The sequence below is a fragment of the Microbacterium sp. ZXT2-5 genome (assembly GCF_055329545.1).
This window is the reverse complement of record NZ_JBUZWD010000001.1, coordinates 1783388-2010223: the sequence shown is the minus strand read 5'-3', so window position 1 is coordinate 2010223 and position 226836 is coordinate 1783388. Positions and strand designations below refer to the sequence as shown.

Sequence of the window (226836 nt, the reverse complement as noted above, 5' to 3'; positions counted from 1 at the left end):
CCTTCCGGGAGCGCCACGCGGGTGAGCCCGCCCGGCAGCACCCACACGTCCTCGCCGTCGTTGACCGCGAACGGCCGGAGGTCCGCGTGGCGCGGGCGCATGCCGTCCTCGACGAGCGTCGGGATGGTGGAGAGCATGACGACGGGCTGCGCGATCCAGCCTCGGGGGTCGGCGAGCAGGCGCTGCCGGAGCCGCTCGAGCTCTGCCGGCGAGGCATCCGGCCCCACCACCAGGCCCTTGCCGCCCGAGCCGTCCACGGGCTTCACCACGAGCTCGTCGAGCCGGTCGAGCACCTCCTCGAGCGCGTTCGGGTCTTCCAGGCGCCACGTGTCGACGTTCTTGAGGATGGGCTCCTCGGCGAGGTAGTAGCGGATGAGGTCGGGCACGTACGTGTACAGCAGCTTGTCGTCGGCGACGCCGTTGCCGACGGCGTTGGCGATGGTGACGTTCCCCAGGCGCGCGGCGAGCATGAGGCCCGGCGCGCCCAGCATCGAGTCGGCGCGGAACTGCAGCGGATCGAGGAAGTCGTCGTCGACGCGGCGGTAGATGACGTCCACGCGCTTGGGTCCGCGCGTGGTGCGCATGAACACCTTGCCGCCGATGCACAGCAGGTCGCGCCCCTCGACGAGCTCGACGCCCATCAGACGCGCGAGCAGCGTGTGCTCGAAGTACGCGGAGTTGTAGACCCCGGGGGTCAGCACCACGACGTTCGGGTCCTCGATGCCCGCCGGCGCCGAGGCGCGCAGTGCGGCGAGCAGCTTGTTGGGGTAGTCGCCGACCGGACGCACCCGCATCGAGACGAAGAGCTCCGGCAGCGTCTGGGCCATGACGCGGCGGTTGGAGATGACGTAGCTCACGCCCGACGGCACGCGCACGTTGTCTTCGAGCACGCGCATCTCGCCGTGCTCGTCGCGGATGAGGTCGATGCCCGACACCTGGATGCGCACGCCGTTGGCGGAGTGGATGCCGGCCGCCTGGCGGTAGAAGTACTGCGACGACGCGATGAGACCGGCCGGCAGCACCTCGTCGCGCACGCAGTGCTGGTGCCCGTAGGCGTCGTCGAGGAACGCCTCCAGGGCGCGCACGCGCTGTTTGACGCCGGCCTCGATGCGCGACCACTCGTCGTACGTGATGACCCGCGGGACGGCGTCCAGCGGGAACGGCCGCTCCTCCCCCGCGAAGTCGAACGTCACACCCTGCGCGAGATACGAGCTCGCCAGCGAATCGGTGCGGCCGCGCAGCTCCTCCTGCGTCATCTGCGCGAGCGCCTGGTACAGCTCCCGGTAGGCCTCGCGCGACTCGGCCGGCGCGCCGGGGTGGGCCGGGCTCCCGAACATCTCGTCGAACGCGGGGACCCCCGAGGGCGTCTTGCGCGGCGCCAGCGTGGAGCCGTAGCCGTCGAACAGATCACCCATGCTGACGAGCCTAATGCGGCGTTCGTTGCGCTCGTGTTTCCGCCCCGTCCGCCCGGCGTCCCCCGCGCGGACGTACCCTTGCTGCATGGCGGGACGCGCCCGGGACGGCGGCATCCCCGCCCCCCTCGCATGGGTGGCGGGCGTGGCCGCCGTCGCGCTCGGCGCGGGCCTCGGCGAACTCGCCGCCGGCGTGGTGGCCCCGGCCTCCAGCCCGGTCGCCGCCGTCGGCTCGGCCCTCATCGACGTCGCGCCGCCGTGGGCCAAGGACACCGCCATCGCCTGGTTCGGCACCGCCGACAAGATCGCGCTCGTGGGCGGCATCGCCCTGGTCATGCTCGTCGTGGCCGCCCTCGCCGGATGGCTGCAGGCCAGGCGCCCGCCGTGGGGCGTCGTGCTGATCGCCGTGTTCGGCGTCGCCGGCGCCGTCGTCGCGGCCACGCGTCCGGGCGCCGGGCCACTGGCCTGGCTCCCCTCGGTCGTCGCGGGCGCCTCGGGCGCGGTCGCGCTGTGGCTCCTGCTCCGGCTGCTCCGACCCGCCGCCGCGGCATCCGCCGATCCATCTACTGCCCGTTCGCCGCAGCTGGGCGCCGATCCACCCGATCCGCGTGCATCCGACGCAGGTGAGCCGGGCGCGGGTGCCACCGCCGAGGGCACCCAGCCACCCAGCCGCCGCGCCTTCTTCGCGTGGGCGGGCGCCGCGGCGGGAGCGGGCGTTCTCGCGGTGGTCGTCGGCAGCCTGCGGAGCACAGCGGCGGCCGGCGTGGCCGCGGCGCGGACGGCGCTGCGGCTTCCGACGCCGGCGGTGGCGGCATCCGCCGTCCCGCAGGGCGCCGAGCTCGACCTCCCCGGGCTCGCGAGCGTCGTCACCCCGAACGACCGGTTCTACCGCATCGACACCGCGCTCGTCGTGCCCGAGGTGAACCCGGCCGACTGGCGGCTGCGCGTGCACGGCATGGTCGCCGAGGAGCTGGAGCTCACGTGGGACGAGCTTCTCGCCCTGCCGCTCGAGGAGTCGTGGACGACCCTCACGTGCGTGTCGAACGAGGTGGGAGGGACGCTCATCGGCAACGCCCGCTGGCTCGGCCATCCGATCCGGGAGCTGCTGGCGCGGGCGCGCCCCGCCGCGGACGCCGACATGGTGCTGTCACGGTCGATCGACGGCTTCACGGCGTCCACGCCGCTGGAGGCGCTCACCGACGACCGCAACGCGATCCTCGCCGTCGGCATGAACGGCGAGCCGCTCCCCCTCGAGCACGGCTTCCCGGTGCGCATGGTCGTGCCGGGCCTGTACGGCTACGTGTCGGCGACGAAGTGGGTGACCGACCTCGAGGTGACGCGGTTCGACCGCGCCCGCGCGTACTGGACGGACCGAGGCTGGTCCGAGCGCGGGCCGATCAAGCTGCAGTCGCGCATCGACGTGCCGCGCAAGGCGCAGGGGCTGAAGGCCGGCGACGTCGTCATCGCCGGTGTGGCGTGGCACCAGGGCGTAGGCGTCGCGGGAGTCGAGGTGCAGATCGACGACGGCCCGTGGCAGGAGGCGACCCTCGCGACAGCGATCTCGGACGACACCTGGGTGCAATGGAGCCTGCCCTGGACCGCGACCGCCGGCGACCACCTGCTGCGGTGCCGTGCCACCGGCAGGGACGGGCAGCAGCAGACGCCCGACCGCGCACCGCCCGCGCCGGACGGCGCGACGGGGTGGCACGAGCGGTTCGTCGAGGTGTTCTGAGCGCTGCCCGCGCGACGGGGTCGCGGGTCAGCCGGCGAGGACCACGCGCAGCTGCTCGATCGCCCAGTCGAGCTCGGTCGCGCGCACGACCAGCGGCGGCGCGACGCGGATGGTCTGCCCGTGGGTGTCCTTGACCAGCACGCCGCGCGCGATCAGCTTCTCGGCGATCTCGCGTCCGGTGCCGACCTCGGGGTCGATGTCGACCCCCGCCCAGAGGCCCACCACCCGCACACCCGTGACGCCGTGGCCGATGAGCTCGCGGAGCTTCACGTCGAGGTGCTCGCCGAGGAGCTTCGCCCGCCGCTGGAACTCGCCGGTCTGGAGCATCTCGACCACGCGCAGGCCGACGGCGGCGGCGAGCGGATTGCCGCCGAACGTCGAGCCGTGCTCGCCCGGACGGATGACCCCGAGCACGTCACGGTCCGCCACGACCGCCGACAGCGGAAGGATGCCGCCGCCCAGCGCCTTGCCGAGCAGGTAGACGTCGGGCACCACACCCTCGCGGTCGCACGCGAACGTCTCGCCCACACGCGCGAGGCCGGACTGGATCTCGTCGGCGATGAACAGCACGCCGTGCTCCGTGCACAGCTCGCGGACCGCCCGCAGATACCCCTCGGGCGGAAGCACCACACCCGCCTCGCCCTGGATCGGCTCGATGAGCACGGCGGCGGTCTCGGGGGTGATGGCGGCCTCGATCGCCGCGGCATCGCCGTAGGGCACCGGCACGAATCCCGGCGCGAACGGCCCGAAGTCGCCGCGTGCGCCGGGGTCGTCGCTGAAGCCGACGATCGTGGTGGTGCGGCCGTGGAAGTTGCCGTGCGCGACGACGATCTGCGCCCTGTCGGCCGTGATGCCCTTGACCCGGTATCCCCACGCGCGTGCGACTTTGATGCCGGTCTCGACGGCCTCCGCGCCGGTGTTCATGGGAAGCACGAGGTCCTTGCCGCACAGCTCGGCCAGCGCGGTCGCGAACGGTCCGAGCCGGTCGTTGTGGTAGGCGCGGCTGGTCAGCGTCAGCCGGTTCAGCTGCTCCTGCGCGGCGGCGACGATCGCGGGATGCCCGTGACCGAAGTTCAGGGCGGAGTAGGCCGAGAGCAGGTCGAGGTAGCGCTTGCCCTCGACGTCGGTGACCCAAGCGCCCTCGCCGCGCGCGATGACGACGGGGAGCGGGTTGTAGTTGTGGGCGAGGTGGTCCTGTTCACCGGCGATGATCTTGATCGTGGCGGTGTCGACCGAGGGCGAGGTGGCGGTCATGGGTGTGTCCTCTTCTCGGACCGTCAGCGCCGAAGCTCGAGCGTGCAGCACTTGATGCCGCCACCGCCGAGCAGGAGCTCCGACAGGTCGACGAGCACCGGGTTGTAGCCGCGCTCGCGCAACTGGACCTCGAAGCCCTTCGCACGCGGCGAGATGATGACGTTGCGGCCGTCACTGGCCGAGTTGAGTCCGAAGACCGCGCCGTCGGCGTCGGCCACGCGGATGGCGTCGGGGTAGCGCTCGGCGAGGATCGCCTGGCTGCGCTCGTCGAAGGCGCCCGGCAGGTAGGCGATGTTGGCGCGGTCGACGCCGCCCGGCCCCTCGACGGGGTCGAGCACCGAGATGGCGGTGTCGAGGTGGTAGAACCGCGGGTCGACGAGATTGAGGCTCACGACCTCCTTGCCGAACACGTCTTCGAGCTCGCGGTGGCTGTCGCCGGTGGAGCGGAAGCCGGTGCCGGCGAGGATGGTCTGGCCGACGAGCAGGAAGTCGCCTTCGCCCTCGTTGACCTGCACCGGCTCGACGACCTCGAACCCGTTCGCGCGGAACCAGTCCATGAAGGCCGGGCCCTCGGGCACGCGCTCCTGGAAACGGAACTTCGCGCCGTAGGCGACGCCGTCGATGACGAAGCCGCCGTTGGCCGTGTAGACCATGTCGGGCAGGCCGTCGATCGGGTCGATGAGGTGCACCTCGTGGCCGAGCTCGAGATACGTGTCGTAGAGCGCCTGCCACTGGCGCACCGCCAGCTCTGTGTCGGTGGGGTTGGCCGGCTCCATCCAGGGGTTGATCCGGTAGCTCACCGTGAAGTGCTCGGGGCGGCACATCAGGTAGCGGCGGTGCTGCTGGACGCGGCCTCCGGTGGCGGAGGACCCGGTCGTCGGGGCGGTGGCTGCGGGCGCGGTGTTCTGCGTGGACATCATGCTCCTGTACGAGGGGCGGCGGACGCTGTCCAGAGGCCCGGCGGCCCTTCGACCGGCTGCGCTCGCTCAGGAACCGCAGCCGTGAAGGGGAAAGCAACCGGGCACGCCGCGTCCATTGTCTCACGGACGCCGGGTGCCGCCTGGGAATGCGCACGCGCAGCGTCGCCCTGCACCCCGTCACTCCGCGAGCACGACGACCTTGCCCACCGCGTGGCCGGCAGCCACGTGCGCGAGCGCCTCGCGCGCCTGGGCGAAGGCGAACCTCCGCTCGATGCGCGGACGCAGCCGGCCGGCGGTCGTGAGCGCGACGAGCTCCGCGAGGACGTCGGGCTTGGCGACGGCGGCGAGCGGACGCAGCGGACGCTTCGAACCGATCGAGAGGACGGATGCTGCGGCGATACGCCCGATCGGACCCATCACCCGCCCGCCCTCGCCCGAGACCAGGACGACCGCGCCGCCGTCGCGCAGGAGCCCCTGCAGCGACCGCAGCGGCGCGGTGCCGGCGATGTCGATCACGACGTCGAACGGCTCCGCAGCGAGCTCGAGGGCACCGGGCTGCACGGCGCGGTAGTCGAACGTGCGTGCCGCCCCCAGCTCCTCGACCAGCGCCCGGCTCCGCTCGCCGCACAGCGCCCACACCTGCGCGCCGCGCGCGACGGCGAGCTGTACCGCGAACGTGCCGACGCCGCCGGAGGCGCCGATCACGAGCACGCGGTGGCCGGATGCCACGCCCCCGCGTTCCAGCGCCTGCCAGGCGGTGCCGCCCGCGACCGGGAGGGCTGCGGCGTCGACCGCGTCCAGAGCGGCGGGCCGCGGGACGAGGCGGGACACCGGGCACACCGCGTACCGCGCGAGGCCTCCCCCGGCCGGAAGCTCCCCGATCACCTCGTCGCCGACGGCGAGACCGGAGACACCCTCGCCCAGCGCGACGACGGTGGCGGCGGCATCCATCCCGCGAACCGCCTGCCGCGGCCGCCGCATCCCGAACGCGAGGCGCAGGAGTCGGGGCTCGCCGCGCATGACGCGGATGTCGCCGTTGTTGAGGCCGGTCGCGCGCAGACGCAGCAGCACCTCGCCGCGACCGGGCGCGGGGACATCCGTCGTTTCGAGCACGACGTCGTCGGGCTCTCCGTAGCGGTGCTGCCGCCACGCGGGCATCGAATCGGTGCGCAGCGCCTGCGGCGAGGGGAGCGTCTGGTCGGACATGTCATGCCTCCGGATAGTCGAAGAGGTCGTCCAGCCCGACGCCGAATGCGCGGGCCAGCTGGAAGGCGAGTTCGAGCGTCGGCGAGTACCGCCCCTGCTCGATCGCGATGAGGGTCTGCCGCGTCACGCCCACTCGGCGGGCGAGGTCGGCCTGCGTCATGCCGGCCGCCTCGCGCACCGCGCGGATCGAGTTGGTGACCTTGGTGGGCTTGACCATCAGACGAGCCCCCGCCGGTACGCGACGACGCTGGCCACACCGCCGAAGATCGACGACAGCGCGAAGCCGAAGAACATCGCATTGGCGATCCAGAACCAGTCGGCCTCGAACGCGCACAGCACGATGACGCCCAGCCCGGCGATGACGAGGAATGCCTGGCCGACCCGCGTCGACATGTGCGCGATGTCGCGGTCGCGCTGGTCGCTCTTGCCGACGCCGTCGGGATCGCGCATGCCGGCGAGAATGCCCCACACGATGCTCACCAGGATCGCGACGGCGATGCTGCCGCCGATCGTCCACAGCATGAGCGGCACCCAGTCCACCTCGGCGACGGACCCGCCTGCCGCCTGCTGCAGCACCAGCACGACGTAGACGCCGACTCCGACGATGCTGACGATCAGGCTCACCCAGATGTTGCGCTCTTCGTACACCATGACGGCGCTCCCTGCATGTAAAGATTTCTTGACACTGCGAAGCTACGCCCGCGATGCCGGCGTGTCAATAATTTTTTACATGCATCGAGACCCCGCCGACGGCGGCAGACCCTGCGGGCGATATCGACCGCGGGCACCTCCTGACGCACAGCGATTTACAACGTCGTAGAAAAGTTCTTTACAACGTAGTAAACCGTCGCTAGCCTGACCGTGTCGGAGCCGCCTCCGGTCGCTCGGCAGCTATTCAAGGAGGAACAGTGATGAGCGTTTTCACCCGGCGCGACCGCGCCGTCGAAGGTTCGCAGGGCGGTGGGGGTCGCGGCCGGAATGCCCGGCTCGTCCGTCCGTTCGCGGCCCTGGGCCTTACTGCAGCCCTGGTCCTGAGCACCGTGCCGATGGCGGCGCAGGCCGCGGACGGGGAGCTGACGCCCGGGCCCACCGTGTACGCGGATCCGGAGTCGCCGACCGGGTACACCGGGCGCTTCGTGTACTACGACCCCGATGCGACCAGCGTGCGCTTCGTCGCCGACATCCTGCTGCGCAACTGGGCCGACCGGACCGACATCACGGTCTACCAGCCGCACCAGTACGAGCCCGGTCTCATGCGGGGCGGCGGTGGCTACGACGTCGAGATGACCGATGCGGGCGACGGCTACTGGGTCACCGAGGTGCCGCTCGCGGCCGGCGCGAACCAGTACTGGTTCTACGTGGACGGCAACACGAGCGCCTGGCTCGCCGACCCGGCGAACTCGCCCATCTTCGCGCCGGATGGGATTTCGTTCCCGCAGCGGCGCGCCTTCAACAAGGTCTTCGTGCCCTACGACGAAGCGAAGCAGGACTTCGCTCCGCTCGCAGCCCGGCAGATCGAACTCCCGCGCGAGGACTCGGCCAAGGGCACGTGGAGCTACGTCCCGATCGACATCCCCAACCAGACCGGCCGCACGCTGGGCGTGTACCTCCCGCCGGACTACGACCCGAACCGTGCAGAGCCGTACAAGACGATCTACATGCAGCACGGCGGCGGTCAGGACCAGTCGGACTGGATGAACATGGGCGACGTCCCGGTGATCATGGACAACCTGATCCAGGACGGCACCACCGAGCCGGCCGTCGTCATCACGACGAACACGAACTATCTCGGACCCGTCGGAAACCAGGCCGTTCAGGGCGACGCGTATCCCAACCTGCGCAATGTCGTGATCCCCTTCGTCGAGGCGAACTACAACGTCTCGACCGAGCCGATCGACCGGGCGTTCGCGGGTCTGTCCGCCGGCAGCTTCGTCACGCAGAACCTGATCAGAGACGACGCCGACCAGTTCGGGTACTACGGCCCGTGGAGCGGCGGCGTGAGCGTCCCCGCGTCGACGCCGAACCTCGCAGCTCCGTACATCCACTATGGCGGTGGCGCGTGGGACTTCGGTCTTCCCAACGCGAACACGGTCGCGGCCCTCGACGACGTCGGGTTCATCGAGAACACGGTGGTCGCCGGGGCGCACGACTTCAACGCGTGGAACCAGCTGTTCACGATCTTCGCGCGGGACTACGTGTGGCACCCGGAGGCGTTCCTCCAGGACGAGGTCGACACCCTGAAGGCGGACGTGGCGGATGCGGGCCTGAACAAGGGCAACACGAACGCACTCACGGTGAAGCTCGACCAGGCGCTGAAGCTCGTCACCGCGGGCGACTCGGTCGGGGCCCTCGAGGTCCTGAACGGTTTCCTCGCCCAGGTCGCCGAGTTCCAGACCGCGGGCAAGCTGACCGCCGAGCAGGCCAGTGCCCTGACAACCCTCGCCGAGAAGGTCACGTTCAACCTGGGGTACTGGGTGCAGTGAGCCACTGCTGACAAGACCAGGGCTGCCGGCGGACTCGCGCTTCCCGCCGGCAGCCCTCTCACGTGCACGGCGCGCCTGGCGGGCACGGCATCGGGCGAGGACGGGCGTGCCCCGCTTCAGGCTGAGGCCGCCGCCGGGGCCGCCGTCGAGTCCCGCACGACCAGTGAGGTCGCCAGCTCGATCCGCGTGACCTCCGGACGGGGGCCGTCCAGCAGCTGCAGCAGGAGCCGGGTGGCCTGCTCCGCCATCTCGCGAAGGGGCTGATGGACGGTGGTGAGCCGCGGGTGGGCGAGCTCCGCGATCGCGAGGTCGTCGTAGCCCACGACGGACAGGTCGCGCGGCACCGAGAGTCCGAGAGCCGAGGCGGCGTGCAGCACTCCCAGCGCCTGCGCGTCGTTGCCGGCGAAGATCGCCGTCGGCCGATCCGGCAGCCGCAGCAGCTCGGCCGCGTGATCCTCGCCCCCCTGACGCCGGAAGTCGCCGAAGCGGATCCATTCCGGCGGGATCGTCACCCCCGCGGACGCCATCGCGGCGCGGTAGCCGTCCAGCCTTGCCAGCGCGCACATCACCGACTCCGGCCCGGTGATCGCCGCGATCCGCCGGTGCCCGAGCTCCAGCAGGTGCCGTGTGGCCGCCAGCCCGCCCGACCAGTTCGCCGACCCGACCGACGGGAGGTCCGCATCGGGATCGCCGGCCGGATCGATGACGACGAACGGGATGCCGCGCGCCGAGAGCCGCTCCCGCCCGTCGGCCGGTATGCCGGCGAAGAGGAGGATGATGCCGCTCGGCGCGCGGCGCACGACCGAGTCCAGCCACTCCGGTCCCGGGGCACGACGATCCCCGCTCACGGAGAGCGAGACCGCCATGCCGGCGGCCGCGGCGCTCTCGCGCACCCCCTCGAGGATGCCGAGCGCCCACTCGCCCTCGAGCTCGTGGAGCACGACCTCGATGTAGTCCCGTCGCTGCCTGCTCTTGCGGCGCCGGTAGCCGCTCGCGTGCAGCTGCTCCTCGACGAGCGCCCGTGTCGTCGACGAGACGTCCGAGCCGCCGTTGAGCACCTTGGAGATGGTCGTCAGCGACACCCCCGTCTGAGCGGCGATCTCCTTCAGCGTCACTCTCTGGGGTCGTGCCATCTCGCCACCCGGCCGGCTCGTCGCGGCGCCCGCGTCAGTCTAGCGTGAGCGCCGTCCACGACACGGGCGGCAGCGTGACGGTCACCCTGCCCTCCCCGACGTCGACGGACGAGTTGGTCCTGGGCGTGACGCGCTCCGGATCCTGGAGGGTGTTGGCCGCGTGGATGTCGTCATCGAACAGTGAGATCGCGGAGGCGCCGGCGACCTCGCCGAGGGCGCGCACATCGATCTCTACGGAGACCTTCTCGTCGAGGCTGCGGTTCACGAGGAACACCGTCGTGCCTCCCCCGCTCGCATCGCGTGTGGCCACCGCGTCCACGACCGACACGTCGCCGTACTCCGCCGTGGCGTAGGTGGGGCTGTCGAGCTTCAGCTCGAGGGCGACACCGCGGGCGAGGCGCGAGGTGAGCGAGAACGGATAGAAGGTGGTCTGCCGCCACGCCGGCCCACCGGGCTCGGTCATGATCGGCGCGATGACGTTGACCAGCTGCGCGAGGCTCGCGGCCGTCACCCGGTCGGCGTGGCGAAGCAGCGAGATGAGGAGGCTGCCGAAGACCACGGCATCCAGGACGGAGTACGAGTCCTCGAGCAGGCGGGGTGCCACCGGCCAGTCCTCCGCATCGGTGATCTTGTCGACCTCGTTGAAGCGCGACTGGTACCAGACGTTCCATTCGTCGAAGGAGATGTCGATCGTCTTGTCGCTGTGCCTGATCGCCTTCACGTGGTCGGCGGTGGCTACGACGGCCTCGATGAAGCGGTCCATGTTCACGCCGGAGGCGAGGAAGCTGCCGTAGTCGTCGCCCTTCGGCTCGTAATACGCGTGGCACGAGATGTAATCCACGTCGTCGTACGTCTTGCTGAGCACGACGCGCTCCCAGTCGCCGAAGGTGGGCATCTGGGCGCTCGAACTGCCGCAGACGACCAGCTCGAGATCCGGATCGATCTGTCTCATCGCGCTCGCGGTCTTCGATGCGATCTGCGCGTACTCCTCGGCCGTCGAGTGCCCGAGCTGCCATGGCCCGTCCATCTCGTTGCCCAGGCACCACATGCGGATGCCGTGGGGTTCGGGGTGGCCGTTCGCGACGCGCCTGTCCGACCAGTGGGTGCCCGATCGCAGATTGGCGTATTCGAGCACATCCAGCGCCTCCAGGACTCCGCGCGTGCCGAGGTTGACGGCGTACATCAGCTCGCTGTCGACCTTCTTGAGCCACCCCGCGAACTCGTCGAGGCCGATCTCGTTGGTCTCGGTCGAGTGCCACGCCAGGTCGAGCCGGCGGGGCCGGGCGTCGCGGGGCCCGACGCCGTCCTCCCAGCGATACCCCGAGACGAAGTTTCCGCCCGGGTAGCGGATCGTGGAGACGCCGAGCTCCCGGACCAGTTCGACGACGTCGCGGCGGAAACCGTCCTCGTCGGCGGTGTCGTGTCCCGGCTCGTAGATGCCGTCGTAGACGCATCGCCCCAGGTGCTCGACGAACGAGCCGAAGAGCCGGCGGTTGACGGGTCCGACGGTGAAGTGCGGGTCGACGGTGAGATGTGCGCGGATCATTCTTCTCTTTCAGGGACAGGGGGAACCGAGGCGAGGCGGCGTGATCGTCGGATCACTTGAGGCTTCCGATGGCCAATCCGCCGCGCCAGTACTTCTGCAATCCGAGGAAGGCGATGATCAGGGGGATCACCGAGACGAGCGAGCCGAGGATGATGATGCTCCAGAGGGTCTGCCCGCCCGCCGCGCCGTACGTCGACGCAGTGGACTGCCACAGTCCGATTCCGACGGTCACCGGGAAGAGGCGGTTGTCGGAGAGCATGACGAGGGGCAGGAAGTAGTTGTTCCACGACGCCACGACCGACAGCAGCAGGACGGTGACGATGGCGGGACGCAGCAGCGGCAGCGCCACGGTGAGGAACGACCGGAACTCGCCCGCGCCGTCGACGCGCGCCGCGTCGAGCAGCTCGTCGGGCACGGCATCCCGCGCATACACGTTCATGAGATAGACGCCGAACGGGTTCAGCAGCGTCGGGAAGATGACCGCCCAGATGGTGTTCGTCCAGCCGACCTGCGCGAACAGCACGAAGGTCGGGATGACGAGCGCCGTCGTGGGAACCATGACCGCGCCGAGGAGGATCGCGAACGAGAGCCGGCGACCGGCGAACTGGTACTTCGCGAAGCCGTAGCCGGCGAGCACGGCGAGCACCGTCGCGCCGATGCCCCCCGCGATCGCGTAGAGCGCGGAGTTGGCCAGCCAGCGCGCGTAGATGCCGCCGCTGTACGTGAACAGGTCGACCAGGTTGCCCAGATAGTTGATGTCGTCGGCGAACCAGAGCGAGCTGTCGCCGCCGAAGAGCCCGGCCGCGGTCTTGGAGCTGTTGACGATCAGCCACCAGAACGGGACCAGGAAGTAGACCATCAGCGCACCGAGGACGATGTTGAGCGGGATGCGGCCCCGCTCGCGCGGACCGCGACGGCGCTCGATGGTGTTCCGGCGGGGCGTGCGGGTGCCGGTGACCTCGACAGGCGTGACGCTCATGAGAAGAAGCTCCCTCGCTTGCGGGTGGCGAACAGGAAGATGTAGACGCAGAGGAACACGACCGCCCCGAGCGCGAACGAGATGGCCGCTCCGTAGTTGTAGTTCGCGAGCGAGAACGCCTGCTGGTAGGCGTACATGTTCGGTGTGAAGTCATTCGGGATCGCACCCGCCGCGAGATCCTGGAGGATCTTCGGCTCGTTGAAGAACTGCAGCGTTCCGATCAGTGCGAACACCAGGATCAGCAGCAGAGCCGGCGCGACGAGGGGGACCTTGATCCGCCAGACGATCTGCCACTGCGACGCCCCGTCGATGCGGGCAGCTTCGTACAGGGTCGGGTCGATGCCCTGAAGCGCCGCGTACAGGATGATCATGTAGTAGCCCGCCCATTGCCACGTCACGATGTTGAGCAACCCGTAGAAGATCAGGCTCCGGCTCAGGAAGTCCGGGGCCTCAGCGCCGAAAATTCCGAAAAGCTCCGCAAGAGGGCCGAAGTTGTCGCTGTAGAGGAAGCCCCACATCAGCGCGCCGATCACGGTCGGAATCGCGTACGGCATGAAGATCATGAGCCGGGAGAACCGGGCGAATCGGGTGACGATGATGTCGAGGATCAGGGCGATGGCGAGGGAGACGGCCATCTGCAGCGGGATGAGCACGATCGAGAAGCGGATCACGAACCACACGCCGTCGAGGAACGACGGGTCGCTGAACGCCTTGGCGTAGTTCCCGAAGAGGACGAAGCGCGTCCCTCCGATGAGCGACTTCTGGAAAAGGCTGAGGTAGAGGGCGTACCCGATCGGGAGCACGAGCAGCGCGAGGAAGATGATCGCGAACGGGCTGACGAACAGCCAGCCGACCAGGTTCTGCCTCGCGGCGGTCGACTTGCGGCGCTTCGATGAGAGAGGCGCTCGGGTCGAGACAGGAGCTTCGGTTGAGGCGGTCATGATGTCTCCGGGTCTGTGAGGGATGCCCGAGGGTCGGTCCGCGCGGACGCGGACCGACCCTCGGCCCAGGTCACTGCGTGACGGTGAACCCCTGCTCCTCGGCGTAGGCGACGACGGACTCCTGGAGCGCGTCGGCGGCCTCGGAGCCGGTGGCCGCGCCGTCATGGATGGCGGCGATCTGCTTGGTCAGCTCGGAGTAGTAGTACTGGCCCAGCGGGGTGTACGTCATGCCCTCGTACGCGTTGGCCGCGGGCACGTACACCTCCTTGTTCGCCTGCTGGCCGCTGAAGAACGGCACCTCGTAGTCCTGGAACTCGGGCGAGTCGAGGACACTGACGTTCAGCGGGAAGATGATCTGGTCCTGCCAGCCCTCATCGAGCGAGGCCTGGTCGGCGTAGACGCCGAAGGCGACCTTCGCGGCGAGCTCATGGTCGTCGGCCTGGCTCGAGACCGAGAACGCGGAGCCGCCCCAGTTGATCGCGATCGGGTTGCTCGCGTCCCACTGCGGCATCGGCGCGACGGACCACACCCCTTCGTCGGCCCCCTCGCCGACGCCCGCGCCCTGAAGGTAGCCGGGCGCCCACGCGGCCGAGAGGTAGGTGGCGTAGTCGCCGCCGATCACGCCTGCGATGTACTCGGGGGTGAACTGGTCCTCCGTGCCGACGAGGTCCTTCTCGACCAGGCCGGCCCAGTAGTCCAGGACCTCCTTGATCTCGTCGCTGTTGAGGTTGATTCCGATCTCGCCCTCGTTGGCGGGGTCGTACTCGAACGGCTGCGCGCCGTTCTGGTACATCAGCGCCGTGACCGCGGCGGGCTGGTTCGCGGCGAAGCTCGCCATGTACGGGCCGCCGGCGTCCTTGACGGCCTGCGCGGTCGCCTCGAACTCCTCCCACGTGGTGGGGGGCGTGATGCCGAACTGCTCGAAGATGTCGTTGCGGTAGATCATGCCCATCGGGCCGCCGTCGATCGGTGCGCCGTAGACGCCGTCACCGACGGAGACGTCCTTCCAGGCGCCCTCGCTGAAGTTGTCCTTGACGTCCTCGTAGCCGAGATCGGAGAGGTCCACCAGGGCGTCCTGCGCCTGGAAGACCGCGATGCGGTCGGCCTCGACCATCATGACGTCGGGGGCGCCGCTTCCCGCCGAGATGGCGGTCTGGAACTTGTCGTACGCGTCGCCGCCGGCGCCGGCGTTCGTCCAGCACACCTGGACGTCGTCGTTCGCCTCGTTGAAGTTGTCGACGACGGTCTCGGAGTTGGGGTACCAGGCCCACAGCGTGACGATGGGGGCGTCGGGGTTCTTGATCTCGTTGGTGCAGCTGGCGTCGCTGTTGCCGCCGCCATCGGCGTCGCCGCCTCCGGCGGTGCATGCGGCCAGGGCGCCGACCAGGGCGAACGCTGTGACCGCAGCAAGGACAGGCTTCGTCTTCACTGGACTTTCCTTTCGGTGTGCTGACTTCTTCGTCGGTGCATGACCGCCTGGAGCACGAGGGTGCAGGATCGCGGTGCTCTCGGGTCTACAACGTTGTAGAGCAACGTTGCAGACACTTTCCCACCGGCCGCGAGGGGTGTCAAGGGTGCACCGCAAATTCCTGCGCACGCATCGAAAGTTCTGTGACGTACGACCGCGGGACGGCGGGGCGGTACGGTGATCCACAACGTTGCACGGAGACGTCGAAGAGGCGGGGCCCGATCCGCACACGACGGGCATCGCATCTGCGTCACACTAGAGTGCAGATCGAACGGAAGGCGGGCGCCCATGGGACCGACGATGCACGACGTCGCCCGGGTGGCGGGAGTCTCGATCAAGACGGTCTCGAACGTCATCAACGACTATCCGCACGTGCGCCCCGGCACCCGCGATCGTGTGAACGAAGCGATCGAGCAGCTCGACTACCGGCCCAACCTCTCGGCACGCGGCCTGCGCTCCGGCCGGACGGGCGTCATCGGGCTGGCGGTCCCGTCGCTGCGCGAGAACTACTTCGCAGAACTCGCCGACGAGGTCATCAGAGCAGCTGAGAAGCACGGCCTGGGCGTCATGGTGGAGCAGACGAGCGGGGATCGGGATGCCGAGCTGCGCGCCGTCTCGCGCAGCCGGCCGCGGTTCCTGGACGGGCTGCTCTTCAGCCCGGTCAGGCTGGGCCAGGAGGATGCCGACGCCTTGAACGTCGAGGGCCCGCTCGTGCTCCTCGGCGAGCGGATCTTCGGCGGCCCGACCGATCACGTCACGATGCACAACACCTCGTCCGCGCAGGCCGCCGTCGAGCACCTCCTCTCGATCGGCCGCCGGCGGATCGCGCTGATCGGCGCCGACCACGAGGACGTCGACGAGGCGAGCTCGGCGAGCCTGCGCCTGAAGGGTTACCGGCGCGCCCTCGAGCAGGCCGGCATCGATCAGGATCCGGCCCTCATCCGGCATACCTCGATGCATCAATGGAACCGGGCGGGCGGCGCGGCCGCGACGCACCTACTGGTGCAGGAGGGCGTGGAATTCGATGCCGTCTTCGCGCTCAACGACACGCTGGGACTCGGTGTCCTGCGCGCTCTGCGCGAAGAGGGGCTCCGCGTGCCCGACGACGTCGCCGTGATCGGGTTCGACAACATCGACGAGAGCAAGTACTCGGTCCCGTCGATGTCGACCGTCGACACCGGCCGGGCGCAGATCGCGGCCATCGCCGTCGACCGACTCCTCGAGCGCATCAACGAGAAGGGCGAACGGCGCAGTCCCGAGACCTTCAAGCCGCCGTTCCGCATCGTGGCGCGGGAGTCCACGGGCTTCCCCGACGCCGGAGCCGACGAGAAGCCCTGACGAGAGCCGACCGCACGCGCCGGACGCGGACCGCGCCGCGGCGACGGCGCTAGATGACAGCCTCCGACCACGCGTCCGGATTCCCGAAACGGTGGGCCGTGATCGTCACCGACTGCTCGTGGAGGAACGGGAGAAGCTCGAGCCTGCCCGCGGTCGTCACGTCGTTGTCGTAGACGGCGAGGTCCGGGTCTCCGTCGACCGCCTCGGCGAGCCTTCGGTGAAGCGCGGCGACCGACTCGGCCCCGCCGACCAGGCGCACGCGCGATGGACGGGGCGCCGGATCGGCGTCGGCCGCGGCGGCGACGATGTCCTCGTCCCGGATGAGCCGCTGGAGCCACTCCTCCTCGGTCTCCACGAACACTCCCACGCCCTCGTCCGCCAGCACGCGACGCACCGTCTGCGGCAGGCCCACGGGCGCGCTGAGGGTCATCGCCGACCCCGCCCGCAGCCCCGCGACGGCGACGCGGAGCACGGCCTGCCACGAGGCATCCGCCGTCGCCCTCACCGCGACCGAGTCGACCGGCCGGTAGCGGAAGAGGTTACGCTCGACGCCGATACCCGACACGTCTCTCACCTGGCCGAACTCGCGGTCCCAGGCGATGGCGTCCGACAGCGCGGCGCGGCGGAGCCACTCGAACGCCTCGTAGCCCAGCGACGGCTGCGCCGCCTCGATGAGCGACACGATGCGGGTGTCCAGCCCTCGCAGGTGGAGCGTCGCCGACGCCGGCGATCCCGAAGTCGGCCGCCAGCGGCCCAGACCCATGAGGTAGTTCGGGCCGCCCGCCTTCGCCCCCGCGCCCACCGACGAGCGCTTCCACCCGCCGAAAGGCTGGCGCTGGACGATGGCGCCCGTGATGCCCCGGTTGACGTACAGGTTGCCGGCCTGCACCCGGTCGAGCCACATCGCCAGGTCGTCGGGGTTCTGCGTGTACAGGCCTGCGGTGAGACCGTAGTCGACGGCGTTCTGGAGCTCGATCGCGTGCGACAGCGACGTCGCGTGCATGATGCCCAGCACGGGTCCGAAGAACTCCTCGCGGTGGAACCGCGATCCTGGCTGCACGCCGGTGCGGATGCCGGGCGTCCAGAGCCGGCCCGCATACTCCGGTCCGGCGTCCAGCTCTCGAGGCTCGACGAGCCACTGCTCGCCCTCCTCGAGGGTGGTGAGGGCCCACTCCAGCTTGCCGCGAGGCGCCTCGACCACGGGGCCGACCTCGCTGAGCGGGTCGGACGGCGGGCCGACGCGGAGCGAGGTCGCGGCGTCCACCAGCTGGCGCGCGAATCGCCGCGAGTGGCCCACGGGCCCCACCAGGATGGCCAGCGACGCGGCCGAGCACTTCTGTCCGGCGTGGCCGAACGCGCTCTTGACGAGGTCGGATGCCGCGAGGTCGAGGTCCGCCGTCGGCATCACGATCATCGCGTTCTTGCCGCTCGTCTCGGCGAGGAGCGGCAGGTCCGGGCGCCACGAGCGGAACAGTGCGGCGGTCTCCCACGAGCCGGTGAGGATCACGCGGTCCACGTCCGGATGCGACACCAGCGCGCGGCCCAGTCCGCCCTCGTCGATGTCGACGAGGGCGAGGACGTCGCGCGGCACCCCGGCCTCCCACAGCGCCTCCGCCACGACCGCGGCGCAGCGCCGCGCCTGCGGCGCCGGCTTGAACACGACACCCGATCCGGCGGCGAGGGCGGCCAGGACGCCGCCCGCGGGGATGGCGATCGGGAAGTTCCACGGCGGGGTGACGAGCGTCAGTCGCGCCGGCTCGAACACCGCCCCGCTCACGCGATCGAGTTCTCGTGCGGTCGCGGCGTAGTAGTCGGCGAAGTCGACCGCCTCGCTCACCTCGACGTCCGCCTCGGCGAACACCTTGCCCGTCTCCGACGCGGCCACCTCGATGAGCTCCCCGCGGCGGGCCTCCAGCGCACGCGCCGCCGCCGCGAGCACGGCCCCGCGCTCGGCCGCCGGGGTCGCGCCCCACGCGGCGGCCGCGTGGCGGACGCGGGCGACGATCTCGTGCAGCGACTGCTCGTCCGTCACCGCGGCGGCGGCGATCGTGGCGTCGCCGGCGTGCGACGACTCGATCCGGGAGATCACATCCCGCGCCCACGCGCGGTTCCCGGGCAGCGCGGGGTCACTGTCGGACGCGTTGCGGAAGCCGGGCGCGCCCGCTGCCCGGGCCCCCGACTCGCGGGGCGCGAACACGGCGGTCTCGACGAACGCGTCGGCGCCGAACACCTGCTCCGGCACGATGCGCTCCATCGGCGCGGTGTCACCGGGCGCGCCGGCTGCGCCGGCCGAGCGCGCGATGCCGATCACCGCCTGCGTGAGCCCGGCGTCCTCCCCCGGCGACGCCGTGCGGCGCAGCGGCGCCTCAGCGCGCAGAGCCGCGACGGACGCGGCGTCGAGGACTGCCGCCTCGGCGGCCCGGTCCTGGGTGCGGCGGGGGCCGGTCGGCAGCGCCGGATCGTCCGCACGCGCGAGCGAGGCCAGGAAGCGGTCGCGCTCGCGTGCGAACAGCGCCGGATCGTCGGCGAGCTCGAACGCGGCGGAGAGGAAGTTCTCGCTGGACGCGTTCTCTTCGAGCCGCCGGACGAGATAGCTGATGGCCACGTCGAATTCGTCGGGACGCACGACCGGCACGTACAGGAGCACGTGGCCGACCTCGCGCGCGACCGCCGCGACCTGGCCCTGGGCCATGCCCAGGAGCATCTCGAACTCGACGGCGTCGCGCACGCCCGTCGCACCCGCGAGCAGCCATGCGTAGGCGATGTCGAAGAGGTTGTGGCCGGCGACCCCGATCCGCAGGGCGGCGGTGCGCTCGGGCTGCAGCGCGTACCGCAGGCACCGGATGTAGTTCGCGTCCGAGTCGAGCTTCGTGTCGTAGGTGGCGAGCGGCCAGCCGTGCAGCACCGCGTCCACGCGCTCCATCGCGAGGTTGGCGCCCTTGACGAGGCGGATCTTGATCGGGGCGCCGCCGGCCGCGACGCGCTCCCGGGCCCAGTCCGTCAGCCGCTCCAGCGTGGGCAGCGCGTCGGGAAGGTACGCCTGCAGCACGATGCCGGCTTCCAGGCCGCGCAGTCGCGGGTCCTCGAGCAGCCGGGTGAACACGGCGACGGTCAGGTCGAGGTCGCGGTACTCCTCCATGTCGAGGTTGATGAAGGTGGCCTCCCGCGCCCGACCGTCCGGGTCGGTCGGCGCGTCGGCCGCGTCCGCCCGCGCCGCCGAGAGGTACAGCGGCAGGAGCCGGTCGACCACCGTGTCGACGATCTCGTCGAACGCCCACATCGAGATGTGGCTCGCGATCGCCGAGACCTTCACCGAGACGTAGTCCACGTCGGGGCGGCGGATGAGCTCGTGGATCCCCTCGAGTCGCCGCAGGGCCTCCTGCTCGCCGAGCACCGCCTCGCCGAGCAGGTTGAGATTCAGCCGCGCTCCCGTCTCGCGCAGACGCTCGATGGCCGGGCCGAGCTTCTCCGGTCGCGCGTCGACCACGAGGTGCCCGACCATCTCGCGCAGCACCCGGCGCGCGATCGGCACGACCGGCGCCGGCAGCACGGGGGCGACGGCGCCGCCGACCCGCACGGCGGAGCGGAGGTACCAGGGGAGGAACCCGGGAACGAGGGGCGCGACGCGGTGCAGATGGGATGCCGCCGCCGACAGGCTCTCCGGTCGCATGACACCGTCGACGAAGCCGATCGTGAACGGCAGGCCGCTGGGGTCCTTCAGGACTCCGGCGAGGCGCTCCGCCGCCGGGTCGACGTGGGCCTCCGCGCTCTCGGCGATCCACCGCCGAGCCAGCGTGACGGCTTCGTCTGCGAGATGCCGTTCGGCAGCGTCTTCCATTCGCACTCCAGATGTCGATTCGACGGGGCCCGTGCTTCCAGACTGCACCTCGATGTGCTGCATGGCGTCCAGCCTGAGGCATCCGTCCGTTCGTGAAAAGCGATCGTCTACGATCAGTATCGTTCAGGATCTTCGATGGGATGCTCATGTTCGAGCTGCGACGCCTGCGCCTGCTGCATGAGCTGGCACTGCGGGGCACGCTGGCCGCCGTGGCGGAGGCGCTGTCGTACAGCCCGTCGACGATCTCGCAGCAGCTCGCGCAGCTCGAGAAGGAGGCGGGCGTGCCGCTTCTCGCCCCGGAGGGACGCCGCGTGCGCCTCACCGAGCACGGACAGATCCTCGCCGCCCACGCCGCGCGCGCCCTCGACCAGGACGAGCGGGCTCGCGGCGAGCTCGAGTCCCTGCACCCGGGCCTCGCCCCCGTCCGCGTCGCCGTCATGCAGACGGCGGCGCTGGCCGTCGCGCCCGTCGCCCTCGCCCTCCTCGCCGAACGCGCCCCGTACCTTCGCGTCGAGCTCGTCGAGCTGCCTCCCGAGCGGGGGCTCTTCGAACTCGCCGCGCGCAGCGTCGACCTCGTGATCGCCGAGCAGTACCCGGGTCACACGCGTCCGCACACGGCGGGCATCGAGCGCGAGATCCTGGGCATCGATCCCATCCGCGTGGCCGTTCCCGCGGGGGATGCCGCGCGGTCGCTCCACGATCTGCGCGCTCGGGCGTGGGTGATGGAGCCGGCGGGCACCGCCGCCCGGCTCTGGGCCGTCCAGCAGTGCCGCGCATCCGGCTTCGAACCCGACGTCCGCTTCGAGCTGGCCGACCTGTCGGCCCATGCCCGGCTCATCGCCGCCGGCCAGGCGGTCGGGGTGCTCCCGGATCTGCTGTGGGGCGGCGACCCGACGCCCGTCGCCGTGCTCGACCTCCCCGGGCGTCCGGCGCGCGAGATCTTCCTCGCGCAGCGCACCTCGTCCCAGGGCAGGGCGGGCATCGCCGAAGTCCGCAGCGCGCTGCGGGACGCGTTCCCGACGACCAGGCGGGATGCCGCGGGCTGACGCTTCGGGCGCTCCGGGCATGACGGGCGCCCGGGCCCGCGGACCCGGGTGCCTGTCAGGTGAGTGCCGTCACGTGCCGTCCGGACGCCGCGTCCGAGGCTCGTCCGCCGGCGGTGCGGTGTCGCCCACGGCGGCCGCCGCGTCGACCCCGTCGTCGCGGTGCACGCGACGCACTCCGTCGTCCGACGCGCCGACCGGCGCGTCCGAGCGATCGCTCGTGCGGGAGTCGGCGGTGCGCTCGTCGGTGCGGACGTCGCCGGCTGCCGCCGACGCGTTCCGGGCACCGGCGTCCGTCGCCGTGGCGCTGCGACCGTCGTCGCCGACATACGGGTCGACGTCGTCCGCCTTGCGCAGCCGCTCGGCCTGCTCGGCACGGAGCTTCGCGGCGTCCGACTCGTGCTCGTCGATCGTGCTCTGCCGCTTCTCGGCGTCGATCGACGCCTGCGCGGCGCGGGCGCGCGCCTGCTCGGCGGCCGCCGTGGCCGATGCCGCGTCCGCGCGGGCCTGGGCTACCTCCGCCTCGTGCTCCCGCGCCTTCAACTCGGACTCGCGCGCCTCGGCGCGCAGCTTCTCGGCCTTCTCGTGCTGCGCCTGCTCCCGCCGGTTGCGGCGGCCGCGCGCCGACAGCAGCAGCGCAACGAGGACGATCGCGACGACGACCACGACGCCGACGATGATCCAGATGAGGGTGGTCGTATCCACGGCCCCTCCTTCTCCCTCCGGCGCCGGCGGGGGTGCCGACGCCACCACTGTCAGCGAACCGCCCCGCCGCGGCCGCGCACAAACCCATTGCGCCCTTGCGCCGCCTGCGGTATCAGGCGCGGCGGCATCCTTTGGCATGGTCGGGACCTCCGTTTAGGATGTAGGGACCCGCTAACGCAGTGCCCCTTGTCCGCCCCCACATCAAGACTGAAGGGCCTGCGTGACCGACGTACCAGCTCTCACCTTCGACGGAGACCTTCCCGGCGACGACGCCGAGATGCTCCGCCTCCGCGAATGCTCGACCGAGCCCATCCGCACGATCGGCGCGATCCAGTCGCACGGCAGGCTGTTCGCAATCGATGAGGTCACAGGCGTCGTCGTCGCGGCGAGCGCCAACGCCGAGCACTGGCTCGGGCGCGACCTGCGCGAGGCCGGCAGCGACATGGTGTCGTGGTCGATCACCCACGGCGTCGCCGTCGACCCCGTGCGCGCCGAGTTCGAGGGCGTCGTCTACGACGTGATCGCCCACCGCGGCACGTCGCCGCTGGTCCTCGAGTTCGAGCCGGTGGTCCCCGGGCTCGACTACGTGCGCACCGGGGTCGTCGGCGCCATCCAGCGACTGGCGGCGATCACCGATCCCGATGAGCTGCGCCAGCAGGCGGCGCGTGAGATCAAGGCGATCACGGGCTACGACCGGGTGATGTGCTACCACTTCCACGACGACGCGCACGGGCAGGTCGTCGCCGACGAGCGCGAGCCCGACATGGAGCCCTACTTCGGCCTCCACTTCCCGGCATCCGACATCCCGGTCCAGGCGCGCACGCTCTACATCGAGAAGCGCTCCCGCGTGATCGCCGACACCGCAGACCCGGGGACGCCGATCCACACGCTCCTCCCGGAGGACAGCCCGCTGGACCTCGGCCCCACCGAGCTCCGCGCCGTCTCCCCTCACCACCTGCAGTTCATGCGGAACATGGGCCAGGCCTCCACGGTGTCGTTCGGGATCGTCCTGGACGACCAGCTGGTCGGCATGTTCACCTGCGCCCACCGGACGCCCCGCCGCATCCCGGTGCTGCTGCGCCGCGCGATCGAGGTGCTGGCCTCGCAGGTCGCCTCGCAGCTCGCCTCCGCGGAGCAGATCCGCAGGCTCCGCCGTCAGCTCGAGGCGAGGGAGCGGAGGATCGCCCTGATCGCCCCACTGTTCGGCCGCGCCGACGCGGGCTCCGTGCTCATGCGCGGAGAGCGCACGGTGCTCGACGTCGTTCCCGCCGACGGCGCGGTGCTGCGCCTCGGTGACGCGATCGACACCGTCGGCGTGGTCCCCGCGCCCGAGCGCCTGTTCGCCGTCGTGGACGAGCTGGGACCCGGGAGATTCCTCTGGGAGGCGCTGCCGATCGAGCGCCCCGAGCTCGCCGTCGAGATCCCGGGTGTCACCGGTCTGCTGGTCGTCCCGCTCGGCAGCGACGGCGACCGCCTGGTGTTCGTGCGCAGCGAGGTCGCCCGCACGGTGGAGTGGCTCGGCGATCAGCGACCCGAGAATCGTGAGCATCCCCTCTCCCCGCGACGGTCGTTCTCGGCCTGGCAGGAGAGCGTGACCGGCCGGAGCCTTCCGTGGGGCGAGCACGCCCAGGACGCGTACGACCTCGGCGAGGACATCCGCGCCGCGCTGGTGGCGCGGACGCAGGCCGAGCTCGCGGAGCTGGCGGTGCGCGACGCGCTCACCGGGCTCCACAACCGCCGGTACCTCGACGAGCGTCTCAACGATCTGCTCGGCGCCTCCGAGAGGTCTGTCGCGGTGGTCTTCCTCGACCTCGACGACTTCAAGCTGGTCAACGACACCCACGGCCACGAGATGGGGGACGCCGTCCTCGCGGCCATCGGCCGGCGGCTGAGCGGGGTCGCCCGCACGACCGACGTCGTCGTGCGGCTGGGCGGGGACGAGTTCGTGATCGTGTGCGTCGACGCGAGTCCGGCCGAGGCGGCGGCTGTCGCCGGCCGCGCGCTCGCGGCGATCACCGAGCCGATCGTCGTGCGCGACATCGAGATGCGCGTGCACGCGTCGGCCGGCGTCGTCGCCGCCCAGCGCGGTACCGGCGCGAGCGAACTGCTCGATGCCGCCGACGCCGCCATGTACCGCGCGAAGCGCGGGGGCGGTGGACGCGTCTCAGCGTGAGGCGGGGAGCTCCGGCTCGGGCACGATGCGCAGGCCGCCCGACGAGTTCGCGGTGTCGACGAGCTCCTGAAGCCACAGCCGGTTGATCTCGGGCATGGGTGCCTCGTACTCGAAGCGCAGCATGGTGACCGGCGAGATCCACATCGCCTGACGCACCGACGTCTCTTCGTCGACGATGGCGAAGGAGAGGTTCTCTCGGCGTCGCAGCTTGGCCATGATGACCAGTTCGACATGCGCCAGCGCCCGGTCGTCGATCTTGAAGGACGCCGGCGGGGAGCCGTAGTGAAGTGTGCCCACGCCTCGATCCTACGCGGCACGCCACCGGGTACGCTGGGGCCATGGCGATCGTGAACCGGCTGACTGTCGATGGACGCGACTACTTCCTCCCCGACCCCGTCACCGAGCTCAAGAACAGCATCCTCGAGGCGATCAAGGCGGGCGGCGGCTATGTCAACGTCCCACCCCTGCGCGGCGGACCCGGGGTCGACATCCTCTTCTCGCCGGGCATGCCGGTGACCTGGTCCCAGTTCGAGGTCGGCGACACCGTCCCGAGCGCCGGCGCCCCGGTGGACGAGATCTCCGACGACGTCGCGGACTACGGCCTCTGAGGGTCGCGGGCGACGGCTCCTGAGCCGAGTCCCGCGATGATCCCCCGAGTCCGACGCCCGAGGCTCACGCGTGCGGGCTCAGGCTTCTCCTGCCAGCACGACGTCCATCTGCTCGACGGGCAGCGGCAGACCCCACAGGTAGCCCTGGCCACGGTGGCAGCCGCGGCTGCGTGAGCGCTCGAAGTCGTCGAGGGTCTCGATCCCTTCGGCGACGACACGCCACCCGTGGTTCGCACTGCTGTCCACCACGGCGGAGATCGCGTCCTCTGCCGCGGCATCGACGCGCTGGGTGAGCGATCGATCGATCTTCACCTCGTCGATCGGCAGGGTCTCGAGCATTGCGACGTCGCCGCCGGCGTCGAAGTCGTCGACCGAGATGGCGACGCCCTCCGCCCGCAGCGCCTCGATGGCCGAGAGCATGCCGGGGCGCAGCTGGGGCAGGGGCGCCTCGGTGATCTCGACGGTCACGCCGGCGGGATCGAGTCCGAGCTCGTCCAGCCTGGTCAGCACCGTGCCCGCATAGCGGGTGGAGAAGTGAGCGGGAGACGCGTTCACCGCCAGCCCGACGGTGTGACCGGACTTCCGCCACCGCGCGACGTGCTCGGTCGCGAGAGCGAATACGCGCGTGTCGATCTCTTCGAGGAACTCGCCGCGCTCGGCCAGCGCGATGAACCGGTCGGGTGGCACTGCTCCCAGCGTCACATGATTCCAGCGACAGAGCGCTTCGACTGCATCCGGCGGCGACGTCTCAGACGGCGCGGCCGCGCCCGTCTGAAGATCGAATTGGCCCTGGAAGGCGAGTGTCAAGGCACCGGAGGACAGAGCCGTTCGCAGATCCCGAGTGAGCTGAGGCGTGCTGACCATCTCACAAGATTCGGTGATCTGCGCCTTCGGGCGCAACACCAGACACGGATCGTCAAAACCGCTATAATCCACGCTCACACCCCATCGGGCTCCACGACACGCCCGCAAAGCCGCTCGGAAGGCTACTGTAGATCCGATGGGCACGCTCACCTATGACACCAGGGTCACCGCTTCCTTCGACGACCGCGTCCTGGCCCACCTGCAGACCGTGATCTGGGCCAAGCTCCGTCGCGGGGAGTCCTTTCCTTTCACGTGGACGGACCCCATGCGCAGCGGCCTGGGGCGCACCTCGGTGTGGCTGAGCCCGCATGTGTCGCTCGCGTTCGAGTACTTCGGCGGACGCCAGCCCCGCCTCAACCCCGCCTGGATCGACGCACTCACCAAGGCCGCGAACTCTCCCGGCGGCCTGACCCTCGTCCCCGAGCCCGAGGCGCCGACAGGCGCTCCATAGTCGACCGCTCCCGATCCGTCAAGGGCACCCACCTGATTCACGGCGTGTCTAGCGTTCTACGCATGACACAGCACGCTGACGACATCGACACGCGCTGGGCGATCCACTGGTCGAGCCCGGAGCGCGGCGCATGGGCCGCAGACCGCTTCGGCCGCACCGTGGGCGAGGTGAAGCGGGACGATCGCGGCTACGTCGCGACCCGCGGCCGCCGCACGATCGGCCGATTCCGGTCCCTCGATGCGGCACTGGACGCCGTCGACCGGCGGCCGCTGACGACCGCCGACCCGAGCAGCAGGCTCTGGACGATGCTGCTCGCGACCGTCAACGTCGGAATCCTCGCGGCCATCTCGCTCGTCACGGCAGTCATCCTCCGCTGATCGCCGGCCGAACGCCGTCGCTCAGCGCCAGACGCTGGGCGCCTCCGCACGAGTAGGCGGAAGAGCGGATGCCGCGGCCCACTCGTGCACCCAGGCATCCACCTCGGGGATGCCCTCGGGCCGGCCGACCGCCGCGAAGAGCTCTTCGTGCGAGAGGGTGCCGCCGGCGCGCTTCATCATCCGTGCTCGGATGATCGCACGGGCGTACACCTCGCCGTCGACGACCGCTCGATGCTCGAGGTAGACGGCCTTGTCGTCGTGCCCGATCATGCGGGACTCGATGTCGAACCGCTGCCACAGGTTGAGCGACTTGCGGAACGTCACCGTCTCGCTGGACACCACGGCGTACCACCCGTAGCGCTTCATGACGTCCCACAGGCCGGTCCGCACGAGCAGATCCCAGCGGCCGAGGTCGAACAGCGACAGGTAGCGCCCGTTGTTCATGTGGCGCAGCAGATCGATGTCGGTCGGCAACGTGGTGACCCGCACCCGCCCGATCTCGGTCGGCCCGATCCGTCCCGAGCGGCGCAGGCGCCGGCGCGCGGTCAGCATCACGATCAGGGTCCGCCACAACACGTTCACGACGAGCGATGGTAGCGATCCGGAACCGATCCGCCGATTCGGTTGTCGGAATCCGCAGTCGCCCGGACGCCGGCGGGCCGAAGCGGTACGTCGCGTGCGCGCGCGATCCGGCGGATTTCAGGTCTCGCCCGGGGCCGCGTAGAGTCTGGCCCATGGAAGCCGAAACCCAGACCGACATCGTCGTCCGTCCGGTGCGCGACGTCGACGCGGAGGCCCTCGGCCGCGTCCACGCGACGTGCTGGCACGAGACGTACGACCACCTGATCAGCAAGGCCGCCCTCGAGGCGGTCTCCCCCAAGCGCCTCGCCGAGCTCTGGACCCACTGGGCCGTCCAGGGCCCGGAGTTCAAGATGTTCGCCGCGCTCGTCAACGGCGAGATCGTCGGATTCGCGGGGTCCGGCCCCGCCCGCGACAAGGACGCCCCGCGCTTCCGCGAGCTCTACTTCATCTACCTGCTCGACGCATACCACGGCACCGGCATCGGCCAGCGGCTCTTCGACTCGGTCGTCGAGCCCGCCGAGGGCCTGTACCTGTGGGTCGCCGACGACAACCCCCGCGCGCACCGGTTCTACACGCGCAACGGCTTCACGCTCGACGGTGCGACGCACACCGAGCCCTTCCTCGGCGAGACGCTGACCGAGGTGCGCTTCGTGCGCTGATCCCGCGCGGCCCGCGCTCGGCGGAGGGCGTGTCCGGTCCGCCGGGCACGCCCTCTGTCGTTCGCGGAACGTGCGTGACGTCGTCGTGACGCGGCGCGGCACCACGAGCCCGGAGCCGGCGCGGGCGATGACCCGCCGGCGATCGGGAAGACTGGACCCATGGCCTCCGCTCGCACCCGCCTCACCGTCTGGCCGTTGGACGGCATCCCCGAGATCACCGCAGGGACCGACCTCGTCGACGTCATCGCGACAGCGGCGACGGGCGACCTCGCCGACGGCGACATCCTCGTGGTGACCTCGAAGATCGTGTCGAAGGCCGAGGGGCGCTTCGTCGTCGCCGACGACCGCGAAGACGCCATCACCGCCGAGACGGTGCGGGTCGTGGCATCCCGCACCTCCCCGACCGGCGCCACCACCCGCATCGTCGAGAACCGCCTGGGCATGGTGTCGGCCGCAGCCGGCGTCGACGCGTCGAACACTCCCGAGGGCACCGTCCTGCTGCTGCCCGTCGACCCCGACGCGTCGGCACGCGCCATCGCCGGCGGTCTGCGGGAGCGGCTGGGCGTCGAGGTGGGCGTCATCGTCTCCGACACGCTCGGCCGCGCCTGGCGCGAGGGCCAGACCGATCACGCGATCGGCGCCGGCGGCGTGCTGGTCTTCGAGGACCTGCGCGGAGGGACGGATGCCGAGGGCCGGCCGCTCGTCGTCACCATGCCGTGCGTCGGCGACGAGCTGGCCGCCGCCGCCGATCTCGTCAAGGGCAAGGCCGCACGCCTGCCCGTCGCCGTGGTGCGCGGTCGCGGCGACCTCGTCGGGCCGCTGGACCTTCCCGGCGCCCGTTCCATCGTGCGCCCGCTCGAGCGCGACATGTTCCGCCTCGGCGCCGACGAGGCCTATGCGGAGGGCTTCGCCGCCGGCGCGGCATCCGTCGCCCGTCACCCCGCGTAGCCCGCGGCGCAGGCGTCCGCGGACGCGCCCGACCCGCCGCCGCCCGAAGGCGGCGGCGGGTCGGGCGGTCGGGGCTCAGCCCTCGGACCGGAGCACGACCTCGCCCGCCGAGACCTGGACGGTGATCGTGCTGGCGGCACCCGGCGTCGAGCCGAGGTCGTTGTCGAACCCGCCGGCGGACACGTCGGAGGTCACGTCGTAGTCGCCTTCGGGGACGGTGAGCCGCAGCGATCCGGCGCTCACGTCCATGTCGATCGAGTCGGGGCGGCTGCCGGTCAGCCGGGCCTCCATGGAGCCGGCGCTCACCGTCAGCACGGCCGTGCCGACGTCCTCGAGCTCGAGGTTGCCCCGGCCGGCACTCATGTCCGCCGTGAGCGTCTCGGCCGAGCCCGTCACGTCGAACGATCCGGCTGCCAGTGAGATGTCCAGCGCACCGAACTCGCCGTCGGTGACGAACTCACCGGCCGACAGCGAGACGTCGGCGTCGAGGCCCTCGAGTGCGACAGGCAGGCGCAGCACGGCATCCGTCCGCTGGTCGCCGAACCACCCGCCCCAGCCGAACCAGCCGAACCGGTCGGGGGACGCGACCTCGAGGGTGTCGCCCTGACGCTCGAACCGCCACACGTCGGCGCCCCACGAGCTCGTGACCTCGAGCTCGGCCTCGGCGACGTCGGTGAACTCCACCTGGAGCGTGCCGGCGGCGGCGTCCACGTCGAGCTGGTCGATATCCGCGACGTCGACCGTGCGGGTCGAGGTGGACACGGACGCCGAGGCGATCGTGCCCACGGCCGCCGAGATCATCGCGCCGAGGAGCACCAGTCCCCCGAACACGATCAGCACGATCGCGACGACGCGCGACCCGCTGGAGGGCGGCGGCGCATCGGCGGGCCGATCCGGGACGGCGGAGGAGGGCGGAGGAGGCGGGGTCATGGTGGTGCTCATCGGTTCGTTCCTGTCTGCGGCGCGCGGCCGCCTGGTGTGATGCCGGGCGGCGTGGTGCCGCCGTGCTCGAGGTGGGCGAGCGCCGCGAGGACGCGGCGGTTGCCCGATTCGTCGGGTTCGAGGTCCAGCTTCTGGAAGACCGCGGTGATGTGCTTCTCGACGCTGCCCTCGCTGACGTGGAGTGTCTTGGCGATGGCCTGGTTGGAGCGGCCCTCCGCGATCAGGGCGAGCACGGAGGACTCGCGCTCGGTGAGCCGCAGCATCCGCTCATCCCGCTTCCTGCGGCTGAGCAGCTGCGCGACGACCTCGGGGTCCAGCACGGTGGCCCCGGACCCGATGCGGTCGATCGCCTCGAGGAACTCGGTCACGTCGGCGACGCGGTCCTTGAGGAGGTAGCCGAGCGCGCCGCCGCTGGACGAGATGAGGTCTGCGGCGTAGCGCTCCTCCACGTACTGCGACAGCACGAGGACCGCCAGCTCGGGAAGCCGCGCACGCAGCGACAGCGCGGCGCGGATGCCTTCGTCGGTCCAGGTCGGCGGAAGCCGCACGTCGAGGATGCACAGCTCGGGGGCGGTCCGGTCCACCGTCTCGTCGAGGTGCGAGGCGTCGGGGAGCGCGGCGGCCACCTCGTGCCCGGCGTCCTCGAGCACGCGCACGAGGCCGGCGCGCAGCAGCGCGGAGTCTTCGACGATCAGGATGCGCACGGGATGCTCACCTCCACGCTGGTGGGGCCGCCGGCGGGGCTGTCGATGCGGGCTTCGCCGCCCGCGGCGAGGACGCGGTTGACGATGCCGTCCAGACCGCCGCCGGGGACGACGCGCGCGCCGCCGACGCCGTTGTCCTCGACGCGCGCCCACAGGACCCCCGGCTCGCGCAGCCGCACCACGACACGGACTTCGGTGGCCCGGGAGTGCTTGGCGGCGTTCGTCAGCGCCTCGGCGATCACGAAGTACGCCGCCGCCTCGGTGTCGCGACTGCAGCGGCCGTCGAGCCGCACGTCGGTGTGCACCGGGACCACCGACCGGGCGACCAGCGCCGACAGTGCGGCGTCGAGGCCCCGATCGTCGAGGACGGAGGTGTGGATGCCGCGGGCGAGCTGCCGCAGCTCGGTGATGGCGGCCTTCGTCGAGGTGTGGGCCTCGCTGATCAGCGCCTTCGCGGCCTCGGGGTCGGCGTCGATCTTCTGCTGCGCCAGTCCGAGCGTCATGCCGACGGACACCAGCCGAGGCTGCACCCCGTCGTGAAGGTCGCGTTCGATGCGCGTGCGCTCCACGTCGGCGGCGCGCACGGCACCGGCGTGCTGCAGGCTCGAGGCGCGCGCGGCGGCCGCGAGCTGGGCCTCGCGCGAGGGCACCATGACGGCGCGCGAGATGACGCCGTGGAGGACGCCCAGCCCGACGAGGCCGGCGGCGGAGACGAGCACCGCGAGGATGCCGACCGGCAGCGCCCACGAGAGCGGCACGTCGATGCCGGTGCGTGCGAGGCGCACGGCACTGGCATCCGCGAAGAGCGGCGCGAAGGCCAGCACGACGCCCGACACGAGCAGCCCCGCGAGGGCGACCACGACCCAGCCGAGGATCGTCGCGATCGCGAGGTTCGCGATCGCGCGCCACGTGGAGAGGTCGATCGCCTGCAGCCACACCGTGCGGAGGAAGCCGCCGAAGCCGGGCCGGCCGCTCGACCGGGGCCGGGGTGCCGCGAGCCCGAACCGGTAGAGCCCGTCGACGCGCTGCGTCTCGAGCCAGCCGACGGCGTACAGCACGTAGACGAGCGCGAAGAGCACCAGCAGGCCGACGCCGAGGACGAACAGCAGCCCGATGCCGAGGCCGAGCATCGAGAAGAGGAGCGAGAACACCGCGGCGCCGATGACGCCGAGTGCGGCGAGCTGCGCGATCGCGCCCGCCACCTGGGCCGGCCGCGTCACCGGGCGGGAGTGGGAAGTGTCCGAGGAGGTCATGCCCCTTACGGTAGGCGCGCGGGGCGCGCGGCGCGCCAGAGGAAGCCGGAGACCTCGGTTCGGGTTATCCCCCAGGCCGGGCCGCCCTCGGGCGGGCTGGTGACCCAGGATGGGAACGGCCCCCGCCATCGGGACGTGGCGTGTCGGGATCGCGGGCTAGGGACGTCGATCTGCGAGGAGCCGACCTCGGCCAGGTCATCGGCATGGCGGGACTGCGCGGTGCCACGATCTCGCCCGAGCAGCTGCAGCTCATGGCGCCCGCACTGGCCGATCTCGCCGGCCTCGTCGTCGAGCCCTGACCAGGCTACGACCGGCGCACGGTCCTGGGCCGCTGCGGGCGCGCGAGCGCCCGACCGTCAGCCGTGCGTCAGCGGCCGCTCACCTTGCCGAAGAGGCGGGCGATGGGTGCGAGCACGAGCGGGCGGGCGGCGATCCACGCGGCGGCGATGACGACGAGCGAGGCGGTGAAGAACCAGAACCCGGTCCAGTTGTCGGCGTACGCGTTCGGGTCGGTCGAGCCCTGCGCGGCGTACATGTGGTTCAGGTTGCGCAGCGCCCCGGTCGCGAACACCAGGAACACGTGCACCGCGATGAACGCCACGAAGTACAGCATCACCGGGAAGTGCACCGCGCGGGCCCACTCCACCGGGTACGCCTTGTTGAGCCCCGTCGCGTTCTTCGGCCACACCCCCGACATCCGCACCCCGGTGATCGCGGCCAGCGGCGCGGCCAGGAACACCGTGACGAAGTACGCCAGCTGCTGCAGCGCGTTGTAGTTCACCCAGCCGTTCTCGGTGGGCCAGTCCAGCGACACGTACTGCAGGCCCGCCGAGACCGCGTTGGGGAACACCTCCCACGACGTCGGCACGATCCGCATCCACTGCCCGGTGAGGAACAGCAGCACCACGAAGATCACGCCGTTGACCAGCCACAGGATGTCCAGTGACTGGTGGAACCACAGGTTCAGGCTGATCTTGCGGCGGTTGTTGCTGCGCGGCGACCAGAACACGCTCGGCCGCTTCTCGGTGCGCACCTGCAGGCCGGTGCGGATGATCAGCACCATCAGGAACACGTTGAAGAAGTGCTGCCACCCCAGCCACGCCGGGAACCCGACCGGCGCGCCCTCGGGCAGGTGGTACTCGCCGGGGTACGCCGCGAGGAAGTCCATCCCCCACGGCGTCGACAGCAGGAACCGCACCAGCGCGACCGCCAGCGCCGCCGCGAACAGCAGCCCGGCACCGCCGACGACCACCGCCCCCGCCCACTGCAGTTTCGTGAAGGGGCCGATCCGCTGCGGCTCGACCCGGGGCGCCGGGCGGGTGCGCGCGGCCGCGCCCTCCCACACCGTCCTCGTGAACGGCAGCGGCTGCGACAGCGGAACCCTGCTGGGCGTCACCGCCGCGGCGGGGACAGCCGGGACGACGGATGCCGCCACCGGGGTCTCGGGCAGCGCCGGCGTCGCGACGGGCGTCGGGGTGTCGACGGATGCCTCGACCGGCGCCGCCACCGCGTCCTCGGCGTCAGCTGCTCCGGCGGTGGCGGCCCGGGCGGCGGGCGCGAGACCTGCCGGCGGCCACGGCTCGCCGCCGGCCACACGCGGCAGTCCGCGACGCAGCGGCTTCGCCCCGTCGGCGGCCACCGCCGGTGGCTGCGCCACCGCCGCAGCGGAGGCGGCGAGGTCGCGCGCTTCGGGTGCTTCGTCGGCGGGGGTCGCGGCCTCCGGGGCGGCCGCGGGAGCGGCGGCGACGGGAGCGGCCGCGGGAGCGGCGGCGACGGGAGCGGCGGGAGCCGCCGCGGCGGGAGCGACGGGAGCCGCCGCAGCGGCGGCGACGGATGCCGGCGGCCAGGGCTCGCCGCCCGGGACGCGCGGCAGACCGCGGCGGATCGCGCGTTCCCCGCCACCGACCAGGGAGCTCGCCGCACCGGCCACGGAGCTCGTCCCACCGGTCTCCGCCCCGGCCGAGGGGCTCGCGGCAGGCTCGGCGGCCGGGGCGGGAGCGGACTGGGTCACGGCCGCCGACGATGCCGCGGCGACCGAACCAGTCTGGACGCTGAGCGACGGGACGACCTCTCCCCCGCCGTCCCCGTTGGGGACCGGAGCGTCGCCGGCGGGCGGCCACGGCTCGCCGCCGGGCACCCTGGGCAGCCCGCGCCGCACCGCAGAACCGTACGTGGCCATCCCGGGTTACGCCTTCTTCGCCTCGAGCGCGGAGATCAGCTGCGGCACGACCTGGAACACGTCGCCGACCACCCCGAAATCGGCGATCTCGAAGATCGGGGCATCCGCGTCCTTGTTGATCGCGACGATCGTCTTCGCCGTCTGCATCCCCGCCTTGTGCTGGATCGCGCCGGAGATCCCGAGCGCGACATACAGCTGCGGCGACACCGACACCCCGGTCTGCCCGACCTGATACGTCTGCGGCACATACCCGGCGTCCACCGCGGCGCGCGACGCGCCCACCGCCGCGCCCAGCGTGTCGGCGAGCTGCTCGACCAGGGCGAACTTCTCCCCCGATCCGAGACCGCGCCCGCCGGAGACGACCTTCACCGCGCCGCGCAGCTCCGGACGCGACGACGACACCACCGCCTGATCGACCGACGTGACCGTCGCCGCCTTCCGTCCGGAGGCACGCACCTCGAGCGGCTCCGCCTCGACACCGTCGACCGCATCGGCGCGGGCATCCACCGATCCCTGCCGGATCGTGATCACCGGCGCACCCCACGTCACCGCGGATTCCACGTTGTACGCACCGCCGTACACGGAGTGGTGCGCGACCACGCCCTCCGCATCCCGCGAGACACCGACCGCGTCCACCGCGATGCCCGACCGGGTGCGGGCCGCGTAACGACCCGCGACATCGCGGCCCTCGATCGAGTGCGACACCAGGACCGCGTCCGGGCGGACCAGATCCGCCGCCGCCGTCAATGCGTCCACGACCGGAACCGTCAGCCCCTCACCGGGAGGGGCGACCAGCACCTGCGCCGCACCCAGCGCCGCGGCATCCGCCGCCAGCGCCGCATCGCCCACCACCACCGCGACCGGCGTGCCCACCGAGGCGGCAGCCCCCAGCACCTCCGCGGCGGACTTGGCCAGCCCGCCCGACGGGGTGGTGTCCAGGAGGACCACGATGGAGTCATCTGCAAACGTCATCACACGCACCTCACGCCAGCCGGTTCTGGATGAGGAACTCCGCGAGCTTCTCGCCCGCGTCGCCCTCGTCGACGATCTTCACGCCCGCCTCGCGCGGCGGCTTCTCGCTCAGCGCGATCACGATCGAGCGAGACGCGTCGGGGTCGTGCGCGTCGATCTCCAGCTCGGCCAGCGACAGCGTCTCGAACGGCTTCTTCTTGGCCGCCATGATGCCCTTGAAGTTCGGGAACCGCGCGTCCGGAAGCGCCTCGGTGATCGAGATCACCGCCGGGAGCGGTGCCACCACCTGCTTCGTCGCACCGTCGGAGGCCCGCGTGCCCGACACCGCGTCCGCACCGATCTCCACCGAGTTCAGGTACGTGGCGCTGGGAACGTCGAGGATCTCCGCGATCATCGACGGCACCACCCCGCCCGAGCCGTCCGTGGACTGGTTGCCCGCGATCACCAGGTCGAACCCGGTGCGCTGCAGCACCGCCGCCAGCACCTCCGCCGTGAGCCCCATGTCGGCACCGAGCAGTGCGTCGTCGATCACCTGCACCGCCGACGCCGCCCCCATCGCCAAACCCTTGCGCACCGTCGCCGACGCCGCCTGCGACGCCATCGACACCACCACGACCTCGGTCCCGGGCGTCTTGTCGGCGTACGACAGCGCCACCTCGAGTGCCCGCTCGCCGATCTCGTCCAGCACCCGATCGGATGCCTCCCGATCAGCCAGCCCCGTCTCCAGCGACAGCTTCCGATCCCCGTACGTATCCGGGACTTCCTTGACCAGGACGACGATCTTCATGACGATCTCCTCACGCTGGGCACGAGTCTATGGCGCGGCCTGGAATGTACCCAATCCAGGGACGGGCGCCCGGTCGGACCGGGCGGACGACCGCTGTGTGTATACATAGACGCCGTCGCCCGGCCGGCGCGCACGCCCGTCCGGACGCCGCCCGGTACGGTGGATCCAGGAGGTCGTCATGGCAGCACCCAAGCGCCTTCCGGTCGATCCGATCGCCGAGGCCAAGCGTCAGTGGATCGCCCACGGCTGGGAGCCGGCGGCCGCGGGCATGACCGCCGTCACGTCGATCATCCGGGCTCAGCAGCTGCTGTTCGCGCGCATCGACGCCACGCTGAAGCCGTTCGGCCTGTCGTTCGCACGGTACGAGATGCTGCGACTGCTCGGCTTCACGCGGGAGGGACGGATGCCGATGGCCAGCGCGATCGCGCGCCTGCAGGTGCACCCGACGAGCGTGACGAACACGGTCGACCGGCTCGCACGCGACGGCCTGGTGTCGCGCGAGCCGCATCCCGACGACGGCAGGGCGGCGATGCTGGTGCTCACGGACTCCGGGCGCGAGCTCGTCGAGCGCGCGACCACGGCCCTGAACACCGAGGTGTTCGAGAGCCCGGGCCTCTCCGACGACGACACGACCGAGCTGGTGCGCATCATCGCGCGCTTCCGCAAGGACGCCGGCGACTTCACCGACCCGCGCCCGCAGCCGGAGCCCCTCTAGCCGCCCGCGAGCGCCCGCCGCGCCGCAGCTCGGCTCAGCGGCCGTGGAAGTCGGGGGCACGCTTCTCGCGGAAGGCGGCCATGCCCTCCTTCTGGTCGGCGGTGTCGAAGAGGCCGGCGAACACGTGGCGCTCGAGGCGCAGGCCCTCGGCGAGGGACGACTCCAGCGCGGCGTCGAGCACGGCTTTCGCGGCGTACAGCGACGGCAGGCTCTTCGCGGCGATCGACTCCGCGGTCTTCTGCGCCTCGTCCCGCAGTTCGGCCGCCGGGACGACGCGTGAGACGAGTCCCGAGCGCTCGGCCTCGGCGGCATCCATCATCCGGCCCGTGAGGATGAGCTCGGCGGCCTTGTAGTACCCGACCGCCCGCACGAGCCGCTGCGAGCCGCCCATGCCGGGGATCACGCCGAGGTTGATCTCGGGCTGGCCGAACTTCGCCGTGTCGGCGGCGAGGATGATGTCGCACATCATGGCCAGCTCGCACCCGCCGCCGAGCGCGTAGCCCGAGACGGCGGCGATCACCGGGGTGCGCACCTTCGCGAAGTCGGCCCATCCGCCGAAGTGGTCGGTCATGACCATCTCCAGCCCGGACTTCGACTCCATCTCCTTGATGTCCGCCCCCGCCGCGAAGGCGCGCTCCGAGCCCGTGACGACGATCGCCCCGATGTGCTCGTCGGCGTCGAAGGCGGCTGCCGCGGCGACGACGTCGCGGCAGACCTGCGTGTTGAGCGCGTTGAGCGCGTCCGGCCTGTTGAGGGTGATCCAACCGACGCGTCCGCGCGTCTCGACCAGGATCGTCTCGTATTCGGTCATCGCTCCGCTTTCGTCGAGGGTCGTGAACATTCCACCAGAGTCCGGCGCGTGGCGATCGGGGCGGAGGCGGCCCGGTCGTCAGGCGGACTCGGCGCGGATGGTGTTGATGATGCCGGAGAAGTCCTGCCCTGCGCCGTCGCCGGCGGCGAAGGCCTGGTAGATCTCGCGGGCGAGCATGCCCATGCGCGCGTCCACGCGGGTGGCGGCGATGGCATGCTCGGCGAGGCCGAGGTCCTTGTTCATCAGCGCCCCGGCGAACCCCGGCTGGTAGTCGCGGTTGGCAGGGCTCGTGGGCACAGGGCCGGGCACCGGGCAGTTCGTGGTCAGCGCCCAGCACTGCCCCGACGCGTTGGACGCGACGTCGAACAGCGCCTGGTGCGAGAGCCCAAGCCGCTCCCCCAGCACGAACGCCTCGGCGACCGCGATCTGCGACACCGCGAGGATCATGTTGTTGCACACCTTGGCCGCCTGCCCGAGGCCCGCGCCGCCGCAGTGCACGACCCGCCGCCCCATCGCCTCCAGCAGCGGCCGCGCGGCCTCGAAGTCCTCATCGGTGCCGCCCACCATGAAGGCGAGTGTGGCGTTCTCGGCGCCCACGACGCCGCCCGACACCGGCGCGTCCAGCGACCGGCGCCCGGCCTCCTCGGCGAGCGTGTGCGCGGCGCGGGCCTCGTCGACGGCGATCGTCGAGCAGTCGATGAAGAGCGCGCCGGATGCCGCGACCTCCAGCAGTCCCGGCCCGCCGCCCGCGCCCCGGTAGGCGTCGAGCACCTGCGCGCCGGTCTGGAACATCGTGATGACGACGTCGGCGCCGGTGGCGGCATCCGTCCCCGAATCGGCCGTGGCGAGTCCGGCCTCACCCGCCGCGGCGACCGCGGCAGGGGCGACGTCGAAGCCGACCACCTCGTGACCGGTCGCGGCGAGGTTCTTCGCCATGGGCAGGCCCATGTGGCCGAGCCCCAGGAATGCGATCTTCATGTCGGACCTCTTCGTCGGTGCGTGGGATCGAGGGGGCGTCAGTGCGCGAGCAGCTGGCGGCCGATGATCACGCGCATGATCTCGTTCGTGCCCTCGAGGATCTGGTGCACGCGCAGGTCGCGCACCACCTTCTCGATGCCGTAGTCGTGAAGGTATCCGTACCCGCCGTGCAGCTGCAGGGCCTGGTTCGCGACGGTGAAGCCGGCGTCGGTGGCGAATCGCTTGGCCATCGCGCACTGCATCGACGCGTCGGGTGCCTTCGCGTCCAGCGCCGCCGCCGCGTCGCGCACGAGGGCCCGTGCGGCACGGAGCTCGGTGGCCATGTCGGCGAGCGCGAAGACCAGGGCCTGCTTCTCGGCCAGCGGCTCGCCGAACGTGAACCGCTCCTGCACGTAGGCGACGGCGCGGTCGAGGGCCCACTGCGCGCCGCCGAGCGAGCACGCCGCGATGTTGATGCGGCCGCCGTCCAGGGCCGACATCGCGATCTTGAACCCCTGACCCTCGCCGCCGAGGACATTCGCCGCGGGCACGCGCACCTCGTCGAGGATCACCTGCCGCGTGGGCTGCGCGTTCCACCCCATCTTGTGCTCGATCGCGCCGAACGACAGGCCGGCGGTGCCGGCGGGCACGAGGAACGCCGTGATCCCGCGGGCACCCGGCTCGCCGGTGCGTGCCATGACGATGTAGACGGATGCCTCGCCCCCGCCCGAGATGAACTGCTTGACGCCGGTCAGCACGAACTCGTCGCCGTCGCGGATCGCGCTCGTCGTGATGGCCGCGGCATCCGATCCCGCACCCGGCTCGGTGAGGCAGTAGCTGCCGAAGCCCGACATGGACGTGAGGAGCGGCAGCCACTCGGTGCGCTGCGCCTCGGTGCCGTAGGTGTCGATCATCCACGCCACCATGTTGTGGATGGAGATGTACGCGGCGATCGCGGTGTCGCCCTGGGCGAGCTCCTCGAAGATGGCCGCGGCGTCCGAGCGCGACAGGCCCGAGCCGCCGACGTCCTCGCGGACGTAAATGCCGCCGAGTCCGAGCTCGCCGCCCCGGCCCAGCGTCTCGCGGGGGAAGTGCGACTGCGCGTCCCACTCCAGGGCGTGCGGCGCGAGCTGCGTCTCGGCGAATTCGCGGACGGCCTCGAGGATCGCTTCGCGCTCCTCGGTCGTGAGGGCGGGCGTGAGAGGGGTGATCGTGGACACCATTGCTCCTTCAGTGATGCAGCGACGCCCTCGTGAGGCATCCTGATCAGCGCGATCGTGCCGACATCAGCACTGTGCTGATTTTACATGGACGTCCTTGTATCTGCTAGGTGGACCAGCGACTGGATGGGCGGTCGCCTGTTCGCCGGCCGTTCACCGCACCGAAACCGTGCCGGGATAGTCACGTGGTGCACCGTGTGCGTGCTCCCGATCCCCCTGCCGACAAGGAACCCGATGCCTTCCTCTGCTCCCCGCCGTGTCGCCGCGCTCGCCGCGACCACCGTCGCCGCGTGCGCCGTCGCGCTGACGCCGCTCACCGCCACGGCCGCCGTCGTCCCCGACCCGATCGTCCTCTCGGCGCAGGACGCCGCGATCGCGCTGGCTCCGGTCGGCACCTTCGAGACCGGCGTGTTCGACGAGGGGGCGGCCGAGATCGTCGCCGCGCACGGCGACCGCCTGTTCGTGGTCAACGCGCTCGCCGGATCGGTGAGCGTGCTGGACTACTCCGACCCGTCCGCGATGACGGAGGAGTTCGCGCTGGGCTCCGACGGCGTCGCGAACTCGGTCGCCGTCCGCGCCGACGGCCTGGGCGTGGTCGCCATCGAGGCGCCGACCAAGACCGACCCCGGTCACCTGCTCTTCTTCGACGCACGGGCGACGGATGCCGCCTCCGCCGTCCTCGGCACCGTCCAGGTCGGAGCGCTCCCCGACATGGTCGCGATCGCGCCGGACGGAAAGTACGCCCTCGTCGCCAACGAGGGCGAGCCGGCCGACGACTTCTCCGTCGACCCCGAGGGATCGGTGAGCGTCGTCAAGCTCCCGAACCGGGTCGCCGCACCCGCGCAGAAGGACGTCAAGACCGCCGACTTCCACGCGTATGAGGCCGACGGCACGGCGACGCTCCCCGAGGGCGTGCGCGTCTTCGGCCCGCAGCCGCACGGCGACGACCACCCGGTCAGCCGCAACCTCGAGCCCGAGTACATCGCCGTCGAGGGCAACACCGCGTACGTCGCGCTGCAGGAGGCTAACGCGATCGCGGTCGTGCAGATCCCGAGCGCGCGGGTGACCGACATCCTGCCGCTGGGCGCGAAGGACCTGGGCCTCGGCGCGAACGCGCTCGACCCCAGCGACCGCGACGACGCGTTCGCGCTGCGCGCCTATCCCGGCCTGAAGAGCCTCTCCATGCCCGACGGGCTGCAGTCCTACACCGCCGACGGTCGGACGTACCTCGTCACGGCGAACGAGGGCGACGCGCGCGAGTGGGGCGAGTACAGCGAGGTCTCGCGCGTGAAGAACCTCGCGGAGGACGGCTCCGGCCCGGTCTGCAGCACCGGCCCGCTCGCCGGCGCGCTCGGCGACGCCGACCTCGGCCGCCTCAACGTCACGATCGAGGACGGGTTCGACGCAGACGCCGGCTGCTACCAGGAGCTCTACGCCTTCGGCGGCCGGTCGTTCTCGATCTGGAGCGACGCCGGCGACCTGGTCTTCGACTCCGGCTCGGCCTTCGAGGAGCTCACCGCAGCCGCCGTTCCCGGCTTCGTGAACTCCAATCACTCCGAGTCGAACTTCGAGGGCCGCAGCGACGACAAGGGTCCGGAGCCGGAGGGGGTCGCGCTCGGTGAGGTCGACGGTCGCACGTACGCGTTCATCGGCTTCGAGCGGATCGGCGGCATCGCGGTGTTCGATGTGACCGAGCCCGCGGCATCCCACTTCGTCACCTATGTCAACAACCGCGACTTCTCGGTGTCGGTCGAGGACGGCGGCGACCTCGCCGCCGCCGGCGACCTCGGTCCCGAGGGCATCGCGTTCATCCCGGCTGCCGCGTCGGCGACCGGGACGCCGCTCATCGCCGTCGGCAATGAGGTGTCGGGCACGACGACGCTGTTCGAGATCGCGTCGCTGCGCGGCTGACGCGCCGAGCGGCCGGAAGGGTGGGCCCCCGTCCCGCGGGGCCCACCCTTCCTTGCTCTCGGATGCCGGGTGTCAGTCGCCCGCAGCGGCGCTGTCCCCGTCGGGCCACTGCATGAACGGGCGCAGCTCGATCTGGCCGTTGCGGGCCATCGGGTGCTTCGACGCGATCTCGATCGCCTCGTCGAGGTCGTCGACCTCGAGGATGTCGAAGCCGAGGATCACCTCGGTCGTCTCGGCGAAGGGCCCGCGCGCGGTGAGCACCTTGCCGCCGCGCACCTTGACCACGGTGGAGTCGGACACCGGGGCCAGCACCTCGCCGATGATCCGCTTGCCGCTGGCGTCGAGCGGGTCGACCCACAGGTCCACGTCGGACTGGTCGGGCTCGGTGTCGGGCTCGAGCGAGGAGACGACGAACATCATGTACTTCATGGTGTGATCCTTCCGTTGCGGGCGGGCCGATGCCAACCTCACTCCGGGCGTCGTCCGGGATCGGCCGAGGTCGACACTTCGTCGCAGAGCCTTCTTCCGTTGCGCCGCGCTGGCCGCAGAGCGCGAGGCATCCGGGATCATCCCTCCGGCGGAGGACGATGCGACCGTGGGTGGACGCGCCGGCGTGTGCACGTCCGTAGCGTCGGATCATGGCCTTCACCACCTCGTCGATCCCGGTTCCCCGTCGCCGTGAGCTCTCGCGCGGCGCGGCCCTGCTCCTCACGATCGGCGGGAACATCCTGGTCTTCGCCATCGCCGCGCTGGGCGTCGCCGGTGTGGCGCTCGCGGCCGTGGCGGTGTTCGGCGGAGCCGTCGTGGACGCGCTCTGACAGCGAGCGGCCGGGGCAGGCGCGACGGCGGTCAGGTGCGGCGCTTGGACTCGCGGAAGCGTGACGGCGACCGCGGCCGACCTCTAGGCTCGCGGCTATGACCGCCGTGGCAGCTGCACATCATCTCCAGCGCCGGCGAGACGCTGCTGGTGCGGCTGAGCCTGTGACGCGGCCGGGTCGGCGGGCCGCCGCGCCACCGATCGCGGCCGTCGTGCTCGCACTGCTCGCGCTGACCGGGTGCTCCGGCTCGGGCGCCGACCAGACGATTCGTGGGATCCCCGACGACTGGGAGGGCCCGATGCCCGACCCCCTCAGCGGCGAGCCCTCCGCAGGCTGGATCGACGACGACGAGTTCGCGATCATCACGATGGGCAGCGGCAGCTGTCCGCCGGTCCCGTCGGCACCGCAGGTGCGGGGCAGCGGCGAGGTGGAGGTCGAGTTCGGGCCGTCGCCGAACAACCCCTGCACCGCGGACATGGGACCGACGACGCACGTGTTCAGGCTGCCGCCCGCGGTGATCGACCGGCCCGTCACGGTCACGGTGACGTACCAGGACTACGACGAGGTGTACGAGCTCGAACTGCCCGGCTCGTAACGGTCCGGACCCCCTCATGCCCGTCGGACATCACGCACCGGCCCCGACATCGCGGCACGCACCGGCCCCCGACATCGCGGCACTCACGGCGTTCGCGGTGTTCGCGGTGTTCGCGCCGATCGCGCCGATCGCGCCGATCGCGCCGATCGCGCCGGTCGCGCCGGTCGCGCCGATCGCGCCGATCGCGCCGCGTTTGGCCGCATCCGATCACTGCCGACAGCGACGTGGTCAGATGCGCAGCGCGATCTGATCTCGCTGTCTGGTCGGGGACTTCGTGGCCGGCCGCCACTTCACCTCGGCATCCCACCAGTACGGGCCCTTCACGTACGGCACCCCCTCGACCATCGCCACCTGCCACCCGCCGGAGTCGATGGTGCGATGGTGGAACCAGCACAGCAGGACCCCGTTGTCGGTGTGCGTCGACCCACCCCGCGAATGCTCCTCGACGTGATGCACTTCGCACCACTGCGGCGGCACCTGACACCCGGGGATGAGGCATCCGCCGTCACGCAGGGTGATGGCCCGGCGCTGGTGATGGTTGAACACGCGGTCGAGCGTCCGCATCGACACGATCCGACCGGCCGCGCCGAGCACGACCCGCTGCACCGCACCCGCGCAGGCGATGTGCCGGGCCGCCGCGATCGAGACCGGCTCGTCGCCGCCGGGGAGGTGCGCGTACCCGCGCCCCGACGCGAGGTCTTGTTCGCGCACGGCCACGACCAGTGTCGGTGCGGCGCCACCGAGCATGGGCAGTTCACCGGATGCCACCGCTGCCGCCAGCAGCACGGCCAGCGCATCGTGCTGCTTCTGCTTGCGGGTGCGCGAATCGGCGGCATCCTCGGACGGCGCGCCGCAGTCGTGGTCACTGTCGGCGTCGGCGTCAGTGAAGCACGGGCCGCCCATCGCGGGCGCGGCGTCCACACGAGGGTTCAGCACGCTGTCGAACCCGAGTCGCAGCTGCGCGGCGACTTCGGGCAGGAGATTGCCGCGCACCGGGACCAGCCCGTCACCGTCGCGTCGCCCCACCGTGAGTCCCCGCTTGCGCAGCGCCCTCGCCTCGACGGGCTCAGCGCCATCGGGATCGAGGTAGGCCGCCCACACCTGTGCGAGCGCGCGCAGCTCGTCGGCCGAGGCCGGGCCTGCGGCATCCGGCCCCGCACCGGCTGCCGCGGCCGCGAGCTCTTCGTCGGCGGCGAGCATCTCGACCCGACCCACGCCGACGCGACGGAATGCCGAGGCCACCGCGACGACCGCATCGACGCCCACCTGCCCCGCCGCGAGCGCGTCGCGCATGCACGGGAACGTCGCAGGCAGCAGCTCTCCCGTCGACGGCGCGGTGCTGCGCTGCACCACGCCGGCCGCGGCGGCGAGATCGGCCGCGCTGCGCCCCGACAGGCGCGTGGCCCGCTGTACGAGCTCGCTGAGGTTGCGGCACCCGTACCGCGTCGTCGCCCGGTCGGGGTGGGGCCGAAGGTCGTCGCGCGCCTGCAGCTGCGCCACGGCCTCGACCATGACGGCCTCGACGCCGCGGTGCACCCGAGCCGCGCCCGCGAGCGCCGACAGCACCTCGCCGTCGTCACAGGCACGCAACCCGTCATCGGCGAACGCCGCGGCGACCACGCCGGCGAGCGCGTCGGCGAGGTCGGCGAGGGCTGCGGCGAACTGCGTCATACCCCCATTGTGGCCAGGGGTTCCGACATCGAAACGCCCAGATCAAAAGCTTTTTCGAACCAGTGGATAACCCGTCTGGAGCACGCGATCCGGCGCCCTGTGGAGGAGGCGCTGCCCCCCCCCCCCCCCCCCAGCGGACGAGCTCCCGGCGCTCGCCCGCCACGTGACGGGCGAGCGCCGGTGAGTCAGCGCCGCTGGGTCTCGACGAGCACCACCGCCGTGCGGGCCGGGACGGTGACCGTGCCGCTGGCGGCGTCCCACGTGGTCGTCTTCACGACGGGGTCGGCACCCTGGGCGAGCGCCGGCGCCAGCGAGAACGGCCGACCCTCGAGCTCCGAGATGGTCTGCGTCGTGGTCTCGGTGCCCGCGTTGAACACCACGAGCGCACCCTTCAGCGCGGGATCGACGTCGGCGCCCACCAGATCGTCGATGAGCATGACGATGACGCCGGGAGCGGCATCCGTCCCGCTGTTCGGGAACGAGACCTTCTGCTCGATCAGGCCGGCGGACCCGAGACGCAGCAGACCCACCTGCTCGCGCACGCGGAGCAGATCGAGGGCGGATGCCTCGGCCGCGGCGATGTCGGACGCACCCGGCTTGTTCGCGGGGTCTGCCAGGAGCGGCGCGAGGTCGTCCCAGTGGCTCCCGTTGTCGCCCTCGCGGGGCAGGCCCGAGCCGAACGTGGACTCCTGGCCGGTCCAGTCGATGCGATTGAACCAGTCGCCCGAGTTGTAGCTGTTGCGGTCGAGCGACTTCGAGCGGAGGAGCTCCGTGCCGGCGTGCCAGAACGACGGGGTCTGGGAGTAGGCGGTGGTCGCGAGCGACAGGGTGTTCATGCGCACGCGGTCCGCCATCGGGGTGTCGGCCGGCAGCTTCAGCACGCCGAGGTCGTACAGCGTCTCGTTGTCGTGCGCGTCGACGTAGGTGATGACCTCGTCGGGCTGGTCGGCGTACCCGGCGGGCGAGCCGTTGTAGTCCAGCTCGTCTCCGGCCTTCACGGTGCCGTCGGAGGCGGTGAACGAGAAGTCGCGCAGGTTGCCCGCGAGTCCCAGCTTCACCAGGTCGGTCTTGTGCGCGAGGTCGGCGAAGGGGTCGCCCGGCGCCGACCGGTCGCTGCCGTTCGGGTCGGTGGCCAGACCCGTGCCGAAGCCCTGGTAGAACTTCGAGCCGCCGTCGACCGGGCTGCCGCCGTGGACGGCGTCGCGCAGCCGGTCGGAGAACGTGCCGATGCCGGTGCCGCCGAGCTGACCCTGGGTGGCCTGCTCGAACAGGGCGTTGTTCGCGACCTCGCCGAAGTTCCAGCCCTCGCCGTACAGGTAGATCGCCTCGCCGTCGACGCCGTCATGCTCGAGCGTCAGCTCGTCGAGCGCATCGCGGATGGCGAGCATGTTCGCCTTCGAGTGGTGGCCCATGAGGTCGAAGCGGAAGCCGTCGACCTTGTAGTCACGCGCCCACGTCACGACCGAGTCGACCATGAGCTTCTGCGCGACCTCGTGCTCGGTCGCCACGTTCTGGCAGCACGTCGAGGTCTCGACGCCGCCGGCCGGGTTGAGACGGTGGTAGTAGCCGGGCACGACCTGGTCGAGGACGGACTTGGCCTCCTGGCCCGACTGCGCGGTGTGGTTGAAGACCTGGTCGAGCACGACCTGCAGACCCATCCCGTGGAGGGCGCCGACCATCGAACGGAACTCGGCGACGCGCGCACCGCCCTCTGGATCGGTGGCGTAGGAGCCCTCGGGCACCGTGTAGTGGTACGGGTCGTAGCCCCAGTTGAAGCCGTCGGCGTCGACGACCGCCTCGATGCACGCCTGCTGCTCCGTGCCGTCCGGCGCGAACGAGGCCAGGTCGCAGGCGGGCACCGCCTGCTTCGACCGGTCCTCCTCGATGGTCGCGATGTCGAACGTGGGCAGCAGGTGCACGGTGTTGATGCCGGCGTCCGCGAGCTCGCGCAGCTGCGCGGTCCCCGCGCTGTCGCGCGTGAACGCCGTGTACGTCCCGCGCTCGGCCTCGGGCACCGACTCATCGGTGATCGAGAAGTCGCGCACGTGCAGCTCGTAGATCGCGCGGTCGACGGGGCGATCCACGACGGGAGCCTCGGTCTTCTCCCACGCCTTGGGCCGCCACGACTTGTCATCGAGGTCGACGGCGACGGAGCGCTCGGAGTTCAGGGTGAGCGCGAGGGAGTACGGGTCGGTGACCTGGTTGGTCTCGATCGCCCCGGTGGTCGGCGCGTAGACGACGACCTCCCACAGGTACTCGTCGCCCTTGAGCTTCTTCCCGCCCTCGACGGTCCAGATTCCGGATGCCTCGTCCCACGTCGCCTCGTGACGTGCGGCGTCGCCGTCGGCGCCGGCGTCCCGCGTCAGCAGCGTCGCGGCCTGCGCGGTCGGCGCCCACAGGCGGAACGTCGGCTTCTTGCCGTCGAACGACACACCGAGCTCCACGTCGGCGACGACGTCCGCGTAGAGGTCGTCGAGGACGCCGGGGATCTGCACGCCGGTGAAGGCGCGGATCGCGCCGTCGGCGTCGCGCTGCGACACCATCAGCTGCCCGCGGAGCAGGGCTGCGGCATCCGTCCCGTCGGCCACCTCCAGCGCAATGAAGCCCACCAGCGCCGGGAACCGCTCCTCCTGCTCGTCGGTGAGGCCGCCGTCGATGCGGGTCAGGTCGATCGCGGCGCCCCCGACCACCGCGCCCTCCTCCAGCGCGAGAGTCGCGTCCAGGGATGCGTGCAGCTGCCAGGTCGCCGCGACGTCGGCCCCGAGGTCGGCCGGCCAGGCGATGGTGCGCTCGTCGATCCAGTGCGCGCGCTCCTCACCGAGGCCCGCGATGCCCTCGCCGCCGATGTCGAGCACGTGCGTCGCGAGGGTGTACCGGAAGACGACGGGTGATCCCTCCTCGGCGGTGAACGAGTAGTTCGACCCGCCGGGCGCCCCGCCCACGCCGTAGTTCTCGCTCCAGCTCATGCCGTGGGCGACCTTCGCCTCGTAGGCGCCCGCCGGAAGCGTGACCGAGAGCTCGTAGACGCCGTCCTTGTCGCCGTCGGCCATGAGGCTCGCGAGGCAGTCGGGCGCCCAGTCACCGGCGCACCCCGCTTCGCTCTGGTACGAGCCGGGCACCGTCACGATCGGACCCTCCGCCGTCGACTGGACGACGTTCGACCGCGGGTCGAAGTAGAACGTGATCTCACCGCCGGGGTGGTCGATGGCGATGTTCGAGCCGTCGCGCACGCCGTTCGCGCCGTAGTTGATCGCCCACGAGCCGTCGATGGCGACCTTGTACTCGTATTCGCCGGCGGGAAGGTCGAACGTGCCCGCCCAGATGCCGTCGGCGCGCAGCGTCAGCTTCGCGGCCTCGCAGGCGGGCGCCCAGTCACCGGCGCACCCCATCTCGTCATTGAGGCTGCCCGGGACGGTCACCATCGAGATCGGCGACTCCGGCTCCTCGGAGACCTCCAGCGTCACCGGGTCGCCCACGGAGGCGTAGGTGGACGCGGCGGCGTGGCCGCCCGCGGCATCCGTCGTCACGGCGCGGTACTCGACGAGCGTGCCGTCCGCGAGCCCCTCCACCGTGTGGAAGACGCGCGGGTCGGAATCCTCTGCGGTGCCGAGCGCGTGCCATTCGGCGGAGCCGACCACGCGCCAGGCGAAGCTCGTCTCGGTCCAGGTCGCGTCGTCCACGTCGGCGGAGATCGGCGTGGAGCCGCTGACGCCCGCACCGGGGGCCGGTGCCGAGACCGCGACCGCGAGCGGCGCCTCGGGGGCCGTGACGGGCGCGTCGGCGCGATATACCACGGCCGAGAGCGCCGGGACGGTGACGGATGCCGCGGCCGAGGCATCCGTCGTGATCCCGGTCGTCGTGCCGTAGACCGGCGCGAAGGCCGTGCTCCGGGTGAGCGTGGTCAGCGCGACCGTCTTCTCGGCCGTCGTGTTGTTGAGCGCGACCAGGTATTCGACCTTCTCGTCGCGGTCGACGCGCGAGAAGGCGTAGACGCCCGCGCCGCTGTCGGCGTGGCGCTCGATCTGCGCGCCGGTGACGAGCGCAGGGTGGGCCGCGCGCAGTGCGGCGAGCTCGGCCACGTGCGCGTAGACCGGCGCATCGGTGGCGTAGCGGTCGACCGCTCCGGCGATCTCGCCCGTGATCAGGTTCTGGTCCTGGTACTCGGTGACCTGCGAGGCGAACAGCGACTGCCGCGCGCTCTTGTCGTTGCCGGGCTCCGCGCCGACGAAGCCCTGCTCGTCGCCGTAGTAGACGACGGGCTGGCCGCGGCCGAGGAACATCAGGTCGTGCGCCAGCAGGTCGCGTTCGAGCGCGTTGTCGCTGTTGCGCAGCATGAAGCCGACGCGGCCCATGTCGTGGTTGCCGAGGAAGGTCGGCAGGGCCGTCGCCGACGAGTCGGGGGTGGTGTACCAGTCGTCACCGGCGTAGAGGCTCTGCAGGCCCTTGGCGCTGTTGCCGGCGGCGAAGCTCACAGCGGAGGACTGGAAGGTGAAGTCGAGCACGCTCGACATGTCGGTCTCGCGGACGTACGGCGCGAGCTTCACCGGGTCGGCGTCGTACACCTCGCCGAACATGAAGAAGTCCTTCTTGCCCTTGACGTCGCGGGCGTAGTCGAGCACCTCGGCGGTCCACTGCTCCCAGAACTCGAAGTTCACGTGCTTGGCGGTGTCGATGCGGAAGCCGTCGATGCCGAGGTCGATCCAGTCCTGGTACACCTCGACGAACCCGCTCACGACGGTCGGATGCTCGGTCATGAGGTCGTCGAGGCCGTCGAAGTCGCCGTAGGTGACGGACTCGCCCGACCAGGTCGAATTGCCGCGGTTGTGGTACAGCGTCGGGTCGTTGAGCCACGCCGGCGTCTTCGCGGACTCGTCGCCGGCAGCGATCACCGGCGTGTACGGGAACGACGTCTCGGCGTCGAGGTCGGGGAATGACCCGGTGCCGGCGTAGGTCGCAGGGTCGAAGGCGGCGTCGCTCGCGTCGCGGTACGGGCTGGTGGCCTGGTCGACGTACGAGTACTGGCCTTCGGCGTACGAGATGACGTCGGCGGTGTGGTTCGTGATGATGTCGAAGTAGACCTTGATGCCCTTGGCATGGGCTTCGGCGATGAGCGCCTCGAGCTCGGCGTTGGTGCCGAGGTGCGGATCGATCTGCGTGAAGTCGGTGATCCAGTAGCCGTGGTAGCCCGCGCTGGCGTTCGCGCCCTCACCCTGCACCGGACGGTTCTTGAAGCTGGGGGTCAGCCAGATCGCCGTCGTGCCGAGGCCGTCGATGTAGTCCAGGTTCTCGCGCAGCCCCGCGATGTCGCCGCCGTGGAAGAAGCCCTTGTCGGCCGGGTCGAAGCCCGTCGCGAGGCGGTCGCCCTCGAGCCCGCCCTGGTCGTTCGACGCGTCGCCGTTGGCGAAGCGGTCCGTCATGACGAAGTAGAACTGCTCCTGGCTGCCCGGCTGCCGCACCGGAGCGGCGACCAGCGCGTCGTCGTCGGCGGTGTAGCCGGCGCGGAGGGTCACCGCCTCGAGGCCGACGCGGTGGGTGGTGTCGTCGAAGAGGAAGCGGAGCGTCGCCGGGCCGGCGATCGTCAGCGGGATGTTCTCGCCGTCGCGGCCGTACGCCTCGTCCCACGTGTCGTTCACGGCGACCTTGTACTCGTACGAGCCGGCGGGCACCTCGAACTCCGCCGCGTACACGCCGGCGTCCGCGGTCGCGACGAGTTCGGTCGCGGCACAGTCGGGCTGCCAGTCCCCGCTGCAGCCGATCTCGGACTGCAGGCTGCCGACGAGGGCGAACGTGCGGTCGGCGGCGGCGGCGGGCGCTGCGGCGACCACTCCCCCGGTGACGATCAAGGCGGCGGCGGCAAGAGTCGCGGCAGCGCGGCGGACACGGGTGGAGGTCGTCTTCGACACGGAGGCTCCAGGTGGGGCGATGGCACGGCGACGTGCCGGATGGGGAGTGTGTGCGGCCGACGCTAGCAGCGGATTCACCGATGTTGCAAGCGCTTACAGCATGAGAAGCCTTTCATCTGGCGCTAGCCGCGCTCCCCGGCATCCGTCCCCGCGCGCATCGCGCAACCGCTTGCAGCGCCCCCGCCCGGCGCGCTTCCGTCCCGCGGTCGGCAAGGCAGCGGGCAAACACCACGTCCGCGACGAGACACCACGGTGCGTTGCGGTGTCTCGTCCGAATCGTGGTGTTTCGCCTGGGACGTCGGGGCGGCTCGACCCGCCGGCGTCAGAGCCGCTCGATGACGGTGGCGTTGGCCATGCCGCCGCCCTCGCACATCGTCTGCAGGCCGTAGCGGCCGCCGGTCGCCTCGAGGTACGAGACCAGCGTGCCGAGCAGTCGCGTGCCCGACGCGCCGACGGCGTGGCCGAGCGCGATGGCCCCGCCCCACGGGTTGAGGCGGGCAGGGTCCGCGCCGAGCTCCCGCTGCCACGCGAGCGGCACCGAGGCGAAGGCCTCGTTGACCTCGTAGGCGTCGAGGTCGTCGATCGACAGTCCGGTGCGGTCGAGGATGCGGCGGGTCGCCGGGATCGGGCCCGTGAGCATGAGCATCGGGTCGTCCCCGACGACGGCGAACGCGTGGAAGCGCGCGCGGGGCGTCAGGCCGAGTGCGACCGCCCTCTCCTCGCTCATGATGAGGACGGCGGATGCCGCGTCCGTGAGGGGCGACGACGTGCCCGCCGTGATCCGCCAGTCGAGGTCGGGGAAGCGCTCGGCGAGCGCGTCGGTGCGGAAGGCGGGGCCCAGCCCGGCCAGCCCCTCCGCCGTCGTCCCCGGGCGCACCGTCTCGTCGAACGCCACCGCGTCCGCGCCGCCGGCGAGCACGGGCAGCACCTGGGAATCGAAGGCGCCGCGGGACCAGGCATCCGCCGCCCGTCGATGCGACTCGGCGGCGTAGGCGTCCAGCTGCCCGCGGTCGAGATCCCACTTCTGCGCGATCAGCTCGGCCGAGACGCCCTGGTTCACCAGTCCCTCGGGATAGCGGTGGGCGAGGCCCTCGGCGATGCTCCCGCCGGCGCGCGACGACCCGAGCGGCACGCGGCTCATGGACTCGACGCCGGCGGCGATCACGATGTCGTAGGCGCCGGCGATCACGCCCTGCGCGGCGAAGTGCGCGGCCTGCTGACTCGATCCGCACTGGCGGTCGATCGTGGCGGCCGGGACCGTCTCGTCGAAGCCCGCGGCGAGGACCGCCTGCCGCGCGATGTTCATCGACTGGTCGCCGATCTGGCTCACGCAGCCCATGAGCACGTCGTCGACCTGACGCGACTGGAGCCCGTTGCGCTCGAGCAGCGACCGCAGCACGCCCGCCGCGAGGTCGACCGGATGCACCGCGCTGAGCGCTCCCCCGGGCTTGCCGCGCCCCGAGGGGGTGCGGACGACGTCGACGATGACGGCTTCGGGCATGGGAGTCCTCCTGAGAACGAGCCTAAGTCGGCGACGGATGCCGCGCACCGGCGGCCGCTCCGCCCTGCGGCAGACGGGTCAGGCCCTGGCGTCGGGGGTCGCGTAGGTCGAACGCTGCTCGATCACCGCGAGCGTGCACCGCGAGATGCACACGAGCTTGCCGGCGTCGTCCACGATCCGGATCTCCCAGACGTGCGCACGGCGGCCGACGTTGATCGGCGTCACCGTCGCCGTCACCGAACCGCCTGAGACCGGCCGCAGGTGGTTGGCGTTGATCTCCATCCCCACCACGTGGAACCGCTCGCGGTCCACCGCGAGGTGGCCGGCCCACGACGCGAGCGTCTCGGCGAGCGCGACCGAGGCGCCGCCGTGGAGCACGCCCGCCGGCTGCACGGTGCGGTGGTCCACCGGCATCCGTCCCACCAGCGCGTCGTCGCGGATCTCGACGATCTCGATCCCGAGGTGCTCGATCAGCGTCCCCGGCGCCATCGCCACGAGGTCGACGCCCTCGAGGTCGTGCCACAGGCTCATGGGGTCATCCCGCCGGCTCCTCCGCGCGCTTCGCGGCTTCGAGGGTCGCGGCATCCGGAACGTACCCCTCGATGTGGCGCTCGTCGGGACCGTTGTACTCCGACAGCGGGCGGATGAGCGCGTTCGACGCCAGCTGCTCCGTGATGTGCGCGGTCCAGCCGGTGACGCGCGCGGCGACGAACAGCGGCGTGAAGCTGAGCGTGTCGAAGCCCATCAGGTTGTACGCCGGACCCGACGGGTAGTCGAGGTTGGGGTAGATGCCCTTGCGCTCGACGAACTGGGATTCGAGCGCGTCGTACAGGGCGGCCACGTCGGGCCGGTCGTAGTGCTCGACGAGCGTGTCGAGGGCGGCCTTCATCGTGGGCACGCGCGAGTCGCCGCGCTTGTACACGCGGTGGCCGAAGCCCATGATCTTGCGCTTCTCGGCGAGCGCCTGGTCGAGCCACGGCCCGACGTTCGAGGCGTCGCCGATCTCGTCGAAGATGTGGAGCACGGCCTCGTTGGCGCCGCCGTGCAGCGGCCCCTTGAGCGCGCCGATGGCGCCCACGACCGCGGAGTACAGGTCGCTGAGCGTCGAGGTGATGACGCGCGCCGTGAACGTCGAGGCGTTGAAGGAGTGCTCGGCGTAGAGGATCATCGAGCGGTTGAACGCGTCGACGACGACCTCGTCGGCCTCCTCGCCGAAGGTCATCCAGAGGAAGTTCGCGGCGTAGTCCAGGTCGTCCCGCGGCGCGATCGGCTGCTGGCCCCGGCGGCGGCGCTGGCCATAGGCGACGATCGCGGGAAGCACGGCGAACAGGCGGATGCTGCGCGCCAGGTTCTCCTCGGCGCTGCCGCTCACCTCGAGCACCGAGCCGGTGCCGGCGAGGTCGCGCGCGCCGATGAGGCTGACCGCGGTGCGCACCTCGTCCATAGGGTGCGCGTCGATCGGCACGAGGTCGATCGCCGCGCGCACGTCGGCGGGCAGGTGCCGGTAGGCCCGTTCGGTCGCGCGCAGCTGCGCGAGCTGCACGTCGGTGGGCAGCTCACCGTGCCACAGCAGGTAGGCGACGGCTTCGAACGGCTGGGTGGCCGCCAGCTCCTGCACGGGGTACCCCCGGTACAGCAGCGAGTTCGTCTCGGGGTTCACCTTCGAGACCGCCGTGTAGTCGACGACGACGCCGGCGAGGCCCTTCTTGATGTCGGGTTCGGTCATGGCTGGTGCTCTCCTCAGCGGGCGATCTGGAAGTTGAAGACGCTGGTGTCGAACTGGTTGTACTGCTCGTAGTCGATGAGGTCGTAGAGGTCGGCGCGGTGCTGCATCTCGTCGAGCCTGGACGTGAGGTGCCCTTCGTCTGAGAGCGTATCGAGGGCGCGGGATGCCGCGCCCATGGCGATCCGCAGCAGCGAGACGGGCCAGATCACGATGTTGACCCCGACGTCGCGGAGCTGATCCACCGAGAACAGCTCGGACTTCCCGAACTCGGTCATGTTCGCCAGGATCGGCACGTCCACCGCCGCGCGGATCGCGGCGAACTCGTCGAGGGTGCGCATGGCCTCGGGGAAGATCGCGTCGGCCCCGGCGTCGACGAGGGCCTTCGCACGCCGGGTCGCGGCATCCAGCCCCTCCACCGCACGGATGTCGGTGCGCGCCATGATGAGGAAGTCCGGATCGCGGCGCGCGTCGGCGGCGGCGCGGATGCGCTTGATCGCAGTGTCCTCGTCGACGACGGCCTTGCCGTCGAGGTGGCCGCAGCGCTTCGGATTGATCTGGTCCTCGATGTGGGTGCCGGCCAGGCCCGCATCCTCGAGCGTCTGGATCGTGCGGGCGACGTTCATCGGCTCGCCGAACCCGGTGTCCGCGTCGATGATCGCGGGCAGGTCGGTCATGCGGGCGATCTGCTGCCCACGGCCGGCGACCTCCGTGAGCGTCGTCAGGCCGATGTCGGGCAGCCCGAGGTCGGCGCTGAGGACGGCACCCGAGATGTAGACGCCCTCGAAGCCCTTGCGCTCGATGAGCCGGGCGCTGAGCGGATTGAAGGCGCCGGGGAACCGCAGCAGCTCCCCGCTCGCCAGCCGCTCCCGGAACCGCCGCCGCTTCTCGTGCGCCGGCACGGTGGAGTACAGCATCAGAACAGCCCCTTCGGCGCCGGGGCGGCGGCGAGCACCCCGAAGTCGGCGACGATCGTGAGCTGCTGCACCTCTTCGGGGGTGAGCTCGGGCAGGCGCTGCGCCAGGTCGAGGAATCGCTCGATCTCATCCGCGGCGAGCACGCCCTCGGCGAGGGTGCGGAACTTGCGCACGTAGTCCTCGCGCGCGAACGGCCGCGCGCCGAGCGGGTGGGCGTCGGCCACGGCGATCTCGTCGACGACGGTCTCGCCGCTGGTGAGACGGATCTCGACGCGGCCGCCGAAGGCCTTCTCGTTCGGGTCGTCGGAGTGGTAGCGGCGCGTCCACTCCGCGTCTTCGGCCGTCGTGATCTTCTGCCACAGCTCGACGGTGTCGGCGCGGCCCGCGCGCCCGGGAGTGTACGAGTCCACGTGGTGCCAGCCGCCGTCCTGCAGTGCGACCGCGAAGATGTACGGGATCGAGTGGTCCAGCGTCTCGCGCGACGCGGTCGGGTCGTACTTCTGCGGGTCGTTCGCCCCGGAGCCGATGACGTAGTGGGTGTGGTGCGAGGTGTGCAGCACGATCGACTCGACGTTCGCCGGGTCGGCGAGGTCGGGGCGCTCGCCGTGCAGCTTGCGCGCGAGATCGATCCAGGCCTGCGCCTGGTACTCGGCCGAGTGCTCCTTCGTGTACGAGTCGAGGATGCCGCGCTTGGGCTCGCCCGCGCCCGGCAGCGGCACCTCGTACGTGGCATCCGGCCCGTCCAGGAGCCACGCGATCACGCCGTCCTCGCCCTCGTAGATCGGGCTCGGGGAGGTCTCGCCCCGCATCGCCCGGTCGACGGCCTCGACCGCCATCTTGCCGGCGAAGGCCGGGGCGTGCGCCTTCCAGGTGGAGATCTCGCCCTTGCGCGACTGGCGCGTCGCGGTCGTGGTGTGCAGGGCCTGACCGACGGCCTGGTAGATCGTCTCGACCGGGAGGCCGAGGAGCGTGCCGATGCCGGCAGCGGCCGACGGGCCGAGGTGGGCGACGTGATCGATCTTGTGCTTGTGGAGGCAGATCGCACGGACGAGGTCGATCTGGATCTCGTAGCCGGTCGCGAGCCCGCGCACCAGCGCCCCGCCGTCGGCGCCCACGTGCTGGGCGACGGCGACGATCGGCGGGATGTTGTCGCCGGGGTGCGAGTAGTCGGCCGCGAGGAACGTGTCGTGGTAGTCCAGCTCGCGCACCGCGACCCCGTTGGCCCACGCCGCCCACTCCGGGCTCGTCTTGCGGTCCAGGGCGCAGCCGAACACCGTCGCCCCCGAGCCGCCGACCGACACGGCGTGGTCGAGCGCCTGCTGGCGGGCAGCGCTCACCGGGGCGCGGGTGAGGGATGCCGCAGCCACCGCCGCGTTGTCGATCACGCGGTTGATGATCATGTCGACGACGTCGGCGTCGACCTCGACAGGGTCGGCCGCGACCTCGGCGATATGCCAGGCCAGCTGCCCTTCCCGCACGAGGTGCTCGTCGCTGCGGTGGACGCGGAGGTGGTGGATCACGGTCATGGCCGGCCTTTCGGTGTCACTGCCCTTCGCCGGGCCCGGCGGCCGAGGCGGTCGCGGGGACCGGTTCGGCCGCGGAGCCCGTCGAGGCGTCGAGGGAATCGAGGATGTTGGTGAGCGCGTTGTGCAGGTGCACGTGGGTGGCGTGCGCGGCGAGGTCGGCGTCGCGCGCCGCGATCGCCGAGGCGATGAGCCGGTGCTCCGAGACGGATGCCGCGAGCCGGCCGGGATTGTCGCGCGCCAGCCGCCGCACCCGCACCAGGTGGGTGCGCACGGTGCGCAGCGCCGCGGTGAGGTAGTCGTTGGCGACGGCGGTGTCCAGGGCGAGGTCGAAGCGCGCGATCAGCGCGTAGTAGGCGTCGCGCACGTCGGCGCCGCCGGACCGGCCGCCGTCGCCGGGAAGGTCGACGCGGGCGAAGTCGCGGGCGAGGTCGGCGAAGGCCGCGGCGTCGCCGCGCTCGGCGGCGAGGCGGGCCGCCGACTCCTCGAGGGCGCGGCGCACCTCGAAGATCTCGCGGATGTCTTCGGCGTCGATCGCGGTGACCACGGTGACCCGCGGAGACTGCTGGGCGACGAGGCCGTCCGCCGCGAGGCGGCCGAGCGCTTCGCGCAGCGGGGTGCGGCTCACGCCGAGCCGCGCGGCCTGCTCGACCTCTCCGAGGACGGCGCCCGGACGCAGCATGCCCGACTGGATCTCGTCGAGGAGGGTCGCATAGGCGCGGTCGCTCGCGCGCATTCGCACCACCTCCTCGTCCTGCATCTCAGCCAGTGTATACATTCGGCGTCGTCAGTGCGAGTGGAGCGGGTCCCTGCGCGGCGTAGGTATACATTTTCCCGACGCTCGACGCTGCGGGGCCATCGCCGCAGCCCCCGGGCTTCGCGCCGACCGTGAGGAAAGCGTGAGGAGTCTTCAGGAATTTGTGAAATCGGCGTACCTTCAGCGCCATGACCACTGTCATCAACACGCGCGACCTCACCAAGCACTACGGCCGCGTCCACGCTCTCGACGGCTTGGACCTCACCGTCGACGAAGGTCAGGTCCACGGCTTCCTCGGCCCGAACGGTGCCGGCAAGTCGACCACGATCCGCGTGCTGCTCGGGCTCGCGCGCAAGACGTCGGGCGAGGCATCCGTCTTCGGCCAGGAGCCGTGGCGGGACGCCGTCGCGCTGCACCGCCGGATCGCGTACGTGCCCGGCGACGTGAGCGTGTGGCCCAATCTGTCCGGCGGCGAGGCGATCGACCTGATGTCGCGGCTGCGCGGCGCGTCACGAAACGACGCCGCCTACCGCACCGAGAAGGAGCGCCTGATCGAGGCGTTCCAGTTCGATCCGCGCAAGAAGGGCCGGGCGTACTCCAAGGGCAACCGGCAGAAGGTGGCGCTCATCGCCGCCTTCGCGGTGCCCGCCGACCTCTACATCCTCGACGAGCCCACGAGCGGCCTCGACCCGCTGATGGACGTCATGTTCCGCCGGGAGATCGCCCGCGTGCGGGCCGGCGGCGCGACGGTGCTGCTGTCGAGCCACATCCTCTCGGAGGTCGAGCAGCTGTGCGACCGGGTCTCGATCATCCGCGCCGGCCGGGTCGTGGAGTCCGGCACGCTTGCAGACCTGCGGCACCTGACGCGCACCGAGATCTCGTTCGAGGGGACGGATGCCGCGAGCGCGGCCGGCATCGCCACCGCCCATGACGTCGTGGCCGACGACGGGCGGGTGCGCTTCACCGTCGACAGCGACTCCGTCGCGGGCACGCTGCCCGAGCTCGCCGCCCGGGGCGTCGCGGGCCTTCGCATCGCCCCGCCGTCGCTGGAGGAGCTGTTCCTGCGGCACTACGGCGACGACCTGGCGGCACTCACTCCCGAGCGCACCGGCGAACCGGAGCTGCGATGAACCGCCTGCTCGCGCTGCTCGGCCAGCGCGCGCGGCGCGACTGGCTGCAGGTGCTGCTGTGGGGCGTCGGCACGGCGCTCCTCGCCTACGCGTCGTTCATCGGGGTGCGAGACGCGTACGGCACCGCTCAGGACCGCACCTCCCTCCTGGCGGCGGCGCTGGCGAACCCCGTGATCCTGATGTTCCGCGGGCTGCCGTCGGGCGCCGACGAGGGCGCCTTCATGATCTTCCTCATCTTCCCGTGGCTGGCGATCCTCGCCGCATTCATGAGCACGTTCCTCGCCGTGCGGCACACCCGCGGCGACGAGGAGACCGGGCGGGCCGAGCTCGTCGCCGCGACGCCGGCGGCACGGACGATGCCGTTCGCGGCCACCGCCCTTCACGGTCTGCTCGCGAACGCGCTGCTGGCGGCGCTGGTGGCGAGTGCGTTCCTCGCGGTCGGGGCCGAGGCCGAAGGCGCGCTGCTGGCCGGGACCGCGACGGGCGCGGTCGGCGTGACATTCCTCGGCGTCGGGCTCCTCGCCGCCCAGCTCATGCGCACCTCCCGCGGAGCGAACTCGCTCGCGGTCTGGACGCTCATTGCGACCTTCGTGATCGCGGGCTTCGGCAACGCGATCGGCACGCCGAGCGACGACCTCACGCGCATGGAGAGCTCGTGGCTCACGTGGCTCTCCCCCTTCGGGTGGGGCGAGAACACGCGGGCGTTCGATGAGAACCTGTGGTGGCCGGCGCTGCTCTCCCTCGGCGTGGGTGCGGTACTGGCCGCCGTGTCGGCCGTCCTCGTCGCGGCGCGCGACCTCGGCGGCAGCTTCATCGCCGAACGGCTGGGCCGTGCGGATGCCTCACCGGCCCTGTCGGGACCGATGGCACTGGTGTGGCGGCTCACCCGCGGCGCCGTGCTCGGCTGGGCCGTCGGAGGCTTCCTGATCGGCGTCCTGTCGACCTCGCTCGCCTCCCTGGTCGAGGAGATCGGCGCATCCAACCCCGCCGTCGAGCAGATCCTCCGCCAGATCTCCGGAGCGGGCAGCGTCCAGCAGGGCACCATCACGACGTTCTTCACCATGCTGGGGGTCCTCGCCGCCTGCTGCGCGGTGCAGGTCGTCTGCCGCGCACGGCAGGAGGAGGCGCACGGCACCGCCGAGCCGCTGCTGGCAGCACCCGTCGGACGCGTGCGGTGGCTCGCCGACTACCTCGTCGTCGCGCTCATCGGCGTGGTTCTGGTGATCGCCGCGGCGATCGCCGGGGCGGCGCTCGGCATCGCGGGGCAGGACGGCGACACGGACCTCATGCGCACGGTGCTGGTGACCGGCGCGGGGCAGGTGGCGGCGGCATCCGTCTTCCTCGTCGTGACGGCTCTCGCCTTCGTGCTGGTGCCGCGCGCGACGATCCCCCTCGGGTGGTCGCTGGTGCTCCTCGGCATGGCGCTGGGACTGTTCGGCCCGCTCTTCGGCTTCCCGGAGTGGCTCGTGCAGGCCTCGCCGATCGCGGTCACGCCCTTCGTCGACGGCGATGCGGTCGACCTGCGGGGGCTGTGGTGGCTGGTGCTCGCCACGGGCGCCGGGGCCGTGGCCTCCCTGTCGCTGATGCGCCGTCGCGAGCTGGCGTCGGCAGGATAGGACCCATGCCGACAGATCACCCGGGGACCGAACCGGCCGAGCAGGCCGCGGCGATGCTGAACGCGGTGGGGATGCCGCGCATGCCCGCGCGGGTCATGATGGCGCTCGCCGGCTCGCCCGACGACGGCTACACCGCTGCGGAGCTCGCCGAGCGACTCGGCGTCTCGCCGGCAGCGGTGTCGGGGGCGGTGCGCTACCTGGTGTCGATGCGGCTCATCCACCGGCTGTCGCGACCGGGCGACCGCCGCGATCGCTACGACCTCGCGGACGACTCCTGGTCGGGCATGATCGCGGCGAACGCGCCGCTGTACGGCAGCCTCGCGGCCTACCTCGACCGCATCGCCGAGGACAACGCGGACGCACCCCTGTCCGCCGCCCGCGCGCACGAGATCGCCGACTTCCTGCGATACCTGTCGGAGCGGATGCCGCAGCTCGCGGCCGAGTGGCGGGCCGAGCGCGACGGCGGCGAAGGCGGCACCCGGGCCGGGCTCCGCGCGGACGGGGGCGGGTCCGGGGCCGGGTAGCCTTGCCCGAGTGACCGACGCGCCCCGCTACATCGTTGCCACCGACGGAGCCTGCAAGGGCAACCCCGGACCGACGGGGTGGGCGTGGGTCGGTGAGGACGGCCACTGGGCCGCCGGGTCGATCCCGGTCGGGACCAACAACGTCGGCGAGCTCACCGGACTGCTGAAAGCCATCGAGGACCACGCCGACGTTCCGAACCTCGTCGTGCAGGCCGACTCGAAGTACGCCATCGACACATACACGAAGTGGATGGACGGCCACCGCCGCCGCGGCTGGAAGACCTCGACCGGCGCACCGACGAAGAACGTCGACATCCTCGAGCAGCTCATCGTCGCCCGCGACGCCCGGCGAGCCGCCGGGCTTCCCGACGTCGTGCTCGAGCACGTGCGCGGCCACTCCGGCCACGTGCTCAACGCGTGGGCCGACGAGCGGGCGGTGCGCGCGTCCGAGCACGCCGCGAAGGGCGTCGCGAGCGCGTGGTCGTCACTCGGCGCCCAGGACCGGATCGACGTCTCGACGCGTCCGAAGAACGGCCGCTGAACCTCAGAGCTGCGCCCGGAGGGCTCAGGCGTCGGTCGTGCCCTCGTAGAGGCCGATCGCGTTCCCGTCGGGGTCGGCGATCACGGCCCACCAGCTCGTGGGAGAGATCTGGTCCTTCTCCATCAGCACCGTGGCGCCGGCATCCTTCGCCGCCGCGACCGTCTCGTCGATGGAATCGACCTCGACGTACGAGCGGGGCTGCGTGAAGCCCTCCCCGCGCGGAGCGAGGCCGCCCCCCGAGATCTTGTTCGGCGCCTGCCACATGGGGTAGCCCTCGAAGCCGGGCACCTCGGCGATCTGCCAGCCGAACAGGCCGGAGTAGAACTGGGCCGCCTTGCCGAGGTCGGTGACGGGAATGTCGATGTGCGTGATGTCGCCGTGGGCCATGGTGTTCCTCTCGTGCGGATCCGACCCGGACAGTCTCCGCCGCCCTCACGGCCCCCGCAAGGCCCCGGACGGGCTCAGGGACCGGAGGAGAAGGCCTCCGCGAGATGCTGCTCCAGCGCATCGATCGCCGGACGCTGACCCTTCACGAGGCGCTCGCGTGCGGCATCCGTCGCGGTCCATTCGACACGGTCGACCTCGGGGAACGACGCCGTCCGCCCCGAGCGCGGCGGCCATTCCAGCTCGAACTCGCCGAACTCGAGGCCGTCCAGCGAGAATCCGCTGCCGTCGGCGACGAACACCGTGACGCGCTTGCCCGACGAGTAGGCGAACGTGCCGAGCTCGGCGTAGGGCGGCTCGGGCGGGTCGATGCCGAGCTCCTCGCGGAACTCGCGGCGCGCGGCATCCAGCGCGCCTTCGCCTTCGGTGAACTCCCCCTTGGGGATGGACCACGCGCCGGCATCCTTGCCCGCCCAGAACGGCCCGCCCATGTGCGCGATGAGCACCTGGGGCTCGGGCTGGATCCGGTACAGCAGGATGCCGGCACTGGTGACCATGTCAGACCACGCGGGTCTTGGGCGAGACCGTGTAGGTGTCCTCCGGGTCGTCGTAGACCACGCCGGAGAGCGCGGCGTCGATCGCGGACATCGTGTCGGCGTCGAGCACGACGCCCGAGGCCTTGACGGTGTCGGCGAGCTGCTCTGGACGGGATGCCCCGACGAGCGCCGACGCGACGTTCTTGTTCTGCAGCACCCACGCGATCGCCAGCTGCGGCAGGCTCAGCCCCGCCTGCTCGGCGACGGGCTTCAGGCGCTGCACGGCCTCGAGCACCTCGTCGCGCATGAAGCGCTGGATGAACTGCGCGCCGCTCTTCTCGTCGGTCGCGCGCGACCCCTCGGGGAGCGGCTGGCCGGGAAGGTACTTGCCCGACAGGACGCCCTGCGCCATCGGCGACCACACGATCTGGGAGATGCCGAGCTCCTCGGACGCCGGAACGACCTTGCCCTCGATGACGCGCCACAGCGCCGAGTACTGCGGCTGGTTGGAGATGAGCTGGATGCCGTAGCTCTTGGCCAGGGCGTGGCCCTCGCGAAGCTGCTCCGCCGTCCACTCCGATACGCCGATGTAGAGCGCCTTGCCCTGGCGCACGATGTCGGCGAACGCCTGGAACGTCTCTTCGATCGGGGTCTCGTAGTCGTAGCGGTGCGCCTGGTAGAGGTCGACGTAGTCGGTGCCGAGGCGCTTGAGCGAACCGTTGATCGACTCGAGGATGTGCTTGCGGCTGAGCCCGGTGTCGTTCGGGCCCTTGGGACCCGTCGGCCAGTACACCTTCGTGAAGATCTCGAGGGACTCGCGCCGCTGGCCGGTCAGCGCCTTGCCGAGCACCTCCTCGGCGAGCGTGTTGGCGTACGTGTCCGCCGTGTCGAACGTCGAGATGCCGGCGTCGAGCGCCGCGTGGACGGTGTCGATGGCGGCGGAGTCGTCGACCTGCGAGCCGTGGGTGACCCAGTTGCCGTAGGTGATCTCGCTGACCTTGAGACCGCTGTTTCCGAGGTACCGGTAATTGACCATGAGAAAACGCTACCCGCCCGCGCCATGGGGTCGGCGCGCGCGCGTCCATTTGCGAACGGATGCCGAGGGCTCGACTGCTGTCGAGCCCGCGGTCTCAGCTCACCGAGGCCGTCTCCCCTTCGGTCGCGTCGTCCGGCACGACGCGCGCCGTATCGGGCTGCCCGGCGTCGGCGAGGGCGGGCGCCTCGTCGTCGACGTCGGTCGCGGCCTGCTGGAACTGCGAGTTGTACAGCCGGAAGTACGCGCCCTTGACGGCGATGAGCTCGTCGTGCGTGCCCTGCTCGACGATCCCGCCGTTCTCCATCACGAGGATGAGGTCGGCGTCGCGGATGGTCGACAGGCGGTGTGCGATCACGAACGACGTGCGGCCCTCTCGCAGCGCCGCCATCGCGTGCTGCAGCAGCAGCTCGGTGCGGGTGTCGACCGAGCTCGTCGCCTCGTCGAGGATCAGCACGGACGGCTGCGCCACGAACGCGCGCGCGATCGTGATCAGCTGCTTCTCGCCCGCCGAGATGTTGGACGCCTCCTCGTCGAGGAGCGTGTCGTAGCCGTCGGGCAGCGAGTGCACGAACCGCTCGACGTACGTCGCGCGGGCGGCGGCGAGGATCTCGTCGTCGGTGGCGTCGGCACGGCCATAGCGGATGTTCTCGCGGATCGTCCCGGCGAACAGCCACGGATCCTGGAGCACCATGCCCGTCTTCGCCCGCATGTCGCGCCGGGTGAGCAGCGAGATGTCCTGCCCGTTGAGCAGGATGCGCCCGCTGTCCAGCTCGTAGAACCGCATGAGCAGGTTGACCAGCGTCGTCTTGCCGGCACCCGTGGGGCCGACGATCGCCACCGTCTGCCCGGGCTCGACGCGGAACGACAGGTCGTGGATGAGCGGGTGGTCGGCCGAGTAGGAGAACGCCACGTCCTGGAACTCGATCGTCCCGTCGCCGTCGACCGGCGCCGGCGCGTCGGAGGCATCCGGCTCCTGCTCGGGCTCGTCGAGGATCTGGAAGACCCGCTCCGCGGATGCGGTGCCGGATTGCACCACGGCAGCCATGCCGCCGAGCTGCGACAGCGGCTGGGTGAACTGCTGCGAGTACTGGATGAACGCCTGCACGTCGCCCAGCCGGAGCTGGCCGCCGGCGACCATGAGCGCTCCGAAGACCGCGATGCCCACGTAGGTGAGGTTCCCGATGAACATCATGGCGGGCATCATCGTGTTCGAGAGGAACTGCGCCATGAACGACGCCTGGTACAGCTCTTCGTTCTCGGCCCGGAACGCCTCGCGCGAGCTCTGCTCGCGGCCGTACACCTTGACCAGCGCGTGCCCCGAGAACGACTCCTCCACGCGCGCGTTGAGGCGCCCGACCTTGCGCCACTGCGTGCCGAACGCCTTCTGCGAGCGCGGCCCGATGACGCCGAACAGCACGCCCATGAGCGGGAAGCTCACCAGCACCACGAGCGTCAGCTGCCACGAGATCGACAGCATCATGATGAGCACGCCGACGACAGTCAGCACCGCGGTGAGCGCCTGCGACAGCGACTGCTGCATCATCTGGGTGATGTTGTCGATGTCGTTGGTGACCCGGGAGATGAGCTCGCCGCGCTGCACCCGGTCGAAGTACCGCAGCGGAAGGCGGTTGACCTTCGCCTCGACGTCTTCGCGGAGGCGCCAGATGAGGCGCACCATGATGACGTTCATGACGTAGCCCTGCAGCCACATCAGCAGCGCCGACGCGAAGTAGAGTGCGAGCACGATCAGCAGCACGCGGCTCAGCGCCAGGAAGTCGACGCCGGCGCCCGGCACGAAGTGCTGCATCGCCTGGACGATGTTCGCGAGATCCTGCTGTCCCTGCGCCTCGAGGCCGGCGACCACCTGCTCCTTCGTGGTGCCCGCCGGTGCCATCGACGACACGACGCCCTCGAAGAGGATGTTCGTCGCCTCGCCGAGCACCTTCGGCGACAGCACGGCGAGCACGACGCCCGCCGCGCCGAGGACCGTCGCCAGCGTGAACGCGACCGCGTGCGGCTTGAGCAGCCCGAGCAGGCGACGGAACGACGGACCGAAGTGAGCGGCCTTGCCGGGGGCGACCGCGCCGCTCCAGTCGTCCGCGGCGATGCGCGCCTGCTCGCCGAGCTCGATCTCGGCCTTCTCCTCGGCGCTGAGCTCCGCGACGGCGTCCTGAACGCGGCGGCGAGACCTGGGCTGCTGCTCACTCATCGGGCGACCTCCGCTCCGAGCTGGGATTCGACGATCTCGCGGTACGTCTGGCTGCTCTCGAGCAGCTCCTCGTGCGTGCCGAGCCCGACCACGCCGCCGTCGTCGAGCACGACGATGCGGTCGGCGTCGATGATCGTCGAGACGCGCTGCGCGACGACGATCTTCGTGACGTGCGGCAGCTCCCGCCACAGTGCCTGCCTCAGCCTCGCGTCCGTCGTGAGGTCGAGCGCCGAGAACGAGTCGTCGAACACGAGCACGCGCGGGTCGTGGACGATCGCCCGCGCGATCGCGAGGCGCTGGCGCTGGCCGCCCGACACGTTCGTGCCGCCCTGCGCGATGCGCGCGTCGAGCCCGCCGTCCATCTGGCTGACGAAGTCGCTGGCCTGGGCGATCTCGAGCGCCCGCCAGAGCTCGGCGTCGGTGGCATCCTCCCGCCCGAACCGCAGGTTGGAGCCGACGGTGCCGGTGAACAGGAACGGGCGCTGCGGCACGAGGCCGATCGTCCGCCACAGGGCGTCGAGGTCTGCCCGCCGGACGTCGACGCCGCCCACGAGCACCGCGCCGTCGGTGACGTCGAACAGCCGCGGGATGAGCGAGACCAGGGTCGTCTTGCCCGCACCCGTCGAGCCGACGACGGCGACCGTCTCACCCGGATCCGCTCGGAACGTGACGTCCGCGAGGATGGGGTGCTCGGCGCCGGGATAGGTGAAGGTGACGCCGCGGAACTCGACCGCCCCCGGCTCGGGGAACGCGGCGACGGCGTCCGCCGGGCGCACCAGCGTGGAGCGCGTGTCGAGGACTTCGCCGATGCGCTCGGCCGAGACGGCCGCGCGCGGGATCATCAGCGTCATGAAGCTCGCCATGAGGACGCCCGAGAGGATGATCATGGCGTACTGCATGAAGGCGAAGAGCGTGCCGATCTGGATCTCGCCGCTGTCGACCTGCATGCCGCCGAACCAGATCACGCCGATGACCGTGACGTTGAGGATGAGCATCACGGCCGGGAACAGCAGCACGAACAGCGAGCCCACCTTGCGGCCGACCACCATGATGTCGGTGTTCGCGACGCGAAAGCGCTCCTCTTCGATGGGCTCTCGCACGAACGCCCGGATGACGCGGATGCCGGTCAGCTGCTCGCGCATGATGCGGTTGACGCCGTCGAGCTTGCCCTGGAAGCTGCGGAACAGCGGCACCATGCGGGCGATCACGACGCCGGCGACCAGCAGCAGCACGGGGACCGCGATGGCGAGGATCCAGGCGAGGCTCGCCGCCTGGTCGATCGCCAGGATGATCCCGCCGACGGCGAGGAGCGGCGCGGAGACGAGGAAGGTCGCGCCCATCATCGTGAGCATCTGCACCTGCTGCACGTCGTTGGTGTTGCGGGTGATGAGGGAGCCCGCGCCGAAGCCGGTGACCTCGCGCTCGGAGAAGGCCGACACGCGCTCGAAGATGTCGTCGCGCATGTCGCGGCCGAGCTTCATCGCCGCCCGGGCCGCGAAGTACGTCGCGATGATGGCGGCGACGATCTGGCCGAGCGAGATCGTCAGCATGACCACGCCGGTGCGCCAGATGTAGTCGGTGTCGCCCCGGGAGACGCCGTTGTCGATGATGTCGGCGTTGAGGCTCGGCAGGTAGAGCGATGCCAGAGCGGAGGCGAACTGGAACACCAGCACGCCCAGCAGCAGCCACCCGGATGACTTCAGGTAGCGGACGAGGAGCTTGGCCAGCACGGAGGTCTCCCGGATGCGGCGGCACGGCAGGGCATGGCGAAGCCCGGCTCATGCGATGGATGGATGCGGCTCCCACCCTGGCACGGGCCGCCGACATCGCGCATTCGCGTTCACCGAGAGCGGAACGGGCCCGCCGGATCGCGCGCGGCGGCGCTCAGGCCTCCGCGCCCTGCGCGATGCCGGCTCGCTCGCGCCAGCTGCGCGCCGTGACCCGGTCGAGGGCCACCTGCCGGCGCAGCGCGTCGGCCTTCTCGTACAGCGACGGGTCGCCGTAGCTCGTGAGCACCTTCACGATCACGGGCAGCAGCTCGATCATGAAGAACAGCACGGCGATGAGCAGGTGCGCCCACTTCAGCGTCGGCTCGCGCTCCCCCAGCCGCTCCAGGGCGCCGATCTGGCTCAGCAGGCCGACCGCGCCGGCGTTGCCGCTCGCGATCTCCGCCGCCCGGGCGTCGTACGCGGCGAGCGCCGCCTGGTACTGCTCGCGGGCAGCCGGCAGCTCGTCACGCGCCTGCTGCTTGTTCTGCTCCTCCGACGCGCTCGCGGCGGCCGTGCCCGACGCCTGGGCGTCGGCGAGGTCGGCCTGGGCCGACCGCAGCTTCGCGGCGAGGTCGTCGTAGGAGGCCTGCGCGGCGGCCAGCTGCGCCTCGGCGGCCTCGGAGCTCGCCCCCTCGCCGGCGACGCCGCTGCAGCCCTCGACCTCGCCGGCGCCCTGGCCGTTGATCTCGCACTGGTAGATCGCCCGCGCCTGGTCGATCACCTGCTGCTGCTCGGCGAGCTTGGCGGTGAGGTCGTCGACGGACGCCTGCGCCGCCGCGGCGGACGCGGTCGTCGTCTCGGCGCCGTCGACGACGCCGGTCGCCGCCTGGCTCTCCAACGCGGCGACCCGCTCGCTCGCGGCGTCGAGCGCCTGCCTCTCCGGGCCCGAGGTGACGGCATCCTGATCCGACTGCGCCTGCGTGATGTTGGTCGCGTTCACCTCGCGTGCGATGTCGTTCTGGAAGATCTGCAGCACGAGGGGCTCGGCCACGACGATGCCGATCACCGCCGCCATGATCACACGAGGGATCGCGAGCCCGATCAGCCGCCACACGTTGTGCGTCGAGCGCATCGTCGAGGTGAGGAAGCGGTCGAGGTTGAAGATGATGAGCGCCCACACCAGTGCGAGCGGCACGGCGACGAAGGCGGCGATCCGCACCCCGGTCACGAGCGCGAAGTACATCGAGATGGCCGAGACCAGCGCCGTCCCGGCGAGCACGAAGAACATCTGCACGAAGCGGGGCGTCTCGGTGGGCACCTCGTCGAGCACCGAGCCCTCCGCGCCGCCGAGCACGGCGAGGCGTCGCGCGGCGGAGGTCCGCTCGCGGCGGCGCTGCGCACGCGGGGAGCGGGTGACGGGGACGGATGCCTCCGCCGCCGGTTCGGCTCCTTCGGCCGCCGCCGGCTCCGGCGCCTCAGGCTCCGGCGGTGCGGGCGTCCCCTCGGGCGCAGGCTCGTCCACGGCGCCCCACTCGCCGACGGCCGGCTGACGCTCCGGCGTGGTCCGCGGGGCCTCGACCGCGACGGGCTCGGTCGGGCTCATCGCGAAGGAGTCCTCGAGCAGGCGCGTCTCGGGGAACGGGTCGTCCGGGCCTCCGCCGTCCTCGCGCCCGCCGTCCTCACGCGCGCCGGCGGCGTGCGCGGCGCGGACGTCGTCGAGGTACAGCTCCTCGGCCTGATCGGCCGGCGCGTCGAACTCGATGCGGCCGTCGGAGCCGAATCGGCCCGGCCGGTGAGCGGAGAAAGACATCCGGACACCCTAGACAACGCAACCTGGACGCCAGGTGGAAGACCCTCGTCGTCGAGCGGATGCCGCGGCCCGCGGCATCCGGAATCCGTCACACCTCGAGCGGGGTAACCGCGGCGACCGCGGCGTCCTCCTCGGTGGCGACCAGCTGGCCGCAGGCGCCGTCGATCTCCTTGCCGCGGGTGTCGCGGAGAGTGGTCGGGATGCCCGCGTCGTTGAGCCGCCGCACGAACTCGTTCTGCACCGGCACCTCGGACGCCGTCCAGATGGAGCCGGGGGTCGGGTTGAGCGGGATCGGGTTCACGTGCACCCAGCCGCGCCCGCGGGCGTTGAGCTTCTCGGCCAGGAGGTCGGCGCGCCACGCGTGGTCGTTCATGTCCTTGATGAGCGCGTACTCGATCGAGACGCGTCGTCCGGTCTTGTCGAAGTACGCACGGGCGGCGTCGAGGGCCTCGTCGACCTTCCAGCGGGAGTTGACGGGGATCAGCTCGTCGCGGAGCTTGTCGTCGGGCGCGTGCAGCGAGAGCGCGAAGGTCACCGGGATGTCCTCGTTCGCGAGCTTCGTGATCGCGGGCACGAGTCCGACCGTCGACACGGTGATGCCGCGAGCGCTCATGCCGAGGCCGTGCTGCTTGTCGGTCATGACACGCACCGCCTGCATCACCCGCGCGTAGTTCGCCAGCGGCTCGCCCATGCCCATGAACACGATGTTCGACACTCGTTCGGCGGAGTGATCGGTCTTCTTCTTGCCGCCGAGTCCACCCTCGGCGATGAGGCGGTTGGCGCGCACGATCTGCTCGACGATCTCGGCCGCCGACATGTTGCGGGTGAGGCCCGCCTGCCCGGTCGCGCAGAACGGACAGTTCATGCCGCACCCGGCCTGGCTCGAGACGCACAGCGTGATGCGGCCCGGGTAGCGCATGAGCACCGACTCGACGAGCGCGCCGTCGTGCAGCTTCCACAGGAACTTGATCGTGTCGCCGCGATCGGTCTCGAGGCGCCGCACCTCGGTGAGGAGGGAGGGCACCATGCCGTGCACGAATTCGTCGCGGCCCTCGGCCGGCAGGTCGGTCATGTCGGCCGGGTCGTGGGTCCAGTGCTGGAAGTAGTGCTTCTCGAGCTGCTTCGCGCGGAAGCCCGGCATCCCGAGCTCCTTCACCTTGGCGACCCGCTCCTCGGGAGTGAGATCGGCCATGTGCACCGGGGGCTTGCCGCGCTTGGGACTGGCGAACTGCAGGAGCGGCCGCCCCTCGGCATCCTTCTTCTGGGTCCACCCCTCGGTCGCCGGGCGCACCTGCTTCGGCTTCGTGGCGCGGACGGGGGAGGGCTCGGTCATGGGTTCCAGGGTAGGCGACGACGCCTGGACGGATGCCGATGCCCGATGCCCGATGCCCGATGACGCCGTCAATCCCCCGCACGCCGGCGCAGCGCCTGGCTAGCGTGGCCGCATGGACGATCTGACCGTGCGCCCCATCCGCCCCGACGACGCCGGCGAGGTGATGACGCTCCAGCGCGCCGCGTTCGTGCAGGAGGCGCTGATCTACGGGACGCCCGAGATGCCGCCGCTGACGCAGACCCTCGAGGAGGTCGAGTCCGAGCTGCACGAGAACATCGGGTGCGTCGCGCTGGACGGGCCCCGCATGGTGGGCGCCGTGCGGGCACGCCTGGACGGGTCACTGCTGCTCGTCGGGCGCATCGCGATCGCGCCGGACCGGGCCGGCGAAGGCATCGGCACGACGCTGCTGGCCGCCGTCGAGCGTCGCGGGGCGGAAGCGGGCGCGACCGAGGCCGAGCTGTTCACCGGGTCGCTCAGCGAGGCGAACCTGCGCCTGTACGAGCGCGAGGGCTACGTCGAGACCGAGCGCGTCCAGGGCGACGACGGCACCGAGCAGGTGTTCCTGCGCAAGCGGCTCTGAACCGCCCGGCGGAGAAGGCTAGGGTGTGCACCGTGGTCCCCCTCGAGAACCTGCTCGCCTTCACGCTCGCCGCGCTGGTGCTGATCGTGATTCCGGGCCCGAGCGTGCTCTTCACGATCGGGCGCGCACTCGCGCTCGGGCGCGTGGGCGGCCTGCTGAGCGTGCTCGGCAACGCCCTCGGGCTGCTGCCGGTCATCGCACTCGTCGCGCTGGGCGTGGGCGGCATCGTGGCGCAGTCGGTCGTGCTGTTCACGATCCTCAAGATCGCCGGCGCGCTGTACCTGGTGTACCTCGGCATCCAGGCGATCCGGCACCGCGACCGGGCGGCGGCGGAGGCCGACGGCGGCGTCCTGCCCCGCTCGGCGTGGCGTCAGCTGGGCGAGGGCTTCGTGGTGGGCGTGACGAACCCCAAGACCATCGCGTTCTTCGTCGCGGTGCTCCCCCAGTTCGTCGACCTCTCGACGGGCTCCGTGCCGCTGCAGATGATCGTGCTCGGCCTGGTGTTCTTCGCGATCGCGCTCGTCTCCGACGCGATCTGGGCGCTGATCGCCGCGGGCGCCCGCGGCTGGTTCGGGCGATCGCCGAAGCGGATCGCGCGGCTGTCCGCGACCGGCGGCGGCCTCATGATCGGCCTCGGCGGCATCCTCCTCCTCACCGGGAACGAGCACTGATGACCACTCCGACAGGCTCAACGGCCGCCGACGCGACGCGTCCCCACCGGCGGCGGATCATCTTCCTCGATGTCGACGGCACGATCCTCGAGCACGGATCGTATGTCGCCCCCTCGACCGGCGACGCCGTGCGCGCCGCCCGCGCGGCCGGGCACCTCGTCTACCTCAGCACCGGGCGCTCCGCCGCCGACATCCACCCGAATGTCGCCGAGATCGGCTTCGACGGCGCGGTGACGAACTCCGGCGCCCTGGTCGTCTCCGGCGACGAGGTCGTCATCGACCGCCCGCTCCCGCGCCAGGCGACGGAGCGCCTGCTGGCGGCGATGCGCAGCCGCGGCATCCGCTTCTTCCTCCAGACCCGCGACGGCGTCTACGCCAGCGATGACATGGCCGAGCTCATGCGCGACTATGCCGCGGCACTGGAGGCCCGCGAGGCCGCGGGCGGCGAGGTGCGCCCGGAGGACTCGCTGGTGGGGCTGGCCCAGCGCACCTTCCCGCCGATCGAGGAGGCCGACCTCGGCCGCATCGACAAGGCGGTGTTCGTCAGCGACCACGAGGACGGCCTCGAGCAGCTGCGCGCCGACCTCGGGGACCGGTTCCTCGTGGTGCCGGGCAGCATGCCGCTGCCGGGCGGCTCGAACGGCGAGATCAACGAGCGCGACACGACCAAGGGCTCCGCGATCGAGCTGCTGCTGGACCGCCTCGGCATCGACGCCGCCGACGCCGTCGCCGTCGGCGACAGCTGGAACGACGTCGAGATGTTCCAGGTGTGCGGCGTCGCGGTCGCGATGGGCAACGCCCACCCCGAGCTCAAGGCCCTCGCCGACTTCGTCACCACCGACGTGCTCGACGACGGGATCGCCAACGCCTTCCGGCGCCTGGGTCTCATCTGACCGATCGCGTCACGCCGGCGGCGCTGCGGGCGGCTCGGGCGGCGCCTCGGGCGGCTCGGCGCCGAGGTTGACGAGGTTGCCGGCGGGGTCCCGCACCTGCGCGACGCGCTCGCCCCACGCCATGTCGGCGGGCGGCTGCTCCGCACGACCGCCGGCCGCGAGCCAGGCCGCATAGGTCGCATCGACGTCGTCCACGTAGAACCACAGCGCGACCCGGTCGCCGACCGAGGGCGGCAGCGCGTCGAGGTCGCGGCCGATGCCCAGCGACACCTCGCCGATCTGGAGCGAGACGTAGTCGTCCTCGTCCCCGCCGGCGAAGCGGTAGGGCACCGAGGCGCCGAGCGCGGTCTCGTAGAACCTCACGAGGCCCGGAAGGTCTCGCGCGAGCAGGATCGGGAACAGGCTCCGTACCGCCATGGAGCCACCCTACGTCGGCCCGGTCGGCCCGGAAAGGCGGTGCGGGCCGACCCGGGGTCAATCCAGGAAGATGTCGGGGAAGAGCTCCGAGTCGGGGGTTCCCGGGACGGCGGCGTAGCCGGAGAAGTCGGTCACGCCGGCCGCCTCGAGCACGTCCTCGACGATGAGCGTCTGGCCGGTGAACGACCGCGACGGCTTGGTGAAGATCTCGTACGCGGCGTCGGCGTAGATCTCGGGGGTCCGGCTCACCTTCATCATGCGGTCGCCGCCCAGGGCGAACTTGACGGCGGCCGTGGCGATCGTGGTGCGCGGCCACAGCGTGTTCGCGGCGATGCCCGCGTCGGCGAACTCGGCCGCGAGCCCCAGCGTCGCCATGGTCATCCCGTACTTCGCCAGCGTGTAGCCGGTGTGCCCGCCCAGCCACTTCGGCGACAGGTTGAGGGGCGGCGAGAGCGACAGGATGTGCGGGTTGGCGGCATCCTTCAGGATCGGCACCGCGGCCCTCGACAGCATGAAGGTGCCGCGGACGTTCACGTCCTGCATGAGGTCGTACTTCTTCGCGTCGAGATCGAGCGAGCGGGACAGGTCGATGACCGAGGCGTTGTTCACGACGATGTCGATGCCGCCGAACTCCCCCTGTGTCTTGAGCACCGCCTCGGTGACGTCGTCGTCGTTGCGGACGTCGCCGACGATCGGCAGCGCCTGACCGCCCGCCTCACGGATCTGCTCCGCGGCCGAGTGCACGGTGCCCTCCAGCTTGGGGTGCGGGGTGTCGGTCTTGGCCAGGAGTGCCACGTTCGCGCCGTCGCGGGCGGCGCGCAGGGCGATGGCGAGCCCGATGCCGCGGCTGCCGCCGGACATCAGGATGGTCTTGCCGGCGAGGGGCTTGTCGCTCATCTCGGGGTCCTTTCGGGTCGCACTTCCGTCGAGATCGTGTGTTCTCGGCGAGCTACCACGTTGTCGGCGTCGATGACGTGGTCGTTCGGCGAGGTCGCGGTATCTCGACGGTGTTTGGGCGGGGGCGAGTCGGGGGCGGGTGGGGTCTGGGGCGGGGTGGGGTCAGGGGCGGGATTTGGCGGATGCCGCGGCGAAGGCGGCGACGCGGGCCTTCGACTCGTCGGTGTCGAAGCGGGCGCCGATCGCGGCCGCCTCGTCGTCCAGGTTGTCGGCGAAGGATCGTCCGGCTCCGGTGCGCACGAGACGCTTGGCCTGCCCGAACGCACCGGTCGCGCCGTCGAGCCAGAACCGGGCGACCGCCTCGGCCCGCGCCGCGACCTCGCCTGCGGGCACGACCTCGGTGACCAGGCCCCAGTCCAGCGCGGTGGCCGCGTCGATCGTGAGGTCCTGCAGCAGCAGCTGCAGGGCACGACGCTGGCCGACGGCGGCCGGCAGCAGCGTCGAGACCCCCAGGTCGGGCGTCAGGCCGATGTTGGCGTACTTGCTGACGAACTTCGCCTGGTCGGACGCGACGATGTAGTCCGCCGTCAGCATGAGCCCGAGGCCCCCGCCGGCGACCGCGCCCTGCACGGCGGCGACGATCGGCGTGGAGGATTCGGCGAAGGTGCGGATGCCGTCGTGGATCGTGTGCGCGGCTGCCGTGACGTCGGCACCGGAGGCCCCCGACGTCGCCATCTCGAGCACGTCGCCGCCGGCGCAGAAGGCCGGGCCGGCGGCATCCAGGATGATGGCTCCGACCGAGTCGTCGGACGTGAGCTCGTGCGCCACGTCGCGCCAGCGGCCGCCCATCTCGAAGCCCATGGCGTTGAGGAATGCGGGCCTGTTGAACGTCACGCGCGCCAGGGCGCCGTCGCGGGTGACGAGGATCGAGTCGCTCATGCGGTCTCCTTACTTCGGCGCCATGCGGATGGCGCCGTCGAGGCGGATGGTCTCGCCGTTGAGGTAGCCGTTGTCGACGATCGACATCACCAGACGCGCGTACTCGTCCGGCCTGCCGAGGCGGTTCGGATACGGCACCTGCTCGCCGAGGGAGTCCTGCGCGGCCTGGGGCAGCGAGGCGAGCATGGGGGTCTCCATGATGCCGGGGGCGATCGTGACGACGCGGATGCCGTACCGCGCGAGCTCGCGCGCGATCGGCAGGGTCATCGCGTGCACGCCGCCCTTCGACGCCGAGTACGCGGGCTGACCGATCTGTCCGTCGAACGCCGCGACGCTCGCCGTGCTGACGATGACGCCGCGATCGCCGTCCGCGGTGGGATCGGTCCTGGCCATGACGGCGGATGCCTGGGCGATGACGTTGTAGGTGCCGACGAGGTTGACGCGCACGATCCGCTCGAACGCGTCCAGCGGCGTCGGGCGGCCCTCGCGGTCGAGCACCTTTGCCGGCGGCGCGATGCCGGCGCAGTTGACCACCACCCGCAGCGGAGCGGATGCCGCCGCCGTCGTCACCGCGGCCGCGACCTGCTCCGGGTCGGTGACATCGGCGGGGGCGAACGACCCGCCGAGCTCGGCGGCGACGCCGGCCCCGGCGGAGGTGGGGAGGTCCACGATCGTGACGAGGGCGCCCGCCGCGGCGAGGCGCCGTGCGGTGGCGAGGCCCAGCCCGCTCGCGCCGCCGGTGACGAGGGCCGAGGCATCCGTCAGATCCATGGATTCTCCTTCGAAGTCTGGAATGTCGCGAAACCGCGTACCAGCATACGCGGGACTGAGTATCAGCCGCGACGCTGGGAGGCCGCCGCCCCCAGGCTAGTCGTGCGACCGCCGATCGGTCACGCCGCGCGGTGGCGCGGCCGCGGCGGGCGGGGTTGACTGGACGGGTGGAGATCCGGCTCAAGCGCGTGTACGAGGACCCCGACCCGGACGACGGGTTCCGCGTGCTGGTGGACAGGCTCTGGCCGCGCGGGCTGACGAAGGAGCGCGCCGCCCTCGACCTGTGGGCGAAGGAGGTGGCGCCCTCGACGGACCTGCGCGGGGAGTTCCACCACGGCGACCTGTCGTGGGCGGACTTCGAGACCGCCTACCGCGCCGAGCTCGACGGCCCCACGCGCACGGCCGTCGCGTCGCTGCGCGCGGAGCTGGCCGCCCACCCGGTCGTGACGCTGCTGCACGCCGTCGCCGACGAGTCCCACAACCACGCGCTCATCCTGCGGGAGGTCCTCGGGGCCTGACCAGGGAGGTCCTCGAGGCCTGACCCGGCAGGATGGGAGGGTGTCGATCCCGGGCGAAGACGTCGTCGTGCCGCCGCGCGTGCGCCTGCTCGCGGGCGGGACCCGCATCGTGCCGGTGTGGCGCAACGACTACGGCGGGGTGACCTTCCGCACCGACGACGGCCGGTACATCAAACACGGCCCGCGCAACGCCGAATCGTCCTTCGCCGGCGAGGCCGAGCGGCTCGACTGGGCCGTCGCCCGCATCGCCGTGCCGCGCGTGCTCGAGGTCGGCGGCGACGACACGCACGAGTGGTTGGTGACGACCGCACTCCCCGGTCTCTCAGCCGTCGACCCTCGCTGGGTCGCTGATCCCGCGACCGCCGTCCGGGCGGTCGGCGAGGGCCTCCGGGCCCTGCACGACGCGCTGCCGGTCGCGGACTGTCCGTTCGACTGGGGTGTCGCCGGGCGCATCGCGAATGCGGCGGGGCGCGGCATCCGCGTGCCCGATGCGCTGCGCGAGCCGCCGCCGGTCGACCGTCTCGTCGTGTGCCACGGCGACGCGTGCTGCCCCAACACGCTCATCGGCGACGACGGCCGGTGGGTCGCCCACGTCGACCTGGGGACGCTGGGGGTCGCCGACCGCTGGGCGGACATCGCCGTGGCGTCGATGTCGACGGCGTGGAACTATGGCGAGGGATGGGAAGACGCCCTCATCGAGGCGTACGGGGTCGCCCCCGACCGCGAGCGCCTGTCGTACTACCGAGACCTCTGGAACGCGACATGACCGAAATCACCGGCACCGTCTGCAAGATCGACGGACACCCGAACCTCGTCATCCTTCGGCGGTTCCGGGCGACCGCCGACGCGGTGTGGCGGGAGCTGACCGAGTCCGAGCGCCTCGAGCGCTGGATCGGGCGCTGGGAGGGCGATCCGGCGTCCGGCCGCGTGACCTTCTACATGACCGCGGAGGGACAGGAGCCGGAGCCGGAGGAGTACACGATCCTCGAGTGCGATCGCCCGCGGCGGTTCTCCGGCGACACGTCGCAGGGCAGCGGCTCGTGGCACCTGTGGTTCGAGCTCGCGGAGGACGTGCCAGGAGACACCGTGCTCACCTTCGGGCAGCGCCTGAATCCCAGTGAGGACGTGGGGTCGATCGGCCCGGGCTGGGAGTACTACCTGGACCGGCTGGTGGCGGCGCAGGCGGGCCTGGATCCCGACGAGGTCAGGTGGGACGACTACTTCCCGGCGCTGCAGCCGGCGTACGAGAGGCTCGTCGCCGCGGACTGACGCGGCGGGCCGCCCGGTCGGATGCTCGCCGCCGACCGGGTGTCAGGACCACACGAAGCGGAAGGTGCCGACGGCCACCGCGGCGCCGATCGCCGCGGCCATGATCGCCACACCGCCCGCCAGCGCCACGGCGTCCCGTGCGTGCAGGCGCGACGGGCGCGACCACGTGCGCGGGATGCCGGACCCGAAACCGCGTGCCTCCATCGCCATCGCGAGCTTCGTGCCGCGGCGGACGGCGAACACCAGCAGCACGAACGCCATGGAGAGGAAGCGGCGGACGGCACCGGTGTCGCCGACTCCGCGCGCGCGGCGCGCCAGCTGCATGCTGCGCCAGTCGTCGAGGAAGAGCCCCAGCGTGCGGGTGCCGGCCAGCACGCCGAGCACGAACCGGCTCGGCAGCTTCGCCACCTGGGCGAGCGCGTCGGCGAGCTCGGTGGGGTCGGTGCGCCCGAAGAGGAGGATGGTGGGCAGCGCCAGCGCGAGCACCCGCAGGCACACCGCGACGGCGAGGGCGATCGAGTCGTCGCTGATCGTCGCGTACCAGAACGACCAGTGGACGGTCCCCCCGGGCTCGGCGTACAGCAGCATGCTCACCCCCGCGACCGGCGCGAAGACCAGGACCGGCAGCATCCGCATCAGCACGGTCACGACGGCGAGGCCGGTGAGCGGGATGCAGACGAGCTGCAGCGCGATCGCGACGAGCGAGCTGGTGACGTCGATCGAGGCGAGGAGCGGCACCGACAGCAGCAGCGCGAGCACGATCCGGGTGACCGGGTTGACGCCGTCCAGCCACGCGCGCGCCTCGGCGGTCGCCTCCGGGACGCCCTCGCGCGCCTCGACCACGGTCACGGCCGAGCCCCTGCCGGGACGGGGGCGCCGAGCTCGATGCGATGGCCGCCGAGGTGGCGCAGCACGTCCTCGTCATGGGTGACGGCGACGACCGTCGTGCCGGCGGCGATCTCGGACTGCAGCAGCTGCACGAGCTCGATCCAGCCGCGGCGGTCCTGCCCGAAGGTGGGCTCGTCGAGCACGATGACCGGCGGCGCGTCGGCGAGCACGGTGGCGACCGACAGCCGGCGCTTCTGCCCGCCCGACAGCGTGAACGGGTTCGCCGCGGCGAGCGGGGCGAGGTGCAGCCGCTCGAGCAGCTCGTCGACGATCACGGCGACGGCCGCCGCGTCGACGCCGCGCGAGCGCGGGCCGATGGCGAGCTCGTCGCGCACCGACGAGGCGAGGAACTGGTGCTCGGGCTCCTGGAACACCGTGCCGATGCGGGTGAGCAGCTCTCGCGACGTCCAGCGCGACGGGCGGCGCCCCGACCGCCCCGCCAGCTCGGGGGCCGCGACGACCTCCCCCGCCGCCTCGGGCAGCAGCCCTGCGAGGGTGAGGGCGAGCGTGGACTTGCCGGCCCCGTTGGGCCCGGTGATGGCGGTCGCCGCGCCACGGGGCACGGTCAGGTCGAGCCCGGCGCGCACGATCGACCGCCCGTCCCGCGAGAGGGAGAGAGCGGATGCCGCCAGCGCCGCCGCCGCGTCGGGCTGAGCGGCGGGCAGCACGGGCAGGTCGACGGGCATCCCCGGCACCCAGACCCCCGCGGCCGCGAGGTCCGCGCCGTGACGGGCGAACACGTCGGCCGGGGTGCCGTCGGCGAGGAGTCCGCCGTCCGCGCCGACCACGATGACGCGGTCCATGAGATCGGCCCACACCGCGGTGCGGTGCTCGATCACCACGAGCGTGGCGCCCGTCTCGGCCAGCACCCGCTCGACGCTGGCGCGCACCTCGCGCACCCCGTCGGGGTCGAGGTTCGCCGTCGGCTCGTCCAGCAGGAGCACGCCCGGGCGCATCGCGAGCACCCCGGCCAGCGCGAGGCGCTGCTTCTGACCGCCGGAGAGCGCCTTGGTGGGCCGGTCGTGCGGGACGCGCAGGCCCACCGCGTCGAGCGCCTCGGTCACGCGCGCCGGGATCTCGGCCGCCGGCACCCCGAGGTTCTCGGGCCCGAACGCCACATCGTCGCCCACCTTGGCCAGCACGACACCGGAGTCGGGGTCCTGGAGCACCAGGCCGACCCGCCCGCGGTGCGCTTCGGCACGCTCGCCGTCGATGAGCAGCGAGCCGGTCTCGTCGCCCTCGTCGGCGCCCCCGAGGAGTCCCGCCATTCCGGCCAGCAGCGTCGACTTGCCCGCACCCGAGGCGCCGAGCAGCAGCACGCGCTCACCCGGCTCGATCGCGAAAGCGACGTCGCGCACCGCCGGCGCGCGCCGCCCGGCGTAGCGCCACCCCCAGCCCGCCGCGGTGATGCGGCCGGGACGGGTGCCCGGCATCGTCAGACCTCGCGGCGCGCTTCGCGTCCGGCGGCGAAGCGGCTGAGCGCGCCGGTCGCGGCGAGCGCCCGCACCGCGAGCCAGCCGACGAGCCCGGCCAGCAGCGCGCCCGAGACGATGAGCGAGATCAGGTAGATCGTGTTGAACTCGAGCGTCTTGAGGATGTTCGGCGAGCTGCCGTAGAACAGCTCGAACACCCACGCCCCGACCGCGGCGCCGACACCGGCCAGCATCGCGACCGGCAGCGTGAAGCGCCGGTAGAGGAAGAGTGCGAAGACGAGCTCCGCCCCGAGTCCCTGGACGAGCCCCGACAGGAGCGTGGAGACCCCCCACACGTTGCCGATGAGCATCGAGACGATCGCCGCGATCACTTCGACGAGCAGCGCCGCACCTGGCTTGCGGATGACGAGGCCGCCGATGACACCGCCGATCAGCCAGATGCCGACCGCCAGGCCGCCGAGGCCGGGTGTGAGCCCGTCCATCGCGGTGAACCAGGCGTAGCCGACGGTGTTCCAGGCCCAGAAGACGAGGCCGATGGCGACGCCGAGGACCGCGGCGACGACGATGTCGACGACGCGCCACCGCAGACTGCGGGTGGTCGCCGAGGTGGCCGCAACGGGGGTGGATGCGGACGTGGATGCGTGCATGTGAACTCCTCCCTGCGCCGGCATGATCCGGATCAGGTTCGACGGTCGAAGCGTGGTTCGCTTCCTCTCAGCCCGGCTCACCGGACTCCCGTGGTCGTATGGCGAGTATACCGCCGCCATGACGGGTATTTTGGGGTGCGTGACCCCCGATGACGTTCCCGCACCGACGCGCCGTGCGCATCGGACGCGGTCGAGGGCCGTGCCGGGCGGGTCCCCCGAGGATCCGGCCGACAGCGGGACGCTGACCATGCCCACCGGCGGCGCGGCCGATTCGTCGCACCCCGGAACTCACACGGCGCCCGACGAGGTCCCGCTCGTGCCCGCGACGATCGCGACCGTGCCCCTCGGCGGCGCCACGGCCGTCGCGGCGCCGACGGTGCCCGTCTTCGAGCCGCCCGGGACCACGCTGACCCCTCCCCTCGGGGGCGCCGTCGCCGCTGTCGAGTCGAGCGAAGCCGCCGCGGCCGCTCAGCCGAGCGGACCCGCCGCGGCCGCTCAGCCGAGCGAACCCCCCGCGGCCACCGAGCCGGGCCCGCCGACGGGCGACCCGGTCTCCGCCGAGGCCGCGACCGCGACCGCGACGGGAGGGCGGACCGCGCTTGCGTGGGTCGATGACACGACGCTCGCCGCGGGCTCGACCCCGGGCGACCTCGTGGCCGCGTCGACGCCGTACGTCGCCGTCGAGCCGAGCCTGCTCGCCGACCCGCCGCGCCAGTCGCCGCTGCGTCCCGGGGTGCTGGTGCCGACGCTGGTGATCGCCGGCCTGGTCGGCGCGTACTCCGCGACGACGCTGCTGTGGCCCCTGCACGCGGTCGCGCCGACGGTCACCGCGATCGAGGTGCAGCCTGAGGCGGCACCCGCGGCGGTGCCGGTCTGGCCCGCCCAGGGCAGCGCGGCGGCCGCGGTCGGCGGCATCCCGGGTCTGCTCACGTCGTCGCCCGACCCGTCCGCCATCGCGAGCATCACGAAGGTCGTGACCGCCCTGGTCGTCCTCGACGAGATGCCGCTCGCGCTCGGCGAGACCGGCCCCGAGTTCCGCTTCAGCGCCTCCGACAACTACCGGTACTGGCAGTACCGCGCCCGCGGCGAGTCGGCGCTCGACGTGCCCGTGGGCGGCAGCCTCACCGAGTACCAGATGCTCGAGGGCATGCTCATCGGCTCGGCGAACAACTACGCCGATCGCCTGGCGCAGAACCTGTGGCCGTCCGACGCCGTCTACGCGGCGGCGGCGACCGAGTGGCTGGCCGCGCACGGCGTGACGGGCGTCCAGGTCGTCGAGCCCACCGGGATGGATCCGCGCAACAGCGCCTCACCCGAGGCTCTCATCACCCTCGCGCAGAAGGCCCTCGCCCACCCGGTCATCGCGGAGATCGTCGCCAAGCAGTCGACCGAGCTGCCGGGCGCGGGCCTCGTCGAGAACACCAACGAGCTGCTGGCGGACCCGGGGGTCGTGGGGATCAAGACCGGCACGCTCGACGAGTGGAACCTGCTGTCGGCCAAGGACGTCGCGATCGGCGACACGACGGTGCGCCTGTACGCCTCGGTGCTGGGCCAGCCGGACGACGAGTCCCGGCTCGCCGCCTCGCGTGCGATCTACTCCCAGCTCGAGCAGGAGCTGCAGCTGAAGCCCTCGGTGACGGCGGGGACCGTCGCCGGCATCGTCGAGACGCGCTGGGGCGACGACGTCGACGTCCTCACGGCCGGCGACGCGTCGGTGGTGCTGTGGAACGGCGGCACGGGCGCGGTCGCGACCACCTACGACCTCGGCGACGCCCGCGACGAGGGTGACGTGGTGGGCTCGCTCACCGTGACCGGCCCGCTCGACGACGCGACGGTGGATCTGCGCCTGGCGGAGGAAGTGCCAGACCCGTCGCCGTGGTGGCGCCTCACTCACCCGCTGGATCTGTTCGGGCTGAACGACTGACGACAGCGCCGAGCCGCCGGCTGGCATCGGCCGGGTGCCGCCGCTCAGGCGGAGAGATGTCCCACGACACCCTTGCGCAGCAGGGCGTTGCCGTACTTGCGCGTCTCACCCGTGCGCACGACGACGTAGGCCTTCTTCGCCAGCTCGTAGTAGTCGAACCGGTCGACGTAGCGCGGGGCGTCGGTGCCGGCGGCCGCGGCGAGCTCGCGCTGCACGTCGAGCACCTCGCCGTCGGCCGACGCCATGAGGTCGAGCGCCGGCGCGTCGTCGAGCGGGAGCACCGTGCGCACCGCCGCGACGACCTGCGGCGTCGTCGTGCCGGGGAGGTCGACGACGCGGGTGCCCACCGCCCACGCCGGGAAGTGCGCGTCGGCGACCACGATCGCATCGGAGTGACCCATGCGGTCCAGGTGCAGCAGAAGCTCGCCGGTGAGCAGGGGGTCGATGCCCTCGAGCATGAGGGGTCCTTTCGTCAGCGGATGAGTCCTTCGGCGGCCAGATCCTCCCACAGGCCCGCGGGTATGCCGACCTCCATCAGCTCGGCGTTGCGCCGCAGCTGCTCCGGGCGGCTCCCGCCGACGACGACCGAGCGCACCGCCGGGTCGCGGAGCGGGAACTGCACCGCCGCGGCGGGGAGGGCGACGCCGTGCGCCCGGCACACGGCGAGGAGGCGCTGGAGCCGGTCCCACAGCGCGTCCGGCATCCGTCCGTACTCGTACCGGTCGTCCCGGCTCGGCTCTTCCTTCGCGAGCAGGCCGGAGTTGAAGACGGATGCCGCCACCACGCCGGTCCCGCGGTCGTGACAGGCCGGCAGCACCGCGTCGGCCGCGGGCTGCTCCAGCAGCGTGTACCTGCCGGCGATCATGATGACGTCGAGATCGGCCTGCTCGACCGCAGCCGCCAGCGCGTCGGCGACCATCGAGCCGATGCCGATCGCGGCGACGGCGCCGTCGCCGCGCAGCTGCTCGAGGGCGGGGAACCCCTCGCGCAGCGCCAGCTGGAGGTCATGCCGCTCGGGATCGTGCAGGTAGAGGATGTCGACGCGGTCCAGTCCGAGCCGCTCGAGCGACTCGTCGAGGCTCGCGCGGATGCCGTCCGCTGAGAAGTCCCACTCGCGGCGGACGGTTGTCGGCACGTGGAAGTCGTTGGCGAGGTCGAGCCCGCCGTCGTCGTCCGGGTTGGGACGCAGCAGCCGTCCCGCCTTGGTCGAGAGGACGAACTCGTCCCGGGGCTTCGTCCGCAGGAACGCGCCGAGGCGGCGCTCCGAGAGCCCCAGGCCGTAGTGGGGCGCGGTGTCGTAGTAGCGGATGCCGCTCTCCCACGCCGCGTCGAGGATCGCCCACGCCTGATCGTCGGTGACCTCGCGGAACAGGTTGCCGATGTTCGCCGCACCGTAGCCGAGGCGGGGCAGCGCCGGCACCCGGGACTCAGACGGCCGCACGGGCGACCTCCCACTCGTAGGCCGCGCGGCTCTCGGCCTTCATCTCCATGCCGGCGCCGGGTGCGAGCGGGGCCATGTACGCGCCCCCGCGGATGTCGGTCGGCACGACGAAGTGCTCGTGCAGGTGGTCGACGTACTCGATCATGCGGCCGTCGCGGGTGCCGCTGACGGCGACGAAGTCGAACATCGACAGGTGCTGCACCGCCTCGCACAGTCCCACGCCGCCGGCGTGCGGGCACACCGGCACACCGAACTTCGCCGCCAGCAGCAGGTTGGCGATGTTCTCGTTGACACCTGCCACGCGGACGGCGTCGATCTGCATGACCGACAGCGCCTCGGCCTGCAGCAGCTGCTTGAAGATGACCCGGTTCTGGGCGTGCTCGCCGGTGGCGACGCGGATCGGGGCGACGCCGCGGGCGATCTCCGCGTGGCCGATCACGTCGTCGGGGCTCGTGGGCTCCTCGATCCAGGCCGGCCGGAACTCGGCGAGCGCGTTCACCCACGCGATGGCCTCGGACACCTCCCACCGCTGGTTGGCGTCGATGGCGATCGGGAAGTCCGGCCCGCAGACCTCGCGGGCGACCCGGAAGCGGCGGATGTCGTCCTGCAGGTCCGCGCCCACCTTGAGCTTGATCTGCCCGAAGCCGTCCGCGATCGCCTCGCGGCACAGCCGGGCCAGCTTCTCGTCGGAGTAGCCGAGCCAGCCGGGGCTCGTCGTGTAGGCCGGGTAGCCGGTCGCCAGGAGCTCCTGCTCGCGCTGCGCCCGGCCGGGCTCGGCGGCACGGAGGATGGCGAGCGCGTCCTCGGGCGTGAGGGCGTTGGTGAGGTAGCGGAAGTCGACCAGTCCGACGATCTCCTCCGGCGACATCCTCGACAGCAGCTGCCACAGCGGCAGCCCCGCGCGCTTGGCCTTGATGTCCCACAGCGCGTTGACCACCGCGCCGATCGCCATGTGCATGACGCCCTTCTCCGGGCCGAGCCAGCGCAGCTGCGAGTCGCCGATGAGCTCGCGGTTCGTCGCGCCCATGTCGTCGAGGAGAGGCTCCAGCTCGCGTCCGACCAGATGCGCGGCGAGCGCGTCGAGCGCCGCGACCTGCACGTCGTTGCCCCGGCCGATCGTGAAGACGAAGGCGTGACCGGAGACGTCGTCGGCGGCATCCGTCACCACCCGCAGGTAGGCGGCGGAGTAGTCGGGGTCGGGGTTCATGGCGTCGGAGCCGTCGAGGCTCAGCGACGTCGGGAAGCGGATATCGGTCGTCTCGAAGGCGACGATGCGGCTCACGGGGCGGCTCCTGAATGTCTGGATCCGCTGTTACGGACCGCTCGCAGTGTAAACATCGGATGTCTATACTGTCAATCACGCCCCGCGGACCACGACGGCACGGACGCCGCCCCGCACGAGAGTTCAGGAGAGCAATGAAGTTCGCGCGCCTCGGCGAGCCTGGAAGCGAGATCCCCGTCGTCCTCGACGGCGACCGTCACCTCGATCTGCGCCCGCTCACATCCGATGTCGACGGCCGATTCCTCGCCGACGACCCCGTCGGCCGCACGTCCGCGGCGATCGCCGAGGGGCGGCTCCCGGTGCTGGCGGGCGCAGACGCCCTGCGTGTCGGCGCCCCGATCGCCCGGCCGAGCGCCGTCGTGTGCATCGGCATGAACTACGCCGCGCACGCAGCCGAGTCCGGCTCCGCCCCGCCGAGCATGCCGGTGATGTTCCTCAAGACCCCCAACACGGTGGTCGGCCCGTACGACCCCGTCACGATCCCGCGCGGCAGCGAGAAGACCGACTGGGAGGTCGAGCTCGGCATCGTGATCGGGCGCCGCGCCGCCTACCTCGACTCGGCCGCCGACGCCGCGGCGCACATCGCCGGCTTCGTCGCCGCGAACGACGTGTCGGAGCGGACCTTCCAGCTCGAGGTGTCGGGCGGGCAGTGGTCCAAGGGCAAGTGCGCGCCCGGCTTCAACCCGACCGGGCCGTGGCTGGTCACCCCCGACGAGGTCGACCCGCAGGCGCTCCGCCTGCGCAGCCGCGTCAACGGCGAGCCGCGCCAGGACTCGTCGACCGCCGACATGATCTTCCCCGTCGACCACATCGTGTGGCACCTGTCGCAGTTCCTGACCCTCGAGCCCGGCGACCTGGTCCTCACCGGCACGCCCGAGGGCGTCGCACTGTCGGGGCGCTTCCCCTACCTCGCCCCGGGCGACGTCGTCGACATCGAGATCGAGGGCCTCGGCGCGCAGCGCCAGGAGTTCACAGCGTGGGAGGCGGCCCGATGAGCGCCTCGCAGCTGGACGGCCTGGTCGCCGTCGTGACCGGCGGCGCGTCGGGCATCGGCGCCGCCATCGCCGCGACGCTCGCCGATCAGGGTGCCGAGGTCGCGATCCTCGACCGCGACACCTCGGGCGCCGACCCCCGATTCGCCGCCTTCGCCGCCGATGTGTCCGACCGCGCCGCGGTCGACCGCGCGGTCGCCGAGGTGGGCGAGCGGTTCGGCCGCATCGACATCCTCGTCAACAACGCCGGCATCGGCGCGCAGGGCGACATCGCCGCCAACGACGACGAGGAGTGGGCGCGCGTCCTGTCGATCAACGTCACCGGCATCGCGCGCGTCACCGCCGCCGCCCTGCCGTGGCTGCGCCGGTCCCCCGCGGCCGCGATCTGCAACACCTCGTCCATCGCCGCGACGGCGGGCCTGCCGCAGCGCGCACTGTACAGCGCCTCGAAGGGCGCCGTGCTGTCGCTGACGCGCGCCATGGCCGCGGACCACGTGCGCGAAGGCATCCGCGTCAACGCCGTGAACCCCGGCACGGCCGACACGCCGTGGGTGGCCAGGCTGCTCGACAGCGCGCCCGACCCGGCCGCCGAGCGCGCCGCCCTCGAGGCGCGTCAGCCGCACGGCCGCCTCGTCTCGGCGGGCGAGGTCGCCGGAGCGGTGCTGTACCTGGTGAGCCCCCTGTCCGGCTCCACCACCGGCACCTTCATCGAGGTGGACGGCGGCATGTCGGGACTCCGGCTGCGCCCCGCGCAGTCCTGAAGCGTTCCCGACAGGTCAACCGGGCCTCCACAGGAGGGAACCCAGGCGAAACGTCCTGCAGAACCCCGGTTGACCTGTCGGAGAGGTGCGAAAGGCGGGCGATGACGCCCGGGCGCACGGCACGCGCGGGGCGGTCACGCCAGACGGTAGACGCGTTCGGCGTTGCCGGCGAGCACGGAGTGACGGCCGTGCTCGCCGACACGCTCGTCGAGCCACGTCGTGACCGTCTCGGCCCAGCGCCCGTACGGGCCCGAGACCGGCCAGTCGCTTCCGAACAGCAGGCGGCCGGGCCCGAAGGCGTCCAGCGCCACGTCGAGGAACGGCGTCAGCTGGGCGGCCGCCCACGCGCCCTGCGCCTCGGCCGGGAGCCCCGAGAGCTTGCACACGACGTTGGGACGGCGGGCGAGGTCGCGCAGCGATTCCGCCCACGGTGTCCCGTCGGCGGGGTCCGGCGCCTCGGCGGACCCCACTTCGGGCTTGCCGAGGTGGTCGAGCACGATCGTCAGCTCGGGCACCGCGTCGGCCAGCTCCACCATGTCGGGCAGCTGCGTCCATCGCACGCACGCGTCGAAGACGAGACCGCCGGATGCCACGGCCCGCGCCGATTCGCGGAACCCCGGCGTCGCCGAGAACCCCGCCGGCTCGGACTGCAGCAGTCGCCGAACGCCGACGACGAGAGGTCGATCGGCATAGGCGGCGAGGTGCTCGCGCGTCGCCTCCGGGTCCTCGAGCGGGGCGCGGGCGACGATGCCGCGGACCCCGACGCGGCCGGCCAGCGCCGCGACCCAGTCCACTTCGGCGAGCGACTGCTCCGGCGCGCACTCCGCCTGGACGAACACGAAGCCGTAGGCCGCATCCGGCGCCTCGGCGATCGCCGTGTCGAGCTCGGCGGGCCCGAATGATCGGAGGAGCGGCCCCTCCAGCCAGTCATACGACAGGACCGCGGGGTCCCACAGATGGAGGTGTGCGTCCACGACTCGCATGTGCCCCATTCTGCCGTGCACGGGCACGGGGTGCGGCATCCGCCCGCGATGACATCCGATGTCTATGATGAACGCGTGGCCGTCACCGACGAAGCGATCGAGAAGATCAAGGACATGATCGTCCGCGGCGAGCTCTCGCCGGGATCGCGACTGCCTCCCGAGAAGGACCTCGCCGAACGGCTCGGCCTGTCGCGAAGCTCCATGCGCGAGGCCGTGAAGGCGCTCGAGGTGATCCGCGTCCTGGACGTGCGCCGCGGCGACGGCACGTATGTCACGAGCCTCGAGCCGAAGCTCCTCCTCGAGGCCATCTCGTTCGTGGTCGACCTGCACGACGACGACTCGCTGCTGGAGATCTTCGCCGTGCGGCGCCTGCTCGAGTCGCACGCGACCGGGCTCGCGGCCCAGCGGGCCGACGACGACGACATCGCGGCCCTCGACGCGGAGATCGGCGCGATGGCGCCCGACACCGACATCGAGTCGCTCGTCGAGCACGACATGCGATTCCACAGCGAGATCGCGCGGCTCGCGGGCAACACCTACCTCGAGAGCCTCCTCGAGAGCCTCACGAGCCAGACGGTGCGCGCCCGCGTGTGGCGCGGCCTCACCCAGGCCGGCGCGGTCGAGCGCACCCTCGCCGAGCACCGCGCGATCCTCGACGCGATCGCCGACCACGACATGGAGCTCGCCGTCTCGACCGCGCAGGTGCACATCGCGGGCATCGAGCGCTGGCTGCGGCAGGCGCGCGACGCCTGAGCCGCCGCCTACGCGAAGCGCACCGTCTGCTGCAGGCGGGTGCGGTAGTCGAACACCTCGTTGCCGCCGATGTCGCGGGCGCCCGTGATCCCGCGGCGGAGCACGGTGCTGAGCGCACTGCGCGAGGTCACCGCCACGCGCACGCCGCGCACCTTGCCGATCTCGACGATGGGATCGAGCACGTCCTCGTCGGGCAGCACGACGATCGCGCCGCTGAAGCGCACGCCGGCCGCACGCGAGACCACCCGCATGCGGCCGAGCAGCTCGGCGATCGGGGCGCCGGGGACGCCGTCGCCCACGAACTCGCCGCGCCGGATCGACACCGGCCCCCCGAAGTCCTCCGAGAGCACGCCGTACAGCCCGCTCGGCCCGAGCACGATGTGGTCGATCTTCGCGTCGGGGTCGGCGTCCCGTCCGGCGGCGGCGACGTCGTGCCAGACGGTGTAGCCCATGCCCAGGTCCGCCACGATGCGCGCGGTCGCCTCCTCGGCGAGCGCGTCGGCGAGGAGGCGGCGGAGGCCGACCGGCGCCGAGCGCACGAGCGCAGGGTCGTACGGATCCTCGACGGTCACGCCGCGACCGGCCCACTCGCGGATGAGCGTGAGGTACCGCTCGCGCCGCCAACCGCCGGGGTGCCCGTAGGAGCGGGCGCGAGGCCGGGTGTCGGTGCGCGCCGCGGGCGGACGCCACCCCGACCATTCCGGCGCCGCGGCCTCGCCGAAGCCGTGGCCGCGGTCGTACGCCGCGCGCGCCTCGGGCGTGCCGACGAGCTCCCACGCGCGCTGCACCTGGATGAACACGGCCGCGTCGCCGCCGGTGTCGGGATGCGTCTGGCGCAGCCGCAGGCGGTACGCCCGGCGCAGGGTCTCCTCGTCGACACCGGGGTCGACCGCGAGCACCTCGTACGCCGACGCCGAGAGCGGACTGTCGAACACGCATCCTCCCCGCAGGTTCCGCCGCGCCCCGCGGCGGGACTCAGGTTACGACACGCCTGCCTGGACGGGCTCCCAGCGATGCTCGTTGCGTCGCGCGTAGGCGGCGGCGCTGCGGCTGGACAGCGCGAGGAGGACGAGGATGTCCAGGCTCAGCGACACGAAGGTGCTGTCCAGCGTGATCTCCTGCCCCTGCACCCACCACGCGAAGAAGGATGTGCTGATCGAGCCCACGGCGATGACCATGACGACGACCCGCGCCCAGTTGTGCCCGCGGTACACCAGGATCGCCAGCAGCAGGTCCAAGAGCAGCACGGTGCCGCCGGCGGCGAGCAGGAACCACAGCGCCGCGTGCGTGCCCTCCGGGGACGGGTCGAAGCCGTCGAGGACGATGTCGGGATCGGCGATGATGCCCTCCCAGCCGATCGCGAGGCTGGCGAGGACCACGACTCCTGCGACCACGCGCAGCAGCACGAGCGCCGTGCCGGCGATGATCGTCGCAGGGCGGGGCATGTCGGGGTCGTAGCCCGTGGGCTTGAGCAGCCGCCCCGGCGGCTCGAAGGCGGGGCGCTTGTTCGGCGCCGGCGGGTGCTCCGGCGGCGGTGTCGGCGCGCTCACGAAGTCACCTCCTGGATCGCCCGGACGTCCACGATCGGCAGGTCGCCGTCGGTGCGGATGCTGTCGCCGCCGCCGTTGCGCGCGTGATAGCCCGTGGCGAAGTCGGCGATGACGTCCACCGCCACGCGGGGGTCGGCATCCGTCACCGTCCGGACGATGTGATCGCGCTCGACATCGGTGTCGGCGTCGATGCGGTGGGTGACCTGGAGGGTGAACAGCGACAGCCCGACGCTCGTGTCGAAGGTGCCCGCCGCCAGCCAGTCGACACGACGTCCGCCCGGCAGCAGCCAGCCGTCGGGGCAGCGCCAGAACCGCACGTGGTGACGCTGGGAGGGATTGCCGTCGACCTCCTGCTGGTAGGCGAAGTCCTGCTGGCGCCCGAACAGGAACAGCGGGCTCACCGGAGCCTCGTCGTAGCTGCGCCGGGCGAGCGTCGACGTGATGATCCGCCACGACGACTGCAGGGTCACGGGCTCGGCGGGCGTCCAGCCCGCCACCCGCATCGCCGCCTCGATCTGCTCGCCGGTGCCGAGGAACGCCAGGTTCACGGGGTCGCCGAGCAGGCCGTCGCTGGTGCGCGTCCGACCGATGAAGTAGTCGGGCACGTAGATGGTGGTGAGGATGCGGTGCAGCCGCGGAAGCACGAGATACGCCAGCAGCACCCAGAACGCGATGAAGAACGGGATGCCCCACCATCCGACCTGGAAGGTCTCGGTGAAGCTGAGGTAGGCCAGCCACAGCGCCGCCATCCCCGCGAAGACGAAGAAGAACCAGTCGATCGCGACCCCCAGGGAGTAGGCGCGTCGCCGGCTGCTCATGATCCCCCCGACGGCCCTTCAGCCCCAGAGCGGCACGTCGGGACGGTGGGCGAGAGCGGATGCCGCGAGATCCGGCGGCAGGTCGGCCACGGTCGCCGGCTGCCAGCGCGGCGAGCGGTCCTTGTCGATGACCTGCGCCCGGATGCCCTCGGGCAGGTCGGGCTGCGTCGTGGCGAACCACATGACCAGCCCGTACTCCTGCTCCAGAGCCTCTCGGAGGCCGGGCAGCTTCCGGGCGGCGCGGATGGCGGCCAGGGTGACGGCGAGCCCGGTCGGCGACAGCTCGCCGAGGAGGTCGGCGGTGGCGGATGCCTCGGGCTCGGGCCGGGCCCGCAGCCGCTCGATGATCCCGGCGACGGTGTCGGCGGCGAACGCGTCGTCGATCCAGGCGCGCGCGTCCTGAAGCCCGGACGGGGCCGGCGTCTCGTCGAAGAGGAGCACCAGTTCGGTCGGCGTCGACGGATCGGCCCGCGTCTGGAGCGCGTCTCGCAGCGCGTGGAGGTGCTCGTGGGGAACGAGATGGTCGGCGAAGCCGGCGTAGATCGCGTCCGAGGCGTCCATCACGGCGCCGGTGAGCCCGAGGTACTCCCCCACGCGGCCCGGGGCGTGCGCGAGCAGCCAGGTGCCGCCGACGTCCGGTGTGAAGCCGATGCGGGTCTCGGGCATCGCGAGCTTCGAGCGCTCGGTGACGATGCGGATGCCCGCGTGCCCGGCGACGCCGATGCCGCCGCCCATCGTGATCCCGTCGGCGACCGCGACGAACGGCTTCGGGTACTCGGCGATGCGGGCGTTGAGCGCGTACTCCTCGCGGAAGAACAGCGCCGCATCCTCGACGCGCCCTCCGGTCACCTGCTCGGCCAGCCCACGCACGTCGCCGCCCGCGCAGAGCCCGCGCTCTCCTGCGCCGTCCAGGAGCACGGCATCCACCTGGCTGCTATGCTCCCAGGCGTCGAGGGTCGCGTGCAGGCGGCGGACCATGTCGAGGTTCAGGGCGTTGATCGCCCGCGGGCGATTCAGAGTGAGGCGACCGAGACCGCCGCTCGCCCTCACCAGGACGGGCGGCTCGGGTGCGGCGTCGACGGGGTCGGTCACGGTCGCAACGTTACCGGGCGGGCGAACTCGTTCAACGCCGGAACCGGATTTCCGCCAGGATGGGACGCAGTTCTGCTTTGAGTCCGCAAGGGAGCGGCCCGTCCCAGCCCCAACGGGGTGTTCGCTCACGACCACGAGAGGGTGAGGCATGCCCGATGGCCAGTTGCTGGAGTTCTCCGATGTCACCAAGCGCTTCGGCGCGGTCACGGCGGTGTCCGGCCTCACCGCCCAGGTCGAACCGGGGAGGGTGACGGGCTTCCTCGGACCGAACGGGGCCGGCAAGACCACGACGCTGCGCATCCTCCTCGGCCTCGTCCGCGCGACCGGCGGGCGCGCGACCATCGGGGGCAGGCGCTACGCCGACCTCGATCGGCCGCTGCACGCGGTCGGCGCGGTGCTCGAGGCCTCCAGCTTCCACCCCGGCCGCACGGCCGCCGCCCACCTGACGATCTACGCGCAGGCCGCGGGGGTCGCCAGGGGCCGCGTCGACGAGGTGCTCGGCCTGGTCGGATTGTCGGATGCCGCGGGCCGCAAGGTCGGCGGCTACTCGCTGGGCATGCGCCAGCGCCTCGGGCTGGCCTATGCCCTGCTCGGCGACCCCGGCGTGCTCGTGCTCGACGAGCCGGCCAACGGCCTCGATCCCGAGGGCATCCGCTGGATGCGCGGCTTCCTCCGGCAGCTCGCCGCCGAGGGGCGCACCGTGCTGGTCTCCTCCCATCTCCTGGCCGAGGTGCAGCAGACGGTCGACGCGCTGCTCATCATCGCGCGCGGCCGGCTGGTGTTCCAGGGCTCCGTCGACGAGCTCGCCGACACGGCCGAGCACGCGACCGTCGTCGACGCCCCCGATCGGGAGGCGCTCACCGCGGCCCTTCGCTCCGCCGGCGTGCCCTTCGAAGTGCTGCGGTCGGGCCTCACGGTGCGCGGACAGGACACCGTCGCGATCGGCGCCATCGCCGCGGCGTCCGGCATCGCGCTGTCGACGCTGCACCGCCGCGGTCCGGCGCTCGAGGAGGTGTTCCTGGATCTCGTGAACGGCGCGCGCGTGCACACCGGCGCGTCGGTCGCAGCGGTCGCGGCGGTCGCGGCGGTCGCCGCTGCGCAGCCGGAGGCTGCGGAGCCCGAACCCGGACGTCCGGAGGCTGCGGAACCCGAGGCCGACCAGCCCGAGGCAACGGAACCCGAGGCCGACCAGCCCGAGGCAACGGAACCCGAGGCCGAACAGCCTGAGGCGGCGGAACCCGTGTCGGGGCAGCTGGAGGCGGAGCAGCCCGAGGCCGACCAGCCCGAGGCGGAGCAGCCCGAGGCGCAGCAGCCCGACGCGGAGCAGCCCGACGCGGAGCAGCCCGAGGCGGAGCAGCCCGAGACGCCGCGGCCGGACGCGAGCACGGCGGCGTACGCGGTCGCCGGCACGGGCGTGATCGACATCGTGCCCGCCACCGGGGCCGACGCGTCCGAAGACGACCCGTGGGCGCCTGTGGACGCCGACCCGGACGTCGAGGCCATCGCCGCCGTGGACGACGAGCTGACCGCACCCGAGCCCCCGGATGCCGACGACCGCCCATGGGAGCGCTTCGTCAAGACCGAGTCCGACCTGGAGGCGGACGCGTTCTTCGCGGCCTTCGACGACAGCGACGGCACCGCCGAGCCGGCCCCGGCTGGCGAGGGCGGTCCCGAACCCCTCCCCGACGACACGGCCGGACCGGGCGACGACGGCGAGGACGCGGCATCCGTCACCTCCCCCGATGCTGCCGACGACGACGGATCCCGCCACGACGAAGGGGACGAGCGATGAGCCTCACCGCCGCGACGCGCGCGGAGACCACGAAGCTGTTCTCGACGAGCATCTGGTGGATCCTCGCGCTGGTGCTGTTCGCGTACATCGCCGTGACCGCCGCCGCCCTCGGCTTCATCTACGCCGCGGCGGCGACCGGATCGCTTCCCGGGAACGCCCCGCCCCTGCCCGAGGAAGGGCTCGCAGCGACGCTGTACAGCACAGCGACCGCGGTCGGATACGTCTTCCCGCTGCTGGTCGGGACGCTCATGGTGACCGCGGAGTTCCGCCACAAGACGCTCACACCGACCTTTCTCGCGACGCCCCGGCGCGGGCGCGTGCTCGCCGCGAAGCTCGCCGTGGCCGCCCTGATCGGCCTGCTCCTCGGTGTCATCGGGGTGATCGCGTCTGTCGGCACGTCGGCGGGCTTCCTCGCGGGGTTCGGCATCGACACCATGCTGGGCGAATCCGACACCTGGGCGATGATGGGGCGGATGCTGCTGGCGTTCGTGCTGTGGACGCTCATCGGCGTCGGCGTCGGAGCCCTCGTGCGCAACCAGGTCGGGGCGATCGTGGGCGTGCTCGTCTTCACGCAGTTCATCGAGCCGATCGGGCGCGCCGCGGCCGCGTTCGTGGAGGGCCTGTCCGACGTGACGCGGTTCCTCCCGGGTGCGGCGAGCGACGCGCTGGTGGGCGCGAGCGTGTACAACGCCGGCATGCCGCAGGCCGATGGGGCCTCCGAGCTCGAGTGGTGGGTCGGCGGGCTCGTGCTCCTCGGCTACGCCGTCGTGTTCGTCGTGCTCGGGCACCTGGTGAGCTGGCGCCGCGACGTCAGCTGACGCGCCGGCTCCGGGCGGTGGCCTCGGCGGCGCTCGTCAGACCGCCGGCGCTGTGGCCGGGGTCTTGCGGCTGCGCGGCTTCTTCTCGGGGATGACGGGCGTGGTGCCGGTCTCGGCCGCGATCTCGGCGACGTCAGCGGGTTCCTCGTCGAGGTCGACCCGCAGCGCCTGCACGAGGGCGAGACCGTGCCGGGTGGTGAGGATGATGCGCTGGAACTCGGGGTGGCCCTCGAGATCGATCACGACGCTCGGGCGCCGGCGGCGGATCAGCGCGAAGTCGTCGCCGCCCGCCGAGCGCCAGGTTCCCATCGCGATGACGCCGCGCACGTACGAGCCCGGGCTCGGGTAGCCGCGAAGCCACGTCCACGCGTCGTCCGTCAGCTGCACACGGGTGATCGCGGAGCGCTCGATCACGACATTCCCCTTGCGGAATGACAGCGCGCGCTCGGAGAGCGACAGCACCACCTCGAGCTGCGTCGAGTCGAGCAGCAGCGTCACCATGGCACTAGTCTGCCAGCGGCTCCGGTGAGAACCCGGCTCATTTGCTTACGGGAGGGCAACGATCCGCGGCCCTCGCGGTGCACGCACGGTGCGAGACTGGGTCGGTGACCGTCGTGTCCCCCTCCGTCACCGTCCCGGCCGCCGCAGCCCCCTCCGCCGCCGTCGACACCGCGCTCGCGCGCGCGGCCGCGGGAGACCGGCTGGACGTCGGCGACGCCGAGGCGCTGCTGGGGGCGGCGGGCGACCGCTTCGAGCGGCTGCTCGCACTGGCCGGGAGCGTGCGCGACGCCGGGCTCGCAGCATCCGGCCGACCCGGCGTCATCACCTACTCGCGCAAGGTGTTCGTCCCGCTGACGACGCTGTGCCGCGACCGGTGCCACTACTGCGTGTTCGTCGACACGCCGGGTCAGCTGCTGAAGAAGCACAAGCCCGCCTTCATGTCACCCGAGCAGGTGCTCGCCGTCGTGCGGCAGGGACAGGCGATGGGGTGCAAGGAGGTGCTGCTGACGCTCGGCGATCGTCCGGAGGACCGCTGGCCCGAGGCTCGGGCGTGGCTCGACGAGCACGGGTTCGGCTCGACGATCGAGTACGTCGCCCACATCGCCCGCCTCGTCACCGCCGAGACCGGACTGCTCGCGCACGCCAACCCGGGCGTGATGAGCGAGGACGAGCTGCGGATGCTGCGGCCGGCCGCTCCGTCGATGGGCATGATGCTCGAGACGACGTCGCGCCGGCTCTTCGAGGAGCCCGGGCAGGTGCACTTCGGCTCGCCCGACAAGGACCCCGCCGTGCGACTCGAGGTGATCGACGCGGCCGGCCGCGAGCGGGTGCCGTTCACGACGGGCATCCTCGTCGGCATCGGCGAGACGGAGCACGACCGCGCGGCATCGCTCGTCGCCATCCGCGACGCCCACGAGCGGCATCAGGTGGCCGGGCAGGGCCACGTGCAGGAGGTGATCGTGCAGAACTTCCGCGCGAAGCCCCGCACCGCGATGCAGGGGGCGCCCGACGCCGACCTGCTCGAGTACGTCGCCGCGGTGGCCGTGGCGCGGCTCGTGATGGGCCCGCGCATGCGCATCCAGGTGCCGCCGAATCTGTCGGACGCCGGCGAGTTCGGCCTGCTCGTGCGCGCCGGTGCCGACGACTGGGGCGGCGTCTCGCCGCTCACCGCCGACCACGTGAACCCGGAGCGGCCGTGGCCGCACCTCGACGACCTCGCGCGCATGACGGCGGAGCTCGGCTTCGCCCTGCGCGAGCGCCTGACGGCCCAGCCCGAGTTCGTGCTCGAAGCCGAGACATGGATCGACCCCGCCCTGCGCCCCGCCGTGGCGGCCCTCGCGGACGCCGGGACCGGCCTGGCCGCCGCACCTGCCGTCGCGCCCGTCCGGCCCTCCCGCCTCCCTGTCCAGGAGGCGGAGGAGCGTCGCGCCTCGACAGCTCCCGGACCGGGCGTCCGGCGGCTCGCCGAGGCGGCGGCCGCCGACCCGCTCACCCTCGACGACGCCGAGTGGGTGCGGCTGCTGGGGGCGACCGGCGACGACCTCGACGTGCTCGCCGCGACCGCCGACGACGTGCGGCGCTACACCGTGGGCGAGGCCGTCACGCTCGTCGTGAACCGCAACCTCACCTCGACGGGGCTCCGCGCCGCGCCGACGGGCGAGCCTGCCGCCTTCACCCTCGACGACGTCGGCGCCATCGCGGCCGACGCGTGGGACCTGGGCGCCACCGAGCTCTGCGTGCAGGGCCGCCTCGACGCCGACGCCGAGCCGACCGGCTACCTCGACATCGCCCGTGCCGCGAGGGCGGCGGCACCCGGTCTCCACCTCCACGCCTACCGCCCCCAGGACGTCTGGGACCTCGCCGACCGCACCGGTCTCGGCCTCGACGGCTCCCTCTCGGCGATGCGCGAGGCGGGCGTCGACACCGTCCCGGGTACAGGGGTCAAGGTGCTGAGCGAGCGTGTCCGCGGGCTCGTCGCGCCGACGGACCTCGAGATCGACCGCTGGGTCGAGGGCATCACCACCGCGCACCGCGCGGGCTTCCGCTCGACGAGCGTGATCTTCTACGGGCACGTGGAGACGGCCGCCGAGCGCATCGCCCACCTGCGGCGGCTCCGCGCGATCCAGGATGAGACCGGCGGCTTCTCGGAGTTCGTGCCGATCCCGCTGCCGGGCCCGGCCGGGGGCGTCCCGCTCGTGCCGGGCCGCGCCGCGCTCGACGAGCACCGTGCGATGGTGGCGGTGGCGCGCCTGCTGCTGTCGGGCAGCATCCCGCACGTCCAGATCCCGTGGACGCGCGTCGGGCGCGCGGCATCCGCCGTCCTCCTGCAGTCCGGCGGCGACGACCTCGGCGGCGCCCTGCTCGACGGGCGCGTCAAGCCCGAGGCGGGGATCGAGCACGGTCTCGAGCTGCCGGTGACGGATGCCGCCGCCCTGGTCGCGCGACTGTTCCGGCCGTTCCGCCTGCGCACGACCACCTACGGTCAGGTCGCCCGATGACCCGCGTCGAGGTCGCGATCGTCGGTGCCGGGTTCGCGGGCATCGGCGTGGCGTCGGCGCTGCGTCGCGCGGGCCGCGAGGACGTCGTGGTGCTCGAGCGCGCGGCATCCGTCGGCGGCACGTGGCGCGACAACACGTACCCCGGCATCGCGTGCGACGTGCCCTCGCACCTCTACGGCTTCGCGGCGCACCCCAACCCGTCCTGGTCGGGCACCTACGCGAAGGGCGACGAGATCCGGGCGTATCTCGAGCATGTCGTCGACGCGGAAGGGCTGCGCGACCGCCTGCGGCTCCGCACCGCGATGCGGGGGGCGCAGTGGGATGCCGCGCTCGGCCTCTGGCGGATCAGCACCGGCTCGTCCGGGACGTGGCCCGGCACGCCAGATCACGGCGACGCGCCCGACGGGGACCGCGGGGACGAGGTCATCGTCGCCGACGTGCTCGTGCTCGCGTGCGGGCGGCTCACCGAGCCCTCGATCCCCCGGATCGCCGGACTCGAGACCTTCCCGGGCCCGCTGTTCCACTCGGCGCGGTGGGACCATTCCGCCGAGCTGGCCGGCGCCCGCGTGGCGATCGCCGGCACCGGGGCGAGCGCGATCCAGATCGTTCCCGAGCTCGCCCGCACAGCGGCGCACGTCACCCTCTTCCAGCGCACCCCCGCCTGGATCGTGCCGCGCGGCGGCGATTCGTACTCCGACGCCGACCGCGCCCGGTTCGCCGCGACTCCGCAGGCGCTCGAGGCGCTGCGTGCCGACCTGTACGCCGAGGGCGAGGCGCGCTTCGCCTCGCGATCGGGCGACTCCGACGCCGCGGCCGAGGCCGAGGCCGTCGCGCGCGCGCACCTCGAGCGACAGGTCCCCGACGCGGCGCTGCGCGCCGCGCTCACGCCGGACTACGCGTTCGGCTGCAAGCGCGTGCTGCTGTCGGACGACTTCTACCCCGCCGTCGCCTCCGGGGCGGTCTCGCTCGTCCGCGGCGCGCTTTCGTCCGTCGAGGGCTCGACGCTCGTCGGCTCCGACGGTTCGCGGCACGAGGCCGACGCCCTCGTCCTCGCGACGGGTTTCGCCTCGACCCGCCAGCCCTACGCCGAGCTCGTCGCCGGCGAGGACGGCACGACGCTCGCCGCGCACTGGTCGGGCGGCATGACGGCGTTCGCCTCGACCGTCGTCGCGGGGTTCCCGAATCTCTTCGTGCTCAACGGCCCGAACGCGTCGCTCGGCCACTCCTCCTCCGTGCTCATGATCGAGGAGCAGGCGGCGTACGTCGCGCGCGTGCTGGACGACCGCGGCGGACGCGTGCTGCGCGTCGACCCCGAGGCCGAGCGCGCGTACACCGCCGAGATCGCGCGGGCCGCGGCATCCACTCGCTGGATGACCGGCGGATGCCGCAACTGGTACGTCGACGAGCGCTCGGGGCGGCTCACGCTGCTGTGGCCGGGCACCGTCGACGCCTTCCGCGCGCGCATCGCCCGAGCCGACGGCTCGGAGTTCCTGCCCGAACCCGCCCCCGTTCCCCGCTGAGAGGACACTCATGCCCGTTCCCCTGCGCTTCGGCTACAAGGCCTCCGCCGAGCAGTTCGGCCCGGCCGAGCTGCTGGACTACGCCATTCAGGCGGAGGAGGCCGGGTTCGACTCAGTCTTCATCTCGGACCACCTGCAGCCGTGGCTGCACGAGGGCGGCCACGCTCCGGCATCCGTCCCCTGGCTCGGGGCGCTCGGCGCGAAGACGTCGCGCGTGCTGATCGGCACGTCGGTGCTCACGCCGACGTTCCGCTACAACCCGACGGTCGTCGCCCAGGACTTCGCGACGCTCGGCGTCATGTACCCGGGACGCGTGATCCTCGGGGTCGGCACCGGCGAGGCGCTCAACGAGGCGAACCTCGGCATCACCTGGCCCGAGCCGCCGGAGCGCTTCCAGCGGCTCAAGGAGGCGATCGGCCTCATCCGCCGGCTGTGGTCGGAGGACCGCGTCACCTTCGACGGCACCTACTACCACGCCCGGAACATCACCATCTACGACAAGCTCCCCGAGCCGGTGCCGATCTACATCGGGGCCGCAGGCCCGGCCGCCACCCGCCTCGCCGGCCGGATCGCCGACGGGTTCATCACGACGAGCGGCAAGAAGCGGGAGCTGTACACCGACACGCTGCTGCCGGCGCTCCACGAGGGGCTCGAGAAGGCCGGACGCGCACCCGACGCCATCGACACGCTCATCGAGGTGAAGGTCTCGCTCGACGAGAGCCTCGAGGCCGCGCAGGAGAAGACGCGGTTCTGGGCGCCGCTCGCGCTGACCCCCGAGGAGAAGATGGGCGTGGACGACCCCATCGAGATGCAGCGGCTCGGCGAGGCCCTGCCGATCGAGCGCGCCGCATCACGGTTCATCGTGTCGGACGACCCCGACGAGCACGTCGAACGCATCTCGTGGTACGTCGAGCTCGGCTTCCGCCACCTGGTGTTCCACGACCCGGGGCACGACCAGGGCTCGTTCCTGCGGATGTACGGCGAGGAGATCCTGCCGCGCCTCCGTGCCAAGTTCGGCGCGTGACGCCCTGGTTCACGCGGCGGTCGCGGGCTGAGCCCGTTGGGGCGCCGGCCCCTGCGCTGCGCTGGGTCGTCGTCGTCCCGGTGAAGAGGTCGGCGCAGGGCAAGTCGCGGCTCGAGGTTGCGGGCGTGGACCGCGCGGAGCTCGCGCGGGCGATCGCCCTCGACACGATCGAGGCCGCAGCGCGCTGCGAGAGCGTGCTGCAGGTCGTCGTCGTCTCGGACGACCCGGTGCTCGCACGCGAGTCGGCGACGATCCCCGCGCTGCGGACCGTCTCCGAGGGTGATCCGCGCGGACTCGACGCCGCGGTCGCGACCGGTATCGAGGCGATCGACCCGAGTGGACGGATGCCGCGCGCGGCGCTCCTCGGCGACCTCCCCTCGCTCCGCCCCGCCGACCTCCACGAGGCGCTGCGGGCTGCGGCATCCGTCGACCGTGCTGTCGTCGCCGACGCCGAGGGAACCGGCTCGACCCTGGTGACGGCCCGGCCCGGGGTGCCCTGGTCGTCGTCCTTCGGCGACGGCTCCTTCGCGCGGCACACGGCCGCGGGGTGCACGCCGTTGGAGATTCCGGATGCCTCGACCCTCCGTCGTGACGTCGACACCGCAGATCAGCTCGAGGCTGCGGTGCGGCTGGTGGTGGGCTGGAGGACGGCTGCGGTGCTCGGAGCCTCCCCTGCGCATTGAGCAAGGGTGGACTCGCCACTCTGGATGTCCATTCCGTGAGCCTGACGCCATCGCTCGAGTGCCGCAAGTGACGAGTGCGTTCTCCCACGACTCCTCCCGCACCGGGGGGTTGGCCCGCTCTCAGGAGGGCGCGGGTTTCGCGGGGCAGCACTCACTCCCGGGCGACGAACCGCAGACCCGGCGGCGGGCGATCGATGTAGCGTCGGCCCAGTGGACTCGTCCACGCGAGCACGCCGCCGGAGTGCTGCTCGACCTGCCACAAAGTGTGATGCTTCAGCGTGTGATGTCGGCGGCACAGGTGGGCGAGATTCGTGTGTTCGGTCGGACCGCCGTGCTGGTGATCGATGGTGTGGTCGATGTCGGAGCGCCACACGGGCATGCGGCAGCCGGGGAACCGACAGTGCTCGTCGCGTGCCCGGAGGTGACGCCGCTGGGCCTCGGTCGGAAACCTGCGATCGACCGCAAGGACATCGCCCGAGACCGGATCGGTGAGCACGCGATCCCAGAGGGTCGCCGCACCCAGCAGCCGCCGCGCGGACTCGGGGTCGATCGGCGCGCGCCCGGTGAGCACGGGCGCGGGGCCGTCATCGCCGACGAGCGTCTGGAAGGGCACCGTGAGCTGCACGATCGCCTGCAGTGCATCGATGCCTTCACCCCCGGACCGGTCGACCCCCGCGATCGTCGGATGACCTGTGAGCACGAGGTCGCACATCGCGTCGGCCCGCAGCTGATCCATCGTTCGGTCGTCGGGGTCGGGAGCATCGAGACCGATCGTGCCGGCGTGGCGATCAGGCGCGTCCTCGCCCTCGCCGAACGCGCCGACCGCGCCGACCGCGCCGCCCGCGCCGACCGCGGCATCTTTCACCGATCGCGCGATTCGCGTCAGGCGATCGTGGATGCCGTGCGCCAGCACCGACGGGAGCAGCGCCCACAACTCGGTCATCCCGTCGTCCACGTCGTGAAGCGTCACTCTCCGCCCGACACGGGCCTCGGCGTGGCGCTAGGCGATCGTCGACGGCGCGTAGTCTTCGGCGATCGACGTCGCGACCACGCGCAGGCGGCCGGTCGTGAGCCCGGCGGCGCGGTCGAGCACGGCGGCCTCGTAGGACGCTCGGCCCTCAGGTGACGCGACCCGCACGCCCGCGTCGACCACGACCCGGGCGTGCGGCAGCGAGAGTCGCCCGGCTTCGAGCGCCGACATGGTCTGCGGGAAGCGGTCGCGCATCACAAGCGCGTCGTCCATGCGCTGCTCGATCGTGCGGTCGGCCATGCCGACGGCGCACGCGAGCTCGGCGGCGACGTTGCGCACCGACAACGGGGCGTCGTCGCGCATCGTGCCGTCTTCGAGGGCGAGGTCCATGGCCTCGGCCAGCAGCCGCACCTGCGCACCCTGCCACCGCGCGATCTGCTCGGTGGCCCTCTCCCACTTGTAGAGCAGCTCCTCGCGGCGCATCGCCACGACGTCCCACTCGTGCCTCGACTCGCTGCGCGGCCCGGTCTCCAGGGGCCCGTCGTACGGCTCGTCCCACCCCTCGGCGGCCAACTCACGCTCGCGCCAGAGCATCGCTTCGACCTCTTCGTCGAGAATCGGCGGCGGTGCGTTCATGCGTCTATTGTCGCGCCGGCCTCCGACATCATCTTCGAGTCCACAGGATCATCCACATGTGGATGATCGAAGATCGGAACGACCAGGAACGCCCCCATCCCAGTCCGAACCGCGCCCGAGAACCTACGACACGAGCAGGTACGTCGCCCCCACGATCGTGAACGCGATCACCAGTCGCTCGAACACCGTCTGATCGAGCCGATCCGCGATCCAGCGGCCGGCCAGGGCCGCGACGATCACGAACGGCACGAGCACCAGGTCGATGAGCAGCCCCGGGACCGTGATGATGCCGATGCCGATCGAGAACGGCACCTTGAAGAGGTTCACGATCGCGAAGAACCAGGCGGCGGTGCCGAGGAAGGCCTTCACCTCGAACCGGGCGGCGAGGAAGTACATCGACATCACCGGACCGGCGGCATTGGCCACCATCGTGGTGAACCCGCCGAGCGAGCCGTAGGTCGCGGCTGCGACGCGGTGCGGCCCGTCCGTGTCGACCTGCGAGACGAACCGCCGGCGCAGCAGCGTGATCACGATGACGGTGAGGAGGATCACGCCGATCGTCCGCTTGACCCACAGGTCGTCGGCGAACCACAGGAAGACGACGCCGGCCAGCACGCCGACCACCACGGCCGGCGCGAGCCGCAGCAGGGTGCGCCAGTCGGCGTGGCGCCGGTACATCGTCACCGCGAAGATGTCGGCGACGATCAGCAGCAGGAGCAGCACGCCGGTCGACTGCCGCGCCGGCAGGACGGCGGCGAAGATGGCGACCGCGATGGTCCCCGCTCCCGGCACGGCGGTCTTCGAGAGCCCGACGATCACCGCCGCGACGCCGAGGAGCACCCACGCCGACCAGGCGAGTTCCGGCACGTCAGACCCCGGCCGCCGCGAGGGCGGCCTCGGCGAGCGCGGCGCGGCGCGCGGCATCCGTCATCCACAGCGGACGGACGAGGGATCGGATGCCGTGCCCTGTCACCTCGTCGGACGCGGACGCGTCCTCCTCGGCGATCAGCCAAGCGTCGAGGATCCCGCCGGTGCCGCGGGCACCGTAGAGGGAGGCGACGGCGGCCGCCGAGGTGTCGACGCCGATCGCGGTGAGGCACACGTCGGCCATGCCGCGCACGACCTTCCCGCCGATGATCGGCGAGACGCCGACCACCTGGGCGGGCGCAGCGCGCAGCGCGTCGCGGACGCCGGGCACGGCGAGGATGGGGCCGATCGACACGACCGGGTTCGAGGGCGCGACGAGCACGGCATCGGCGGCCGCGATGGCGGCGGTCACGCCGGGCGCGGCTGCTGCGGCCTCGATGCCCGGATTCTCGAACCGGGCGGGAGCGAGGGTGGCGCGGTGGCGCGTCCACCACTCCTGGAAGTGCAGGCGCGTGCCGTCGCTCAGCACGACGACGGTGTCCACCTCGTCGTCGGTCATCGGCAGCAGTCGTGCTCCGAGGTCCCACCGCCGCGACATGCGCTCGAGCACGCCCGTGGGCGTCGCGCCCTCCCGCAGCCACCCGGTGCGTGCGAGATGGGTGCCGAGATCGAGGTCGCCGAGGGTGAACCACGGCCATCCGGCTCCCCACTCCTGGAGCTCGTGGTTGACGCGCTCGCTGTCGCCCTGGCGGCCCCACCCCCGCTCGGCGTCGTTCACCCCCGCCAGGGCGTAGGTGATCGAGTCGACGTCGGGCTGGAGCCGCACACCCGAGAGCCACAGATCGTCGCCCGTGTTGACCACGACGGTCAGCGCCGAGGCGGTGTCGTCGACCCCCCGCTCGCGCAGCGCGTCGCGCACGCCGAGCACGAACGTGGAGCCGCCGACGCCGCCCGCGAGCACGACGACGCGCGGTGAGTCCGTCACCGGGCTCAGCTCCGGTCGGCGCGCAGCTGCGGCAGCACACCCGTCTTCGGGGCGAACTCGTCGGCGGCGTGGGGCAGGTCGAACTTGCCGACCGCGTCGATGAGGGCGTCGACCGTCTGCGCGTCGGCGACGACGTCGACGTCGAGCCCGGCGCGGCGGGCGTCGCGGGCGGTGCGCGGGCCGATCGCGGCTATCAGGGTCGTGCGCGGGATCACGGGGAACTGGTCGTGCACCTGCTCGGCGACCGAGCCGCTGGTGACGAGGATGGCGTTGATGCGACCGGAGCGGACGTCCTCGGCGATGCGCTCGGTGACGGGGACCCCGACCGTGCGGTACGCCACGACGCTGCGGACGCGGTGGCCGGCCTCGGTGAGCATGCGCGTGAGCACGGGCTTGGCGATCTCGCTGCGGAGGGTGAGGATGTCGCGGGCCTGCGGCTCGAGCGCGATGAGCTGCTCGGCCATGCCGGCGGCGGAGTTGTCGCGCTCGGGGACGAGGTCGACGCGATACCCGACGGCGAGCAGCGCCGCCGCGGTCGTCTCGCCGACCGCCGCGACCTTGGTCGTCGGCGGCACGACGGCACGGTAGGCGTACAGCACGTCGACGGTCGTGGCACTGGTCACGGTGAGCCAGTCGAAGGCGCCGGCGGCGAGGTCGGCGATCGCCTGCTCGAGGGTGGCCTGGTCGTTGGTCGGGGCGAAGTTGATCAGCGGCGCGATGACCGGGGTCGCGCCCTGACGTCGCAGGGTGGCCGCGACGCCGTCGCCCCAGGGGCCACCACGGGGCACGAGGACGCGCCAGCCGGTGAGCGGCTTGGCGGACTGGTGCTGTGCTGCGGCGGTGTTCATAAGGGGGTCGACTCTCGATGGTGCTCAGTCGGCCGCCCACGACGTTCGAGCAGCCGATTGCGCGATTGGAATCGGGTTCGCGCGATCGGCAGCATACGCACCATTGCACTGCCTTGCCTCACGAGCATACCCCTCCTTGCGGGAGGCGGGGACCGCCGTCGGGGGACGGTGGCGGCGAGGGCGGCGGGCGGAGCGGTCCGGGTCAGCGGGTGTAGAGGCGGACGAAACCCCACACCGCGGCGCCGACTGCGGCGGCGGTCACGATCACCGCGACGGCGGCCAGCGCGGGATTGCGGCGCTGGAAGGTGCGGGCCCGGTCGATCCCGACATCGAGCGCGCGCCCGGCGCGCCGGGGCAGGTTCGCCTTCTCCTCGATGGCGGCGAGGGCGGCCTTCAGCTCGGTGCGCGCCTGCACCACGGGGTCGGCGATGCCGAGGGGGACGGCGGTGCGCGGGACCGGCACGACGGCGTCAGAGCTCATCGCGGACCTCCTTGACGTCGAGGGCGATCGATTCCACCGGGTTCTGGCGTTCGCCGATCTTGCGGAAGCGCAGGATGCCCAGCAGCGCCAGCACCGCGGTGAAGATCAGCATGCCGAAGAAGACGACGAGCGCCGAGAGCCACACCGGCCACCAGGACGACAGCCCGGCGATCACGAAGGTGCCGAGCACGGGGACGGACCAGAACAGCACGAACAGCGCCGCGAACACCCACAGGGCGCCCCAGCCCCCGTCCTTCGCCGTCCGGGCGAGCCAGACCTTGGCGGCGTCGATCTCGGCGATGACGAGGTTGCGGACCAGCTCCGGGATCTCCCCGACGAGGGTGAGCAGGCTGTCGTCCGCGCGGTCGCGGAAGCCACGCGGTGTGGTCATCACGTCAGGCCCCGCCGCGTCCGTTCTCGGAGGGGTCCCCGACCGCGTCGTCCACGGCGTCCTTCACGGCCTCCGCGGAGGTCTGCGCCGCCCGGCCGACGTCGTCGGAGGAGTCCTTCCCGACCTTGATCGCGGCGTCCAGGCGCTCGCCGGGAGTGCCCTTCGAACCGGCAGCCTTGGTGACCTTGACGGCCGAGTCCCAGATGGTCGAGGGCAGCGCCATCGTCTGGGACTTCGCGAAGTCCTTGACCTTGACGACCTGCTCCTGCACCTGGTCCATGTTCCAGACCTTGAGCCACTGCTCCTTGATCTGCTCGTAGCGCTCGCGACCGGCCCTGCTCCCGAGCACGTACCCGATGGCGATCCCGACGACGAGTCCTGCTTTGCCCTTCATGAGGTCTCCTCACGCTCGGTGTGACCTGACGATGCTCCCAGGGTAGCCCTGTATGCCGATCAGGGCATCCACCCTTGACACCGCTCGCCGCGCGGTGTTCACTTCTTCGGCCCGGCTCCCCACAGCACGCGACGACGGAGCTCGTCGGCCTGGTTCTGCGCGTCGGCGACGACCCGCGCAAGCCCGCTCCCGGCGAGCCATGCGCCCACCACCGCCAGATCCGGAACCCTCCCGGCGTCGGCGCGGACGCCGGCGGCGCGCTCGCGCTGCCCCATCGCCGAGGCGGGCGGCGCCAGCCGGTACACCCCCCGGTGGAAGCCCGCGACGCGGTCGGCGTCGAGCGGGACGCCGAGCAGGGCGGACGCCTCGCCCGCAGCGAGCGCGGCGGCGTCGGCATCCGTCATCCCGGCCGTCGCCGGTGCGGCACCGGGCCCGCCGAACGCCACGCGCACGACGTGCCGGCCCGGGCCCGCCGCGCGGGCCAGCCACTCCCACCGCGCGGTCTCGTGCACGAGACCGCTGGCCCGGCCGGTGCCGGGGACGGCGTGGACGTGCGCGCCGCGCGGCGCCGCGTCGAGCTCGGGCGCGTCGAGCACGAGCGTCACGACCTCGCGGACGATGCCGGCGGGCGGTGTCTGCGCGAAGGCGGCGTCGCCGAGCACCGGCCCGAGGAGTGCGCGCGCGGCCGCCTCATCGGCGGCGACGACGACCGCGTCGGCGGTGAGCTCGGCAGGCCGGACGGGCTCGCCCTCCGGCGCCGCGGTGTCACCCTCCGGCGCCGCGGGCTCCTCGAGCGTGACGCTCCATACGCCGTCGTGCCGCGCCAGCCCGGTCGCACGGGCTCCGGTGTGCACCACGGCGCCGCGCTCGGCCAGGCGCGCGGCGAGCGCGGCGACGAGCTGAGGCATCCCGCCGTCCAGTCCTTCGATCGAGCCACCCCGGGACGCGTCGATGCGGAGCTCGGCGACCGCGCCGCTCAGCGACCCCGTGCGGGTGAGCGCCGAGCCGAGCCCGGGCGCGGCGACCACGACGTCGACGTCGTCGGGCGCGACGCCGAAACGGTCGAGGGTGAGAGGCGCGACGAGGCGGTCGCGCACCTTCTCGCCCATGCGTCCGCCGACGAGCCGGCCGAGGCTGCGCTGCTTCCCGATGGTCAGCGGCGGCCGCAGGCGGTCCAGGTACGCGCGCCAGGTGCCGCTCCAGCCGATGATGCGGCGCACGCTCTCGTCCCACGGGTTGGCGGGGATGCCGAGCACCTGCTCGGCCGGAAGCGGTGCGGCCGCACCCTTGGGCAGTCCCGCGATCCACTCGCTGTCATCGCGCGGCCGTACGATCGCCGCGTCAGGCAGCACCTCGTCGATCAGGGCGCGCACCGCGCCGCCCCGGGTGGACCAGCACGTGACGCCCGTGTCGAGGTCGAGTCCGGCGATGCGCGTCGCCCCGATCGTGCCGCCGAGTCGATCGGATGCCTCGACCACCGTCACATCCATGCCGACCTTCGCGCACTCCCACGCGGCGACGAGTCCGGCGATGCCGCCGCCGACCACGACGACGCGCGTGTCGCGGGCGTGGGCGACGAGGTCCGGGAGCGGCTCGGCGGCCGGGCCCACGCGCCCGGAGGCTCCGGGCGACGCAGCGGCGGCGTCTGGAGTGGGCGTGGGGTCGGTCACGGCATCCATCCTCCCATCCGGGTGGTCCTCCCCTCCGGCACTGTGCCGCCGCGGCGGGGCTGGTGGGAGACTGGGGCCATGACGCTCCACATCACGGGCGACGACGCCGCCGACCGCCTGCTGACCGACGACCCGCTCGCGCTCCTCATCGGCATGCTGCTGGACCAGCAGGTCGCGATGGAGACCGCGTTCGCCGGCCCGCTGAAGATCTCCGAACGCGCGGGCACGCTCGATGCCTCGGCACTCGCGAGCTTCGACCCCCAGGCGTTCGCCGAGCTGTTCGCGGCGACGCCCGCGGTGCACCGCTTCCCCGGGTCCATGGCCGCGCGCGTGCAGGCGCTGTGCGCCGCGGTGGAGCAGGAGTGGGACGGCGACGCCTCTGCGATCTGGCGACAGGGCGAGCCGGACGGCGCCACCGTCCTGAAGCGCCTCAAGAAGCTGCCGGGCTTCGGGGAGCAGAAGGCCAAGATCTTCCTCGCGCTGCTCGGCAAGCAGTACGGGTACACCGGCGACGGCTGGCGCGAGGCATCCGCCCCCTACGGCGAGGAGGGGTCCTACCGCAGCGTCGCCGACATCGTCTCGCCGGAATCGCTGACCAAGGTGCGCGAGCACAAGCGCGCGATGAAGTCCGCGGCGAAGAGCGGCGGCGGAGGGGTCTGATGAAGAAGACCGGAGGGGACGTCGACGAGTTCATCGCCGCCGTCACGCCCGCCAAGCGGCAGCGGGACGCGGCGGCCATGGTGCAGCTGATGCGCGACGTCACGGGCCGCGAGCCCGAGCTGTGGGGCACGATCATCGGCTTCGGCTCGTGCCACTACCGGTACCCGACCGGCACGGAGGGCGACGCACCGATCGCCGGGTTCGCGCCGCGCAGGCAGGCGACGACCGTCTATCTGCTCCGCACTGACGCGCACGCGGAGCGCCTCGCGCAGCTCGGGCCGCACGACACCGGCGTCGGCTGCCTGTACATCAAGGATCTGGACACCGTAGACACCGCGGTCCTGCGCGACATCGTGGCGGAGGACTACCGCAGGGTGATGGAGGGCGACACCGGACCGGCGACGCTCACCGTCACGGACTGAGGGGGCCGGGCACCCGGTTCTCCCCAGGCGGGCGGTTCCCGCCAGCGGTGAGACACCCAGTCCCACTAGGGTGGGGGGACCTCGCCCCTGGCCCTTCGTGGAGATCCCGTGCTGCCGTTCCTGATCGTCGGAGGCGTCGGCCTCGCCGTCCTGCTGATCTCGCTCATCGTCGGCGACATCTTCGACCACTTCGACATCGGCGACGGCGCCATCTCGGGCACCGCCCTCGGCATCGCCGCGGTCGTGTTCGGGGCGTCCGGCGCATTGACCTACACCAGCGGCCTCGACACCGTGTGGGCGTACGTGCTCGCGGCGGTGCTCGCCGTGCTGGCCTACCTCATCGCGGTGCTCTTCGTGAAGCGGCTGACGCAGAGCTCCGACGGGGCACCCGCCTCCGCGGTCGGGCTGTCGGGCGTGACCCGCTCCACGGTGTCGCCCGCCGGCGGCGAGGTGAGCCTCGACGGTCCGCAGGAGGTCGAGCGCCGGCTCGCGTACGCCGACGAGACCATCGTCGAGGGCGTGCGGATCCGCGTCGTCGAGCACTCCGGCACCCGCGTCAAGGTCGTCGCGGAGTAACCCTCGTCCCGGCCGCGTGCGGGTGGGGGACCCGGCGCGGCACCCACACAGGAAAGGTCGTCCATGACCAACGAACTCATCCAGGTCATCGCGGTCGTCGCCCTCATCGTGGCGGTGCTCGGTCTGATCACCTTCATCGCGCGCCGCATCCGGCGCGTCCCGCCCAACGAGGCGCTCGTGATCGTCGGCCGCGGTGCGGGCAAGCCCGACCCCAGCGAGATCGGCAGCGGCCAGCGCGTCGTGATCGGCGGCCGCACCTTCGTCTGGCCGATCCTCCAGCAGGGCTTCTCGATCTCGCTCGAGCAGCGCCAGATCGGCATCACGGTCGAGGGCGTCGACAAGAACCGCATCAAGATCGCCATCAAGGCCTCGATCAACTTCAAGGTGTCGGGCACCGAAGAGGGCGTGCGCCGGGCGGCGCAGCGCTTCCTCTCGCAGCAGGACCTGCTCACCGAGATCATCAAGGAATCGCTCGAGGGATCGCTCCGCTCCATCGTGGGCGACATGACGATCGAGCAGATCATCTCCGACCGCAAGAGCCTGTCCGACCGCGTCGTCGCCGAGACCAAGGCCGACCTCGTCGAGCAGGGGCTCCAGGTGGACCTCCTCAACATCAGCGACATCTCGACGCCGGGCAGCGACTACCTCGCGAACCTCGGTCGCGCCGAGGCGGCCCGCGCACGCCAGGTCGCCGAGATCAGCGAGGCCGAGGCGTCCCGCGCCAGCGAGTTCGCGCGCATCGAGGCGGCGGAGCAGATCGCCGAGCGCCAGAAGGCGCTCGCCCTCAAGCAGGCGACGATCAAGGCCGAGACCGACCGCGCCAACGCCGAGGCGCAGGCGGCCGGTCAGCTGGCGACCGCCGAGCAGGACAAGCTCGTCGCCGTGCAGGAGCGAGAGGCGCTGACCGAGCAGGCGCTGGTGACGCAGGAGCGCCTCGACATCGAGATCCGCAAGCCCGCCGAGGCGCAGGCGTACGCCGAGGTGCAGCGCGCGACCGCGCAGCGCGATGCGGCGAACGCCGCGACCGAGGCCGACGCGTACAAGCGCACGAAGATCGCCGAGGCCAACAAGGTCGCCGCCGTGCAGGACGCCGAGGCCGCCGCCACCGCGGTCCGCGTGTCGGGCGAGGCCGAGCGCGACAAGCAGGTCGCCCTCGCGGCCGGCATCAAGGCCGAGGGTGACGCGCGGGCGTCCGCGATCCAGGCCGAGGGTCCGCCGAGGCCGCCTCGACCGACGCGAAGGCCCTCGCCCTGCAGAAGTACGGCGAGGCAGCGCTCGCGCAGGAGATCATCTCGCGCCTGCCCGAGATCGTGCGCGCCGCCGCCGAGCCCATCGCCTCGATCGACAAGCTCACGGTGGTCTCGACCGACGGCGCCTCCGAGATGACCAAGACGGTGGGCAAGGTGCTCGGCGAGGGCACCGAGGTCGTCAAGGGCCTCACCGGCCTCGACCTCCACGCGCTCCTGCAGGGCTACGCGCTGAAGGCCGCCGGCGCCGACGGCCTCGCCGTGTCGGGCGCGGCCATGGCGGCGTCGGACGGCGCGAAGAGCGCGGCGAACGGCTAGATCCCTGGAACGGCGGATGCCTCGACCCGGCCGGGTCGAGGCATCCGATCTCGCGTGAGAGCGAGGGGTCAGGCGCCCTTGAGACGCTCCGCGAGGTAGGCGTGCAGACCCTCGAGCGGGACGCGCTCCTGCCCCATCGTGTCGCGGTCGCGGACCGTGACGGCGCGGTCGTCGAGCGAGTCGAAGTCGACGGTCACGCAGAACGGGGTGCCGATCTCGTCCTGACGGCGGTAGCGGCGGCCGATGGCGCCGGCGTCGTCGAAGTCGATGTTCCACTGGCCGCGCAGGGTCTCGGCGACCTCGCGCGCGATGGGCGAGAGCTGCTCGTTGCGCGACAGCGGCAGCACCGCGGCCTTCACCGGCGCCAGGCGCGGGTCCAGCTTGAGGACGGTGCGGGTGTCGGTGCCGCCCTTCGCGTTCGGCGCCTCCTCCTCGTGGTACGCGTCGACGAGGAACGCCATCATGCTGCGGGTGAGGCCGAACGAGGGCTCGATGACGTAGGGGATGTACTTCTCGCCCGACGCCTGGTCGAAGTAGGTCAGGCTCTGACCCGAGGCCTCGGTGTGGCTGCCGAGGTCGTAGTCGGTGCGGTTGGCGATGCCCATGAGCTCGCCCCACTCCTTGCCCGGGAACCCGAATCGGTACTCGACGTCGATCGTCCCGTCGGAGTAGTGCGCGCGCTCCTCCTCGGGCACGTCGAACCGGCGCATGTTGGCCGGGTCGATCCCGAGGTCGACGAACCAGTCCCAGCACTCGTCGACCCAGTGGTCGAACCACTCCTGCGCCTCCGCCGGCGGCACGAAGTACTCGATCTCCATCTGCTCGAACTCGCGGGTGCGGAAGATGAAGTTGCCGGGGGTGATCTCGTTGCGGAACGCCTTGCCCACCTGGCCGATGCCGAACGGCGGCTTCTTGCGGCTGGCGGTGAGCACGTTCGAGAAGTTCACGAAGATGCCCTGCGCGGTCTCGGGGCGGAGGAAGTGCAGCCCCGACTCATCGTCGACGACGCCGAGATAGGTCTTCACCAGGCCCGAGAACGCCTTCGGCTCGGTGTACTGCCCCTTCGTGCCGCAATTCGGGCACGGCACGTCGGCGAGGCCGTTCTCGGCCTTGCGACCCTTACGCGCCTCGAAGTCCTCGACGAGGTTGTCGGCGCGGAAGCGCTTGTGGCACTGCAGACACTCCACCAGCGGGTCGGTGAAGGTGGCGACGTGACCGGATGCCTCCCACACGCGCTTGGGCAGGATGATCGACGAGTCCAGGCCCACCATGTCGCCGCGGCCGCGGACGAACGTCTGCCACCACTGGCGGCGGATGTTCTCCTTCAGCTCGGTGCCGAGGGGGCCGTAGTCCCATGCCGACCGGGATCCGCCGTAGATCTCACCTGCCTGGAACACGAACCCGCGATGACGGGCGAGGCTGATGACTTTGTCGAGGCGAGACTGCTCGGCCACGGTGGCTCCAATGGTCGGGAGAGGGGATGCACGAGGGTGCTGATGATCTCGATACGCTCGCAGAGCGAGCACTCGATCCGGCGGCCGCGTGAAACGGCCATCCGTCGATTCTAGTGATCGAGCAGCCGGTCCAGGTTCACGGCCGCGTTGATGAGCGACAGGTGGCTGAACGCCTGCGGGAAGTTGCCCAGCTGCTCGCCGGTCAGCCCGATCTCCTCGGCGTAGAGCCCCAGGTGGTTGGCGTACGTGAGCATCTTCTCGAAGGTGAGGCGGGCCTCCTCGGTGCGTCCGGTGCGCGCGAGCGCGTCGACGTACCAGAACGAGCAGAGCGTGAAGGTGCCCTCCGAGCCGCGCAGCCCGTCGGGCGACGCGGCCGGGTTGTAGCGGTAGACGAGGCTGTCCGACACGAGTTCCGTCTCCATGGCCGCGAGCGTCGAGAGCCACCTCGGGTCGCGCGGCGATATGACACCCATGACCGGCATGATGAGATTCGCGGAATCCAGCACATCGCTGCCCTCGGCCTGCACGAAAGCGCCGCGATCGGCGTCCCACGACGTGGCCATGAGCGCCCGGTAGATCTCATCCCGCCCGCCGCGCCATCGCACGATGTCGGCGGGCCGGCCGCCGGATTCGGCGAGACGGATGCCGCGGTCCAGCGCCACCCAGCACATGAAGCGGCCGAACGTGAACTTCTTGCGTCCGCCGCGGGTCTCCCAGACCCCCTCCTCGGGCCTGTCCCAGTTGTCGCACACCCAGTCGAGCATGCGGCTCACCTCGGACCATTCCCCGTCACTGAGCTGGAAGCCGTGCTCGGCGGCGAGCCGGATCGAGTCCATCGCCTCGCCGTAGATGTCCAGCTGCAGCTGATCGGCGGCGCCGTTGCCGATGCGCACCGGTGACGAGTCGCGGTAGCCGCGCCACCCGGGCAGCGTCGTCTCGGCCAGATCGGACGATCCGTCGACGCGATACATGATCTTGAGCGGGCCGGACTCGTCGCCCGCGCTCTCCTGCACCCGGTCGGTGAGCCACTGCACGAAGGCCTCCGCCTCGTCGCGGTAGCCGAGCCCCAGCAGGGCCTGCACCGAGAAGGACGCGTCGCGGATCCAGGTGTATCGGTAGTCCCAGTTGCGCTCGCCGCCGACCTGCTCGGGCAGTCCCGCCGTCGGCGCGGCGACCAGGGCGCCGCTAGGCGCGTAGGTGAGGAGCTTCAGCGTGATGGCCGATCGGTGGACCGTCTCGCGCCAGCGTCCGCGATACGTCGAGCGCCCCACCCAGTCGCGCCAGAAGCGCTGCGTCTCGGTGTACATCCGCTCGAGCTCGTCGATCGAGACGCGACGGGGCGCCGCCCCGCCCGTCTCGAGGAGCACGCCCGTGCGATCGCCGGCGTGGAGCGTCCCGTGGACGCGCAGCCCGCCGTCGATCAGCTCGATCGTGCCGGCCTGCTGATCGCCGCGGCGGATGATCTCGCCGACGCGGTGCACGGTGAGCGCCTGATCGCCGCCGCGGAACAGCACCCCGTCGCCGACCGCCGGCTCGACGCCGGTGTGGGCGACGGTCCCGTACGCGAACGCGGGCCGGATCTCGCCGACGAACGTCATCGACCCCCGGACGACGCGGATGAGGCGGGCGATGCGGTGCCGGTCGGTCGGCTCGTCGCCCGCGATGGGCATGAAGTCCAGGACCTCGCCGACGCCCTCCTCGGTCATGAACCGCGTGAGCAGGATGGCCGTGTCGGGCAGGTACAGCTGCCGCGTCACGTAGTCGTCGGTCTCGGGGCGCACGCGGCAGAAGCCGCCTCGCTGCGCGTCCAGGAGCGACCCGAACACGCTCGGCGAGTCGAACCGCGGCGCGCAGAACCAGTCGATCGACCCCTCGGTGTCGACGAGCGCGGCGGTCTGCAGGTCGCCGATCAGCCCATGGTCCGAGATGTCGGGATACTCGCTCATCGGTCCGCTCCCCTGCTCGTCCCCGCCGTCCGCCGTCGCCACGGCAGACCGCGCCGTCTCAGCTGATGAAGGAGATGGTCACCGGGTACTTGTACCAGTCGCCGCGGTTGGCCTTCACCGCGGCGACGATGCACAGCACGATGTTGAGCACGTACGCGGCGATGAGGATGAAGATGCCGATGATCACGACGCTCAGCACCGCGCCCACGATGTAGGCGATCAGCAGGGTGAGCTGGAAGTTGAGCGCGGTGGCGGTGTGGGCGCGGACGAACGGGCCCCGGTCCTTGAGCACGAGGAAGCCGATGAGCGGCGCCAGGAATCCGAAGAACAGGCCGCCGAGGTGCACGAGGGTCGCCCAGAGCTTCTCGTCGGCGGGCGACATCGGCTGCGGCGGAGGGGCGGCGCCGTACGCGGAGGGAGGTGGAGGGGTCGTCATGGCGTCAGCCTACTGGCGCGCACAGGACCGGCAGGAGGGGGATGCCCCCCGACTTCACGGCGGGGCGGCCCTCCCACCGCGCGCGGCGCCCGGACGCCGCGTTGGCGCGGGCCCGCCGCCGGGGTGGTCCGTAAGCACCCCGGCGGCGGGGGTTTGGGAAAGCGTTCGCCCGAGAACCTAGGCCACAGGTCGCCGGTGGCGCAAGCCTCGGCGGCGACATCGCAAAAACGTTTCAGAAATGTCTTGCCCCTCCGCCCGGCCGCATGTCAGACTGCCAGCGGCTTCCATCGGAATACGCTTTCCGTCGGAGCCGACAACAAATCGGACCGGAGTATCCCCACCCCGGCCCGACCGGACAGGGCTCGAGTCCGTACGCGCCCGGTTCACGTCGACGGCTGTCGCGATGTCGCGTCCGCCGCCGTCATCCTTTGCCGATGCTGACAACAGGAGGAACCGTGCCCCACGTGTCCGCACGCGCCGACGGCGCGCAGCGACCCGCTGACCACGCCCCCATGCCCCGGGCTCCCCGCCACGGGCTCCGCCTCGCCGCGATCGCCGGCGCCACCGCCGTCGTCGCGGCCCTGCTCACCGCGACCCCGGCCGCCGCGTCCCTCGCCCCCGCCGAGGACGGAGCGTGGCGCTTCGACTTCGGCACCGCGTCGAGCCCCGTGGCGGACGGCTGGCAGCAGGTGCTCACCACGTCGCTCCACACGGCGGAAGCGGGGTGGGGCATCACTGTGCCCGACGGCGCCACGCTCTTCGACCGCGACCGCACGGGCAATCGCACGCCGGCCGATCCCGTCGCCGAGGACTTCGTCGCCGGGACGAACTGGGGATTCCTCCTCGACGGCGTGCCGGTCGGCGAGTACGACGTGACCCTCACGATCGGCGACGCCCTGACGGGGACCTCGGGCACCAACGCGACGATGTCGCTCGAGGGGATCGCCCAGACCCGTCTGATCACCGGCGGCGCGGCGACCACGACGGAGACGTTCCGCACCACGGTCGAAGACGGCCAGCTCACCGTGGGCTTCACCGGCAGCGGGCTCGGCGCGTACGTCAACGGCCTCGTCGTCGCGCCGGTCGTGCCCGACGCCCCCGCGGACCTCGCCACAACGCGGGTCGCCTGGAACGGCGTCGACCTCGCGTGGTCGCCCGCGGACGGCGCCGCGACCTATCAGGTGCTCCGTGCCGACGTCGTCGGCGACACCACCGGCGAGTTCTCCCAGATCGCCGAGACCACGGAGCCCTCGTACTCCGACACCTCTGTCGTCGAGGGCGACTCGTACGCGTATGCGGTGGTCGCCGTGAGCGCGTACGACCGCACCTCGGAGCGGACCGCCGAGGTGCGCAGCGGCGTGATCCCCGCGCTCGTCGCGCCCGAGGCCCCGAGCGACCTCGCGGTCTCGCAGGTGACGCGGGAAGCCGTCGTCCTGACCTGGTCGGCGGTGGCCAACGGCGACGAGTACGTCGTCGAGCGCGCCGGCGCCGACGGCGTCTTCGCCGAGATCGCCACGCTGACGACACCCGGGCACACCGACACCGTCGACACCTCGGCGGAATGGTCCTACCGCGTGACGGCCCGCAATCTGGCTGGGGCCTCCCCCGCGTCGGCGGTCGTCATCGCGCCCGCCTACGTCGCGCCCGCCCCGCTCCCCGAGAGCGACGTCGTCACCTTCGACTTCGGCCCCGGCGCGGTGGCCGAGGGAGCGCTCGGCGTCACCTCGTCGACCGCGTTCAGCGACGAGTGGGGCTACGGCTTCTCGACGGCCCCCGCCGCCGAGACGCCCGACGTCGACCGCGGCACCGACGACGCCCTGCGCAGCGACTTCGTCGCCGTCGCGGGGGCGACCTTCGAGGTGGATCTCGGCGCCGGCGACTACTCCGTGCAGCTGGTGGCGGGCGACGAGGAGAGCCCGACGACCACCACGATGACGGCGGAGTCGATCGCGAAGGTGCAGTCCAACCCGCAGGGCGCGGGCTCGTACCTGCAGATGGCGTTCCCGATCGCCCTGGTCGACGGCCGCCTCACCCTGCAGTTCGGCGGGGACGCGGCATCCGTCAACGCCCTCACCATCACGCGACTGCCCGGGCGCGTCGCGGGCGCCATCACGACGGCGTACCTCACGGGCGACTCGACCGTGCAGACCTACGACCCGATCGCCTACGCGCCGCAGGCGGGGTGGGGGCAGATGCTCGACCGGTTCCTCGCCGACGACATCGCCGTCGCCAACCACGCGATCGGCGGCCGCTCGTCGAAGAACTTCCTCACGCAGGGCCGCCTCGACGAGGTGCTGCGCAGCATCCGTCCCGGCGACTACCTGTTCGTGCAGTTCGGGCACAACGACGCCACCCAGGGCGTCGACGACCGCTACGCGAGCCCCGAGGACTACAAGGAGTATCTGCGCGTCTACGTGGAGGGCGCACGGCAGCGCGGTGCCACCCCGATCCTCGTCACGCCGGTGTCGCGGCGCAGCTTCGACCCCGCGACCGGCCTCTTCAACGTCAGCTTCCCGGAGTACGTGGCGAAGATGACCGAGCTCGCGGTCGAGGAGGACGTGCTGCTGGTCGACCTGTCGGCCTCCAGCCGGGCCTACCTCGACGAGATCGGCCCGGAGGCGGCCAAGGCGGTCTTCCTCCACGTCGACCCCGGCGTGTTCCCCAACCGTCCCGCTGGGACCGTCGACGACACGCACTTCCAGGAGTACGGCGCCATCCAGATGGCCCGCCTGGTCGCGCAGGACGTCGCCGGCCTCGACACCCCGCTCGCGGCCAAGGTCTCCGACATCGAGCCGCCCGCCGAGGTGCCGCCGGCGCCGCAGAATCTCGTCGCGGGTGCGATCAGCAACGGCGGGGCGACGCTGCAGTGGGATGCCTCGCCGACGGCGGACATCTACAAGATCCACCGTCAGGCCGTCGCCGACCCCGATCCGGAGTGGGCCCTCGTCGGCATGGTGACCCAGACGAGCTCGATCGTGCAGGGTCTCGCGGAGGGCACCGCCTACCGGTACCGCGTCGTCGCGGTCAACGGCCGGGGCGACTCCGAGCCGAGCGCCGTGGTGACCTTCACCACGAAGCAGGCGCTGTACAAGTACGACTTCCAGCTCGCGGGCAACCCGCTCATGGCCGGCTACACCGAGGTCACTCCCGACCTCACGTACACGACCGAGCGCGGCTACGGCTTCCTCGGCGTCCTGCCGGCGAACGCCGGGCGCGATCGCGGCGCGGCCGAGGGCTCGAACGACCTCGTGCGCGACTTCGTGCTCCCCGGCGACAGCTCGACCTTCGCGCTGGACGTGCCCAACGGCACGTACTCGATGAAGACGTACTCGGGCGACTGGATCGGCTCGAGCCGGACGAGCTTCCGCATCGAAGGCAGGGACGCAGGTTCGGGCAACGCCGGCCGCGCCTCGGTCAACGCCACGCTGCGCGGACCGTTCCTCGTCACCGACGGTCAGCTGAACGTCGAGGCCTACGGCGCAGCGTCGGGCACACGTCTCAACGGCCTGGAGATCACGCCGATCCTGCTGGGTCCGGTGGGGCTCGAGGTCACCGACGTCGACGCCGACCCGGCCGCGCCCAGCGTCTCGCTGGCGTGGGATGCCGAGCCGGACCTCACCTGGAACGTCTACCGTCAGTCCCCGTTCGACGCGAAGCCGGTGCGGATCGCCGCGGTCGACGAGCCCGCGTACGTCGACACGACAGCCCGCGTGGGTCTGGACTACGAGTACCACGTGACCGCGATCGACCAGACGAAGCTCGAGTCGGTGCCGTCGGCGACCGCCGAGGTGTCCTTCGTCGACCCGGAGGTGACGCCGCCGGCCGCACCGGACGGGCTGACCGTCGAGGCCATCGAGAAGAACTCGGTGGAGCTCTCGTGGGCGCAGCCGCTGGGCGCGCTGTACTACCTGGTGTTCCGCTCCGAAGTGGAGGGCGAGCGCGGCGAACTGATCGGCGTGGCCGACACCAGCCGGTTCACCGACGGCGAGGTGCTCACCACGATCCCGTACTTCTACACGGTGGTCCCGGTGAACGCGGGCGGCGCCGGTGCGGCGTCGGCACAGCTGAAGACGGAGGCCGTGACGGTGCTGCAGCGGCAGGCGGAGTACCTCGATCGCGCTCCCGCGGCGGTGGCGACGGATGCCGGCAACCTGGTCTCGTGGCGCATGCTCGGCACCGACCCCGACAGCGTGGCGTTCCACGTCTACCGTGACGGCGCGCGCGTCACCACGACGCCGATCACCGACTCGACCAACTTCCTGGACGAGGCCGGGGACGAGGCATCCGTCTACTTCGTCACGAAGGTGCTGGACGGCGTGGAGGTCACCGACACCGACGAGTTCACGGTGCAGACCGGTGCGTACCGCTCGGTGCCGCTGGACAAGCCGGCGGACGCCTACTCCAAGGACGGCCAGCCGTACGGCTACCGCGCGAACGACGTCAGCGTCGGCGATGTCGACGGCGACGGTCAGTACGAGCTGTTCGTGAAGTGGGATCCCACGAACTCGAAGGACAACTCGTCCGGCGGGTACACCGGGAACGTCTACCTCGACGCCTACCGCCTCGACGGCACGCGGCTGTGGCGGATCGACCTCGGCGTGAACATCCGGGCAGGCGCCCACTACACGCAGTTCCAGGTGTACGACTACGACGGCAACGGCCGCGCCGAGGTCATCATGAAGACCGCCGACGGCACGATCGACGGCACCGGTCAGCCGATCGGCAACGCCGGCGCCGACCACCGCAACAGCTCGGGCTACGTGCTGACCGGACCGGAGTACCTCACGGTCTTCGACGGCGCCACCGGTGCCGCCATCGACACGGTGGACTACGTGCCGGCCCGAGGCGACGTCGGGGCGTGGGGCGACACGTACGGCAACCGGGTCGACCGGTTCCTGGCGGGCACCGCCTACCTCGACGGCGAGCGCCCGAGTGCGGTGTTCAGTCGCGGGTACTACACGCGCGCCGTCGTCGCCGCCTACGACTTCGACGGCGAGCAGCTCACCGAGCGGTGGGTGCTCGACTCGAACGACGAGGGCAACGAGGGCCTGTACGGCGAGGGCAACCACAACCTGTCGGTGGCCGATGTCGACGGCGACGCCAAGGACGAGATCGTCTTCGGCTCGGCGACGATCGACGACGACGGCGAGGTGCTGTACGCGACGGGGCTCGGCCACGGCGACGCGCTGCACGTGTCGGACCTCGTCCCGTCCCGCCCGGGCCTGGAGGTCTTCGCGGCGCACGAGGACATGAGCTCGTCGCAGAACCGCGGCGCGACCATGCGCGACGCGCGCACCGGCGAGATCCTCTGGGACATCCCGGCGGACCGCGACACCGGCCGTGCCGCCTCCGGCGACATCGACCCCCGCTACGAGGGTGCCGAGGGCTGGGCGGTCGGCGGCGACGCCGCGTGGAACTCGCGCGAGGGGTACCTCATGTCGGCGGACGGCGAGCGCATCGGCAGTGCGATCCCGGCGGCGAACTTCCTCGCCTGGTTCGACGGCGACCCGCTGCGCGAGATCGTCGACCACGAGTTCGACGACGGGCCGCGCACCGGCGTGCCGACCGTGTCGAAGTGGGACGCGGAGTCGCAGTCGTCGGAGGTGATCCTGCGCGCCGAGGGCGCCCTGTCGAACAACGACACCAAGGGCACGCCCAACGTGCAGGCCGACCTCTTCGGCGACTGGCGCGAGGAGATCGCGTGGCGGTCGACCGATTCGACCGAGCTGCGCATCTACTCCACGACGGACGAGACCGACCTGCGCATCCGCACGCTGATGCACGACCCGGTCTACCGCCTGTCGGTGGCGTGGCAGAACACCGGCTACAACCAGCCGCCGCAGACGAGCTTCTTCCTCGGCGACGGCATGGAGCAGCCGCCGGCACCGCGCATCGCGGTGACGGGCGACCCCTCGGGGGCGACCGACACCACCGCCCCGGTGGTGAGCGGGCTGCCCGCCGACGGCACGCTGCTGGCGAGCACGGCGGTCCTCACGGTGGAGGTGACCGCGGACGACCCGGAGTCGGGCGTGCGCAACCTCGACATCGCGTTCGACGGCGAGCCGGTGGCCCCTGGCCAGGTCATTGAGCTCGACGGGCTGGTGGGAACCCACACGCTCACGGTCAACGCGGTGAACCACGACGGCCTGGTCACCCAGGCGTCGGCGCAGCTGCTCGTGTTCGACGACGAAGGTCCGACCGCGGCGCCGGGCCGCGGCATCCTGTCGACGAACTCCGGCTGGGACGACGGTCTCCACGACGGAACCTTCACGGTGTCGATGAATCTGTGGCACGGGGTGAACGGCGCGGTGTACAGGCTGTACGAGAACGGCGCGCTGATCTCGACGAAGCTGCTGGACGCCGACTCGCCGAACGCGCAGGTGTCGACCGTCGACGTGAGCGGCAAGCCCAACGGCACGTACGTGTACACGGGTGAGCTGATCAACGCCGCAGGCGCCACGGCGACGTCGTCGGTCACCGTGAAGGTGGCGGATGCCGCTCCCGCGGTGCCCGTCCTCTCGCACGACAACCGCGACAAGGACGGGAACTACACCGTCACCGCGAACCTGTGGTGGGGCACCAACGGCACGAGCTACCGGCTGTACGAGAACGGCGTGCTGATCGACGAGCAGGCGCTCGAGGCGGCATCCCCGAACGCGCAGCAGGCCCGGACCGCGATCGCGGGACGCGCGCCCGGCACGTACACCTACGTGGCGGAGTTCGCCAACGCCGCCGGAGCCACCAGCTCCAAGGCGATCACGGTGACGGTGCGGTAGCCCGACCAGCGCCGGACGCGGCCGGTCGCCCTCGGGCGGCCGGCCGCTCGCCGTTCGTGGCGCTGACTTCGGGTCGCTCGGCGCGGGGCGCGCGGCGATGGTCAGCCGGCGAAGCCGCACCAGGAGGCGACCCACGACAGGATCCTGCCCCGCATGTCCTCGCCGACGAAGAGCTCGACCTCGCCCGCCTCGCCGTCGACGGCGACGCGGACGCCGAAGATCGTCCCGCGCTTGTCCTCCTGCACGGCGTGCGGGTCGCAGCGGGTCGGTGTCAGCGGAAGGGAGACGACCGAGGGCTCCGCCTCCGCCGCGGCGATCTCGCGCTGCAGCGGGTACAGGTCCGCCTCGGGCGGGAGTCCCGCGAAGCCGAGCAGGTTCGTCCGCTCGATGCCGACGAGGGTCGCCGCGGCATCCCCGGTGGGCGCGACGGTCAGCTCCAGGGCGGCCGGCTCGCCGGGGGGCGACGGCGTGAACCCGGTGAAGGCGAGGGAGGCGGCATCCGTCACCCGCTCGAGCAGGCACTCGCGCGCGTGCAGCGCCGCGACGAACCCGAGCGGATCGGGAGCGGACGCCGTCATCTCGACGCTGCCGTCGTCGCCGACGATCTCGAGCACGGCCTCGGCCTCGGCGTCGTCGGGCACGGAGCACTCGACGGGAGGCAGCTGGACGCGGATGTCGGCCGCGCCGCCCGCGGGGATCGTGCTGACGCGACCCTCGATCACGCGGGTGACCGGGCCCTCGAACCGCGGGTCTTCGACGCGCACGGCACCGACGGTGACCGCGGCATCGGACGCGTTCGCCACCCGCACCTGGGCCTGTCGCGGTCCGACGTCGGAGCGCAGCTGGTGCAGCTCGACGGTCACCCCGGCGGGCAGGCTCGGCGTGGCCGACGGCGCCGGTGTCGGCGTGCAGCCGGCGAGCAGCAGAATCCCCGCGACAACCGCGCCGATCCGCCCGCGTCGGCCTGGCCTCTCGACCGCCGGCCGTACCGTTCGCAGGACCGATCCCGGCCCTCGCCCCGGTGCGGCGGCGTGTCGGGGCCTCCGTCGCCCTTCCGTCGTGCGAACGGTACGCCGCTGCGCGCGCATGGCCGGATCTGCGCCCGGCTACCGGGTCAGCGTCTCGCGCGCGACGGTGAAGTCGTCGAGGGCGACCGGGTCGATCTCGACGCCGAGCCCGTGGCCGGTGGGCACCCGCACGTGCCCGTCCTCCAGGACGGCCGGCTCGGTGACGATGTCGCGGCGGTAGAAGCGGTCCGACGCCGAGACGTCGCCGGGCAGCGTGAACCCGGGGAGGGCGGCGAGCGCGGCGTTGGCCGCGCGGCCGATGCCCGTCTCGAGCATGCCCCCGCACCACACCGGGACGCCGGCGGCGAGGCAGCGGTCGTGGATGCGCACCGCCTCGAGATATCCACCGACGCGGCCCGCCTTGATGTTGACGACGGATGCCGAGCCCAGCGCCAGCGCGTCGGCTGCGGCCTTGTCCGACACGATCGACTCGTCCAGGCACACCGGCGTGCGCAGGCGCCGCGCGAGCGTGGCGTGGTCGACGAGGTCGTCCTCCTGCAGCGGCTGCTCGATGAGGAGCAGGTCGAAGCGGTCCAGCTCCGCCAGGGTGTCGGCATCCGCCATCGTGTAGGCGGAGTTCGCGTCGACCTGCAGCGGGATGCCGCCGAACGCGTCGCGCACGGCCGCCGTGTCGGCCACGTCGCGGCCGGGCTTGATCTTGATCTTTATGCGCACGTACCCCTCGTCGAGGTAGCCGCGCACGGTGTCGACGAGCGCGGCCGGGTCGCGCTGGATGCCGACGGACACCCCGCTCGGCACGCGGTCGTGCACGGCGCCGACGTATGCGCCGAAGCTGCGCCCCTCGGCGCGCAGGGCCGCGTCGAGCACGGCGAGTTCGAGGCCCGCCTTCGCCATGCGGTGCCCCTTGAACGGCTCGAGCGCGCCCGCGATCTCGTGCGGGGCGATGAGGTGGCGGTCCAGCAGAGCCGGCACGAGGAAGCGCAGCGAGACGTCCCACGCGCCCTGCGTGTACTCGCTCGAGTAGAGCGGGTCGGACTGCGTCACGATCTCACCCCAGCCCTCGCCGTCAGAGGTCAGCGCGCGGACGACGATGACCTCGCGCACCGTCTCGGTGCCGAACGACGTCGTGAACGGGGCGACCAGCGGCACGTGCAGCACGCGCAGCTCGAAGCCTTGCAGGGCGACGGATGCCGCCGGGGTGGCGATGGGCATGCGCTCAGCGTACGCCCGGGCCCGAGCGGTGCCTCGGCCTGGAGACCGGGCGTCGCGGGTCAGTGGGCGAAGCGCTGCGGCACGACGTCGCGGCGCACCGGCACGTACGTCGAGCGGGCGATGCGCGGCCGGCGCCGGCGGGGCTCGCGGGGGGCGGTGTGCTGCGCCTGGCCGCGCATGGTGTCGGTCAGGGCGACGATCAGGGTCTCGATGTGCTCGCGCATGGCTTCTCCTCGTTCGCCTGAGAAGAGCGGCGGAGCCTCGCGCTGATACGTCCCTCTTACGGCGCCCAGGGACGCCCGTCAGGCAGGGAGGTGCGTCAGGCGGGGACCTCGGCGAAGGCCCGCACCGGGAACGTGCCGAAGCCCGCGACGGCAGGCGGGGCGGCGGTGAAGCGCGCACCCCGCGCGGGCAGGGATCCGAGGTTGGTGAGGTGCTCGACGACGTGCACCCCCGCACCGAGGAGCAGCGAGTGGGCGGGGCGCTCGCCTCCTCCCGCACCCGTCGAAGGGTCGGCGTCGTCGATGTTGACCGAGTCGATGCCGACCAGCACGGCCCCGGCGTCGATCAGCCACTGCGCGGCCTCGCCGGTGAGGAACGGCGCGCCGGCGCCGTACTCCGGCAGCCCGAACCAGCGGTCCCAGCCGGTGTGCAGGAGCACGGCGGCTCCGCGCACGTCGCGATCGGCGAGGGTGGTGGAGCGGATGCCTCGGCGCGCGGCATCCCACGCGTCCTCGAGGTGGAACACCTCGGCGCGCAGCCCCACCAGTGTCGAGAGGTCGAGCCCGGCGAGGTCGCTGCCCTCGGCGTAGCGGTGGTACGGCGAGTCGAGGTAGGTGCCGGTGTTGCCGATCATCGTGATGACGTCCATCGCGAACTCGGTGCCGGGCGCGTAGCGGGCGCGGGAGTCCTCGCGGGTGAGATGCGGCGTGATGGTCGGCGCCGGCAGCCCGGGGTACGTGACGAGCCCGGCGCGGATCGGGTGGCTGAGGTCCACGACGCGGGTCGCGCCCTGCGTCGCAGCCGCTCCGGCGTCGACGCCGCGGCTGCCGCGGTGCGGCTCCTCGACCACCCGCAGGGCCCGCAGCTCGACCTCGTCGACGAGGGCGAGGCCGAGGTGGATGACGAGGAGGCGCGCCACCTCGTCGTCGGCGACGTCGGCCGACGGCAGATCCAGCCGGAATCCCGTGCCGGACAGCGCACCGCCGTTGGCGAAGCGGATATCGAAGTCGAAGTGCGCGCGATACTGCGCAGGCGAGGTCGGCATGCCGGTCAGCCTAGACAGGATCACCCGCGGTCGACCGGAGGAAAAACGCGAAGCAGCGGACGATTCCCGCCGATCTCTCCTCCTTCCTCCGGTCGTCCTCGACGGAGCCGCCGGCGGCGTCGCGTAGCCCCGGGGCGCCGCGAGCGCAACCCCGTGCCACCGCTGAGAGCGCGCTCGTAGCCTCGAGCCCATGCAGACCTTCGACTTCTCCCCGCGCCGCGCGATCGTGACCGCCTCGGACTCGGGCATCGGGCAGGCGACGGCCATCGCCCTCGCCGAGGCCGGCCTCGATGTCGGCATCACCTGGCACAGCGACGAGGAGGGCGCGCAGCGCACCGCCGACGCCGTCCGCGAGCGGGGCCGCACCGCGGAGGTGGCGCAGTTCGACGCCACCGACCTCGACGGCGTCGCGCCGGCGATCGACGGGCTCGTCGAGCGGCTCGGCGGGCTGGACGTCTTCGTGAACAACGCCGGCGGCGGCTCCGGCGGCCCGTTCCTCGAGGTGTCGGTCGAGGACTGGCGGCAGGTCGTCGCACTGAACCTCGACGGCGCCTTCGCCGCGCTCCAGGCGGCGGCGCGGCACATGGTGCGTGCCGGGCAGGGCGGGCGCCTCATCGCCATCACGAGCGTGCACGAGACGCAGCCCCGGGTGGGCTCGGCCGCCTACGTCGCCGCCAAGCACGGCCTCGGCGGCCTCATCGAGACGATGGCGCAGGAGCTCGGCGAGCACGCCATCACCGCGAATGCCGTCGCACCGGGCGAGATCGCGACGCCGCTGACCGACCAGGACCCGGAGGACGCCGAGCGCACGCACCGCCCGGGCATACCGCTCGGGCGGCCCGGCAAGCCGCAGGAGATCGCGGCGGTCGTCGCGTTCCTGGCGTCGCCCGCGGCGAGCTACGTGACGGGCGCGAGCTGGACGGTCGACGGCGGGATGCTGCAGATGGGGCCCCAGGCGGGCTCGCACCTGAAGAGCGACGAGTGGCGGAAGGGATGAGCATGGCGCAGGACAGCGGCCGGGCGACGGACGGCACCGGCATGACGGATGAGGAGAAGCGCCGCGATCAGCTGACGTCGGCGCCGAACGCGGTGGAGTCCGACGCCGATCCGCGGATCGACGTGACGCACCGCGACGGCGTCACCCGCATCGACATCCGCGACGACGCCGACGTGCGGCCGGGCGACCCGACGAAGGACCCGGGCGAGTAGCACCTGGTGCGCCACGCGTCAGCGGCGCACCAGCAGGTAGCCGCGCGCGTCGTCGAAGCCGCCGATCACGAGACCCTCGGCCAGGTGCCGGGTGAGCTGCTCGCGCACGCGCAGACGCCAGGCCGCGGCATCCGCCGGCGCGTTCCGCCGCATCGTCTCGATGTCGCGCGGGATCTCGACGGACGCGACCACGCGGTCGTCGCCGGGCGTCGGCACCGGCGGCGCGGCGAGCGCCCACGACACCATGATTCGGTCGGTCTGGTCGCCCCGATTGACCCCGTCGTCCATCGCGCCGTAGTGGTTCACGAGGTACTCGGTCGCGCGCGTGCCGAGCACGCGCAGGTTGAAGTGCGCGTTGCGGGCGACGAGCGGGTCGAACGTCCAGGTGATGTGGCCGACGCCGCGGGCGAGCGCCCACTCCCGCTGGTGCTGCTTGATCACACGGCCGACGCCACGCGCCTGGCGACCGGGGAGCACCCCGGTGATGTGGCTGTGCATCGAGCGCGACGCTGGGTCGCCGAAGAATGCGACGGATGCCCCCACCATCTGCTCCCCGTCGTAGACGCCGACCGCGTAGTTGCCGGAGTGGGCGAGGGCGCGCAGCAGATTCGGCGGCATGCCGCCCGGGTCGCCGCCCCACACCTCGGCCAGCACCCGCGCGGCGAGGTGGACCTGCTCGACGGTGTCGAGGGGGATGATGTCGATGCCCGGCGGCGGCACGGTGGGGGCCATGCCCTCAGTCTGCACCCGCGGAGCCCGCCCGCCCGAGCGCCGATAGCCTGAACTGATGCACACGGGTGATGAGGACGCGAGAAGCCGACTCACCCGGATGCCTCGCCAGGGCGCGATCGTGGCGGTCCTGGCGATCGCCGGCCTGGCCTCGTCGTTCATGTTCACGCTGGTCGTGCCGATCCAGTCCAAGCTGCCCGAGCTGCTCGACGCCAGCCGCGAGGACACCGCGTGGGTCGTGACCTCGACGCTGCTGGCGGCCGCGGTGATGACCCCGATCGCGGGGCGCCTGGGCGACATGTACGGCAAGCGCCGCATCGTGCTCGTGCTCCTGGCGCTGCTGGTGGTCGGCTCGGTCATCGCCGCGGCATCCACCGGCATCATCGGCGTGATCATCGGGCGCACGCTCCAGGGGGCGGTCACCGGCGTCGTCCCGCTCGGCATCTCGATCCTGCGCGACGTGCTGCACGAGGACCGGGTGGACTCGGCCATCGCGCTCATCAGCGCGACGCTCGGCGTCGGCGGCGCGCTCGGCCTCCCGATCAGCGCGCTCATCACCGAGCGCAGCGACTGGCACGTGCTGTTCTGGGTCTCGGCCGGGCTCGGCGCGGTCGTGTTCGCGCTCGTGCTGTGGATCGTGCCCGTCAGCGCGCTGCGCACGGGTGGGCGGTTCGACTACGTGGGCACCGCCGGGCTCGCGGTGGGCCTGCTGGGCGTGCTGCTCGCGATCTCGCGCGGCAACGAGTGGGGCTGGACGTCGCCCGCCACGCTGGTCAGCGGTCTCGGCGGCCTCCTGGTGCTGCTGGTGTGGGGCTGGTACGAGCTGCGCATCGCCGAGCCGCTCCTGGATCTGCGCGTGGCCGCGCGTCGGCCGGTGCTGCTGACGAACATCACGTCCATCGCCTTCGGCTTCTCGCTGTTCGCGTCGAACGTCGTCTATCCGCAGATGCTCGAGCTGCCCGCCACGGTGGGCGGCTTCGGCCTGTCGCTGGTCGCCGCGAGCCTCGTGGTCATGCCGGCGGGCCTGGTGATGATGGTGCTCTCGCCGTTCTCGGGGCGCCTTGCGCGCACCATGGGGCCGAAGCTCCTCCTCGTGCTCGGCGCCATCGCCCTCGTGCTGACCTACGGGTTCACGCTCCTGTTCGCGAGCGAGGTGTGGCAGATCCTCGTCGCGAACATCGGCATCGGATTCGGGATCGGCTTCGGCTATGCCGCGATGCCGATGCTCATCATGCGCTCCGTGCCGCAGTCCGAGACGGGCGCGTCGAACGGCCTCAACGCGCTGTTCCGCTCGCTGGGCACGAGCACGGCCGCGGCCGTCGTCGGCGCGGTGCTGGCCACCTACGTGGTCGACCTCGACGGCGCGGCGGTCCCCGGCCCCGCCGCTTTCCAGGTCTCCTTCCTGCTCGGCGGCGCGGCCGCGGTGGTCGCCCTCCTCGTGGCGCTGTTCATCCCGCGTCATCACTCGCCGCAGGAGCGGCATCCGTCCCTCCCGGAGTGAGCAGCACCCCTCCCGCGCGCGGGCGGTGCCCGCTACCCTGACGGGGAAACCGGGGGGCGACGGGAGCGAGGCGAGCTCATGGACGAGCGCGATCAGGGGTTCGACGACGGCGAGGGCGCACGGCTCGGGGACGGCGCACGGGATGCCGAGAGCCGACGCGAGCAGGTCCCGGTCGGCCCGCCCGACGGCGCCACCGCGGCCGCCGGCGACACGGGCGCGGCGTCGGGCGACACCGGCGCGGCGTCGGGCGATACGGGCGCGGCGTCGCGGACGGCAGCGGCCCGCAGCGGAACGGACGCGGCGGCGACGACCGCCGACGACGGCGCCGACCACGACTCCCGGTTCTTCGGGCAGCCGTGGGCGCTCGCGCACATCTTCGGCGTGGAGATGTGGGAGCGGTTCAGCTTCTACGGCATGCAGGGCATCCTGCTCATCTACATGTACTACTCCGTGTCCGAGGGCGGGCTCGGCATTCCCGAGGCGACGGCGACGGGCATCGTCGGCGCGTACGGCGGCACGGTGTACCTGTCGACGATCCTCGGAGCGTGGGTCGCGGACCGCCTGCTCGGCTCGGAGCGCGTGCTCTTCTTCAGCGCCTGGGTCATCATGGCCGGCCACATCGCGCTGGCGCTGCTGCCGAGCGTGTGGGGGCTCGGCGTCGGCCTCATCCTGGTCGCCGTCGGCTCCGGCGGGCTGAAGGCGAACGCGACGGCCGTCGTCGGCACGCTCTACTCGGCGAAGGACCCGCGCCGGGATGCCGGCTTCTCGCTGTTCTACCTCGGCATCAACCTCGGTGCGTTCCTCGGGCCCATCGTGACCGGATTCCTGCAGAGCAGCGTCGGCTTCCACTGGGGCTTCGGCGCCGCGGCGGTCGGCATGGCGATCGGGCTGACGCAGTACTCGTTCGGGCGGAAGCAGCTCCCCGCGTCCTCGCGCGTCGTCGCCAACCCGCTGCCGGCGAACCGTCGCGGGCTCATGATCGGCGTCGCGGTCGCCGGCATCCTGGTTCTCGTCATTCTCGTGCTCACCGGGGTGATCCGCGCCGACAACCTGGCGGGCATCGTGATCCTCGTCACCCTCGTGGCGGCGATCGCCTACTTCTCGGTCATCATCACCTCGCGTGCGATCGGCGCGGACGACCGGTCGCGCGTGATCGGGTTCATCCCGCTCTTCGTCGTGAACGTCGGGTTCTGGTCGCTGTACCAGCAGCAGTTCACGGTGCTGACCATCTACTCCGACAAGCAGCTGGACCGCACGATCCTCGGGTGGGAGATGCCGGTGTCGTGGGTCAATTCGATCAACCCGGTGTTCGTGATCATCCTCTCCGGCGTGTTCGCCGCGATCTGGACGAGGCTCGGCGATCGCGCGCCGTCGGCGCCGATGAAGTTCTCGCTCGGCGCGATGATCATGGGCGTTGCGTTCCTGCTGTTCCTGCCCTGGGCGAACGGCGCGCCGAACTCGACGCCGCTGCTGGCGATCGTGCTGATCCTGTTCGTGTTCACCATCGCCGAGCTGTTCATCTCGCCGCCCGGGCTCTCGGTCACGACGAAGCTCGCACCCGAGCGGTTCCACACCCAGATGGTCGCGCTGTACTTCCTGTCCATCGCCCTGGGCACCGCGATCGCCGGCTGGCTCGCCCAGTTCTACAACCCCGAGGACGAGGTGCCCTACTTCACGATCCTCGGCGGCATCGCCATCGTGCTGGGCCTCGCACTGCTGGCCGCAGTGAAGCCCGTGCTTCGGCTCATGCGGGGCGTGCGCTGAGGCGGGCGTGCGCTGAGGCGTTTGGCGCGGGCGCTGAGGTGTTGGGTGCAGGACCGCCCTGTGGAGGAGGCGCGGCACCTACGGGGCGACATCCGCCGGCTGTGTCACCGTCCCCCGAGCTCGATCACGTGGGTGCTGCGCCCCGGCGTGAGCGCGACGTCGACCCCACCCGCGACGAGGTGCGCCGTGACGCCGAACGGCACGTCGACGGTGACGGTGCCCACGACCCCTCCGCGTGTCGTCCCCGCGCCCGCCGCGCGGGTCCACTCGACCGCGAGCCGCCCGAACGGCGTGCCGACGTGCGCGCGCACCCACTCGACCCCGGCATCGAAGCCGGGCCCGATCACCGCGGTACGGAAGCCGGGCGAGGTGGGGCGGATGCCGGCGACCCGGCGGTACAGCCAGTCGTCGACGCTGCCCGGCGCAGAGTGATTGAACGACATGGGCCGGATGGCGCCGTCCGGCGAGATCGCATCCCACGTCTCCCAGACCGTCGTCGCGCCGCGGTCGACCTCGTAGAGCCACGACGGCGCATCGGACTGCCACAGCAGCGTGCGCGCGACGTCGGCGTAGCCGTGGTCGCACAGCACGTCGAGCAGGTACGGCGTGGAGAGGAACCCGGTGTCGAGCCGGTTCCCCCGCTCCCGGATGAGCTCCACGAGCCGCGCCGCCGTGCGTGCACGCAGCTCGGGCGGGACCATGTCGAAGGCGAGCGCGACGACGTAGACGCCCTGCAGCCGCACGGGGAGGTCGCCGTCGGCGCCGATGTACTCGGAGGCGAAGGCGGCGCGCACCTCGGCCGCCCGTGCGGCGAAGGCCGCGGCATCCGCCGGTCGTCCGAGAGCCGCCGCCGCCTGTCCGGCGATCGTCAGCGTCTGCGCCTGGAACATCGGCGCGAGGTACTCGCTCGTGAGTGCCGGGGCGACGCCGATCGCCTCGTGCGTCGGGCGGCCCTCCATCGTGCTCGGGGTCAGCCAGTCGCCGAAGTGCAGGCCGGTGTTGTAGAGCAGCGCCTGCGCACGCCGGCGCTCATCCGACAGCCCGGCGCCGGCGAGCGCCTCGGGCAACTGCGCCGCGGCGGTCGCGCGCTGGTACTCGACCCACCGCAGCATCGCGTCGTAGTTCTCGTCGAGCACGCGGCGATCGCCGGTGCGTTGGTAGAGGGTCCACGGCACGATCGCGACGGCGTCGCTCCAGCCGGCCGCCGCGACGATCGAGCCGATGCCCTGCGCTGCGTCCGCTGCCTCGGCGTCGAACGGCGAGCGCGGCGAGAAGATCGGGATCCGCCCGTCGGGCAGCTGGTCGGCACGCAGATTGTCGAGCCATCGCTCGAGGAAGGGCAGCACCAGGGCGTTGTTCGTCGCGGCGCCGACGAACGCCTGGATGTCGCCGGTCCACCCGGCGCGCTCCCGCTGCGGGCAGTCCGTGGGCACCGACAGGAAATTGCCGCGCTGACTCCACACCACGTTCTCGTGCAGGCGGTTCAGACGGGGATCGGAAGACACGAACGAGCCCGTCTGCTCCAGATCGCTGGCGAGCACCACAGCCACCACGTCTTCGGGCTCGAGCGGCGCGGTCAGCCCGCTGATCCTCGCGAACCGGAAGCCGTGGAAAGTGAACGCGGGTTCCCACTCGTCGGGTCCCCCGGCGGCGACGAAGACGTCCGTCTGCTCCTTGTTGATGCCGACGATGTTCGCGAACCACGAGCCGTCGGCGGCGAGCGTCTCGGTGTGCTCGAGCTCGATCCGCTGTCCGTTCGTCGACTCCCGCAGGCTCAGCCGCACGCGGCCGACGAGCACCTGCCCGAAGTCGACGACGGTGCCCTGATCGGTGTCGACGAGCGAGACCGCCGGCATCTCGCGCACGCGGCGGATCGGTTCGCCGCGGAACGGCACGAGCACGTGGTGGTCGGCGCCGACCTCTGCCACCGGCATCCATTCGCCGTCGTCGAAACCGGGACGATCCCACCCGACAGGCTCGGCACGCCGGTCGAACCGCTCGCCCACGAACAGGTCGGCGTACGCCCAAGGCCCTGTCGCGCTGCGCACGTCGGAGCCGGATGCCACGACCTGCGTCGCGCCGTCGGAATAGTCGATGTGCAGCTGCCAGATCGCCGAGGTGCGGGCGCCGTACTGCGCACTCGAGCCGGTGAGACCTATTCGGCCGGCCCACCAGCCGTCGGCCAGCGCGACGCCGAGGACGTTCTCGCCCTCGGTGAGCGCGGCGGTGACGTCGTAGGCCTGGAACGAGATGCGGTGCTCGTAGCTGTCGTATCCCGGGGCGAGCACCTGGTCGTCCGCGCGGACGCCGTTGACGAAGGGCGAGTAGACCCCGCGCGCGGCGGCGAACAGTCGCGCCCTGGCCACGCCGGGGCGGACGTCGAAGCGCTGGCGGAGCAGCTGCGGCGGTCGCAGCCGTTCTTCGGGCGATGTGTGGGGGCCGAGCCCGCGCACCCAGTCCACGATGCTCCACCGTTCGACGACGGCCTCCTGCTGCGCGGGTTCGACCCATGCCGCCGACCAGTCCGCGGGGTCCAGGAGCGACGTCTCGAACGTCGACGCCGCCCACTCCGACCAACCGCCTTCGGGCGACCGGCTGCGCACGCGCCACCGGTAGGCGCCGTTCGCGGCGAGCGGCTCCCCCGCGTAGGCGACGAGTCCCCCGTTCGGGCCGTCCACCGGGCCGCTCGCCCAGACGACCCGGCCACCGGTCGACACCTCCAGCTCGAAGGCGTCCTGGACGTGGTCGGCGAGCCACGAGAAGCGGGGCTCGCGGGCGCCGACGCCGATCGGCTCGTGCAGGTAGTCGACGCGCAGGTCGTACGGGGTCATGGGTCCAGGGGTCGGTCGCCGGCGGTGAAGCGCGTGGTGAGCGTGCCGATGCCCTCGATCTCGCTCACGAGCACGTCGTCCGGGCCGATGAAGCGCGGCGGCGTGCGGCGGTTGCCGATGCCCGCCGGCGTGCCCGAGAAGATGATGTCGCCGGGCAGCAGCCGGCACACCGCCGAGAGCCGCACGAGCAGCTCGGGCACGTCGTAGAGCATCATCGACGTCCGCGAGGACTGCATGCTCTCACCCGAGAGGCGGCACGAGATCGCGAGGTCGTCGCGGTCGGCGAACTCGTCCGGTGTGACGAGCCATGGGCCCGTCGGACCGAAACCGGGGAACGACTTGCCCAGGCTGAACTGCGGCGCCGTGCCCTGCAGCTGCGTGATGCGCTCCGACAGGTCCTGCCCGATCGTCAGGCCGGCGACATGATCCCAGGCCTGCTCGCGCTCGAGCCGGTGCGCCTCGCGCCCGATCACCACGACGAGCTCGACCTCCCAGTCGACGTGGCCCTCGGGCAGCTCGACCACGGCATCCTGCCCCACGATCGACGACGGGAACTTCGTGAACGTCACCGGCATCGAATCCGGCGGGTATCCCGCCTCCGCCGCGTGCTCGGCATAGTTCAGGCCGATCGCGAACACCTGCCGCGGGCAAGGCACCGGGGCGCCGAGGGCCGCGACGTCGAGCGTGACGGATGCCTCGGCCGTGGCATCCGTCGCCGTCGAGGCCCACTGCGCGAACGACGCCCAGTCGTCGAACAGCGACTGCGGGTCGGGACCGAACCGGCCCGCCGAAGCCCGGTGCACGTCGACCGCGCGGTCCTCTGTCACGACGACGGCGCGCCCGCCGAGATTGGCCAGCTTCACCAGTCGACCCGCTGCGGAGCGGGCTCGCCGTAGCGGTCCTCCCACGAGATGACCCGGTTGCGAAGCGTCCCGATGCCGGTGATCTCGGCTTCGATCTGGTCGCCCGGCTTGAGGTAGAAGTCGAACGGGTCGTCCTGGATCGCCGCGACGCCTGAGATGGTGCCGGTCGTGATGATGTCGCCCGCGCTGTAGATCTGCGGCGAGTGGTACGCCACGAGGTGCGGGAATCTGATGCGGGTCTGGTTGGTGTTGCCCTGCTGGCGCACCTCGCCGTTGACGCGCAGCTGCATGGGCAGCTCGTGCATGTCGGGCACCTCGTCGCGCGTGACGATCCACGGGCCGATCGGGCAGAACGTGTCGATCGCCTTCGAGAACGAGAAGACGCCCGACTCCATCTCCTTGCGCTGTATGTCGCGCGCCGAGATGTCGTTGAACACGGTGAAGCCGGCGATGTAGTCGTCGGCCTCGTCGGGGCCGAAGAACTTGCCCGACTTGCCGATGACGATCGCGAGCTCGAGCTCGTAGTCCATCTCCTTCGTGAGGTGATCGGGGTAGACGATGTCGTCGTCCGGACCGATGATCGCGTCCACGTTCTGGAAGAAGACGATGCCCTTGTGCACGGGGTGCGACCAGTTGACGGCTTCGAGCTCGTTGTGATGGTCGGCGAAGTTGCCCGCGGTGTGGAAGAACTTCTTGGGGCGGATGGGCGCCTCGAGCGTCACGTCGGCGTAGGCGAGGCGCTCGCCGGTCTCGGTGACCTGGCCGCCGCGCTCGAAGTACTCGCGGGTGGAGGGCACGTCGAGCTCGATGACGACGCCTTCCTCGAGTTCCAGACGGCCGACCCGGCCGCCGTCGAAGGTGATGAGCTTCATCGTTCGTTCTCTCCTTGATGTCGTCCGGCGGCGCTCAGGCGCCGACCATGTTGAAGCCGCCGTCGGCGAGCAGGTAGCCGCCGGTGAGGTGTGCGGACTCATCCGTCGCCAGCCACAGGCAGGTGCCGGCGACGAACTCCGGCGGCGGGATGACGCCCATCGGCGTCTGCGAGATCAGCACCTCGCGCCGGCCGCTCTTCCAGTCCTCGCGCTGGAGCAGACGCTCGGTCTCCATGAAGCCCGGAGCGAAGGTGTTGACCCGCACCGCGGGCGCCAGCACCTTTGCGTAGGACTTCGTGATGCCGAGGATCGCGTACTTCGCCGCCGCGTACTGCGGCGCGCGAGGCGACCCGCGCACGATGACGGTCGAGCCGACGTTGATGATGTTGCCGTGGCCCTGCTCGAGCATCCGCTCGCCGAACTCGTGCGTCATGAGGAGCGTGCCCTTCACGTCGACGTCGACGACCGCGTCGAGGGCCTCCTGCGTGAGGTCGCGCCATGACATCTGCTCGCTCGAGACGTCGCCGACGTTGTTGACGAGCACGTCGAGCACCCCGGAGGCCTCGAACACCTCGTCGGCCATGCGCTTGATCTGGTCCCACGAGCCGATGTCGGCCTGCACCAGGATGCCGTCGCTGCCCGCCTCGCGGATGCGCTCGAGCGTCGCCTCGGCGCCCGCCCTCGACGAGCGGTAGTGCACGGCGACCTTGGCGCCCTCCTGCGCGGCGCGCACGGCGATCTCGGCGCCGAAGCCGGTGCCGGCTCCTGTGACGAGCACGGTCTTGCCGGCGAAGCGGGGGTAGATCTGGGACGTGGGGTCGGTCATGGGTTCTCCAATCGTCGAGCGCGCTCAGACGAGCGTGCGACCGCCGTCGATGTACATGACATGGCCGGTGACGAATCCGGCATGACGTGAGGACAGGAAGAGCGCGGGACCGGTGAGCTCGTCCGGGGTGCCCAGCCGGCCCGCCGGCACGAGGCTCTCGAGCTCTTCGCGCTTGCCCGGCTTGGACAGGTGGCCGGCGGTCAGGGGCGTCTCGATGTAGCCGGGAGCCAGCGCGTTGACGGTGACGCCCGCCGAGGCCCACTCGCGTGCCATGACGCGCAGCAGCTGGTTGATGCCGCCCTTCGAGGCCGCATACGGGCCGTGCGAGTGGTGCGCCAGCAGCCCCGACACGCTCGACAGCGCCAGGACGCGCCCATGCCCCTGCGCGACCATGTGCCGACCCGCGGCCTGCGCGAGCCCGAACAGCGACGAGAGGTTGACGCGCAGGATGCGGTCCCACTCGTCCTCGGTGAAATCGAGGATCGGGCGCCGGTCGTTGATGCCGACGGCGTGCAGCAGCACGTCCAGGCCGCCGAGCCGCTCGACGACGTCCGCGACGACCCGCTCCCCCGCCCCGTGCTCGGTGAGGTCCGCCTGGATCAGCTCGTGGCGGGCACTCATCTCCGACAGGTGCGTGCCGAGCGCATCGAGGGCACGCTGATCGCGGTCGACGACGGCGACGGATGCCCCGACCCCGGCGTACGCCAGAGCGCACGCGCCGCCGATGCCGCCGGCTCCGGCGACGAGGACGCGCGAGCCTCTCAGGCCCAGCCAGTCGGGGTCGACGCCCCGCTGGGGAATGGTGTCCGCCATGACACTTCTCTCGCTCAGTTCACTAAATGAAAGCTGGTTTCGTTGAATGAACGTATACTGATCGCCATGATCCGTCAAACGGACGAGCCGATGACCGAGCGCGTGCCCCCGTTCCCCCCGGAGGCGCTGACCGGCGCGCAGCGGGAGCTCTACGACGCCATCGCGAGCGGACCGCGTGCGCAGGGACCCCAGCACTTCGCGCTCACGCGCGCCGACGGCTCGCTGCGCGGGCCGTTCAACGCCTTCCTGCTCGCCCCCGAGCTGGGCGCCGCCCTGCAGAGCGTGGGAGCCGCCCTCCGCTACCGCGGCACCCTGACAGGCCGTGCCCGCGAGATCGCCATCCTCCTGGTGGCCGCCCGGTGGGACAGCGAGTTCGAGCGGGAGGCGCACGAAGCCGTGGGATCGGCGGCGGGCCTCACCCCGCCCGAGCTCAGCGCGCTGCGCGACGGCGACATCACGTCGTTCACGGGTGTCGACGCGGTCGTCGCGGTCGCCACCATGCGGCTGCTCGACGGCGATCTCAGCGACGAGGCCTGGGACGAGGCATCCGCGGCTCTCGGCGCCGAAGGCGTGTTCGAGCTCACCGTGCTCGTGGGCTATTACGCCACGCTCGCCCTGCAGCTGCGCGTCTTCCGCGTGCGGCCCTGACATTGCCGGCATCCAGACCAGCAGATACGGTTTCACACGATGAAAACTCCGGATGAGTCGCCCGCCCGAGACGACGCCGACTCCGCGGCCGACACACCCGGGAAGACCGCCAGCCGCTACCGCATCGAGGCGCTCGCGAAAGGCCTCGACGTCCTTCGGCTCTTCGACGAGTCCGTGACGTCGCTGAAGCTGCGCGAGGTCTCCGACCGCACCGGGATCCCGATGCCGACGGCGTTCCGCGTCGTCGCGACGCTCGAGGAGGGCGGCTATCTCGAGCGGCTGCCCGACGGCAGCATCCGGCCGGGAGTGGCGGTGCTCCTCCTCGGGTCGGCGGCGCTGCGCGGGTCGAGCCTCGTCCAGCTCAGCGAGCAACCCCTCCGCCACCTCGCCGAGGAGACCGGCGAGACCGTGAACCTCGGCGTGCTGGTCGGTGACCAGGTGCTCTACCTCGCGCGCCTGCGCAACTCCGACCTCGTCACCGCGAACATCCAGGTGGGCTCGACGCTGCCCGCGGCGTACACCTCCATGGGCAAGCTCCTGCTCGCCTATCTCAGCGACGCCGAGCTGGCCGCCGCGCTTTCGGACCACGATTTCGGGGCGGATGCCGGCCCCAACGCCGCCCGGTCGCTCGACGAGCTGCGCGCGCGACTCACCGAGATCCGCAAGCAGGGCTACTCGCTGCAGGATCAGGAGGTCGCCGCCGGCCTGCGCTCGGTCTCGGTGCCGGTCTTCGGCCGGGATGCCTCCAGGCCCGCCGCGGCGATCAACATCGCGGTCGCGTCGTCGCGTCATGACGTCGCCGCGCTGCGCGGCCCGCTGCTCACACGCCTGCAGGCGACCGCCGACGACATCTCGCGCCTGCTGCGCTCGACCTGAGTCCGGCGCCCCAGGCTTCGTCGAGTAACCCCGATCTCGTCGAGAGACCACGTCCTCGGCGCCGATACCGTGGTCATTCGGCGAGGACGCGGTCACTCGGCGGAGAAAGGGTCTCGGCGAGCAGAGCGAGAGTGTGCTCCGCGGCGGGATGCCCGATCTCGTTGAGGTAGCCGTGCATCGCGCCGCGCTCGCGCACGACGCGGACGTCGACGCTCGCTGCGGCCAGCTCGGCCGCGAAGGCCTCGCCCGACGGCCGCAGGCTGTCGAGCTCCGCGTTGACGATCAGCACCTCGGGGAGGCCCGCCAGGTCGTGGCCGCCCGCGAACGCGTAGCCGTCGGGGTCGTGGCCGTCGGGCAGATAGTTGCGGTTGATCGCGTCCCGGCTCTCGGGCGTGAACAGATGCGCCGCAGGGACGTCCTTCAACAGCTCGGCGGTCTCGTCGTTCGGCTCGAGGATGCCGTCGTGCAGCGACGGGTAGACGAGGGCGAGCACGCGTGGCGCCGTCGTGCCGCGGTCGCGCAGCCGCATCGCGGCGCCGGCGGACAGGTTCGCGCCGGCGCTCGCGCCGCCGAGCGACACCCGCTCGGGGTCCGCGCCGTACGTGCGGGCGTTCGCGACGGCCCAGTCGAAGGCGGCGACGATCTGCAGGCCGGCGACGGGGAATCGCGCCCGGGGACCGGCGGCCTCCATCTCGGCGCGGATCTGCTCGGGAGACGGGATGTCGGCGTCGGGGTCGGGCGGACCGAGCACCTCGAGGGCGTCCAGCGGCGCCAGCGTGTAGTCGACCGACACCACCGTGACACCGTCCGCGCTGAGGCGCCGGCCGACCTGGTCCGCTTCGGGCATCTCGAGCGTGCCGAACATGAATGCGCCGCCGTGCAGCCACACCAGCAGTGCGCCGTTCGGCTCGCGGGCTGGGTAGACCCGCACCCGGAAGTCGTAGCCGCCACCTTCCAGTGCGACGTCATGCGTTCGGGTCATCGGTGATCCTCTCGGTTGTGCCCGGTGACGCGGGCGACGAAGTCGATGGCCCGATCGAACACCACGTCGGTGTCGCCGAGCCCCTCCCAGAAGTGTCTGCCGCCGGGAACGGGGCGGAGCTCGACGCCGACGCCGACCGCACGCAGGGCCGCGGCCAGCGCCTCGCTCTGCGCGAAGGGGACGTGCTCGTCGGCCGTGCCGTGCGCGATGTGGAACGGGGGCGCCCCGGCGCGCACCTGCAGTGCCGGCGAAGCCAGACGTGCGACCTCCGGGCGATCTGCTGCAGGGCCACCCAGCCACTGCGCCTCCCGGGTGTCCTCGGGCGCTTCGCCGGTGTCGTGTTCGGCCATCGCGAACAGGTCGGCCGGTCCGAACCAATCCACGACGCCGCGGATGTCGTCTCGGCGGAGTCCCGCCAGGGCGGCGAGCGTCGCACCGGCCGAGACCCCCCACAGCACGATGCGCGAGGCATCCACTCCGTGTTCGGCGCCGTGGGCCTGCAGCCAGGCGAGCGCGGCGTCCACGTCGTCCAGCTGCGCCGGAAAGCGCGCCTCGGCGCTCAGTCGGTATTCGCACGAGGCGACCGCGAACCCTGCGGCGACGACGCGGTCGAACGACCGGGCGTCGCCGATGCCGGGCGTGAACACCTTGCGGCTGCCGCGTCGCCACCCCCCGCCGTGCAGGAACACGACGAGGGGCGCGCCGGCGGCGCCGGGTGTGCGCAGATCGAGCGAGAGCGGGCGGAATCCCTCCGGCTGGGCGACGTCGACCTCGAGGATCGAGGGCATCGGAGTCAGTCGCGGAACCGGAACTCGGGCATGAACTGCGTCCAGTACTTCTCGCCCGCAGCACGCATGGTCGGGTAGTCGGGCACGTAGACGCCCTGGGGCTCGGTGAGATCGGTCTTCTGGCCCATCGCGTGGAAGAACCGCTCGAAGCCGGCCGTGCCCACACCGAACACCTTGGTCGTGTTGTGGATCTGGAACGCGTGCACGATGTTCGCGGGGATGTATGCGAAGTCACCCGTCGTCAGCGTGGTCTTGGAGTGGTAGTCGGCCTCGTCGTCCATCCAGATGCTGATCTCGCCGTCCACGACATAGAAGATCTCGTGCGTCTTGAAGTGCTTGTGGGCCGGGATGCGGTCGCCCTTCGGGCCGACCATGGTGAAGGCTCCGTACTGGTCGTCGGTCTCGTCGGCCGACAGCAGGATCGAGAAGAGCTGGTCGAAGACGAGCGACTTCTCCCCCTGCCCTTCGCCGAGAACGAACGGCCTGGGCGACGCCGGTAGGACGCCTGCGAAGGGGACCTTGTCGGGGTCGTCAGCGGGGAAAGTGGTCATGCTTACCTCCTTGTAAGAACGCGGTGCCGTTAGGCAGACGGAGCATCGGGTCGTTCCGAACAACTGCTCCGGGTGCCTCAAGTCTCGCCAGGGCGCGCGGCAGGCGGAAGTTCGAGCTCCCTACCCGGCGTTAGCCGGAAGCTAAGATTCGGAGCATGGATGTGCCTATCCACGTGATCCGCTATTTCTGTGTGCTCGCCGAGGAGCTGCACTTCGGACGGGCTGCGGAACGCCTCAGCATCACGCCTCCGTCGCTGAGTCAGCAGATCAGCCGCCTCGAGCAGCAGCTCGACGTCAAGCTGTTCGATCGCAGCCCCCGCAAGGTGGAGCTGACCGCCTACGGGCGCGAGCTGCTGCCCCTCGCCCGTCGGGTGCAGGACGACCACGACCAGCTGCTCAGCTGGGGCCGCTCGATCCGACGCGATCGCAACGCTCCGATGCTGCGGGTCGGAGTCGTGGCCGCCGGGGCGGGCAGCCTGACGACCGCGGCGATCGCGGCGACGATGCAGGCGATCCCACAGGCGCGCATCGAGATGCGCCGGCTGGGCTTCTTCGACGTCGCCGAGGAGCTCGAGGGCGGGCGCGTCGACGTCGTCTTCGCACCGTGGCCCATGCTGCTGCCGCCGCGCGTCCGCGCCGAACCGCTCTGGCGGGAGGCGCGCGTGCTCGTCGTGCGGGCCGATCATCCGTTCGCCGGACGCGAGTCGATCTCGATCCTCGAGACCGGCGACGAGATGTTCGTCTCGGTGGCGAACGGTCCGGCCGAGGTCGTGAACTGGTGGCTCGTCGACCCCCGCCCCGACGGCACGCGACCCCAGCGCGGACCCACCGCCGACAGCGTCGAGGGGCTGCTCGAGCTGGTCGCCGCCGGCGCGGGCGTGAACATCGCCGGGCAGTCGGCCAGTCAGCACTATCGCCGCGACGAACTGGCGTTCATCCCGATCTCCGACATCGAACCGGCGACCATCGTGCTGTGCAGCCTGAGCGACAGCCCGAACCCCATGGTCACGTCGTTCCGCGAGACCGCCCAGGCCCTGTCTCCGATCGTCGACGCGACGTTCCACTGACCCCGCTCAGGCGGCGGGGACGGATGCCGCCGCCCTGAGCGCCTGCCATGCTTCGCGTCTGCGGGCCTGCTCGTCGGGATCGGGCACGGGCGACGCCGCCATGAGGATGCGGGTGTAGTGGGCCTGCGGGTTGCGCATCACCTCGGCGGTCTCGCCCTGCTCGACGATCCGGCCGCGGTTCAGCACGACCACCCGCTGGGCGAGGAACTCGACGACGGCCATGTCGTGCGCGATGAACAGGTAGCCGAGATCGGCGCCGGCGCGCAGGTCCGAGAGCAGGTTCAGCACCTGGGCCTGCGTCGACAGGTCGAGCGCGCTGACCGCCTCGTCGCAGACGACGAGGCGCGGGTCGGTGACGAGCGCGCGCGCGATCGCGATGCGCTGGCGCTGACCGCCCGAGAACTGGCGCGGATAGCGATCCTCCGAGCCGGGCGCGAGGCCCACGGATTCGAGCGCCGCCTGCACCCTCCACGTGCGCTCCGCGCGCGGCACGCCCGCGACGCGCAGTGGTTCGCCGAGCGCGTCCCCGATGGGCCTGCGGGGGTTGAGAGACGAGAACGGGTCCTGGAAGACGGCGCGCAGGTCGCCCTGCAGGGTGCGGCGATCCGCGGCGCTGAGCCGGGTGATGTCGCGTCCCTCGAAGATGATCTGCCCGCTCGTGACCGGCACAAGCCCGAGGATGGCGCGCCCGATCGTGGTCTTGCCCGAACCCGACTCGCCGATCAGGCCCAGGGTCTCGCCGCGGCCGATCGTGAACGACACGTCCTCGACGGCGAGCGGCCCCTTCCGCCCGTAGCGGATCGAGAGGTTGCGCACCTCCAGCAGCGGGGCGTCCGGCGAGATCACGACAGGCTGTAGCGCGCTCATAGCTCTCCTCCGACGGCGACCGGACGGCGCCACTCCTCTTGTCTGCCCTCGACCTCGTCGCGGCGGATGCAGCGCACGCCGCCCTCGCCCTCCGCGCGCGGCAGGAACGGGATCGCTGTCTTGCACTCGGCCCGGGCGAACCGGCACCTCGCGGCGAAGCGGCATCCGCTCGTCCACGATCCCGGCAGGGGCACCTGACCGGGGATGGACGCGAGGCGGGTCGTCCCCTCGAAGTCGATGATCGCGTGCGGGTCGGCGGCCAGCAGCGCCATCGTGTACGGGTGCTCGGGGCGCACGAGCACATCGCGCACGGTCCCGGACTCGACGATCTGCCCGGCGTACATCACCGACACGTCGTCGCACAGGTCGGCGACGACGCCGAGGTCGTGCGTCACGAGGATGATCGACATGTCGCGCTCGGCGATCAGCCCGCGCAGCAGTGCGAGGATCTCCGCCTGCACGGTGACGTCGAGCGCGGTGGTCGGCTCGTCGGCGATCAGCAGCTTCGGCGTGCCCGACAGCGCCAGGGCGGTCGCGACGCGCTGGGCCATGCCGCCCGAGATCTGGTGCGGGTAGCTCTTGAGCACGCGGGGCGGGTCGACGATCCCCACGTCGGTCAGCAGCTGCAGCGCGATGCGCTTCGCCTCGCGGCCGCCCACTCCGCGGAGCCGCTTGACGGATGCCGCGAGCTGCCAGCCGACCGTGAACATCGGGTCGAGCGCACGGGTCGGCTCCTGCGAGATGAACGCGATCTCGTGCCCGCGGGTGCGCTGCAGCGTCTTCTCGTCGGCACGGGCCAGGTCGACGCCGTTCCACCGGATGCTGCCGGACCGCACCGACAGCCCCGGAGCGAGCAGCCCGAGCATCGCGTACGACGTGACGCTCTTGCCGCAGCCCGATTCGCCCACGAGGCCCAGCACCCGGCCGGCCCCGACGCGGAGGGAGACACCGGAGACGAGCTCGGGCCCGTCGTCGACGCCGATGACCAGGTTCTGGACGAGCAGCGCGCCGTCCGCATCCGCGGGAACGAGGGAGTCGGATGCCGCGACCGGCGCCGGCGCCGCGGCGGGCGTTCCCCCCGCAGCGGCCGGGGCATCCGTCGGCGCCTTCCTGCGCTTCAGTGAGACGAGGGAGGGCGGCATCGCGGAGCCGCCGGCGAGCACATCGGCCAGCGAGTTCGCGGCGATGATCGTGAGCGCGAGCACGCCGCCTGTCGGGATCATCATCCAGGGCTGCTGGAAGATGTACTGCGACGCGGTCTGCACCATGCCGCCCCACGTGGGCTCGGGCGGCTGGGGGCCGAGGCCGATGAAGGCCAGTCCGGCCTGCAGCCCGATCGCCGCGCCGAACAGCAGCACGAACTGGACGATGACCGTGGTCGACATGTTCGGAAGCACGTGGCGCAGGCTCGCCGTCATCGGCCTCACGCCGTCGACGGCGGCAGCCTCGACGTACAGCTGCTGGTGCAGCGACTTCGCCTGACCGAAGAAGACGCGGTAGAGCGCGCCGAACAGCAGCAGCCCGAAGGCGACCATGACCAGCGGCATGTTGGTGCCGACCGCGGCGATGAACGCCAGGATGATCACGGTGCCGGGAAGGGAGAGCACGATCTCGCTGACCCGGTTGACCACGCCCTCGGCGCGCGCGTAGCGCGCCGCCCACAGCGTGATCGGGACGGTGACCAGCACGGCGACGATCGGGGTGATGACCGCGATCAGCAGCGTCGGGGCGGCCGCGGTGACGATGCGGGAGAGCAGGTCCCGGCCGAGTTCGTCCGTGCCGAGGAGGTGCGCCCACGAGGGTCCCTGGAGCACGGCCGAGAGGTCCTGCTCGAGCGGACCGTAGCGCAGCCACAGCGGCGACGTGAGCGAGGCGAGCACGAGTCCCACCAGCCAGATGATCGACAGCACGGCCGCCGGCGAGCGCAGGACGCGACCGCCGAACCGCCGCTGCGGCTTGCGGATGCGCAGGATCGAGGTGGTGTCGATGGTCATGATGCACGCAGCTTCGGGTCGAGGACGCGGTTGAGGAGTTCGAGGCCGAGGTTCACGACCACGACGACGAGCGTCGCGACCAGCACCAGCGCCTGGACGAAGGGCAGGTCGGCCGAGCCGACCGCTGCCTGCATGGCCTGCCCGATGCCGGGGAGCGCGAAGAGCACCTCGATGATGACCGAGCCGCCGAACAGGATGATGAACTGGATCGCGACGCTCGCCAGGATCGGCAGGCTCGCGCTGCGCAGCGCATGGACGTAGACGATGCGCCACGTGGGCGTGCCGACGGCGCGCAGGGTGCGCATGTGCTCCTGGGTGAGCGCCTCTCCCATGGAGGCCCGGGTCTGCCGCGCGAGGCCGGCCGCGGAGGTGATCGCGATCGTCAGCACCGGCAGCACCAGCGACCGCGCCCACGCCTCGGGGTTCACGGCGAACGGCACGAATCCCGTCGCGGGAAGCAGCCGCATCTGAACGGCGAAGACGTATACGAGCAGGACGCCCACCCAGAACGCGGGAAGGGAGAGCAGGATGCCGGAGAGCGCGGTGATTCCGCGGTCCACCGCTCCTCCGCGCACGGCGGCCACGACGCCTATCGTGATCCCGAAGAGGGCGCTGACGAGCGTGCCGAGCACGGCGAGGGCGGCGGTGACCGGCAGGCGCTTGGCGATGTCGGGGCCGATCGGGCGCCCGTCGATGAGCGAGACGCCGAGGTCTCCCTGCAGGACCTGTCCCCACCAGCTGAGGTACTGCACGATCCACGGGTCGTACCAGCCGACCTCGATGTTGTAGGCCTCGACCTGCTCCGGGGTGCCCGCCATGCCGAGCGCCACCCCGCCGGGCGTGGACCCGGACAGGTGGACGAGCACGAAGGCGAGCATCGTGGCCACGACGAGGGTGAGGATCGCGAACGCGATCCGCTTGAGCACGAAGGTGAGCATCATCACTCCCTGGTGTGTCCGGTGCGGCGGCGGCGAGGGCCGCCGCCGCACCGGAGCCTGTCAGGACGCCGGCTGGAGCGCCGAGAGGATCGGGAACGAGTCCGTCCCGGGGAAGGTCGGCTCCTCGAGGACCGCCTCGTTGTAGGCCCAGGGAGACAGCTGCTCGAAGAGCGGGAGCAGCCAGCCGGACTCGACGATCGCCGCGTTGAGGTCGGTCAGGGCGGCCGCCTGAGCGTCTTCATCACCGGAGCCCGCCGCCGCGCCGTACGCGCCGGCCGCCGCCTGGATCTCGGCGTTCTCGGCGCCGTGGAAGTTCGCGAAGCCGAACAGCACCCCGAACACGTTGCCGGGAGGGTTCGTCCACGTCAGCGCGATCGGGCCGCCCAGGGGCTGCGTCTGCACGGCGGCGAAGATCTCCTCCGTCGACGAGGCGTTCTTCAGCGAGACGTCCACGCCGATCTCGGCCCAGTACGGCTGCAGCGCCTCGAGGTCGCGCTGGCTCTGCTGGCTGATCGTGAAGTCGAACGCGAAGCCGTCGGGGTAGCCCGCCTCCGCCAGGAGCTCCTTGGCCCCCTCGGGGTCGTACGCGTAGTCGTCCTCGAGCTCGGGGATGTAGCCGGGGCTCTCGGCGGGAAGCGCGTTCGCGGTCGGGATGTCACCCGGGTGCACCGCGGCGACGTAGGCCTCGCGGTCGATCGCGATCGACAGGGCCTTCCACACGCGCGGGTCGCCGAACTGCGGCGCGAGGCTGCCGTTCTTGTCGAAGGGCAGCAGGTTCTGCACGACGCCGCCGTTGGCGACGAGTCCGACCCCGGCGGCCTCGACCTGGTCCTGCGTGGCGCTGGTGATAAAGGCCAGGTCGACCTCGCCCGAGATGGCGGCGTTCACGCGCGCCTGCGGGTCGAGGATCGGGCGGAACTCGTACGAGTCGTAGGGGTACGCGTCGACGTCGGGGTGGTCCTCCTTCTTGACCAGCAGGTACGAGTTGCCCTTGATCGTGGCATCGGTGTCGACCTCGAGCGGTCCCGAGCCGTCGGCCGTGGCATCGAGGGTGCTGCGGTCGGCGACGCCGGCGGCGCCCACGATCGCGCCGGCGGGAAGCACGAGGTTGGCCTCGAACCCGGGTTGCGGAGCCGCGAAGGTCAGCGTGACGGTGTCGTCGTCCACGACGGTGACCTCCGAGATCTCCTGCTCGCCGCCCTCCGCGAATCCGCTGTACGCCGACAGGTCGGGGTCACCGCGGAAGTCGAGGTTCTGCTTCACGAGATCGGCCGTCACGGTGGAGCCGTCGGCGAACGCCGCGCTCGTGTCGAGGTCGAGCGTGAGCTGCGTCTGGTCCTCGTTGTACTCGAAGTTCGTCACGAGGTCGGGGACGACCTGCCCTTCTTCGTCGAGGAGGAAGAGGGAGTCGTAGATCCCCTCGAAGAACATGCGCTGGCCACTGCCGTAGCGCAGCGGGTCGTAGCCGAGCGCGGCCTGGTCGGAGTCGAGGCCGATGACGAGGACCGACGTGTCGGCGGGCTCGCCGCTGGTGCCCCCCGAGCCGCCGGGCGCCGTGCAGGCGCTGAGTGCCAGAGCTGAGGCGGCGACGGCCGCAAGGACGGCGGCGCCGCGCGCTGTGGTGATTCGAGACATCCTGATCTCCTGTGATCGTGGTGTGCTGGTGCGGACTTCAGTGGTCGCGGATCGCTGATCGGGAGTCGATCCTTCGGTACAGGTTGACCCGGTGCGGCCGGTTTGGCCATTCGGATCCGGGCTGGGCTGCGTTAGCGAACGCCTAACGCTGCCCCTCTCGAGCGTTGCTTACAGTGAAACAGGTTTTCATACACTGAACGAATGTGCGAGGATGGACGAGAGTCAGAGAGGACCACTCATGCCCGCAGCATCCTTCCCCGCCGACTTCCTCTGGGGAGTCGCCACCGCCGGCCACCAGAACGAAGGCGACAACGTCCACAGCGACACGTGGTTCCTCGAGAACGTCACGCCATCGGTGTTCCAGGACCGGTCGGGCAAGGCGGCGAACGGCTGGGAGCTGTGGGAGTCCGACCTGGACCTCGTCGCCGGGATGAACCTCAACGCCTACCGCTTCTCGGTCGAGTGGGCCCGCGTCGAGCCCACCGAGGGCGAGTTCTCCGAAGAGGCGCTGGCGCACTACGAGGCGGTCGTCGACGGATGCCACGCCCGCGGGCTCGCCCCGATCGTCACCTTCAACCACTTCACGTCGCCGCACTGGTTCGCGGCGCGCGGAGCGTGGCTGGACCCCGAGGCGCCCGAGCTGTTCGCCCGCTACTGCGGCGCGGTGATGGATCGCTTCGGCGACCGAATCCGCCTCGCCGTCACCTTCAACGAGCCCGACCTGCCCGAGATGCTCACGTGGGCGGATCTGCCGTCGTTCGTCGCCGACCTCGAGCGCGCCACGCTGACGGCCGCCTCGGCGGCGGCGGGCGTCGAGCGGTACCGCGCCGGCAACGTCATGCTGCCCGAGGACTTCGCCGCGATGCGGGCGGGGATGACTGCCGGCCATCAGGCGGCGAAGGCCGCGATCAAGGCGCGCCGGCCGGAGCTGCCGGTGGGCCTGTCACTCGCGGTCGTCGACGATGTCGCCGCCCCCGGCGGCGAGGAGCTGCGCGACCGCAAGCGCGCCGAGGTCTACGAGCACTGGCTCGCACTCGCCCGGGAGGACGACTTCATCGGAGTGCAGAACTACGAGCGCATCATCTACGGCCCGGATGGTCAGGTGCGTCCGTCAGACGGCGTCGCCGTGAACGGGATGGGGACGGCCGTCGAGCCGGACTCGCTGCGCGGCGCCGTCGAGTACGTGCACTCGGTCGCCCAGGTGCCGGTGCTCGTGAGCGAGCACGGGATCGGGACCGAGGATGACAGCATCCGCGCCGCCTTCATCGCGCCCTCCCTGGATGGCCTCGCGCAGGCGATCGCCGACGGGGTGCCCGTGATCGGCTACTGCCACTGGACGCTGATGGACAACTTCGAGTGGATCTTCGGATACGGCCCGAAGCTCGGGCTGCACTCCGTCGACCGCGAGACCTTCGAGCGGACCGCCAAGCCGAGCGCTGGCGTCTACGCCGAGCTCGTGCGGGCGGCGCGCGGGCTCTGATCCTCGGCCCGACACGACGGGTGACCGCGCCGGGCCGCCTTCACCAACGCGCCGCACGGTGGATTCGCGGATTCCGATGCGGGCCATCAGCGGATGCGGGTTCCCGCGCGCCCGGGGCACGGGCTACGGTCGCCCCATGACCAGCTATCCGGGGCTCGAGGGACGCGCGGTCGTCGTGACGGGTGCGGGCGGCGGGCAGGGGGCTGCCGAGGCTCGCCTGCTCGCGGCCGCGGGTGCGCGCGTGATCGCGACGGACGTGACGGATGCCACCGCCGAGGCGCCGGGAATCGAGCACCGTCGGCTCGACGTCACGGACGAAGCCGGCTGGGCGGGCCTCGCCGCCGAGCTCGCTGAGAGCCTCCGCGGCGAGCCGCTGCGCGGTCTGGTGAACAACGCCGGCATCACGCATCGCGCCCGGCTGGGCGCTGTCGCGCGCGCCGACTGGGACCGCGTGCTCGCGGTCAACCTGACGGGGCCGATGCTCGGCATCCAGGCCCTCGCACCCCTGATGGGCAGCGGGTCGTCGATCGTCAACATCGGATCGTCGGCGGCGCTCAACGCGCACTACCCCGTCGCCTACACGACGTCGAAGTGGGGCCTGCGCGGACTCACCCACGTGGCTGCCACCGAGCTCGGCCCACGGGGCATCCGGGTCAACGTCGTGCACCCCGGCTTCATCGAGACGCCCATGACGGCGAGCGCCCCCGAGGTCATGCGCGACGCGCAGCTCGCGCTGACGCCGCTCGAGCGGCTGGGCGACGCCGACGAGGTCGCCGAGCTCGTCGCGTTCCTGCTCTCGGACGCCTCGTCGTACCTCACCGGCGCCGAGATCCCGGTCGACGGCGGCGCCACCTCGTCGGCCGGCGCCAAGTTCATGGCCGACCGCATCGGCAGGCCCTGACGGAGCCGCCGCGTCCGGCCCCGTCGCCGAGATCGCATGATCTCGCCGAGATGACACGTCCTGGGCGCCCGCGTCGTGTCATCTCGGCGAGAACGCACGATCTCGACAGCACGATCGGCGTCAGCGGGCGACCTCCTCGACCCGCGTGCCCGACACCTGCTCGACGACCCGGCGCGCGCCGCGCACCGCGATCGCGACGCTCATGAGCGTCGGGTTCATCGTGTTGGCCGTGGGGATGAGTGCGTTCCCGCCGACGACGAGGTTGTCGAACCCCCACACGCGCGACCACGGGTCGGCGACCGACGTGCCGTCGTCGGCAGCGCCCATGCGCATGGTGCCCATGTAGTGCAGGCTCGAGCCGTTCGGGAGGAGCCGAGGCTCGGCGACGAACGCCCCGAGCGCCGCGCCGGCACGCCGTACCCGCTCGTGGGCCTCGTCGAGCTCGGGCTGCTCGGCATCGGTCAGCGCGTACTCGATCGTCATGTTCGGGAAGCCGCGGTAGTCGAGCTCGGCGTCGTCGAAGGTGACCCCGTCCTCGACGCGGGGGTGCTTGCGCACGCCGTAGCCCATGTTCACGTAGCCCCACCGGTTGCCCGCCGCCGGGTGCGACGGGTCGAGCGGGAACGGCGGGTTCTCGGCGTACATCACCTGCAGCGACAAGGGGTGGTCTGGCTCCGAGAACGGGATGCGGTTGACGGCGGCGACCGGGTCGGCCGCGTTCTGCGCGCGGCGCGCCAGCTCGGCCGCGAACGCCTCCTCCGAGATGAGGCCGCTCATGCGCTCCTCGTCCAGGGCGACGGTCGTGATGACGACGTGATGCTCGGTGAGGTAGCGGCCGAGGGCGCGGGGACGGATGCCGCTGGCCCACAGCAGCTGCGGCGAGCGGAACGCGTCGGCGGCCACCACGACGACGTCGGCCGGGAAGAACGACGCCTCCTTCGTGCGCAGGTCCTCGATCGTGACGCCGGTCACCTCGCCGCCCTCGTGCTCGATCCGGCGCACGAGCGTCAGATCGCGCAGCTCGAATCGTGCCGACTCGGGCGTGCCCTCCTCGATGAGCGGGCCGAGGACGGTGTTCGCGCCCGCCCACACCATGGAGCCGTCGGGCTGCGGGTCGCCGGCGACGGGCAGGGTGCCCACGCCGTAGCCCTCCGGCAACTCGGCGCCGAACTCCGCGTCGAGCAGGGAGCGGATGGCAGAGCCGATGGGCGAGTCGGCGAACGCGGCGCTCTGCGCGTGCAGCAGCGCCTCGGCTGCCGTGATCAGCTCCTCCCACTCGCCGTCGTCGATGAAGTCGACCTTCTCGCTGAACGCGGGACGCGGGATGGCGCACGTCCAGTGCGCGCCCTGGCCGCCGACGTTGGTGGCCGCGGCGGCTGCCGGGAAGGTGGGGGCGTGCGCGGAGCCGGGTCCCCCGAAGTCGAGCAGGTGCGTTCCCTGGCGTGCCGTGAACATGCCCTCGACGACCACCCCGGCGGGGATGCCGAGGCTCTCACGGAACGCGCCGGACTGCGGTCCCTGCGACATCTCGCGGGCGCGGGCCTTCTCGTCCGGGTCGGCGATGTTGCGGACGCTCTCGCCGGGCACCGCCGTCAGCTGCGGACCGGCCTCGAACATGACGACCCGAGCCTCGGGAGAGCCCTCGAGGATCACCCTGGCGTAGGCGGAGCCGATCGGCCCTGAGCCGACGATGGCGACGATGGGGGTGTGAGACATCGGAGTACCTCTTCTGGTCACGCGGTGAGCGGTTCGGAGCTGGGGGCGGGGGCGTGCTCGGACTCGTCCGAGAGCCGCCCGGCGGGAAGCAGGACGGCGGCGACGACGCCCACGGCGTAGGTGGCGGCGAGCGCCGCGAAGACCGGGGCGAAGACGCTGCTGTAGATGGCGGCGACCTCCGTCTGGACGGCGACGGATGCCTCGTGCACGAACTGGGGCGTCAGCGTCGCGGCGTCGAGGGACGACGGCAGGAGCGCCGCGACGCCGAGCCCGATGACACCGCCGACGATCGCCGTCGCGACGGTCGACCCGATCTGCCGCACGAGGTTGACGGCAGCGGTCATGCTGCCGGTGTCGCGGCGCGGCGCGGCGCTCTGCACGACGGCGATGACGAGGCTCATGAACGCCCCGGTGCCGATCCCGACGACGGCCATGACGACCATCGGCACCCACAGCGGCAGCCCCACCGGCAGCAGCGCCATCACGAAGAGTCCCGCTGCGCCGAGCGCGGTGCCCACGATGCAGTAGACGCGGTAGTGGCCCGTGCGGCTCACCAGCCATCCGGTCGCGAGGTTGGACACCAGCATCCCGAACACCGTCGCGATGGGGACGAGGCCCGACACGGTCGCGCTGGTGCGGTAGGCCATCTGGAAGTAGGTCGGCAGGTACGCCGTGATCGAGAACAGTCCGATGCCGATGATGGCCGACAGCGCCGTCCCGGCCGCGATGGTCCGGTCGGCGAAGAGCCGCAGCGGCACGAGCGGCTCGGGGGCGCGCAGCTCGATGAGGAAGAACGCCGCGAAGGCCATGGCGGCGATGACGAACGAGACGACGGATGCCGCGGCCCGCGCGGGATCGCCGACCCAGGTGACGGCGAGAACGAGTGCGACCATGGCGACCGCGAACGAGAGCGCGCCGGCGATGTCGAAGCGCCGCCGACCGAACCCGGGGAGGCGCGGGACGGCGATGAGCGCGAGGAGGAGCGCCGCGACCCCGAACGGGATGTTGATCCAGAACACCCAGGGCCAGCCCCAGTAGTCGGTGATCAGGCCGCCGAGCACGGGGCCGACGAGGATCGCGACGGGGAAGGCGGCGCCGATGATCGCCAGGTACCGGGGTCGCTCGCGCGGCGTGGTGACCCGGGCGACGATCGTCTGCGACATGAGGTGCAGCCCCGCCGAGCTCATGCCCTGCACCACGCGCGCGGCGATCAGCTGGGGCATGTCCTGCGCGAAGCCGCACGCCAGCGATGCGACGAGGAAGAGCACGAGCGACACGAGGAACACGCCCCGCGGGCCTGCCGCGTCGCCCAGCTTGCCGAGGATCGGCAGCAGCACGGTGCTGGCGAGGGTGTAGCCGACGACGATCCAGCCCATCTGGGCGAGGGCGCCGAGGTCACCGGCGACGGTCGCGAGGGACGTCGCGACGATGGTGTGGTCGAGCGCTCCGAGGATCGCGACCGTCAGCAGCGAGACGATCAGGAGGCGGATCCGCCAGGGTGACATGCTCATACGCGTTGTGGCCCGTACGACCGGGCGATCGACGCGACGGGATGTGCCCCTGCGCGCCTTCGCGGCAGGGGACGGGCCGGCAGCGGCCCCGACGTCACCGTCGATTCTAGCCATTCTTTAGCGAGAAATCAACATAAGTGCTTGCCTTGTCAGCCGCGGTGCCGCACACGCGGGCGCGGGCGCGCTGCAGCCGGCTCGGGGGCGGGGACGGCCTCCCCCACGAGACCGACGAGCTCGCCGATCCCCTCCACCGTCATGCGCACCTCGTCGCCCTCACCGAGCGGCGGGGGGACGAGGCCGCCGTTGCGGCCCCACAGCTCGCCGAGGCATCCGCCGTTGCCGACCGTGCCGCTGCCGAGCACGTCGCCCGCCACGACGCGGGAGTTGCGCGATGCGTAGGCGACCAGCTCGGGGAAGGGCCAGCCCATGTTCGAGACGAGGTCCTCGCCGATCAGCTCGCCGTTGACGCGCACCTCGGCGCGCACCGCAAGGAACCCGTCGGCGTCGAGGTACTGCTCCAGCTCGTCGGCCGTGACGATCCACGGGCCGAGGCTCGTGCCGAAGTCCTTGCCCTTGGCCGGCCCGAGCCGCACCTTCATCTCACGGCCCTGCAGGTCGCGCGCCGACCAGTCGTTCATGATCGTGTAGCCGAAGATGCGGGATGCCGCGGCCTCCGGGTCGAGGTTCGCACCGGGCTCTCCCCCCACGACGACGGCGAGCTCCAGCTCGAAGTCGAGCCGCTCGGTGACGGGCGGCCGGAGCGTGTCGCCGGGGCCGAGGATCGTGTGCGGGTTGGTGAAGTAGAACGTCGGAGCCTCGTACCACTCCGGCGCGACGAAGCTCTTGCCCTCCACGCCGGCGCTCACGCCCTCGACGTGCTCCTCGAACGCCACGAAGTCGCGGACGGATGCCGGGACCAGCGGCGCCAGCAGGCGCACGTCGGCCAGCGCCGTGCCGCCGGACCGGTCGATCCGCGCGAACGCGGCGCGCGCGGCATCCAGCCCTCCCGCCAGGATCCCCGCGACGGTCTCGCCGTCGGGGAACGGCATGACGCGGTCGCCGACGACGAACCCCTCGCCGACGGCGCCGCCGGACTCCCAGCGCGCGATCCTCATGCGCGCACCCGCGTCTGGAGGAGCGCCTCGGCGTTGCCCGACAGGATGCGCTCGGTCAGCTCCGGTGGCAGGTCCGCGCCGCGCACGAACGACACCGGGTCGTCCAGGCCCATGTCGAACGGGAAGTCGCTGCCCAGCAGCACCCGCGAGCCGCCCGCCACCTCGACCAGGTGCCGCAGCGCGACCGGGTCGTGCACGACGGTGTCGAACCACAGCTTCTTGAGGTAGCTCGAGGGCGCGTGCGCGCAGCGGCGCGCCTCGGGGCGGACGTGCCACGCGCGGTCGGAGCGACCGATCGCGAACGGAAGGTATCCCCCGCCGTGTGCGGCCACGATCTTCAGGTCCGGGTGACGATCCAGCACCCCCGCGAAGATGAGGTGCGACAGCGCGACCGCGTTCTCGGTCGGCTGCCCCACGGTGTTGGACAGGTAGAACCGGTCCAGCCGCTCGTCGAGGCTGCAGCCGAACGGGTGCAGGAACACGACGCAGCCGAGCTCGGCAGCGCGCGCCCAGAACGGCTCGAGACGCTCGTCCGACAGCTCGACGTCGCCGGCGAACGACGAGATCTCCACGCCCGCGAGGCCCCGGCCGAGCACGGCGTCGTCGAGGTACTCCACGATCCGCTCCGGGTGCTGCAGCGGCACCACGCCCAACCCGGTGAGGCGGTCGGGCGCACGGGAGACGTGCTCGGCGATGAGCCGGTTGGTCTCCCCCGCCACCCACACCGCGAGGCCCTCGGGCGCCCACGGATAGAAGTGGTTGGGCGAGACGCTCACCCACTGCCGGTCGACGCCCTGCGCGTCCATCGCCGCGAGCCGGGCGCCGACGTCGGTGAGCTTCGGGATGCGTGCCCCGACCATGGCGCCGGAGGCCTGGAGGCTCTCGACGCCGTTGCGGCGCCGCTCCAGCTCCGCCGCCTCGGCGACGAGCTCGGGCGCACGGCGCACCACCTCGTCGTGCAGGGCGGGCAGGAGGAGGTGCGCGTGGACGTCGGTGGTCATGCCGGCTGCGCCGTCATCTGTGCGATGCCGAACATGAGACCACCGGCGTCGGCGTCGCGGACGCCGTCGAGCTGCCATTGGCCGAGTTGCACGGATGCCTCGACCACGGCCTTCGCCCGCGGCAGGCGTCGCGCGTGGAACTCGTCCCACAGCTGCTGGTCGACGGCGTCGCGCTGCACCAGCAGCTCGGTCAGGACGAGCGCGTCCTCCAGGCCCTGGGCGGCGCCCTGCGCGATCGTCGGGGGGCACGAGTGCGCGGCGTCGCCGATGATGACGACGCGGCCGCGGTTCCACGGCTCCTCGACGATGTGCTGGGTGAACCAGGTGTAGTTCGCGTGCGCACCGTTCTCGAGGTCGGCGCGGATCGCGTTCCAGGGCCCGTCGTAGGCGCGGGACTCCTCGAGCATGATGCGGCTGGCCTCCTCGTCGGAGAGGCCGAAGCGGTCCTGGGCCTTCTCGACCAGGAACGCGTACATGCTGTCGTCGCCCGTGGGCGTGTAGCCGGCGATGTACATCGGTCCGCCGTAGTAGAGCTCCGTGCTCTCCACCTCCGCCGGACGCGAGACGAAGGCCCGCCAGATCCCCATGCCCGTCGGCTCGGGCTTGGTCTCGATGCCGATGAGTCCGCGCACCTTCGAGTTCAGCCCGTCTGCACCGATGAGCAGGTCGAACTCTCCGACCGACTCGCCGGCGACGAACACCTCGACGGCGCCGTCCGCGCGCGCGTCGAGACCGCTGATGTCCGCACCGAAGTGCAGGCGTGCGCCGGCCCTCTGCGCGTGCTCGGACAGGATCCGCGCCAGGTCTGCCCGCGGTATCCCCATGCTCGACGGGTAGTCGGGTCCGCCGGTCTTGAGGTCCGGCAGCGCCGCGACGACCGGGGCGCCGGGACCGGGGGCGCGCAGGTTGAGCCCCTCGAAGGCGAAGCCGGCGGCGTTGATGTCGTCCCACGCGCCGAGGGCGTCGAACACCCGCAGCGCGTTGCCCTGCAGCGAGATGCCCGAGCCGAGCGCGGTGAGCTCGGGCTTGGCCTCGAAGACGTCGACGTCGACGCCGGCCTTCGCGAGCTGGATGGCGGCGGCGAGTCCCGCGACGCCGCTTCCGGCGATGGCGACCTTGCGGACTGCGGTCATGTCAGAACCTCCCTGTTCTGGATGGTGCGGATGAAGTGGCTAGAGGATGGCGATCGGGTTGATCGGAGACCCGACGGCCCCGGTGATGGGCAGCGGCGCCGCCGAGAGCAGGAAGTCGTAGCGCCCGCCGCGCGCACAGGCGTCGGCGAGGGCGTCGAGGTTCCACATCTCTCCGATGGTCAGCCCCATGTTGGGGATCACCACCTGGTGCAGCGGCTGGAAGGCGGGTGCGTCGAACTCGTTCGGGCGCACCTCGAACCCCCAGGTGTCGGTGGCGATCGCCGCGATCTCGGTGCGGTGCAGCCACCCGGCCGTGGTGAGCGAGAGGCCCGGCGCCGGTCCGCCGGCGTAGTCGCCCCACCCGTCGCGGCGTGTGCGCGCGTACTGGCCGGTGCGCACGAGCACGATGTCCCCGCGGCCGACCCGGCTCGACTCCCCCTGCGCCGCGATGGTCGCCTCGAGGTCGGCGACGGTGATGGCGTACCCGTCGGCGAGCTCGCCGGTCGCGGGCGAGAGGTGGCGGCCGACGTCGAGCAGCACGCCACGGGACACGATGACGGATGCCGCGTGCTCGATGCCCGTGACGAGGTCGCCGTCGCTGGTGACGACGTCGCCCGCCCGCCGGCCGTTCCACGCGTTGCCGTGGTCGAAGATGTGCCCGAGCCCGTCCCACTGCGTCGAGCACTGCAGCGGCATAGCGATGACGTCGTCCGCGCCACCGATGCCGTGCGGGAATCCCTGGTTGCCACGCTCGGCGTCCGTGCCGGTGTCCGTCATGGTGTGCACCGGGTTGGTGCGCCGGCGCCAGCCCTTCTGCGGGCCGTTGGTGTCGAACGCCTGGGCCAGCGAGATCGCCTCGCCGCTGCGCACGAGCGCGGCGGCCTCTGTCCGCTTGGCCTCGTCGATGAAGTTCAGGGTGCCCAGCACGTCGTCCTGGCCCCAGCGGCCCCAGTTGCGGAACGCCTCGGCGCGCGCGGCGATCTCGCCCTCGGGGTCCTGCCGGTCGAGGTCTGCGGGGTTCTCGCTCGGACCGGTCATGCCGCCGGCCCCTCCGCGAGGCAGCGGACGACCTGCGTGCCGAGGCCCGCGATGGAGCCCGTCATGACGTCGCCGTCCCGCAGGAACCGCTTCCAGTGCTGGCCGTTGCCTGCGGGGCTTCCCGTAAGCAGGAGGTCGCCCGGCAGGAGCGGAAGGGTCTGGGATGCGGCGGCGACGAGCGTCTTGACATCGAAGACCAGCTCGGCGGTCGTGGCATCCTGCATCACATCGCCGTTGAGCTCCAGCTTCACCGACAGGTCGCTCGGGTCGACGAAGGTCGACGGCACGAGGAAGGGCCCGGCGGGGAGGAAACCCGGAGCGTTCTTGGAGCGGTACCAGTCGGCGCCGATGTCGCCCACATCGGGCGGGAAGACGCGATCACGGGTCGTGATGTCGTTGACGATGGTGTAGCCGGCGACATGGTCCAGTGCGTGCTCGGGGTCGACGCGGAAGGCCTCGCGGCCGATCACGACGGCCAGCTCGAGCTCCCAGTCATGGGTCTCGCTGTAGTCCGGCAGCACGAGCGGCACGTCGTCGCCGACGACGCACTGGGGCAGTCCCAGGAAGATGAAAGGGCGCCCGCTCGCGGCACGGGCGTCCATGATGCTCTCCGCCTTGGCCCGCACCTCGTCCGGCGACAGCCGCGCCTCGCCACCCTTGGTGAGACCGGCCATGATCAGCTGCACGACGTGCGTGCGGTAGTTGGCGCCCGCCTGCAGCACCTGCCGCGGCTCGACCGGAGCCGTGAGCACGACGTCTGTCAGCGGCATCCATCCCTCGCTCTCCGCGTCGGCGAGCAGGCGCAGGCGGTCCCAGTCGGGCTGTGCGAGGAAGGCGTTGAGGTCGGCGGCGCCGAGCTCGTCGGCCGAGACCGCGCGGATGCGGTCGCCGGCGACGAGGCCCAGACGCACGGAATCGCCGTCGCGGTAGCGCGCGAGGGCGAAGGGGGCGGTGAGTCCTGCTGTCGACGTCGTCGTCATCGTGTCTCCATGTCCGTGGTTCGGAACGTGGTGCGAGGGCGGGGGCGCCGTCGGCACCCCCACCCCCGAGCCTGTCAGCCCTGGCCGTGCTTGGCGTAGGGGTTGAAGAGCGCCGCCTTGATCTCGTCCGGCACGCCCTCCTCGGTCGCCGACGGTCCGTCGGCGGGCGGGAAGGACTCCGTCATCGACATCGGCATGACGCTGTTGCGGTAGAAGTTGTTCGACCCCTGGGACGGCTTCCAGGTGTTCGCCTCCCAGTCCGGCACGTAGTTGCGGTACCCGCCGGTGTTGAGCTCGATGCGCAGCGACGACGGCTCGCGGTAGTAGAGGAAGTTCTGCTCGCCGATGCCGTGGATCGACGGGCCGTACTCGATCGGGTAGCCGTTCTCGCCGAGGACGTCCGCCGCGATGAGCAGCTCCTCGCGCGTGTCGACCCAGAAGGCGTAGTGGTTCACGCGGCCGGCGCGGCTGGAGCCGTCGAGGACGACGCCGAGGTCGTGCGACTTCTCGTTCGTGGTGAGGACCGAGAAGACCGAGATGGGCGCCTCGTCGAGCACCGTGCGCGCCATGAAGCGGAAGCCGAGCACGTCGACGTACCACTGGACGAAGCCGTCCACGTCGCTCGTGGCGATCGTGACGTGGTCGAGCTGACGCGGGGCGCCCGCGACCTTGCTGCGACGCGACGGGCGGTCGGGGTAGATCGACGCGGCGTCGCCCTCGGTGTCGTGGTGGCGGGTGACGTCCCAGTGCAGCGTGAGGGTGTGGCCCCACGGGCCGGTGAAGCGGTAGGCGCGGCCGATCTTGTGCACGTCGACCCACTCGCCCTGGACACCGGCGGCCTCGACGCGCTTGGCGGCCTCCTCGAGCGCCTCCTCGCTGGAGGTGCGCCACGCGGCGGTCACGAGCGAGGGCTCGTCGCCCGGCACGACGACCACGCTGTAGGCGTAGTAGTCGCCCCAGCAGCGGAGGTAGACGGCGCCGTCGACGCGGTCGACGACGGTCAGGCCGACCTGGTTGACGTAGAAGTCGACGGATGCCTCGACATCCGGCGACGTGATCTCCACATAGGAGAGGTGGGACAGGAGCTTGATCATCATCGACCCTTTCGGAAGAGCTGGCGGGTGATCCCGCATCCCACTTTCGTCGGAGTCGGGCATATCCGGGAATGCCATATCGGCTATCCCTCGGATCGACGCCGTTTATGCAGTCATGGCGTCGCCGAGCACCGCCGCCAGCCCGTCGTCGTGCGCGAACTCCGCCACGTCGCGCGTCGCCTGGCCGGCCAGGACCGCCGCGACGGCGCGGCGCAGCGCCACCCGCTCGGGCGACTCGAACAGCCGCGGGAGGACTCGTCGGCCGGCGGCATCGGCGACCTCGATCCGCTGCTGGTGCTCGTCGCCGTCGAACTCGACGAGCGTCTCACCGAGGCGCATGGCGCGCACGCGTCCGAGCGGAGGGGCGCCGGGCGTCGCGGCTGCGATGACGGACGCCGGGACGCCGCCGGGCGCCTCGAGCAGGGCGAGCCCGCGGCCGCCCGACGCCGAGCCGTCGAAGCACGAGGACGACACCCGGGGGTCGGCGCCGAGCAGGACCCGCGTCCAGCCCACCGCGTCACGGAGCGCGTCGCGCAGCGCGCGGGACGGTGCGTGGCACTCCACGGTCGCCGTCGCGAACGGACCGGCGCCGTCCAGCGCCGCGCGGGCGGCCACGACGGCATCGGCCCGGAGCAGCGGGCGATCGAGCACGATCGGGGTCGCGAGCTCAGCGAGCCGCGCGAGGTCGTCGAGGGGCGCCGCCCCCGGGCGCCTCACCACGACGGCGGCGGCGCCGGCGCGGATCGCGCGCTCGGCGGCATCCGTCCATCGCTCCCCGCCGATCGCGACCACCGCGCCGGACGGGTCGCCGGCGAGGCGGACGCTCTGCGGCAGCTCCGCCGCGGCGACGCGATAGGGCTGCAGCGTCGTGGACACCGCGACGGTCACGCCGGCACCCCCGCGAGGCCGGCGGTCTGGTCGGCGAGCGTCGAGGCGTAGCGCACGTCGTCGAGGAGCTCGTCGTACTCCACGGGCATGCCGCTGTCGATGAGCTCCGCGAGCGCGCGCCATTCGGCGAGGTAGCCGTCGCCCGGATCGCGGTCGTACGTCGTGTCGCGGCCGTCCGCGGTGAGCACGCGGACGCCGGCGCTGCCCGCGTGCACGAAGGCGGGCGGGAACGTCACGTCCAGCCGGTCGTGGGTCGTGGTGACGGTGACCCGCCACAGCGCGTCGGCACCGCCGGGCAGCATGACGGTCGTGAACTGGACCGGGATGCCGCTCGCGACGAAGCCCACGGCGAATCCGATCGGCGCGAGGGCGCGCGCGAAGGCGACGCGCTCGAACCGTGGCGCGAGATCGCGGACAAGAGGGAGGTCGTGGATGGCGAGCCCCGTGACCAGCGCCCGGACGACGCCGGCGGCGACCTCCGGGCGTGAGAGATCGGGCGCCGGGCGCGCCGCGAACGGGGCCGCCACCTCGGTCACCACGTCGTGGTAGCGACCGTTCGGCGGGAGGGCGAGGGTCACCGAGATCGAGACGACGGGGCCGCCAGAGGCCGAGAGGTGGTGGCGCGCGCGTCCCCAGGCCGGGTCGTAGTAGTGGTTGGTCCCGACGACCAGCGCGACCCCCGCCTCGCGGCAGGTGTCGACGGCCTTCTCGGCGTCGGCGACACTGGTGGCCACGGGCTTCTCGCACAGGATGGCCCGCTTGCCGGCGGCGACCGCCGCGAGGATGTGACCGGCGTGCTCGTCGGGCGGACTGCAGATCGCGACCACGTCGATGTCCGGGTCCGCCAGCAGCTGCTCGGCGCCGGCCGACGAGCGGGCGCCCGTGCGGGCGGCGAGCGCGGCGGCACGGCCGCTCCCGGCGTCGGCGACGTGCGTCACCGCGAACAGGTCGCTCAGGCGCGCCAGCGTCGGCAGGTGCAGTGCGGCGACGCCGGGGCCGGCCCCGATCACACCGACGCGATGGGTCATCGTCGCCTCCTACTTTTGCGTGAACTTTACCTAAGTTCGGAGCCGTTTGACTATAGATGGTCGGAAATCGGGTTCAACCGCATGTCGTTATGCAAGAATCGACCATGGCCAGGGAGTCCACCTTGCGTTTCGGCGCGCAGACTGACGAGATGACGAGCCTGCTGCGGATCGTCAACATGGTTCGCACGGGCGAGGCGGCGACCCGTCCCGAGATCGGCCGCGTCACGGGCCTCGGGCGCGGCGTCGTGACGCAGCGGGTCGACCACGCGATCGAGATGGGCTACCTCGCCGACGGCGACTTCGGCCCCTCGTCCGGCGGCCGCGCTCCTCGCACCCTGCGGTTCCGCGGGGACGCCGGCCGCATCGTCGTGTGCGCCCTCGGCGCGCTGCACATCCACGTCGGCGTGGCCCACCTGGACGGCGACGTCATCGAGCAGGCGCACTCCGCGTGGGACATCGCCCGCGGACCCGCCGAGACCCTCGACAAGGCGCTCAGCATGATCGACGAGGTGCTCTCGCGGACCGGCGATCTCCCGGTGTGGGGAATCGCCGTCGGCGTGCCCGGCCCGGTGGACTTCGAGTCCGGGCGACCGGTGGCGCCCCCGATCATGCCTGGCTGGAACGGCTTCGACGTGCGCCGGCGCTTCGAGCAGCGCTACGACGCGCCGGTCTGGGTCGACAACGACGTCAACCTGCTCACCTTCGGCGAGCGGGCCAGGCGCGGCGACGAGACCCTCGACCTCATCTACTGCAAGATCGGCACGGGCATCGGCGCCGGCCTGCTCTCGCATGGCCGCATCCACCGCGGCGCGAACGGCGCCGCGGGCGACATCGGCCACGTGCGGGTGCACGACTCCGATCTGGCGTGCCGATGCGGCAAGGTCGGCTGCCTCGAAGCGGTCGCCGGCGGCTGGGCGCTCGTGCGCGACGCCGCCGCCGAGATCGAGGCCGGCGCGACGGGCGCGCTCGCCTCCGCGGTGCGCGAGGGCGCGGAGCTGACACCCGAGCGGATCTCGATCGCCGCGGAGGACGGCGACGCCCTGGCCATCCGGCTCATCCAGCGCTGCGCGCGGGTGGTCGGCGAATCGATCGCGGCCCTCGTCAACATGTTCAATCCCTCGGTCATCGTCGTCGGCGGTGCGGTCGCAGGAGCGGGCGAACTGCTCCTGGCGGAGGTGCGGCAGCGGGTCTACGAACTGTCCCTGCCCCTCGCGACGCGCGACCTGACGATCGCGCAATCCGTCAACGACGTGCGCGAGCCGCTCCGCGGCGGCTTCGAGATGGTGCGCGAGCAGCTCTTCGACGTCACCTTCCCGCGGTGGTTCGGCATCGGCCGCCCCACGATCGGGGCGATCGCGGGCACGCTGGAGGCCGTGGCCTGACTCGCGACCCTCGAAGCTTACTTCTTCCAGAAACCGACATAAGGGTGTAGGTTTCTACCTCAAGCCGGGTCTGCCGGTGCCGGACGAGGAAGCGGGCCCGATGACGTTGCCGATGCTGCTGGAGGACGCGCTGATCGCGACGGACACCGGCTTCGCCCTCCGGGTGAGCCTGCCGTGGATCCGCTCGATGCCGCTCGCCGCGGTCACCGACCTCGACGTGTCGATCGACGGCGAGCCGGTCGTCGTCGACGCCGTGGTCGACGGGCGGAGCGTCCCCCTCCCCGAGCTGTCCCGCGAAGCCGGCTGGTGGTTCATCCAGGACCGCCTGGAACTGCGGGGCGACCGCGTGCCGTCGCCCGGCGCCCACGCCGTCGCCCTCTCGTTCGTCCTCGCCGTCCCGTACCTGCAGGCCGGTCCTTCGGGCCCTCTCACGCTGCCGTTCCGGGCGGAGCGCGTGCTCGACGCGGGGGTCGCGGCATCCGTCGTCGAAGCCGTGGCCGACGACGCCGGGTCACCGTCCACGACGGCTGCCGCACCGCCGACACCCGCTCGGCCGACCCCGCTGCCGGCCGGGTGGACGCTGTCGGCGAGCGCGTTCAACTGGACGCCGGAAGTCATCCGCGCCGAGCGCACGGCCGAGGACGTCGCCGTCGCGGTCGTGACCGACGGCGTCAGCCCGACCCTGGAGATCGAGGCCGGACAGGTGTGGCGCACCTTCCCGCAGCCCTCCGATGCCGAGGTCGACCGCCTGCGCGAGCGGCTCACCACCGCCGGAGGGGCGGTGACGATCGTCGGGGCGAGCCTGGACGACTGGGCGCTGCCCGCCCGCCGCCGCAGCGAGGCCGAGCGACGGGGATTCCTCGAGCCGCAGCTGCGTGCCGCGGCCCGGCTCGGTGCGCGCGGTGTTCGCGTGCCGTTCGGGCAGGCGGGACCCGAGCTGCTGCGCCTCGTCCAGCCCGTGCTGGAGGAGCTCGACATCGTGCTGTTCGAGGAGATCCAAGGCCGGCAGACCCTGGACGAACCCGGGACCCTGGCGAATCTGGAGCTCCTCGAGGAGCTCGGCGATCCGCGCGTCCGCGTGCTCATCGACATCAGCATGCTGATGCCGTCACTGCCGCCCACCTACGTGGAGGAGCTCCGCCGCGGCGGGGTCGAGGAGGAGCTCGTGGTCCGGCTGGAGCGCGAGTGGCGGGCGCCCGAGACGCACGAGGCCGTGCTCGCCGCGTTGCGCGGCGGACGCGTGCCGCCCGTCGTGCACACCCTCTTCATGAACCTGCTGGTGCGCTTCGGCCGTTCCGAGGTCTCCGACCTCGAGCCGCTCCTTCCGCTCACCGCCGGCGTGCACCTGAAGTTCTGGGACCTCGACGACACCGACGGCCGCGTGTCACGCCCGATCGCCGACATCGACGGCGCGCTGCGCCGCACGGGCTTCTCCGGGTCGCTGACCAGCGAGTGGGGCGGGCACGAGTGGCTCGACGAGGACTCCACGACGATGACCCGCGCGCACCTGGACCTCGCCCGGCGCGCGCTGGCCGAAGCATCCGTCCCCGCCGTCTGACGGGGACCGGTCCGGCTCAGCTGCCGGTCGGCGTCCAGACGCTGCCGTCGTTCGAGCTGCGCTCGACCGCGCCGAGGACGCGCTGGATGTGGAGCCCGGCCTCGAACGAGGGCTCGGGCTGCGTGCCGGCGGCGATCGCCGCCACGAGGTCGACGACCTGGTGGCTGAAGCCGTGCTCGTAGCCCAGCATGTGCCCGGTCGGCCACCACGGCGCCAGATAGGGGTGGTCGTGCTCGGTGACGAGGATCCGGCGGAAGCCCTGCTCCGTCGCGGGAAGCGTCGCGTCGTAGAAGCCGAGCTCGTTCATGCTCTCGAGGTCGAACGAGATCGCGCCGAGAGACCCGGCGACCTCGATGCGCAACGCGTTCTTGCGCCCGGTGCGGAAGCGCGTCGCCTCGAACGAGGCCAGCGCGCCGGACGAGAGGCGGCCGGTGAACAGCGCGAGGTCGTCGACGGTCACCGCCCCGCGCTCCTGCCGGGCCGTCCCGGAGAGCCCGACGCCCTCGCCGAGCAGGGGCCGCTCGGTCACGATCGTCTCGAGGATGCCCGAGACCGTCTCGACGCGCTGCCCGGTGATGTACTCGGTCAGGTCGACCGCGTGGGCGCCGATGTCGCCCAGCGCGCCGGAGCCCGCGCGATCCTTCTGCATGCGCCACGTCAGCGGCGCCTCGGCGTCCATCAGCCAGTCCTGCAGGTACTCGGCGCGCACCTGGCGGACATCGCCGATGCGGCCGGCCGCGACGAGGTCGCGCGCGAACGTCGCCGCCGGCACCCGGCGGTAGGTGAAGCCGACCATCGAGCGGATGCCACGGGCCGCGGCGCGGGCGGCGGCCTCGGTCATGGCCTCCGCCTCGGCGACGGTGTTGGCCAGCGGCTTCTCGCAGAGCACGTGCTTGCCGGCGTCCAGGGCGGCGATCGCGATCTCGGCGTGCGTGTCGCCGGGCGTGACGATGTCGACCAGGTCGATGTCGTCACGGCTGATGACCTCGCGCCAGTCGGTCGCGCTCTCGCGCCACCCCCACTTGTCGGCCGCGGCCGCCACGGCGGTGGCGTCACGCCCGGCGACGACGTCCATCGACGGCGCCAGGGGCAGGTCGAAGAAGCGCGGCGCGACGCGCCAGCCTTGCGAGTGCGCGGCGCCCATGAAGCCGTAGCCGATCATGGCGACGCGCAGCGGACGGGTGGCGGCGGTGTGGTCGGTGGTCAACGCGAATTCCCTCCGGGAGCAGGTCGCGGGCGCCCGTGTCGAAGACGGGCGCCCGCGAGGATGGATCATTCGAACGACAGGTCGATGAACTGGTCGACGTTGTCCTTCGTGACGACGGGCGCGTCGAGCACGACCCGGTTGGGGATGCTCGGCGTGATGAGGTCGCCCATGGTCTTGCTCTGCGCGATGAGGCGCGCGAGCGCGACGCCGTCGGCCGCCTGCGTCGACGGGTAGATGACCGTGGCCTTGAGCACCGTGTCGTCGGCCTCGATCGCCTCCATGGCGCTGCGGCTGCCCGCCCCGCCCATCATGAAGAACTCGTCGCGGCCGGCCGACTCGATCGCGGCGAGCACGCCGATCCCCTGGTCGTCGTCGTGGTTCCAGATGGCGTCGATCTGCGGGTTGGCCGAGAGCAGCTGGGATGCCGCCGCCTCGCCGCCGGCGACCGTGAAGTCCGCGGCCACTCGGGCCGAGACCTCGAGACCGCAGTCGCCGAGCGCGTCGGCGAAGCCGTCGGACCGGTCCTGCGTCAGCGGCAGCGAGTCGATGCCGGCGATCTCGGCGACGATCGCGTCGGGGTTGTCGCCGAGCTGTTCGCAGATGTACGTGCCGGCGCTGACGCCCATGCCGTAGTTGTCGCCGAGGATCGTGGTGCGCGCGGCGAAGGGGCTCGAGAACTCGCGGTCGACGTTGATGACCGGGATGCCTGCCTCCATCGCCGCGATGGCCGCCTCGGTGAGAGCCGCGCCGTCGGTCGGCAGCAGCACGATCGCGTCGACCCCGTCGTTGACGAAGGTCTCGACGGCCGCGATCTGCGCGATCGGGTCGTTGGTGCCCTCGGCGACGCGGAGCTCGACGTCGTCGAAGCTGTCGGCGGCCGCCTGGGCGCCGGAGTTGATGGCGCCGAGCCAGCCGTGGTCGGCGGCGGGCCCGGAGAAGCCGATGACGACCGTGTCGCCGGACTCGGCGTTCTCCTCCGACGACGTGCCCTGGTCGACGACGTCGTCCTCGTCGGCGCCGGTGCCGGTGCAGCCGGCGAGCAGGCCGACGGCGGCGACGACGGCGGTTCCGGTCAGCAGCAGCCGTGTGCGCACCTTCAGGTGTGAGCGCATTCTTTCCTCCTTGAAATGTGATGCAGGGCGGCAGCGCACGGGGCGAGCTCGGAGCAAACGGCGCACGGGCCGGCCGTCCACGCTGACGGCATCACGGTAGCAGGCGCACTGCCGATCCGACAGCTTTTGCATTAGTTGCGGCAAAAGCGTTTTTCCGAAACTTCCGCTCTCGAGAGCGGAAGGGACGGGCGGGGAGCCGACAAGCGCCGCCATTCGCGAGCATCGACGCGCGGAAGCGCGCATGTTATGTTCATGCCGTGATCAAAGACGACCATGAATCGGCGTTACTCGTCGTCCGGGGCGTGACGAAGTCGTTCGCCGGAGTCAAGGCGCTCCGAGGAGTCGACCTGGACGTGCGTCCGGGCGAGGTGCACTGCGTCCTCGGTCAGAACGGTGCGGGCAAGTCGACGCTCATCAAGACGCTCGCCGGGGTGCACCGCCCCGACGAGGGCGTCATCACGTGGCTCGGCGAGCAGGTCGTCATCCCAGACCCCGAAGCGGCGATCGAACTCGGCATCGCGACGATGTACCAGGAGCTCGACGTCGTCGACGGCCTGACGATCGCCGAGAACATCTTCCTCGGCCACGAGCTGTCGCGCGGCGGCTTCACCAAGCGATCCGAGGCGGCCAGGCAGACGCGGGAGCTCCTGCGCCGGCTCGGCCATGACAAGCTGTCGCCGCACACCGAGGTCGGCACGCTCAGCGCGGCAAACAAGCAGATCGTGAGCATGGCGCGAGCGCTCTCGCACGACATCAAGCTCATCATCATGGACGAGCCCTCCGCGGTGCTCGACACCGAGGAGGTGAAGAACCTCTTCCACGTCGTCCGGGAGCTCACGGCGGCCGGCATCGCGGTGGTGTACATCACCCACCGCCTCGAGGAGATCCGCCAGATCGGCGACCGCATCACCGTCCTCAAGGACGGCCGCTCGATGGCCAGCGGCATCCCCGTCGCAGACACCCCGACCTCCGAGCTCATCCGGCTCATGACGGGCAGGGAGGTCGAGAACGTCTTCCCGCCCGCCGCGCCGATCCCCGCCGACGCGCCGCTCGTGCTCGAGGTCGAGGATCTGGCGCTGGGCGGGCTCTTCGCCGACGTCTCGTTCTCGGTGCGCGCCGGCGAGATCGTCGGGCTCGCCGGGCTCGTGGGATCGGGGCGCTCCGAGATCCTAGAGACCGTGTACGGCGCGCGCAAGGCGACCGCCGGCTCGGTGAAGGTCGGTGGGAAGCCCCTCCGCCGCGGCTCGGTGGTCCACGCGGTGCGCGCGGGGATCGGGCTGTCCCCCGAGGAGCGCAAGAGCCAGGGGCTCGTGCTCGACGAGCCGATCTTCGTCAACGTGACCCTGTCGTCGATGTCGCGCTTCGCCAAGGCGGGCTTCCTCGACGAGCGGTCCGAGCGGAAGATCGCGCGCGAGCAGATCGATGCGCTCGAGCTGCGCCCTGCCGATCCCGACCGCCCCGCGATGACGCTGTCCGGCGGCAATCAGCAGAAGATCCTCCTCGCCCGCTGGCTCGTCCACGGCACCCGCGTGCTGCTGCTGGACGAGCCGACGCGCGGCGTCGACGTGGGCGCACGCGCCGAGATCTACGCCCTGATCCGCCGGCTCGCCGCCGCCGGCAACGCGATCGTGATCGTCTCGAGCGAGATCGAGGAGGTGCTCGGCCTCGCCGACACCGTCCTCGTCGTCGCCGACGGCCGCGTGCTGAAGACCCTTCCCGCCTCCCAGATCGACGAGCACGGCGTGCTCGACCTCGTCATGAAAGGAACCGCCGCGTGAGCGAGCAGACCACCCAGGGGACGGCAGGCGTCCCCACTGCCGGCGAGGCGCCGCCGCCCGCCGGCGCCCCCGGACCCTCCGGCAGGTCGGGCCTCCAGCGCGTCATGTCGGGCTCCGTCGGCCGCAACCTCGGCCTCGTCGCCGCGCTGGTGGTGCTGATCATCGTCGGCGCCGTCACCGCCCCCGACACCTTCACCAGCGTCAGCAACGTCCTCACGATCCTCCGTCAGGCGTCGATCATCGGCGTGGTCAGCATCGGCATGACGCTGGTCATCATCGCGGGCGGCATCGACCTGTCGGTCGGGTCGCTGATCGGGCTCGCCTCCGTCGTCGCGACGCTCGCCGCGGTCCAGGATCTCGCCGACCAGCTTCACTGGTTCGTCATGATCCTGCTCGCGCTGCTCGTCGGCTTCGGCGCCGGCCTCATCAACGGCATCGTCATCGCATACGGCAAGGTGGTCGCCTTCATGGCGACCCTGGCGATGCTCGTCGGCGCACGCGGCCTCGCCGAGATCCTCGCCGAGCGCCGCACCCTCCAGGTCGGCAATCGCGACTTCATCGAGTTCATGAACCTCGACATCATCGGCGTCGACATCCTCATCTGGATCTTCGCGATCGTCGCGGCGATCGGCTGGGTGGTGCTCAACCGCACGACGTTCGGCCGTCGGACGGTCGCCATCGGCGGCAACCGCGAGGCGGCGCGCCTGGCCGGCATCAACGTCAAGCGCCACACCATGTGGCTGTACTCGATCTCGGGGCTGTGCGCCGGGATCGCCGCGATCATGTACCTCGGCCGCACCACGGCCGGCACGTCGACGCACGGCACGCTCCTCGAGCTCGACGCGATCGCCTCCGTGGTCGTCGGCGGCACACTCCTCATCGGCGGCCGCGGCACCATCACCGGAACCGTGTTCGGCGTGCTCATCTTCGCCACGCTCAGCAACGTGTTCGTGCAGAACAACCTGAACTCGTCGGTGCAGGCCGTCGTGAAGGGCATCATCATCGTGGTGGCGGTGCTCCTGCAGCAGCGTTTCGCCCGGCCCACCGGGCGCGCGACGTGAGGGCTCCGGCCGTCGCGGGGGCGCGGCATCCGTCGATCCCCGGCGCGGCCGCCCGACCGCGGCGTGGTCCGCGTCCTGATTGACTTCCGTCGTGGTCACTCTCTCTCCAGAATCGGCTGCGGCGGGCACCGGCGCGATGGAGCTGTTCCAGCTGCTGCGCGACGGTGTGCCCCGCACCCGCGCGCAGCTCGCGAAATCCACCGGCCTGGCCCGGTCGACGATCGCGGCGCGGGTCGAGGAGCTCATGCGGATGGGGCTCATCATGCCGGTGGCGGATGCCGCGTCCACCGGTGGCCGGCCGCCCTCGCAGTTCGCGCTCAACCCCAGCGCCCGCGTCGTGCTCGCCGCCGACATCGGCGCGTCGCACACCACGGTCGCGGTGATGGACCTCACGGGCGCGATCCTGGCGACCCGCACGGAGTCCCGGGCGGTCGCCGAGGGGCCCGAGCCCGTGCTCACGTGGGTGGTGGACGCCGCCGCCGGGCTCCTCGAGGAGGCGGGGCGCGACATCCGCTCGCTCGTCGCGATCGGCATCGGCGTGCCCGGCCCGGTCGAGCACTCGACCGGTCAGCCGGTCAACCCGCCGATCATGCCGGGCTGGAACCGGTTCGACGTGCCCGGCTGGGTCCAGCAGCACCTGCAGGTGCCGGTGCTCGTCGACAACGACGTGAACATCATGGCGCTCGGCGAACGGGCGACGGCGTGGCCGGCCACGGCTCACCTCATGTTCGTCAAGGTCGCCACGGGCATCGGCGCAGGCGTCATCTCGGGCGGCGAGCTCCAGCGGGGCGCGCAGGGCGTCGCCGGCGACATCGGCCACGTGCGCGTCGCGCGGGGGTCGTCGGTGCCGTGCCACTGCGGGAATCAGGGATGCCTCGAGGCCATCGCGTCGGGGCCCGCCATCGCCCGCGCCCTCCGCGCCCAGGGCGTGCCCGCCGAGAGCGGCGACGACGTCGTGGCGCTGGTGCAGCGGGGCAGCCTCGATGCGATCCAGGCGGTGCGCCAGGCCGGACGCGACATCGGCGAGGTGCTGACGGCGTGCGTCAGCCTCATGAACCCGTCGGTCATCGCGATCGGCGGCTCGATGTCACGCGTCGGGGAGCACCTGATCGCCGGCGTGCGCGAGGTCGTGTACACGCGGTCCATGCCGCTGGCGACCGAGCACCTCGCCATCGTGCCGTCCGCCGCCGCCGAGAACGCGGCCGTCATCGGTGCCGGGATGCTGGCGATCGAGCACGCGCTCTCGCCCGAGGCCTTCCACTCGCTCGCCGGCTGACGCGGCGTCAGCGGGGTTCGAGACCGGCGGCGCGGTAGATGTCGTCGACGATGCGCATCGTGCCGACACCTCGCTCGGCGTCGAGGATGCTGGGAGAGCCGTCTTGGAGCACCGCGGCAAGATGCTCGAGTTGGCGCGCGTAGCTGTTCTCACCCTCGGCGGCCTTCTCCTCCAGAAGCAGCTCGTCGCCGGCGGTGACCCGCAGCGCCGCTCCCCACTGCGGCACGATGACGCTCGTGGCCTCCAGGCGAGCCTCCGATCCCTCGAGCCGCAGCGACATCGCGCCCCGGTCGTCGCCGATGAAAGACGCCCGCACGCGCGCGGGGGCACCTGACGGAAGCCGCAGGAGGGCGTCGGTCTGCAGATCGATCCGCGGGTCGTCGTCGTAGAGCACCGCCAGGGCTGACTCGACGACGGGCTCGCCCCAGGCCGCGCGGATGAGGTCGACCGCATAGCATCCGACGTCCATGACCGCCCCGCCGCCGAGGTCGCCGTCGAGGCGGATGTTGCCCGGCTTCACGACGAAGTGCGGGATGCTGAAGTCGACGTCCACGCGCTCGATGTCGCCGAGGACACCGGACGCGATCACCTCGAGAAGACGCCGTGTGAAGCCGTGCAGTCGGTAGTGGAAGCCGACGAAGGCACGCCGGCCCGTCGCGGTCGCGGCGTCGGCGATGGCCGATGCCGTCGTGCCGTTCACCGACAGCGGCTTCTCGCAGAGCACGTGCTTCCCCGCCTGCAGCGCACGGGTCGCCCACTGGGCGTGCGTGATCGGCGGGAGCGCGAGGTAGACGAAGTCGATGTCGGGATCGCCGAGGATCGTCTCGTAGTCGCCGTGCTTCGGCAGATCGCACCGCTCGGCGAAGGCTCGAGCGCGCTCCGGGTCTCGCGCGCCGATCGCGACGACGCGAACACCCCCCACATCGCGGGCGGGTTCCACCATCGCCCGCTCCGCGATCCCACCGGCACCCAGGATGCCGATCCGCAGCTCCGACGACATGATCTCATCCCTCGTGGTTGTAGTACGGCCAGGGCAGGAACCGGCGATCTCCGCGACGGTCGGGTCCCTCGAGCGTGACCTCGCCGGTCGCGGCCCATTCGACGCCCCGCGGGAACATGCGGATGAACTCGATCCGGCGGAACGTGTCGATGTCGTGGCCGATCGTGATCGTGAAAGATCGCCCCGCACCGTACTCGTTGATCCAGGCGATCGGCTGGTCGGTGTTCATGCCGGGCAGCGCCGCGAGCCCCGCCTCGGGGATCGCGACGGGATAGTGCGACATCGGCCACATCGGCGCCTTCTCGTACGACTCGAGGTCGTCGTAGGTCGTCAGCAGCACCCGGGCGCCGTCGAGGATCTCGACGCCGGTGAGGATGTCGTCGCCGGTCACGGTCCAGCGGGCGCTGATGCCCTCGGTGATCGGATGCCGCGGCTCGACGGTGTCGAGCTGCGCCTCGCCCCACGGCCGCGGTCGCAGGCCGCCCGCGACGGTGAGCCGTGAGCCGCGCATGACGTCGTATTCCGCGGGGTAGCCCCAGTCGTCCTCCTGAGCGGCCGAGCCGTGGAACCACACGATGCCCTTGCCGTCGTCGTGGACGAACTTCAGGAGCGCGGCATCCGTCTCCGATCCGAATCCGACCGCCCTGTCGAAGTAGCCGTCGCGCCCCTCGAACACGACGATGACGACGTCGTACTTGTCGATCACCTCCGCGCCCAGGCCGCGCGGGTCCTCCACGACGCGCACCCGGAAGCGGCCGGTGTCCTCCAGCAGCGTCGTGAGCCACTGGTTGTGCAGCCGGAAGCTGCGGAACTCGTTGTCGTGCTCGCGGGTCATGTGACCCGAGAGGATGAGCACGTTCAGCACGTCGGACATCGGGGCGCTCCTTGCGTCCGGGCACGCCGCGCACCGGCCCCGGCGGGCCGGTGCCGGGCGTGCGGCGGCTAGTCGGTCTTGGTCGAGAAGGCGGCGTCGAAGGCTGCGGCGGGCGGCGTGATCGCGTTGAGCTTGCGCACGAACTCGATCGCCTCGGGGGCGCCGTGCAGGCGGTCCATGCCGGCGTCCTCCCACTCGATCGAGGTGGGCCCGTCGTAGCCGATGGCGTTGAGCGCGCGGAACAGCGGCTCCCACGGCACCGCGCCGTGCCCGGTCGACACGAACGTCCAGCCGCGACGCGGGTTCGCCCACGGCAGGTGCGACCCGAGCACGCCGTTGCGGCCGTCGAGGTTGGTGATCGACTCCTTGACGTGCACGTGGAAGATGTGGTCGGCGAAGTCCAGCACGAACGCGACCGGGTCCAGCTGCTGCCACATGAAGTGCGACGGGTCGAAGTTGAGGCCGAAGCTCTCACGGTGGCCGATGGCCTCCAGCGTGGCCTTGGCCGTCCAGTAGTCGTACGCGATCTCGCTGGGGTGCACCTCGAGGCCGAAGCGCACCCCGACCTCCTCGAACACGTCGAGGATCGGGTTCCACCGGTCGGCGAAGTCCTGGTATCCGGCGGCGATCCACTCGTCCGAGGCCGGCGGGAACATCGCGACCGCCTTCCAGATCGACGAGCCCGTGAAGCCGTTGACCGTCTTCACGCCGAGCTTCGCGGCGAACCGGGCCGTGTTCTTCATGTCCTCCGCGGCCCGCTGTCGAACGCCTTCCGGCTCGCCGTCGCCCCACACCCGGGAGGGGAGGATGTCCTTGTGCCGCGCGTCGATCGGGTCGTCGCACACGGCCTGGCCGGTGAGGTGGTTCGAGATCGCCCAGACCTTCAAGCCGTTGCGCTCGAGGATGTCCTTGCGGGACTGCACGTACTCGGCGTCGTCCCACCGGGACACGTCGATGTGGTCGCCCCAGCAGGCGATCTCGAGGCCGTCGAAGCCCCACTCGCCGGCGAGTCGTGCGACCTCCTCGAACGGCAGATCGGCCCACTGGCCCGTGAAGAGGGTGATCGGACGAGGCATCGAAGCTCCTTTGCTTTGTTGTTTCTACAAACCTATCCGGCGATCCGCCCGTGGCAACGGGTCAATCCGCGGTCGTCCCGGCCGCGACCGGCGCCTCGACCCGTACCCAGCCCGAGCCGTTGTCCGAGCTCTCCTCCACGGCGGCCAGCACGCGCTGCACCGAGAGCCCCTCGGCGAACGACGGGTGCGGGTCGGAGCCCTCGGCGATGGCGGTCACCAGGTCGACGACCTGGTGACTGAACCCGTGCTCGTAGCCGAGCATGTGCCCGGCAGGCCACCACGCGGCGACGTACGGATGCTGCGGCTCGGTGACGAGGATCCGCGTGAAGCCCTGCGTGGCCTCGGGGGCCGTGCGGTCGTAGAACCACAGCGTGTTGAGGTCCTCGAGGTCGAACCGCAGGGCGCCCTTGTCTCCCGACACCTCGATCGACAGGTCGTTCTTGCGACCCGTGGCGAACCGCGTCGCCTCGAACGAGACGAGCGCGCCGGTGGACAGGCGCCCGGTGAAGATCGCGACGTCGTCGACGGTCACGTCGCCGACGCCCGCCGCGGCGGTGCCGGACAGTCCCGAGCCCGAGCCCTGCAGCGGCCGCTGCTTCACGATCGTGTCGAGGACGCCCGAGACGGAGGTGACCTCCACGCCCGTCACGAACTGCGTCATGTCGATGATGTGCGCGCCGATGTCGCCGAGCGCGCCGGAGCCGGCGTGCTCCTTCTGCAGGCGCCACGCGAGGGGCATCGCCGGGTCGACGAGCCAGTCCTGGCGGTAGGCGGCGCGGACCTGCGCGATCCTGCCGACGGCGCCCTGCGCGATGAGGTCGCGCAGGAGGGTCACCGCCGGCACGCGGCGGTACGTGAACCCGACCATCGAACGGATGCCGCGCGCGGCGGCGCGGGCTGCGGCATCGGCCATCGCCTCCGCCTCGGCAACGGTGTTCGCCAGCGGCTTCTCGCACAGCACGTGCTTGCCCGCCTCGAGCGCCGCGATGGCGATCTCGGCGTGCGAGTCACCAGGGGTGACGATGTCGACGATGTCGATGTCGTCACGGGCGATGACCTCGCGCCAGTCCGTCGCCGACTCCTGCCAGCCCCAGCGGGTCGCGGCATCCGCCACCGCCTCGGCGTTGCGCCCGACGACAACGGCCATCTCGACGGCCTGGGGCAGCGAGAACACCCGCGGTGCCTGCCGCCACCCGACCGAGTGGGCGGCGCCCATGAAGCCGTACCCGATCATCGCGACGCGCAGGGCGCCGTCCTGAGCCTGTCGAAGGGTCATGCGAGCACGACCTCGCGCTCCACAGGGACGCGGTTGGTGACGTAGCGGCCGGGGCCACCGTCGACCCCGGGGGCGATCTGCATGTAGAGCAGGCGCATCGTGAGGACGACCTCGACGGTCAGCTTCTCACCGGGCTCGGGGGCGCGACCCAGGTCGATGAGGACCTCGGGCCTGTCGGCGACGAACCACAGCGTCTCGGACTGCTCGGGCAGCTCCTCGATGCGGTACTCGCGCCCGTTGAGGGAGAAGCGCAGCTTGTCGGTGGGGATCTCGACACCATCGACGGATGCCGCGACGCCGTCGACCGCCGAGAGCCAGAGGCTGCGGTACCAGGGCAGCTGCAGCGAGACGGCGACGCCGCTCTCGGTGCGCTTGACGTCCTTGTCGGCGAAGAGGGAATCGTGCGTTGCCATGGTCGTTCCTCAGGCGTAGGTGTCGGTGAAGGTGGCGTGCGGCACCGGCGGGGCGGGCTCGAGCTTCTGCACCGTCTCGGGGCTGTAAGGGTGGTTGGTCGAGGGCACGGGCTCATCGGCCGGCGGCATGAACACGGGCTTGCCGTCGTCGCCGAAGTACATCAGGTCGAGGTCGAACGCGCCCTGGTTCTTCAGGCCGAAGCTCACCCAGTTCTCCTCGAAGGGAGCGCGGGCGAGCTCGTAGCAGCGGAACTTCCAGAACTTCCACTCGCCGTCCTGCTTGAGGAAGTCGATCGCGTACTTGCACCACACCCAGTGCGCCCAGACCTTCTTGCCGAGCACCTCCTGGGGGGAGTACATGTCGGGGAACGCCTCTGCGACCTTCGGGTCGGTGAGCCCGGACTCGGTACCGGCCATCATCCACACGCCCTTCGCGGTCTGTCCGTCGGCGGCGACCTCGATCACGGGCGTCGTCGTGGCGTGGAGGATGAGCTTGCCCTCGGGGTGCGGCCGGCCGCGGTGGTAGTCGGTGACGCTCTTCCACGTCGTGTACTGCCCCGCGTTGGTGTACCGGGCGCGGATGCCCTCGGTGCCCTCCTTGACCCACAGCGGGATGATCTGCTCGTCCTCGAAGGCGTTGTGCAGGTACATGTAGCGGTTGAACAGGTTCTCGACCTGGCCGCGGTCCTCGGCGCGCTGCGCGAGGGCGCGGGCGGCGAAGACCTCCTCGCGGAGGGCGGCGAGCTCGGCCTGCAGCTCGGTGAGGGATGCGGGGGCGATGGCGGTGTCAGACATTCGCGGTCTCCTTCGACTGCTCGGCGACGGTGTCTTCGATCGCCTTGCGCATGAGCGCGTGCTGCTTCTTCACGAGGTCGATCGGATCGGCCTCGCCGAGATCCTGGAAAGCGTGACCCTCCCACTCGCTGGAGAGATACCCCTGGTACCCGCCCACGACGAACTGCTTGACGATGCGCGGGATGTCCATCGCCGGCTCTTCACCGTCGGCACCGATGTCATAGAACTTCGCGTGCACGTGGAAGATCTGCGGCATGATGTCCAGCCACTCCTCCGGCGGCACGAGGCCGTGCATGTTGAAGGCGAGGCGCGTGAACGGGCCGAAGGTCAGCGGGTCGACGCCCTGGCTGACGAGGTAGTCCTCGAACTTCTGGTTGCGCACATGCATGGGAGTCGGCTCGTGCCAGATCTCGTCCATGACCGCGAAGTGCTTCTCGTCCATGCCCATCTTCCCCAGCTGCGCGAGCAGCGTCGGCGAAAGGCTGTGCATCGTCGAGGAGAAGTCGGCGGTGAAGCCGAGGCGCTCGGACTGCAGCTCGTCGTACATCTCGCGCATCTGCAGCACCTGGGGATTGTTCGGCCCCGACGGCGCGTGGATCTCGTAGCCGAGGTACTGGTCGTACTTCTCGGCGAGCGGAAGGAGGCTGCGCAGCAGCTCCTTGCCGTGCGAGCGGATGACGACCCTCTTGAAGCCCAGCGTGTTCGCCGTCTTCAGCTGCCGGGCGAGGAAGTCGTGCTCCTCGTCCGGCGTCATGTCGCGGTCCTTGCGGCGGCCCATGTCGAGGTTCGTGCCCACGGCGCTCGCCTCGAGCCCGTACTTCTCGAGGGAGTCGAACCAGAGCTTCACGAACTCCTGGTCGACGTCGGGGTACGTGCGCAGCAGCTGTGCGATGTTGAACTCGACGCCCGGGCCGATCCCCTCCTCGGCGACGGCGGCGATGAGCGTCTCGGGCGTGTACAGGCCCGCGGCGAACTCGCTCGTCATCGAGTACAGGGTGGTTCCGAGCTTGATGCCGGTGCCGGCGATGCCGTCGGCGCCGCCTTGAGCCTGTCGAAGGGTCATGCGGATGCTCCTTGCGTGGTGGGAAGCCAGGCGGCGAGCTGAGCGCGCGCCTCGACGAGATCGGTGGTCATGCGCGATCCGGCGTCGGCGGCGGCGGAGCGCTGCACCGCCTGCTCGTCGCGGATGATGTCGAACGGGCTCTGCCAGTGGTTCCAGTGCCAGCCCTCGTACTCGCTGGAGATCGCGCCGTTGTAGCCGTTCTCCACGAGCAGGCGGATGAGGTCGCGCACCGGGACCGACGGCTCCTCATGCTGGTCGTCGATGCCGAAGAACTTGCCGTGGACGTGCTTGATCCACGGGAAGATCTCGAGCCAGTCGTCCACGCGGGCGGGGCCGAACAAGCCGGTCGCGTTGATGCCCATGTCGATTCCCAGGTCGGGGCGACCGTGCTGCGCGGCGAGGCCGATGAAGCGGCCGAAGCGCTGACCGTGCTCGGCCTGGTCGGCGGGCGGACCCTGCCGGTGGAACTCGTCCCACAGCCCGATGACCTCTGCCAGCAGCTCCTCCGACGCGCCGCGCCGGCGGTAGGCCTCGATGAGCGAGGGGGCGAAGCCCGAGACGGTGGCGCCCCAGTCCATCGTGAAGCCGAGGAAGGGCGACCCGACCTTCTCGTAGCGGTCGCGCAGCGCGAGGATGCGCGGGTGCGAGGCGTACTGGTCGGCGTGGACCTCGAGCGCGAGCGTCACGCCGTACTCCTCGGCGATGGGGGCGAGCGCCTCCATCGAGTCGGGCGTGATGGAGATCTGCACGCGGGCGATCGGGAAGCCGAGCTTCGCCGCCGCCGCGATCTGCCTGCGCATGTACTCCAGCAGCTCGTCCTGCGTGAGCAGGCGGTCGCGGTGGATGCCGATGTCGGCGTTGACGGCCAGCGAAGTGGTGACGAGGCCGGTCTCGTCGACCAGGTCGCGGAACCAGCCGGCGAACCGGTCGTCGATCTCGGGGAATCCGCGGAAGCTGGAGAAGCCGATGATCTCCAGGCCCGGGCCGTAGCCGTCGGCGGCGACCTTGCGCACGAGGCCCTCGAGGTCGTACTCGCGGCCGTGGAAGGCGCGGGTGAAGCTGTAAAGCGTCACGCCCTGAATGGGCGTGCCCTTCGTCCCGGGGGCGCCGCCCTGCTCTTCGGCGGGCTCAGAAACCGAGTTCACGGCGGTCATGCTGCCACCGCCTTCCGTGCGGTCATGGTCTTCGCGTCGCGCTCTTCGATGTGGAGCACCTCGTCGGCGCCGATGACGATGTAGGGGATGTACAGGACGAGGCCCACCTCGACGCGGTGCTCGCCGTCGCCCGCGACGGGGATGTCGCCCGACAGGACCGCCGAATCGGTGGGGAACCACCAGTCCTCGGTGTCGGGCACGAGCTCGTCGAACGTGAAGGTGCGACCGTTCATCTCCCAGCGGAGCGACTCTGCCGGCGCCTCGACGCCGTCGACGGTGAGGCTCGCCCCGGCGATGCACGACGCGGGGAGCGCGCGGTACCAGGGCAGCCGCACCTCGACCGCGGCACGGGTGCCGTCGGTCGTGAGCGTTCCCTGCTCGATGATGCGATCGGGGATCACAGAGTCCTCCTTGATACTTTATTCGTGTTTCTACACTCTAATGTCTGAATCAGACTAAAGACAAGATTTGATCGTGAGACGACAGTCGCCCGACGAGGCCGTGGGCCCTACCCCCGGTCTCGTCCCGCCGTCGCCGTCTCACGGGAGGCGGAGGCGGGGAGCAGCTCCGCGATGCGCCGCGCGCCGCGGACCGCGAGCGCCACGGACGTCAGCGTGGGGTTGCACGCCGTGGCGGTCGGGATCACGCTGTTGCCCGCCACGAACAGACCCTCGATACCCCACACCTCGCTGTCGGGGCTGCACACGCTGCGGCCGTCGTCCTCGGCCCCCATGCGGGTCGTGCCCTGGTAGTGCAGCGACGCGCCCAACGGCATCGTGAACGGCCGGTCGCCGATCGGCTCGCCGACCGCCTTCGCCAGCTCGACGATCTCGGCCCGCGCGCGGTCGAGCACCGCGTGGTCGCGTTCGGTGAGCGAGTAGTGGATCCGCATCGCGGGCATGCCGTACGAGTCCACCTCGTCGTCCGAGAACTCCACGCGGTCGTCCCACTGCAGGTCCTTGGCGCAGAACAGGCCGAGTCCCACGATCGAGCCGGGCACGACAGGGTCGTCGTCGGCGAGCGGCACCGGCGAGGCGTCCAGCTGCATGATCTGACCGTGGAACGGCTTGTCGTCGGTGAACGGCACCCAGCTGACGCCGCTCTGCTCGCTGAGCGCTCCGGATGCCGCGACCTGATCCTCCGCCGGAGCCTCGACGTCGCGCAGCCGCGCGGCGTAGACGACCTGCGTCTGGTCGTTGAGCGTGCGCCCGAGGGCCGGCGGGCGGATGCCCGATGCCCACAGCACCTGCGGGGTGCGGAGGGCGTCGGCGGCCACGACGACGAACCGCGCCCGCACCTCATGCGTCTCGCCGGACCGCAGGTCGCGCACCGCGACGCCGGCCGCGCGGCCGTCCGCCACGATCACCCGCGTCACGAGCGACTCGTCGAAGAGCGAGAAGTCCGGGTTCGCGCGGGTGGCGTCGCCGAAGACCACGTCCGATCCCGACCAGACCAGGCGGCCGTCGTCGCGACGGTGGACCGCCAGCGGCATCCGCTGCACCCGCGCCTCGGCGGCGCGCCCCTCGTCGACCGCGGTGGCCAGCCGTTCGCGCACGAGGGCGGTGAAGGGCGCCTGGTCGAAGGCATCCGTCGTCACTCCCAGCAGCCGGTCGGCCTCGTCGAGCAGCTCGTCGAGGTCGGGGATGAACGCGACGCGCTCGCTGCCGCCCGGCCGCGGGCAGGCGCCCGTCCAGTGCGCCGCCATCCCGCCCACGTTGCTCGAGAACGCCGCGACCGGGAGGCCGTCCTCGCCGTCTGACTGGTAGCCGTCGGAGAGCAGATAGGTCCCCGGCCGCGCGCGGCGCATGCCGGACTTGACGGCGCCCGGGTTGTCCACGGTCGCCTCGCCGGCGCCCGGACCCTCCGACCGCCGCTGCGCCTCGGCGCGGCGGTCGGCGTCCTCGATGTTCTTGACGTGCGCGCCCGGCGGGTCCGAGACGGTGGGTCCGACCTCGAACAGCGCGACCGTGGCATCCGTGGCTTCCTCGCTCAGGATGCGGGCGTACGCCGCTCCCGTCGGACCGCTGCCGACGATGACGACATCGACCGCCGCGGGATAGCGGCTCATGCCGACGCCGCCAGCTCGCGGATGAGGGCGACGGATGCCTCCGACTCCTGCGTCGGGTAGTACTCCAGGCCGATCGGACCGTCGTAGCCCGACGAGCGCAGCAGACCGAGGCGCTGCGCCCAGTCCAGCTCCCCGGAGCCGGGCTCACCGCGACCCGGCGCGTCGGCGAGCTGGACGTACCTGATGAGCGCGCCCGCGTTGGCGAGCTCGGCCGCCATGTCCTCGCCCTCGACGGCGGAGTGGTAGATGTCGTAGAGCACGCCGAAGAAGGGCGAGTCCACGCCGCGTGCCACGTACACGGCCTCGGCCGTGCGGTCCAGGAGCGAGCCGGGATGGTCGACGCGGACGTTGACCGGCTCGAGCACGAGCGTGATCCCCGATCCGTCGATCTGTGCGATCGCCTTCTGGTAGATCTCGATGAGCTTGTCGAGCTGCACCTGGCGCTTCCAGCCGCCGAAGCCGGTTCCGCTGCCGACGACGATCCGCGGGCACCCGAGATCCTGGGCGATGGCGACGCCCTCGTCGAGCTTGCGGTAGAACTCCGAGTGGTCCCACGGCGGGATCATGAACTGCGTGCGCGGCTCCGAGAGCTGTGCGGTGAGCTGCGTGCCGGTCTCTTCGAGGGCGGCCTTCAGCGCGGGGAGGTCCTTGGGCTGCGATGGCGCATCGGAGCCGGTCGGTCCCCACATCTCGACGGCGGTGAAGCCCGCCGCGGCGGCGGCGCGCACGCGGTCGTGGTAGTCGCCGGCTTCGGTGAAGAGCAGCTCGATGTTGGGTGCGAGTCGATACATGACGTCTCCGGTCGGTGTTTCGGATGAGTGGGCGACGTGCGGGGCCTCTCGGCCGTCCGCTCGACGATCCGGCCGCCCCCGAATCGGTGCCGCGACGTCAGCCCTTCAGGCCGCCGGCGAAGCCCTGGATGAACTTCTTCTGCGCGAACATGTAGAACAGCAGGATCGGGATCATCGAGATGAGCACGACGGCGAAGATCTTGTTCCACGCCGAGACGAGTCCGCCGACGTAGGTGTACATCGCGACGGGCAGCGTCTGCGTGGTCGATCCGCCGAGGAAGATCAGCGAGTTGAAGAAGTCGTTCCAGACGATCAGCCCTGCCAGGATCGCCACCGTGCCGGTGGCCGGCGCCATGAGCGGCAGCACGACGCGGAAGAACGCCTGCGTCGGGGACGCGCCGTCGATGACGGCCGCCTCCTCGTACTCGGTGGTGAGCCCGCGGAAGAAGCTCGCGTAGAGGAAGACCGACAGCGGCAGCAGGATGCCGATCCACAGCAGGATCATGCCGATCGCGTTGCCCGTGAGGCCGACCGACCGCGCCCCGATGTACAGCGGCACGGTGCCCAGCTGCGCGGGCAGGATGATGGCGATGAGGACGAGGTAGAACGTGAGGTTCGTCCATGCGCGCGTCCGGCGCGTGATGACGTACGCGGCGACCGACCCGAACAGGACGAGCCCCGCGATGGCCCCGCCGGTGATGATGACGCTGTTGAGCATGCTCATCGGGATGCTGTTGCGGCCCCCCGTGGTGAGCACCTCGACGAAGGCACTGAAGTCCAGCGACGACGGCGGCGCCATCGCGCTCGTCGTGAGCGCCTCCTCGTCGGTCTTGAACGCGGTGGCGATCAGGAAGTAGAAGGGCAGCAGCCCGAGGAGGGTGACGACCCAGATGGCGACCTCGCGGGCCGCGGTGAGCTTGGTGTAGCGGAACATGTCAGGCGGCCCTTCCGACGGCGTCGCGGTCGCGGGTGGCGTACTGCTGGAGGATGGCGAAGACGAGGATGATGAGCGTCAGCACGAGGGCGAGCGCCGAGCCGAAGCCGAACTGGCCGAGCGAGAAGGCCTGCTTGTAGACCTGCGTCGCGAGCGTCTCGGTGGCGCCGGCCGGGCCGCCGCCGGTGAGGGCGAAGATCTGGTCGAAGATGCGCAGGCCCTGGATGATGCCGAGCGTGGTGGCGATGGCGATGGACGGGCGGATCGCGGGCACCGTGACGTGCCGGAACCGCTGCCAGATGTTGGCCCCGTCGAGGGCGGCCGCCTCCTCGATCTCGACCGGCACCGAGGCGAGGCCGGCGAGGTAGATGACCATGACGAAGCCGGTCTGCTGCCACACGACGGTCAGCAGGATCGCCCAGATGGACCAGGTGGGGTCCGCCAGCCACACCTTCTGCCACGACTCCAGGCCGATCGCCGCCAGGAAGCCGTTGAGCGGTCCGTTGAACTGGAAGATGAACTTCCAGATGTAGGCCACCGCCAGCGGGCTGAGCACCACCGGGAGGAAGAGGAGCGTCCGCAGGACGTACCGCGTCTTGAGGGTGCGGTTGATCGCGAGGGCGAACCCGAGCCCGAGGATGTTCGTCAGGATGACCGAGCCGAACGCCAGGAACAGCGTGTTGAGCACGGCGCCGACCATCAGCGGGTCGTTGAAGATGCGCACGAAGTTGTCGAGGCCGATGAACTCCCAGTCGCCCAGGCCCGTCCAGTTCGTGAAGGCGAAGAAGCCGCCGGTGAGGGTGGCGACGTAGTGCACCGCGATGACGAGGATGATCGCGGGCAGCGCCCACCACCAGTGCCCGTAGCTGATCAGCGGCTTGCGGCCGCGCGGGCGAGGGGTGCGGCGTGCATCGGGAGGCACCGTGAGGGTGCGAGTGGCATCGCGCTCAATCGTCACTGTCATCTGCTCTCTGACCTCGTCGTCACGCGCCGCGACTTCGGCGGCGCTGATGCCACCCTCACACACTTGCGTCGAAAGCACACATTAGTTTTAGCGATATCGGATATAAGTGGCGCAGGCGGCTCCGCGCAGCGGGCGGCGGAGAGGATGAGGGCATGCCCGCGACGCCGTCGATGCCGACTCCCTCGGACCTGTGGCGGGACTTCGTCGACCCGCCCGATGCGGCACGGCCGCGGGCATGGTGGCACTGGATGGACGGCAACGTCGACCCGGACGGCATCGTCCGCGACCTCACATGGCTCCACGCCGTCGGCGTGCGCGGCGTCCAGCTGTTCGACGGCGGCATGGGGGTTCCGCTGGTCGTGCCGGAGCCGGTCCGCCCGGGGTCGGCCGCGTGGCACGAGGCGATCGACACCGCGGTGCGCACGTCGGCGGAGCTCGGGCTCGAGCTCGCCGTGGCGACCTCGGCGGGCTGGAGCGCGAGCGGCGGTCCGTGGGTGGATCCGGCGGATGCCATGAAGAAGCTGGTGTGGTCGGAGGCGGTCGTCGACGGCGGTGGCCGGCGCACCGTCGTGCTGCCGCCGCTTCCCGACGCGGCTGGGCTCTTCCAGGACGCCCCCCGCTGGGGGGCCGCTGGGCGGGAGCCCTGGGCGACCGACTGGCGCGTGCTCGCTTTCCCGGCCGAGGCCGCCCACGATGTGCTGCGTCCGGACCGCGTCCGCGCGTCGGCCTTTGCGGAGGACGTCGCCTGCCTCACCGACGGATCGTTCGAGACGGCGCTCGCCCTCCCCCGCGACCCGGACGCCTGGTCGTCCGCCTGGCTCGAGCTGGAGTTCGACGACCCGGTGACCGTGCGCTCGGTGACCGTCGGCCTGCCGGGCCCCCGCGGCTTCGGCGCGGCGCCGCCGCCGGAGGCGGTGCTCGAGGCCGGCGACGACGGCACGGACTTCCGGCCGGTCGCCACGCTGGCGGCGACCACGTCGCCTGCCCGCACGGCGGCGTTCGCGCCCGTGACAGCGCGGCGGTTCCGGCTCGTCCTCTCCGGCGCGAGCGCGGCCGAGGCCCTCCCGCCCGTCGCGGACGGGGTGCGGGTCCCGCCGGTGCTGCGCCGCAGCGACGCGTTCCTCGTGTCCGAGTTCGCGCTGCGCGCCGGTGGCCGCATCCACCACGCCGAGGCGAAGGCGGGCTTCGCCGTCGTGCCGGACTACTACGCCGTCGACACGGACGCGCGGGCGGATGCCGCCGCGGTGCGCGTCGCGGACGTGCACGACCTCACCGCGCTCGTCGACGGTGGGCGGCTGGAGTGGGATGCTCCGCCCGGGCGGTGGCGCATCCTGCGGCTGGGGGCCTCCCTCACCGGCCAGACCAACGGGCCGGCGCTGCCGGATGCGACGGGGCTCGAGGTCGACAAGCTCGACGGCGCGCGGGTCGCGGCCTATCTGCAGCGCCACCTCGCCGAGTTCGAGGCGGAGGGGTTCGACGCCCTGTTGAGCGACAGTATCGAGGCCGGCAGCCAGAACTGGACGGACGGCATCGCGGAGCGGTTCCGCGAGCTGCGGGGCTACGATCCGACCCCGTGGCTGCCGACGCTCGCGGGTTATCCGGTGGGCGGGGCGGGGGCATCCGATCGCTTCCTGTACGACTATCGCCGCACGCTCGCCGAGCTCCTCGCCACCGAGTACTACGGCACGCTCGCATCGGAAGCCGGCCGCCGGGGCATGACCCACTACGCCGAGGCGCTCGAGGACGGCCGCCCCCAGCTCGGGGACGACCTCGCCATGCGCTCACACGCCGATGTGCCGATGGGCGCCATGTGGACGTTCGATCCCGGGTCCGGGCCGCGGCCGACCTACGTGGCCGATCTCAAGGGCGCGGCATCCGTCGCCCATGTCCACGGCAGGAGCTGGACCGGTGCCGAGGCGTTCACCAGCTTCGACCGGCCGTGGGCGTCGTCGCCCCGCAGCCTCAAGCACGTCGCCGACCTCCAGCTCGCGCTGGGCGTCACCCGGTTCTGCATCCACACCTCGCCGCACCAGCCGCTCGCCGCTCCGCCGCCCGGCGTCGCGCTGGCCCCGTTCCTCGGGCAGGCCTTCACCGCGACCGAGACGTGGGCCGGCATGGCGCGGCCCTGGGTCGACTACCTGGCGCGCTGCTCGGCTATGCTCTCGGCCGGCGAGCCCGCGGTGGACGTCGCCGTGTTCGTCGGCGAGGAGGCCCCGGTCACCGCCCTGTTCGACGACGGGGTCGACACCGCCGTGCCGGACGGGTTCGACTTCGACTACGTCGGCCCGGACGGCCTGGCGCTCCTGCGGGTGGACCCCGACGGCGGCCTGCGCTCGCGGGGCGCGCGGTATCGGCTGCTGTTCCTGGGCGGCTCCAGCCGGCGACTCACCGTGGCGACGCTGCGTCGCCTGGAGCGCCTCCTCGACGCCGGCGCGACGATCGTGGGCCTTCCCCCGGAGTCCTCGCCCTCGCTCGGCGACGACGACGTCGAGTTCCGGCGCCTCCGCGAGGGGATCTGGGCACCCGACCGTGACACCGGGCGGGTGGTCGCCACGTCGGACCTCGCCCGGGCGCTTGCGCTGCTCGGCCTGCGCTCCGCCTTCGAGATCGCCGGTCCCCCGGTGCGCACCATCGCGCGCATCGTCGACGGTCGGCGGGTCACGTTCCTGGCCAACCCGGCGGCGGAGGACGTCCGGGTCCGGATCTCCGTGCCCGAGCAGGTCGGCGCGCTCAGCATCTGGGATCCGGTCCAGCTGCGGGCGGATCCGCTGCACGGCGTGCGCACCGACGACCGCACGGTGGCCGAGATCGCCCTGCCGGCGTTCGGGTCGGTGTTCGTGGTGCCCGGCGCGGCGGCCGAGGGCGCGGCATCCGTCCACAGCGTCCCGCTCGGGGGCGCACCGTGGTCGCTCACGTTCCCCGGCCGGCCGGAGATCGTCCTGCCGGCGGGACCGGCGCTGTGGACGCAGCTCGACGCCGACGCGCGCGCCTTCTCAGGCACGGCGGTCTACCGTGCCGAGTTCGAGGTGGCCGAGCCGCACGCAGGGGCCCGCGTCTGGATCGACCTCGGCCGCGTCCACGACATCGCGCGGGTGGTCGTCAACGGCGTCGACTGCGGGGTCGCATGGACGGCGCCCTTCCGGGTCGACGCCACACCGGCGGTGCGCGAGGGCGCGAACACGATCGAGGTCGAGGTGGCGACCCCGTGGCGCAACCGTCTCATCGCCGAAGCCCGCCGGCCCTCCGCCCAGATCTTCGCCCCGATGACGGCCGTGTTCGAACCCACGGCCGAGCCGCTTCCCGCGGGGCTGGAAGGTCCCGTCCGCCTGGTGACCGAGAATCCGGCCTGACCGGCGCGAATGTGCGGATCAGCGGGGCTATTGCACCGCATAAGCAATACTAATGTCGAAAACTGGCCAATGTGTGTCAGAGTGAGGGCGCGGCCAGGTGCCGAGCCAGCAGCCCGAGCTGGCGACAACGAAGTCACGAAAGGGTCGAAATGCCACAGCACACAGCTTCCCGGCTCCGCTGGCCGCTCCTCGCGGCCCCGATCGCGGGAGTCCTCATCCTCGCCGGCTGCGCCGGCAGCGGCGCCGACGACGGCGGCGACAGCAACGACGGCGGAGGCGATGCCACCGACGTCGGCTTCTCGCTCATGGTCGCCCAGGCCAACGATCAGGACGACTACTACGCGAAGATGGCGGAGAAGTACACCGAGGAGACCGGGGTCGAGATCGAGATGATCCCCTACCCCTCCGACGCGTACAACACGCAGGTCACCACGCAGCTGCAGGCCGGCAACGCCGCCGACATGATGGTGCTCGCCCCCGGCACGGGGCAGGCGATCTCGGTCGTCACGCTCGCCGAGGCGGGCTTCCTCGAGCCGCTCAACGACGCCTCGGCCGGGGTCATCCCCGAGGGGACGCAGTCGCTCTACGAGGTCGACGGCGAGATCTACGGTCAGCCGACGGCCCTTGCGCCCGTCGGGCTCATCTACAACGGCGCGGGTGGCGAAGAGGTCGGCATCGAGGCCTACCCCGAGACCTTCGACGAGCTGCTCGATGCCTGCGCCACCGCGCGCGAGGGCGGCAAGACGTTCACCGTGCTCGCCGGCGGCGTGCCCTTCAACACCGGCCTGTTCTCGATGCTCGTCTCGGCGACGCGCGTCTACGCGGCCGACCCCGCTTGGAACGAGCAGCGCGCCGCAGGCGACGTGACGTTCGTCGGCAGCGGCTGGGAGGACGTGCTCAACGACGTCATCACGCTCAACGACAGCGGCTGCTTCCAGGACGGCGTCGCGGGCGGCACGTTCGACAGCATCACGCAGGGCATCGGCGGCCAGACGTCCCTCACGGCGGCCGTCCCCGGCTCCGCGGCGATCTCGATCGGCGCCGGAACGGGCCTCGACCTCACGGTGCAGGCGTTCCCGCCGGCCGACGGCCAGGACGCGTACACGCTCGCCTCGGCGAACTACGCCTGGGCCGTCAACGCGGCCGCTGAGGACGACGTCAAGGCGTCCGCGCAGTCGTTCCTGGACTGGCTCGCTGAGCCCGCCCAGCTCGAGGAGTTCGCCGACCTGTCGGGCTTCGTGCCGATCTCGGGTGCGAACGCGGGCAACGTGAACCCGGTCTACGAGCCCATCGGCGACCTGCTGGAGTCCGGCTCCTTCGCGGGCCTGCCCAACGCGACCTGGCCCAACCCGACCGTCTACGACACCCTCGGCACCGGCGTGCAGGGCCTCCTGACCGGCCAGAAGACGGTCGACCAGGTGCTCGAGGAGATGGACGCGGCCTGGGACAGCTGAGTCCGCACCACTGAACCGGACATGCCGCCCGGGGCCTCGGCCCCGGGCGGCATGCCTTTCTCGAGAACCGGCTGGGAGGCCGCGATGGAACGAAGCGCACGCGTGAGCAGCCTGCTCGCCGAGATGACCGACGCCGAGAAGCTCGGCCAGCTGCAGATCGTCTTCCGCCCGAAGCACGAAGATGCCGCGCAGCTCGTGCGCGAAGGCCTCGGCTCCGTCTTCTGGCCGCCGTCGGCGACGGCGACGAACGCGATGCAGCGCGTGGCCGTGGAGGAGACCCGCCTCGGAATCCCGCTTCTCGTCGGGCTCGACGTCATCCACGGGCAGCGCACCATCGCGCCGGTGCCCCTCGCGCAAGCGGCGAGCTTCGACCCCGCGCTGGTTCGGGACCTCGCCGCCCTCGCGGCCGCGGAGGCCCGGTCGGGCGGAGTGACCTGGACGTTCTCGCCGATGGCCGACATCTCGCGGGACCCGCGGTGGGGACGGGTGGTCGAGGGCTTCGGCGAAGACGTGCACCTCGCCGTGACGATGACGCGCGCCATGGTGCGCGGCTACCAGGGCGACGACCTCTCGTCCCCGACCGCGATCGCGGCGACGGCCAAGCACTTCGTGGCCTATGGCGCCCCCGAGGGTGGTCGCGACTATGCGGGCGTGGACGCCTCGGACCACCAGCTGCGCAACGTCTGGCTCGAGCCCTTCCGCGCTGCGGTCGGCGAGGGTGCGGCAGCCGTCATGGCGGCCTTCAACACCGTCGCGGGGGTGCCGATGCACGCGAACGGGCGCCTGCTGACGGGTGTGCTGAAGGATGAGTGGGGCTTCCCGGGCGTGGTCGTCGGTGACGCCGAGGGCGTGCGAAACCTCGTCGCGCATCGGGTCGCCGAAACGGTCGGAGAGGCCGTGGTCCTCGCCTTCCGCGCGGGCCTCGACATCGAGATGGGCGGCGCGCCCGCCGATCTCGACCCGAGCGCGCTGTCGGCGCTCGACCCCGCGCGGCTCGACGACGCGGTGACCCGTGTGCTGACCCTGAAGGAGCGGCTCGGGCTCTTCGAGAGGCCCTACGTCGACGAAGATGCCGAGATCACCGAGCCCACCGAGGCGTCGCGCGCTCTCGTCCGACGCGCGGCCGCCCGCGCGTCGGTGCTGCTGAAGAACGACGGCACCCTCCCGCTTCGATCGCCGCGACGCGTGCTGCTCGCCGGCCCGTACGCCGAGTCGACCGACCACCTCGGCGCGTGGACGCAGTACTTCGGCGCCCGCGCGGGAAGCATCGCCGACGAGCTCGGCACGCGTCGGCCCGAGGTCGAGCTCGAGGTCGTGCCCGGGGTCGAGTTCCTCGCAGGCACCGACTCCGGCATCTCCGCCGTGGTCGACGCGGCGTCACGGGCCGACCTGGTGATCCTCTGCGTCGGCGAGCCCAGCGCGCTCTCGGGCGAGGCGGCCTCCCGGAGCGACATCCGACTCCCCGGGCGTCAGGAGGACCTGATCCGCGCGGTCGCCGGCTGCGGCATCCCGTTCATCGTGGTCCTCGAAGCCGGCCGCCCGCTCGTCGTGAGCGACTGGATCGATCTCGCACCGAGTGTGCTGGTGGCGTGGCACGGCGGCACGGAGGCCCCCGCCGCGATCGTGGACGTGCTCCTCGGGAACGAGGACCCCGCGGGGCGCCTCCCGATGTCGTGGCCGCGCTCGGTCGGCCAGATCCCGATCCACCACGCGCACGAGCACACGGGGCGTCCCGCGTCGACCGGGGGCAGGCTCACGGCGGAGGAGACCGATGTCGGCCTCCACGGACCCGACAACGTCGAGGACAAGTTCACCTCGAAGTACCTCGACCTCGAGCTCGGGCCGCAGTTCTCGTTCGGTCACGGCTCGGGCTACGCGACCTTCGCGCACGGCACCCCGCGCCTGTCACAGACCGAAGTGCCCGGGAGCGCGATCGACGAGCCGGTCGTGCTGGAGCTCGACGTGACGAACACCTCCGACAGGCCGGGCGACGAGGTGGTGCAGGTGTACGTCGAGGACGTCGTGGCCAGCGTCGCCCCGCCCGTCCGCCGGCTCGTCGCGTTCGAGCGCCGCACCATCGGCGCCGGTGAGACGGTCGTCTCCAGGTTCGAGATCGGCCGCGAGCAGCTCGGCTTTTGGACGATGGATGCCGCGACCCCGGCCTTCGTCGTCGAGCCCGGCCTCTTCCGGCTCCACGTCGGCGCGACGCTCGCGTCGACGCAGGCCGTCGAGCTGCGCGTCAGCTGAGCGGGCGGTACCGGAACTCGCGGAACCGGACCGATCCTTCCCCGGCCGCGTAGAGCGCCGGCCGCAGGCTCAGGAGGTCGGCCATGGTGTTCGCGTGGTAGCCGGACGTCTCGTACCGGATCGCGTGGCGCGTCCAGTCCCCGCCGGGCTCGCGGTACCAGCCGGTGACGATGTGCGCGTCGTTGCGGAGCCTCAGCTGCAGGCGGCGTACGGCCGGCGCGGGCTCCCGCCAGTGCGTGACGTGCCCGCCGGCGTAGCTGCGCATGCGCTCGCCGTCGATGCCCATGCCGCAGAAGAGCCGGTCGTTGAAGTAGAGGAGGACACCGCCCTCGACATCGCCGCCGATGAGTTCCACCTCGACCTCGACTTCGTAGGAGTGGTCGCCGGTGAGGACGGCGAGCGGTGACGTGTCACCCGGGTTCGTGCCCCTTCCGGCGAGCACGAGGCCGTCGTCGAGAGTGAGCCGGGACGCCTCGCCGGGCGACGGTGCATGAAACGCCCAGCGCTCGCCGAGCCGCAGTGTCGAGAAGTCGTCTGCGAACGCGACCGGGGCGCGCTGTGCCGCGGCGCCGGCCGGTGCGGTGAGGTCTCCGCCGATGTCTTCGAGCACGCCGACGGGCCAGCCGTCCGCAGTCCAGGCGATCGGCTCGAGCAGGATCTGCCGTCCGAGCGTGCGGTACCCGTTCTCGTAGCCGTGCGAGACCATCCACCAGTCCTCGCTCGCGGGACCGGGCAGGATCGTCGCGTGCCCGCGCGACCACCAGGCCTGCGCGGCATCCGTCGTCCTCGCCACGGGATTGTGCGGGCTGTTCTCCCACGGTCCGTGGACCGACCGCGACCGCGCGACGATGACCATATGCCCCGTCGGCGGGCCACCGGTGCCGCCGACAGCGCTGACCAGGTAGAACCACTCGCCGCGCCGGAACAGCTTCGGTCCCTCGAGCGCGTACGCCTCGGTGATCCATTCGTCGGGGTAGCGCCAGCCGTCGTACACCTGCTCGAGCTCGCCGACGGTCGCGAGCCCGTCATCGGTGAGCGCGATGCGACGGATGCCGTTCACGAAGAGGTACCGCGTGCCGTCCTCGCCGACGACGTGCCCGGGATCGATCGCCCACCGGACTCCGAGATCGATCGGCTCCGACCACGGCCCCTCCATCGAGTCGGCGTGGATCACGAAGATCGATGGGGCTGTGAGCTGCGACCACGGCGCGGGGATGAACGGGATGTAGATGAAGAAGCGCCCGTCGTGCTCGGCGATGTCGACCGCGAACGTGCTGCCCAGCGGCTCGGGCAGCGCGGCACACTCGTACGTCCAGTTGACCAGGTCGCGCGATCGGTAGAGCAGCAGGCCCGGGGCGGACTCGAACGACGAGTAGGTCATCCAGTATTCGTCGCCGATCTTGATGACGGCGGGATCCGGCCGGTCTCCACCCAGGACGGGGTTGCGGAAGGTCGCCGCGTCATCCCTCACGTTCGGGGCCCCGCCTCGATGCGCAGCAGCGTGATCCGCGCGGCGCCGACGCGATCCACCGGCACGACCTGGAGCCGCTCGTCGCCGTTGAGCACGCGGCCGGCGACGACGGCGCCGGCGTCCATGAGCAGCTCGACGACCGCGTCGACCTCGACCGATCCGTGCGCCGCGGTGAAGTCGAGCTTCACGCCCTGTCCGACGACGACGATCTCATCGTCGGACTCGGCGAAGACCAGCGCGAACGGGCGTCGTTCGCCGGGCGTCGGCACCGGTTCACCCGGCAGCGTCTCGTCCGGGACCGGAAGCGGCCCCGCGGGCAGCTGCACACCCACGTCGAGCAGGAAGTCGCGCACGATGTCGTTCAGCCCGCGCGCGCTCACGGTGAGATCGCCGACGGATGCCTCGGCCGGTGGGGCCCCGGGCTCCACCACCACGGCGCCGATGCGCCGCCGTCGCTGGGCCTCGGCGATCGTCGTCTCGAATGCGCTCAGGTATGCGAGCACCGCCGCGACCTGACCTTCGGGGTTCGCCCCGTCGATGCCGAAGGCCGACCAGCCGACTGCTCCGTAGCCGCCGACGGCGCGCACGAGCTCTCCCGCGCGCAGCCTGCTCTCGGGCACGAAGAGCGGCTGGTCTCCCGTCGCGTAGGCACGCATCGCGGAGTCGGCGTCGTCGACGTAGATGTCGGGGCCGACCAGCGACAGGGCCGGCGCGGCCGCTCGCCACACGTCGATCACGCGGCTGGACGGTCCGCCGCTCGGCCACTGTCCCGGCTCGTCCTTCCCGGGCTGGGGGCCCAGCCACGCGTTGGCGTACATCGGGATGCGCTTGCGGGCCTGCCCGCGCTCGGCGAGATGCTGCACGTACGAGGCGATCGACCAGGCCATGAAGATCTCGTCGGCGCCCGAGTCGTCCCCGAACACCTCGCGCCATGACCCGGCCTCGCGCCGGCCACCGGCGTCCCACCGCTCACGCAGCAGGGACGAGGGGTCCGATCGGCGCGCGGCGGCGATGAGCGCGGACGGCACGTCGCGACGCCAGGCCGCCTCGGCGAGGTCGCTACGGTCGCGGCTGTCGCGGAGGAGTCCCGACTCGTTCTCGACCTGGATCATCGCGACGACATCGCCGGGGTCGACGTCGGCGACGTGCGCGACGAACGCCTCGAACGCCGCCGCATCCGCGTCGAGAAGGTTCTCGCTGAAGACCGAAAGCACCGGGGTGGGCATCACCCCGGAATAGTGGAAGGCGCTCCCCCGGGTCTTGGCGTGGACGACGGCTCGGGGGAACCTGCTCTGGTCGGATCTCACCCACCGCGGCGCGTACGTCGAGGCGGCGTTCTTGAAGGCGCCGAACCAGAGGAGCACGAGGCGGAGCCCGAGACCCCGGGCCTCTTCGATCATCGCGTCGACGAGCGCGAAGTCGAACGCGCCCTCCTGCGGCTCGGTCAGCGCCCAGCTCACCGGTGCCAGCACGGTGTTCGCATTCAGGTCCCGGGCGTGCGCGAAGGACCGGCGGATGGAGGCCGTCGACGAGCTCGACGAGTTGTGCACCTGCCCGCCGAGCAGCAGACGCAGCTCGCCGTTCTCGCGCAGGCGGAGATCCTCGCCGAACGACCACGCGGAGCCGCGGGACGCGCCGCTCATGTCGGTGTCAGACACGCGGGGCCTCCACGGTGTGCATCGAGTGGCGGATGAGGTCGTGCTGCTTGCGGACGAGGAGGAGCGGGTCGACCTCGCCCAGCTCGGCGAACGCGTGCCCTTCCCACTCGCTCGACCAGTAGCCGCGGTAGCCGCCCTCTACGAACACGCGCACGAGCTCGGGGTAGTCGATCGCGGGCTCCTGCCCGTCCTCGTCGATGTCGTAGAACTTCGCGTGCACGTGCAGGATCTGCGGCATGATGTCGGCCCACTCCCGCGGGTCGACGTGGCCGTGCATGTTGAACGCGAGGTGCGCGAACGAGCCGAGGCGGCCGGGATCGAAGTCGCGGCTCTGGAGATACGCGATGAACTCCTGCTGCCGGTCACGCATCGAGGCATCCGTCCCCCAGATCTGCTGCAGACGCTCGACGGCTTCGTCGTCGAGCCCCGCTCGGCGCACCGCACGCAGGAGGGTGGGCGACATCGCGTGCATCGTCGAGGAGAAGTCGGCGACGAAGCCCAGGAGCGGCGAGTCGAGGTCGGCGTACACGTCGCGGACCTTCATGATCTCGGGCGAGTTGGGCCCCATCGGGGCGTGGATCTCGTAGGCGAGCCGGAGGTCGAGGCTCTCGGCGACCGGCAGCAGGCGGCGCAGGAGCTCCGGCTTGGCGCTCTGGATCCGCACCAGCGGGAATCCGAGCTTCTTGGCTCCCTGGAACAGCAGCTCGCTGAACTCGAACTCCTCGTCGGGCGTCATGTCGCGGTCGCGGCGACGGCCCATGTCGAGGTTCGCGCCGAACGAGCTCTCGTCGAAGCCGTGGCGGTCGAACGCGGCCCGCCACTGCGCGACGAACTCGTCCGACACGACCGGATACGTGGGCAGCACCTGCGACGCCACGATCTCGATCCCCGGCCCGATGCCGAGCGCGGCGACCCGGTCCAGCAGCCCGTCGAAGTCGTACCAGCCGGCGCGGAACTCGGCGCTGGCCGAGTAGAGCGTGAGGCCGAGGCGGAACGGGTCCTCCTCCGCGGCGGGCGGCGGGGGTGCGACATCCGTCACCGTCACCGCCGGCGTCGCGTCGCGGTCGGTCGCCGTCAGCGTCGACGACTGGCGCACGATGTTCGGCACGTACATGCCGGGTCCGCCGCCCTGGCCGGGCGCGATCTGCATGTACGGCAGGCGCAGCTCGCCGAAGATCTCGACCTCGTGCTGCTCGCCGAGTTCCACCGGCCGGTCGAGCCGTGCGATGAGGAGCGGATGCTGCTGCAGGAACCACAGCGTCTCGCTCCGGTCGGGCAGCTCGGCGACGGTGTACCGCGTGCCGTCGAGCTCGAAGGCGAGGTCCTCGGCGGGGATGTCGGCGCCGTCGACCGTGAGGCGCAGAGTCGTGACCGACGAGAGCCACAGGCTCCGGTACCAGGGGATCGTGAGCGTGAGCGCGAGCCCCTCGGGATGCGGGCGCAGGCTGTCTTCGGCGATGAGTCCGTTGGGCATGGGGGTCTCCGGTTTCAGGGAAGGCGCGAGGCGATGGAGCGCATGAGGGAGTGCTGGCGGCGCACCTGCTCGATGGAGCGCCACGGGATGCGCTCGCCCTCGTACTCGCTCGAGAGGTACCCGGTGTAGCCGGCGTCCTTGAGCGCGCGCAGCACCGGCTCCCACGGGATCTGCTGGTCTTCGAGGTTCTCGTCGATGTCGTGGAACTTCGCCTGGATGAACACGACGTACTTCGCGATGTCGGCGATGTCGGCCGGGTCGACGGCGATGCCGTCCATGAAGGCCGGACGGCGTCCGGGCAGCTCGCCCGGCTTCAGCGGGATCGGACGGTCCTGGAAGATGCCGGTGTCCAGCAGCAGCCCGAAGTGCTCGGTGCCGGTGCGCTCGATGAGGTCGATGTAGTCGTCGACGACCTCGTGCTTGATGGGGGTGGGGGCATGGATCTCGGGGCAGATCACGACGTCGAGCTCGGCCGCGAGATCCAGCGAGCGCTCGACGGACTCGGTCCAGATCGGGTGCGGGATGAGGTCGCTCGAGACCACGCCGATCTTGGGGCGCACGAAGCGGAAGCCCAGGCGCTTCGCCAGGCGCAGATCGCGCTGCAGCATCCCGGCGCCCTCGGCCGCCGTGAGATCCCGCGCGTGGACGCCGCTCGAGTGCAGGCGGGTGTCGATCCACGACCCGTAGTTCGTGGGCTCGAGCGAGTACTTCTCCAGCAGGGCGAACCAGCGGTCGATCCACTCGACGGTCGGCTCGGGGTACCGCTCGATGTGGCCCTCGCCGAGGATCTCGACGCCCGTGGCGCCGACGTCCGCCACCGCGGCGAGCGCGGTCTCGAGGTCCATGACCGTGCCGAAGTCGGTCATGAAGCTGTACAGGCTCACGCCGTACCGGAACGGACCGCCCTCCTCTGCCGACGTGAGGGTGATGTGCCGCGACACGTCGTAGGTCGAGGGCTGGTGCTCCTCGGGGATGTACGACATCCGCAGCCGCAGCTGCACCGAGACCTCGTGCGTGCCCTCCGGCAGCCCGCCTGGGTGCGGCACCGTGACGACGGCCGCCTCCTCGAGCGGCCAGCGCACGCCGTCCGCGTCCCACAGCTCCTGCAGCGAGTACGTGCGGCCGGCGAACGTCCACAGCGGCACGTCCGGCGCGACGTCGACGAGGTCGCCGACGCGCACGGCGACACCGTCGATGAGGGATGCCGCCATGCCGCGGTACGACGGCATGCGGAGCCGGAGCTGGAAGCCGGTGACCTCACCCCCCTCGCGGATGTTGCGGAATCCGACGGACTGGATGAGGTCTCTTTCGAGAAGCATCGATGCTCGCTCTCTGGGTCGGGACCGCGTTGACCGCAGGCCGTGAGTCGCATCGAGCCTATCAGCGTTACGCTGGATTTTGACATAAGTAAGAGTGATGCGCACATAACTGCGGGGGGAGGTGTTCATCGTTGCGGGCGATACCGCCTCCCGCCTGCATAGACTGCGCCGATACACTGAATCGAGGCTCCCGCACCCGGAGGATCAGTGTCCGATCAACCACTCCTTTCCCGTCTCGATCTGAACCTGCTCGTCGCCCTCGACGCGCTGCTGACCGAGCGGAGTGTGACGCGCGCCGCCGAGCGACTCCATCTGAGCCAGCCCGCGCTGAGCGCTTCGCTCGCACGGCTGCGCACGCACTTCAACGACCCGATCCTCGCCCGCCGCGGCAACACCTATGAGCTCACCCCCCTCGCCCTGCGGCTGACCGAGCACACCACGACGGCGCTCGAGGCGGCACGGCGGGTGTTCGAAAGCCAGGCGACGTGGAGCCCCCGCGAGTCGATCCGCGAGTTCTCGATCTACGGGTCGGACTACGGCTTCGCCACGATCGGCAGCGAGGTCTCGCGCCTGGCCGCCGAGTCGGCGCCCGGCGTGCGCTTCCGGTTCATGCTGCACAATCCGTCCATCGTCGATGACGCGCTCAACCGGCTGCGCGCCGCCGACGGAATGGTCATCCCGCACGGCTACCTCGTCGATCTCCCCTACGCCGACCTGTGGCGCGACAGCTGGGTGGTCGTCGCCTCCGATTCGAACGAGATGGTCGGCGACGAGCTCACGATGGAGGTGCTGGGCGCCCTGCCGTGGGTCTTCACGTATCAGTCGCGCACCGCATTCACCTCGGCGGCGCGGCAGCTGCAGCAGCTCGGCATCGAGCCGCACGTCGAGGCGGTCGTCGAGAGCTTCCTCGCCCTGCCGCACTTCATCGCCGGCACGAACCGGCTCGGCCTGATCCAGGCAGGCCTCGCGCACGTCGCCGAGTCCGTCGCAGGAGTCCGCACACTCGCCGCTCCCTTCGACGCCACGCCCGTCGTCAACGCCTTGTGGTGGCATCCGGTCCACGGTCGCGACCCCGAGCACGCGTGGATGCGGGGCATCTTCGAGCAGGCGGCAGCCGGCGTGTCGGCCCGGCCATCCACCATCGCGGCGCAACATCCGGTCTGACGAGGCGAAGCGCGCCCGGCCGCGGCGTCCACCACCTCGGCCAGGACGGGTTCAGGAACGAGCAGCCAGGCGGGCCAGTCCTTCGTCGATCGACACCGCGGGGGACCACGCGAGGATGCGCCGAGTCTCGCGCTGATCGAACCAGTGGGCGGTCGACAGCTGCTCGGCCAGGAACCGCGTCATCGGCGGCTCGTCACGCGCCGGCACGATCCGCCACACGGCCTCGACCGCGGTCCCCGCCGCGCGGCCGAGCCAGGCGGGGATGCTCCAGCGCGGGGGCGCGACACCGGCCGCGAGGCAGATGCCCGAGAGGAGGTCGCCCACCGGCCGCGGCTCGCCGTTGGTGAGGACGAGTGCGCGGCCGTGCGCGTCATCCGCCCGCTCGAGCGCCGCCGCGATGCCTGAGGCGGCGTTGTCGATGTAGGTGCTGTCGATCAGAGCGGTTCCGCCGTTCAGGAGGGGCAGCCGTCCTCTCCGGGCTCGCTCCACGATCCGGGCGACCAACTGGGTGTCTCCGGGCCCCCACACCAGGTGAGGGCGGACGGCAACCACGCTCATCGCCGTCGAGTCGCGCTCCAGTGCGAGGAGCTCGGCCTCCGCCTTGGTGCGCGCGTAGTCGCCGCGGGCACCTTCCGGATCGGCGGGCCCCGCACCGACACCGACGAGCGCAGAACCGGCGTGCGCGACGGACGGCGACGAGACGTGCACGAAGCGCGTCACCCCGGCGCGTTCCGCGGCATCGAGCAGGATCCGGGTCCCCTCGACGTTGACCGCACGGAACTCGTCTCGCCTGCCGGTCAGCGATACCCGGGCCGCGAGGTGGACGACAGCCTCGGCGCCCTGGACGGCGATGTCGATGTCGGCCCGGTTCGTGATCGACCCGCAGTAGTCAGCCGCTCCTGCCACGGCGGACGGCCGTCGCTGCAGTGTGCGCACGTCGTGGCCTGCCGCGACGAGCGTGGTCGCGACGGCCGAGCCGAGGAAGCCGGACGCACCGGTGACGAGGACGATCATGGTGCGCCGGGGCGCTCTCCCGCGAGCACGCGCTCAGCCCACACCGAGAGTCGGGATCGGTCGATCTTGGAGTTGTGCCGGATGTCGGTGGGCAGCCCCGGGACGGCGAGCACCGCGGCGAGCGGCGTGCCGGCAGCGTCCCGCACGGCGCTGGTGAGGAGCGGGTCCGCAAGGCCTGCCCGCCTCGCTGCGGGCGTGGTCTCGACGATCGCGACCGCCTGGCGCAGCCCGTGCGGGCCCACCCCCACCACGGCCGCGCGGCGCACCCCCTCGACCCGCTCCGCCCGCTGCTCCGTGCCCACCGGCGCCAACGGGCCGTGGGTGGTCACGATGAGGTGCGGCATCCGTCCCTCGATCCACAGCCGCCCGTGCGCGTCGAGGTGGCCCACATCGCCCGTGCGGTGCCAGCGACGGGTCTCTCCGGGCGAGTCGAGACCGGCCGTCTCGCGGACCGCCTCCCGGTCGGTGAGCCAGAGCCGGTCGTAGTGGTCTTTCACGTGGGATGCCGACACGACGACCTCGCCGAGCACTCCGGGCGCGTCCGTCGCACGGCCGGTCGCGCGACCGTCGCAGTCGACCGGGCTGACCAGAACGCGGTTCGCGCCGATCGGGACTCCGACGCAGACGCCCGCGTCACGGCTGCCGGCCGCGTCGCGGACACCGGCCAGCGTGATGTCGGTCACCAGCAGGCACTCCGTCATGCCGTACGGGGTGTGAGCCGTGGCGTTCGGCATGAGCGCCGCAGCCGACTCCAGCAGCCCCTGGTTGATCGGGGCTCCGGTGGAGAGAAACGTCTGCACCCCTGCGAGCGCGCCACGGCCCTCTGCCGTCAGCGCGTCCGCGGTATCGACGACGTTGAGGATCGCCGCCGGCGAAAGGAAGACCATCTCCGCACCCGACGCCTGCACCGCTGCGGCGACGGCCGGCGCCGTGAGCGTCCTCGGTGAGGAGACGTCCATGTCGGGTGTCACGGACCGGGTGCCCAGCGCCGGACCGAGAAGGGCGAACGGCGCGAAGCCTGTCACGAGGCCGGTCTCGCCGGTGACGCCGAAGTGCGAGGCGAGCAGATCGCGCAGCGCGGCGAGCTGCCGGTGCGTGTAGGCGACGCCTTTGGCCGCCCCCGTGGAGCCGGAGGTGAACAGGATCGCGGCAGGGTCATCCGGCCCGGGCGGGTCGGCCGGCGCGGCGGCGTCATACCCTTCCCGCGCGAGCTCACCGAGAGTGTGGGAGATGCCGAGCGCCGCGGCGGCGGTCTTCGGCAGTCGAGCGACCGAGATGCGCATGCCGGGCCACCCGAGCACCCGCGCGGCCGTCAGACCTCGCGTCTCCCCGATGATCACGTCCGGCCACGATCCCCGAACGGCGCGCGTCAGCCCGCGCACTCCGAGGCCGGCATCGGCGACGACGACGACCGCGCCGATCCGGAGGCAGGCGTAGACGACGGCCGACAGTGTGGGCCCCGGGGGAACCAGAAGCGACACCCGGTCGCCCCTTCGCACGCCCACGCGATGCAGCCCCGCCGCGAGTCGTCGGACCCTGTCGTGGAGCTGATGCCAGCTCACCCGCCGCGGCGCGCGCCCGCCGGACGTCATCTGCACGATCGCGGTCCCGTCGTCATCGCTGCGCTGATCGAGGGCGTGCCAGATGGGGGTGCCGGAGGAGTCGGACCACGCGCTCGGCGGCACCTGGGCGGCCGGGCCACGTGAAGTCGCGGGCACGCGGGCCCGGAGCGGGACGACGTCGTCGTGCAGCCATGCCAAGAGGCCGTCCGCGCAGCGTTCTTCCTCGGCGAGCAGGTGACCCGCGCCTTCGAACCGGTGGACATCGGCGTGGGGAAGCCGGTCCACGAGATCATCGAGATACCGGTCGCCGAAGATCGGATCTTCCGGGCCCCACATCAGCAGCGCGGGAACGTCGACCCCACGGACGCCGTCCGCGATCCTCTCCAGCTCGGAGAAGCTGCGATGGTGAGGCCCGACGGGGATGTCGGCGACGAAGCCGCGAATGCCGGCCCGCCGGGCCGCGGAGAGGTACGGCGCGCGATAGGCGGCTCCCGCCTCATCGGTCAGGGCCGGTCGCGCCAGCGCCAGCGTCGTGCCGAGGAACGCCGTGGTGGCCGACGTCGCGCCCGCGAGAACCCCCGGTGCCCGCGCCAGCCGGAGCGGAGCCGGGATCGGAACCCCCGGCGGGTGGTGTACGGCCGTGTTGACGAGCGCGACCCCGGCGAGGGACGACGGATGCTCCAGCGCCCAGCCGAGCGAGATGACGCCGCCCCAGTCATGACCCAGCGTGACGACCGGCGCGCTCAGCGACAGGGCATCCGTCAGCGCGCCGAGGTCGGCGACGCGCTGCGCCAGCGGACGGTCGGCACCGGTGCGCTCGGAGAAGCCCATGTCGAGCTGGTCGACGGCGACGAGACGCCATGCCGGCTCGCCGTGCGCCGCGGCGTCCAGCGACCGCGCCGCAAGCCGGCGCCACAGGTACGACCACGTCGGATTCCCGTGCACGGCGAGGATCGTGCCGACCGCGTCGACCCCTCGTCGCACCAGCTCGGGCCCGGTGTCGAGGACGTGCCAACCGCGGGTGACGCCGGCATCGGGGCCGACGCCCGGCACGGCGACGATGCGGCTCCAGCCCGGGTCGAGCCCGGGGAGTCCCGCGGGAGGCGGCACCGCGCGCCGGGTCACCAGGCGAGCTCCATCATGGCGGTGTTGAGCCCGGAGCCGACCCCCATGAGGAGGACGCGGTCGCCCGCGCGCAGCGTCGCCTGCTCCTCCGCGAGGGTGATGGGGATCGAGGCAGGACCGACGTTTCCGTACCTCGGGAACGTCACCGGGACGCGCGTCCGGTCGAGGTGGGCCGTCTTGATGATGGCATCGGTGTGCACGGCCGAGACCTGGTGGGTGATGTACCGGTTCATGTCCGACCAATCCCACTCCGGCCGCGCGTCCCGCCAGGCGGAGAGCACCAGGTCCAGCCCGCCCTTCAGGAGCGCTCTCGCGTCGGTGAACATGCCGTCCACGCTGCCGACGCACAGCTCGTGGAACTGCGTCGCGGCCCGGGTCACACCACCGAGGATCCGGTGGCCCTCCGGGTGCTCGTCGGCGCGGCCGAGCACCGCTGCGGCGGCGCCCGACCCGAGCGTGAGCGACGCGAACTCGCTCATGAAGCCGTCCCTGTCGACGTCGTCGCGCAGGAGGCGGCGGATGGTGTTGTCCTGGATCTCATCGGCGTCCTCGCCGTTGACGATGACGGCATAGCGGATCTGACCGGACTGGATCATGTTCGCCGCGAGACTCATGCCGCTGACGAACCCGAGGCACGCGTTGGCGACGTCGAAGTTGACGGCGGAGCTCGACAGACCGAGCCCGTGGTGCAGACGGACCGCCACCGACGGCTCGAGGTGCTTGCGCGAGACCGACGTGTTGATGAGGAGTCCGACGTCGGACGGTGCCACCGACACCTCGGCCAGCGCGCGCCGACCGGCCGACACCGTCGCCTCGTCCGAGGACTCGTCCGCCGCCCAGTTGCGGCGTTCGAGGACGCCCGCGACGCGTTGCAGGAGCCGCCCGGGCAGTCTCAATCGACGAAGCGAGCCCGACAGGCGGTGCTCGATCTCCTCGGACGTCGTCACCCGCCCAGGCAGAGTGCTCACGACCGAGAGCAGTGACACATTGTCGAAACGGGTTGTCGCGTTCGCCGCCATGGGACCTCCCTTGCCCCTCCCATCGGCCGGGCGATTCAAGAGGACCAAATGTACGCGCTCACCGTCGTGCCGGCATGACGGTTGCGCACCGCGACGGCTTGCTCTAGGTCTCTTGTCCCCGCTGGGGAGGTCGGCGACAATGAGCCGATGGCGGAACGGCGATCGCGGCGGTGAGAGCGAATCTCAGCAGGTACCAGGAGATCGCAGACACGCTGGCGCGTCACGGACTGAGCTTCCTCGTCGGTGCGACGGGACTCGGCCGATGGATCCCCGCCGGCCGTCGCCACCCGCAGCACCGGCCGGCCGACCCCGCCCTGACGAGGGCCGCTCGCCTCCGGCTCGCTCTCGAGGAGCTGGGGCCCACCTTCATCAAGCTGGGCCAGCTTCTCTCCACGCGCCCCGACCTCCTTCCGCCGGCGTACATCGCGGAGCTTTCCAAGCTGCTGGATGCCGCTCCCCCCGTGTCCATCGACGAGATCCGGGAGACGATCTGCCGGGAGCTGGGCGCGGAGCCGGAGCAGTCCTTCGCATCGTTCGATCCGGCCCCGCTGGCATCGGCATCCATCGGCCAGGTCCACGCCGCAGAGCTGCGGGACGGCACACCCGTCGTGGTGAAGGTCCGCCGCCGCGATGCGGTTCGGCAGGTGCAGGAGGACCTCGACATCCTCAACGATCTCGCCGACCGCGCGGCGCGGGCGTGGGAAGCCGCGCGCACATACGACGTGCGGGGAATCGTCCAGGAGTTCTCGCGGACGCTCCGCGCCGAACTCGACTACGTCCGCGAAGCGGAGAACGCCGACCGGTTCGGCGCGCTGTTCGCCGACCGCCCCGACGTGCTGATCCCTGGGGTCGTCTGGACGCGGAGCACCTCGCGTGTGCTGACTCTCGAGCGCGTCACCGGTATCAAGATCAACGACCTCGGGGCGCTGGACGAGGCGGGAATCGACCGCGGCGCGCTGGCGAAGACGGGCGCCGACGTCATGCTCCAGATGATCTTCGAGCACCGCTTCTTCCACGCCGATCCCCACCCGGGCAACCTCTTCGTCCAGCCGGACGGCAGCATCGCGCTCATCGACTTCGGCATGGTCGGCCAGATCAGCGAAGACCTCCGCGACCGGTTCGCCGACTTCCTCATCGCCTACGCCCTGCAGAACCCCGACGCGCTGGCCGACGCGCTCGTGCGCGTGTCGGTGACCAAGGGCAACGTCGATCGGGATGAGTTCCGTCAGGCCATGGCGTCCTTCATCGGGCTGGCCGCCGACAGGTCGCTGGGAGAGGTGGGGTTCGGCCGGATGGCCACCGAACTGCTCCGCGTGCTCCGCGAGCAGCGGCTGCAGCTTCCGCGCGAGGTCGCACTCATCTTCAAGGTGCTGATGGTGATCGAGGGCATCGGAGTGCAGCTGGATCCCGAGTTCGACCTCGCCGCCGTGTTGACTCCCTACGCGCAGCGGCTGGTCCGTGACCGGCTCTCCCCCGCGGCGCTCGCCAAGCGGATGGGTCGCGCCTCCACCGACGCCGGCGCCCTGCTGCTGGAGCTTCCCACGCGCCTGCGCAGGATCCTCGACACCATGGACGGCAACGGCGTCGAGGTCCACCTCCGTGCGGCGGAGCTCGACCCGCTGGTCGCCCGGACCGAGCGCATCGGCAACCGCCTGGTGGCCGGGATGATCACCGCCGCCCTGATCAACGCCGTCGGCCGCTTCGTCGCGGGCGACGAGCGGTGGCGATCGTGGCGGAGCGCCCTCGTCGGCGCGGGCATGACGGCCGCGTCCACGTTGGGCGGATACCTGCTCTGGACGGCCCGGCGACGCCGTCGGTGATCGGTGGGCGCCGAGCGGCGGAATCCGACGCGTCATCACACGGCAGAATCGAGGGATGACCTCGCCCGCGATGCACCTCAACCCCGACCACGCCTGCCTCATCGTCCACGGCAGCGACCAGCCGGGGATCGTGGCGGCGGTCTCGGCGATGATCACCCGCATCGGTGGCAACATCGTCGCCTTCGACCAGTACTCCGACAACCCCGAGGGCGGTGCGTACTTCCAGCGGGTCGTGTTCCACCGCCCCGGCTTCGCCGCCGACCGTCCCCGCATCGAGGACGAGCTCGCGCGGACGCTCGCCGGATTCGAGCTCGAGTGGTCGCTGACCGACCAGTCCGTCCCCAAGCGCATGGCGATCCTCGCGTCGAAGCAGGACCACTGCCTGCTCGACCTGCTGTGGCGTCACCGCCGCGGCGACCTGCCGGTGACGATCCCGATGGTGATCTCGAACCACACCACGTCGGCCGAAGATGTGCGCTCGTTCGGCGTGCCCTTCTTCCACGTCCCCTCCGTCGCGGGACCCGACAAGTCGGCATCCGAGGCCAAGATCGTCGAGCTGCTCAGGGGCAACGTCGACTTCGTCGTGCTGGCGCGGTACATGCAGATCCTCTCGGGCGACTTCCTCGCGCAGGTCGGCGTGCCGGTGATCAACATCCACCACTCGTTCCTGCCCGCCTTCATCGGCGCCGAGCCGTACAAGAAGGCGAAGGAGCGCGGCGTCAAGCTCATCGGCGCGACGTCGCACTACGTCACCGACGACCTCGACGAGGGGCCGATCATCGAGCAGGACACCGTGCGCGTCACGCACGCCGACTCGGCGGCCGAGCTCGCCCGCCGCGGCGCCGACGTCGAGCGCCAGGTGCTCTCGCGCGCCGTGCTGTGGCACGCCCAGGACCGCGTGATCCGCCACGGCAACCACACCATCGTGTTCTGAACCGGATGCCGCGGGCCGCGGCATCCGTTCCTCACACCAGGCGCAGCTCGGCGTCGATCGCGGCGGCGGTGCGCTGCAGCGGGGGCAGGTACTCATCGAGCACGTGCTCGACGGTGTCGCGCGTCGCGCTCGTCGAGACGTTCACCGCGGCGACGACGCCGCCGCGGCGGTCGTGCAGCGGCACGGCGACCGAGCGCAGGCCGGGCTCGAGCTCGCCGTCCACGAGCGCCCACCCCTGCTCCCCCACCCGCACGAGCTCCTCGCGGAGGGCTCCCGCCGACGTCAGGGTGCGGTCGGTGAGGGCGGGGAGGGCGGATGCCGCGAGCGCGGCCTCGCGCGCGGCATCCGGCATCCCCGCCAGCAGCACGCGCCCCATCGACGTCGCGAACGCGGGGAACCGCGTGCCGATGGTGATGCGGACGCTCATGATGCGGCGCGTGGGGACGCGCGCGATGTAGACGATGTCGCTCCCGTCGAGGACGGCCGCCGACACGCTCTCGTCGACCTCGCGCGAGAGCCGCTCGAGGTGCGGCTGGACGACCTCGGGGATCGACAGCGCGGACAGGTAGCTGAAGCCGAGCTCGAGCACCCGCGGCGTGAGGCCGTAGCTGCGTCCGACGCTCGTCGCGCCGGAGCCGCGGACGTATCCGAGCTGCTCGAGTGTGCGCAGGAACCGGCCCGCCGCCGCGCGGGTGATGCCGGCCCGGCGTGCCACCTCGCTGAGCGTGAGCTCGGGGTGCTCGGCGTCGAAGGCCCGGATGACGGCGAGCCCCCGGGCGAGCGACTGCACGGTGTCGTGGGTGCGGCCCGCGGCTTCGGTCACCGGCTCACCCTACCCGTACGGCTCCGCGGCTCAGCGCTCGAGCACGACGGCGAGGCCCTGCCCGACGCCGATGCAGATGGCGGCGACCGCGACGCCCCCGCCGCGACGGCGCAGCTCGTGCGCCGCGTGGCCGATGACGCGGCCACCCGACGCGCCGAGCGGATGCCCGATCGCCAGCGCGCCGCCGTGGATGTTGACGCGCTCCGGGTCGAGCTCGGGCCAGCCCTGGATGTCGGCGAGCGACTGCGACGCGAACGCTTCGTTGAGCTCGACGAGGTCGACGTCGGCCCAGGTGCGGCCCGCGCGGGCGAGCGCCTTGTTCGCCGCCTCGATCGGCGCCAGCGGGAACTGGTCGGGGTCGACGCCGTGCGCGGCGCGCGCCGTGATGCGGGCGAGGGGCTCGCCGTCCAGCGCCCCTTCGCGCGCGAGCAGCACCGCCGAAGCGCCGTCGTTGATGGGCGAGGAGTTGCCGGCGGTCACGCTGCCCTGTCCGTCGGCGGCGAACAGCGCCTTGAGACCTGCCAGCTTCTCGACGGATGTATCGTCGCGGATGCCCTCGTCGCGCGCGAGCTCGGCGCCCGGGACCTGCACGATCTCACCGGCGTAGAGGCCGTCGGCCCAGGCCTGGGCTGCCAGGCGGTGCGAGCGCACGGCGAACTCGTCCTGGGCCTGGCGCGAGATGCCCTGCTCCCGGGCGATCTTCTCGGCCGACTCGCCGTTGGAGATCGTCCAGTGCTTCGGCAGCTGCGGGTTGGTCATGCGCCAGCCGATCGACGTGTTCCACAGCGTCTGGTTGCCGACGCTCGGCCACGGCCTCGGTGACTTCTCGACGACGAACGGCGCGCGGCTCATCGACTCCACGCCTCCCGCGAGCACGACGTCGGCGTCTCCGGCATCGATGGCACGGGACCCCTGGACGACGGCCTCGACCGACGACGCGCACAGCCGGTTCACCGTGACGCCGGTGACGGTCGTCGGCAGGCCCGCCAGCAGCGCGGCCATGCGCGCGACGTTGCGGTTGTCCTCCCCCGCCTGGTTGGCGTCGCCGAAGATCACGTCGTCGATGCGCGCGGGATCCAGGCCCGTGCGCTCGATCGTCGCCCTCATGACGACGGCGGCGAGGTCGTCGGGGCGCACCGCCGAGAGGGCGCCGCCGGCGCGTCCGAACGGCGTGCGGACGGCGTCGTAGATCCAGGTCACCATGTCATTCACCTTCCCGGATGCCGGGGGTCGAGGCATCCGTCAATTCCAGGCCCGTGAGCGCGGCGAGGAGCTGGACGGTGTTGTCGCCGAACGCCTCGCGCACCGCGAATCCCTCGGGCATCACGTCGAAGACGGCGTGGTCGGTGTAGACGCGGGTGACGCAGCCGACGCCGGTGAGCGGGTACGTGCACGCTTCGACGAGCTTGGACTCCCCCGACTTGGTGAGGAGGTCGGTCATGACGTAGACGTTCTTCGCGCCGATCGCGAGGTCCATCGCGCCGCCGACGGCGGGGATGGCACCGGGGGCGCCCGTCGACCAGTTGGCGAGGTCGCCGCCCTGCGACACCTGGAACGCACCGAGGACGCACACGTCGAGGTGGCCGCCGCGCATCATGCCGAACGAGTCGGCGTGGTGGAAGTAGGCGGCGCCGGCGAGCGCGGTGACGGGTTGCTTGCCGGCGTTGATGAGGTCGGGATCGATCTCGCCGGCGGCGGGCGACGGCCCCATCCCGAGCATCCCGTTCTCGGTGTGCAGGATGATCTCCTGGTCCTGCGGCAGGTAGTCGGCGACGAGGGTCGGCGCCCCGATGCCGAGGTTGACGTACGAGCCCTCGGGGATGTCCCGGGCGATGCGGGCCGCGAGCTGCTGGCGCGTGATGCGCGTGCCCTGCGTCCTCGGTTCGCTGACGCTCACTGGTCGACCTCGATTCCGGATGCCGCGTCCGCTGCGAGCGGACGCCCTTCGATGTCCACGCCTCCGACGAAGGCGCCGCCCTCGAGCCACGCCCGCTCGCCCACCGCGACGACGCGGTCGACGAAGATGCCCGGCGTCACGACGGCCTCGGGGTCCAGCGTGCCGAGCGGCACGAGCTCGTCGACCTGCACGATCGTCGTCGTCGCGGCGGCGGCCATGATGGGCCCGAAGTTGCGCGCGGTCTCGCGATACACGAGGTTGCCCCACCGGTCTCCGCGGTACGCGCTCACGAGCGCCACGTCGGCTTTGATCGGGTACTCCAGCGCGTACAGACGGCCGTCGATCTCGCGGATCTCCTTGCCCTCGGCGAGTTCGGTGCCCACGCCCGTCGGCGAGAAGAACGCGCCGATCCCGGCGCCGGCCGCGCGGATGCGCTCGGCGAGGTTGCCCTGCGGCACCAGCTCCAGCTCGATCTCGCCCGCCCGGTACAGGCCGTCGAACACCCACGAGTCGTGCTGGCGCGGAAACGAGCACAGGATCCTGCGCACCCGCTTCTTCGCGAGGAGCGCGGCAAGGCCCGTATCACCGTTGCCGGCGTTGTTGTTGATGATCGTGAGATCGCTCGCGCCCTGGGCGATGAGCGCATCGATCAGCTCGACGGGCTGACCGGCGCGGCCGAAGCCGCCGATCATGATGGTCGCCCCGTCGCGGATGCCGGCGACGGCCTCCTCGACGGACGCCACGGTCTTGTCGATCATCGTTGCGCCTCCTCATGTTCGTCCTGCGAACACCTGTCCGTCTAACGGACACGATATCGCAGCGCGTCTCTCACCGCCAGGGCGAGACGCCGAGGGCGGCACCCGTCACGGATGCCGCCCTCGGTTCAGTTCGGCGCCGTCAGCGGCGTCCCTCGCGGTCGCCGAGGAACTCGCCCGGCTGGGTGGGGACGAACGCCGACCCGCTGTCATGGAGCGACGCGGCCAGCTGGTTCATGCGCTGCGCGGACTGCCCGACCGCGCCCCAGTTGCCCGTCTCGACGCGGTCCAGGAGCGCCTCGATCCCCGCCGCGATCTCGGCAGGCGTGAAGCTGCAGTGCCCGACCCGGTCGACTTGGAACTGGCGCAGCAGGCTGGTGTCTCCGGCCGTGCGGACGTCCTCGGCGTACTCCTCCTCGACCTGGATCGGCGCCAGGATGTCGTCGAGCGTGTGCAGCGCGATGACCGGCATCTGCAGGTCGCCCGTGAGCCCCGACGAGGCGCGCAGCGTCTCGACCGAGCCGGGGTCGGCCACGACGTCCGCGGTCGCGGTCAGGGTCGCGAGGTCCGCCTTGAGGTCCAGGCCGGCCTCGCGGTACAGCTCCTGCACCAGCACGCGGTCCTCGGACTGCGCGAAGAGCTTGTGGTAGTCCACTCCCGCATTCCAGGTCGCGTTGCCGCCCGCCGTCGACTCGATGTCGAAGCGGCCGGGGGTGACGAAGCCGATCGTGTCGAGCAGCTGCTCGTACAGCCCCTGCTGCAGCACCGCCGGGTCCGTCGGCGCGTCGGCCGCGGCCGCGCCGTCGGAGATGTGGAACAGCGCCGCGGCCAGCGCGATGCGCGCCTTCCCCTCCGGTGTCTGCTGACCGGCCTGCACCGCCGCGCTCAGCGCGCCGGAGGCGGCGAAGGCGTCGCCGAGCGTCGCGTAGCCCTCGATGTCGATGTCCTGGGCCGGTGCGAGCAGCTGGTCGATGGCGTGCGCTCCGTCGAGCTGGTAGTTGTTCAGATCGACGGCGCCCTCCATCAGCCCGCACGTCGGCATCGCCCCGTCGATGAGGTCGCCGGCGCTCTCGGCGATGCGGCCGGTGACGAGACCGCCCATCGAGGTGCCGTAGGCGAGGATGTGCTCGGGGTCGAGTCCGGTCTCATCGAGCATGGCGTCGAGGGACTGCAGCTGGTCGTCGACCGCGGTGGGCACCGCCCAGCCGCTGGACGCGTACGACGACCCGACGAGCGCGTAGCCGCGCTCGAGCAGCAGTGCCTTGGTCGCGCCGTCCGGGGCGACGGAGGCCGGGTTGCCGGGGATGAACGAGGGCCGGTAGCCGTGGCTGTACAGCAGCACGGTGCCGTTCCAGTCGGCGGGGACCGAGGCGAGCCAGGTCGTGCCGTTGGAGAGCGAGCCGGCGTACTCGCCGCCGGTGTCCGCGAGGGCGGGTGGCGCGACAAGGCCGACAGACAGGGCGGCGGCGGCGACCGCGGCCAATCCGACGGTTCGGGTGCGGAGCTGGGACATGTGGGGTCCTTCCGTGTCATCGTCGACAGGGCGCCGTCGTCGGCGACGGAGCTAGGACCAATTATCAAGTTTCCTGAACGTCAGTCAACCGGTTCCGTGGATTGCTCGAGGGCGCGCCGGGCCTCCTGGAGCCAGCGTCCGAGCGCCGCGCGCTCCGATCCGGACCGCCCGCCGAACGCCACGGCCTCGATGCGGTCGACGTCGTCGCGGCACGCGGACAGCAGCGCCACCCCGGCCGGAGTCAGCGAGATCGCCATGCGGCGCCGGTTCTCGGGGTCGCGGACGCGGTCGATCAGCCCCGCGTCCACCAGGGCGCGCACGATTCCCTCCATCGCCTGCGCCGTCACGAAGGCGTGCCGCGCCAACTGTGACGAGCTCATCCCGGGATGCTGCTCGAGCACCGTCAGCGCGGTGTACTGCGTCACGGTGATGCCGTGCGGCCGCACCACGTCGTCGAGGCGTCCGCGGACGGCGAGCTCGACCTGCTTGACCTGGTAGAGGATCCGGGGTGCGTGTTCGGCCGTCATGCGCTCCCCGAGCCCGTCATGCGATGAAGCATACGGGCGTCAGGACTCGTCGGCGAACACGTCCTTCGCGATGCGGAACGCGGTGTTCGCGGCCGGGACGCCACAGTACAGCCCCGCCTGCAGGATCACCTCCCGGATCTCGTCGACGGTGAGGCCGTTGCGCCGCGCCGCGCGCAGGTGCATCGCGAGCTCCTCGTGGTGACCGAGCGCGATGAGCGCCGTGAGCACCGCCACCGAGCGCGAGCGGCGGTCGAGCCCTGGCCGCGACCAGATGTCGCCCCACGCGACGCGGGTGATGAAGTCCTGGAAGTCGGCCGTCAGCTCGTCGGTGCCGGCGATCGCACGGTCCACGTGCGCGTCCGAGAGCACCGCGCGACGCACCGTCATGCCCTGGTCGTAGCGCTGCTGGTCGGTGAGGCCCTCGCCGTCCGGGCGGGTCATGCGGCGCGCTCCGCCGCGTGGGCGTCGAAGAAGCCGAGGAGGGCGTCGGCCGTCGCGGCCGGCGCGTCGGCGGGCGGCAGGTGCGCGGCATCCGCGATCCCGATCGCCTCGCCGCGCTGCACGCCGTCGGCGATCTCGCGAGCGGATGCCTCCGGCGTGACGCCGTCGTGATCGCCCCACACCGCCAGCACCGGGGTGGCGATCTCGCCCAGCCGATCGCGCACGTCGAAGCCCGCGAGCGCCTCGCAGCACAGCGCGTAGCTCTCGTCGTCGGCGTCCTGCAGGGCGTGCAGCAGCCGCCCGGTGATGTCGGGGTCGCGCTCGATGGAGCCGGGCGCGAACCATCGCTGCGCCGAGCCGATGATGAGGCTCGAGGTGCTCTGCGCGCGCACCTGGGCCGCACGCTCGTGCCACGCTGCGGCCTCGCCGATCGCGGCACCCGAGCACACGATCGCCGCTGCGCGGACGCGATCCGGATGCCGCAGCAGCAGCTCGAGCCCCACGCAGCCGCCGAGCGACACCCCGGCGTACAGGAACTCTCCGTCGATGCTCGCGGCCACGGCGTCGGCGAGGTCGGCGATGGAGAACGGTGCGGCGGCGGCCGGTGCGGCGCCGTGACCGGGGAGGTCCCAGGCGATGACCCGGTACTCCTGCGCGAGCGGGGGCAGCGCGCGCTCCCACAGCAGGGTCGAGGTCCCGAGCGACGGGCCGAGGATCAGGGTCGGCGCGGCGATCGGGCCGACGGGTGCGGTGAGCGAGATGGCGGGGACGGTCACTCTGTCTCCTGTGGGGTGACGGCCTCGTCGACGAGGCGTGCGGCGAGGCCCGTGTACCGGGCGGGGTCGAGCAGGTCGGCGACGAATGCCTCGGCGCTCCGGCCGCGGTCGGCGGCGAGCGCGCCGACTTCGGGGAGCGCCGCGAGCGCCGCGGCGAGGTCGCCGTCGGCGCCGGCCTCGAGGACGAGCCGCGACACGCGGGCCGGTCCGAGCGCGGGGCCGAGGACGAGCGAGAGCCGCTCCGCGAGGATGAGCCCGCCGCCGGCGTCGAGGTTGCGGGTCACGGCGTCGGTGTCGACGTGCAGGCCGGCGACGAGGGTCGCGGCGTGGGCGGTCGCGCCCAGCGCGAGACGCAGCAGCTCGCGAAGCGTCGGCCACTCCGCGTGCCAGGCGCCGTCCGGGCGCTCGTCGACGGCGAGCGCCGACGCCAGGTGCAGGGTCGCGCCGAGCTGCGGCGCGCGCAGCGCGGCGGAGCGGATGAGGACGGATGCCGCGGGATTGCGCTTCTGCGGCATCGCCGACGATCCTCCGCCGGTGCCCTCGGCGAGCTCGCCGATCTCGCTGCGGCTGAGGGTGGCGACGTCGGCGGCGATCTTGCCGACCGCGTCGACGGCCTGCACGAGGGCGTCGCCGAGCCCGGTCACCGGCCAGCGCGCGGTGTGCCACGGCGCCTCGGGCGCGGCCAGTCCGAGCTCGCGCGCGTAGGCGGCCGGCAGCCCCGCCGCGGTCTCGACTCCACCGAGCTCGACGAACGAGGCGAGCGTTCCGGCTGCGCCGCCGAGCTGCACGGGGAGCGCGTGCCCGGCCTGCTCGAGGCGTCCCTTGGCGTGGGCGACGCCTCGCAGCCAGCCGGCGGCGCGCAGGCCGACGGTGGTCGGCACCGCGTGCTGGGTGAGCGTGCGCGCCGCGGCGACCTCGTCGCGGCGCGAGCGGGCCAGCGAGCGCAGCGAGACCTCGGCGTGCGCGAGCGCGGCGATGACCTTGCTGGTGGCCGCCCGCGCGACGAGCATCAGCGCGGTGTCGAGGATGTCCTGGCTGGTGGCGCCGCGGTGGATCCACAGGCGCGCGTCGGTGCCGACGCGCTCCCTGAGCACGCCGACGAGCGGGATCACCGGGTTGCCGCCGGCCACGGCCGCCGCCGCCAGTGCTCTCCCGTCGACGCCGTGGTCGCGGCATCCGCGCAGTGCGCCCTGCCAGCCGAACTCCGTCTCGATCTCGTCGACGGCCTCGGCCGGCGCGAGGCCCGCCTCCAGGAGGGCGCGGGCGAGGCCGACCTCGGCCGTCACGAGCGCGTCGAGGATCGCGGCATCCGTCACCGTCTCGTCGTGACCGACGGTCACCGGCGAGAGCAGCCCCTCGTCGAGAGGGGGGTGCGGATCAGAAGGCAAGGAACACGGTCTCCTTCTCGCCCTGCAGGTGGATGTCGTGGTGCAGGCTGCCGTCGGGCCGGCGCGTCGCGATGAGCGTAGCGCGCTCGCCCTCGTCGAGCGAGGACAGCAGCGGGTCGGCGGCGAGGAGGTCCTCGTGCTCGGGCAGGTAGATGCGCGTCACGAGCTTGTCGGGAAGCCCCCGGGCGAACACGATCACCGAGAAGAACGGCGCGCCCCCGTCGACCGGACCGGGGTTGCGGGTCCAGAACTCGTAGTGGCCGACATCCGTCGTCGCGGCGCGCCCGAATCCGGTGAACGAGTGGTCGTCGCGGCGGAACGCGCCGTGCGCGCGCGGGATGCTGCCGTCCTCGTCGGCGCTCCAGATCTCCACGACGGCGTCGGGGATCGGGTTGCCGGCGCCGTCGAACACGGTGCCGCCGAGCACGATCGCACCCGGGCTGTGCGGGAAGACGACCTCGTGCTTCTTGGGGTAGTCCAAGCCGAAGGCGAAGAACGGGCCGACGGTCTGGCCGCCGGTGGGCTCGTGGGTCTTGGGGCCCAGGTCGCGCTGGGTGCGAGCGGCCATCAGTGCTCTCCTTCTTCGGGCTCGAACCAGGTGGCGTCGGGTCCGTCGACCACGATGTCGAAGCGGTACCCCATCGAGAACTCGGGCACCGACAGGTCGTGGTCGTACAGCCCGATGAGGCGGTCGCGGTCCTTCTGGCGCCAGATCGTGTTGTAGATCGGGTCCAGCGGGAACAGCGGGTCGCCCGGGAAGTACATCTGCGTCACCAGACGCTGGGTGAAGCCGCTGCCGAAGATCGAGAAGTGGATGTGGGCGGGGCGCCACGCGTTGACGTGGTTCTTCCACGGGTAGGCGCCCGGCTTGATCGTCGTGAACTTGTAGTACCCGTTGTCGTCGGTGACCGTGCGCCCGGCCCCGGTGAAGTTCGGGTCCAGCGGCGCGGGGTGCTGGTCGCGCTGGTGGATGTAGCGGCCGGCCGCGTTGGCCTGCCAGATCTCGACCAGCTGGTTCGCCAGCGGACGCCCCCACGAGTCGAGGAGCCGGCCCTCGACCGTCATGCGCTCGCCCTGCGGCTCACCGATGTGCTGCAGCGTGAGGTCGGACTCGATCGCCGCGACGTCGCGCTGGCCGAAGGCCGGCGACCACAGCTCGATGGTCTCGGGGTCGACGAGCTTGGGGTTCTTGGTCGGATGCCGCAGCAGGCTCGACCGGTAGGGCGGGAAGTCGTGGAGGCTGATGTTCAGCTTCTCGCCGGCCTCCTCGCGTCGCGCGGCGGCGGCGTGGTAATCGACGATCTCCTGCGTGATCTCGTTCTGCGTCAGCTGGTCGGGCGAGGCCAGCAGCGACTCGGGCGCTGCCACCGTCTGCTCGAGAACCACCGACGACGAGAACGCCTCTTCACCCCGGGGATCGGGCTGCGTCGCACTCATCAAGGTCTCCTTCGACGACTCGGGTCGTCCCAGCGTCGCACCGGCGCCGGGCCGTGCGGGCTCGCACTCCCACTCAGTGGGATCGACGGATGCCGCGGGCCGAGGCATCCGTCCCCCTCTGGTTCTCTCGGGCTCTTTCTTCCGGGTTTGGGGCGCGCTTCGTCCGTTCGGGGCGCGCGCCGTGCGCCCCGAAGGGGCGGCATGCGCCCCAAACCCCGGGCGACTCCCCCCAGACCCGGGCGACCGAGCCTGGGCTCACGCGCCGCGGAGGTCGTGGTGGAGGTCCTTGGCCGACTGCACGACGAAGGGCCCGAGGCGCCGCGCGTCGGCGCGCTCGAGATGAACGACGAGGCCGATCGCGATGGGGGGAAGGCCCTCCACGCGCGGCAGGGCCGCGGCCACCGAGACGTTGCCGAGGGTCATCTCCTCGCGGGTCGTCGCGTAGCCGAGGGCCCGGGTGCGCGCGATGTCGGCGCGCAGGCCCGCCTCTGTGGTGATGGAGTTCACCGTCTCGCGCACCAGCGGCGCGCGGAAGTACTGCTGCAGCCAGGCCTCGTCCCGCGTGGCGAGCAGCGCCTTGCCGACCCCCGTGGTGTGCAGCGGCCCCCGCCCGCCCATGCGGCTCAGGGTCGGGATCGACTGGCGGCCGGTGAGGCGCCCGACGTACAGCGCGCTCGTCGTCTCGGGCGTGGCCCCGTCGAGCACGGCGAGGTGCACGTTCTCGCCCGTGGCCTCGTAGAGCCGCACCATGTGCGGCAGCGCCGTCTCGCGCAGCCGCAGCGACAGCGGCGACAGCTCGCCGAGCTCCCACAGCCGCGGCCCGATGGCGTAGGTGTGACCCGGACCCCGCGTCAGCAGCCCCTCGGCCACGAGGGTCGCGAGCAGGCGGTGCAGCGTCGACGAGGCGAGGCCGGTGCGCGCGGCGAGCGCCGCCGCGGTGACGGCCGGCTCGTCGTCGGTGAAGCAGTCGAGCACCCTCAGGGTGCGCTCGAGCACGCCCTCGCCGTCCGCCATGGCTCCTCCCCGAGCGACGTTACCCGCCCGGGCGTGTGTCACAGTGGGCGCATGGCCAACTCGCCGACCGGCGACTCGATGACCGAGCGCATCGTGCGCGTGCTCGAGACGTTCACGGCCGAACGGTCGATGCAGTCGGCCGCCGAGATCGGGCGCCGCGCCGGGCTGCCGTCGTCCACCGCGCACCGCATCGTCGACGAGCTCGTCGCCGCCGGGCTGCTCGAGCGCGATGAGGACCGTCGCGTGCACCTCGGGATGCGGTTGTGGGAGCTGGCCCTCCGCGGCTCCACGGCGCTGCGCCTCCGGCAGGCCGCGCTGCCCCACATGGAGCGGGTGCAGGCGGCGATCCGCGAGCACACCCAGCTCGCGGTGCTCGAGCAGGACGAGGCGCTCTTCCTGGAGCGCCTCTCGCATCCCGACGCGGGCGCCAACATCACCCGCATCGCCGGACGCCTGCCGCTGCACGCCTCGTCGTCGGGCCTCGTGCTGCTGGCGCACGCGCCGGCCGCCCTCCGCGAGCGGGTGCTCGCCGGACCGCTGCGCGCCCTCGCGCCCGAGACGGTGACGGATGCCGCGCGCCTGCGCCGCCTGCTCGCCGAGGTCCGTCGCACCGGCGTGGTGGTGGCGCCGGGATCGATCGAGTCGGTGTCGACCGGCGTGGCGGTGCCGATCCGCGACGCGGGCGAGGTCGTGGCCGCGCTGTCGGTGGTGCTCCCCCGCGAGACGCCGCCCGACGCCGCCGTCGCGGCGCTCCGCGCCGCCGCCGCCGGCATCGAGGCCGCCCTCCGCACCGACCGCCGCTGAGCCCACGCCGGCCCGCGGCATCCGTCATCCCACGCCATCCCCACCCCCACCCCCACCCCCACCCCCCGCCGAGTTCGCGGTTCCTCGACGAGCGACCACGTCCTGGGCGCCCACAGCGTGGTCATTCGCCGAGTAACCGCGATGTCGGCAAGGGACGGGGTGACAGCCGTCCCGATGAACGGGAATCTACACACCGACGAGGTGGAGCGGGGTCACACTGGGGCGAGGCATCCGCACCCCCTCACGTCGTCGAAGGAGACGTCATGACCACCACGATCAGCACCCGCGTCGCCATCGTCGGCGCCGGACCCGCCGGACTCCTGCTGGCGCATCTCCTCGGCAACGCCGGCATCGAGTCGATCGTCATCGACCAGCGCTCGCGCGAGGAGATCGAGACGACGATCCGCGCCGGCATCCTGGAGCAGGGCACCGTCGAGATCCTCGACGCGTCCGGAGCGTCGAGCCGCGTCCGCACCGTGGGCAACCGTCACGACGGCATCGAGCTGCGCTTCTCGGGCGCCGGCCACCGCATCGACTTCGCCGAGCTCGTCGGCCGCGGCGTGTGGCTGTACCCGCAGCACGAGGCGCTCAAAGACCTCATCGCCGCACGCCTGGACAAGGGCCAGGACCTCCGCTTCGGCGTCACCGCCGTACGCGTCGAGGATGCGGCATCCGATCGTCCGCGCGTCATCGCGACCGACGCCGACGGTGCTCCGCTCGAGATCGAGGCCGACTTCGTCGTCGGCTCCGACGGCTCGCGCAGCGTCGTGCGCGAGGCGGTGACCGGCTCGTCGACCGGCGGCTACTTCCGCGAGTACCCGTTCGCGTGGTTCGGCATCCTCTGCGAGGCGCCGCCGAGCGCCGAGGAGCTCATCTACAGCAACTCCCCCGACGGTTTCGCGCTCATCAGCCAGCGCAGCCCCACGGTGCAGCGCATGTACTTCCAGTGCGACCCGAACGCCGATCCCAACGCACTGAGCGAGGAGCAGCTGTGGGAGGAGCTGCAGAAGCGCGTGCCCGGCACGACCCTCAAGGAGGGTCCGATCTTCCAGCGGGACGTGCTGCGGTTCCGCAGCTTCGTCGCCCACGAGCTGCTCCGCGGTCGCGTCGCCCTCATCGGCGACGCCGCGCACACCGTGCCGCCCACCGGCGCGAAGGGCATGAACCTCGCGGTCGCCGACGTGATCGTGCTCGAGCGCGCACTGCGCGCGCTGCTGCTGGAGAACGACGACCGCCTCCTCCAGCAGTTCCCCGAGAAGGCGCTCCACCGCATCTGGAAGGCTCAGCACTTCTCCTGGTGGATGACGAACATGCTCCACGTCGCCCCCGACGCGTCGGACTTCGACCGCCTGCGCCAGCTGGGCGAGCTGCAGTCGGTGGTCGAGTCCGAGGCCGGCCGCCGCTTCCTGGCGGAGGCCTACACCGGCTGGCCCCTCGAGGGCCTCGCCTGACGCCCCTTCCTCGCACGAGGGCTGCCGCTGAACGGGAATGGACGGATGCCACGCCCGCCGCGTGGGCTATAGTCCGAGCCCTATGACCCCATCGTCGCGGACCGCTCCGTCGCGCACGCCGCGCACGGCGTCGGTGGCGATGCTGCTGGCGGCGGTGTGCCTGGTCGCGGCCAACATGCGCCCGGCCATCACGGGGCTCGGGCCGCTGCTCGACCAGATCGGCGCCGACACCGGGATGTCGCTGACCGCGCTCGGCGTGCTCGCGGCGGTGCCGCTGGTCGCCTGGGCGCTGTTCTCCCCCGTCGCACACGAGCTCAGCCGCCGCTTCGGCCAGCCCCGGGTGCTGCTGTGGTCGCTGCTCGTGCTGCTGGCCGGCACGCTCGTGCGGTCGATCCCGGGGCCGGTCGTGAGCCTGTGGATCGGCACGGCGATCATCGGCGTCGGGATCGCGATCATCAACGTCCTCATGCCGGCCGTGGTCAAGCGCGAGTTCCCGGGCCGCGTCCCGGCGATGACCGCCGTGTACACCGCGCTGCTGGCCGGCATGGGTGCGGTCTCGTCCGGAGTCGTCGTGCCCATCTCGCACATCGAGGTCGGCGGCGAGGCGGCGGGCTGGCGATTCGCGCTGCTCGTCACGGGCGCGGCCCTGCTGCCCTTCGCCGTCGCGGCGTGGTGGTGGGCGCACCGCGGGGCCCGCAGCGTGCACGATCGCGCGAAGGCGCCGCGCGGTCGCACCGGGATCTGGTCGGATCCGATCGCCTGGCTGGTCGCGGTCTACATGGGGCTGCAGGCATCCATGTTCTACATGTTCGTGACCTGGCTCGCGCCGCTGTCGATGTCCACCGGTCGCTCGGAGGTCGTCGCCGGCGTCGACGTCATGGTCTACCAGCTGTTCTCGCTCGCCGGCTGCCTGCTGCTGCCGCTGATCCTCCGCGGGAGCCTCGAGCGCTGGGCCCCCGCGCTGATCCCGTCGCTCGCGGTCATCGGCGTCGTCGGCCTGATGCTCGCCCCCGGCGCCGTGCTGGTGTGGGGCTCCCTCATCGGCCTCACCGGCGGCGCGACCCTCGCGATGTCGCTCACGCTGATGGCGCAGCGCGCCCGCGATCACGACACCTCCGCCGCGCTGTCGGGCATGTCGCAGTCGGTCGGCTACGTGATCGCCGCGCTCGGGCCGGTGGCCTTCGGCGGACTCCACAGCATCACCGGCGGGTGGACCGCGTCGCTCGCGCTGGTCCTGGCCGTGCTCGTGGGCCTCACCGTCGTCGGGGTGTTCGCCGGCCGCGACCGCTACGTGCTCGACCGCAGCTGACGCGATGACGGATGCCGCGCCCCGCCGGCGCCGCTCTCCAACACCGACCCCGAACCCCGGAGCCGTCAGTCCTCGGGGAAGGCGAGCCGGCGCAGCAGGCCGGTGAGCAGCTCGCGCTCCTCCTCCGACAGCTGCGCGTGCACCCGCTCCTCCGCGACGCGCGCGGCCTCCCGGGCGGCGGCCGCGAGCGTGCGCCCCGCATCCGTGGCGACGACGACGTTCGCGCGCCGGTCGGAGGGGTCGGGCTGCCGCTCGACCAGACCGCGGGACTGCAGGTCGTCGACGAGGCTGACGACCTGGCTCGGGTCGAGGCGCAGGAACTCGGCGAGGTCGCGCTGCGAGGGCCGGGCATCGCCCGACGCCAGGACCAGCACCGAGAACGACCGCGCCTTCAGCCCGTGCTCTGCCAGCGCCGCATTGCCCGCGGCGAGCGCGATCGCGTTCGCACGCGCGAGCAGGAAGCTCACGTCGTCGGCGAGCACCGAGGCGCGCAGGCCCGACGGGGCGACGGCGTCGGCGGATTTCGGCATGGCCACGAGCGTAGCCCAGTTCGTGGATGAACGGAATGATTGACATTTTCAACGGTTAGGTCTTCAATGGGTCCCGAACCTCGGTACGGCGCCCCGCGCCGACCGGGCCGCGACACGAAGGAGTCTCACGCATGTCATCCGACGTCACCCCGAGCGGCACCGCCCGCCCCCTCGACGGCAAGGTCGCGATCGTCACCGGCTCCGGGCGCGGGCTCGGCCTCGCCTACGCGCAGGAGCTCGCCCGGCAGGGAGCGGCCGTGGTGATCAACGACGTCGACGAGGCCACCGCCGCCGAGGCGGTCGCCGCGATCGAGGCCGAGGGCGGACGCGCCGCCGCGGTGGCGGCCCCCGTGGGTCCGACCGAGACCGCCGAGCAGCTCGTGCGCACCGCGGTCGACACCTTCGGCCGGCTCGACATCCTCGTCACGAACGCCGGCGTGCTGCGCGACACCGTGCTGTGGAAGATGAGCGACGACGACTTCGACACCGTCATCAACGTCCACCTCCGCGGCACCTTCACGTGCGTGCGGGCGGCCGCCACCTGGATGCGCGAGAACGAGGTCCCCGGCCGGATCATCGCGATCGGATCGCCGACCGGGCAGCGCGGCAACTTCGGGCAGACGAACTACGCCGCCGCCAAGGCCGGCATCGTCGGCATGGTGCGCACGTGGGCGCTCGAGCTCAAGCGCGCGGGCATCACCGCCAACGCCGTCATCCCGGTCGCCGCGACCGCCATGACGGCCACCGTCCCGTACTTCGCCGCCGCCGTCGAGGCCGAGGCGGCCGGCGAGCCGATGCCCCAGTTCTTCCGCCACGACCTCGGCTTCGGCACCTCCGACGACGTGGCCGGGCTCATCGCGTACCTGGCATCGGATGCCGCCGCCGGCGTCACCGGCCAGGCCATCGGGATCGGCGGCGACCGGCTGCAGCTGTGGTCGCACCCCGAGCCGGTCGCGACCGCCTTCCACGACGGCGGCTGGTCGTACGACGATCTCGCCGCCGGCTTCGGCGACGCGGTGGGCGACCTGCAGACGGTCGGCGAGAAGTTCCCGCCGCTCCCCGACGACCTCCAGCGCCCCTGACCCGTCGGTCCCGTGCCTGTCGAAGCGCCCTTCGGCAGGCACGGGACCGAAGACCCGGAAGGCCCGACATGACCCGCTACGAACCCGCGATCGACCTCGACGCGCTCACGGCGATCGACGTGCACGTGCACGTCGAGGTCGACGGGCACGGACACGCCTCGCTGCCGGGCGATCTCGCCGACGCCGCGGCGAAGTACTTCAGCACCGACGGGCCGAACCCCGACCTGGACTCGGTCGCCGCGTACTACCGCGAGCGGCGCATGGCCGCCGTCGTGTTCACCGTCGACGCCGAGACGCAGCTGGGTCACCCCCCGCTGTCGAGCGCCGACATCGCCGAGGGCGCCGCCCGCAACAACGACGTGCTCATCCCGTTCGGCTCGGTCGACCCGCGTCGGCCCGATGCGCTCGACCGCGTGCGGCGGCTCATCGACGAGCACGGCGTGCGCGGCTTCAAGTTCCACCCGACGGTCCAGGGCTTCGACCCCTCCGACGAGGCACGCTTCCCGCTGTACGAAGCGCTGCAGGAGGCCGGGGTCGTCGCGCTCTTCCACACCGGCCAGACCGGCATCGGCGCCGGCCTGCCGGGCGGGCGGGGGCTGCTGCTCGGCCTGTCCAACCCGATCCTGCTCGACCCGGTGGCCGCGCGCTTCCCCGACCTGCAGATCATCATGGCCCACCCCTCGGTCCCCTGGCAGGACGAGGCGCTCTCGGTCGCCACGCACAAGCACAACACCTGGATCGACCTGTCGGGCTGGAGCCCGAAGTACTTCCCGGAGTCGCTGGTGCGCGCCGCGAACTCCTACCTCAAGAGGCGCGTGCTGTTCGGCTCGGACTTCCCGCTCCTCACGCCCGACCGCTGGATGACGGATGCCGAGACCGCCGGCTCCTTCAAGCCCGAGGTCCTGCCCGGCATCCTGAAGGACAACGCGGCACGCCTGCTGGGACTCGGGGGCTGACATGCCTGCGCTCGAGTCGGATGCGACGTTCGGGTTCGACCCGTATGCGATCGCTGCCGCGCACCTGAGCCCGGCCGCGCGCGCGGCGCTCGCGCGGCTGCAGCAGACGCTGGATCGCAGCATCCGTCCGCTCCTCGCCCAAGCGTGGGAGACGGCGACCATGCCGGCCGGCGTCCTGGACGCGCTCATCCCCCTCGATCTGATGCAGCCGGAGGGGGTGGATGCCGCCGAGGCGGCGTCGAGCATGTACTCGGGCTTCCGCAACTACGTGCTGGCCCGCACCGACGTGTCGGTGGCCACCCTGTACAACGCGCAGTCCGGGCTCTTACGCACCGCCGTCGCGCTCGGCGGGTCGCCGGAGCAGGCTGCCGAGCTCGACCCCCGCGTGCGCAGCTTCGACCTCAAGGGCGTGTTCGCGCTCACCGAGCCGGAGCACGGCTCCGACATCGCCGGCGGCCTCGCGACGGCCGCGCGGCGCGACGGCGGCGACTGGGTGATCGACGGCCGGAAGAAGTGGATCGGCGGGGCCGCGGCATCCGACGTCCTCCTGGTCTTCGCCCGCGACGTCGACGACCACGCCGTCAAGGCGTTCCTGGTGCCGACCCACGCCGAGGGCGTGCGGCTCGAGGCGATGACCGGCAAGGTCGCGCTGCGTCCGATGCAGAACGCGATCATCACCCTCGAAAGCGTGCGTGTGGCCGAGACGGCGCGCCTCCACAACGTGAACGGGTGGCGCGACGTCTCGCGGATCCTGCGGGCGATGCGCTCCGACGTGGCGTGGATCGCCACCGGCCTGCAGGCCGGCGCCCTCGACGCCGCGGTCCGCTACGTGCGCGAGCGCCACCAGTTCGAGCGCCCCATCGGCGGCTTCCAGCTCGTGCAGGAGAAGCTGGCGCGCATGCTCGGCAACACCGTCGCCTCGCTCGCCCTCGTGGTGCAGCTGTCCGCCCGGCAGGACCAGGGCGAGTTCGCCGACGAGAACTCCGCCCTGGCCAAGATGCAGACCGCGCGCCTCGCGCGCGAGACGGTCGCGCACGGCCGCGAGGTGCTCGGCGGCAACGGCATCCTGCTCGAGCACGACGTCGCGCGGTTCTTCGCCGATGCCGAAGCCGTGTACTCCTACGAGGGCACGCACGAGATCAACGCCCTCATCGTCGGCCGCGCGCTCACCGGCGCGTCGGCCTTCACCTGACCCGTCCACGAAGGAGAAACCATGACCACCACCGTCGACTACGCCGACGTCGCCGGCCTCGCCGGCACCGACCTCGGCCACACCGAGTGGTTCGAGATCACGCAGGACCGCGTCAACCTCTTCGCCGATGCCACCGACGACCACCAGTGGATCCACGTCGACCCGGCGCGCGCGGCGGAGGGGCCGTTCGGCGGTCCCATCGCGCACGGCTTCCTCACCCTGTCGCTCGCGGTCAAGTTCTGGTCGGAGCTCTTCGACGTGACCGGCGTCACGACGCGCGTGAACTACGGCCTCGACAAGGTCCGGTTCGTCTCGCCCGTGCCCGTGGGCGCCCGCGTGCGCATGACCGCCGTCATCGCCGAGGTCACCGAGGTGCGCGGCGGCTACCAGTTCGCCGTCGACCAGACCATCGAGATCGAGGGCGCCGAGAAGCCCGCCGTCGCGGCGCGCGGCCTGTACCGCTTCTACGCCTGATCGGCTCTTCCGACCCGCACGCTTCCTCGAGGGAGAGGACCCCGCAACGATGCACGAGGGAATCGGGTTCTGGCTCGCCAAGCGGCGGCTGAAGGACCCCGACAAGACGGCCGTCGTCTTCGGCGACGACGAGCTGAGCTATCGCAGGCTGGCGGATGCCGCCGACCATGTCGCCGCCGTGCTGTGGCATCGCGGCATCCGTCGTGGCGACGCCGTCGCCTACATCGGCGAGAACAGCCCGCAGTTCCTGCAGGTGATGTTCGGCGCGGCGCAACTGGGCGCCGTCTTCGTGCCGCTGAACACGCGGCTCGCCGCTCCCGAGATGCAGCACATCCTCGTCGACTCGGGGGCACGCGCCGTCGTGCTCGACCCCGAGTTCCTGGAACGCGCGAAGCCGGGCATCGAGGCGGGGCGCATCGCCCACGTCATCGTGACCGGCGAGGGGCTGCCGGGGCACCCGGGTCTCGCCCGCCTCGTGGCCGAGGCCCCCGGCGGCCACACCGTCGCCGACGTGGGCCTCGACGACCCGGCGGCCATCATCTACACGTCGGGCACCACGGGGCGTCCGAAGGGGGCCGTGCTGAGCCACGGCAACCTCACGTGGGTCGCGGTCAACTGCATCGTCGACTACGACGTCGTCTCGACCGACGTCTCGCTGATGATCTCCCCGCTGTTCCACGTCGCGTCGCTGGGCATGGGCGCGCTGCCGGTGATCCTCAAGGGTGCGACGCTCGTCCTCGAGAAGGGCTTCGAGCCCGGTCGCACGCTCGCGCAGATCCAGCGCCACGGCGTCACGATGCTCAGCGGCGTGCCGACCACGTACCAGATGCTGGCCGACCACCCGGACTGGGCGGCGACCGACATCTCGACGCTGCGGAAGCTCACGTGCGGCGGCTCGGCCGTGCCCACCCGCATCCTCAATGCCTACGAGGAGCGCGGGCTGTCGTTCTCGCAGGGCTACGGCATGACCGAGACCTCGCCGGGCGCGACGTCGCTCGCACCGTCGAAGACCCGTGAGAAGCAGGGCAGCGTCGGCCTCCCGCACTTCTTCACCGAGGTGCGCATCACCGACGAGCACGGCGACGTCGTGCCGCGCGGCACCGTCGGCGAGATCGAGATCTCGGGGCCCAACGTCTTCCTCGGCTATCACGGCCAGCCCGAGGCGACGGCGGCCGCGTTCACCGACGACCGCTGGTTCCGCTCGGGCGATCTCGGCTACCTCGATGCCGACGGCTACCTCTACATCGCCGATCGCCTCAAGGACATGATCATCTCCGGCGGCGAGAACATCTATCCCGCCGAGGTCGAGAACCTCATCTCCGACATCGAGGGCATCTCGGGCGTCGCTGTCGTCGGCGTGCCCGACGAGCGCTGGGGCGAGGTGCCGTGGGCGGTCGTGACGCTCAAGGAGGGTGCGGAGGTGGACACCGAGATCGTGCGCTCCCACCTGGACGGCGTGCTCGCGCGCTACAAGCTGCCGAAGAACGTCGTCGTGGTGGAGGAGCTGCCGCGCACCGCCTCGGGCAAGGTGCGCAAGGCCGACCTGCGCGCGCGGTTCGGCGAGAGCCGGTGAGCACGCGGCTCGACCCCCCGGCAGTCTCCCCCGACCCGCGCGCCCACCCGCCGACAGGTCAACCGGCCCTCTACAGGAGGCAGCGGACCGGATCGGTCCTGTAGAACCGCGGTCGACCTGTTGAGAGCCAAGGGTCGCGAGGCCGGTACGCGCGCTGGGACTGTCGGCAGTGCTCAGTCGACGAGGCCGGCGAAGTCCCGCACGGCCGGGAAGGCGAACTCCCGGTGCCGCCGCGTGAACAGCTCGGCGGAGCGGTCGGCCGGCCAGTCCTCGCCCATGTACTGGCGCGGCAGCCGGGGGTCGGCGCGCAGCAGCGCGAGCCAGTCGGCGACGAGCAGGGTCCGCGCGGTGACGGGAGGGAGATCGGATGCCGCATCCTCGCGCTCCCAGTGCGCGATGAACTCGAGGTGCGCCTCGCGGATGCGCTCGATGTCCCACGCCACGCGCACCGCCTCGGCCATCGGGAACCCGTCGAGCTCGGTCGCCGAGAACGCGGTGACCGAGCCCGGGGGCAGGTCGGGGATGATCGCATCCAGCGCGGCGGCGAGGTCCACCGCCCCGGGGGCGATCCACAGCCCGTCGCGCAGCACCGCGAATCCCGACCACGTCAGCGCGGCGCGCAGGCGGTGCCGCAGGTCGCGGAGGTGCTCGGGGACGCTGAAGGTGACGAGCGTCCAGCCCTCGCCCTGGGGCTCGAACGGCGCGGGCCCGTTCACGCGGCCCGACGCCTCGCGCAGCACCTCGCTGCCGTGGGAGGTCAGCTCGAACCCGATCTCGCGCCCGAGGCGCCGGCGTTCGAGCACCCCGCTCGCGACCATGCGGTCGAGGTTGGTGCGCACGGCGGAGGCCGCCACGCCCGCGCTCTCGAGGGTGCCGATCAGCACGCTCGCGCGCAGCGGTGCGAAGTACCGGTCGCACACGAACTCGCCGAAGAAGGCCAGCAGCAGCTGCCTCGGCTTGCGCGTGAGGACCGAGCCCTCGACGGGGAGAACGCTCACGCCGCCCCCGGGCGGACGGCCTCGCCGCGCTTGGCACGCTGGATCTGCTCGTACACGTGGGTGCGCAGCTCGGTGAAGCGGGGCAGCGCGCGCGTGGTGATCTGGTCGCGGTCGGACTCGAGGTCGATCGCGAGGTCCTCCTGCACCCAGGTCGGCGACTTCGACAGCACGATCACCCGTTCGCCGAGGTAGACCGACTCGTCGATGTCGTGCGTCACGAAGAGGATCGACATGCCCCGCTCGCGGTGGAGCGTGCGCACCAGGTCCTCGAGGTCGGCGCGGGTCTGGGCGTCGACGGCCGCGAACGGCTCGTCCATGATGAGCACCTCGGGCTGGTACGCGACGGCGCGGGCGATCGCGACGCGCTGCTGCATGCCGCCGGACAGCTGCCACGGGTAGCTCTTGGCGGCGTGGTCGAGGCCGACGGCCGTCAGCGCGTCGTCGATGAGCCGGTCGCGGTCGGTGCGCGAGAGCTTCTTGTGCTTGAGGGGCAGCTCGACGTTGCCGCGCACGGTGAGCCAGGGGTAGAGGCTGCGGCCGTACTCCTGGAACACGAGCGCCATCTTGGGCGGCGGCGCGGTCACGCGCTTGCCGTCGAGCTCCACCACCCCGGAGGTGGGCCGCAGCAGGCCGGCGATGCACTTCAGCAGCGTCGTCTTGCCGCACCCGGAGGGGCCGACGATGCACACCAGCTCGCCGGCATCCATCCGGAAGCTGATGTCGCCGATCGCCTCGACGTTCCCGGTCGTCGATTCGTACACCTTGCGCAGGTGCTCGACCTTCAGCAGCGTGTCAGGCACGCTCCACCTCCTTGATTCCGTGGTACCAGCGCAGCACGCGACGCTCGACGAGCCCGAAGATCGTCGCGAGCAGGATGCCGATGAGGCCGAGCAGCAGGATGCCGCTCCACATCTCGGCGATGAGGTAATTGCGCTGGAAGTAGACGATCTGATAGCCCAGGCCGGACGACGAGTACGCCAGCTCCGAGATCACCATCAGGATGAGGGCGATCGACAGCGACTGCCGCACGCCGGCCATGATGCGCGGACTCGCCGCGGGCAGCACCAGGTAGCGCAGGCGCTCCATGGGCGTCACGGCGAAAGAGCGGGCCGTCTCGGTCATGACCGAGTCCGTGGCGCGCACGCCCTCGATCGTGTTGAGCAGGATCGGCCACACCGAGCCCACCACGATCACGACGATCTTCATCGCGTCGGTCGGTCCCATCAGCACGACGACGATGGGCAGCAGCACGGGAGGGGGGACCGCGCGGAAGAACTCCAGCATCGGCTCCAGCAGCTCGCGCAGCCATCGGTTCAGGCCGATGAGGGTGCCCGCGACGATGCCGACGAGGATCGAGATGACGATGCCGATCGCGAGGCGGCCGAGGCTCGGCAGCACGTCGGTGATGAAGGCCGGACCGATCCAGGTGTCGATGAACGCGTCGAGGATCTCGAGCGGCGGCGGGAAGAACGTGGCCGTCGTGAAGCTCGCCCAGATGCCCCAGATGATGAGCAGCAGAAGGGGCAGCCCGATCGCGTACAGCGTGTTCTCGCCGATCTTCGCCCAGACGCGGGACGGCCGCCGGGGGGTCACGACGGTGCTGGTGTAGAGCGTCACAGCACTTCCTCCCCTCGCACCGACTGGTGCCAGGCCAGCGAGCGACGCTCGATCGCGCGGAACACCAGGTTGATGAGCAGGCCCAGGATGCCGGTCACGATGACGAGCGCATACACGGTGGGCCAGTTGCCCGCGGACTGCGCGAACACGATCTCGCGCCCGAGGCCGGGGTTGCCGATGAACATCTCGGCCGTGATGGCCAGGATCAGCGCGACCGCCGCCGCGAGCCGCAGACCCGTCATGAGGTACGGCAGGGCGGTCGGGAACACCAGGTTCACGATCCGCGAACCGCGCGAGAGGCCGAAGCTGCGGGCGGTGTCACGGGCGACCGTGTCGACGTCGGCGACGCCGTACAGCACCTGGATGAAGACCTGCCAGAAGCTGGCGTAGACGATGATGACGAGCGCCGCCTCGATCCGCAGCCCGAACATGAGGATGGCGAGCGGGATGAGTGCGACCGACGGGATCGGGCGGAGGAACTCCACCGTGGTGTGGGTCGCGCGGCGCAGGAACGGGACGAGTCCGATGACCGTGCCGAGCACCGTCGCGAGCACCATGGCGATGGCCAGGCCGATGCCCCAGGCGGTCATCGTGCGCCCGACGTTGCGCCAGAACTCGAGGTCCCGCAGCTCCTGCCCGAGCGCGGCGAGCGTCGTGGTCGCGCTGGGGAAGTAGCGCGGATCGACCAGGCCGAGCGTCGGCAGCAGCTGCCATGTGACGAGGAATCCGACGACGCCGGCGACGCCGAGGGCGAACTTGCGGAGGGTGCGCATCCGTCGCGCGCTGCGTCGGCGCGGCGGTGTGGCGACGATCATGGGGGCGTCGGCGACGGCCATCGGCGGGTCCGATCGGTGGAGGGGCGGCGTCGGGAGGGCAGGAGGGAGGGAGCGGATGCCGCAGCGCGCGGCATCCGCTCACTCCACGCCGTCACTGCTGCTGCAGCAGGCGGTCGTAGTCGGGC

Annotated in this window: 202 protein-coding genes, 2 pseudogenes and 1 riboswitch (2 of these 205 only partly in view); of the genes and pseudogenes, 69 read left to right on the top strand and 135 right to left on the bottom strand. The window is 71.7% G+C overall.

Annotated features, from left to right (window positions below; genetic code table 11):
- Nucleotides 1-1415: the 5' portion of a circularly permuted type 2 ATP-grasp protein gene (locus ACZBH1_RS08820; protein WP_336394458.1), read on the bottom strand. Its footprint begins 256 nt before the window's first position; 1415 of the gene's 1671 nt are visible here — the first part of the coding sequence; the start codon lies at nucleotides 1413-1415; its stop codon lies beyond the left edge, outside the window.
- An 85-nt stretch (nucleotides 1416-1500) separates the two neighbouring features.
- On the opposite strand from ACZBH1_RS08820, the gene ACZBH1_RS08815 reads away from it, so the two are divergent.
- Nucleotides 1501-3144: a molybdopterin-dependent oxidoreductase gene (locus ACZBH1_RS08815; protein ID WP_463646166.1), complete on the top strand. Its 1644-nt coding sequence runs from the start codon at nucleotides 1501-1503 to the stop codon at nucleotides 3142-3144.
- A gap of 27 nt (nucleotides 3145-3171) precedes the next feature.
- On the opposite strand, the gene rocD is transcribed toward ACZBH1_RS08815, so the two are convergent.
- The 5 genes from rocD to ACZBH1_RS08790 form a co-directional block, all read right to left on the bottom strand.
- Complete coding sequence (gene rocD / locus ACZBH1_RS08810; protein WP_336394456.1) at nucleotides 3172-4398, bottom strand: ornithine--oxo-acid transaminase; 1227 nt, start codon at nucleotides 4396-4398, stop codon at nucleotides 3172-3174.
- Nucleotides 4399-4421: 23 nt separating this feature from the next.
- A complete protein-coding gene (gene ddaH, locus ACZBH1_RS08805) occupies nucleotides 4422-5315 on the bottom strand; it encodes a dimethylargininase (RefSeq protein ID WP_452323510.1) in 894 nt (297 codons plus the stop codon).
- Between the two features lie 180 nt (nucleotides 5316-5495).
- Nucleotides 5496-6524 carry an NAD(P)-dependent alcohol dehydrogenase gene (locus ACZBH1_RS08800; protein ID WP_463646165.1) on the bottom strand — a complete coding sequence of 343 codons (1029 nt, stop codon included), beginning with the start codon at nucleotides 6522-6524 and terminating at the stop codon, nucleotides 5496-5498.
- Between the two features lies 1 nt (nucleotide 6525).
- Nucleotides 6526-6741 carry a helix-turn-helix transcriptional regulator gene (locus ACZBH1_RS08795; RefSeq protein ID WP_109209029.1) on the bottom strand — a complete coding sequence of 72 codons (216 nt, stop codon included), beginning with the start codon at nucleotides 6739-6741 and terminating at the stop codon, nucleotides 6526-6528.
- A complete protein-coding gene (locus ACZBH1_RS08790; RefSeq protein WP_463646164.1) occupies nucleotides 6741-7175 on the bottom strand; it encodes a hypothetical protein in 435 nt (144 codons plus the stop codon). Before ACZBH1_RS08790 ends, ACZBH1_RS08795 begins: the two co-directional genes overlap by 1 nt.
- Before the next feature lie 260 nt (nucleotides 7176-7435).
- Between ACZBH1_RS08790 and ACZBH1_RS08785 the strand changes: the two genes are divergently transcribed.
- On the top strand, nucleotides 7436-9007 hold the full coding sequence (locus ACZBH1_RS08785; protein ID WP_463646163.1) for an alpha/beta hydrolase-fold protein: 1572 nt from the start codon (nucleotides 7436-7438) through the stop codon (nucleotides 9005-9007).
- A 116-nt stretch (nucleotides 9008-9123) separates the two neighbouring features.
- Here ACZBH1_RS08785 and ACZBH1_RS08780 read toward each other — a convergent pair whose 3' ends face one another.
- The 5 genes from ACZBH1_RS08780 to ACZBH1_RS08760 form a co-directional block, all read right to left on the bottom strand.
- Nucleotides 9124-10140, bottom strand: coding sequence for a LacI family DNA-binding transcriptional regulator (locus tag ACZBH1_RS08780; RefSeq protein WP_463646162.1), 1017 nt, complete (start codon nucleotides 10138-10140; stop codon nucleotides 9124-9126).
- 34 nt (nucleotides 10141-10174) lie between these two features.
- Nucleotides 10175-11686, bottom strand: coding sequence for an arabinosylfuranosidase ArfA (gene arfA, locus ACZBH1_RS08775; protein WP_463646161.1), 1512 nt, complete (start codon nucleotides 11684-11686; stop codon nucleotides 10175-10177).
- 52 nt (nucleotides 11687-11738) lie between these two features.
- Nucleotides 11739-12665, bottom strand: a complete 927-nt coding sequence (locus tag ACZBH1_RS08770; protein WP_336394449.1) for a carbohydrate ABC transporter permease — start codon at nucleotides 12663-12665, stop codon at nucleotides 11739-11741.
- Nucleotides 12662-13606, bottom strand: coding sequence for a carbohydrate ABC transporter permease (locus ACZBH1_RS08765; RefSeq protein ID WP_336394448.1), 945 nt, complete (start codon nucleotides 13604-13606; stop codon nucleotides 12662-12664). The genes ACZBH1_RS08770 and ACZBH1_RS08765 overlap by 4 nt, the downstream gene beginning before the upstream one ends.
- A 70-nt stretch (nucleotides 13607-13676) precedes the next feature.
- Nucleotides 13677-15035 (bottom strand): ABC transporter substrate-binding protein, encoded by a 1359-nt coding sequence (locus tag ACZBH1_RS08760; protein ID WP_463646160.1) that lies wholly within the window; start codon nucleotides 15033-15035, stop codon nucleotides 13677-13679.
- Nucleotides 15036-15362: 327 nt separating this feature from the next.
- Between ACZBH1_RS08760 and ACZBH1_RS08755 the strand changes: the two genes are divergently transcribed.
- Nucleotides 15363-16412 (top strand): LacI family DNA-binding transcriptional regulator, encoded by a 1050-nt coding sequence (locus ACZBH1_RS08755; RefSeq protein ID WP_463646159.1) that lies wholly within the window; start codon nucleotides 15363-15365, stop codon nucleotides 16410-16412.
- 49 nt (nucleotides 16413-16461) lie between these two features.
- On the opposite strand, the gene ACZBH1_RS08750 is transcribed toward ACZBH1_RS08755, so the two are convergent.
- Nucleotides 16462-20250, bottom strand: a complete 3789-nt coding sequence (locus ACZBH1_RS08750) for a proline dehydrogenase family protein (protein WP_463646158.1) — start codon at nucleotides 20248-20250, stop codon at nucleotides 16462-16464.
- Nucleotides 20251-20396: 146 nt separating this feature from the next.
- On the opposite strand from ACZBH1_RS08750, the gene ACZBH1_RS08745 reads away from it, so the two are divergent.
- Nucleotides 20397-21296 (top strand): LysR family transcriptional regulator, encoded by a 900-nt coding sequence (locus tag ACZBH1_RS08745; RefSeq protein ID WP_463646671.1) that lies wholly within the window; start codon nucleotides 20397-20399, stop codon nucleotides 21294-21296.
- 69 nt (nucleotides 21297-21365) lie between these two features.
- Here ACZBH1_RS08745 and ACZBH1_RS08740 read toward each other — a convergent pair whose 3' ends face one another.
- Complete coding sequence (locus tag ACZBH1_RS08740) at nucleotides 21366-21998, bottom strand: hypothetical protein (protein ID WP_463646157.1); 633 nt, start codon at nucleotides 21996-21998, stop codon at nucleotides 21366-21368.
- A gap of 220 nt (nucleotides 21999-22218) precedes the next feature.
- On the opposite strand from ACZBH1_RS08740, the gene ACZBH1_RS08735 reads away from it, so the two are divergent.
- Nucleotides 22219-24171, top strand: coding sequence for a bifunctional diguanylate cyclase/phosphodiesterase (locus ACZBH1_RS08735; protein WP_463646156.1), 1953 nt, complete (start codon nucleotides 22219-22221; stop codon nucleotides 24169-24171).
- Here ACZBH1_RS08735 and ACZBH1_RS08730 read toward each other — a convergent pair.
- Nucleotides 24163-24468 carry a DUF7882 family protein gene (locus ACZBH1_RS08730; RefSeq protein ID WP_336394441.1) on the bottom strand — a complete coding sequence of 102 codons (306 nt, stop codon included), beginning with the start codon at nucleotides 24466-24468 and terminating at the stop codon, nucleotides 24163-24165. The genes ACZBH1_RS08735 and ACZBH1_RS08730 overlap by 9 nt on opposite strands.
- 41 nt (nucleotides 24469-24509) lie before the next feature.
- On the opposite strand from ACZBH1_RS08730, the gene ACZBH1_RS08725 reads away from it, so the two are divergent.
- The gene (locus ACZBH1_RS08725; RefSeq protein WP_336394440.1) at nucleotides 24510-24779 is read left to right on the top strand and encodes a hypothetical protein; all 270 of its coding nucleotides are present in this window, start codon (nucleotides 24510-24512) and stop codon (nucleotides 24777-24779) included.
- Nucleotides 24780-24857: 78 nt separating this feature from the next.
- Here ACZBH1_RS08725 and ACZBH1_RS08720 read toward each other — a convergent pair whose 3' ends face one another.
- Nucleotides 24858-25643 carry an EAL domain-containing protein gene (locus tag ACZBH1_RS08720; protein ID WP_336395043.1) on the bottom strand — a complete coding sequence of 262 codons (786 nt, stop codon included), beginning with the start codon at nucleotides 25641-25643 and terminating at the stop codon, nucleotides 24858-24860.
- Between the two features lie 136 nt (nucleotides 25644-25779).
- On the opposite strand from ACZBH1_RS08720, the gene ACZBH1_RS08715 reads away from it, so the two are divergent.
- Together ACZBH1_RS08715 and ACZBH1_RS08710 are read left to right on the top strand one after the other, a co-directional pair.
- Nucleotides 25780-26094, top strand: coding sequence for a DUF7882 family protein (locus ACZBH1_RS08715; protein ID WP_336394439.1), 315 nt, complete (start codon nucleotides 25780-25782; stop codon nucleotides 26092-26094).
- 62 nt (nucleotides 26095-26156) lie between these two features.
- Complete coding sequence (locus ACZBH1_RS08710) at nucleotides 26157-26471, top strand: hypothetical protein (protein ID WP_336394438.1); 315 nt, start codon at nucleotides 26157-26159, stop codon at nucleotides 26469-26471.
- Nucleotides 26472-26492: 21 nt separating this feature from the next.
- Here ACZBH1_RS08710 and ACZBH1_RS08705 read toward each other — a convergent pair whose 3' ends face one another.
- Nucleotides 26493-27053, bottom strand: coding sequence for a thioesterase family protein (locus tag ACZBH1_RS08705; protein WP_378878530.1), 561 nt, complete (start codon nucleotides 27051-27053; stop codon nucleotides 26493-26495).
- 152 nt (nucleotides 27054-27205) lie between these two features.
- On the opposite strand from ACZBH1_RS08705, the gene ACZBH1_RS08700 reads away from it, so the two are divergent.
- Nucleotides 27206-27712, top strand: coding sequence for a GNAT family N-acetyltransferase (locus ACZBH1_RS08700; protein ID WP_336394436.1), 507 nt, complete (start codon nucleotides 27206-27208; stop codon nucleotides 27710-27712).
- 159 nt (nucleotides 27713-27871) lie between these two features.
- Nucleotides 27872-28660, top strand: a complete 789-nt coding sequence (gene cofE, locus ACZBH1_RS08695) for a coenzyme F420-0:L-glutamate ligase (RefSeq protein ID WP_463646155.1) — start codon at nucleotides 27872-27874, stop codon at nucleotides 28658-28660.
- Nucleotides 28661-28735: 75 nt separating this feature from the next.
- Here the strand turns inward: cofE and ACZBH1_RS08690 are convergent, their stop codons facing one another.
- Genes ACZBH1_RS08690 through ACZBH1_RS08680 form a run of 3 tightly spaced genes read right to left on the bottom strand, consistent with a single transcriptional unit; the run spans nucleotide 28736 to nucleotide 31559 of the window.
- Nucleotides 28736-29602, bottom strand: coding sequence for a DUF4097 family beta strand repeat-containing protein (locus tag ACZBH1_RS08690; RefSeq protein WP_463646154.1), 867 nt, complete (start codon nucleotides 29600-29602; stop codon nucleotides 28736-28738).
- On the bottom strand, nucleotides 29599-30306 hold the full coding sequence (locus ACZBH1_RS08685) for a LuxR C-terminal-related transcriptional regulator (RefSeq protein WP_336394434.1): 708 nt from the start codon (nucleotides 30304-30306) through the stop codon (nucleotides 29599-29601). Before ACZBH1_RS08685 ends, ACZBH1_RS08690 begins: the two co-directional genes overlap by 4 nt.
- Entirely contained in the window at nucleotides 30294-31559 is a 1266-nt protein-coding gene (locus tag ACZBH1_RS08680) for a sensor histidine kinase (protein WP_336394433.1), read from the bottom strand. Before ACZBH1_RS08680 ends, ACZBH1_RS08685 begins: the two co-directional genes overlap by 13 nt.
- Nucleotides 31560-31699: 140 nt before the next feature.
- Here ACZBH1_RS08680 and ACZBH1_RS08675 point away from each other — a divergent pair, with 140 nt between their 5' ends.
- Complete coding sequence (locus ACZBH1_RS08675; protein ID WP_452323522.1) at nucleotides 31700-31858, top strand: hypothetical protein; 159 nt, start codon at nucleotides 31700-31702, stop codon at nucleotides 31856-31858.
- 68 nt (nucleotides 31859-31926) lie between these two features.
- On the opposite strand, the gene ACZBH1_RS08670 is transcribed toward ACZBH1_RS08675, so the two are convergent.
- From ACZBH1_RS08670 to ACZBH1_RS08660, 3 genes are read right to left on the bottom strand one after another with little or no spacing between them, the layout of a single operon-like run.
- A complete protein-coding gene (locus ACZBH1_RS08670) occupies nucleotides 31927-33738 on the bottom strand; it encodes a cytochrome b/b6 domain-containing protein (RefSeq protein WP_463646153.1) in 1812 nt (603 codons plus the stop codon).
- 6 nt (nucleotides 33739-33744) lie between these two features.
- The gene (locus tag ACZBH1_RS08665; RefSeq protein ID WP_463646152.1) at nucleotides 33745-34710 is read right to left on the bottom strand and encodes an electron transfer flavoprotein subunit alpha/FixB family protein; all 966 of its coding nucleotides are present in this window, start codon (nucleotides 34708-34710) and stop codon (nucleotides 33745-33747) included.
- 10 nt (nucleotides 34711-34720) lie between these two features.
- Nucleotides 34721-35497, bottom strand: a complete 777-nt coding sequence (locus ACZBH1_RS08660; RefSeq protein ID WP_336394429.1) for an electron transfer flavoprotein subunit beta/FixA family protein — start codon at nucleotides 35495-35497, stop codon at nucleotides 34721-34723.
- Between the two features lie 178 nt (nucleotides 35498-35675).
- On the opposite strand from ACZBH1_RS08660, the gene ACZBH1_RS08655 reads away from it, so the two are divergent.
- Nucleotides 35676-36212: a MarR family winged helix-turn-helix transcriptional regulator gene (locus ACZBH1_RS08655; protein ID WP_336394428.1), complete on the top strand. Its 537-nt coding sequence runs from the start codon at nucleotides 35676-35678 to the stop codon at nucleotides 36210-36212.
- A 34-nt stretch (nucleotides 36213-36246) separates the two neighbouring features.
- Here the strand turns inward: ACZBH1_RS08655 and ACZBH1_RS08650 are convergent, their stop codons facing one another.
- The 3 genes from ACZBH1_RS08650 to ACZBH1_RS08640 all read right to left on the bottom strand — a co-directional run bounded on the left by ACZBH1_RS08650 (nucleotide 36247) and on the right by ACZBH1_RS08640 (nucleotide 39203).
- Nucleotides 36247-37023, bottom strand: coding sequence for an enoyl-CoA hydratase (locus ACZBH1_RS08650; RefSeq protein WP_336394427.1), 777 nt, complete (start codon nucleotides 37021-37023; stop codon nucleotides 36247-36249).
- 78 nt (nucleotides 37024-37101) lie between these two features.
- Nucleotides 37102-38001 carry a 3-hydroxyisobutyrate dehydrogenase gene (gene mmsB, locus ACZBH1_RS08645; RefSeq protein ID WP_463646151.1) on the bottom strand — a complete coding sequence of 300 codons (900 nt, stop codon included), beginning with the start codon at nucleotides 37999-38001 and terminating at the stop codon, nucleotides 37102-37104.
- Nucleotides 38002-38039: 38 nt separating this feature from the next.
- On the bottom strand, nucleotides 38040-39203 hold the full coding sequence (locus tag ACZBH1_RS08640; RefSeq protein ID WP_463646150.1) for an acyl-CoA dehydrogenase family protein: 1164 nt from the start codon (nucleotides 39201-39203) through the stop codon (nucleotides 38040-38042).
- Nucleotides 39204-39434: 231 nt separating this feature from the next.
- On the opposite strand from ACZBH1_RS08640, the gene ACZBH1_RS08635 reads away from it, so the two are divergent.
- Complete coding sequence (locus ACZBH1_RS08635) at nucleotides 39435-41111, top strand: choice-of-anchor I family protein (RefSeq protein WP_463646149.1); 1677 nt, start codon at nucleotides 39435-39437, stop codon at nucleotides 41109-41111.
- Nucleotides 41112-41183: 72 nt separating this feature from the next.
- Here the strand turns inward: ACZBH1_RS08635 and ACZBH1_RS08630 are convergent, their stop codons facing one another.
- Nucleotides 41184-41540, bottom strand: a complete 357-nt coding sequence (locus ACZBH1_RS08630; protein WP_336394423.1) for a YciI family protein — start codon at nucleotides 41538-41540, stop codon at nucleotides 41184-41186.
- Between the two features lie 209 nt (nucleotides 41541-41749).
- On the opposite strand from ACZBH1_RS08630, the gene ACZBH1_RS08625 reads away from it, so the two are divergent.
- The 3 genes from ACZBH1_RS08625 to ACZBH1_RS08615 all read left to right on the top strand — a co-directional run bounded on the left by ACZBH1_RS08625 (nucleotide 41750) and on the right by ACZBH1_RS08615 (nucleotide 42774).
- On the top strand, nucleotides 41750-41929 hold the full coding sequence (locus tag ACZBH1_RS08625; RefSeq protein ID WP_463646148.1) for a hypothetical protein: 180 nt from the start codon (nucleotides 41750-41752) through the stop codon (nucleotides 41927-41929).
- 163 nt (nucleotides 41930-42092) lie between these two features.
- Nucleotides 42093-42524: a hypothetical protein gene (locus ACZBH1_RS08620; protein ID WP_463646147.1), complete on the top strand. Its 432-nt coding sequence runs from the start codon at nucleotides 42093-42095 to the stop codon at nucleotides 42522-42524.
- Between the two features lie 97 nt (nucleotides 42525-42621).
- Complete coding sequence (locus tag ACZBH1_RS08615) at nucleotides 42622-42774, top strand: hypothetical protein (RefSeq protein ID WP_463646146.1); 153 nt, start codon at nucleotides 42622-42624, stop codon at nucleotides 42772-42774.
- On the opposite strand, the gene ACZBH1_RS08610 is transcribed toward ACZBH1_RS08615, so the two are convergent.
- The 8 genes from ACZBH1_RS08610 to ACZBH1_RS08575 all read right to left on the bottom strand — a co-directional run bounded on the left by ACZBH1_RS08610 (nucleotide 42753) and on the right by ACZBH1_RS08575 (nucleotide 56498).
- Entirely contained in the window at nucleotides 42753-44195 is a 1443-nt protein-coding gene (locus tag ACZBH1_RS08610; RefSeq protein WP_463646145.1) for an HNH endonuclease signature motif containing protein, read from the bottom strand. The genes ACZBH1_RS08615 and ACZBH1_RS08610 overlap by 22 nt on opposite strands.
- Nucleotides 44196-44380: 185 nt before the next feature.
- Nucleotides 44381-50098: a pullulanase-type alpha-1,6-glucosidase gene (pulA, locus tag ACZBH1_RS08605; RefSeq protein ID WP_463646144.1), complete on the bottom strand. Its 5718-nt coding sequence runs from the start codon at nucleotides 50096-50098 to the stop codon at nucleotides 44381-44383.
- Nucleotides 50099-50420: 322 nt separating this feature from the next.
- Complete coding sequence (locus tag ACZBH1_RS08600; RefSeq protein ID WP_463646143.1) at nucleotides 50421-51599, bottom strand: thiolase family protein; 1179 nt, start codon at nucleotides 51597-51599, stop codon at nucleotides 50421-50423.
- A 78-nt stretch (nucleotides 51600-51677) separates the two neighbouring features.
- The gene (locus tag ACZBH1_RS08595) at nucleotides 51678-52130 is read right to left on the bottom strand and encodes a hotdog fold thioesterase (protein WP_463646142.1); all 453 of its coding nucleotides are present in this window, start codon (nucleotides 52128-52130) and stop codon (nucleotides 51678-51680) included.
- A 4-nt stretch (nucleotides 52131-52134) separates the two neighbouring features.
- Complete coding sequence (locus ACZBH1_RS08590) at nucleotides 52135-53325, bottom strand: bifunctional 2-methylcitrate synthase/citrate synthase (protein ID WP_463646141.1); 1191 nt, start codon at nucleotides 53323-53325, stop codon at nucleotides 52135-52137.
- A 14-nt stretch (nucleotides 53326-53339) separates the two neighbouring features.
- The gene (gene prpB / locus ACZBH1_RS08585) at nucleotides 53340-54239 is read right to left on the bottom strand and encodes a methylisocitrate lyase (RefSeq protein WP_336394415.1); all 900 of its coding nucleotides are present in this window, start codon (nucleotides 54237-54239) and stop codon (nucleotides 53340-53342) included.
- On the bottom strand, nucleotides 54239-55765 hold the full coding sequence (locus ACZBH1_RS08580) for an MmgE/PrpD family protein (protein ID WP_463646140.1): 1527 nt from the start codon (nucleotides 55763-55765) through the stop codon (nucleotides 54239-54241). The genes prpB and ACZBH1_RS08580 overlap by 1 nt, the downstream gene beginning before the upstream one ends.
- A gap of 16 nt (nucleotides 55766-55781) precedes the next feature.
- Nucleotides 55782-56498, bottom strand: coding sequence for a GntR family transcriptional regulator (locus ACZBH1_RS08575; RefSeq protein WP_336395042.1), 717 nt, complete (start codon nucleotides 56496-56498; stop codon nucleotides 55782-55784).
- A gap of 209 nt (nucleotides 56499-56707) precedes the next feature.
- On the opposite strand from ACZBH1_RS08575, the gene ACZBH1_RS08570 reads away from it, so the two are divergent.
- Genes ACZBH1_RS08570 through ACZBH1_RS08555 form a run of 4 tightly spaced genes read left to right on the top strand, consistent with a single transcriptional unit; the run spans nucleotide 56708 to nucleotide 60330 of the window.
- On the top strand, nucleotides 56708-57649 hold the full coding sequence (locus tag ACZBH1_RS08570) for an ABC transporter ATP-binding protein (protein WP_463646139.1): 942 nt from the start codon (nucleotides 56708-56710) through the stop codon (nucleotides 57647-57649).
- A complete protein-coding gene (locus ACZBH1_RS08565) occupies nucleotides 57646-59265 on the top strand; it encodes an ABC transporter permease (protein ID WP_463646138.1) in 1620 nt (539 codons plus the stop codon). Before ACZBH1_RS08570 ends, ACZBH1_RS08565 begins: the two co-directional genes overlap by 4 nt.
- A gap of 5 nt (nucleotides 59266-59270) precedes the next feature.
- Entirely contained in the window at nucleotides 59271-59789 is a 519-nt protein-coding gene (locus ACZBH1_RS08560; protein WP_336394411.1) for a GbsR/MarR family transcriptional regulator, read from the top strand.
- 10 nt (nucleotides 59790-59799) lie between these two features.
- The gene (locus ACZBH1_RS08555; protein ID WP_336394410.1) at nucleotides 59800-60330 is read left to right on the top strand and encodes a ribonuclease H family protein; all 531 of its coding nucleotides are present in this window, start codon (nucleotides 59800-59802) and stop codon (nucleotides 60328-60330) included.
- Between the two features lie 24 nt (nucleotides 60331-60354).
- Here the strand turns inward: ACZBH1_RS08555 and ACZBH1_RS08550 are convergent, their stop codons facing one another.
- The 7 genes from ACZBH1_RS08550 to rlmN form a co-directional block, all read right to left on the bottom strand.
- The gene (locus ACZBH1_RS08550) at nucleotides 60355-60717 is read right to left on the bottom strand and encodes a VOC family protein (protein ID WP_336394409.1); all 363 of its coding nucleotides are present in this window, start codon (nucleotides 60715-60717) and stop codon (nucleotides 60355-60357) included.
- Between the two features lie 74 nt (nucleotides 60718-60791).
- On the bottom strand, nucleotides 60792-61271 hold the full coding sequence (locus ACZBH1_RS08545) for an NUDIX hydrolase (protein ID WP_463646137.1): 480 nt from the start codon (nucleotides 61269-61271) through the stop codon (nucleotides 60792-60794).
- Nucleotide 61272: 1 nt separating this feature from the next.
- Nucleotides 61273-62286, bottom strand: coding sequence for an aldo/keto reductase family protein (locus ACZBH1_RS08540; RefSeq protein ID WP_463646136.1), 1014 nt, complete (start codon nucleotides 62284-62286; stop codon nucleotides 61273-61275).
- Nucleotides 62287-62380: 94 nt separating this feature from the next.
- A complete protein-coding gene (locus tag ACZBH1_RS08535; RefSeq protein ID WP_463646135.1) occupies nucleotides 62381-64495 on the bottom strand; it encodes an ABC transporter ATP-binding protein in 2115 nt (704 codons plus the stop codon).
- A complete protein-coding gene (locus tag ACZBH1_RS08530) occupies nucleotides 64492-66225 on the bottom strand; it encodes an ABC transporter ATP-binding protein (RefSeq protein ID WP_463646134.1) in 1734 nt (577 codons plus the stop codon). Before ACZBH1_RS08530 ends, ACZBH1_RS08535 begins: the two co-directional genes overlap by 4 nt.
- Nucleotides 66226-66379: 154 nt before the next feature.
- On the bottom strand, nucleotides 66380-68014 hold the full coding sequence (locus tag ACZBH1_RS08525) for a DUF4407 domain-containing protein (protein ID WP_463646133.1): 1635 nt from the start codon (nucleotides 68012-68014) through the stop codon (nucleotides 66380-66382).
- An 88-nt stretch (nucleotides 68015-68102) separates the two neighbouring features.
- A complete protein-coding gene (rlmN, locus tag ACZBH1_RS08520) occupies nucleotides 68103-69347 on the bottom strand; it encodes a dual-specificity RNA methyltransferase RlmN (RefSeq protein ID WP_463646132.1) in 1245 nt (414 codons plus the stop codon).
- Between the two features lie 112 nt (nucleotides 69348-69459).
- Between rlmN and ACZBH1_RS08515 the strand changes: the two genes are divergently transcribed.
- The 3 genes from ACZBH1_RS08515 to ACZBH1_RS08505 are packed head-to-tail and all read left to right on the top strand — an operon-like array spanning nucleotide 69460 to nucleotide 71491.
- The gene (locus ACZBH1_RS08515; protein WP_336394402.1) at nucleotides 69460-69927 is read left to right on the top strand and encodes a GNAT family N-acetyltransferase; all 468 of its coding nucleotides are present in this window, start codon (nucleotides 69460-69462) and stop codon (nucleotides 69925-69927) included.
- A gap of 32 nt (nucleotides 69928-69959) precedes the next feature.
- Complete coding sequence (locus tag ACZBH1_RS08510) at nucleotides 69960-70598, top strand: LysE family translocator (protein WP_378880183.1); 639 nt, start codon at nucleotides 69960-69962, stop codon at nucleotides 70596-70598.
- The gene (locus ACZBH1_RS08505) at nucleotides 70598-71491 is read left to right on the top strand and encodes a Cof-type HAD-IIB family hydrolase (RefSeq protein ID WP_463646131.1); all 894 of its coding nucleotides are present in this window, start codon (nucleotides 70598-70600) and stop codon (nucleotides 71489-71491) included. Before ACZBH1_RS08510 ends, ACZBH1_RS08505 begins: the two co-directional genes overlap by 1 nt.
- 9 nt (nucleotides 71492-71500) lie before the next feature.
- On the opposite strand, the gene ACZBH1_RS08500 is transcribed toward ACZBH1_RS08505, so the two are convergent.
- From ACZBH1_RS08500 to ACZBH1_RS08485, 4 genes are all read right to left on the bottom strand, one after another.
- Nucleotides 71501-71908 carry a VOC family protein gene (locus ACZBH1_RS08500; RefSeq protein ID WP_463646130.1) on the bottom strand — a complete coding sequence of 136 codons (408 nt, stop codon included), beginning with the start codon at nucleotides 71906-71908 and terminating at the stop codon, nucleotides 71501-71503.
- 57 nt (nucleotides 71909-71965) lie between these two features.
- Complete coding sequence (locus ACZBH1_RS08495; protein WP_463646129.1) at nucleotides 71966-72805, bottom strand: SDR family oxidoreductase; 840 nt, start codon at nucleotides 72803-72805, stop codon at nucleotides 71966-71968.
- 162 nt (nucleotides 72806-72967) lie between these two features.
- On the bottom strand, nucleotides 72968-73744 hold the full coding sequence (locus ACZBH1_RS08490) for an enoyl-CoA hydratase/isomerase family protein (RefSeq protein WP_336394397.1): 777 nt from the start codon (nucleotides 73742-73744) through the stop codon (nucleotides 72968-72970).
- A gap of 9 nt (nucleotides 73745-73753) precedes the next feature.
- On the bottom strand, nucleotides 73754-74515 hold the full coding sequence (locus tag ACZBH1_RS08485) for an SDR family NAD(P)-dependent oxidoreductase (RefSeq protein ID WP_336394396.1): 762 nt from the start codon (nucleotides 74513-74515) through the stop codon (nucleotides 73754-73756).
- A gap of 167 nt (nucleotides 74516-74682) precedes the next feature.
- Here ACZBH1_RS08485 and ACZBH1_RS08480 point away from each other — a divergent pair, with 167 nt between their 5' ends.
- From ACZBH1_RS08480 to ACZBH1_RS08470, 3 genes are read left to right on the top strand one after another with little or no spacing between them, the layout of a single operon-like run.
- Nucleotides 74683-75033, top strand: a complete 351-nt coding sequence (locus ACZBH1_RS08480; protein ID WP_463646128.1) for a DUF488 domain-containing protein — start codon at nucleotides 74683-74685, stop codon at nucleotides 75031-75033.
- A 40-nt stretch (nucleotides 75034-75073) separates the two neighbouring features.
- Nucleotides 75074-75799, top strand: a complete 726-nt coding sequence (locus tag ACZBH1_RS08475) for a phosphotransferase (protein WP_463646127.1) — start codon at nucleotides 75074-75076, stop codon at nucleotides 75797-75799.
- A complete protein-coding gene (locus ACZBH1_RS08470) occupies nucleotides 75796-76302 on the top strand; it encodes an SRPBCC family protein (RefSeq protein WP_378878595.1) in 507 nt (168 codons plus the stop codon). The genes ACZBH1_RS08475 and ACZBH1_RS08470 overlap by 4 nt, the downstream gene beginning before the upstream one ends.
- Nucleotides 76303-76344: 42 nt before the next feature.
- Here the strand turns inward: ACZBH1_RS08470 and ACZBH1_RS08465 are convergent, their stop codons facing one another.
- The 3 genes from ACZBH1_RS08465 to ACZBH1_RS08455 form a co-directional block, all read right to left on the bottom strand.
- Nucleotides 76345-77145 carry an energy-coupling factor transporter transmembrane component T family protein gene (locus ACZBH1_RS08465; protein WP_463646670.1) on the bottom strand — a complete coding sequence of 267 codons (801 nt, stop codon included), beginning with the start codon at nucleotides 77143-77145 and terminating at the stop codon, nucleotides 76345-76347.
- 2 nt (nucleotides 77146-77147) lie between these two features.
- Nucleotides 77148-78623: an ABC transporter ATP-binding protein gene (locus tag ACZBH1_RS08460; protein WP_463646126.1), complete on the bottom strand. Its 1476-nt coding sequence runs from the start codon at nucleotides 78621-78623 to the stop codon at nucleotides 77148-77150.
- 2 nt (nucleotides 78624-78625) lie between these two features.
- Nucleotides 78626-79270, bottom strand: a complete 645-nt coding sequence (locus tag ACZBH1_RS08455) for an ECF transporter S component (RefSeq protein WP_452323544.1) — start codon at nucleotides 79268-79270, stop codon at nucleotides 78626-78628.
- Nucleotides 79261-79372: riboswitch (TPP riboswitch) on the bottom strand. (Overlaps the previous gene by 10 nt.)
- A gap of 37 nt (nucleotides 79373-79409) precedes the next feature.
- Here ACZBH1_RS08455 and ACZBH1_RS08450 point away from each other — a divergent pair.
- Nucleotides 79410-81194, top strand: a complete 1785-nt coding sequence (locus tag ACZBH1_RS08450) for a D-alanyl-D-alanine carboxypeptidase family protein (RefSeq protein ID WP_463646125.1) — start codon at nucleotides 79410-79412, stop codon at nucleotides 81192-81194.
- Between the two features lie 44 nt (nucleotides 81195-81238).
- Here the strand turns inward: ACZBH1_RS08450 and ACZBH1_RS08445 are convergent, their stop codons facing one another.
- Genes ACZBH1_RS08445 through ACZBH1_RS08435 form a run of 3 tightly spaced genes read right to left on the bottom strand, consistent with a single transcriptional unit; the run spans nucleotide 81239 to nucleotide 83917 of the window.
- Nucleotides 81239-81652, bottom strand: coding sequence for an RbsD/FucU family protein (locus tag ACZBH1_RS08445; RefSeq protein ID WP_463646124.1), 414 nt, complete (start codon nucleotides 81650-81652; stop codon nucleotides 81239-81241).
- A gap of 14 nt (nucleotides 81653-81666) precedes the next feature.
- Nucleotides 81667-82614, bottom strand: a complete 948-nt coding sequence (locus ACZBH1_RS08440; RefSeq protein WP_452323547.1) for an aldo/keto reductase — start codon at nucleotides 82612-82614, stop codon at nucleotides 81667-81669.
- 7 nt (nucleotides 82615-82621) lie between these two features.
- Nucleotides 82622-83917: an enolase C-terminal domain-like protein gene (locus tag ACZBH1_RS08435; RefSeq protein ID WP_336394386.1), complete on the bottom strand. Its 1296-nt coding sequence runs from the start codon at nucleotides 83915-83917 to the stop codon at nucleotides 82622-82624.
- A 134-nt stretch (nucleotides 83918-84051) separates the two neighbouring features.
- Between ACZBH1_RS08435 and ACZBH1_RS08430 the strand changes: the two genes are divergently transcribed.
- Nucleotides 84052-84912 (top strand): fumarylacetoacetate hydrolase family protein, encoded by an 861-nt coding sequence (locus tag ACZBH1_RS08430; protein ID WP_336394385.1) that lies wholly within the window; start codon nucleotides 84052-84054, stop codon nucleotides 84910-84912.
- Nucleotides 84909-85670, top strand: coding sequence for an SDR family NAD(P)-dependent oxidoreductase (locus ACZBH1_RS08425; RefSeq protein ID WP_336394384.1), 762 nt, complete (start codon nucleotides 84909-84911; stop codon nucleotides 85668-85670). The genes ACZBH1_RS08430 and ACZBH1_RS08425 overlap by 4 nt, the downstream gene beginning before the upstream one ends.
- A 134-nt stretch (nucleotides 85671-85804) precedes the next feature.
- Here the strand turns inward: ACZBH1_RS08425 and ACZBH1_RS08420 are convergent, their stop codons facing one another.
- Nucleotides 85805-86653, bottom strand: coding sequence for an amidohydrolase family protein (locus ACZBH1_RS08420; protein ID WP_463646123.1), 849 nt, complete (start codon nucleotides 86651-86653; stop codon nucleotides 85805-85807).
- A gap of 75 nt (nucleotides 86654-86728) precedes the next feature.
- Between ACZBH1_RS08420 and ACZBH1_RS08415 the strand changes: the two genes are divergently transcribed.
- On the top strand, nucleotides 86729-87406 hold the full coding sequence (locus tag ACZBH1_RS08415; protein WP_336394382.1) for a FadR/GntR family transcriptional regulator: 678 nt from the start codon (nucleotides 86729-86731) through the stop codon (nucleotides 87404-87406).
- Nucleotides 87407-87414: 8 nt separating this feature from the next.
- Here ACZBH1_RS08415 and ACZBH1_RS08410 read toward each other — a convergent pair whose 3' ends face one another.
- From ACZBH1_RS08410 to ACZBH1_RS08395, 4 genes are read right to left on the bottom strand one after another with little or no spacing between them, the layout of a single operon-like run.
- Nucleotides 87415-88341, bottom strand: a complete 927-nt coding sequence (locus ACZBH1_RS08410; protein ID WP_463646122.1) for a DnaJ domain-containing protein — start codon at nucleotides 88339-88341, stop codon at nucleotides 87415-87417.
- Nucleotides 88342-88386: 45 nt separating this feature from the next.
- Complete coding sequence (locus tag ACZBH1_RS08405; RefSeq protein ID WP_463646121.1) at nucleotides 88387-88956, bottom strand: hypothetical protein; 570 nt, start codon at nucleotides 88954-88956, stop codon at nucleotides 88387-88389.
- Nucleotides 88953-89774 (bottom strand): LssY C-terminal domain-containing protein, encoded by an 822-nt coding sequence (locus ACZBH1_RS08400; RefSeq protein WP_463646120.1) that lies wholly within the window; start codon nucleotides 89772-89774, stop codon nucleotides 88953-88955. Before ACZBH1_RS08400 ends, ACZBH1_RS08405 begins: the two co-directional genes overlap by 4 nt.
- An 18-nt stretch (nucleotides 89775-89792) precedes the next feature.
- Nucleotides 89793-90866, bottom strand: coding sequence for an enoyl-CoA hydratase/isomerase family protein (locus ACZBH1_RS08395; RefSeq protein ID WP_463646119.1), 1074 nt, complete (start codon nucleotides 90864-90866; stop codon nucleotides 89793-89795).
- Between the two features lie 148 nt (nucleotides 90867-91014).
- On the opposite strand from ACZBH1_RS08395, the gene ACZBH1_RS08390 reads away from it, so the two are divergent.
- Both ACZBH1_RS08390 and ACZBH1_RS08385 read left to right on the top strand, forming a co-directional pair.
- Nucleotides 91015-92658 (top strand): ABC transporter ATP-binding protein, encoded by a 1644-nt coding sequence (locus tag ACZBH1_RS08390; protein ID WP_463646118.1) that lies wholly within the window; start codon nucleotides 91015-91017, stop codon nucleotides 92656-92658.
- Nucleotides 92655-93476 carry an ABC transporter permease gene (locus ACZBH1_RS08385; protein WP_378878621.1) on the top strand — a complete coding sequence of 274 codons (822 nt, stop codon included), beginning with the start codon at nucleotides 92655-92657 and terminating at the stop codon, nucleotides 93474-93476. Before ACZBH1_RS08390 ends, ACZBH1_RS08385 begins: the two co-directional genes overlap by 4 nt.
- Before the next feature lie 36 nt (nucleotides 93477-93512).
- Here the strand turns inward: ACZBH1_RS08385 and ACZBH1_RS08380 are convergent, their stop codons facing one another.
- Complete coding sequence (locus tag ACZBH1_RS08380; protein ID WP_336394375.1) at nucleotides 93513-93977, bottom strand: hypothetical protein; 465 nt, start codon at nucleotides 93975-93977, stop codon at nucleotides 93513-93515.
- A 104-nt stretch (nucleotides 93978-94081) separates the two neighbouring features.
- Between ACZBH1_RS08380 and cofG the strand changes: the two genes are divergently transcribed.
- The 4 genes from cofG to cofC are packed head-to-tail and all read left to right on the top strand — an operon-like array spanning nucleotide 94082 to nucleotide 99702.
- Nucleotides 94082-96475 (top strand): 7,8-didemethyl-8-hydroxy-5-deazariboflavin synthase CofG, encoded by a 2394-nt coding sequence (gene cofG / locus ACZBH1_RS08375; protein ID WP_463646117.1) that lies wholly within the window; start codon nucleotides 94082-94084, stop codon nucleotides 96473-96475.
- On the top strand, nucleotides 96472-97995 hold the full coding sequence (locus ACZBH1_RS08370; protein WP_463646116.1) for a flavin-containing monooxygenase: 1524 nt from the start codon (nucleotides 96472-96474) through the stop codon (nucleotides 97993-97995). The genes cofG and ACZBH1_RS08370 overlap by 4 nt, the downstream gene beginning before the upstream one ends.
- Nucleotides 97996-98005: 10 nt before the next feature.
- On the top strand, nucleotides 98006-99019 hold the full coding sequence (gene fgd / locus ACZBH1_RS08365) for a glucose-6-phosphate dehydrogenase (coenzyme-F420) (protein WP_336394372.1): 1014 nt from the start codon (nucleotides 98006-98008) through the stop codon (nucleotides 99017-99019).
- Complete coding sequence (gene cofC, locus ACZBH1_RS08360) at nucleotides 99016-99702, top strand: 2-phospho-L-lactate guanylyltransferase (RefSeq protein WP_336394371.1); 687 nt, start codon at nucleotides 99016-99018, stop codon at nucleotides 99700-99702. The genes fgd and cofC overlap by 4 nt, the downstream gene beginning before the upstream one ends.
- A gap of 151 nt (nucleotides 99703-99853) precedes the next feature.
- Here the strand turns inward: cofC and ACZBH1_RS08355 are convergent.
- The 8 genes and pseudogenes from ACZBH1_RS08355 to ACZBH1_RS08320 all read right to left on the bottom strand — a co-directional run bounded on the left by ACZBH1_RS08355 (nucleotide 99854) and on the right by ACZBH1_RS08320 (nucleotide 106944).
- A pseudogene (locus ACZBH1_RS08355) lies at nucleotides 99854-101155 on the bottom strand (HNH endonuclease signature motif containing protein).
- Nucleotides 101156-101431: 276 nt separating this feature from the next.
- On the bottom strand, nucleotides 101432-102175 hold the full coding sequence (locus ACZBH1_RS08350) for a sulfite exporter TauE/SafE family protein (protein WP_463646115.1): 744 nt from the start codon (nucleotides 102173-102175) through the stop codon (nucleotides 101432-101434).
- A 1-nt stretch (nucleotide 102176) separates the two neighbouring features.
- Nucleotides 102177-103160, bottom strand: coding sequence for a 2-phospho-L-lactate transferase (gene cofD / locus ACZBH1_RS08345; RefSeq protein WP_378878634.1), 984 nt, complete (start codon nucleotides 103158-103160; stop codon nucleotides 102177-102179).
- 5 nt (nucleotides 103161-103165) lie between these two features.
- A complete protein-coding gene (locus ACZBH1_RS08340; protein WP_336394367.1) occupies nucleotides 103166-104008 on the bottom strand; it encodes a uroporphyrinogen-III synthase in 843 nt (280 codons plus the stop codon).
- A gap of 202 nt (nucleotides 104009-104210) precedes the next feature.
- Nucleotides 104211-104489 (bottom strand): hypothetical protein, encoded by a 279-nt coding sequence (locus ACZBH1_RS08335; RefSeq protein WP_463646114.1) that lies wholly within the window; start codon nucleotides 104487-104489, stop codon nucleotides 104211-104213.
- On the bottom strand, nucleotides 104479-104880 hold the full coding sequence (locus ACZBH1_RS08330) for a phage holin family protein (RefSeq protein ID WP_463646113.1): 402 nt from the start codon (nucleotides 104878-104880) through the stop codon (nucleotides 104479-104481). Before ACZBH1_RS08330 ends, ACZBH1_RS08335 begins: the two co-directional genes overlap by 11 nt.
- Nucleotides 104881-104884: 4 nt before the next feature.
- The gene (locus ACZBH1_RS08325; protein WP_336394364.1) at nucleotides 104885-105274 is read right to left on the bottom strand and encodes a hypothetical protein; all 390 of its coding nucleotides are present in this window, start codon (nucleotides 105272-105274) and stop codon (nucleotides 104885-104887) included.
- Nucleotides 105275-105372: 98 nt separating this feature from the next.
- Nucleotides 105373-106944 (bottom strand): protoporphyrinogen/coproporphyrinogen oxidase, encoded by a 1572-nt coding sequence (locus ACZBH1_RS08320; protein WP_463646112.1) that lies wholly within the window; start codon nucleotides 106942-106944, stop codon nucleotides 105373-105375.
- 78 nt (nucleotides 106945-107022) lie between these two features.
- Between ACZBH1_RS08320 and ACZBH1_RS08315 the strand changes: the two genes are divergently transcribed.
- The 4 genes and pseudogenes from ACZBH1_RS08315 to ACZBH1_RS08300 all read left to right on the top strand — a co-directional run bounded on the left by ACZBH1_RS08315 (nucleotide 107023) and on the right by ACZBH1_RS08300 (nucleotide 110167).
- Entirely contained in the window at nucleotides 107023-107604 is a 582-nt protein-coding gene (locus ACZBH1_RS08315) for an HhH-GPD-type base excision DNA repair protein (protein ID WP_463646111.1), read from the top strand.
- Nucleotides 107604-108026, top strand: coding sequence for a DUF1801 domain-containing protein (locus ACZBH1_RS08310; protein WP_336394361.1), 423 nt, complete (start codon nucleotides 107604-107606; stop codon nucleotides 108024-108026). The genes ACZBH1_RS08315 and ACZBH1_RS08310 overlap by 1 nt, the downstream gene beginning before the upstream one ends.
- Before the next feature lie 108 nt (nucleotides 108027-108134).
- Nucleotides 108135-108602, top strand: coding sequence for a hypothetical protein (locus tag ACZBH1_RS08305; RefSeq protein WP_336394360.1), 468 nt, complete (start codon nucleotides 108135-108137; stop codon nucleotides 108600-108602).
- Nucleotides 108603-108665: 63 nt separating this feature from the next.
- Nucleotides 108666-110167: pseudogene (locus ACZBH1_RS08300) on the top strand (flotillin family protein).
- A 68-nt stretch (nucleotides 110168-110235) separates the two neighbouring features.
- On the opposite strand, the gene ACZBH1_RS08295 reads toward ACZBH1_RS08300, so the two are convergent.
- The 3 genes from ACZBH1_RS08295 to ACZBH1_RS08285 all read right to left on the bottom strand — a co-directional run bounded on the left by ACZBH1_RS08295 (nucleotide 110236) and on the right by ACZBH1_RS08285 (nucleotide 114003).
- Nucleotides 110236-111621: a glycine--tRNA ligase gene (locus tag ACZBH1_RS08295; protein WP_336394358.1), complete on the bottom strand. Its 1386-nt coding sequence runs from the start codon at nucleotides 111619-111621 to the stop codon at nucleotides 110236-110238.
- A gap of 110 nt (nucleotides 111622-111731) precedes the next feature.
- Entirely contained in the window at nucleotides 111732-113567 is a 1836-nt protein-coding gene (locus ACZBH1_RS08290; RefSeq protein WP_336394357.1) for a glycoside hydrolase family 15 protein, read from the bottom strand.
- Between the two features lie 58 nt (nucleotides 113568-113625).
- Entirely contained in the window at nucleotides 113626-114003 is a 378-nt protein-coding gene (locus ACZBH1_RS08285) for a DUF4870 domain-containing protein (protein ID WP_336394356.1), read from the bottom strand.
- A 464-nt stretch (nucleotides 114004-114467) separates the two neighbouring features.
- Between ACZBH1_RS08285 and ACZBH1_RS08280 the strand changes: the two genes are divergently transcribed.
- Nucleotides 114468-120779: a rhamnogalacturonan lyase family protein gene (locus tag ACZBH1_RS08280; RefSeq protein WP_463646669.1), complete on the top strand. Its 6312-nt coding sequence runs from the start codon at nucleotides 114468-114470 to the stop codon at nucleotides 120777-120779.
- A gap of 101 nt (nucleotides 120780-120880) precedes the next feature.
- Here the strand turns inward: ACZBH1_RS08280 and ACZBH1_RS08275 are convergent, their stop codons facing one another.
- The 4 genes from ACZBH1_RS08275 to ACZBH1_RS08260 form a co-directional block, all read right to left on the bottom strand.
- Nucleotides 120881-121642: a hypothetical protein gene (locus ACZBH1_RS08275; RefSeq protein WP_463646110.1), complete on the bottom strand. Its 762-nt coding sequence runs from the start codon at nucleotides 121640-121642 to the stop codon at nucleotides 120881-120883.
- Between the two features lie 243 nt (nucleotides 121643-121885).
- The gene (gene menC / locus ACZBH1_RS08270; protein ID WP_463646109.1) at nucleotides 121886-123019 is read right to left on the bottom strand and encodes an o-succinylbenzoate synthase; all 1134 of its coding nucleotides are present in this window, start codon (nucleotides 123017-123019) and stop codon (nucleotides 121886-121888) included.
- A 59-nt stretch (nucleotides 123020-123078) separates the two neighbouring features.
- Nucleotides 123079-123243: a hypothetical protein gene (locus ACZBH1_RS08265; RefSeq protein WP_336394353.1), complete on the bottom strand. Its 165-nt coding sequence runs from the start codon at nucleotides 123241-123243 to the stop codon at nucleotides 123079-123081.
- Between the two features lie 95 nt (nucleotides 123244-123338).
- Complete coding sequence (locus tag ACZBH1_RS08260; RefSeq protein ID WP_463646107.1) at nucleotides 123339-124286, bottom strand: cyclase family protein; 948 nt, start codon at nucleotides 124284-124286, stop codon at nucleotides 123339-123341.
- Nucleotides 124287-124476: 190 nt separating this feature from the next.
- Between ACZBH1_RS08260 and ACZBH1_RS08255 the strand changes: the two genes are divergently transcribed.
- Together ACZBH1_RS08255 and ACZBH1_RS08250 are read left to right on the top strand one after the other, a co-directional pair.
- The gene (locus ACZBH1_RS08255) at nucleotides 124477-125283 is read left to right on the top strand and encodes an SDR family oxidoreductase (protein ID WP_463646106.1); all 807 of its coding nucleotides are present in this window, start codon (nucleotides 124477-124479) and stop codon (nucleotides 125281-125283) included.
- Between the two features lie 2 nt (nucleotides 125284-125285).
- On the top strand, nucleotides 125286-125495 hold the full coding sequence (locus tag ACZBH1_RS08250; RefSeq protein WP_336394350.1) for a hypothetical protein: 210 nt from the start codon (nucleotides 125286-125288) through the stop codon (nucleotides 125493-125495).
- 18 nt (nucleotides 125496-125513) lie between these two features.
- Here ACZBH1_RS08250 and ACZBH1_RS08245 read toward each other — a convergent pair whose 3' ends face one another.
- Complete coding sequence (locus ACZBH1_RS08245) at nucleotides 125514-126227, bottom strand: GNAT family N-acetyltransferase (protein WP_463646105.1); 714 nt, start codon at nucleotides 126225-126227, stop codon at nucleotides 125514-125516.
- 97 nt (nucleotides 126228-126324) lie between these two features.
- On the opposite strand from ACZBH1_RS08245, the gene ACZBH1_RS08240 reads away from it, so the two are divergent.
- Together ACZBH1_RS08240 and ACZBH1_RS08235 are read left to right on the top strand one after the other, a co-directional pair.
- On the top strand, nucleotides 126325-127725 hold the full coding sequence (locus tag ACZBH1_RS08240; RefSeq protein WP_463646103.1) for an MFS transporter: 1401 nt from the start codon (nucleotides 126325-126327) through the stop codon (nucleotides 127723-127725).
- A 78-nt stretch (nucleotides 127726-127803) separates the two neighbouring features.
- Nucleotides 127804-129489 carry a peptide MFS transporter gene (locus ACZBH1_RS08235; protein WP_463646102.1) on the top strand — a complete coding sequence of 562 codons (1686 nt, stop codon included), beginning with the start codon at nucleotides 127804-127806 and terminating at the stop codon, nucleotides 129487-129489.
- Nucleotides 129490-129593: 104 nt separating this feature from the next.
- Here the strand turns inward: ACZBH1_RS08235 and ACZBH1_RS08230 are convergent, their stop codons facing one another.
- The 5 genes from ACZBH1_RS08230 to ACZBH1_RS08210 are packed head-to-tail and all read right to left on the bottom strand — an operon-like array spanning nucleotide 129594 to nucleotide 135694.
- Nucleotides 129594-132320 carry a family 78 glycoside hydrolase catalytic domain gene (locus ACZBH1_RS08230; RefSeq protein WP_463646100.1) on the bottom strand — a complete coding sequence of 909 codons (2727 nt, stop codon included), beginning with the start codon at nucleotides 132318-132320 and terminating at the stop codon, nucleotides 129594-129596.
- The gene (locus ACZBH1_RS08225) at nucleotides 132317-133183 is read right to left on the bottom strand and encodes a fumarylacetoacetate hydrolase family protein (RefSeq protein ID WP_463646098.1); all 867 of its coding nucleotides are present in this window, start codon (nucleotides 133181-133183) and stop codon (nucleotides 132317-132319) included. Before ACZBH1_RS08225 ends, ACZBH1_RS08230 begins: the two co-directional genes overlap by 4 nt.
- Nucleotides 133180-134055, bottom strand: coding sequence for a fumarylacetoacetate hydrolase family protein (locus tag ACZBH1_RS08220; RefSeq protein ID WP_463646097.1), 876 nt, complete (start codon nucleotides 134053-134055; stop codon nucleotides 133180-133182). The genes ACZBH1_RS08225 and ACZBH1_RS08220 overlap by 4 nt, the downstream gene beginning before the upstream one ends.
- Nucleotides 134056-134089: 34 nt before the next feature.
- Nucleotides 134090-134881: an SDR family NAD(P)-dependent oxidoreductase gene (locus ACZBH1_RS08215; protein WP_463646096.1), complete on the bottom strand. Its 792-nt coding sequence runs from the start codon at nucleotides 134879-134881 to the stop codon at nucleotides 134090-134092.
- 24 nt (nucleotides 134882-134905) lie between these two features.
- Nucleotides 134906-135694, bottom strand: a complete 789-nt coding sequence (locus ACZBH1_RS08210) for an SDR family NAD(P)-dependent oxidoreductase (RefSeq protein ID WP_463646095.1) — start codon at nucleotides 135692-135694, stop codon at nucleotides 134906-134908.
- A 66-nt stretch (nucleotides 135695-135760) separates the two neighbouring features.
- Between ACZBH1_RS08210 and ACZBH1_RS08205 the strand changes: the two genes are divergently transcribed.
- Entirely contained in the window at nucleotides 135761-136342 is a 582-nt protein-coding gene (locus ACZBH1_RS08205; protein ID WP_228479375.1) for a carboxymuconolactone decarboxylase family protein, read from the top strand.
- Nucleotides 136343-136381: 39 nt separating this feature from the next.
- A complete protein-coding gene (locus tag ACZBH1_RS08200) occupies nucleotides 136382-137218 on the top strand; it encodes an IclR family transcriptional regulator (protein ID WP_463646093.1) in 837 nt (278 codons plus the stop codon).
- Between the two features lie 73 nt (nucleotides 137219-137291).
- Here ACZBH1_RS08200 and ACZBH1_RS08195 read toward each other — a convergent pair whose 3' ends face one another.
- Genes ACZBH1_RS08195 through ACZBH1_RS08185 form a run of 3 tightly spaced genes read right to left on the bottom strand, consistent with a single transcriptional unit; the run spans nucleotide 137292 to nucleotide 139539 of the window.
- Nucleotides 137292-138200: an alpha/beta hydrolase fold domain-containing protein gene (locus ACZBH1_RS08195; RefSeq protein WP_463646092.1), complete on the bottom strand. Its 909-nt coding sequence runs from the start codon at nucleotides 138198-138200 to the stop codon at nucleotides 137292-137294.
- Nucleotides 138197-138988 (bottom strand): alpha/beta hydrolase fold domain-containing protein, encoded by a 792-nt coding sequence (locus ACZBH1_RS08190; protein WP_463646090.1) that lies wholly within the window; start codon nucleotides 138986-138988, stop codon nucleotides 138197-138199. The genes ACZBH1_RS08195 and ACZBH1_RS08190 overlap by 4 nt, the downstream gene beginning before the upstream one ends.
- Before the next feature lie 5 nt (nucleotides 138989-138993).
- Nucleotides 138994-139539: a quercetin 2,3-dioxygenase gene (locus tag ACZBH1_RS08185; protein WP_336394339.1), complete on the bottom strand. Its 546-nt coding sequence runs from the start codon at nucleotides 139537-139539 to the stop codon at nucleotides 138994-138996.
- A 155-nt stretch (nucleotides 139540-139694) separates the two neighbouring features.
- Between ACZBH1_RS08185 and ACZBH1_RS08180 the strand changes: the two genes are divergently transcribed.
- Nucleotides 139695-140606, top strand: coding sequence for a LysR family transcriptional regulator (locus ACZBH1_RS08180; protein WP_194396795.1), 912 nt, complete (start codon nucleotides 139695-139697; stop codon nucleotides 140604-140606).
- 6 nt (nucleotides 140607-140612) lie between these two features.
- On the opposite strand, the gene ACZBH1_RS08175 is transcribed toward ACZBH1_RS08180, so the two are convergent.
- Genes ACZBH1_RS08175 through ACZBH1_RS08160 form a run of 4 tightly spaced genes read right to left on the bottom strand, consistent with a single transcriptional unit; the run spans nucleotide 140613 to nucleotide 146040 of the window.
- Nucleotides 140613-141473 carry an ATP-binding cassette domain-containing protein gene (locus ACZBH1_RS08175; RefSeq protein ID WP_463646089.1) on the bottom strand — a complete coding sequence of 287 codons (861 nt, stop codon included), beginning with the start codon at nucleotides 141471-141473 and terminating at the stop codon, nucleotides 140613-140615.
- A complete protein-coding gene (locus ACZBH1_RS08170) occupies nucleotides 141470-143467 on the bottom strand; it encodes a dipeptide/oligopeptide/nickel ABC transporter permease/ATP-binding protein (protein WP_463646087.1) in 1998 nt (665 codons plus the stop codon). Before ACZBH1_RS08170 ends, ACZBH1_RS08175 begins: the two co-directional genes overlap by 4 nt.
- Complete coding sequence (locus ACZBH1_RS08165) at nucleotides 143464-144408, bottom strand: ABC transporter permease (RefSeq protein WP_463646668.1); 945 nt, start codon at nucleotides 144406-144408, stop codon at nucleotides 143464-143466. The genes ACZBH1_RS08170 and ACZBH1_RS08165 overlap by 4 nt, the downstream gene beginning before the upstream one ends.
- Before the next feature lie 57 nt (nucleotides 144409-144465).
- A complete protein-coding gene (locus ACZBH1_RS08160; RefSeq protein WP_463646086.1) occupies nucleotides 144466-146040 on the bottom strand; it encodes an ABC transporter substrate-binding protein in 1575 nt (524 codons plus the stop codon).
- 238 nt (nucleotides 146041-146278) lie between these two features.
- Here ACZBH1_RS08160 and ACZBH1_RS08155 point away from each other — a divergent pair, with 238 nt between their 5' ends.
- Together ACZBH1_RS08155 and ACZBH1_RS08150 are read left to right on the top strand one after the other, a co-directional pair.
- Nucleotides 146279-147520 (top strand): glycoside hydrolase family 1 protein, encoded by a 1242-nt coding sequence (locus tag ACZBH1_RS08155; protein ID WP_463646085.1) that lies wholly within the window; start codon nucleotides 146279-146281, stop codon nucleotides 147518-147520.
- Nucleotides 147521-147656: 136 nt separating this feature from the next.
- Nucleotides 147657-148421 (top strand): SDR family NAD(P)-dependent oxidoreductase, encoded by a 765-nt coding sequence (locus tag ACZBH1_RS08150; RefSeq protein WP_463646083.1) that lies wholly within the window; start codon nucleotides 147657-147659, stop codon nucleotides 148419-148421.
- Between the two features lie 120 nt (nucleotides 148422-148541).
- Here the strand turns inward: ACZBH1_RS08150 and ACZBH1_RS08145 are convergent, their stop codons facing one another.
- The 10 genes from ACZBH1_RS08145 to ACZBH1_RS08100 form a co-directional block, all read right to left on the bottom strand.
- On the bottom strand, nucleotides 148542-150137 hold the full coding sequence (locus tag ACZBH1_RS08145; protein WP_463646082.1) for a GMC oxidoreductase: 1596 nt from the start codon (nucleotides 150135-150137) through the stop codon (nucleotides 148542-148544).
- Between the two features lie 17 nt (nucleotides 150138-150154).
- Nucleotides 150155-151648 (bottom strand): MFS transporter, encoded by a 1494-nt coding sequence (locus tag ACZBH1_RS08140; RefSeq protein ID WP_463646081.1) that lies wholly within the window; start codon nucleotides 151646-151648, stop codon nucleotides 150155-150157.
- A gap of 149 nt (nucleotides 151649-151797) precedes the next feature.
- Nucleotides 151798-152763, bottom strand: a complete 966-nt coding sequence (locus tag ACZBH1_RS08135; RefSeq protein ID WP_463646080.1) for a fumarylacetoacetate hydrolase family protein — start codon at nucleotides 152761-152763, stop codon at nucleotides 151798-151800.
- Complete coding sequence (locus ACZBH1_RS08130; RefSeq protein WP_463646079.1) at nucleotides 152760-153764, bottom strand: amidohydrolase family protein; 1005 nt, start codon at nucleotides 153762-153764, stop codon at nucleotides 152760-152762. Before ACZBH1_RS08130 ends, ACZBH1_RS08135 begins: the two co-directional genes overlap by 4 nt.
- Nucleotides 153761-154897 (bottom strand): FAD-dependent monooxygenase, encoded by a 1137-nt coding sequence (locus tag ACZBH1_RS08125; protein WP_336394329.1) that lies wholly within the window; start codon nucleotides 154895-154897, stop codon nucleotides 153761-153763. Before ACZBH1_RS08125 ends, ACZBH1_RS08130 begins: the two co-directional genes overlap by 4 nt.
- 39 nt (nucleotides 154898-154936) lie before the next feature.
- Nucleotides 154937-155935 (bottom strand): cyclase family protein, encoded by a 999-nt coding sequence (locus ACZBH1_RS08120; RefSeq protein ID WP_452323589.1) that lies wholly within the window; start codon nucleotides 155933-155935, stop codon nucleotides 154937-154939.
- Entirely contained in the window at nucleotides 155932-156915 is a 984-nt protein-coding gene (locus tag ACZBH1_RS08115) for a fumarylacetoacetate hydrolase family protein (protein ID WP_336394327.1), read from the bottom strand. The genes ACZBH1_RS08120 and ACZBH1_RS08115 overlap by 4 nt, the downstream gene beginning before the upstream one ends.
- Before the next feature lie 74 nt (nucleotides 156916-156989).
- Nucleotides 156990-158009 carry a VOC family protein gene (locus ACZBH1_RS08110; RefSeq protein ID WP_378878704.1) on the bottom strand — a complete coding sequence of 340 codons (1020 nt, stop codon included), beginning with the start codon at nucleotides 158007-158009 and terminating at the stop codon, nucleotides 156990-156992.
- A 105-nt stretch (nucleotides 158010-158114) separates the two neighbouring features.
- A complete protein-coding gene (locus tag ACZBH1_RS08105; RefSeq protein WP_463646078.1) occupies nucleotides 158115-158897 on the bottom strand; it encodes a hypothetical protein in 783 nt (260 codons plus the stop codon).
- Entirely contained in the window at nucleotides 158894-159925 is a 1032-nt protein-coding gene (locus ACZBH1_RS08100; protein ID WP_463646077.1) for a Gfo/Idh/MocA family protein, read from the bottom strand. The genes ACZBH1_RS08105 and ACZBH1_RS08100 overlap by 4 nt, the downstream gene beginning before the upstream one ends.
- A gap of 104 nt (nucleotides 159926-160029) precedes the next feature.
- Between ACZBH1_RS08100 and ACZBH1_RS08095 the strand changes: the two genes are divergently transcribed.
- Nucleotides 160030-161307: an ROK family protein gene (locus ACZBH1_RS08095; RefSeq protein ID WP_463646076.1), complete on the top strand. Its 1278-nt coding sequence runs from the start codon at nucleotides 160030-160032 to the stop codon at nucleotides 161305-161307.
- A 100-nt stretch (nucleotides 161308-161407) separates the two neighbouring features.
- Entirely contained in the window at nucleotides 161408-162865 is a 1458-nt protein-coding gene (locus ACZBH1_RS08090; RefSeq protein WP_463646075.1) for a hypothetical protein, read from the top strand.
- A gap of 16 nt (nucleotides 162866-162881) precedes the next feature.
- On the opposite strand, the gene ACZBH1_RS08085 is transcribed toward ACZBH1_RS08090, so the two are convergent.
- Both ACZBH1_RS08085 and ACZBH1_RS08080 read right to left on the bottom strand, forming a co-directional pair.
- Complete coding sequence (locus ACZBH1_RS08085) at nucleotides 162882-164027, bottom strand: Gfo/Idh/MocA family protein (protein ID WP_463646667.1); 1146 nt, start codon at nucleotides 164025-164027, stop codon at nucleotides 162882-162884.
- Nucleotides 164028-164137: 110 nt separating this feature from the next.
- Nucleotides 164138-165184: a substrate-binding domain-containing protein gene (locus tag ACZBH1_RS08080; protein WP_378878714.1), complete on the bottom strand. Its 1047-nt coding sequence runs from the start codon at nucleotides 165182-165184 to the stop codon at nucleotides 164138-164140.
- A 302-nt stretch (nucleotides 165185-165486) separates the two neighbouring features.
- On the opposite strand from ACZBH1_RS08080, the gene ACZBH1_RS08075 reads away from it, so the two are divergent.
- The 3 genes from ACZBH1_RS08075 to ACZBH1_RS08065 all read left to right on the top strand — a co-directional run bounded on the left by ACZBH1_RS08075 (nucleotide 165487) and on the right by ACZBH1_RS08065 (nucleotide 169299).
- Nucleotides 165487-166962 (top strand): sugar ABC transporter ATP-binding protein, encoded by a 1476-nt coding sequence (locus ACZBH1_RS08075; protein ID WP_336395037.1) that lies wholly within the window; start codon nucleotides 165487-165489, stop codon nucleotides 166960-166962.
- Nucleotides 166959-168023: an ABC transporter permease gene (locus tag ACZBH1_RS08070; protein ID WP_336394320.1), complete on the top strand. Its 1065-nt coding sequence runs from the start codon at nucleotides 166959-166961 to the stop codon at nucleotides 168021-168023. Before ACZBH1_RS08075 ends, ACZBH1_RS08070 begins: the two co-directional genes overlap by 4 nt.
- 136 nt (nucleotides 168024-168159) lie before the next feature.
- Nucleotides 168160-169299, top strand: coding sequence for an ROK family transcriptional regulator (locus ACZBH1_RS08065; protein WP_336395036.1), 1140 nt, complete (start codon nucleotides 168160-168162; stop codon nucleotides 169297-169299).
- 7 nt (nucleotides 169300-169306) lie between these two features.
- Here ACZBH1_RS08065 and ACZBH1_RS08060 read toward each other — a convergent pair whose 3' ends face one another.
- The 13 genes from ACZBH1_RS08060 to ACZBH1_RS08000 all read right to left on the bottom strand — a co-directional run bounded on the left by ACZBH1_RS08060 (nucleotide 169307) and on the right by ACZBH1_RS08000 (nucleotide 181707).
- Nucleotides 169307-170299, bottom strand: a complete 993-nt coding sequence (locus ACZBH1_RS08060) for a Gfo/Idh/MocA family protein (RefSeq protein ID WP_463646074.1) — start codon at nucleotides 170297-170299, stop codon at nucleotides 169307-169309.
- A 4-nt stretch (nucleotides 170300-170303) separates the two neighbouring features.
- Entirely contained in the window at nucleotides 170304-171173 is an 870-nt protein-coding gene (locus ACZBH1_RS08055; RefSeq protein ID WP_336394318.1) for a ThuA domain-containing protein, read from the bottom strand.
- A 68-nt stretch (nucleotides 171174-171241) separates the two neighbouring features.
- Nucleotides 171242-172249: a sugar phosphate isomerase/epimerase family protein gene (locus tag ACZBH1_RS08050; RefSeq protein WP_452323597.1), complete on the bottom strand. Its 1008-nt coding sequence runs from the start codon at nucleotides 172247-172249 to the stop codon at nucleotides 171242-171244.
- Between the two features lie 61 nt (nucleotides 172250-172310).
- A complete protein-coding gene (locus ACZBH1_RS08045; RefSeq protein WP_452323598.1) occupies nucleotides 172311-173525 on the bottom strand; it encodes a Gfo/Idh/MocA family protein in 1215 nt (404 codons plus the stop codon).
- A complete protein-coding gene (locus tag ACZBH1_RS08040; RefSeq protein WP_463646073.1) occupies nucleotides 173522-173938 on the bottom strand; it encodes a C-glycoside deglycosidase beta subunit domain-containing protein in 417 nt (138 codons plus the stop codon). The genes ACZBH1_RS08045 and ACZBH1_RS08040 overlap by 4 nt, the downstream gene beginning before the upstream one ends.
- Before the next feature lie 9 nt (nucleotides 173939-173947).
- Nucleotides 173948-174733, bottom strand: a complete 786-nt coding sequence (locus ACZBH1_RS08035; RefSeq protein WP_378878725.1) for a nuclear transport factor 2 family protein — start codon at nucleotides 174731-174733, stop codon at nucleotides 173948-173950.
- Nucleotides 174726-175796, bottom strand: a complete 1071-nt coding sequence (locus tag ACZBH1_RS08030) for a sugar phosphate isomerase/epimerase family protein (RefSeq protein ID WP_378878727.1) — start codon at nucleotides 175794-175796, stop codon at nucleotides 174726-174728. The genes ACZBH1_RS08035 and ACZBH1_RS08030 overlap by 8 nt, the downstream gene beginning before the upstream one ends.
- On the bottom strand, nucleotides 175793-176950 hold the full coding sequence (locus ACZBH1_RS08025; protein ID WP_463646072.1) for a sugar phosphate isomerase/epimerase family protein: 1158 nt from the start codon (nucleotides 176948-176950) through the stop codon (nucleotides 175793-175795). Before ACZBH1_RS08025 ends, ACZBH1_RS08030 begins: the two co-directional genes overlap by 4 nt.
- A complete protein-coding gene (locus tag ACZBH1_RS08020) occupies nucleotides 176947-177351 on the bottom strand; it encodes a C-glycoside deglycosidase beta subunit domain-containing protein (protein ID WP_463646070.1) in 405 nt (134 codons plus the stop codon). The genes ACZBH1_RS08025 and ACZBH1_RS08020 overlap by 4 nt, the downstream gene beginning before the upstream one ends.
- 107 nt (nucleotides 177352-177458) lie before the next feature.
- On the bottom strand, nucleotides 177459-179018 hold the full coding sequence (locus tag ACZBH1_RS08015) for a c-glycoside 3-oxidase CarA (protein WP_463646069.1): 1560 nt from the start codon (nucleotides 179016-179018) through the stop codon (nucleotides 177459-177461).
- Nucleotides 179015-179809 carry a TIM barrel protein gene (locus ACZBH1_RS08010; RefSeq protein WP_463646068.1) on the bottom strand — a complete coding sequence of 265 codons (795 nt, stop codon included), beginning with the start codon at nucleotides 179807-179809 and terminating at the stop codon, nucleotides 179015-179017. The genes ACZBH1_RS08015 and ACZBH1_RS08010 overlap by 4 nt, the downstream gene beginning before the upstream one ends.
- A 97-nt stretch (nucleotides 179810-179906) precedes the next feature.
- Nucleotides 179907-180743: a carbohydrate ABC transporter permease gene (locus ACZBH1_RS08005; protein ID WP_336394308.1), complete on the bottom strand. Its 837-nt coding sequence runs from the start codon at nucleotides 180741-180743 to the stop codon at nucleotides 179907-179909.
- Between the two features lies 1 nt (nucleotide 180744).
- Nucleotides 180745-181707, bottom strand: coding sequence for a carbohydrate ABC transporter permease (locus ACZBH1_RS08000; protein WP_336394307.1), 963 nt, complete (start codon nucleotides 181705-181707; stop codon nucleotides 180745-180747).
- A gap of 152 nt (nucleotides 181708-181859) precedes the next feature.
- Between ACZBH1_RS08000 and ACZBH1_RS07995 the strand changes: the two genes are divergently transcribed.
- From ACZBH1_RS07995 to ACZBH1_RS07985, 3 genes are all read left to right on the top strand, one after another.
- On the top strand, nucleotides 181860-185057 hold the full coding sequence (locus ACZBH1_RS07995) for a glycosyl hydrolase (RefSeq protein ID WP_463646067.1): 3198 nt from the start codon (nucleotides 181860-181862) through the stop codon (nucleotides 185055-185057).
- A gap of 149 nt (nucleotides 185058-185206) precedes the next feature.
- On the top strand, nucleotides 185207-186511 hold the full coding sequence (locus tag ACZBH1_RS07990; RefSeq protein WP_463646066.1) for an ABC transporter substrate-binding protein: 1305 nt from the start codon (nucleotides 185207-185209) through the stop codon (nucleotides 186509-186511).
- Between the two features lie 84 nt (nucleotides 186512-186595).
- Nucleotides 186596-188758: a glycoside hydrolase family 3 N-terminal domain-containing protein gene (locus ACZBH1_RS07985; RefSeq protein WP_463646064.1), complete on the top strand. Its 2163-nt coding sequence runs from the start codon at nucleotides 186596-186598 to the stop codon at nucleotides 188756-188758.
- Here ACZBH1_RS07985 and ACZBH1_RS07980 read toward each other — a convergent pair.
- Genes ACZBH1_RS07980 through ACZBH1_RS07965 form a run of 4 tightly spaced genes read right to left on the bottom strand, consistent with a single transcriptional unit; the run spans nucleotide 188751 to nucleotide 194680 of the window.
- On the bottom strand, nucleotides 188751-190229 hold the full coding sequence (locus ACZBH1_RS07980) for a family 43 glycosylhydrolase (RefSeq protein WP_463646063.1): 1479 nt from the start codon (nucleotides 190227-190229) through the stop codon (nucleotides 188751-188753). The genes ACZBH1_RS07985 and ACZBH1_RS07980 overlap by 8 nt on opposite strands.
- Nucleotides 190226-191887, bottom strand: coding sequence for a DUF5597 domain-containing protein (locus ACZBH1_RS07975; protein WP_463646061.1), 1662 nt, complete (start codon nucleotides 191885-191887; stop codon nucleotides 190226-190228). Before ACZBH1_RS07975 ends, ACZBH1_RS07980 begins: the two co-directional genes overlap by 4 nt.
- On the bottom strand, nucleotides 191880-193361 hold the full coding sequence (locus ACZBH1_RS07970; protein WP_463646060.1) for a C-glycoside deglycosidase beta subunit domain-containing protein: 1482 nt from the start codon (nucleotides 193359-193361) through the stop codon (nucleotides 191880-191882). The genes ACZBH1_RS07975 and ACZBH1_RS07970 overlap by 8 nt, the downstream gene beginning before the upstream one ends.
- 14 nt (nucleotides 193362-193375) lie before the next feature.
- Complete coding sequence (locus ACZBH1_RS07965) at nucleotides 193376-194680, bottom strand: C-glycoside deglycosidase beta subunit domain-containing protein (protein WP_336394300.1); 1305 nt, start codon at nucleotides 194678-194680, stop codon at nucleotides 193376-193378.
- 207 nt (nucleotides 194681-194887) lie between these two features.
- On the opposite strand from ACZBH1_RS07965, the gene ACZBH1_RS07960 reads away from it, so the two are divergent.
- On the top strand, nucleotides 194888-195844 hold the full coding sequence (locus ACZBH1_RS07960; protein WP_463646059.1) for a LysR family transcriptional regulator: 957 nt from the start codon (nucleotides 194888-194890) through the stop codon (nucleotides 195842-195844).
- A gap of 51 nt (nucleotides 195845-195895) precedes the next feature.
- Here ACZBH1_RS07960 and ACZBH1_RS07955 read toward each other — a convergent pair whose 3' ends face one another.
- The 3 genes from ACZBH1_RS07955 to ACZBH1_RS07945 are packed head-to-tail and all read right to left on the bottom strand — an operon-like array spanning nucleotide 195896 to nucleotide 200564.
- Nucleotides 195896-196858 (bottom strand): NAD-dependent epimerase/dehydratase family protein, encoded by a 963-nt coding sequence (locus tag ACZBH1_RS07955; protein WP_463646058.1) that lies wholly within the window; start codon nucleotides 196856-196858, stop codon nucleotides 195896-195898.
- A complete protein-coding gene (locus tag ACZBH1_RS07950) occupies nucleotides 196855-199548 on the bottom strand; it encodes an alpha/beta fold hydrolase (RefSeq protein WP_463646666.1) in 2694 nt (897 codons plus the stop codon). The genes ACZBH1_RS07955 and ACZBH1_RS07950 overlap by 4 nt, the downstream gene beginning before the upstream one ends.
- Nucleotides 199542-200564, bottom strand: coding sequence for a 3-oxoacyl-ACP synthase III (locus tag ACZBH1_RS07945; protein WP_378878750.1), 1023 nt, complete (start codon nucleotides 200562-200564; stop codon nucleotides 199542-199544). The genes ACZBH1_RS07950 and ACZBH1_RS07945 overlap by 7 nt, the downstream gene beginning before the upstream one ends.
- Nucleotides 200565-200734: 170 nt before the next feature.
- Here ACZBH1_RS07945 and ACZBH1_RS07940 point away from each other — a divergent pair, with 170 nt between their 5' ends.
- Nucleotides 200735-202384, top strand: a complete 1650-nt coding sequence (locus ACZBH1_RS07940) for an ABC1 kinase family protein (protein WP_463646057.1) — start codon at nucleotides 200735-200737, stop codon at nucleotides 202382-202384.
- 55 nt (nucleotides 202385-202439) lie between these two features.
- A complete protein-coding gene (purU, locus tag ACZBH1_RS07935) occupies nucleotides 202440-203318 on the top strand; it encodes a formyltetrahydrofolate deformylase (RefSeq protein WP_336394295.1) in 879 nt (292 codons plus the stop codon).
- 31 nt (nucleotides 203319-203349) lie between these two features.
- Here the strand turns inward: purU and ACZBH1_RS07930 are convergent, their stop codons facing one another.
- From ACZBH1_RS07930 to ACZBH1_RS07875, 12 genes are all read right to left on the bottom strand, one after another.
- Nucleotides 203350-204141 carry an IclR family transcriptional regulator domain-containing protein gene (locus tag ACZBH1_RS07930; protein ID WP_336394294.1) on the bottom strand — a complete coding sequence of 264 codons (792 nt, stop codon included), beginning with the start codon at nucleotides 204139-204141 and terminating at the stop codon, nucleotides 203350-203352.
- Between the two features lie 30 nt (nucleotides 204142-204171).
- Nucleotides 204172-205344 (bottom strand): thiolase family protein, encoded by a 1173-nt coding sequence (locus tag ACZBH1_RS07925; RefSeq protein ID WP_463646056.1) that lies wholly within the window; start codon nucleotides 205342-205344, stop codon nucleotides 204172-204174.
- Between the two features lies 1 nt (nucleotide 205345).
- Entirely contained in the window at nucleotides 205346-206038 is a 693-nt protein-coding gene (locus ACZBH1_RS07920) for a 3-oxoacid CoA-transferase subunit B (protein WP_463646055.1), read from the bottom strand.
- The gene (locus ACZBH1_RS07915; protein WP_378878760.1) at nucleotides 206035-206796 is read right to left on the bottom strand and encodes a 3-oxoacid CoA-transferase subunit A; all 762 of its coding nucleotides are present in this window, start codon (nucleotides 206794-206796) and stop codon (nucleotides 206035-206037) included. Before ACZBH1_RS07915 ends, ACZBH1_RS07920 begins: the two co-directional genes overlap by 4 nt.
- Nucleotides 206797-206935: 139 nt before the next feature.
- Entirely contained in the window at nucleotides 206936-208306 is a 1371-nt protein-coding gene (locus ACZBH1_RS07910) for an alpha/beta hydrolase family protein (protein WP_463646054.1), read from the bottom strand.
- 80 nt (nucleotides 208307-208386) lie between these two features.
- A complete protein-coding gene (locus ACZBH1_RS07905; RefSeq protein ID WP_336394289.1) occupies nucleotides 208387-208833 on the bottom strand; it encodes a MarR family winged helix-turn-helix transcriptional regulator in 447 nt (148 codons plus the stop codon).
- A gap of 39 nt (nucleotides 208834-208872) precedes the next feature.
- Nucleotides 208873-209274, bottom strand: coding sequence for a 4-carboxymuconolactone decarboxylase (gene pcaC, locus ACZBH1_RS07900; protein ID WP_463646053.1), 402 nt, complete (start codon nucleotides 209272-209274; stop codon nucleotides 208873-208875).
- Nucleotides 209271-210050, bottom strand: a complete 780-nt coding sequence (locus ACZBH1_RS07895) for an alpha/beta fold hydrolase (RefSeq protein WP_378878764.1) — start codon at nucleotides 210048-210050, stop codon at nucleotides 209271-209273. Before ACZBH1_RS07895 ends, pcaC begins: the two co-directional genes overlap by 4 nt.
- Nucleotides 210047-211438 (bottom strand): lyase family protein, encoded by a 1392-nt coding sequence (locus ACZBH1_RS07890; protein ID WP_463646052.1) that lies wholly within the window; start codon nucleotides 211436-211438, stop codon nucleotides 210047-210049. Before ACZBH1_RS07890 ends, ACZBH1_RS07895 begins: the two co-directional genes overlap by 4 nt.
- A complete protein-coding gene (gene pcaG, locus ACZBH1_RS07885) occupies nucleotides 211428-212006 on the bottom strand; it encodes a protocatechuate 3,4-dioxygenase subunit alpha (protein ID WP_452323615.1) in 579 nt (192 codons plus the stop codon). Before pcaG ends, ACZBH1_RS07890 begins: the two co-directional genes overlap by 11 nt.
- Nucleotides 212006-212875 (bottom strand): protocatechuate 3,4-dioxygenase subunit beta, encoded by an 870-nt coding sequence (pcaH, locus tag ACZBH1_RS07880; protein WP_463646051.1) that lies wholly within the window; start codon nucleotides 212873-212875, stop codon nucleotides 212006-212008. The genes pcaG and pcaH overlap by 1 nt, the downstream gene beginning before the upstream one ends.
- A 255-nt stretch (nucleotides 212876-213130) precedes the next feature.
- A complete protein-coding gene (locus ACZBH1_RS07875) occupies nucleotides 213131-213889 on the bottom strand; it encodes an IclR family transcriptional regulator (RefSeq protein ID WP_463646050.1) in 759 nt (252 codons plus the stop codon).
- A 51-nt stretch (nucleotides 213890-213940) separates the two neighbouring features.
- Here ACZBH1_RS07875 and ACZBH1_RS07870 point away from each other — a divergent pair, with 51 nt between their 5' ends.
- The 3 genes from ACZBH1_RS07870 (at nucleotide 213941) to ACZBH1_RS07860 (ending at nucleotide 217453) form a co-directional block, all read left to right on the top strand.
- Nucleotides 213941-214693, top strand: coding sequence for an IclR family transcriptional regulator (locus ACZBH1_RS07870; protein WP_336394282.1), 753 nt, complete (start codon nucleotides 213941-213943; stop codon nucleotides 214691-214693).
- Nucleotides 214694-214956: 263 nt separating this feature from the next.
- A complete protein-coding gene (locus ACZBH1_RS07865; protein ID WP_463646049.1) occupies nucleotides 214957-216144 on the top strand; it encodes a 4-hydroxybenzoate 3-monooxygenase in 1188 nt (395 codons plus the stop codon).
- 82 nt (nucleotides 216145-216226) lie between these two features.
- On the top strand, nucleotides 216227-217453 hold the full coding sequence (locus tag ACZBH1_RS07860) for an MFS transporter (protein WP_463646048.1): 1227 nt from the start codon (nucleotides 216227-216229) through the stop codon (nucleotides 217451-217453).
- 65 nt (nucleotides 217454-217518) lie between these two features.
- On the opposite strand, the gene ACZBH1_RS07855 is transcribed toward ACZBH1_RS07860, so the two are convergent.
- Entirely contained in the window at nucleotides 217519-217983 is a 465-nt protein-coding gene (locus ACZBH1_RS07855; protein WP_463646047.1) for a MarR family winged helix-turn-helix transcriptional regulator, read from the bottom strand.
- A gap of 131 nt (nucleotides 217984-218114) precedes the next feature.
- Here ACZBH1_RS07855 and ACZBH1_RS07850 point away from each other — a divergent pair, with 131 nt between their 5' ends.
- The 5 genes from ACZBH1_RS07850 (at nucleotide 218115) to ACZBH1_RS07830 (ending at nucleotide 223260) form a co-directional block, all read left to right on the top strand.
- On the top strand, nucleotides 218115-219065 hold the full coding sequence (locus ACZBH1_RS07850) for an SDR family oxidoreductase (protein ID WP_463646046.1): 951 nt from the start codon (nucleotides 218115-218117) through the stop codon (nucleotides 219063-219065).
- Between the two features lie 68 nt (nucleotides 219066-219133).
- Entirely contained in the window at nucleotides 219134-220021 is an 888-nt protein-coding gene (locus ACZBH1_RS07845; protein ID WP_463646045.1) for an amidohydrolase family protein, read from the top strand.
- A 1-nt stretch (nucleotide 220022) separates the two neighbouring features.
- Entirely contained in the window at nucleotides 220023-221213 is a 1191-nt protein-coding gene (locus ACZBH1_RS07840) for an acyl-CoA dehydrogenase family protein (protein WP_463646044.1), read from the top strand.
- A gap of 21 nt (nucleotides 221214-221234) precedes the next feature.
- Complete coding sequence (locus ACZBH1_RS07835) at nucleotides 221235-221687, top strand: MaoC family dehydratase (RefSeq protein WP_336394275.1); 453 nt, start codon at nucleotides 221235-221237, stop codon at nucleotides 221685-221687.
- A 49-nt stretch (nucleotides 221688-221736) separates the two neighbouring features.
- Nucleotides 221737-223260, top strand: a complete 1524-nt coding sequence (locus ACZBH1_RS07830) for an acyl-CoA synthetase (RefSeq protein ID WP_463646043.1) — start codon at nucleotides 221737-221739, stop codon at nucleotides 223258-223260.
- A gap of 173 nt (nucleotides 223261-223433) precedes the next feature.
- Here the strand turns inward: ACZBH1_RS07830 and ACZBH1_RS07825 are convergent, their stop codons facing one another.
- The 5 genes from ACZBH1_RS07825 to ACZBH1_RS07805 all read right to left on the bottom strand — a co-directional run.
- On the bottom strand, nucleotides 223434-224258 hold the full coding sequence (locus tag ACZBH1_RS07825) for a PaaX family transcriptional regulator (RefSeq protein ID WP_336394273.1): 825 nt from the start codon (nucleotides 224256-224258) through the stop codon (nucleotides 223434-223436).
- Complete coding sequence (locus ACZBH1_RS07820; protein ID WP_463646041.1) at nucleotides 224255-225058, bottom strand: ABC transporter ATP-binding protein; 804 nt, start codon at nucleotides 225056-225058, stop codon at nucleotides 224255-224257. The genes ACZBH1_RS07825 and ACZBH1_RS07820 overlap by 4 nt, the downstream gene beginning before the upstream one ends.
- Complete coding sequence (locus ACZBH1_RS07815) at nucleotides 225051-225875, bottom strand: ABC transporter permease (protein WP_336394271.1); 825 nt, start codon at nucleotides 225873-225875, stop codon at nucleotides 225051-225053. Before ACZBH1_RS07815 ends, ACZBH1_RS07820 begins: the two co-directional genes overlap by 8 nt.
- Complete coding sequence (locus tag ACZBH1_RS07810; protein WP_463646040.1) at nucleotides 225872-226711, bottom strand: ABC transporter permease; 840 nt, start codon at nucleotides 226709-226711, stop codon at nucleotides 225872-225874. Before ACZBH1_RS07810 ends, ACZBH1_RS07815 begins: the two co-directional genes overlap by 4 nt.
- 91 nt (nucleotides 226712-226802) lie before the next feature.
- A protein-coding gene (locus ACZBH1_RS07805; RefSeq protein WP_336394269.1) for an ABC transporter substrate-binding protein crosses the window boundary here: on the bottom strand, nucleotides 226803-226836 show its 3' portion. It continues 956 nt past the right edge of the window; 34 of the gene's 990 nt are visible here — the last part of the coding sequence; the start codon falls outside the window, past its right edge; the stop codon is at nucleotides 226803-226805.

Bases quoted from the DNA above. Each gene is read 5' to 3' on its own strand.
- ACZBH1_RS08815 (WP_463646166.1), top strand. From the start codon at position 1,501: ATGGCGGGACGCGCCCGGGACGGCGGCATCCCCGCCCCCCTCGCATGG.
- rocD (WP_336394456.1), bottom strand. From the start codon at position 4,398: ATGACCGCCACCTCGCCCTCGGTCGACACCGCCACGATCAAGATCATC.
- ddaH (WP_452323510.1), bottom strand. From the start codon at position 5,315: ATGTCCACGCAGAACACCGCGCCCGCAGCCACCGCCCCGACGACCGGG.
- ACZBH1_RS08800 (WP_463646165.1), bottom strand. From the start codon at position 6,524: ATGTCCGACCAGACGCTCCCCTCGCCGCAGGCGCTGCGCACCGATTCG.
- ACZBH1_RS08795 (WP_109209029.1), bottom strand. From the start codon at position 6,741: ATGGTCAAGCCCACCAAGGTCACCAACTCGATCCGCGCGGTGCGCGAG.
- ACZBH1_RS08790 (WP_463646164.1), bottom strand. From the start codon at position 7,175: ATGGTGTACGAAGAGCGCAACATCTGGGTGAGCCTGATCGTCAGCATC.
- ACZBH1_RS08785 (WP_463646163.1), top strand. From the start codon at position 7,436: ATGAGCGTTTTCACCCGGCGCGACCGCGCCGTCGAAGGTTCGCAGGGC.
- ACZBH1_RS08780 (WP_463646162.1), bottom strand. From the start codon at position 10,140: ATGGCACGACCCCAGAGAGTGACGCTGAAGGAGATCGCCGCTCAGACG.
- arfA (WP_463646161.1), bottom strand. From the start codon at position 11,686: ATGATCCGCGCACATCTCACCGTCGACCCGCACTTCACCGTCGGACCC.
- ACZBH1_RS08770 (WP_336394449.1), bottom strand. From the start codon at position 12,665: ATGAGCGTCACGCCTGTCGAGGTCACCGGCACCCGCACGCCCCGCCGG.
- ACZBH1_RS08765 (WP_336394448.1), bottom strand. From the start codon at position 13,606: ATGACCGCCTCAACCGAAGCTCCTGTCTCGACCCGAGCGCCTCTCTCA.
- ACZBH1_RS08755 (WP_463646159.1), top strand. From the start codon at position 15,363: ATGGGACCGACGATGCACGACGTCGCCCGGGTGGCGGGAGTCTCGATC.
- ACZBH1_RS08750 (WP_463646158.1), bottom strand. From the start codon at position 20,250: ATGGAAGACGCTGCCGAACGGCATCTCGCAGACGAAGCCGTCACGCTG.
- ACZBH1_RS08745 (WP_463646671.1), top strand. From the start codon at position 20,397: ATGTTCGAGCTGCGACGCCTGCGCCTGCTGCATGAGCTGGCACTGCGG.
- ACZBH1_RS08725 (WP_336394440.1), top strand. From the start codon at position 24,510: ATGGCGATCGTGAACCGGCTGACTGTCGATGGACGCGACTACTTCCTC.
- ACZBH1_RS08720 (WP_336395043.1), bottom strand. From the start codon at position 25,643: ATGGTCAGCACGCCTCAGCTCACTCGGGATCTGCGAACGGCTCTGTCC.
- ACZBH1_RS08715 (WP_336394439.1), top strand. From the start codon at position 25,780: ATGGGCACGCTCACCTATGACACCAGGGTCACCGCTTCCTTCGACGAC.
- ACZBH1_RS08710 (WP_336394438.1), top strand. From the start codon at position 26,157: ATGACACAGCACGCTGACGACATCGACACGCGCTGGGCGATCCACTGG.
- ACZBH1_RS08700 (WP_336394436.1), top strand. From the start codon at position 27,206: ATGGAAGCCGAAACCCAGACCGACATCGTCGTCCGTCCGGTGCGCGAC.
- cofE (WP_463646155.1), top strand. From the start codon at position 27,872: ATGGCCTCCGCTCGCACCCGCCTCACCGTCTGGCCGTTGGACGGCATC.
- ACZBH1_RS08690 (WP_463646154.1), bottom strand. From the start codon at position 29,602: ATGAGCACCACCATGACCCCGCCTCCTCCGCCCTCCTCCGCCGTCCCG.
- ACZBH1_RS08680 (WP_336394433.1), bottom strand. From the start codon at position 31,559: ATGACCTCCTCGGACACTTCCCACTCCCGCCCGGTGACGCGGCCGGCC.
- ACZBH1_RS08670 (WP_463646153.1), bottom strand. From the start codon at position 33,738: ATGGCCACGTACGGTTCTGCGGTGCGGCGCGGGCTGCCCAGGGTGCCC.
- ACZBH1_RS08665 (WP_463646152.1), bottom strand. From the start codon at position 34,710: ATGACGTTTGCAGATGACTCCATCGTGGTCCTCCTGGACACCACCCCG.
- ACZBH1_RS08660 (WP_336394429.1), bottom strand. From the start codon at position 35,497: ATGAAGATCGTCGTCCTGGTCAAGGAAGTCCCGGATACGTACGGGGAT.
- ACZBH1_RS08655 (WP_336394428.1), top strand. From the start codon at position 35,676: ATGGCAGCACCCAAGCGCCTTCCGGTCGATCCGATCGCCGAGGCCAAG.
- ACZBH1_RS08650 (WP_336394427.1), bottom strand. From the start codon at position 37,023: ATGACCGAATACGAGACGATCCTGGTCGAGACGCGCGGACGCGTCGGT.
- mmsB (WP_463646151.1), bottom strand. From the start codon at position 38,001: ATGAAGATCGCATTCCTGGGGCTCGGCCACATGGGCCTGCCCATGGCG.
- ACZBH1_RS08640 (WP_463646150.1), bottom strand. From the start codon at position 39,203: ATGGTGTCCACGATCACCCCTCTCACGCCCGCCCTCACGACCGAGGAG.
- ACZBH1_RS08635 (WP_463646149.1), top strand. From the start codon at position 39,435: ATGCCTTCCTCTGCTCCCCGCCGTGTCGCCGCGCTCGCCGCGACCACC.
- ACZBH1_RS08630 (WP_336394423.1), bottom strand. From the start codon at position 41,540: ATGAAGTACATGATGTTCGTCGTCTCCTCGCTCGAGCCCGACACCGAG.
- ACZBH1_RS08625 (WP_463646148.1), top strand. From the start codon at position 41,750: ATGGCCTTCACCACCTCGTCGATCCCGGTTCCCCGTCGCCGTGAGCTC.
- ACZBH1_RS08610 (WP_463646145.1), bottom strand. From the start codon at position 44,195: ATGACGCAGTTCGCCGCAGCCCTCGCCGACCTCGCCGACGCGCTCGCC.
- ACZBH1_RS08600 (WP_463646143.1), bottom strand. From the start codon at position 51,599: ATGCCCGAAGCCGTCATCGTCGACGTCGTCCGCACCCCCTCGGGGCGC.
- ACZBH1_RS08595 (WP_463646142.1), bottom strand. From the start codon at position 52,130: ATGAGCCTGTGGCACGACCTCGAGGGCGTCGACCTCGTGGCGATGGCG.
- ACZBH1_RS08590 (WP_463646141.1), bottom strand. From the start codon at position 53,325: ATGACCGAACCCGACATCAAGAAGGGCCTCGCCGGCGTCGTCGTCGAC.
- prpB (WP_336394415.1), bottom strand. From the start codon at position 54,239: ATGCTGTACTCCACCGTGCCGGCGCACGAGAAGCGGCGGCGGTTCCGG.
- ACZBH1_RS08580 (WP_463646140.1), bottom strand. From the start codon at position 55,765: ATGACCGTGATCCACCACCTCCGCGTCCACCGCAGCGACGAGCACCTC.
- ACZBH1_RS08575 (WP_336395042.1), bottom strand. From the start codon at position 56,498: ATGCGCGCGAGCGACCGCGCCTATGCGACCCTCCTCGACGAGATCCAG.
- ACZBH1_RS08570 (WP_463646139.1), top strand. From the start codon at position 56,708: ATGACCACTGTCATCAACACGCGCGACCTCACCAAGCACTACGGCCGC.
- ACZBH1_RS08565 (WP_463646138.1), top strand. From the start codon at position 57,646: ATGAACCGCCTGCTCGCGCTGCTCGGCCAGCGCGCGCGGCGCGACTGG.
- ACZBH1_RS08560 (WP_336394411.1), top strand. From the start codon at position 59,271: ATGCCGACAGATCACCCGGGGACCGAACCGGCCGAGCAGGCCGCGGCG.
- ACZBH1_RS08550 (WP_336394409.1), bottom strand. From the start codon at position 60,717: ATGGCCCACGGCGACATCACGCACATCGACATTCCCGTCACCGACCTC.
- ACZBH1_RS08545 (WP_463646137.1), bottom strand. From the start codon at position 61,271: ATGGTCACCAGTGCCGGCATCCTGCTGTACCGGATCCAGCCCGAGCCC.
- ACZBH1_RS08540 (WP_463646136.1), bottom strand. From the start codon at position 62,286: ATGGTCAATTACCGGTACCTCGGAAACAGCGGTCTCAAGGTCAGCGAG.
- ACZBH1_RS08535 (WP_463646135.1), bottom strand. From the start codon at position 64,495: ATGAGTGAGCAGCAGCCCAGGTCTCGCCGCCGCGTTCAGGACGCCGTC.
- ACZBH1_RS08525 (WP_463646133.1), bottom strand. From the start codon at position 68,014: ATGTCTTTCTCCGCTCACCGGCCGGGCCGATTCGGCTCCGACGGCCGC.
- rlmN (WP_463646132.1), bottom strand. From the start codon at position 69,347: ATGACCGAGCCCTCCCCCGTCCGCGCCACGAAGCCGAAGCAGGTGCGC.
- ACZBH1_RS08515 (WP_336394402.1), top strand. From the start codon at position 69,460: ATGGACGATCTGACCGTGCGCCCCATCCGCCCCGACGACGCCGGCGAG.
- ACZBH1_RS08505 (WP_463646131.1), top strand. From the start codon at position 70,598: ATGACCACTCCGACAGGCTCAACGGCCGCCGACGCGACGCGTCCCCAC.
- ACZBH1_RS08500 (WP_463646130.1), bottom strand. From the start codon at position 71,908: ATGGCGGTACGGAGCCTGTTCCCGATCCTGCTCGCGCGAGACCTTCCG.
- ACZBH1_RS08495 (WP_463646129.1), bottom strand. From the start codon at position 72,805: ATGAGCGACAAGCCCCTCGCCGGCAAGACCATCCTGATGTCCGGCGGC.
- ACZBH1_RS08490 (WP_336394397.1), bottom strand. From the start codon at position 73,744: ATGAGCGACTCGATCCTCGTCACCCGCGACGGCGCCCTGGCGCGCGTG.
- ACZBH1_RS08485 (WP_336394396.1), bottom strand. From the start codon at position 74,515: ATGGATCTGACGGATGCCTCGGCCCTCGTCACCGGCGGCGCGAGCGGG.
- ACZBH1_RS08470 (WP_378878595.1), top strand. From the start codon at position 75,796: ATGACCGAAATCACCGGCACCGTCTGCAAGATCGACGGACACCCGAAC.
- ACZBH1_RS08460 (WP_463646126.1), bottom strand. From the start codon at position 78,623: ATGCCGGGCACCCGTCCCGGCCGCATCACCGCGGCGGGCTGGGGGTGG.
- ACZBH1_RS08455 (WP_452323544.1), bottom strand. From the start codon at position 79,270: ATGCACGCATCCACGTCCGCATCCACCCCCGTTGCGGCCACCTCGGCG.
- ACZBH1_RS08445 (WP_463646124.1), bottom strand. From the start codon at position 81,652: ATGCTCGAGGGCATCGACCCCCTGCTCACCGGCGAGCTTCTGCTGCAC.
- ACZBH1_RS08430 (WP_336394385.1), top strand. From the start codon at position 84,052: ATGAAGTTCGCGCGCCTCGGCGAGCCTGGAAGCGAGATCCCCGTCGTC.
- ACZBH1_RS08425 (WP_336394384.1), top strand. From the start codon at position 84,909: ATGAGCGCCTCGCAGCTGGACGGCCTGGTCGCCGTCGTGACCGGCGGC.
- ACZBH1_RS08420 (WP_463646123.1), bottom strand. From the start codon at position 86,653: ATGCGAGTCGTGGACGCACACCTCCATCTGTGGGACCCCGCGGTCCTG.
- ACZBH1_RS08400 (WP_463646120.1), bottom strand. From the start codon at position 89,774: ATGAGCAGCCGGCGACGCGCCTACTCCCTGGGGGTCGCGATCGACTGG.
- ACZBH1_RS08390 (WP_463646118.1), top strand. From the start codon at position 91,015: ATGCCCGATGGCCAGTTGCTGGAGTTCTCCGATGTCACCAAGCGCTTC.
- ACZBH1_RS08385 (WP_378878621.1), top strand. From the start codon at position 92,655: ATGAGCCTCACCGCCGCGACGCGCGCGGAGACCACGAAGCTGTTCTCG.
- ACZBH1_RS08380 (WP_336394375.1), bottom strand. From the start codon at position 93,977: ATGGTGACGCTGCTGCTCGACTCGACGCAGCTCGAGGTGGTGCTGTCG.
- ACZBH1_RS08370 (WP_463646116.1), top strand. From the start codon at position 96,472: ATGACCCGCGTCGAGGTCGCGATCGTCGGTGCCGGGTTCGCGGGCATC.
- fgd (WP_336394372.1), top strand. From the start codon at position 98,006: ATGCCCGTTCCCCTGCGCTTCGGCTACAAGGCCTCCGCCGAGCAGTTC.
- ACZBH1_RS08340 (WP_336394367.1), bottom strand. From the start codon at position 104,008: ATGAACACCGCCGCAGCACAGCACCAGTCCGCCAAGCCGCTCACCGGC.
- ACZBH1_RS08335 (WP_463646114.1), bottom strand. From the start codon at position 104,489: ATGAGCTCTGACGCCGTCGTGCCGGTCCCGCGCACCGCCGTCCCCCTC.
- ACZBH1_RS08330 (WP_463646113.1), bottom strand. From the start codon at position 104,880: ATGACCACACCGCGTGGCTTCCGCGACCGCGCGGACGACAGCCTGCTC.
- ACZBH1_RS08325 (WP_336394364.1), bottom strand. From the start codon at position 105,274: ATGAAGGGCAAAGCAGGACTCGTCGTCGGGATCGCCATCGGGTACGTG.
- ACZBH1_RS08315 (WP_463646111.1), top strand. From the start codon at position 107,023: ATGACGCTCCACATCACGGGCGACGACGCCGCCGACCGCCTGCTGACC.
- ACZBH1_RS08310 (WP_336394361.1), top strand. From the start codon at position 107,604: ATGAAGAAGACCGGAGGGGACGTCGACGAGTTCATCGCCGCCGTCACG.
- ACZBH1_RS08290 (WP_336394357.1), bottom strand. From the start codon at position 113,567: ATGAGCGAGTATCCCGACATCTCGGACCATGGGCTGATCGGCGACCTG.
- ACZBH1_RS08285 (WP_336394356.1), bottom strand. From the start codon at position 114,003: ATGACGACCCCTCCACCTCCCTCCGCGTACGGCGCCGCCCCTCCGCCG.
- menC (WP_463646109.1), bottom strand. From the start codon at position 123,019: ATGCCCATCGCCACCCCGGCGGCATCCGTCGCCCTGCAAGGCTTCGAG.
- ACZBH1_RS08265 (WP_336394353.1), bottom strand. From the start codon at position 123,243: ATGCGCGAGCACATCGAGACCCTGATCGTCGCCCTGACCGACACCATG.
- ACZBH1_RS08260 (WP_463646107.1), bottom strand. From the start codon at position 124,286: ATGCCGACCTCGCCTGCGCAGTATCGCGCGCACTTCGACTTCGATATC.
- ACZBH1_RS08255 (WP_463646106.1), top strand. From the start codon at position 124,477: ATGCAGACCTTCGACTTCTCCCCGCGCCGCGCGATCGTGACCGCCTCG.
- ACZBH1_RS08250 (WP_336394350.1), top strand. From the start codon at position 125,286: ATGGCGCAGGACAGCGGCCGGGCGACGGACGGCACCGGCATGACGGAT.
- ACZBH1_RS08245 (WP_463646105.1), bottom strand. From the start codon at position 126,227: ATGGCCCCCACCGTGCCGCCGCCGGGCATCGACATCATCCCCCTCGAC.
- ACZBH1_RS08240 (WP_463646103.1), top strand. From the start codon at position 126,325: ATGCCTCGCCAGGGCGCGATCGTGGCGGTCCTGGCGATCGCCGGCCTG.
- ACZBH1_RS08235 (WP_463646102.1), top strand. From the start codon at position 127,804: ATGGACGAGCGCGATCAGGGGTTCGACGACGGCGAGGGCGCACGGCTC.
- ACZBH1_RS08230 (WP_463646100.1), bottom strand. From the start codon at position 132,320: ATGACCCCGTACGACCTGCGCGTCGACTACCTGCACGAGCCGATCGGC.
- ACZBH1_RS08220 (WP_463646097.1), bottom strand. From the start codon at position 134,055: ATGAAGCTCATCACCTTCGACGGCGGCCGGGTCGGCCGTCTGGAACTC.
- ACZBH1_RS08215 (WP_463646096.1), bottom strand. From the start codon at position 134,881: ATGACCGACCCCACGTCCCAGATCTACCCCCGCTTCGCCGGCAAGACC.
- ACZBH1_RS08210 (WP_463646095.1), bottom strand. From the start codon at position 135,694: ATGGCGGACACCATTCCCCAGCGGGGCGTCGACCCCGACTGGCTGGGC.
- ACZBH1_RS08205 (WP_228479375.1), top strand. From the start codon at position 135,761: ATGATCCGTCAAACGGACGAGCCGATGACCGAGCGCGTGCCCCCGTTC.
- ACZBH1_RS08200 (WP_463646093.1), top strand. From the start codon at position 136,382: ATGAAAACTCCGGATGAGTCGCCCGCCCGAGACGACGCCGACTCCGCG.
- ACZBH1_RS08195 (WP_463646092.1), bottom strand. From the start codon at position 138,200: ATGACCCGAACGCATGACGTCGCACTGGAAGGTGGCGGCTACGACTTC.
- ACZBH1_RS08190 (WP_463646090.1), bottom strand. From the start codon at position 138,988: ATGCCCTCGATCCTCGAGGTCGACGTCGCCCAGCCGGAGGGATTCCGC.
- ACZBH1_RS08185 (WP_336394339.1), bottom strand. From the start codon at position 139,539: ATGACCACTTTCCCCGCTGACGACCCCGACAAGGTCCCCTTCGCAGGC.
- ACZBH1_RS08180 (WP_194396795.1), top strand. From the start codon at position 139,695: ATGGATGTGCCTATCCACGTGATCCGCTATTTCTGTGTGCTCGCCGAG.
- ACZBH1_RS08175 (WP_463646089.1), bottom strand. From the start codon at position 141,473: ATGAGCGCGCTACAGCCTGTCGTGATCTCGCCGGACGCCCCGCTGCTG.
- ACZBH1_RS08170 (WP_463646087.1), bottom strand. From the start codon at position 143,467: ATGACCATCGACACCACCTCGATCCTGCGCATCCGCAAGCCGCAGCGG.
- ACZBH1_RS08165 (WP_463646668.1), bottom strand. From the start codon at position 144,408: ATGATGCTCACCTTCGTGCTCAAGCGGATCGCGTTCGCGATCCTCACC.
- ACZBH1_RS08160 (WP_463646086.1), bottom strand. From the start codon at position 146,040: ATGTCTCGAATCACCACAGCGCGCGGCGCCGCCGTCCTTGCGGCCGTC.
- ACZBH1_RS08155 (WP_463646085.1), top strand. From the start codon at position 146,279: ATGCCCGCAGCATCCTTCCCCGCCGACTTCCTCTGGGGAGTCGCCACC.
- ACZBH1_RS08150 (WP_463646083.1), top strand. From the start codon at position 147,657: ATGACCAGCTATCCGGGGCTCGAGGGACGCGCGGTCGTCGTGACGGGT.
- ACZBH1_RS08145 (WP_463646082.1), bottom strand. From the start codon at position 150,137: ATGTCTCACACCCCCATCGTCGCCATCGTCGGCTCAGGGCCGATCGGC.
- ACZBH1_RS08140 (WP_463646081.1), bottom strand. From the start codon at position 151,648: ATGAGCATGTCACCCTGGCGGATCCGCCTCCTGATCGTCTCGCTGCTG.
- ACZBH1_RS08135 (WP_463646080.1), bottom strand. From the start codon at position 152,763: ATGAGGATCGCGCGCTGGGAGTCCGGCGGCGCCGTCGGCGAGGGGTTC.
- ACZBH1_RS08130 (WP_463646079.1), bottom strand. From the start codon at position 153,764: ATGACCACCGACGTCCACGCGCACCTCCTCCTGCCCGCCCTGCACGAC.
- ACZBH1_RS08125 (WP_336394329.1), bottom strand. From the start codon at position 154,897: ATGACCGCAGTCCGCAAGGTCGCCATCGCCGGAAGCGGCGTCGCGGGA.
- ACZBH1_RS08120 (WP_452323589.1), bottom strand. From the start codon at position 155,935: ATGACCGGTCCGAGCGAGAACCCCGCAGACCTCGACCGGCAGGACCCC.
- ACZBH1_RS08115 (WP_336394327.1), bottom strand. From the start codon at position 156,915: ATGACGACGACGTCGACAGCAGGACTCACCGCCCCCTTCGCCCTCGCG.
- ACZBH1_RS08110 (WP_378878704.1), bottom strand. From the start codon at position 158,009: ATGATCAAGCTCCTGTCCCACCTCTCCTATGTGGAGATCACGTCGCCG.
- ACZBH1_RS08100 (WP_463646077.1), bottom strand. From the start codon at position 159,925: ATGACCCATCGCGTCGGTGTGATCGGGGCCGGCCCCGGCGTCGCCGCA.
- ACZBH1_RS08095 (WP_463646076.1), top strand. From the start codon at position 160,030: ATGGCCAGGGAGTCCACCTTGCGTTTCGGCGCGCAGACTGACGAGATG.
- ACZBH1_RS08090 (WP_463646075.1), top strand. From the start codon at position 161,408: ATGACGTTGCCGATGCTGCTGGAGGACGCGCTGATCGCGACGGACACC.
- ACZBH1_RS08085 (WP_463646667.1), bottom strand. From the start codon at position 164,027: ATGATCGGCTACGGCTTCATGGGCGCCGCGCACTCGCAAGGCTGGCGC.
- ACZBH1_RS08080 (WP_378878714.1), bottom strand. From the start codon at position 165,184: ATGCGCTCACACCTGAAGGTGCGCACACGGCTGCTGCTGACCGGAACC.
- ACZBH1_RS08065 (WP_336395036.1), top strand. From the start codon at position 168,160: ATGGAGCTGTTCCAGCTGCTGCGCGACGGTGTGCCCCGCACCCGCGCG.
- ACZBH1_RS08060 (WP_463646074.1), bottom strand. From the start codon at position 170,299: ATGTCGTCGGAGCTGCGGATCGGCATCCTGGGTGCCGGTGGGATCGCG.
- ACZBH1_RS08055 (WP_336394318.1), bottom strand. From the start codon at position 171,173: ATGTCCGACGTGCTGAACGTGCTCATCCTCTCGGGTCACATGACCCGC.
- ACZBH1_RS08050 (WP_452323597.1), bottom strand. From the start codon at position 172,249: ATGCCTCGTCCGATCACCCTCTTCACGGGCCAGTGGGCCGATCTGCCG.
- ACZBH1_RS08045 (WP_452323598.1), bottom strand. From the start codon at position 173,525: ATGACCCTTCGACAGGCTCAGGACGGCGCCCTGCGCGTCGCGATGATC.
- ACZBH1_RS08040 (WP_463646073.1), bottom strand. From the start codon at position 173,938: ATGGCAACGCACGATTCCCTCTTCGCCGACAAGGACGTCAAGCGCACC.
- ACZBH1_RS08035 (WP_378878725.1), bottom strand. From the start codon at position 174,733: ATGTCTGACACCGCCATCGCCCCCGCATCCCTCACCGAGCTGCAGGCC.
- ACZBH1_RS08030 (WP_378878727.1), bottom strand. From the start codon at position 175,796: ATGACCCTTCGACAGGCTCAAGGCGGCGCCGACGGCATCGCCGGCACC.
- ACZBH1_RS08025 (WP_463646072.1), bottom strand. From the start codon at position 176,950: ATGACCGCCGTGAACTCGGTTTCTGAGCCCGCCGAAGAGCAGGGCGGC.
- ACZBH1_RS08015 (WP_463646069.1), bottom strand. From the start codon at position 179,018: ATGAGCCGCTATCCCGCGGCGGTCGATGTCGTCATCGTCGGCAGCGGT.
- ACZBH1_RS08010 (WP_463646068.1), bottom strand. From the start codon at position 179,809: ATGTATCGACTCGCACCCAACATCGAGCTGCTCTTCACCGAAGCCGGC.
- ACZBH1_RS08005 (WP_336394308.1), bottom strand. From the start codon at position 180,743: ATGTTCCGCTACACCAAGCTCACCGCGGCCCGCGAGGTCGCCATCTGG.
- ACZBH1_RS08000 (WP_336394307.1), bottom strand. From the start codon at position 181,707: ATGACAGTGACGATTGAGCGCGATGCCACTCGCACCCTCACGGTGCCT.
- ACZBH1_RS07995 (WP_463646067.1), top strand. From the start codon at position 181,860: ATGCCCGCGACGCCGTCGATGCCGACTCCCTCGGACCTGTGGCGGGAC.
- ACZBH1_RS07990 (WP_463646066.1), top strand. From the start codon at position 185,207: ATGCCACAGCACACAGCTTCCCGGCTCCGCTGGCCGCTCCTCGCGGCC.
- ACZBH1_RS07985 (WP_463646064.1), top strand. From the start codon at position 186,596: ATGGAACGAAGCGCACGCGTGAGCAGCCTGCTCGCCGAGATGACCGAC.
- ACZBH1_RS07970 (WP_463646060.1), bottom strand. From the start codon at position 193,361: ATGCCCAACGGACTCATCGCCGAAGACAGCCTGCGCCCGCATCCCGAG.
- ACZBH1_RS07965 (WP_336394300.1), bottom strand. From the start codon at position 194,680: ATGCTTCTCGAAAGAGACCTCATCCAGTCCGTCGGATTCCGCAACATC.
- ACZBH1_RS07955 (WP_463646058.1), bottom strand. From the start codon at position 196,858: ATGATCGTCCTCGTCACCGGTGCGTCCGGCTTCCTCGGCTCGGCCGTC.
- ACZBH1_RS07945 (WP_378878750.1), bottom strand. From the start codon at position 200,564: ATGGCGGCGAACGCGACAACCCGTTTCGACAATGTGTCACTGCTCTCG.
- purU (WP_336394295.1), top strand. From the start codon at position 202,440: ATGACCTCGCCCGCGATGCACCTCAACCCCGACCACGCCTGCCTCATC.
- ACZBH1_RS07925 (WP_463646056.1), bottom strand. From the start codon at position 205,344: ATGGTGACCTGGATCTACGACGCCGTCCGCACGCCGTTCGGACGCGCC.
- ACZBH1_RS07915 (WP_378878760.1), bottom strand. From the start codon at position 206,796: ATGATCGACAAGACCGTGGCGTCCGTCGAGGAGGCCGTCGCCGGCATC.
- ACZBH1_RS07910 (WP_463646054.1), bottom strand. From the start codon at position 208,306: ATGTCCCAGCTCCGCACCCGAACCGTCGGATTGGCCGCGGTCGCCGCC.
- ACZBH1_RS07905 (WP_336394289.1), bottom strand. From the start codon at position 208,833: ATGACGGCCGAACACGCACCCCGGATCCTCTACCAGGTCAAGCAGGTC.
- pcaC (WP_463646053.1), bottom strand. From the start codon at position 209,274: ATGACCCGCCCGGACGGCGAGGGCCTCACCGACCAGCAGCGCTACGAC.
- pcaG (WP_452323615.1), bottom strand. From the start codon at position 212,006: ATGGCCGCTCGCACCCAGCGCGACCTGGGCCCCAAGACCCACGAGCCC.
- pcaH (WP_463646051.1), bottom strand. From the start codon at position 212,875: ATGAGTGCGACGCAGCCCGATCCCCGGGGTGAAGAGGCGTTCTCGTCG.
- ACZBH1_RS07875 (WP_463646050.1), bottom strand. From the start codon at position 213,889: ATGGCGGACGGCGAGGGCGTGCTCGAGCGCACCCTGAGGGTGCTCGAC.
- ACZBH1_RS07870 (WP_336394282.1), top strand. From the start codon at position 213,941: ATGGCCAACTCGCCGACCGGCGACTCGATGACCGAGCGCATCGTGCGC.
- ACZBH1_RS07865 (WP_463646049.1), top strand. From the start codon at position 214,957: ATGACCACCACGATCAGCACCCGCGTCGCCATCGTCGGCGCCGGACCC.
- ACZBH1_RS07860 (WP_463646048.1), top strand. From the start codon at position 216,227: ATGACCCCATCGTCGCGGACCGCTCCGTCGCGCACGCCGCGCACGGCG.
- ACZBH1_RS07855 (WP_463646047.1), bottom strand. From the start codon at position 217,983: ATGCCGAAATCCGCCGACGCCGTCGCCCCGTCGGGCCTGCGCGCCTCG.
- ACZBH1_RS07850 (WP_463646046.1), top strand. From the start codon at position 218,115: ATGTCATCCGACGTCACCCCGAGCGGCACCGCCCGCCCCCTCGACGGC.
- ACZBH1_RS07845 (WP_463646045.1), top strand. From the start codon at position 219,134: ATGACCCGCTACGAACCCGCGATCGACCTCGACGCGCTCACGGCGATC.
- ACZBH1_RS07840 (WP_463646044.1), top strand. From the start codon at position 220,023: ATGCCTGCGCTCGAGTCGGATGCGACGTTCGGGTTCGACCCGTATGCG.
- ACZBH1_RS07835 (WP_336394275.1), top strand. From the start codon at position 221,235: ATGACCACCACCGTCGACTACGCCGACGTCGCCGGCCTCGCCGGCACC.
- ACZBH1_RS07830 (WP_463646043.1), top strand. From the start codon at position 221,737: ATGCACGAGGGAATCGGGTTCTGGCTCGCCAAGCGGCGGCTGAAGGAC.
- ACZBH1_RS07810 (WP_463646040.1), bottom strand. From the start codon at position 226,711: ATGGCCGTCGCCGACGCCCCCATGATCGTCGCCACACCGCCGCGCCGA.